This is a genomic window from Streptomyces sp. 135 (assembly GCF_020026305.1).
GTDB lineage: Bacteria > Actinomycetota > Actinomycetes > Streptomycetales > Streptomycetaceae > Streptomyces.
The window spans coordinates 3,751,320-3,974,514 of record NZ_CP075691.1 but is presented as its reverse complement, the minus strand read 5'-3'; the positions used below and the strand labels follow the sequence as shown (position 1 = coordinate 3,974,514).

Annotated in this window: 201 protein-coding genes, 1 tRNA gene, 11 pseudogenes and 1 riboswitch (2 of these 214 only partly in view); of the genes and pseudogenes, 112 read left to right on the top strand and 101 right to left on the bottom strand. The window is 72.1% G+C overall.

What is annotated here, in order from left to right:
- From KKZ08_RS17825 to KKZ08_RS17780, 9 genes and pseudogenes are all read left to right on the top strand, one after another.
- Positions 1-62, top strand: the final stretch of a protein-coding gene (locus KKZ08_RS17825) for an AAA family ATPase (RefSeq protein ID WP_223775401.1). Its footprint begins 1,105 nt before the window's first position; 62 of the gene's 1,167 nt are visible here — the last part of the coding sequence; its start codon lies beyond the left edge, outside the window; it ends in the stop codon at positions 60-62.
- A gap of 671 nt (positions 63-733) precedes the next feature.
- Positions 734-1,288 carry a hypothetical protein gene (locus tag KKZ08_RS17815; protein ID WP_223779380.1) on the top strand — a complete coding sequence of 185 codons (555 nt, stop codon included), beginning with the start codon at positions 734-736 and terminating at the stop codon, positions 1,286-1,288.
- Positions 1,289-1,290: 2 nt separating this feature from the next.
- Positions 1,291-1,734: pseudogene (locus tag KKZ08_RS17810) on the top strand (TniQ family protein); the annotation flags it as partial.
- 201 nt (positions 1,735-1,935) lie between these two features.
- Complete coding sequence (locus KKZ08_RS17805) at positions 1,936-2,454, top strand: hypothetical protein (RefSeq protein WP_223779379.1); 519 nt, start codon at positions 1,936-1,938, stop codon at positions 2,452-2,454.
- A gap of 370 nt (positions 2,455-2,824) precedes the next feature.
- Positions 2,825-4,204, top strand: coding sequence for a dsDNA nuclease domain-containing protein (locus KKZ08_RS17800; protein WP_223775400.1), 1,380 nt, complete (start codon positions 2,825-2,827; stop codon positions 4,202-4,204).
- Positions 4,201-4,773, top strand: a complete 573-nt coding sequence (locus KKZ08_RS17795; RefSeq protein WP_223775399.1) for a hypothetical protein — start codon at positions 4,201-4,203, stop codon at positions 4,771-4,773. The genes KKZ08_RS17800 and KKZ08_RS17795 overlap by 4 nt, the downstream gene beginning before the upstream one ends.
- Position 4,774: 1 nt before the next feature.
- Positions 4,775-6,712 carry an ATP-binding protein gene (locus tag KKZ08_RS17790; RefSeq protein WP_223775398.1) on the top strand — a complete coding sequence of 646 codons (1,938 nt, stop codon included), beginning with the start codon at positions 4,775-4,777 and terminating at the stop codon, positions 6,710-6,712.
- Positions 6,713-6,750: 38 nt separating this feature from the next.
- A complete protein-coding gene (locus KKZ08_RS17785) occupies positions 6,751-7,005 on the top strand; it encodes a helix-turn-helix domain-containing protein (protein WP_223775397.1) in 255 nt (84 codons plus the stop codon).
- 1,361 nt (positions 7,006-8,366) lie between these two features.
- Positions 8,367-8,708 carry a hypothetical protein gene (locus KKZ08_RS17780; protein WP_223775396.1) on the top strand — a complete coding sequence of 114 codons (342 nt, stop codon included), beginning with the start codon at positions 8,367-8,369 and terminating at the stop codon, positions 8,706-8,708.
- A gap of 52 nt (positions 8,709-8,760) precedes the next feature.
- Here KKZ08_RS17780 and KKZ08_RS17775 read toward each other — a convergent pair whose 3' ends face one another.
- Positions 8,761-10,173 carry a PaeR7I family type II restriction endonuclease gene (locus KKZ08_RS17775; RefSeq protein WP_223775395.1) on the bottom strand — a complete coding sequence of 471 codons (1,413 nt, stop codon included), beginning with the start codon at positions 10,171-10,173 and terminating at the stop codon, positions 8,761-8,763.
- 390 nt (positions 10,174-10,563) lie between these two features.
- Positions 10,564-11,364 carry a hypothetical protein gene (locus KKZ08_RS17770; RefSeq protein ID WP_223775394.1) on the bottom strand — a complete coding sequence of 267 codons (801 nt, stop codon included), beginning with the start codon at positions 11,362-11,364 and terminating at the stop codon, positions 10,564-10,566.
- Positions 11,365-11,548: 184 nt separating this feature from the next.
- Here KKZ08_RS17770 and KKZ08_RS17765 point away from each other — a divergent pair, with 184 nt between their 5' ends.
- From KKZ08_RS17765 to KKZ08_RS17755, 3 genes are all read left to right on the top strand, one after another.
- Entirely contained in the window at positions 11,549-12,037 is a 489-nt protein-coding gene (locus KKZ08_RS17765; RefSeq protein ID WP_223775393.1) for a helix-turn-helix transcriptional regulator, read from the top strand.
- A gap of 33 nt (positions 12,038-12,070) precedes the next feature.
- Positions 12,071-12,724: a hypothetical protein gene (locus KKZ08_RS17760; protein ID WP_223775392.1), complete on the top strand. Its 654-nt coding sequence runs from the start codon at positions 12,071-12,073 to the stop codon at positions 12,722-12,724.
- 127 nt (positions 12,725-12,851) lie between these two features.
- On the top strand, positions 12,852-13,184 hold the full coding sequence (locus KKZ08_RS17755; RefSeq protein ID WP_223775391.1) for a DUF2516 family protein: 333 nt from the start codon (positions 12,852-12,854) through the stop codon (positions 13,182-13,184).
- A gap of 42 nt (positions 13,185-13,226) precedes the next feature.
- Here KKZ08_RS17755 and KKZ08_RS17750 read toward each other — a convergent pair whose 3' ends face one another.
- From KKZ08_RS17750 to KKZ08_RS17740, 3 genes are all read right to left on the bottom strand, one after another.
- Complete coding sequence (locus KKZ08_RS17750) at positions 13,227-14,720, bottom strand: fused response regulator/phosphatase (protein ID WP_223775390.1); 1,494 nt, start codon at positions 14,718-14,720, stop codon at positions 13,227-13,229.
- Positions 14,721-14,996: 276 nt separating this feature from the next.
- Complete coding sequence (locus KKZ08_RS17745; protein WP_223775389.1) at positions 14,997-16,064, bottom strand: C40 family peptidase; 1,068 nt, start codon at positions 16,062-16,064, stop codon at positions 14,997-14,999.
- Positions 16,065-16,429: 365 nt separating this feature from the next.
- The gene (locus KKZ08_RS17740; protein WP_223775388.1) at positions 16,430-17,227 is read right to left on the bottom strand and encodes a class I SAM-dependent methyltransferase; all 798 of its coding nucleotides are present in this window, start codon (positions 17,225-17,227) and stop codon (positions 16,430-16,432) included.
- 168 nt (positions 17,228-17,395) lie between these two features.
- Here KKZ08_RS17740 and mshA point away from each other — a divergent pair, with 168 nt between their 5' ends.
- The 3 genes from mshA to KKZ08_RS17725 all read left to right on the top strand — a co-directional run bounded on the left by mshA (position 17,396) and on the right by KKZ08_RS17725 (position 21,150).
- A complete protein-coding gene (mshA, locus tag KKZ08_RS17735) occupies positions 17,396-18,796 on the top strand; it encodes a D-inositol-3-phosphate glycosyltransferase (protein ID WP_223775387.1) in 1,401 nt (466 codons plus the stop codon).
- 52 nt (positions 18,797-18,848) lie between these two features.
- Entirely contained in the window at positions 18,849-19,346 is a 498-nt protein-coding gene (locus KKZ08_RS17730; protein WP_223779096.1) for a YbjN domain-containing protein, read from the top strand.
- 139 nt (positions 19,347-19,485) lie between these two features.
- The gene (locus KKZ08_RS17725) at positions 19,486-21,150 is read left to right on the top strand and encodes a glycoside hydrolase family 55 protein (RefSeq protein ID WP_223775386.1); all 1,665 of its coding nucleotides are present in this window, start codon (positions 19,486-19,488) and stop codon (positions 21,148-21,150) included.
- Here KKZ08_RS17725 and KKZ08_RS17720 read toward each other — a convergent pair.
- Positions 21,092-22,471: an MFS transporter gene (locus KKZ08_RS17720; RefSeq protein ID WP_223775385.1), complete on the bottom strand. Its 1,380-nt coding sequence runs from the start codon at positions 22,469-22,471 to the stop codon at positions 21,092-21,094. The genes KKZ08_RS17725 and KKZ08_RS17720 overlap by 59 nt on opposite strands.
- Positions 22,472-22,633: 162 nt before the next feature.
- Between KKZ08_RS17720 and KKZ08_RS17715 the strand changes: the two genes are divergently transcribed.
- The gene (locus KKZ08_RS17715) at positions 22,634-23,395 is read left to right on the top strand and encodes a phosphoglyceromutase (protein ID WP_223775384.1); all 762 of its coding nucleotides are present in this window, start codon (positions 22,634-22,636) and stop codon (positions 23,393-23,395) included.
- An 80-nt stretch (positions 23,396-23,475) separates the two neighbouring features.
- On the opposite strand, the pseudogene KKZ08_RS17710 reads toward KKZ08_RS17715, so the two are convergent.
- From KKZ08_RS17710 to KKZ08_RS17695, 4 genes and pseudogenes are all read right to left on the bottom strand, one after another.
- Positions 23,476-23,559 (bottom strand): annotated as a pseudogene (locus KKZ08_RS17710) (integrase); the annotation flags it as partial.
- 139 nt (positions 23,560-23,698) lie between these two features.
- Positions 23,699-23,890 carry a mobile element transfer protein gene (locus KKZ08_RS17705; protein ID WP_223775383.1) on the bottom strand — a complete coding sequence of 64 codons (192 nt, stop codon included), beginning with the start codon at positions 23,888-23,890 and terminating at the stop codon, positions 23,699-23,701.
- 12 nt (positions 23,891-23,902) lie between these two features.
- Positions 23,903-24,560 (bottom strand): annotated as a pseudogene (locus KKZ08_RS17700) (DUF2637 domain-containing protein).
- Positions 24,561-24,648: 88 nt separating this feature from the next.
- Positions 24,649-25,378: pseudogene (locus tag KKZ08_RS17695) on the bottom strand (FtsK/SpoIIIE domain-containing protein); the annotation flags it as partial.
- A 365-nt stretch (positions 25,379-25,743) separates the two neighbouring features.
- Here KKZ08_RS17695 and KKZ08_RS38995 point away from each other — a divergent pair.
- Entirely contained in the window at positions 25,744-26,151 is a 408-nt protein-coding gene (locus KKZ08_RS38995) for a WGxxGxxG family protein (protein ID WP_346657884.1), read from the top strand.
- Positions 26,152-26,227: 76 nt separating this feature from the next.
- Here KKZ08_RS38995 and KKZ08_RS17690 read toward each other — a convergent pair whose 3' ends face one another.
- The 4 genes from KKZ08_RS17690 to phoU form a co-directional block, all read right to left on the bottom strand.
- Positions 26,228-26,851 carry a hypothetical protein gene (locus KKZ08_RS17690; RefSeq protein WP_223775382.1) on the bottom strand — a complete coding sequence of 208 codons (624 nt, stop codon included), beginning with the start codon at positions 26,849-26,851 and terminating at the stop codon, positions 26,228-26,230.
- A gap of 88 nt (positions 26,852-26,939) precedes the next feature.
- Positions 26,940-27,323 carry a hypothetical protein gene (locus KKZ08_RS17685; RefSeq protein WP_223775381.1) on the bottom strand — a complete coding sequence of 128 codons (384 nt, stop codon included), beginning with the start codon at positions 27,321-27,323 and terminating at the stop codon, positions 26,940-26,942.
- Between the two features lie 994 nt (positions 27,324-28,317).
- The gene (locus KKZ08_RS17680) at positions 28,318-28,533 is read right to left on the bottom strand and encodes a hypothetical protein (protein ID WP_223775380.1); all 216 of its coding nucleotides are present in this window, start codon (positions 28,531-28,533) and stop codon (positions 28,318-28,320) included.
- A 623-nt stretch (positions 28,534-29,156) separates the two neighbouring features.
- Positions 29,157-29,840: a phosphate signaling complex protein PhoU gene (gene phoU, locus KKZ08_RS17675; RefSeq protein WP_223775379.1), complete on the bottom strand. Its 684-nt coding sequence runs from the start codon at positions 29,838-29,840 to the stop codon at positions 29,157-29,159.
- A gap of 273 nt (positions 29,841-30,113) precedes the next feature.
- Here phoU and KKZ08_RS17670 point away from each other — a divergent pair, with 273 nt between their 5' ends.
- Both KKZ08_RS17670 and KKZ08_RS17665 read left to right on the top strand, forming a co-directional pair.
- Complete coding sequence (locus KKZ08_RS17670) at positions 30,114-31,430, top strand: ATP-binding protein (protein ID WP_223775378.1); 1,317 nt, start codon at positions 30,114-30,116, stop codon at positions 31,428-31,430.
- The gene (locus KKZ08_RS17665) at positions 31,427-32,107 is read left to right on the top strand and encodes a response regulator transcription factor (RefSeq protein WP_127911779.1); all 681 of its coding nucleotides are present in this window, start codon (positions 31,427-31,429) and stop codon (positions 32,105-32,107) included. The genes KKZ08_RS17670 and KKZ08_RS17665 overlap by 4 nt, the downstream gene beginning before the upstream one ends.
- 113 nt (positions 32,108-32,220) lie before the next feature.
- On the opposite strand, the gene KKZ08_RS17660 is transcribed toward KKZ08_RS17665, so the two are convergent.
- Entirely contained in the window at positions 32,221-32,964 is a 744-nt protein-coding gene (locus KKZ08_RS17660; protein ID WP_223775377.1) for a copper chaperone PCu(A)C, read from the bottom strand.
- 670 nt (positions 32,965-33,634) lie between these two features.
- Here KKZ08_RS17660 and KKZ08_RS17655 point away from each other — a divergent pair.
- The 7 genes from KKZ08_RS17655 (at position 33,635) to KKZ08_RS17625 (ending at position 40,489) form a co-directional block, all read left to right on the top strand.
- A complete protein-coding gene (locus KKZ08_RS17655) occupies positions 33,635-34,117 on the top strand; it encodes a CarD family transcriptional regulator (protein WP_003953493.1) in 483 nt (160 codons plus the stop codon).
- A 316-nt stretch (positions 34,118-34,433) separates the two neighbouring features.
- Positions 34,434-35,165 (top strand): 2-C-methyl-D-erythritol 4-phosphate cytidylyltransferase, encoded by a 732-nt coding sequence (ispD, locus tag KKZ08_RS17650; protein ID WP_223775376.1) that lies wholly within the window; start codon positions 34,434-34,436, stop codon positions 35,163-35,165.
- Positions 35,155-35,664 (top strand): 2-C-methyl-D-erythritol 2,4-cyclodiphosphate synthase, encoded by a 510-nt coding sequence (gene ispF, locus KKZ08_RS17645; RefSeq protein WP_223775375.1) that lies wholly within the window; start codon positions 35,155-35,157, stop codon positions 35,662-35,664. Before ispD ends, ispF begins: the two co-directional genes overlap by 11 nt.
- 83 nt (positions 35,665-35,747) lie before the next feature.
- Entirely contained in the window at positions 35,748-36,152 is a 405-nt protein-coding gene (locus tag KKZ08_RS17640; RefSeq protein ID WP_223775374.1) for a PPOX class F420-dependent oxidoreductase, read from the top strand.
- Positions 36,153-36,233: 81 nt separating this feature from the next.
- Entirely contained in the window at positions 36,234-37,637 is a 1,404-nt protein-coding gene (gene cysS / locus KKZ08_RS17635; RefSeq protein WP_223775373.1) for a cysteine--tRNA ligase, read from the top strand.
- Between the two features lie 107 nt (positions 37,638-37,744).
- Positions 37,745-38,689 carry a 23S rRNA (guanosine(2251)-2'-O)-methyltransferase RlmB gene (gene rlmB, locus KKZ08_RS17630; RefSeq protein WP_223775372.1) on the top strand — a complete coding sequence of 315 codons (945 nt, stop codon included), beginning with the start codon at positions 37,745-37,747 and terminating at the stop codon, positions 38,687-38,689.
- Positions 38,690-38,785: 96 nt separating this feature from the next.
- Positions 38,786-40,489, top strand: a complete 1,704-nt coding sequence (locus KKZ08_RS17625) for a DoxX family membrane protein (protein ID WP_223775371.1) — start codon at positions 38,786-38,788, stop codon at positions 40,487-40,489.
- Between the two features lie 95 nt (positions 40,490-40,584).
- Here KKZ08_RS17625 and KKZ08_RS17620 read toward each other — a convergent pair whose 3' ends face one another.
- The 3 genes from KKZ08_RS17620 to ugpC form a co-directional block, all read right to left on the bottom strand.
- The gene (locus KKZ08_RS17620) at positions 40,585-41,304 is read right to left on the bottom strand and encodes a nucleotidyltransferase family protein (protein WP_223775370.1); all 720 of its coding nucleotides are present in this window, start codon (positions 41,302-41,304) and stop codon (positions 40,585-40,587) included.
- A gap of 62 nt (positions 41,305-41,366) precedes the next feature.
- Positions 41,367-41,828, bottom strand: a complete 462-nt coding sequence (locus KKZ08_RS17615; RefSeq protein WP_223775369.1) for a hypothetical protein — start codon at positions 41,826-41,828, stop codon at positions 41,367-41,369.
- 237 nt (positions 41,829-42,065) lie between these two features.
- A complete protein-coding gene (ugpC, locus tag KKZ08_RS17610) occupies positions 42,066-43,202 on the bottom strand; it encodes a sn-glycerol-3-phosphate ABC transporter ATP-binding protein UgpC (RefSeq protein ID WP_223775368.1) in 1,137 nt (378 codons plus the stop codon).
- A 249-nt stretch (positions 43,203-43,451) separates the two neighbouring features.
- Here ugpC and KKZ08_RS17605 point away from each other — a divergent pair.
- A tRNA-Thr gene (locus KKZ08_RS17605) sits at positions 43,452-43,525 on the top strand.
- Positions 43,526-43,566: 41 nt separating this feature from the next.
- Here the strand turns inward: KKZ08_RS17605 and KKZ08_RS17600 are convergent.
- Together KKZ08_RS17600 and KKZ08_RS17595 are read right to left on the bottom strand one after the other, a co-directional pair.
- Positions 43,567-46,644, bottom strand: a complete 3,078-nt coding sequence (locus KKZ08_RS17600; RefSeq protein WP_223775367.1) for a hypothetical protein — start codon at positions 46,642-46,644, stop codon at positions 43,567-43,569.
- A 17-nt stretch (positions 46,645-46,661) separates the two neighbouring features.
- Entirely contained in the window at positions 46,662-48,086 is a 1,425-nt protein-coding gene (locus tag KKZ08_RS17595; protein WP_223775366.1) for an FAD-dependent oxidoreductase, read from the bottom strand.
- Between the two features lie 103 nt (positions 48,087-48,189).
- On the opposite strand from KKZ08_RS17595, the gene KKZ08_RS17590 reads away from it, so the two are divergent.
- The 3 genes from KKZ08_RS17590 to KKZ08_RS17580 all read left to right on the top strand — a co-directional run bounded on the left by KKZ08_RS17590 (position 48,190) and on the right by KKZ08_RS17580 (position 50,463).
- Complete coding sequence (locus KKZ08_RS17590; RefSeq protein ID WP_223775365.1) at positions 48,190-48,984, top strand: thioredoxin domain-containing protein; 795 nt, start codon at positions 48,190-48,192, stop codon at positions 48,982-48,984.
- 34 nt (positions 48,985-49,018) lie between these two features.
- Complete coding sequence (locus tag KKZ08_RS17585; protein ID WP_223775364.1) at positions 49,019-49,906, top strand: aminoglycoside phosphotransferase family protein; 888 nt, start codon at positions 49,019-49,021, stop codon at positions 49,904-49,906.
- Between the two features lie 83 nt (positions 49,907-49,989).
- Positions 49,990-50,463 carry a GNAT family N-acetyltransferase gene (locus KKZ08_RS17580; RefSeq protein WP_223775363.1) on the top strand — a complete coding sequence of 158 codons (474 nt, stop codon included), beginning with the start codon at positions 49,990-49,992 and terminating at the stop codon, positions 50,461-50,463.
- A 59-nt stretch (positions 50,464-50,522) separates the two neighbouring features.
- Here the strand turns inward: KKZ08_RS17580 and KKZ08_RS17575 are convergent, their stop codons facing one another.
- Together KKZ08_RS17575 and KKZ08_RS17570 are read right to left on the bottom strand one after the other, a co-directional pair.
- Entirely contained in the window at positions 50,523-51,866 is a 1,344-nt protein-coding gene (locus tag KKZ08_RS17575) for a GNAT family N-acetyltransferase (protein WP_223775362.1), read from the bottom strand.
- 72 nt (positions 51,867-51,938) lie between these two features.
- Entirely contained in the window at positions 51,939-53,123 is a 1,185-nt protein-coding gene (locus KKZ08_RS17570) for an NAD(P)-binding protein (RefSeq protein WP_223775361.1), read from the bottom strand.
- A 175-nt stretch (positions 53,124-53,298) separates the two neighbouring features.
- Between KKZ08_RS17570 and KKZ08_RS17565 the strand changes: the two genes are divergently transcribed.
- Positions 53,299-54,012 (top strand): pentapeptide repeat-containing protein, encoded by a 714-nt coding sequence (locus KKZ08_RS17565; protein ID WP_223775360.1) that lies wholly within the window; start codon positions 53,299-53,301, stop codon positions 54,010-54,012.
- A gap of 432 nt (positions 54,013-54,444) precedes the next feature.
- Here KKZ08_RS17565 and KKZ08_RS17560 read toward each other — a convergent pair whose 3' ends face one another.
- The 3 genes from KKZ08_RS17560 to KKZ08_RS17550 are packed head-to-tail and all read right to left on the bottom strand — an operon-like array spanning position 54,445 to position 56,833.
- Entirely contained in the window at positions 54,445-54,957 is a 513-nt protein-coding gene (locus KKZ08_RS17560) for a hypothetical protein (protein WP_223775359.1), read from the bottom strand.
- A 29-nt stretch (positions 54,958-54,986) separates the two neighbouring features.
- The gene (locus KKZ08_RS17555; protein WP_223779095.1) at positions 54,987-55,643 is read right to left on the bottom strand and encodes a response regulator transcription factor; all 657 of its coding nucleotides are present in this window, start codon (positions 55,641-55,643) and stop codon (positions 54,987-54,989) included.
- A gap of 5 nt (positions 55,644-55,648) precedes the next feature.
- Positions 55,649-56,833 (bottom strand): sensor histidine kinase, encoded by a 1,185-nt coding sequence (locus tag KKZ08_RS17550; RefSeq protein ID WP_223775358.1) that lies wholly within the window; start codon positions 56,831-56,833, stop codon positions 55,649-55,651.
- 354 nt (positions 56,834-57,187) lie between these two features.
- Here KKZ08_RS17550 and KKZ08_RS17545 point away from each other — a divergent pair, with 354 nt between their 5' ends.
- Positions 57,188-57,745, top strand: coding sequence for a heme-binding protein (locus KKZ08_RS17545; protein WP_223775357.1), 558 nt, complete (start codon positions 57,188-57,190; stop codon positions 57,743-57,745).
- Positions 57,746-57,857: 112 nt separating this feature from the next.
- Positions 57,858-59,303 (top strand): M1 family metallopeptidase, encoded by a 1,446-nt coding sequence (locus KKZ08_RS17540; RefSeq protein ID WP_223775356.1) that lies wholly within the window; start codon positions 57,858-57,860, stop codon positions 59,301-59,303.
- A gap of 7 nt (positions 59,304-59,310) precedes the next feature.
- Here the strand turns inward: KKZ08_RS17540 and KKZ08_RS17535 are convergent, their stop codons facing one another.
- The 4 genes from KKZ08_RS17535 to KKZ08_RS17520 all read right to left on the bottom strand — a co-directional run bounded on the left by KKZ08_RS17535 (position 59,311) and on the right by KKZ08_RS17520 (position 62,161).
- Positions 59,311-59,820 carry a GNAT family N-acetyltransferase gene (locus tag KKZ08_RS17535; protein ID WP_223775355.1) on the bottom strand — a complete coding sequence of 170 codons (510 nt, stop codon included), beginning with the start codon at positions 59,818-59,820 and terminating at the stop codon, positions 59,311-59,313.
- A 215-nt stretch (positions 59,821-60,035) separates the two neighbouring features.
- Positions 60,036-61,097 carry a hypothetical protein gene (locus KKZ08_RS17530; protein ID WP_223775354.1) on the bottom strand — a complete coding sequence of 354 codons (1,062 nt, stop codon included), beginning with the start codon at positions 61,095-61,097 and terminating at the stop codon, positions 60,036-60,038.
- Entirely contained in the window at positions 61,075-61,425 is a 351-nt protein-coding gene (locus KKZ08_RS17525) for a PadR family transcriptional regulator (RefSeq protein ID WP_223775353.1), read from the bottom strand. The genes KKZ08_RS17530 and KKZ08_RS17525 overlap by 23 nt, the downstream gene beginning before the upstream one ends.
- 160 nt (positions 61,426-61,585) lie before the next feature.
- On the bottom strand, positions 61,586-62,161 hold the full coding sequence (locus KKZ08_RS17520) for a TerD family protein (protein ID WP_030791572.1): 576 nt from the start codon (positions 62,159-62,161) through the stop codon (positions 61,586-61,588).
- A 186-nt stretch (positions 62,162-62,347) separates the two neighbouring features.
- On the opposite strand from KKZ08_RS17520, the pseudogene arfB reads away from it, so the two are divergent.
- Positions 62,348-62,668 (top strand): annotated as a pseudogene (gene arfB, locus KKZ08_RS17515) (alternative ribosome rescue aminoacyl-tRNA hydrolase ArfB); the annotation flags it as partial.
- A 153-nt stretch (positions 62,669-62,821) separates the two neighbouring features.
- On the opposite strand, the gene KKZ08_RS17510 reads toward arfB, so the two are convergent.
- A complete protein-coding gene (locus KKZ08_RS17510) occupies positions 62,822-63,403 on the bottom strand; it encodes a flavin reductase family protein (protein WP_223779094.1) in 582 nt (193 codons plus the stop codon).
- Between the two features lie 329 nt (positions 63,404-63,732).
- Here KKZ08_RS17510 and cdgB point away from each other — a divergent pair, with 329 nt between their 5' ends.
- Both cdgB and KKZ08_RS17500 read left to right on the top strand, forming a co-directional pair.
- Positions 63,733-65,370: a diguanylate cyclase CdgB gene (gene cdgB, locus KKZ08_RS17505; protein WP_223775352.1), complete on the top strand. Its 1,638-nt coding sequence runs from the start codon at positions 63,733-63,735 to the stop codon at positions 65,368-65,370.
- Positions 65,371-65,457: 87 nt separating this feature from the next.
- Positions 65,458-66,441, top strand: a complete 984-nt coding sequence (locus KKZ08_RS17500; RefSeq protein ID WP_223775351.1) for a carbohydrate-binding protein — start codon at positions 65,458-65,460, stop codon at positions 66,439-66,441.
- Positions 66,442-66,444: 3 nt separating this feature from the next.
- On the opposite strand, the gene KKZ08_RS17495 is transcribed toward KKZ08_RS17500, so the two are convergent.
- The 5 genes and pseudogenes from KKZ08_RS17495 to KKZ08_RS17475 all read right to left on the bottom strand — a co-directional run bounded on the left by KKZ08_RS17495 (position 66,445) and on the right by KKZ08_RS17475 (position 71,529).
- A complete protein-coding gene (locus tag KKZ08_RS17495; RefSeq protein ID WP_223775350.1) occupies positions 66,445-67,314 on the bottom strand; it encodes a class II fructose-bisphosphate aldolase in 870 nt (289 codons plus the stop codon).
- Positions 67,315-67,401: 87 nt separating this feature from the next.
- A pseudogene (locus tag KKZ08_RS17490) lies at positions 67,402-68,336 on the bottom strand (1-phosphofructokinase family hexose kinase).
- A 104-nt stretch (positions 68,337-68,440) separates the two neighbouring features.
- A complete protein-coding gene (nagA, locus tag KKZ08_RS17485) occupies positions 68,441-69,592 on the bottom strand; it encodes an N-acetylglucosamine-6-phosphate deacetylase (protein ID WP_223775349.1) in 1,152 nt (383 codons plus the stop codon).
- 7 nt (positions 69,593-69,599) lie between these two features.
- Complete coding sequence (locus KKZ08_RS17480) at positions 69,600-70,583, bottom strand: ROK family protein (RefSeq protein ID WP_223775348.1); 984 nt, start codon at positions 70,581-70,583, stop codon at positions 69,600-69,602.
- Positions 70,584-70,635: 52 nt separating this feature from the next.
- Positions 70,636-71,529 (bottom strand): sugar isomerase, encoded by an 894-nt coding sequence (locus KKZ08_RS17475; RefSeq protein ID WP_223775347.1) that lies wholly within the window; start codon positions 71,527-71,529, stop codon positions 70,636-70,638.
- Positions 71,530-71,796: 267 nt separating this feature from the next.
- Here KKZ08_RS17475 and KKZ08_RS17470 point away from each other — a divergent pair, with 267 nt between their 5' ends.
- The 3 genes from KKZ08_RS17470 to otsB are packed head-to-tail and all read left to right on the top strand — an operon-like array spanning position 71,797 to position 74,152.
- A complete protein-coding gene (locus KKZ08_RS17470; protein ID WP_223779093.1) occupies positions 71,797-73,014 on the top strand; it encodes an extracellular solute-binding protein in 1,218 nt (405 codons plus the stop codon).
- Between the two features lie 9 nt (positions 73,015-73,023).
- Positions 73,024-73,257, top strand: coding sequence for a DUF3263 domain-containing protein (locus KKZ08_RS17465; protein WP_223775346.1), 234 nt, complete (start codon positions 73,024-73,026; stop codon positions 73,255-73,257).
- A 19-nt stretch (positions 73,258-73,276) separates the two neighbouring features.
- Positions 73,277-74,152: a trehalose-phosphatase gene (gene otsB, locus KKZ08_RS17460; protein WP_223775345.1), complete on the top strand. Its 876-nt coding sequence runs from the start codon at positions 73,277-73,279 to the stop codon at positions 74,150-74,152.
- Here the strand turns inward: otsB and KKZ08_RS17455 are convergent.
- Complete coding sequence (locus KKZ08_RS17455) at positions 74,142-75,560, bottom strand: trehalose-6-phosphate synthase (protein ID WP_223775344.1); 1,419 nt, start codon at positions 75,558-75,560, stop codon at positions 74,142-74,144. The genes otsB and KKZ08_RS17455 overlap by 11 nt on opposite strands.
- Before the next feature lie 51 nt (positions 75,561-75,611).
- Positions 75,612-76,565: a glucosyl-3-phosphoglycerate synthase gene (locus KKZ08_RS17450; protein ID WP_223775343.1), complete on the bottom strand. Its 954-nt coding sequence runs from the start codon at positions 76,563-76,565 to the stop codon at positions 75,612-75,614.
- Between the two features lie 162 nt (positions 76,566-76,727).
- Positions 76,728-76,856: riboswitch (SAM riboswitch) on the top strand.
- Between the two features lie 17 nt (positions 76,857-76,873).
- Here KKZ08_RS17450 and thrC point away from each other — a divergent pair.
- From thrC to groL, 4 genes are all read left to right on the top strand, one after another.
- Positions 76,874-78,169 carry a threonine synthase gene (gene thrC, locus KKZ08_RS17445; RefSeq protein WP_223775342.1) on the top strand — a complete coding sequence of 432 codons (1,296 nt, stop codon included), beginning with the start codon at positions 76,874-76,876 and terminating at the stop codon, positions 78,167-78,169.
- Between the two features lie 68 nt (positions 78,170-78,237).
- The gene (locus KKZ08_RS17440) at positions 78,238-78,513 is read left to right on the top strand and encodes a ubiquitin-like small modifier protein 1 (RefSeq protein WP_128432056.1); all 276 of its coding nucleotides are present in this window, start codon (positions 78,238-78,240) and stop codon (positions 78,511-78,513) included.
- Between the two features lie 419 nt (positions 78,514-78,932).
- Positions 78,933-79,136, top strand: a complete 204-nt coding sequence (locus KKZ08_RS17435; protein WP_005315736.1) for a cold-shock protein — start codon at positions 78,933-78,935, stop codon at positions 79,134-79,136.
- A gap of 345 nt (positions 79,137-79,481) precedes the next feature.
- Complete coding sequence (gene groL, locus KKZ08_RS17430) at positions 79,482-81,107, top strand: chaperonin GroEL (protein WP_223775341.1); 1,626 nt, start codon at positions 79,482-79,484, stop codon at positions 81,105-81,107.
- Between the two features lie 220 nt (positions 81,108-81,327).
- Here groL and KKZ08_RS17425 read toward each other — a convergent pair whose 3' ends face one another.
- From KKZ08_RS17425 to KKZ08_RS17410, 4 genes and pseudogenes are all read right to left on the bottom strand, one after another.
- A complete protein-coding gene (locus tag KKZ08_RS17425) occupies positions 81,328-82,002 on the bottom strand; it encodes a Uma2 family endonuclease (protein WP_223775340.1) in 675 nt (224 codons plus the stop codon).
- 59 nt (positions 82,003-82,061) lie between these two features.
- Positions 82,062-82,883 (bottom strand): hypothetical protein, encoded by an 822-nt coding sequence (locus tag KKZ08_RS17420; RefSeq protein ID WP_223775339.1) that lies wholly within the window; start codon positions 82,881-82,883, stop codon positions 82,062-82,064.
- 339 nt (positions 82,884-83,222) lie between these two features.
- Positions 83,223-83,429, bottom strand: coding sequence for a DUF397 domain-containing protein (locus KKZ08_RS17415; protein ID WP_223775338.1), 207 nt, complete (start codon positions 83,427-83,429; stop codon positions 83,223-83,225).
- Positions 83,413-84,206: pseudogene (locus KKZ08_RS17410) on the bottom strand (DUF5753 domain-containing protein). The gene KKZ08_RS17415 and the pseudogene KKZ08_RS17410 overlap by 17 nt, the downstream one beginning before the upstream one ends.
- 115 nt (positions 84,207-84,321) lie before the next feature.
- Between KKZ08_RS17410 and KKZ08_RS17405 the strand changes: the two are divergent.
- Complete coding sequence (locus tag KKZ08_RS17405) at positions 84,322-84,540, top strand: hypothetical protein (protein ID WP_223775337.1); 219 nt, start codon at positions 84,322-84,324, stop codon at positions 84,538-84,540.
- Positions 84,533-84,760 (top strand): hypothetical protein, encoded by a 228-nt coding sequence (locus KKZ08_RS17400; RefSeq protein WP_223775336.1) that lies wholly within the window; start codon positions 84,533-84,535, stop codon positions 84,758-84,760. Before KKZ08_RS17405 ends, KKZ08_RS17400 begins: the two co-directional genes overlap by 8 nt.
- A 15-nt stretch (positions 84,761-84,775) precedes the next feature.
- Here KKZ08_RS17400 and KKZ08_RS17395 read toward each other — a convergent pair whose 3' ends face one another.
- The 4 genes from KKZ08_RS17395 to KKZ08_RS17380 form a co-directional block, all read right to left on the bottom strand.
- Positions 84,776-85,045: a type II toxin-antitoxin system RelE/ParE family toxin gene (locus tag KKZ08_RS17395; protein ID WP_223775335.1), complete on the bottom strand. Its 270-nt coding sequence runs from the start codon at positions 85,043-85,045 to the stop codon at positions 84,776-84,778.
- Positions 85,042-85,317 carry a type II toxin-antitoxin system Phd/YefM family antitoxin gene (locus tag KKZ08_RS17390; RefSeq protein WP_223775334.1) on the bottom strand — a complete coding sequence of 92 codons (276 nt, stop codon included), beginning with the start codon at positions 85,315-85,317 and terminating at the stop codon, positions 85,042-85,044. The genes KKZ08_RS17395 and KKZ08_RS17390 overlap by 4 nt, the downstream gene beginning before the upstream one ends.
- A 41-nt stretch (positions 85,318-85,358) precedes the next feature.
- Complete coding sequence (murQ, locus tag KKZ08_RS17385) at positions 85,359-86,300, bottom strand: N-acetylmuramic acid 6-phosphate etherase (protein ID WP_223775333.1); 942 nt, start codon at positions 86,298-86,300, stop codon at positions 85,359-85,361.
- 62 nt (positions 86,301-86,362) lie between these two features.
- Entirely contained in the window at positions 86,363-87,289 is a 927-nt protein-coding gene (locus KKZ08_RS17380) for a MurR/RpiR family transcriptional regulator (RefSeq protein ID WP_223775332.1), read from the bottom strand.
- A gap of 71 nt (positions 87,290-87,360) precedes the next feature.
- Here KKZ08_RS17380 and KKZ08_RS17375 point away from each other — a divergent pair, with 71 nt between their 5' ends.
- The 3 genes from KKZ08_RS17375 (at position 87,361) to KKZ08_RS17365 (ending at position 88,624) form a co-directional block, all read left to right on the top strand.
- The gene (locus KKZ08_RS17375; protein ID WP_223775331.1) at positions 87,361-87,717 is read left to right on the top strand and encodes a hypothetical protein; all 357 of its coding nucleotides are present in this window, start codon (positions 87,361-87,363) and stop codon (positions 87,715-87,717) included.
- The gene (locus KKZ08_RS17370) at positions 87,714-87,980 is read left to right on the top strand and encodes a DUF4031 domain-containing protein (RefSeq protein WP_223775330.1); all 267 of its coding nucleotides are present in this window, start codon (positions 87,714-87,716) and stop codon (positions 87,978-87,980) included. The genes KKZ08_RS17375 and KKZ08_RS17370 overlap by 4 nt, the downstream gene beginning before the upstream one ends.
- Positions 87,981-88,174: 194 nt before the next feature.
- The gene (locus tag KKZ08_RS17365) at positions 88,175-88,624 is read left to right on the top strand and encodes a hypothetical protein (protein WP_223775329.1); all 450 of its coding nucleotides are present in this window, start codon (positions 88,175-88,177) and stop codon (positions 88,622-88,624) included.
- A 19-nt stretch (positions 88,625-88,643) separates the two neighbouring features.
- Here KKZ08_RS17365 and KKZ08_RS17360 read toward each other — a convergent pair whose 3' ends face one another.
- Positions 88,644-89,858 (bottom strand): Cmx/CmrA family chloramphenicol efflux MFS transporter, encoded by a 1,215-nt coding sequence (locus KKZ08_RS17360; protein ID WP_223779092.1) that lies wholly within the window; start codon positions 89,856-89,858, stop codon positions 88,644-88,646.
- A gap of 226 nt (positions 89,859-90,084) precedes the next feature.
- Positions 90,085-90,447 (bottom strand): hypothetical protein, encoded by a 363-nt coding sequence (locus KKZ08_RS17355; protein ID WP_223775328.1) that lies wholly within the window; start codon positions 90,445-90,447, stop codon positions 90,085-90,087.
- Positions 90,448-90,592: 145 nt separating this feature from the next.
- On the opposite strand from KKZ08_RS17355, the gene KKZ08_RS17350 reads away from it, so the two are divergent.
- Positions 90,593-93,583 (top strand): BTAD domain-containing putative transcriptional regulator, encoded by a 2,991-nt coding sequence (locus KKZ08_RS17350; RefSeq protein ID WP_223775327.1) that lies wholly within the window; start codon positions 90,593-90,595, stop codon positions 93,581-93,583.
- Positions 93,584-93,605: 22 nt separating this feature from the next.
- Here KKZ08_RS17350 and KKZ08_RS17345 read toward each other — a convergent pair whose 3' ends face one another.
- Positions 93,606-94,676 carry a GNAT family N-acetyltransferase gene (locus tag KKZ08_RS17345; RefSeq protein WP_223775326.1) on the bottom strand — a complete coding sequence of 357 codons (1,071 nt, stop codon included), beginning with the start codon at positions 94,674-94,676 and terminating at the stop codon, positions 93,606-93,608.
- Between the two features lie 43 nt (positions 94,677-94,719).
- Positions 94,720-95,376, bottom strand: a complete 657-nt coding sequence (locus tag KKZ08_RS17340) for a hypothetical protein (RefSeq protein WP_223775325.1) — start codon at positions 95,374-95,376, stop codon at positions 94,720-94,722.
- A gap of 113 nt (positions 95,377-95,489) precedes the next feature.
- Between KKZ08_RS17340 and KKZ08_RS17335 the strand changes: the two genes are divergently transcribed.
- The 3 genes from KKZ08_RS17335 (at position 95,490) to KKZ08_RS17325 (ending at position 98,438) form a co-directional block, all read left to right on the top strand.
- The gene (locus KKZ08_RS17335; protein ID WP_223775324.1) at positions 95,490-96,908 is read left to right on the top strand and encodes an MFS transporter; all 1,419 of its coding nucleotides are present in this window, start codon (positions 95,490-95,492) and stop codon (positions 96,906-96,908) included.
- A 133-nt stretch (positions 96,909-97,041) separates the two neighbouring features.
- A complete protein-coding gene (locus KKZ08_RS17330; RefSeq protein ID WP_223775323.1) occupies positions 97,042-97,728 on the top strand; it encodes a maleylpyruvate isomerase family mycothiol-dependent enzyme in 687 nt (228 codons plus the stop codon).
- A gap of 17 nt (positions 97,729-97,745) precedes the next feature.
- The gene (locus tag KKZ08_RS17325; protein ID WP_223775322.1) at positions 97,746-98,438 is read left to right on the top strand and encodes a CatB-related O-acetyltransferase; all 693 of its coding nucleotides are present in this window, start codon (positions 97,746-97,748) and stop codon (positions 98,436-98,438) included.
- Between the two features lie 35 nt (positions 98,439-98,473).
- On the opposite strand, the gene KKZ08_RS17320 is transcribed toward KKZ08_RS17325, so the two are convergent.
- Positions 98,474-99,472, bottom strand: a complete 999-nt coding sequence (locus KKZ08_RS17320) for a hypothetical protein (RefSeq protein ID WP_223775321.1) — start codon at positions 99,470-99,472, stop codon at positions 98,474-98,476.
- Positions 99,473-99,665: 193 nt separating this feature from the next.
- Between KKZ08_RS17320 and KKZ08_RS17315 the strand changes: the two genes are divergently transcribed.
- From KKZ08_RS17315 to KKZ08_RS17300, 4 genes are all read left to right on the top strand, one after another.
- A complete protein-coding gene (locus KKZ08_RS17315) occupies positions 99,666-99,884 on the top strand; it encodes a heavy-metal-associated domain-containing protein (protein WP_223775320.1) in 219 nt (72 codons plus the stop codon).
- Between the two features lie 45 nt (positions 99,885-99,929).
- Positions 99,930-102,230 carry a heavy metal translocating P-type ATPase gene (locus tag KKZ08_RS17310; RefSeq protein ID WP_223775319.1) on the top strand — a complete coding sequence of 767 codons (2,301 nt, stop codon included), beginning with the start codon at positions 99,930-99,932 and terminating at the stop codon, positions 102,228-102,230.
- A gap of 120 nt (positions 102,231-102,350) precedes the next feature.
- On the top strand, positions 102,351-103,040 hold the full coding sequence (locus KKZ08_RS17305; protein WP_223775318.1) for a copper homeostasis protein CutC: 690 nt from the start codon (positions 102,351-102,353) through the stop codon (positions 103,038-103,040).
- A 161-nt stretch (positions 103,041-103,201) separates the two neighbouring features.
- Entirely contained in the window at positions 103,202-103,723 is a 522-nt protein-coding gene (locus KKZ08_RS17300; RefSeq protein ID WP_223775317.1) for a DUF2165 domain-containing protein, read from the top strand.
- Here KKZ08_RS17300 and KKZ08_RS17295 read toward each other — a convergent pair.
- Positions 103,720-105,768 carry an ATP-binding domain-containing protein gene (locus KKZ08_RS17295; RefSeq protein WP_223775316.1) on the bottom strand — a complete coding sequence of 683 codons (2,049 nt, stop codon included), beginning with the start codon at positions 105,766-105,768 and terminating at the stop codon, positions 103,720-103,722. The two genes, KKZ08_RS17300 and KKZ08_RS17295, sit on opposite strands and share 4 nt — an antisense overlap.
- A gap of 430 nt (positions 105,769-106,198) precedes the next feature.
- Complete coding sequence (locus KKZ08_RS17290) at positions 106,199-108,682, bottom strand: helicase C-terminal domain-containing protein (protein WP_223775315.1); 2,484 nt, start codon at positions 108,680-108,682, stop codon at positions 106,199-106,201.
- A gap of 152 nt (positions 108,683-108,834) precedes the next feature.
- On the opposite strand from KKZ08_RS17290, the gene KKZ08_RS17285 reads away from it, so the two are divergent.
- A complete protein-coding gene (locus KKZ08_RS17285; RefSeq protein WP_320590627.1) occupies positions 108,835-110,478 on the top strand; it encodes a DNA repair helicase XPB in 1,644 nt (547 codons plus the stop codon).
- 47 nt (positions 110,479-110,525) lie between these two features.
- Here KKZ08_RS17285 and KKZ08_RS17280 read toward each other — a convergent pair.
- A pseudogene (locus KKZ08_RS17280) lies at positions 110,526-111,518 on the bottom strand (glycosyltransferase 87 family protein); the annotation flags it as partial.
- 987 nt (positions 111,519-112,505) lie between these two features.
- Between KKZ08_RS17280 and KKZ08_RS17275 the strand changes: the two are divergent.
- On the top strand, positions 112,506-113,507 hold the full coding sequence (locus KKZ08_RS17275) for a hypothetical protein (protein WP_223775314.1): 1,002 nt from the start codon (positions 112,506-112,508) through the stop codon (positions 113,505-113,507).
- A gap of 54 nt (positions 113,508-113,561) precedes the next feature.
- Here KKZ08_RS17275 and KKZ08_RS17270 read toward each other — a convergent pair whose 3' ends face one another.
- The 4 genes from KKZ08_RS17270 to KKZ08_RS17255 are packed head-to-tail and all read right to left on the bottom strand — an operon-like array spanning position 113,562 to position 117,468.
- Positions 113,562-114,569, bottom strand: coding sequence for an iron-siderophore ABC transporter substrate-binding protein (locus KKZ08_RS17270; protein WP_223775313.1), 1,008 nt, complete (start codon positions 114,567-114,569; stop codon positions 113,562-113,564).
- An 18-nt stretch (positions 114,570-114,587) separates the two neighbouring features.
- Positions 114,588-115,409, bottom strand: coding sequence for an ABC transporter ATP-binding protein (locus KKZ08_RS17265; protein ID WP_223775312.1), 822 nt, complete (start codon positions 115,407-115,409; stop codon positions 114,588-114,590).
- Positions 115,406-116,473 (bottom strand): iron ABC transporter permease, encoded by a 1,068-nt coding sequence (locus KKZ08_RS17260; RefSeq protein WP_223775311.1) that lies wholly within the window; start codon positions 116,471-116,473, stop codon positions 115,406-115,408. Before KKZ08_RS17260 ends, KKZ08_RS17265 begins: the two co-directional genes overlap by 4 nt.
- Entirely contained in the window at positions 116,470-117,468 is a 999-nt protein-coding gene (locus tag KKZ08_RS17255) for an iron ABC transporter permease (RefSeq protein ID WP_223775310.1), read from the bottom strand. Before KKZ08_RS17255 ends, KKZ08_RS17260 begins: the two co-directional genes overlap by 4 nt.
- A gap of 94 nt (positions 117,469-117,562) precedes the next feature.
- Here KKZ08_RS17255 and KKZ08_RS17250 point away from each other — a divergent pair, with 94 nt between their 5' ends.
- Entirely contained in the window at positions 117,563-118,186 is a 624-nt protein-coding gene (locus KKZ08_RS17250) for an HAD hydrolase-like protein (RefSeq protein WP_223775309.1), read from the top strand.
- Here the strand turns inward: KKZ08_RS17250 and KKZ08_RS17245 are convergent.
- Complete coding sequence (locus KKZ08_RS17245) at positions 118,183-118,434, bottom strand: hypothetical protein (protein WP_223775308.1); 252 nt, start codon at positions 118,432-118,434, stop codon at positions 118,183-118,185. The genes KKZ08_RS17250 and KKZ08_RS17245 overlap by 4 nt on opposite strands.
- Positions 118,435-118,640: 206 nt before the next feature.
- On the opposite strand from KKZ08_RS17245, the gene KKZ08_RS38845 reads away from it, so the two are divergent.
- Entirely contained in the window at positions 118,641-119,024 is a 384-nt protein-coding gene (locus KKZ08_RS38845) for a cold-shock protein (protein ID WP_276573896.1), read from the top strand.
- Positions 119,025-119,069: 45 nt separating this feature from the next.
- Here KKZ08_RS38845 and KKZ08_RS17235 read toward each other — a convergent pair whose 3' ends face one another.
- The 4 genes and pseudogenes from KKZ08_RS17235 to KKZ08_RS17220 form a co-directional block, all read right to left on the bottom strand.
- On the bottom strand, positions 119,070-119,960 hold the full coding sequence (locus KKZ08_RS17235) for a 1,4-dihydroxy-6-naphthoate synthase (RefSeq protein WP_223775307.1): 891 nt from the start codon (positions 119,958-119,960) through the stop codon (positions 119,070-119,072).
- Positions 119,953-120,611: pseudogene (locus KKZ08_RS17230) on the bottom strand (futalosine hydrolase). The gene KKZ08_RS17235 and the pseudogene KKZ08_RS17230 overlap by 8 nt, the downstream one beginning before the upstream one ends.
- 32 nt (positions 120,612-120,643) lie before the next feature.
- A complete protein-coding gene (locus KKZ08_RS17225; RefSeq protein ID WP_223775306.1) occupies positions 120,644-121,129 on the bottom strand; it encodes a DUF2771 domain-containing protein in 486 nt (161 codons plus the stop codon).
- A 76-nt stretch (positions 121,130-121,205) separates the two neighbouring features.
- Entirely contained in the window at positions 121,206-122,594 is a 1,389-nt protein-coding gene (locus KKZ08_RS17220; protein ID WP_223779090.1) for an MFS transporter, read from the bottom strand.
- 356 nt (positions 122,595-122,950) lie between these two features.
- Here KKZ08_RS17220 and KKZ08_RS17215 point away from each other — a divergent pair, with 356 nt between their 5' ends.
- From KKZ08_RS17215 to KKZ08_RS17205, 3 genes are all read left to right on the top strand, one after another.
- A complete protein-coding gene (locus KKZ08_RS17215; protein ID WP_223775305.1) occupies positions 122,951-123,889 on the top strand; it encodes a DUF3027 domain-containing protein in 939 nt (312 codons plus the stop codon).
- A 300-nt stretch (positions 123,890-124,189) separates the two neighbouring features.
- The gene (locus tag KKZ08_RS17210; protein WP_223775304.1) at positions 124,190-127,348 is read left to right on the top strand and encodes a molecular chaperone Hsp90; all 3,159 of its coding nucleotides are present in this window, start codon (positions 124,190-124,192) and stop codon (positions 127,346-127,348) included.
- 218 nt (positions 127,349-127,566) lie between these two features.
- The gene (locus tag KKZ08_RS17205; RefSeq protein ID WP_223775303.1) at positions 127,567-128,409 is read left to right on the top strand and encodes a DUF5707 domain-containing protein; all 843 of its coding nucleotides are present in this window, start codon (positions 127,567-127,569) and stop codon (positions 128,407-128,409) included.
- 33 nt (positions 128,410-128,442) lie between these two features.
- Here the strand turns inward: KKZ08_RS17205 and KKZ08_RS17200 are convergent, their stop codons facing one another.
- Together KKZ08_RS17200 and KKZ08_RS17195 are read right to left on the bottom strand one after the other, a co-directional pair.
- Positions 128,443-130,845, bottom strand: a complete 2,403-nt coding sequence (locus tag KKZ08_RS17200; protein WP_223775302.1) for an HAD-IC family P-type ATPase — start codon at positions 130,843-130,845, stop codon at positions 128,443-128,445.
- A gap of 95 nt (positions 130,846-130,940) precedes the next feature.
- Complete coding sequence (locus KKZ08_RS17195) at positions 130,941-131,198, bottom strand: DUF2530 domain-containing protein (RefSeq protein WP_223775301.1); 258 nt, start codon at positions 131,196-131,198, stop codon at positions 130,941-130,943.
- Between the two features lie 157 nt (positions 131,199-131,355).
- Here KKZ08_RS17195 and KKZ08_RS17190 point away from each other — a divergent pair, with 157 nt between their 5' ends.
- From KKZ08_RS17190 to thpR, 4 genes are all read left to right on the top strand, one after another.
- Positions 131,356-132,804: an NCS2 family permease gene (locus tag KKZ08_RS17190; protein ID WP_223775300.1), complete on the top strand. Its 1,449-nt coding sequence runs from the start codon at positions 131,356-131,358 to the stop codon at positions 132,802-132,804.
- Between the two features lie 176 nt (positions 132,805-132,980).
- A complete protein-coding gene (locus tag KKZ08_RS17185; RefSeq protein WP_127910828.1) occupies positions 132,981-133,418 on the top strand; it encodes a MarR family transcriptional regulator in 438 nt (145 codons plus the stop codon).
- Between the two features lie 97 nt (positions 133,419-133,515).
- Complete coding sequence (locus KKZ08_RS17180) at positions 133,516-134,877, top strand: MFS transporter (protein ID WP_223775299.1); 1,362 nt, start codon at positions 133,516-133,518, stop codon at positions 134,875-134,877.
- 292 nt (positions 134,878-135,169) lie between these two features.
- The gene (thpR, locus tag KKZ08_RS17175; RefSeq protein WP_223775298.1) at positions 135,170-135,760 is read left to right on the top strand and encodes an RNA 2',3'-cyclic phosphodiesterase; all 591 of its coding nucleotides are present in this window, start codon (positions 135,170-135,172) and stop codon (positions 135,758-135,760) included.
- Between the two features lie 136 nt (positions 135,761-135,896).
- On the opposite strand, the gene KKZ08_RS17170 is transcribed toward thpR, so the two are convergent.
- Positions 135,897-136,886, bottom strand: coding sequence for an aldo/keto reductase (locus KKZ08_RS17170; protein ID WP_223775297.1), 990 nt, complete (start codon positions 136,884-136,886; stop codon positions 135,897-135,899).
- A gap of 201 nt (positions 136,887-137,087) precedes the next feature.
- The gene (locus KKZ08_RS17165; protein WP_223775296.1) at positions 137,088-137,597 is read right to left on the bottom strand and encodes a MarR family winged helix-turn-helix transcriptional regulator; all 510 of its coding nucleotides are present in this window, start codon (positions 137,595-137,597) and stop codon (positions 137,088-137,090) included.
- A 24-nt stretch (positions 137,598-137,621) separates the two neighbouring features.
- Between KKZ08_RS17165 and KKZ08_RS17160 the strand changes: the two genes are divergently transcribed.
- Positions 137,622-138,140 carry a carboxymuconolactone decarboxylase family protein gene (locus KKZ08_RS17160; protein WP_223775295.1) on the top strand — a complete coding sequence of 173 codons (519 nt, stop codon included), beginning with the start codon at positions 137,622-137,624 and terminating at the stop codon, positions 138,138-138,140.
- Between the two features lie 28 nt (positions 138,141-138,168).
- Here the strand turns inward: KKZ08_RS17160 and KKZ08_RS17155 are convergent.
- A pseudogene (locus tag KKZ08_RS17155) lies at positions 138,169-139,062 on the bottom strand (AraC family transcriptional regulator); the annotation flags it as partial.
- Positions 139,063-139,173: 111 nt separating this feature from the next.
- Between KKZ08_RS17155 and KKZ08_RS17150 the strand changes: the two are divergent.
- Complete coding sequence (locus KKZ08_RS17150; RefSeq protein ID WP_223775294.1) at positions 139,174-140,064, top strand: MBL fold metallo-hydrolase; 891 nt, start codon at positions 139,174-139,176, stop codon at positions 140,062-140,064.
- On the opposite strand, the gene KKZ08_RS17145 is transcribed toward KKZ08_RS17150, so the two are convergent.
- Positions 140,045-140,746, bottom strand: coding sequence for a GDSL-type esterase/lipase family protein (locus KKZ08_RS17145; protein WP_223775293.1), 702 nt, complete (start codon positions 140,744-140,746; stop codon positions 140,045-140,047). The two genes, KKZ08_RS17150 and KKZ08_RS17145, sit on opposite strands and share 20 nt — an antisense overlap.
- Before the next feature lie 86 nt (positions 140,747-140,832).
- On the opposite strand from KKZ08_RS17145, the gene KKZ08_RS17140 reads away from it, so the two are divergent.
- A complete protein-coding gene (locus tag KKZ08_RS17140; protein WP_223775292.1) occupies positions 140,833-141,831 on the top strand; it encodes a WD40 repeat domain-containing protein in 999 nt (332 codons plus the stop codon).
- A gap of 45 nt (positions 141,832-141,876) precedes the next feature.
- Here KKZ08_RS17140 and KKZ08_RS17135 read toward each other — a convergent pair whose 3' ends face one another.
- Entirely contained in the window at positions 141,877-142,644 is a 768-nt protein-coding gene (locus KKZ08_RS17135; RefSeq protein ID WP_223775291.1) for a TetR/AcrR family transcriptional regulator, read from the bottom strand.
- Between the two features lie 124 nt (positions 142,645-142,768).
- Here KKZ08_RS17135 and KKZ08_RS17130 point away from each other — a divergent pair, with 124 nt between their 5' ends.
- Together KKZ08_RS17130 and KKZ08_RS17125 are read left to right on the top strand one after the other, a co-directional pair.
- Entirely contained in the window at positions 142,769-143,806 is a 1,038-nt protein-coding gene (locus KKZ08_RS17130) for an ATP-binding cassette domain-containing protein (protein WP_223775290.1), read from the top strand.
- Positions 143,803-144,633 carry an ABC transporter permease gene (locus KKZ08_RS17125; RefSeq protein WP_223775289.1) on the top strand — a complete coding sequence of 277 codons (831 nt, stop codon included), beginning with the start codon at positions 143,803-143,805 and terminating at the stop codon, positions 144,631-144,633. Before KKZ08_RS17130 ends, KKZ08_RS17125 begins: the two co-directional genes overlap by 4 nt.
- Before the next feature lie 74 nt (positions 144,634-144,707).
- Here the strand turns inward: KKZ08_RS17125 and serC are convergent, their stop codons facing one another.
- From serC to KKZ08_RS17090, 7 genes are read right to left on the bottom strand one after another with little or no spacing between them, the layout of a single operon-like run.
- Positions 144,708-145,826, bottom strand: coding sequence for a phosphoserine transaminase (serC, locus tag KKZ08_RS17120; protein WP_223775288.1), 1,119 nt, complete (start codon positions 145,824-145,826; stop codon positions 144,708-144,710).
- Positions 145,827-145,843: 17 nt separating this feature from the next.
- Positions 145,844-147,106 carry a cytochrome P450 gene (locus KKZ08_RS17115; RefSeq protein WP_223775287.1) on the bottom strand — a complete coding sequence of 421 codons (1,263 nt, stop codon included), beginning with the start codon at positions 147,104-147,106 and terminating at the stop codon, positions 145,844-145,846.
- Complete coding sequence (locus KKZ08_RS17110) at positions 147,103-148,365, bottom strand: cytochrome P450 (protein ID WP_223775286.1); 1,263 nt, start codon at positions 148,363-148,365, stop codon at positions 147,103-147,105. Before KKZ08_RS17110 ends, KKZ08_RS17115 begins: the two co-directional genes overlap by 4 nt.
- Complete coding sequence (locus KKZ08_RS17105; RefSeq protein WP_223775285.1) at positions 148,362-148,985, bottom strand: ATP/GTP-binding protein; 624 nt, start codon at positions 148,983-148,985, stop codon at positions 148,362-148,364. The genes KKZ08_RS17110 and KKZ08_RS17105 overlap by 4 nt, the downstream gene beginning before the upstream one ends.
- The gene (locus KKZ08_RS17100; RefSeq protein WP_223779089.1) at positions 148,966-149,322 is read right to left on the bottom strand and encodes a DUF742 domain-containing protein; all 357 of its coding nucleotides are present in this window, start codon (positions 149,320-149,322) and stop codon (positions 148,966-148,968) included. The genes KKZ08_RS17105 and KKZ08_RS17100 overlap by 20 nt, the downstream gene beginning before the upstream one ends.
- Positions 149,323-149,324: 2 nt before the next feature.
- Entirely contained in the window at positions 149,325-149,777 is a 453-nt protein-coding gene (locus tag KKZ08_RS17095) for a roadblock/LC7 domain-containing protein (protein ID WP_223775284.1), read from the bottom strand.
- Positions 149,774-151,900, bottom strand: a complete 2,127-nt coding sequence (locus KKZ08_RS17090; RefSeq protein ID WP_223775283.1) for an ATP-binding protein — start codon at positions 151,898-151,900, stop codon at positions 149,774-149,776. The genes KKZ08_RS17095 and KKZ08_RS17090 overlap by 4 nt, the downstream gene beginning before the upstream one ends.
- A gap of 189 nt (positions 151,901-152,089) precedes the next feature.
- Here KKZ08_RS17090 and KKZ08_RS17085 point away from each other — a divergent pair.
- From KKZ08_RS17085 to KKZ08_RS17035, 11 genes and pseudogenes are all read left to right on the top strand, one after another.
- A pseudogene (locus KKZ08_RS17085) lies at positions 152,090-155,010 on the top strand (FAD-binding and (Fe-S)-binding domain-containing protein).
- Positions 155,011-155,100: 90 nt separating this feature from the next.
- Complete coding sequence (locus KKZ08_RS17080; protein WP_346657883.1) at positions 155,101-156,153, top strand: SPFH domain-containing protein; 1,053 nt, start codon at positions 155,101-155,103, stop codon at positions 156,151-156,153.
- 85 nt (positions 156,154-156,238) lie between these two features.
- Entirely contained in the window at positions 156,239-157,249 is a 1,011-nt protein-coding gene (locus KKZ08_RS17075) for an EamA family transporter (RefSeq protein WP_223775282.1), read from the top strand.
- 1 nt (position 157,250) lies between these two features.
- Entirely contained in the window at positions 157,251-157,598 is a 348-nt protein-coding gene (locus KKZ08_RS17070) for a hypothetical protein (protein ID WP_223775281.1), read from the top strand.
- Positions 157,599-157,721: 123 nt separating this feature from the next.
- Positions 157,722-158,528, top strand: a complete 807-nt coding sequence (locus tag KKZ08_RS17065) for a TIGR03084 family metal-binding protein (RefSeq protein ID WP_223775280.1) — start codon at positions 157,722-157,724, stop codon at positions 158,526-158,528.
- Positions 158,525-160,228: an acyclic terpene utilization AtuA family protein gene (locus KKZ08_RS17060; protein WP_223775279.1), complete on the top strand. Its 1,704-nt coding sequence runs from the start codon at positions 158,525-158,527 to the stop codon at positions 160,226-160,228. The genes KKZ08_RS17065 and KKZ08_RS17060 overlap by 4 nt, the downstream gene beginning before the upstream one ends.
- A gap of 34 nt (positions 160,229-160,262) precedes the next feature.
- Complete coding sequence (locus tag KKZ08_RS17055; RefSeq protein WP_223775278.1) at positions 160,263-161,876, top strand: carboxyl transferase domain-containing protein; 1,614 nt, start codon at positions 160,263-160,265, stop codon at positions 161,874-161,876.
- Between the two features lie 10 nt (positions 161,877-161,886).
- Positions 161,887-163,764, top strand: a complete 1,878-nt coding sequence (locus KKZ08_RS17050; protein WP_223775277.1) for a biotin carboxylase N-terminal domain-containing protein — start codon at positions 161,887-161,889, stop codon at positions 163,762-163,764.
- The gene (locus KKZ08_RS17045) at positions 163,761-164,939 is read left to right on the top strand and encodes an acyl-CoA dehydrogenase family protein (protein ID WP_223775276.1); all 1,179 of its coding nucleotides are present in this window, start codon (positions 163,761-163,763) and stop codon (positions 164,937-164,939) included. Before KKZ08_RS17050 ends, KKZ08_RS17045 begins: the two co-directional genes overlap by 4 nt.
- A gap of 22 nt (positions 164,940-164,961) precedes the next feature.
- The gene (locus KKZ08_RS17040; RefSeq protein WP_223775275.1) at positions 164,962-165,696 is read left to right on the top strand and encodes an enoyl-CoA hydratase family protein; all 735 of its coding nucleotides are present in this window, start codon (positions 164,962-164,964) and stop codon (positions 165,694-165,696) included.
- Complete coding sequence (locus KKZ08_RS17035; protein ID WP_223775274.1) at positions 165,684-166,274, top strand: TetR/AcrR family transcriptional regulator; 591 nt, start codon at positions 165,684-165,686, stop codon at positions 166,272-166,274. The genes KKZ08_RS17040 and KKZ08_RS17035 overlap by 13 nt, the downstream gene beginning before the upstream one ends.
- Positions 166,275-166,286: 12 nt before the next feature.
- On the opposite strand, the gene KKZ08_RS17030 is transcribed toward KKZ08_RS17035, so the two are convergent.
- Complete coding sequence (locus KKZ08_RS17030; protein WP_223775273.1) at positions 166,287-167,387, bottom strand: citrate synthase 2; 1,101 nt, start codon at positions 167,385-167,387, stop codon at positions 166,287-166,289.
- A 424-nt stretch (positions 167,388-167,811) separates the two neighbouring features.
- Here KKZ08_RS17030 and pdxH point away from each other — a divergent pair, with 424 nt between their 5' ends.
- The gene (gene pdxH, locus KKZ08_RS17025) at positions 167,812-168,447 is read left to right on the top strand and encodes a pyridoxamine 5'-phosphate oxidase (protein WP_223779088.1); all 636 of its coding nucleotides are present in this window, start codon (positions 167,812-167,814) and stop codon (positions 168,445-168,447) included.
- Positions 168,448-168,484: 37 nt separating this feature from the next.
- On the opposite strand, the gene KKZ08_RS17020 is transcribed toward pdxH, so the two are convergent.
- Together KKZ08_RS17020 and KKZ08_RS17015 are read right to left on the bottom strand one after the other, a co-directional pair.
- Positions 168,485-169,348 (bottom strand): alpha/beta hydrolase, encoded by an 864-nt coding sequence (locus KKZ08_RS17020; RefSeq protein WP_223775272.1) that lies wholly within the window; start codon positions 169,346-169,348, stop codon positions 168,485-168,487.
- Between the two features lie 581 nt (positions 169,349-169,929).
- Entirely contained in the window at positions 169,930-170,622 is a 693-nt protein-coding gene (locus KKZ08_RS17015) for a metal-dependent transcriptional regulator (protein WP_223775271.1), read from the bottom strand.
- Between the two features lie 149 nt (positions 170,623-170,771).
- Here KKZ08_RS17015 and KKZ08_RS17010 point away from each other — a divergent pair, with 149 nt between their 5' ends.
- From KKZ08_RS17010 to KKZ08_RS16995, 4 genes are all read left to right on the top strand, one after another.
- Positions 170,772-171,536 carry an SIS domain-containing protein gene (locus tag KKZ08_RS17010; RefSeq protein WP_223775270.1) on the top strand — a complete coding sequence of 255 codons (765 nt, stop codon included), beginning with the start codon at positions 170,772-170,774 and terminating at the stop codon, positions 171,534-171,536.
- A 102-nt stretch (positions 171,537-171,638) separates the two neighbouring features.
- On the top strand, positions 171,639-171,923 hold the full coding sequence (locus tag KKZ08_RS17005; protein WP_223779378.1) for a hypothetical protein: 285 nt from the start codon (positions 171,639-171,641) through the stop codon (positions 171,921-171,923).
- A gap of 190 nt (positions 171,924-172,113) precedes the next feature.
- The gene (locus tag KKZ08_RS17000) at positions 172,114-173,343 is read left to right on the top strand and encodes a helix-turn-helix domain-containing protein (RefSeq protein WP_223775269.1); all 1,230 of its coding nucleotides are present in this window, start codon (positions 172,114-172,116) and stop codon (positions 173,341-173,343) included.
- Between the two features lie 79 nt (positions 173,344-173,422).
- The gene (locus tag KKZ08_RS16995; protein WP_223775268.1) at positions 173,423-173,863 is read left to right on the top strand and encodes a hypothetical protein; all 441 of its coding nucleotides are present in this window, start codon (positions 173,423-173,425) and stop codon (positions 173,861-173,863) included.
- A gap of 51 nt (positions 173,864-173,914) precedes the next feature.
- On the opposite strand, the gene KKZ08_RS16990 is transcribed toward KKZ08_RS16995, so the two are convergent.
- The 5 genes from KKZ08_RS16990 to KKZ08_RS16970 all read right to left on the bottom strand — a co-directional run bounded on the left by KKZ08_RS16990 (position 173,915) and on the right by KKZ08_RS16970 (position 179,498).
- Positions 173,915-175,285 (bottom strand): PAS domain-containing protein, encoded by a 1,371-nt coding sequence (locus tag KKZ08_RS16990; RefSeq protein WP_223775267.1) that lies wholly within the window; start codon positions 175,283-175,285, stop codon positions 173,915-173,917.
- A gap of 421 nt (positions 175,286-175,706) precedes the next feature.
- Positions 175,707-176,279: a dihydrofolate reductase family protein gene (locus tag KKZ08_RS16985; protein WP_223775266.1), complete on the bottom strand. Its 573-nt coding sequence runs from the start codon at positions 176,277-176,279 to the stop codon at positions 175,707-175,709.
- Positions 176,280-176,374: 95 nt separating this feature from the next.
- Complete coding sequence (locus KKZ08_RS16980) at positions 176,375-177,991, bottom strand: transporter (RefSeq protein ID WP_223775265.1); 1,617 nt, start codon at positions 177,989-177,991, stop codon at positions 176,375-176,377.
- Positions 177,988-178,764, bottom strand: coding sequence for an ABC transporter ATP-binding protein (locus KKZ08_RS16975; RefSeq protein ID WP_223775264.1), 777 nt, complete (start codon positions 178,762-178,764; stop codon positions 177,988-177,990). Before KKZ08_RS16975 ends, KKZ08_RS16980 begins: the two co-directional genes overlap by 4 nt.
- Before the next feature lie 74 nt (positions 178,765-178,838).
- Positions 178,839-179,498 (bottom strand): bifunctional DNA primase/polymerase, encoded by a 660-nt coding sequence (locus KKZ08_RS16970; RefSeq protein WP_223775263.1) that lies wholly within the window; start codon positions 179,496-179,498, stop codon positions 178,839-178,841.
- A gap of 326 nt (positions 179,499-179,824) precedes the next feature.
- On the opposite strand from KKZ08_RS16970, the gene KKZ08_RS16965 reads away from it, so the two are divergent.
- From KKZ08_RS16965 to KKZ08_RS38985, 3 genes are all read left to right on the top strand, one after another.
- Positions 179,825-181,213, top strand: a complete 1,389-nt coding sequence (locus KKZ08_RS16965) for a transcriptional regulator (protein WP_223775262.1) — start codon at positions 179,825-179,827, stop codon at positions 181,211-181,213.
- Positions 181,214-181,607: 394 nt separating this feature from the next.
- Entirely contained in the window at positions 181,608-182,705 is a 1,098-nt protein-coding gene (locus tag KKZ08_RS38990; RefSeq protein ID WP_346657882.1) for a hypothetical protein, read from the top strand.
- Positions 182,639-183,253: a hypothetical protein gene (locus tag KKZ08_RS38985; protein WP_346657881.1), complete on the top strand. Its 615-nt coding sequence runs from the start codon at positions 182,639-182,641 to the stop codon at positions 183,251-183,253. Before KKZ08_RS38990 ends, KKZ08_RS38985 begins: the two co-directional genes overlap by 67 nt.
- Positions 183,254-183,277: 24 nt before the next feature.
- Here KKZ08_RS38985 and KKZ08_RS16955 read toward each other — a convergent pair whose 3' ends face one another.
- A complete protein-coding gene (locus tag KKZ08_RS16955; protein WP_223775261.1) occupies positions 183,278-184,564 on the bottom strand; it encodes an ABC transporter substrate-binding protein in 1,287 nt (428 codons plus the stop codon).
- A gap of 118 nt (positions 184,565-184,682) precedes the next feature.
- Between KKZ08_RS16955 and KKZ08_RS16950 the strand changes: the two genes are divergently transcribed.
- Positions 184,683-185,183: a hypothetical protein gene (locus KKZ08_RS16950; RefSeq protein WP_223775260.1), complete on the top strand. Its 501-nt coding sequence runs from the start codon at positions 184,683-184,685 to the stop codon at positions 185,181-185,183.
- A 65-nt stretch (positions 185,184-185,248) separates the two neighbouring features.
- Complete coding sequence (gene purU, locus KKZ08_RS16945) at positions 185,249-186,130, top strand: formyltetrahydrofolate deformylase (RefSeq protein ID WP_223775259.1); 882 nt, start codon at positions 185,249-185,251, stop codon at positions 186,128-186,130.
- A 37-nt stretch (positions 186,131-186,167) separates the two neighbouring features.
- Here the strand turns inward: purU and KKZ08_RS16940 are convergent, their stop codons facing one another.
- Positions 186,168-187,451 carry a zf-HC2 domain-containing protein gene (locus KKZ08_RS16940; protein WP_223775258.1) on the bottom strand — a complete coding sequence of 428 codons (1,284 nt, stop codon included), beginning with the start codon at positions 187,449-187,451 and terminating at the stop codon, positions 186,168-186,170.
- Positions 187,448-188,026, bottom strand: a complete 579-nt coding sequence (locus KKZ08_RS16935) for a sigma-70 family RNA polymerase sigma factor (protein WP_223775257.1) — start codon at positions 188,024-188,026, stop codon at positions 187,448-187,450. The genes KKZ08_RS16940 and KKZ08_RS16935 overlap by 4 nt, the downstream gene beginning before the upstream one ends.
- 243 nt (positions 188,027-188,269) lie before the next feature.
- Here KKZ08_RS16935 and KKZ08_RS16930 point away from each other — a divergent pair, with 243 nt between their 5' ends.
- On the top strand, positions 188,270-188,644 hold the full coding sequence (locus KKZ08_RS16930; protein WP_223775256.1) for an STAS domain-containing protein: 375 nt from the start codon (positions 188,270-188,272) through the stop codon (positions 188,642-188,644).
- A gap of 132 nt (positions 188,645-188,776) precedes the next feature.
- Complete coding sequence (locus KKZ08_RS16925; protein ID WP_223775255.1) at positions 188,777-189,289, top strand: EF-hand domain-containing protein; 513 nt, start codon at positions 188,777-188,779, stop codon at positions 189,287-189,289.
- A 15-nt stretch (positions 189,290-189,304) separates the two neighbouring features.
- Here KKZ08_RS16925 and KKZ08_RS16920 read toward each other — a convergent pair whose 3' ends face one another.
- Positions 189,305-190,873 carry an AMP-binding protein gene (locus KKZ08_RS16920; RefSeq protein WP_223775254.1) on the bottom strand — a complete coding sequence of 523 codons (1,569 nt, stop codon included), beginning with the start codon at positions 190,871-190,873 and terminating at the stop codon, positions 189,305-189,307.
- A gap of 198 nt (positions 190,874-191,071) precedes the next feature.
- Here KKZ08_RS16920 and KKZ08_RS16915 point away from each other — a divergent pair, with 198 nt between their 5' ends.
- From KKZ08_RS16915 to KKZ08_RS16900, 4 genes are all read left to right on the top strand, one after another.
- Complete coding sequence (locus KKZ08_RS16915; RefSeq protein WP_223775253.1) at positions 191,072-192,265, top strand: amidohydrolase family protein; 1,194 nt, start codon at positions 191,072-191,074, stop codon at positions 192,263-192,265.
- Between the two features lie 7 nt (positions 192,266-192,272).
- Positions 192,273-193,415 carry an acyl-CoA dehydrogenase family protein gene (locus KKZ08_RS16910; protein ID WP_223775252.1) on the top strand — a complete coding sequence of 381 codons (1,143 nt, stop codon included), beginning with the start codon at positions 192,273-192,275 and terminating at the stop codon, positions 193,413-193,415.
- Positions 193,416-193,423: 8 nt separating this feature from the next.
- Complete coding sequence (locus tag KKZ08_RS16905) at positions 193,424-194,263, top strand: acyl-CoA dehydrogenase family protein (protein ID WP_223775251.1); 840 nt, start codon at positions 193,424-193,426, stop codon at positions 194,261-194,263.
- Positions 194,264-194,663: 400 nt separating this feature from the next.
- Positions 194,664-195,146: an ATP-binding protein gene (locus tag KKZ08_RS16900; RefSeq protein WP_223775250.1), complete on the top strand. Its 483-nt coding sequence runs from the start codon at positions 194,664-194,666 to the stop codon at positions 195,144-195,146.
- 332 nt (positions 195,147-195,478) lie between these two features.
- Here KKZ08_RS16900 and KKZ08_RS16895 read toward each other — a convergent pair whose 3' ends face one another.
- Complete coding sequence (locus KKZ08_RS16895; RefSeq protein ID WP_223775249.1) at positions 195,479-196,405, bottom strand: cyclase family protein; 927 nt, start codon at positions 196,403-196,405, stop codon at positions 195,479-195,481.
- Between the two features lie 83 nt (positions 196,406-196,488).
- On the opposite strand from KKZ08_RS16895, the gene KKZ08_RS16890 reads away from it, so the two are divergent.
- From KKZ08_RS16890 to KKZ08_RS16875, 4 genes are all read left to right on the top strand, one after another.
- Positions 196,489-197,400, top strand: a complete 912-nt coding sequence (locus tag KKZ08_RS16890; protein ID WP_223775248.1) for an SDR family NAD(P)-dependent oxidoreductase — start codon at positions 196,489-196,491, stop codon at positions 197,398-197,400.
- 18 nt (positions 197,401-197,418) lie between these two features.
- Positions 197,419-198,633: an acyl-CoA dehydrogenase family protein gene (locus KKZ08_RS16885; protein WP_223775247.1), complete on the top strand. Its 1,215-nt coding sequence runs from the start codon at positions 197,419-197,421 to the stop codon at positions 198,631-198,633.
- Positions 198,634-198,657: 24 nt separating this feature from the next.
- Positions 198,658-199,707 carry a Zn-dependent alcohol dehydrogenase gene (locus KKZ08_RS16880; protein WP_223775246.1) on the top strand — a complete coding sequence of 350 codons (1,050 nt, stop codon included), beginning with the start codon at positions 198,658-198,660 and terminating at the stop codon, positions 199,705-199,707.
- Positions 199,708-200,281: 574 nt separating this feature from the next.
- Positions 200,282-201,523, top strand: coding sequence for an MFS transporter (locus KKZ08_RS16875; RefSeq protein WP_223775245.1), 1,242 nt, complete (start codon positions 200,282-200,284; stop codon positions 201,521-201,523).
- Here KKZ08_RS16875 and KKZ08_RS16870 read toward each other — a convergent pair.
- The gene (locus KKZ08_RS16870; protein WP_223775244.1) at positions 201,455-202,462 is read right to left on the bottom strand and encodes a helix-turn-helix domain-containing protein; all 1,008 of its coding nucleotides are present in this window, start codon (positions 202,460-202,462) and stop codon (positions 201,455-201,457) included. The genes KKZ08_RS16875 and KKZ08_RS16870 overlap by 69 nt on opposite strands.
- A gap of 206 nt (positions 202,463-202,668) precedes the next feature.
- Between KKZ08_RS16870 and KKZ08_RS16865 the strand changes: the two genes are divergently transcribed.
- Entirely contained in the window at positions 202,669-203,916 is a 1,248-nt protein-coding gene (locus KKZ08_RS16865) for an MFS transporter (RefSeq protein ID WP_223779087.1), read from the top strand.
- Here the strand turns inward: KKZ08_RS16865 and KKZ08_RS16860 are convergent.
- Positions 203,906-204,523 carry a flavin reductase family protein gene (locus KKZ08_RS16860; protein ID WP_223775243.1) on the bottom strand — a complete coding sequence of 206 codons (618 nt, stop codon included), beginning with the start codon at positions 204,521-204,523 and terminating at the stop codon, positions 203,906-203,908. The genes KKZ08_RS16865 and KKZ08_RS16860 overlap by 11 nt on opposite strands.
- 93 nt (positions 204,524-204,616) lie before the next feature.
- Between KKZ08_RS16860 and KKZ08_RS16855 the strand changes: the two genes are divergently transcribed.
- The gene (locus KKZ08_RS16855) at positions 204,617-205,579 is read left to right on the top strand and encodes a hypothetical protein (protein ID WP_223775242.1); all 963 of its coding nucleotides are present in this window, start codon (positions 204,617-204,619) and stop codon (positions 205,577-205,579) included.
- Positions 205,580-205,632: 53 nt separating this feature from the next.
- On the opposite strand, the gene KKZ08_RS16850 is transcribed toward KKZ08_RS16855, so the two are convergent.
- The 3 genes from KKZ08_RS16850 to KKZ08_RS16840 form a co-directional block, all read right to left on the bottom strand.
- Positions 205,633-206,460: an enoyl-CoA hydratase-related protein gene (locus KKZ08_RS16850; RefSeq protein WP_223779086.1), complete on the bottom strand. Its 828-nt coding sequence runs from the start codon at positions 206,458-206,460 to the stop codon at positions 205,633-205,635.
- Between the two features lie 129 nt (positions 206,461-206,589).
- The gene (locus KKZ08_RS16845) at positions 206,590-208,815 is read right to left on the bottom strand and encodes an acetate--CoA ligase family protein (protein ID WP_223775241.1); all 2,226 of its coding nucleotides are present in this window, start codon (positions 208,813-208,815) and stop codon (positions 206,590-206,592) included.
- A 456-nt stretch (positions 208,816-209,271) separates the two neighbouring features.
- Positions 209,272-210,441 (bottom strand): NAD(P)/FAD-dependent oxidoreductase, encoded by a 1,170-nt coding sequence (locus tag KKZ08_RS16840; RefSeq protein WP_223775240.1) that lies wholly within the window; start codon positions 210,439-210,441, stop codon positions 209,272-209,274.
- 174 nt (positions 210,442-210,615) lie between these two features.
- Here KKZ08_RS16840 and KKZ08_RS16835 point away from each other — a divergent pair, with 174 nt between their 5' ends.
- The 3 genes from KKZ08_RS16835 to KKZ08_RS16825 are packed head-to-tail and all read left to right on the top strand — an operon-like array spanning position 210,616 to position 212,410.
- A complete protein-coding gene (locus tag KKZ08_RS16835) occupies positions 210,616-211,068 on the top strand; it encodes a DoxX family protein (protein WP_223775239.1) in 453 nt (150 codons plus the stop codon).
- Entirely contained in the window at positions 211,065-211,484 is a 420-nt protein-coding gene (locus KKZ08_RS16830) for a Zn-ribbon domain-containing OB-fold protein (RefSeq protein ID WP_223775238.1), read from the top strand. Before KKZ08_RS16835 ends, KKZ08_RS16830 begins: the two co-directional genes overlap by 4 nt.
- A 53-nt stretch (positions 211,485-211,537) precedes the next feature.
- On the top strand, positions 211,538-212,410 hold the full coding sequence (locus KKZ08_RS16825) for a GNAT family N-acetyltransferase (protein WP_223775237.1): 873 nt from the start codon (positions 211,538-211,540) through the stop codon (positions 212,408-212,410).
- Positions 212,411-212,441: 31 nt separating this feature from the next.
- Here the strand turns inward: KKZ08_RS16825 and KKZ08_RS16820 are convergent, their stop codons facing one another.
- Entirely contained in the window at positions 212,442-213,185 is a 744-nt protein-coding gene (locus tag KKZ08_RS16820; protein ID WP_223775236.1) for a pyridoxal 5'-phosphate synthase, read from the bottom strand.
- A gap of 107 nt (positions 213,186-213,292) precedes the next feature.
- On the bottom strand, positions 213,293-214,474 hold the full coding sequence (locus KKZ08_RS16815; RefSeq protein ID WP_223775235.1) for an acetyl-CoA acetyltransferase: 1,182 nt from the start codon (positions 214,472-214,474) through the stop codon (positions 213,293-213,295).
- 157 nt (positions 214,475-214,631) lie between these two features.
- On the opposite strand from KKZ08_RS16815, the gene KKZ08_RS16810 reads away from it, so the two are divergent.
- Together KKZ08_RS16810 and KKZ08_RS16805 are read left to right on the top strand one after the other, a co-directional pair.
- Complete coding sequence (locus KKZ08_RS16810) at positions 214,632-215,849, top strand: acyl-CoA dehydrogenase family protein (RefSeq protein WP_223775234.1); 1,218 nt, start codon at positions 214,632-214,634, stop codon at positions 215,847-215,849.
- An 86-nt stretch (positions 215,850-215,935) separates the two neighbouring features.
- Positions 215,936-216,457, top strand: coding sequence for a nitroreductase family deazaflavin-dependent oxidoreductase (locus KKZ08_RS16805; RefSeq protein WP_223775233.1), 522 nt, complete (start codon positions 215,936-215,938; stop codon positions 216,455-216,457).
- Between the two features lie 59 nt (positions 216,458-216,516).
- Here KKZ08_RS16805 and KKZ08_RS16800 read toward each other — a convergent pair whose 3' ends face one another.
- Complete coding sequence (locus KKZ08_RS16800) at positions 216,517-217,164, bottom strand: TetR family transcriptional regulator (RefSeq protein WP_223775232.1); 648 nt, start codon at positions 217,162-217,164, stop codon at positions 216,517-216,519.
- 157 nt (positions 217,165-217,321) lie between these two features.
- On the opposite strand from KKZ08_RS16800, the gene KKZ08_RS16795 reads away from it, so the two are divergent.
- Positions 217,322-218,170 carry a VOC family protein gene (locus KKZ08_RS16795; RefSeq protein ID WP_223775231.1) on the top strand — a complete coding sequence of 283 codons (849 nt, stop codon included), beginning with the start codon at positions 217,322-217,324 and terminating at the stop codon, positions 218,168-218,170.
- 213 nt (positions 218,171-218,383) lie between these two features.
- Positions 218,384-220,762 carry a serine/threonine-protein kinase gene (locus KKZ08_RS16790; protein WP_223775230.1) on the top strand — a complete coding sequence of 793 codons (2,379 nt, stop codon included), beginning with the start codon at positions 218,384-218,386 and terminating at the stop codon, positions 220,760-220,762.
- A gap of 129 nt (positions 220,763-220,891) precedes the next feature.
- On the opposite strand, the gene KKZ08_RS16785 is transcribed toward KKZ08_RS16790, so the two are convergent.
- From KKZ08_RS16785 to KKZ08_RS16770, 4 genes are all read right to left on the bottom strand, one after another.
- Positions 220,892-221,452, bottom strand: a complete 561-nt coding sequence (locus tag KKZ08_RS16785; protein WP_223775229.1) for a hypothetical protein — start codon at positions 221,450-221,452, stop codon at positions 220,892-220,894.
- Between the two features lie 77 nt (positions 221,453-221,529).
- A complete protein-coding gene (locus KKZ08_RS16780) occupies positions 221,530-222,315 on the bottom strand; it encodes an enoyl-CoA hydratase/isomerase family protein (protein ID WP_223775228.1) in 786 nt (261 codons plus the stop codon).
- The gene (locus KKZ08_RS16775) at positions 222,312-222,767 is read right to left on the bottom strand and encodes an OB-fold domain-containing protein (protein ID WP_223775227.1); all 456 of its coding nucleotides are present in this window, start codon (positions 222,765-222,767) and stop codon (positions 222,312-222,314) included. The genes KKZ08_RS16780 and KKZ08_RS16775 overlap by 4 nt, the downstream gene beginning before the upstream one ends.
- Before the next feature lie 95 nt (positions 222,768-222,862).
- On the bottom strand, positions 222,863-223,195 hold the end of the coding sequence (locus KKZ08_RS16770; RefSeq protein WP_223775226.1) for a lipid-transfer protein. It continues 819 nt past the right edge of the window; the window shows 333 of its 1,152 coding nt (coding positions 820-1,152); its start codon lies beyond the right edge, outside the window; the stop codon is at positions 222,863-222,865.

Genomic DNA, 223,195 nt, shown 5'->3' with positions numbered 1-223,195 from the left:
CCAGAAGGGGCCGCAACAGCGTCTACGACGACCGAGGCACCCCTTCGGCGGCCGAAGGATGACTCACCGCCGACTGTCACGCAGCCTCGACCCGCTCGACGACGAGACCCTTGTCGGCTTCCTTCTACGCCTCGCTCGCCACAACGGCACGACCCCGGCTCAAATCGCTTCTCGTATGGGGCTGATGGACGAGATGAGCACCGCACCTGGAGTCGTCTCGCCGTGGTTGCTCGCGGACATGGATAAGCCACGTCTTGTCCGGGCGGCGCGCGCGGCAGACCTGACTGTGGCGGAGGCCGGCAAGCTGTTGCTTGCCCCCATGGGCCATCGATATGGCCTCGTGAGCCACCTATACCGGCCGTGGACGAGCCCACAGCAGCTGGGCCGCCCCAACCGCTGGGTCTTCATGCGGACCTCCCAGTACTGCCCGCCATGCCTCGCGGGTGATGACGGCCCGCTGGGACGCCTTTACGGAGGTGCCTGGAAACGGGCCTGGCGGCTTCCGGTGGTTTTTGCGTGTTCGCGACACCAGCAACTCCTGAGCCGCACCTGTCCCAAGTGCCGAGCCCCCGCCCAGTTCGCCCCCAACGGCTTGATCGCTCGCCCAGGCACGGAAGATCTTCACCCCACCCAGTGCCGAGCCGCGTCTCCCGCACCGCACACGGGTAGGGGGCGACGCTCGGTCTGCGCGACTGACCTCGCCCGCGTCCGCCCTCCTCGCTCGTCGCGTGACGTGGACTCCTTCAGCGTGCTGCTGGACCTTCAGCGTCGCTTGGATGCGCTGTTGTCAGCCGACGGGCCGCAGAGAGTCACCAGCTGCGGTCAGCTCATTCCTGTCGCGCAGTACTTCATTGACCTGCGCGTCGTGGCCACTCTGGTGCTGGCCTCCTGGCCGGAGGCCAGCGGCTTTGCGGCGACACCCGCCCTGGCCCAGGCCATCGGGCGGGAAGCAGAGCAGCGACTTCGCGACAGCCGACGCCGCACGTCAGGCGCATCGAAGAGACCGTACGGGATCAGCTCGCTGCTCTCGCCTCTGGAATCCCCCCTGACCATGGGCGCGGTACTCGGAATTGCCGAACGCATGCTTGACGGCCGCGAGAAGCAGTGGACTCGGATGGCTGTAGGCCCGCTCTACGGCAGCGCCTTGGCGCTGCACCGGGATACCTTTCTGGAACTCGCCCACCTTCCCGGCACTTCCTCCGCGCTGCAGGAGGTTCTCGGAGTAGCGAAGGGACCAGCGGACAGTTCGAGCCCCGAGCCCTACATCCGCGGCCCGCGAAACGGCTGACCATGCGCCCCCTGCCACGCAGCCTCGACCCGCTGCCCGACGAGACCCTCACCGGATTCGTACTCCGGCTCGCCCACAGGCTGGGTACGACACCCGGCGAGATTGCCGACCGCACGGGTTTACCCTCCCGTCTGCCGTTGGGCGTTCTTCACCACCTGAACGACGAACACCTCTCGGGATTCGCCCGCTCCACACAGCTGATGCCTGCCGAGGTAAGCGGCATGCTTCTCGCCCCGCTCGGAGACCGCTACGGGCCTCTGAACCCCGTGCTCACCCCACGCCGTACCCCAGCGCGAATGATTTACGACAACCCATGGGTCCTGACCCGCTCCACGCGTTACTGTCCGCAATGCCTCACCGGGGACCGCAGCGCCATTCAGGATCTCCACGGTGGGGCGTGGAGACGGCTGTGGCGGCTCCCCGTAACGTTCCTGTGCGTTCAGCACCAACGCCTCCTCGAGAGTCAATGCCCACGCTGCGCAACACCCGCGCAGTTCGCTCCTGCAGCAAACGCCATCGCGCGCTTGTCCGACGACACACTCCACCCATGGCAGTGCCGTTTCACCGCGCGGCAGACATCACAGCGATCCGAAACAGCCTGCGCAGCCGACCTGACCTGGGTGGATCCGCCGTCCACAGCACCTGACGTGGCCACCATGACAGTGCTCCTGCAAGTACAGCGACAACTCATTGACTTGCTCGTCGCGAGCGGACCCGAGACCGCGATGAGCGCCGGTGCACCAGTCCCCGTCCCTCACTATTTCGCCGACCTGCGCGCCACGGTCGCGATGATCTTCCGGTCCTGGCCCGTCGCCCGCGAGCACGCCAGCACACCTTGTCTGGCCGCCGCCATCGATGCGGAGTACGCCTCCCGCGTCTTGCAGGCTGAGCGCCTGCTCAACACTCTGGGCAAGAAGAAGACCTCCAAGCCCTACACCGTGCCGCCCCAAGGGTGCCTGGCCACCGGTGCGGCGCTCGACACCGCGGCGAAGCTGCTCGACACGCACGATCCGGGCGATGCCCGAGGACGGTTAGCGCCGCTCGTTCAACGGCTAAGGGAGGCCGACCTCGCACTGAGCACCTGGCTTCGTCGCCCGACTTGGATCTCGGTCTCTCTGAGACAAGCGGTCATGGATCTTCCGACAGGCAGAAGGGCTGCATCGTGACCGCCTCTGGTGGGCATCAAGCCGGGCTCGATCGGCCGTGGCGTCCCCAGATACATGACTCGATTCGGGAGGGGCAGAGCCACGTCCCCCGCTTCTCCGTCGGGGCAGAGGGGGAGCATGGCCATGAATCACGTAGAAACGGTCCGGACTGTGACAGCTTCCCTGCTTCTGAGGGTCTTTTGCGTCTGTCCTGATGAGCGCTCGTCGTCCTTTGCCGAGGCGATCGCACGAAGGCCTGATCAGACAGCAGATCGCGACGGACTGTTACGTGGTGGTGCTGGAGTGTGATAAAGGTAGGGATCTTCAATCCCGGTGCTGGGATGGAAGCGGCGGGGACGTGCCCTGATACGGGGCCGGATCGGGGGCGTCGATGGTCGACACGGCGGGCATGGGCGTTGGGGCTGAAGGCGCCAGAGCGCCCGCTGAGTCGGAGAGTTCAGACGGTTCAGCGCACGCCATCTTCGAACTGGCTCCGGAAGAAGACAGCGGCTCGGACACGCTGGGCCGTTACCGGTACCAGGCGGAGGTAGCCGCCCGAGAGTGTCTCGCCATGCTCACGGAGGACGCAATTGACTTCGTCGTCTGCGAGTGGCACGAGGACTTCGTCGTGGCGTGGGCCGATGGTTCAGTGGAACTGGTATCGGTCAAGCATCGCGAAGAAAATCAGGGCACCTGGTCGCTTACGGAGTTGTGCAAGAGCGGCGGCCTGACCCATCTCTTTGACCGCTGGTGCGCATGCGAGTGTGCCGCCAATGTCCGACTCAGACTGGCGACGAACGCGGCGCTGAGTCCGATCAAGGGTAATGCCGGCACGCTGGCTCGGATGTGCGGCCCGGAGCCGGAACTCACGGATGGGCTGTCCTCTATGGCGGAGACGATCGCCCGCCAAATGCTCAAAGTTCGTTGGAAGCAGCCCTATCCCAACGTCCCGGACACACCCCAGGTGAGCAAGCTCGCTGACATCCAGGTGCCAGCGGGTTTCGTGGAGAGGGTTCTTCGTTTCCTCGCAGTCCTGGAGATCTCCTGTGATCCACCCCAGCGCGCACACATCACCGACGTCAACATCCAACGACTTCTGGTACCTGCCGTCGAGCAACTGCAACTGGCGCATGTCGACCTTGAGAGCACCTACCGGGCCGTCGTGGACCGGATCGAGCGTGCCAACCGTGATGAGAGCGACCGCAGCCAACTTGCTGTCTACATAGCCGACCCGAGCCGCGTCCGTCACAGTACGCGGATGCAGCGGCGCATCGGCCGGCGCAGCATCACCCGCGAGATCGTCCGCCAGGCGATCGCGTACACGACGGTTCAGCTGCCAACGTTCCCCCGAGGTCAGACGCCCGTGCTGGCACCGGGAGGGGCAAAGCTCGAGCGCAAGCTGCGCCGGGGCCTGGTTCCCTTGGACGAGGCGGCATTCGCCGAACGGCTCCGCTCCGCGTGGTACACGACCTGGTCCGAGCGCCGCTCCGGCCTGGCCGGGGATGAAACCGACCTTTTGAACCTGTCCATGGACGTGCTGGAGATGGCCTTCGAGTGCCGACGCCATGCGCGCGCTCAGGTCGCCGAGGGCAGCGAGTTCGGCGTCAAGATGAACGACCTGCTGGCCGAGAAACTGAAGGTTGATGCTCTGCCGTCGCCGCCGCCTTTCTTGCTCAGCAACCTGCATTTGCGAGGTCTGGCCTACCAGTTGTGCGACGAGTGCCTCTTCTTCTTCTCCGAGAATTTCAACACGGATGAGGAAGCCTCATGACCCATAGCGCCGACTTCGAGACCGCCGTAGCGCGCATGCGGGCTCAGAGGCGGCAGGCAGAGCAGCGCGAGGTCCACTACCACGAGGCGCGCATCCTCCTGCTCATCTCGCAGTTCACCACCCCCAAAGGGGGGCTCGACGGCCTGACCAAGCTCGCCAAACTCGACTTTCTTCTGCGCTATCCAGCGATGTTGGAACGCCTCCTGCCTGCTGGCGAGGCGTCGTGGCCAGCAGGAACCGCCCCCACACCACCCGAGCGCCTCGCGGTCGAAAGCCGTATGACCCGCTACAAGTACGGGCCCTGGGACCAGCGCTACTACAGCGTCCTCGGCTCACTCGCTGCCCGCGGCTTGATCGCCTACAGCAACAGCGCCAGAGCCGAATTCCGCGCCACGCCGCAGGGTGCCGCCGCCGCGGCCTCTCTTGCAGCAACGCCGGAGTGGGATGTTGTCGCCAGCCGCATCAAGCTGCTTAAGCGGCATTTCAACAAGTCAGGATCGGCTTTGAAAAACCTCATCTACGACCGTCTGCCCGACGCCGTCGATCGGCCCTGGCGGACGGAGATCTAACATGGCCGTCCACCTGCGCATCGTCGCATTGACCGTCACGACCGCTGAGACGGAACAGACCTACCGCTTCGACCGTCCGGCCACCGTGATCACCGGCCCCATCGGGACTGGCAAGTCCAGTCTGCTGATGCTCTTCAAGCACGCCCTCGGCGGCAGCGCCATGCTCACCCCAGCGGTCCGCGACCACGTCCTGTCGGTCCAGGCCGAGGTCGTGGCCGGCGACGAACGTGTCGTCCTCAGGCGGACCATTGAGGGAGACACCGCAGACACCGTGGATCTCCTTGATCCACACTCCCTAGCTCTGGAACGCACCCTACCTCTGCGGGCTTCGGAAGGCGTCACCACGCTCTCCGACCACCTCCTGGACGCACTCGGCTTCCCGCGCGAACAGATCGCCGCACGGCGAGAAGGAGTAGCGCGACCGCAGAACCTCACCTTCAACGACCTGTACGCCTACGTCTACCTCCAGGCACGCGAGATCGACCGCCAGGTCGTCGGTCACCTGGACAGCTGGTTTGAGACCAAGCGCAGAGAGCTCTTCCGCCTGATGTTCGGGCTCACCGACAGTGCGCTCATGGAGCTCAAGCGCACCAGGAACCAGCTCTTGGACACACTGAAGGCCAGAACCGCCGAGCACGACAACGTCAGCTCCTTCCTGGCAGCCTCCGATCCCCGCAGCGACGATGAACTGCGGGCCGAACTCACCCAGCTGCGCGACACCCTGGAGCGGGCATCGTCCGCCCTGGCCAGCCTCCGCGCCGAACTTGAGGATCAGACCGCCGCCGACACCGCACTGCGTGACGAGCTGCAGAACGCCATCCGCGCCGCTCGGCAGACCGAAGAAGAAGTGTCCGCGGCCGCCGACCTCGTGGAGGCGCGACATGCCGTCGTCGCCCAGGTACAGCTCGACCTCTCCCGTCTCGCACGGTCGGTCACGGCCATCGACCAGCTCTCCCCCTTCGAGTTCGTAGTCTGCCCGCGGTGCATGCAGTCGCTGGCGGCCCGGGCCGTCGAACACGATCACTGCCTTGTCTGTCTCCAACCCGACCCAGTCGAGGCCGACATCGACCCGGCTGCCATCGAAGAGACACGCACGGCCCTGCAGCAGCAGCTTGAGGACGCACAAGCCATCCAGCAGTCGGACGAGGCACACCTGCAGACCGTCCAGGAACGGTCACAGCAACTCAGCTTCGCCGTCACCAGCCTGCGCCGAGAGCTCGACGCCCAGACCCGTGATGCGGTCGCCCCGCGCTTTGACGCCATCGCCGAGGCCAGCTCCCGCGTCGCCTCGCTCAAGGCCAGCATTGACGCCATCACCCAACTGCGCGAATCCTGGGCACGGGTGCGCACCATCGACGCGGACATCCGCTCACTCAAGGCCGACCGCCGGCAGCTGAACAAGGACATCAAGGAGAAGTCCGATCAGCTCAAGGCCAACCAGACTCTGCTCGGTGACCTCAGCACCGAGTTCAGCCGACTGCTCACCAGCTGGAACCTGCCCTGGGTCGACACGGCCGTCATCGACCGCGACACCTACCTGCCGGTGGTCAACGGACGGCCCTTCGAGACCCTGCAGGCCTCCGGCGGGGGCATCGCCACCTCCGTCAACCTCGCCTACAGCCTCACGCTCCTTGCCTTCGGACTCGACCACTCCGACGTCCTCGTTCCATCGCTCCTTGTGATCGATTCACCGCGCAAGGCCTTCGGCAACAACGCCTCCGACCGCCAACGCGCGGCCGAGATCTACAGCCGCTTCAGGACGTTGGCTGACGCATATGGCGAACGCTTGCAACTGATCATCGCTGACAATGACCCCCCGCCCATCACCAGCGACTCCTTCGGCAAGGTGGAGTTCGACTACGAGAACCCCATGGTGCCTGGCGTGGACCATCCCGGCCCTGATCAGGTCACTCGCATCGAGAGCCAGTCGGATAGCTAGAGATCTTTAATGCTGCGGGTTACGTGGGGTCGTGACGGTTGGCGTCCGCTGCGCTATGCCGGAGGGGTGAGGTATCCCGATGGTGGCGGCTGACAGCCGAGGAACGAGATCGGCGTGAGCAGGTCCGGCTCGCGGCAGCTGACTCGATCGAGGCTGGGGCCAGTGACCGGGAGGTGGCCCGGCGGTTCCGGGTGACTCGGATGTCGGCGAACCGCTGGCGCCGGGCCCTCGCTTCGGGCGGCGGACAAGTGCTGGTCGCCAAGGGTCCCGGTGACGCTCGTTGCAAGCCTTAGCCGCCTGTCAACTGCGTTTTCTGCAAGTGGTGTTGGAGTCCTGTCTGGCAGGGTGGGGCTGGAGTGACCAGTGCTCAGGCGGTGGTCAGGGCCTCCATGTCCGTTGCGTCAGTCTCTCGACTTGAGCAGGGCCAGAGCAACTCCATTGTCAGTGTTGGCCTGTACGGTCCCGCTCATGTCAGAAAGACGCACTGCAGACTGACGTCGCACCACAACAAACCACCACATGAACAAGCAGCGGAAGTGATAGTCGCGTGTTTCAGTGCTCGATACCCGGCTGTACCCGGCCTGTGCGGGCCCGTACATGGTGCGGTGCACACTATGAACGCTGGCGGGCGAATGGCGACCCTCACATAGATCGGCGAGCAACGGGACGGAAGCCCTGTTCAATAGACGGATGCCAGGGGTTAGCCGTCGGGCGCGGATGGTGCCCCACTCACTACGCACGTTGGCAGCGGCACGGTGACCCGCTGGCTCTGATACCTGAGAGATTCTGCGCCGTTCCCGGCTGCGACAGAAAGCACTCACATCACGGTTATTGTTCTCTCCATGCCCAGAGGGTTGAGCGAACAGGAACTACTGAAACCCGTCCCAAATCGCAACCTTCCCCATGTGAAGCCAGTGGATGTGGTGGTTCTTCGATCGCCCGTGGGTGGTGTTCCGTACATTACCGAAGGTTTATGGAGTACGGCAGCATTAATGGCCAATCCTGGTGTGTAGAGTGTGGCACTAACCCGCGCATCGGAAGGACCAGACGCTGCCTATCATGCGTACGTGCTATATTCGAGTCTTCGGGATTTGCCATGCTGGGGGATTTTCTTGCAGCCTCACGCCCTGTCCGATGCATTTGCCTGACTTGTGCAGGAATCTCTAATCCGGCGTTGACTAACGTCCTCAAAGGGTCCGGATGTCGATATTGCTATCGCTCCAACATCCTGCCTGTGAACAGACTGACTAAATCAGAGGCCATTAAATCCCTCGCGAGTGCCGGTCTTCTCATGACTGGGCCTTACGTCGATGCACACGCGCTGACTAGCGCCCGATGTGAACGCTGTCGATCCCACGTTCGGGTAAAAGTTGGAGCGATTCGGGCGAAGCTCGCCGCTGGAGAACGTGTCTTCGGATGCAGAACGTGCATGTATCGATCCATATCAGCGGAGCGAACTACTGCATTCGAAACAGCCCAGCGGGAATTTCGCGAGGCAGGGATAGAATTACTCGGTGGCTGGGTCAACGTAACCACGCCTATACATGGACGTTGTTTGCGTTGTGGTCGGGACGCGCGTCCCCTGCTGAACTCGATCCGGCGGGGCCAAGGCGGCTGTAGATCATGTTCCTCACATTTGTACATTAGGGCAAAAGTGCAGCGCAACGAGACGCTTGCCAACGCTCCGGCTTACATTTACTTGGCGCTTTTCGGCGATGTCGACGGCACGGAGTTTCTTAAATTCGGCATCGGCAGGTACGGGACCATTCAGGATCGTCTTGATACGCACCGCCGCTCCGGTGGGAGAATCGTGGCAACTCGTGACGCCCCATTGCTTACATGTATAATCGCGGAAGCCCACGTGAAGAGGCGTGTTGGCCCCCGGTCTTATGTCCCCAAGATGGATCTCAAGGGTGGATGGACTGAATGCTTCCTTCCAGGCGATCACGTAGACCTTGACTACTGGCTTTCAATCAGCCAGGCAGAACTTCTCTAGCCCTACGTGCACCTATGTGTGAGTCGCGCTGATGCAGGCCAAATTCTCAGCCTCAGGATCGTCCTGCTTTGCTGTGCTCGCGGTCGATGATGGCCAGGAACTCGGCAATACTTTGCGGGCGTCTTTCGATCTTGTGCTGTGTCGCTTCCTCGACGATGGTCCGCCATGGCTCCTCTGCCGGCAAGAGGGGGATATTTGCTTGTGGCCACTGCCCGGTGAGAGCCCAGGCGGCGACTCGGCCGAGGCTGTAGATGTCTGTCGCCGGCACGGAGAGGTCGTGCGGCCCGGCGGGAAACTCAGGCGCATGCGGCCCGGGGAAAAGCTCAGGCGGCGCGAAGCCAGGAGTGCCGATATGGGCGCCGGTACGGCCGGCGAAGGTGGTTTGGCCGCGTGGCCGACGCACGGTGCCCCAGTCGGCCAAGGTCCAACGCCCATGCAGCAGGAGGATGTTCTGTGGCTTGACGTCGCGGTGGCGCCAACCATGGCGGTGCGCTTCTGCTAGAGCGGATGCCACCGATTTGATCATCCTGTGAAGATGCGTTGGATCCTTCAACTGGAGGAACTGCTCTTCAGCGGTTGCGTCTGCCAGAGGCATGATGAACCAGCGGTGCTGCGCCTCAAAGTCCAGGACTGGCATGACATGTGGATGTGCACTCAGGATGCGGGCGATCTCGATCTCGCGTCCCATCCGGGCGCCTGCCTTCGACCACTGAGAAAGCCTCCGCTTGAAAGCAATCTCGATTCCTGACGCTTTGTGCACTCCTCGGAACACTGCTGCTTGCCCACCCCGTTTGGGCACGCGCTCCAGGGAATAGTCCTTCTTCTCACCCCGTGCGGCCTCGATCACCTCTCGGTAGGGCTCTAGTATTGGCGTAACGACTTTCAGTGGGCCTACCGCTCGTGCGAGTAGTCGACGGCTGAAACGGTCGATGAACCGCTGCACAGACATGCCTTCCACTGGCTCCCGTAGTTCCGCATCGGAGTTACAGGTAGTGTAGGCAATCTCGTCGTAGAGTTCGTCGTCAAGAAATTGGTTTAGCGCTGCTTCAAGCCTTGGCTGGACAGAGGTGCCCCTGCCCTGTTCCCACATGATAAATAGACCGAGCAGTGGCTGCAGTCCGCCGTTTTGATCTGAGCTTCGTACCGCGAGTGCGCGCGAGGTTGCCTCGTGGATCCGGTTGGACAAGTTCATTCTGGCTGAGGTCCCGGACTGTGCCGTGAATTCGATTCCTCCCAGCGGTATTCCATCCTTGATGATGACAATATCCCAGCGGGTGTTTCCCAAGCCGAAGGATGCCGGTAGGGAAGCCTTTCGTCCTGTCTGAATCCAGGAGCGGTCAATGCCGCGTTCAACCAGGGCATCGACGGCGGATTCAATTACGGATTCTATGTGGTGAGGGCTACGGACAGAATTGCCTGAAGTGACCCAGTGGTTCCGCACCGCAGCTGTCAACGACCCTGCCATCTAAGCCCCCTGTCGTGTGGCTTCTAGCCTGAGGGAGCCTACCTAGAGACCTCTGATGGCTGGGGCCACGGGGGTTGGAGGTCGAGTCTGGTCAGGCCGGTCCGGCCGCGTTTGGCTGGCTCGATCAGTGCTGGACGCTGGCCCTGATCGCCGAGATTATGTGCCGCCGCTTCGGCTCGACTACACCCGGGCTGGGCTGGACCTGCTGCCACGTTCGAAGATCCAGCCGGACGGCGATGCGGTTGCCGCGGCCGCTGCGCCGGGTCGCGACTGCGCCGACCTGGAGGATCTGCTGGCGAGGCGGCGTCGATAAGCGTGCCCCGAGATGGCGCTATCCCGCCGTGGCGACGGGATCGGCATCTTGCTCGCCGAAGCTGGGCGTCGCCCACGTCAGTTGGCGGCGTCCCGGCGAAGGCGACGCCGAGGGACGATGTCCCCAGAGATACCGAGGTGCGCGGTGGCCTGGTCAAGCTCCTCGGCCAGCAACTGCTCGCTGAGGATGGAGTCAAGGATCCGGCCGGCCTGGATCAGGCAGACGGCCGTCCAAATGACGTCGTTCAGGCCACTCTCCCTGGGCTTGTTGCGCAGTTCCCAGCCGCCGGCCCGTGTGCGATGGAGATACAGCTGCGCTGTCTCTCGTGTGGTGTGGGAGTAGGAACTGAGGTGCCGGTAGGGCAGATAGCCTTCCTGCTCTCCGAATGCCGCCATCAGGTCGGCGGTGTTGCGGATCTCGTTCGTCAGCCGGACAACCTCAGGGGCCGGGTGGGCGGTGCGTTCGTCGACAGCGGCACGGACCTTTGCCTCGACCTCGTCTCCCTCGACATCCCACCCAGCTCGCTTCGCGTTAGTGATCAGCTTGAGGAGCTGGTCGTCGCTGTAGGCGTCAACGGCCTGCACCGCGGCGTCGCCGCCGTCGACGAGCCAGGCCATCGCCACCGCGTGCGTCATCAGGTTCCGCATCACCGGTGCGACGACGAACCCGTTACCGTTCTTGGCCGCCTCCGCCACCACGCGGGCGGAGTCCGAAATGAGCATCCACCAGCTCCACGCGACTGGTGCCACTGCCTCGTGTTCGCGGAGGAAGCCGATGCCGCCCACTCCGGAGGCCATCCTGTCGCGGGCGGCCAGCAGCTGGTCGATGACGTCGAGAGCGCGCCAGGCCGTGGCCTCGTCATGCGCAAAATCGGGCATAGCGCCAATCTATGGCTCCGCAGCCCGAAACCGCCCCACAATTTCCGACTGGACCTGGATGGCGACAGCTGTCGCGCAAATACGACACCTACCGTGCTCAGTCACAGGTGACGGTCGCGTGGCGTGGCGCACTTTTGCAAGCAGGCGCTTGCAATAGTTAGCAAGAGTGCTGCACCATCGAGGCATGGCATCACTCAACGTCGGCAATCTCGGCGAGTACCTGCGCGAACAGCGGCGCACCGCGCAGTTGTCGCTCAGGCAGCTCGCCGATGCCGCCGGGGTGTCCAATCCGTATCTGAGCCAGATCGAGCGCGGCCTGCGCAAGCCGAGCGCCGAGGTGTTGCAGCAGGTCGCCAAGGCCCTGCGGATCTCCGCCGAGACGCTGTACGTGCGGGCCGGGATCCTCGACGAGAAGGAGCGGGACGAGCTGGAGACGCGCGCCGTCATCCTCGCCGACCCCTCCATCAACGAGCGCCAGAAGCAGGTGCTGTTGCAGATCTACGAGTCGTTCCGCAAGGAGAACGGCTTCGAGACCTCTTCGTACGCGGAGTCGTACGCGAACGAGGAAGCGGAGTCGTACGCGGATGTGGACACCGAGAACCCCGAGACCGCTGACGGCCCCCGCACGGCCGACGGCAGTGATGCCGGCCCGAAGCAGACACCCCCAAGCTGAACCAGCCGACGCGAATCCGGGAGGACCATCGTCATGGCCATCACCGATGACCTGCGCAAGACCCTCACCAACACCACCCCCGCATATTTCGTCGCCGGGTCCGCGGACCTCGCCCTCCAGCAGGCGAAGAAGGTGCCGGGCATCGTCGAGCAGCTGATCGCCGAGGCGCCCTCCCGCTTCGAGGCGGTGCGCAACACCGACCCCAAGGCCGTGCAGGACAAGGCCGCCGCCCGCGCCAGGGAGGCGCAGGAGACCCTTCAGGCCAAGGTCACCGAGGTGCTCGGCAGCCTCGACACCGACCTGAAGAAGCTCGGTGAGACCGCGCAGGACCTCGCGCTGCGCGGCGTCGGCGTGGCCGCCGAACTCGCGGTCAAGGCGCGCGAGAAGTACGACGAGGTCGCCGAGCACGGCGAGCAGGCCGTGAAGACCTGGCGCGGCGAGGCCGCCGAGGAGATCCTCGACCTGGCCGAGGCGGTCGAGCCGGACGCCGAGCCGAAGCCCGTGGTCCCGGCGCCCGCCGCCACGACGGAGGCCGGGACGGCCCCCAAGGCCGCCGAGCCGAAGGTCGTCGCGGCCTCCGAGAGCGAGAGTGCGGCCGCCGCCCCGGCGAAGAAGCCCGTCGCCAAGAAGGCCCCGGCCCGCAAGACGACGACCGCGACGGCGAAGAAGATGCCCCCGGCCAAGTAATCCGGGAGGGGACTGTCCTCGGGGGCGGGCACTCGGGGAGTGTCCGCCCCGTTGACAGGGGTAGCGGGTACCGTGGCCGCGTGATGACGAGCCGAGACTGGCGAGACTGGTGGTGGACGTTGTGCTGATGCAGGGTTTCGCGAACTTCATGTGGCTGCTTTCGCTGGCCCTGATCCTGTTCAGCGGATTCGCGCTCATCGACGCCGCCGTCCGGCGCGAGGACGCCTATCGGGCCGCGGACAAGAAGACCAAGCCGTTCTGGCTGATCATCCTCGGGCTCGCCTTCGTGGTGAACCTGATCTTCAACATCCTGTCGTTCCTGCCGATCCTCGGCCTCATCGCCACCATCGTCTACATGGTGGACGTGCGGCCCGCGATCCGGCAGATCACCGGCGGTGGGGGCCGCCGCGGCGGCTCCAGCAGCGACGGTCCGTACGGCCCGTACAACGGCGGCCGGTAACCCCCCGCGGGCTCCCCGGACCGCCCCGGCCGCCGGGAGCCGCTAGCGGTCGTGGCCGCCCGGCGTCCGGTCAAGGAGCAGGACCGCCACGTCGTCCGTCAGGTCGCCGCCGTTGAGGTCCCGTGCCTCGTTCACGGCGGCTTCGAGCAGTTCGTCGCCCTGGAGCCCCGAGGCGATCTGGCGGCGGACCATCTCCACCATGCCCTCCTGGCCCAGGCGCTCCTTGCCCCGGCCGATCCGGCCCTCGATCAGGCCGTCCGTGTAGAGCATCAGGCTCCACTTCCCGCCCAGCTCCACCTGTCGGCGCGGCCAGCGGGCACGCGGCAGCAGGCCGAGCGCGGGGCCCCCGTCCTCGTACGGAAGGAGTTCCGCGAGGCGGCCCTCGCGCGCGATCAGCGGCGCGGGGTGGCCGGCCAGGCAGAGTCCGGCCCGGCGGCCGTCGGGGGCGATGTCGACCGTGCAGAGCGTCGCGAAGATCTCGTCGTCGGCGCGCTCGTGCTCCAGGACCTTCTGGAGCGTGGAGAGCAGTTCGTCGCCGCACAGGCCCGCGAAGGTCAGCGCGCGCCAGGCGATCCGCAGTTCCACGCCGAGCGCGGCCTCGTCGGGGCCGTGGCCGCACACGTCGCCGATCATGACGTGCACGGAGCCGTCGGGGGTGCGCACGGTGTCGTAGAAGTCGCCGCCGAGCAGCGCGCGGGAGCGGCCGGGCCGGTAGCGGGCGGCGAACCGCAGCGGTGAGCCGTCCAGGAGCGGCGTCGGCAGCAGGCCGCGCTCCAGGCGGGCGTTCTCCTGGGCCCGCAGCCGGGACTCGGTCAGCTGGCGCTGGGCGGCGTCGGCGCGCTTGCGCTCCACCGCGTACCGGATGGCGCGGCTCAGCAGCCGTCCGTCCAGCTCGTCGCGCAAGAGGTAGTCCTGGGCGCCGACGCGCACGGCCTCGGCGCCGAGCTCGGAGTCGTCGTTGGCGGTGAGCGCGAGGACGGCGTGGCGGGGCGCGAGGCGCAGCACGTGCTTGAGCGCGGCGAGCTCGTCCACCTCCGCCTCGGCGGTGCCGGTAGCGGTACCGGAAGGCGCACCCGAAGCGCTGCTGGGGCCGGAAGCGCTGCCGGGGGCGGAGGCGGTGGTGCCGGGGACGGTCAGGGCGAGGTCGAGCAGGATGCAGTGCACGTCGTCCGTGAGCAGCCGCTCGGCCTCGGTGAGGTTGCGGGCGGTGCGGATCCGGATGGGCTTGCCGGCGGAGTCGAGCAGGCGCGGGACGCTCAGCGGGCCCGCCGGGTCGTCCTCGATCACCAGCAGGCTGAGGCTGGTGCCCGTGGCGGGTGCGGCGCCGTCGACGGAGCCGCGCTCGGGCACCGTGACGGGCGCGGGGCCAGGCGCAGGCTCGGGGGCGGGGTCCGGGGCAGGTCCTGGGCCGGTGCCGAGGCTGCCTGTGTCGGTCGTGTCACGGGGAGCCGCCGCCGTGTCGCTCGGGGGCGGCGCCTGAGTCCGACCGCCTTCCGCGGCCGGGATCGCTCTCTGCCGCGGTATGGGTACGGGCATCGCTAGGTTCCTTCCCTCCCCCCGAGGGCGTGGTGCCGCGCAGGTCGACGCGGCACCGACGGGGACCTTAGCGGTAGCCGCGCCTCCATAGGAATGGCCTGCGGCAAACCGCCACGGTCATATGCCGTATCCAGGAACGCACTTGGGCACGGCACGGCCTCACCCGGATGACGAACATCACGCCCCTGGGGGCGATCGGACGGCCGGGGCGTGCACTGCGTCACACCACTGGTCACGCCCCTGGATCACACCCTTCCGCGGCCCGGCGGCGCGACGCTACTTGTCGGGCCGTACGACCCCGAGGATCTTCATGGAACCCGCTCCGGCGATGGTCACGTCCCGCCCCGGCCGCGGCGCGTGCACGATCGCGCCGTCGCCCACGTACATCCCGACGTGGCTGGCGTCCGCGTGGTAGATGATCAGGTCGCCGGGGCGCATGTTCTTCATGTCGATGCGCGGCAGCTGCTTCCACTGCTCCTGGGAGGTCCGCGGGATGCCGCGCCCGGCTGCCGCCCAGGCCTTCGAGGTGAGCCCCGAGCAGTCGTACGACCCCGGGCCCTCGGCGCCCCACACGTACGGCTTGCCGATCTGGGCCGTGGCGAACTCGACGGCCTTCTTGCCCTCGGGCGTCATCTTGCCGCCGATGTCCTTCAGGGCGCCCGAACCCACCCACGCCGACTGCTTCTTGAGGGCGGCCTCCTCCTCCAGCTTGCGCAGCCGCTCCCGCTCCTTCTTCTCCAGCCTCGATTCGAGCTTCTCGGCGTCGGCGATCTTCTTCTTTATCTTCTTCTTCGACGCGGCCTTCGCCTTGCGGTTGGCTTCCAGCTTCTTCCAGCGGGCGGTCGCGTCCTCGGCGTAGATCCGCAGGTCTTCCTGGGTTCTCCTCAGCTCCGTCAGCATGCCCTTGGTGGCCTTCTCGCCCTGCCGCATGCGTCCGGCGCCGTCCAGGAACTGGCGCGGGTCGTCGCTGAGCATCAGCTGCGCCTCGTCCGGCATGCCGCCGCCGCGGTACTGCGCGCGGGCCGCGGCGCCCGCGCGGGCCTTGAGCTTCTTCAGCCTGGCCTGGCCCTCGGCGATGTCCTTGGCCAGCTTCACGATCTGCTCGGACTGCTTGTCGGCCTTCTCCTCCGCTGCGTTGTACGCGTCGGTGGCCACGCCCGCCTCGTGGTAGAGCTTCTCGATCTCCTTGCGCACCCGCTCAAGGGACTCGTCCGATCTGGGCGTCGGCTCCGCGGGGCTGGAAGGAGGCGGGGGGCTCGCATACGCCGCTCCCGGCGCTGTCACCACCACCGCCGCGCAGATCAGTGCCACAGTCGCCGCCGTCGAGTATCGCTTGCCGGTCACGCCCTGCCACCCCCAAAGCTGATTTACCGTCAGTAACTTCTGGTCGCCACCGGGATGGTGCCATGCCGGCGCCCAATGCGACAGATCCCGGCGGCAAATCGCGAGCCCGCTTCCGAGCCCCCACCCGCCCCATGTGACGAACCGCACCCGATGTTCGTTCCCCGCAGGTCAGCGCCTCAGGGAAGTCTCCGGGTGCCCTCAGGGAAGTCCTCGGGGGAGCCCTCGGGGCCGCCGTCAGGGATGCCCCGGAGTCGCTCTTGCGGCGGCCTCCGGATGGGCGCAGGAGTTCACCCCGCCCGAGGGCTCCCGGCCGAGCCGTTCACCCCGCCCGAGGATGCCCACCCGAGAATCCCCGCCCGAGCAGTTCACCCCGCCCGAGGCGCCAACGCCTCCCAGCGCACCGTCACTTCACCCTGCCGCCACCGCGAAGTCCCACCGAGGACCGGCCAGTCGACGCTGACGTCACGCACCGCCCTGATCCACCGCTGCCGCGCCCCGTACGAGGCGTACGGCGCCGCGGCCGCCCAGGCCCGGTCGAAGTCCCGCAGGAACGCGTGCACCGGCTCACCCGGCACGTTCCGGTGGATCAGCGCCTTCGGCAGCCGCTCGGCCAGGTCGGAGGGCCGCTCCAGGGAGCCGAGCCGCGCCGCGAACGTCACCGTGCGGGGCCCCTCAGGGCCGAGCCCGACCCACACGTGCCGCCGGCCGATCTCGTCGCAGGTGCCCTCGACGAGCAGCCCGCCGGGGGCGAGCCGCGCGCACAGCCGCTCCCACACGGCGGCGACCTGCTCCTCGTCGTACTGCCGCAGGACGTTCGCCGCCCGGATCAGCACCGGGCTGCCCGGCAGCGGCACCTCGAAGCCGCCGTGCCGGAACACGAGCCCCTCGCGCTCATACGGTTGCGCGGCGGCGACCCGCGCCGGATCGATCTCGATGCCGACCACGCGCGCGTGCGGCGCGACGGTACGCAGCCGCAGCAGCAGTTCGACGGCGGTCCAGGGGGAGGCGCCGTAGCCGAGGTCGACGGCGACGGGGTCGGGGGAGCGGCGCAGGGCGGCGCCGTGCGTGGCGGCGATCCAGCGGTCCATGCGGCGCAGCCGGTTCGGGTTCGTGGTCCCGCGCGTCACCGTTCCCACGGGGCGGGAAGGGGTGCGTGGGGCCATGGGGAAAGGGTATGCGGGGACGGCGGTCGACAGGCATCGCGTAACGCTTTGGCAAAAAGGGGTGAAGGAGCGGGCGAGAGGAAATGGAGCAGCTGCTTCCGGTGTTCTCCCTGCGGAGGTACGTACGCCCTCCGCCTCGTCATGCCCGTACGCAAGGAGGACCGCCACGTGAGCCACTACGTGTCCAGGCTCGGGCGTCGCTCCCCGGCGGCACCCTCTCGGCTCCGTATCCCCGGCATCCCCGGCATCCCCGGCATCCCAGGCGTTCCGGGTTCCCACGGCTCCCATCGGCGTCCGCGCCGCGTGGCGATGCTGAGTGTGCACACCTCGCCGCTGCACCAGCCCGGCACGGGCGACGCGGGCGGCATGAACGTCTACATCGTCGAGCTGGCCAAGCGTCTCGCCGCGATCGACATCGAGGTCGAGATCTTCACGCGCGCCACCACCGGCGCCCTCCCGCCCGCCGTGGAACTGGCGCCCGGCGTCCTCGTGCGCCACGTCGACGCGGGCCCCTACGAAGGCCTCGCCAAGGAAGAGCTGCCGGCGCAGCTCTGTGCCTTCACGCACGGCGTGATGCAGGCCTGGGCGGGCCACCGTCCCGGCTACTACGACCTGGTCCACTCCCACTACTGGCTCTCCGGCCACGTCGGCTGGCTCGCCGCCGAACGCTGGGGCGTGCCCCTCGTCCACGCCATGCACACCATGGCCAAGGTCAAGAACGCCGCGCTCGCCGAGGGCGACACCCCGGAGCCGGCCGCCCGCGTCATCGGCGAGACGCAGATAGTGCGTGCCGCCGACCGCCTCGTCGCCAACACCTCCGAAGAGGCCGGCGATCTCGTACACCACTACGAAGCCGAGCCCGGCAAGGTCGCCGTCGTCCACCCCGGCGTCAACCTCGACCGCTTCCGCCCGGCCGACGGGCGCGCCGCGGCGCGCCACCGCCTCGGGCTGCCGCCGGACGCCCTGATCCCCCTCTTCGCGGGCCGCATCCAGCCCCTGAAGGCCCCTGACGTGCTGCTCCGCGCGGTCGCCGTGCTCCTGGACGAGCGGCCCGCCCTGCGCTCGAACATCGTCGTCCCCATCGTCGGCGGCCCCAGCGGCAGCGGCCTCGCGAAGCCGGAGGGCCTCCAGAAGCTGGCCGCGAGACTCGGGATCGCCGACGTGGTGCGCTTCCAGCCGCCGGTGGGCCAGGACCAGCTGGCGGACTGGTTCCGCGCGGCGTCCGTGCTCGTGATGCCCTCCTACAGCGAGTCCTTCGGTCTCGTCGCCATAGAGGCGCAGGCGGCGGGCACACCGGTCCTCGCGGCCTCGGTGGGCGGCCTGCCCGTCGCGGTGCGCGACGAGGTCACCGGCTTCCTGATCTCCGGCCACGAACCGGCCCACTACGCGCGCGTGCTGCGCGATTTCGCCGACCATCCACAGCTTGTGGACCGCATGGGAGCGGCCGCGGCCCGGCACGCGCAGTCCTTCGGCTGGGACACGGCGGCCGCGGCGACGGCCGATGTCTACACGTCGGCCATGTACGACTTCCGCAGCTCAGGCCGTCACGTACGCTCGCACCATGGCTGAGCCCGAGCAGGCGGACACGGAAGCGGACATGGGCATGGACGCGGTCATGGGCATGGAGGCGGACGTGGACACCGCGACGATCATCGAGCGGACACTGGACGACGCCGAGCTGGAGTGGGAGAGCCCCGAGCCGGGCTCCTACGTAGTGAAGCTCCCCGGCACCCGCAAACTGTCGACGACCCTGTCGATGATCGTGGGCAAGCACTCGCTGTCCCTGAACGCGTTCGTGATCCGCCACCCCGACGAGAACCACGAGGCGGTCCACCGCTGGCTGCTCGAGCGGAACCTCCGCCTCTACGGCGTGAGTTACGCGATCGACTCCCTCGGCGACATCTACCTGGCCGGCAAGCTGCCGCTCGCCGCGGTCACCCCCGCCGAACTGGACCGCCTCCTCGGCGCGGTCCTCTCCGCCTCGGACGACTCCTTCAACACGCTCCTGGAGCTGGGTTTCGCGTCGGCGATCCGCAAGGAGTACGAGTGGAGGGTTTCGCGGGGGGAGTCCACCCGGAACCTCGACGCGTTCACGCATCTGACCCAGCCCAAGGGGTAGCGGACCGCCGGACCACGTTCCCTGTGGGTAGCCGGGTGCCGCCCACCCCCTTCCGTGCGGAGCGCCGCCGTGGCATGCTCCCGCCCACTGCACCGCACCGCTCACGTGAACCGCATTCACATCCATGGAAGGCGGCGGCATGGCTCACCCCACCAGACGCGTCCTGCTCGGCGGCGCGACAGCGGCCGCGGCGGCCGCGACAATCGCCCCCACTGCCCGCGCGGCCGCACCCGCCCTCCAAACGCCCACCCTCTGGCGTGAGTTCACCCGGGCCCCTTACACACACCCCCAGATCCCCTACATAGGCCGCTCCGGCTTCCGTACGGGACGACACCCCTTCCCCCGCCACCACCGCGTCCTCGACGCCCACCGCTACGGCGCCACCCCCGACGGCACGTCCGACGCGGCCCCCGCCATCAACCGCGCCCTCGCCGAAGCGGGCAGGAGCGGCGGCGGCACGGTCCTCCTGCGGCCAGGCACCTACCGCGTCGACGACGTCATCCGCATCGCCCACGACCACGTCACGCTCCGCGGCGCGGGCAGCGCCCGCACCACCCTCCTCGCCACGAAGAACCTCACCGAGCTGATCGGCCCCTACGGCTCACGCTACGGCGGCGACAAGTCCAGCTGGTCCTGGGCCGGCGGCCTCATCTGGCTCTGCCCGGAGGCCCGTTGGGAGTCGCTGACCGCCGCCATCAAGGCCAAGGCCTGGCCCTTCGAGGGCTGGACCGGCAACAGGCGCGACGAGTGGCGGACCCTCACCACCGTCCGCCCGGCCCACCGAGGCTCCTGGTCGGTGCGGGTCACCGACGCCTCCCGCCTCCGCAAGGGCGACCTCGTACTCCTGCGCCTCGCCGACGACGCCGACCACACGCTCCTGGAGCACATGGCGGGCGACGGCGCGGGCGCACGCGCGTACACCTGGGACGACAAGACGAAGCTCACCTCGTACGTCCCCTACGAGTGGCCCGTAAGGATCGCGGCCGTCGACCCCGGCAGGCGCGCGGTCACCTTCGAGCGCCCCCTGCCCCTCGACATACGCCCCTCATGGGAGCCCCGCCTCACCACCCACGTCCCGGCCCTGACCGGCTCGGGCGTCGAGGCGCTCACCCTGGAGGCCGTCGAGACCCCTCAGTCCCCGCACCTCCTCGACAAGGGCCACAACGGCGTCACGTTCCAGTGCGCGTACGACTGCTGGGCCGACGACATCGTCGTACGCCATGTGGACAACGGCTTCGGCCTGGTGGCCGCCTCCGCCTGCACCCTGCGCCGCACGCGCGTGGCGGGCCGCGGCTCGCACCACCCGTACTTCTGCCGCGAGGGCTCGCACGACAACCTCGTCGACGACTTCAGGATCGACGCCCGCACGACCCCGGCCCCGCCCGGCACCCAGCTGCACGGCATCAACGTGGAGGGCCTCTCCTCCTACAACGTCTGGTCGCGCGGCCACATGGAGATGGGCACCTTCGACAGCCACCGCGGGATGCCGTTCGCGAACGTACGTACGGACATCACCGTCGAGAACAACGGCCGGCACGGCGGCGACGCGAGCGCGGGACCCCTCTTCGGCGCCCGCTTCACCCACTGGAACATCCGCGTCACCAACGGACGCGCGGGCCTCGTGAAGCTCGACGACCTCGCGCCCCACAGCGCCACGGTCGGTCTCAACACCGTCCGTGAGTTCGACCAGATCGACGTCCCCGACTTCACCGGCGACCTGAACACGCGCCTTGAGCTGTACAGCACTACGGACGCGGTGCGGCCGCGGAATCTGTACGAGGCGCAACGGACCCCGCGGCACTGACCGCGCCGCCCTCCACCGGGTTCTCCACCGGGTTCTCCGCCGGGTTCTCCGCCGGGCTCTGCGCCGAGCCCTCCGCCGGGTCCTTCGCCGGGCTCTGCGCCGAGCCCTCCGCCAGGCCCTCATCCGGAAGGCCCCGCATCAGCCCCCAGTACCCCAGCGCCGCCACCGTCCCGAGCACCGCGCACGCCGCCCACAGCCACTCCGCGCCGAACCGGTCGATCATGAACCCGGACATCAGCGGGGCGACGAGCGCGGCCACGGACCACGACATCGTGTACATGCCCTGGTAGCGCCCGCGCCCGTGGGTGGGGGAGAGCGCGACGACGAGGCCGGTCTGCGTCGGCGCGTTGACGATCTCGGCGAGCGTCCACACGCAGACCGTCAGCGCGAAGACCCCGACGGACCCGGCGAAGGCGGTCAGCCCGAAGCCGTACCCGGCGACTACGGAGGAGATCACCAACAGCCGTCGCGGATCGCGGTGTTCGATGAACCGCGTGACCGGGATCTGCAGCGCGACGATCAGCACGCCGTTCACGGCGATCGCGAGCCCGTAGTCGGCGGGCGTGAAGCCGGCCTCGCCCATCGCGACCGGCAGCCCCACGGACCCCTGCTGGAAGATCAGCGCGACGAGGAACGACAGCCCCACCACGCCCATGAACCGCCCGTCCCGCAGCACGGTCCCGAGCCCGACCACCGGCTCGGCGGCCTTCTCCTGCGCCGTCCGCACGGGCCGCGACTCCGGCAGCTTCATGAAGACGACGACCGCGCAGACCATCGTCATCGCGGCCTCGATCAGGAACCCGGCGCGGTAGCTGTACGAGGCGATGAACCCGGCGCCGGCGGAGGAGATGGCGAAACCGAGGTTGATGGCCCAGTAGTTGAGGGAGAAGGCCCGCACCCGGTCCTCGGGCCGCACGATGTCCGCCATCATCGCCTGCACGGCGGGCCGCGACGCGTTGCTCGCCATGCCCACGAGGAAGGCGACGCCCGCGATCGCCACCGGGTGCTCCATGAACCCGAGCACCGCCACGGAGAGCGCCGTCGAGGCCTGCGCGATCAGCAGCGTGGGCCGCCGCCCGAGCCGGTCCGTCATCACGCCCGCGCCCAGGGAGGACACGACGCCGCCGAGCCCGTGCAGCGCGGCGACGAGACCGGCGTACGAGGCGGAGTAGCCCCGCTCCAGGGTGAGGTACAGCGCCATGAACGTGGCGACGAAGGCGCCGAGCCGGTTGACCAGGGTGCTGATCCACAGCCACCAGAAGGCGCGCGGAAGCCCCGACACGCTCTCGGTGACGGCACGTCTCATGGCGGTGAAGGGCATGCGGTTTCCCCCGGTGTGTAAGCGGCTAAAGCGGCGAGGACACATTACGAGCCGGCCGCGCCGCCCCGCCACCCGATTGACGCGAACCGTCAATCGCCACCCCCCCGCACCCCCTACTGGCCCGCGCGCGAGGGCCACCGGGGTTCGATTACGCTCAGAGGCATGGCCGACGCACCGTACAAGCTGATCCTCCTCCGCCACGGCGAGAGCGAATGGAACGCGAAGAACCTGTTCACCGGCTGGGTGGACGTCAACCTCAACGAGAAGGGCGAGAAGGAGGCGGTCCGCGGCGGTGAGCTGCTCAAGGACGCCGGCCTGCTCCCCGACGTGGTCCACACGTCGCTCCAGAAGCGCGCGATCCGCACCGCGCAGCTCGCGCTGGAGGCGGCCGACCGCCTCTGGATCCCGGTGCACCGCTCGTGGCGCCTGAACGAGCGCCACTACGGCGCCCTCCAGGGCAAGGACAAGGCCCAGACGCTGGCCGAGTTCGGCGAGGAGCAGTTCATGCTCTGGCGCCGCTCGTACGACACCCCGCCGCCGCCGCTGGACCGCGACGCGGAGTACTCCCAGTTCTCCGACCCCCGCTACGCGACGCTCCCGCCCGAGCTGCGCCCCCAGACGGAGTGCCTGAAGGACGTCGTCGTCCGCATGCTCCCGTACTGGTTCGACGGCATCGTCCCGGACCTTCTCACGGGCAGGACGGTCCTGGTAGCGGCCCACGGCAACAGCCTCCGCGCCCTGGTCAAGCACCTGGACGGCATCTCCGACGCGGACATCGCGGGCCTGAACATCCCCACGGGCATCCCGCTCTCGTACGAACTGGACGCCGAATTCAAGCCCCTGAACCCGGGCGGCACCTACCTCGACCCGGAGGCCGCGAAGGCGGCGATCGAGGCGGTCAAGAACCAGGGCAAGAAGAAGTAACCGCCCACGAGTAAGCCCCCTGCCCGCGGGTTCTCCGCGTGCAGGGGGCTTGTCGCTTCCTCTGAGCCGTGTCCGGGCCGTCAGATGCTCTGGCTGGACGGCATCAGGTGCGCGTACACGCGGAGAGTCAGGCCCGGGTCCGAGTGACCCGGGTACTCGGCGAGGTTCGAGGGCCAGAAGCCGAAGAGGACGATCAGGACGACGATTCACGTGCGGACGCCGAGGAACTTGACCGCTCCCCCAGACGAAGAGGCCGAGGAGGACGACGAGCGGCAGGCTGACGGTCACGGTGTGCGGGTCCTTTCAGCGGACGGGGCAGCGGTGGGTACGGGCGGCCGGCTCGGCGGCGGCCCGGCTGTCATAGTCGGCGGAGAAGCCGCAGCACGGAGCCGTACAGGCTGCGGTGTGCTTCTCCCGGCCGCGACCGTCGTAGGAAGTGCTGACCCGGAGGGGGCCGATGCGGGTGACGGAGCGGAAGCGGCGGTTTGCGCTCACGTGGGTCTCTACTCAGAGCTGGGCGACGATGGCGTCGGCCATGGGCGGCGGGACGCCGAGGCGGGCGCGCGGGGTCGGAGTGTCGATGGCCATTCCGGTGCGGGCGTGGTGCTCGGCGGCGACTTTGCGGGCGTGCTCGACCATGGCGGCCGGGACGGCGACCGGCGGCGAGGCGGGAGGCGGAGTCGATACCGGCTCGACTGCCAAAGGCGCCGGGGGTTCCGGTGCGGGAGCGGGCGCGCCCTCCTGGTCATCGATGTCTTCGGGCGTCTCCTGGCCCACGGCGTCACTGGCCTCGTCGTGCGCGGTCGGCGGCGAGTGACGAGGAGGTTCCGCCGAGGAAGGCGGCCGCGGGCCAGCCCGCGACGAGGATGCGGGGCCAGGCCGGAACGTGGTCCAGGTCGAGCAGCCCGGCGGTGGCGACGTTCGCACCCAACGACGCGGCGAGGGCGATCAGGAACCAGCACCACCCGGCCGCTGTCGCCTCGCCGGACCGCAGACGGCGCCCGGCGGCGACGAGCAGCAGGTCGACCGAGACGGGATAGGCCCACGCCTTCCACCCGTCCTGTCCGGCCGCCGAGGCGACGTCGTGCAGGTGGGCGAAGGACAACGCGGCGGCGATGACCGCTTGGACGAGCACCGCGTCGACACGGGCCAGGTGGGCACGCATGCTGCGGCTCCTTCCGAATTCGGGCATGGGAGGGGTAGGGACATGGCGTGAGGCGGTCACGCCGACCGGGGATGAGCGGGGACACGGGTCAGTCGGTCACCGGTCGAGGCCGCACGACCGGACTCGGAGTCTCAGCAGGCTGTAGGGGCGCGTCGGGCCGGAAGGGCTTGAGCGCGGGCAGGTCGGGGACCAGGTGGGCCGAGGCGCGGCAGGTCTCGACGGCGTCGCCGAGGGAGAGGTAGGGCGTGCGGATGCGGGACCAGCCGCCGGAGGTGTCGCCGGCCACGGCGAGGCCGGGCCGTTCGGGGGCGATGGCGCAGGCGGCGGGGACTGCCTCGGGGGCGATGTCGCCGAGTGCCGTCTTGGCGAAGGCTTCGTCGTTGACGCTGCGGCAGACGCGGCCGGTCAGCTGGGCCCGCAGCATGGTCGCGCCCTTGCCCAGCTCGGCGCCGAAGCGCTGGCCGCAGACCTCCAGGTAGATGCCGGCCGCGCGGCCGAGCTGGGCGAGCCGGATGAGCTGGGTGACCATTTCGTCCCGGCGTTCCTCGTCCTTCTTCGTGGCGACGAGGAAGAGTTCGGCCACTTCGTCGACGAACAGCACGACGGGTACCGGGCGTTCGTGCTCGGGCAGGCCCCAGATGTCGGAGGTGATCTCCTCGTCCGGCGTGCTCGGTGCGATGCCCTGGCGGGTCTTGATCAGGTCGTACCGGTCCTCCATTTCCCTGATGAGCACGGGCAGCAGCTCGGCGGCCCTGCTCTGGGTCGGTGGCGAGCATCGACAGGCGCGGGACGAAGGGTGCCAGTTCCACGCCCCGCTTGCGCTTTCTCTACTGGTTCAATCCCCGGCTGCGCTCCACTCCGCCGGGCGCGCTTCCCGGCTCCGCTCCGGGCGACGCTCCTGCCTTCGGCCCGCTCCGCCCGCGCTGCGCCGACGCGCCCGTCGTGGCGTGCTGGGGCCTCCCATCCCGTCCACCGCCGGCCCAGGCAAGCCGAACAGACGCGGCCCAGGGCGTCCAAGTCGTTCGTACAGTGGCGCGCTCTACCTGGACGCCCTGAACCACGCTCGCTCCACGGTGTGTGGGTCGACGGCGGGCGGGATGGGAGCTGGGTGAGTGGTGGGCGGGGGCGCTCCACCCTGTCACCCATTCGGCCGAATGGCCCTACTGGGTACAGGGCGCGGGAAATGGGCTCTACCGCGCTTCAGGGAGCGCTGTGGTGCCTGCCGGGGTTGCGCGCCTCACCGAATTCACTCTATATGGGTAGAAAGCCCAGTCTATGGGTCATCCAAGGAGGAATTATGCGTCGCGTGACTATCGGTGCTCTACTGGCCGCCACTCTCCTCGCGGGCCCCACTGCGGTCACCGCAGCAGCGCAGACGCCGGTGGTGGCCCAGGCAGCCACCGTGCAGGCCACCCAGAGTCAAGCGCAGGCTGACGACAACAAGGACGATGACGATGGGGGATGGGGTCTCTGGGGTCTCGCCGGTCTTCTGGGTCTGCTCGGTCTCATCCCTCGTCGGCAGAAGACACACGACACGGGAACTCGTCGCGGCACAGGGACCGGTGGCGCGCACCCGGATGATCGTCTTTGAGTCGGACGCCCTTCAGGTGCCTGACACCCACAGAAGCGAACGGGGCCGGTTGACGACGTATCTCTGTGAACCGCCCTTACCGGCGTGGCTCAGGTTGAGCGGCACGATCCGCCCCCGTGACCGACCTGATGGGGTTACGCACGCCGTCGCGGAACGCGCCGAGCCCGGCATCGAAGTCGACCGCTGAGCCGACGAACAACGTCGACTCGTCGGGTGCCACGTAGATTTTGCCGCCACCGCGCACGGCGTGGACGAGGCAGATACCCAGTCCGTCCGGCAACTCTACGATGTTCACGACCGGATCCGTCGTGTGCTCCGCGAACAGGCTGAGCCCCACTGCGACGAGCCGATCGGTACTGCCGGTGCCTGGGGCCGCGCCGTCGGCGGCCGCAGCCGACAAGGGCCGGCGCACCTGGGCACTTGTCGGCTCGATGAATTGGATCAGGTAGCCCGCGCCGGCGGCCGCCTCAAGGAAAGCATCGAGGTCGGATGACTCGCGCAAAAGCGCACCGAGCTCCCCTTCGGCTTCAGCAAGCTGGAAGCTGGCGGTCGCGAACGAATGCGTCACCGGGGAGGTTCCCGCAGGGAGCGGCGGAACGGAGGTGCTGATCAGGAGCCCCGGCTCACCGCGAATCTCCAGCGCCACCCGCCCGCCCCGCAGCAGCCGGTAGCGGCGCGTTACCTCGGATGCGCCGTTCACGGCCTGCCCACCGCTCCGCTGACCTTGAGGCATGCGAGCATCATCAGCTCGTCCTTAAGGCACGCCGTCGCGTAACCCTTCGGGGTCATCATGAGGTGCCGCCATGGCCACGGAGGCTGTCCCGGTCGGGCACGGGGACACCGGCCAAAGTGAAGGGGTCGAGGAGAGCGCGGTACTGAGCCTCGGACAGTTTCATGCGCTTGTGCACCGCCCGTGCGCCAATGACGCAAGCAGACTTGCTGTCCGAGTGAAGGCTTGTGCGGACCTGCTCCAGCTCGACGGCACGGGGGAGCAGCGCCGATCTGACGGCGTGGTCGATCCAGGAGTGCTCCGAGGCGGACACTCGCGCTACCCGGCTGCCCTCGCGGCCGCCCCGGGGCCACCGCTCCATGAAAGCCTCGTACAGCGCCGCGAGTGCGGCAGCCGGTAGGGCCGTGGCGGACGAGACGAAGTGGGCGGTCGTGGGGTCCACGGTAGTACCTCCTGAGTCGTGTGAACGCGGCCAGGGTACGGTCTGGGTCGGACAGCGTTCCGACGGGCGAAGCGAGCGAGAAGGGGGATCGGGACAGCGGAGCAGTACCACGTGAGTGGACCTATAAGAGCAGCCCCTTGGCGACGTACGGCACCCTCGCGGCATCGCGACCCGATATGAGAAGACCACCACCTCCTACGAGCCGTTCACGGGTTCCCTTGGCAGTCTGCGCAGCCGTCACCTGACACCAATAGACGCGGACGAGGGCGGTCAGGCGCGGCTCCCAGCGGAAGCGCATCCGGGGCCGGGAGTTCGTTAGCTGGTGCCGTCAGCTCACCGTGATCCGGTAGCGTCCTCGTAGGGCCGTCACCCGACCGGTATGACCGCCACCGACCGATCCACATAGAGCTACGGATCAGAGGGTCATCCCCTCGGTGTCAGTGATGCGGAGGGCATCGCCGACTCTCTGCCGCCTGCCAAACAGAGGACGCCCTGAACGGATCGCCGAGGCACAACACGGGTGCTGCCTCCGGCACTTCGCAGGGCTGTATGCACGCTGCCCGTCACCGCACGTGGTCGACGATCTCTCCCGTTCCTGGCACATGGCCGGACCAGCTTGGCTACCGTTCAGCCCATGGTCGACAGATCGCGAAGCAGGGACGAGATCCTTGAGCTCGGTGCCGCAGCCGCAGCACAGTGCACCATGCCCCGTGGTGGGTTGAGTAGTCCGGTGGGCAGCGCGGCCTTCAGGTCTGCCTGTTTGGACCTCAACTATCACGCCGGCATCGCGGCGGTCCGCGCCGGCTATACCCCTGAGGAAGTAGGCGCCGAGGCGGCCGACCTGTTCAGGCGAGGCTTCACTCGGTACTTGGGGGACAACGAGCACTTCCACACCCAGTGATGTGCAGGGGCGGCGAGCGGCTGCCCCAGCGTGGCGAAGCTCAACTGAAGCGGATGCCACAGACGAGGTCCCGCGGGCGTGAACGACGGCACCTCACGGGCTGCCCGAATCCGAGATGCCCCGCGCCAACTCCCCCACCACCTCCGCGATCCACTCCCCGAACCCCGTCGGAGCCACAAGCACGCCGAAGACCAGAACGATGGCCACCGTCAGTTGTTCGTCCTTGCGGCTGCGCGCCTCCGTACGCCTGCGCAGACGCAGGACGATGACGACTGCCAGGAGAACCGCCACGTTGATCGTCAGCACCATCGGCCAGGCCCCCTCGTACGAGAACGTCCCGGCCTTCCTGTGTAGCCCCCGACCTCCCTCCCTGGCCGCCCGGTCACCCGCACTTGGCAGCAAAACGTTCCTCCGCGGCCGGATCGGCACGTGCGGAGCGTGTATGCCAAAGGCCGAGGCCGGGGCGGGGCCGGCAACAGGGAACGGCCAGGACGCGGCGTCAAGTACTCCGAGCCCGTTGCGTGCTGGTTCTGGCATGTCTGTGACAGCTGTGGAGGGAGTTTCGCCGGGCGGCTCGTTCGGCGGTCGGGCCCGGACCGCCGACGCGCGCGTGCGCCGTTGATGCGCCCTGCCCGGCGGCGTTGCAATGGGAGACAGGCAGTACGCGAGTACAGCGGTACGCCGTTACACCAGTACGCCTTCGAGGAGGAGACCCATGACAGCGTCCCCCGAGCCCATGGTCATAGCGATGAACTGCGGCTGCGGCTCCGGCTGCTCCTGCGGCTGCCAGTCCGGCGGCTCCTGCCAGTGCGGCGGCGGCTGCGGCTGACGCCCGTCCGCACGACCGTGCCCCGCAAGACCGTGCCCCGCACGACCACCTGACGTCGTGCGGGGCACCGCGCGTAAGCCCAGCGGGGCCCGTAGAAAGGGGCCTACGCCCCTTCGACCGGTGCCGGGCCCGACGACTGGATCTCGTCCGCGTGCTCGCCCGTGACCAGGTACACGACCCGCTTCGCGACCGACACCGCGTGGTCCGCGAAGCGCTCGTAGTAGCGGCCGAGCAGCGTCACGTCGACGGCCGTCTCGATGCCGTGCTTCCAGCGGTCGTCCATCAGGTGCTGGAAGAGGGTGCGGTGCAGCTGGTCCATCTCGTCGTCGTCCTGCTCCAGCTGGAGCGCGAGGTCGACGTCCTTGGTGATGATGACCTCCGCCGCCTTCGCCATCAGGCGCTGCGCGAGCTGGCCCATCTCCAGGATCGTGGCGTGCAGGTCCCGCGGCACCGCCGAGTCCGGGAAGCGCAGCCGGGCCAGCTTGGCGACGTGCTGGGCGAGGTCGCCCGAGCGCTCCAGGTCGGCGCTCATCCGCAGCGAGGTCACGACGATGCGCAGGTCGGTGGCGACCGGCTGCTGCCGCGCGAGCAGGGCTATCGCACGCGCCTCCAGCTCGTGCTGGAGATCGTCCACCTTCTGGTCGGCGGCGATCACGCTCTCGGCCAGCTTCAGATCGGCGTCGAGCATGGCCGTCGTGGCGCGCCCGATCGCGGACCCGACGAGGCGGGCCATCTCGACCAGGCTCTCGCCGATCGAGTCAAGTTCCTCGTGGTACGCGTCCCGCATGTGGCTGTCCCTCTCTCGTACGTCTCAGGGGGCTGGCCCCTACGCTCCCACGGTGCGGCCCCGACGCGTCCGTTTCCGGCACCTCGAATGAACCATCCCTGTCATCAAGGTGAACTGTGGGCGACACGGGACGACATCTCCGATCAGCCCGCTACCGGGCCCTTCGGCAGAAATGAACCGGTGCCGTCCCCTCGGTGAACTCTGGGCGACGAGTGTTCGAGGCCGCACCCGAATGGCTGTGGCCCGTACTCACCCGGCGCATAACCTGGGGACATGGACGTGAACGCGGCGGTCGCCGCAGCGGCAGCGATCGCCGGGGTGTGCACCGGCGTCATCGCCATGCTGGCGTTCCGCTGGAGCGAGCGCGAACAGAAACGCCCCACCCGGACCTCCCTGCACACCGACGCCGTACTGCCGCCGGGCGTGGACACGGTCCTGTCCGTGCTGCGCTCCTCGGCCGTCGTCCTGGACGAGGCCGACAGCGTGGTCAAGGCCAGCTCGGCGGCGTACGCGCTCGGACTCGTGCGCGGCGGCAAGCTCGCCGTCGAGCCGATGCTCCAGATGGCCCGCGACACCCGCAGGGACGGCGAGATACGCCAGGTCGAACTGGACCTGCCCCGCCGCGGCACCGGCCGCGGCGAGGCCCTCGCGGTCTCCGCCCGCGTCGCCCCGCTCGGCTCCCGGCTCGTGCTGCTCCTGGTCGAGGACCTCACGGAGGCCCGCCGCATCGAGGCGGTACGCCGCGACTTCGTCGCGAACGTGTCCCACGAGCTGAAGACCCCCGTGGGCGCCCTCAGCCTCCTCTCCGAGGCCGTCATGGACGCCTCCGAGGACCCCGAGGCCGTCGAACGCTTCGCGGGCCGCATGCAGATCGAGGCGACCCGCCTGACCAACCTCGTCCAGGAGCTCATCGACCTCTCCCGGGTCCAGAACGACGACCCCCTGGAGGACGCCGAGCCCGTACGCGTCGACGAACTGGTGGCGGAGGCGATCGACCGCAGCCGCCACCAGGCCTCCCACAAACAGATCACCCTGGCCGCGTCGATAGGAGGGACCGCGGGCCCCTCCACCGAGGACGAGGGCGGGCGCCGGGAGGCCGGCACCGCCGAGCTCCAGATCTGGGGCAACCGCGGCCAGCTCGCCGCGGCCCTCGGCAACCTCGTCGAGAACGCCGTCAACTACAGCCCCTCCCGCACCCGCGTGGGCATAGCCGCCCGCCGGGTCACCGCGCCCGGCGGCGACATGATCGAGGTCGCCGTCACCGATCAGGGCATCGGCATCTCCGACAAGGACAAGGAACGCATCTTCGAGCGCTTCTACCGCGTCGACCCGGCCCGCTCCCGGGCCACCGGCGGCACCGGCCTCGGCCTCGCCATCGTCAAGCACGTGGCCGCCTCCCACGGCGGGGAGGTCACCGTGTGGAGCTCCGAGGGACAGGGCTCCACCTTCACCCTGCGGCTGCCGGAGGCGGCCGCGCACCGCGACCGCGGACCAGGTCACGGCGGTGGCACCGGCGCCGGAGCCGGTACCGCCCCGACCGACGAGACCACTACGTACGAACCCATTCCTGCCCCGGAGGTCCTTCCGTGACCCGAGTGCTCGTCGTCGAGGACGAGGAATCCTTCAGCGACGCTCTGTCCTACATGCTCCGCAAAGAGGGCTTCGAGGTCGCCATCGCGGCCACCGGCCCGGACGGACTCGACGAATTCGAGCGCAACGGCGCCGACCTCGTCCTGCTCGACCTCATGCTGCCGGGCCTGCCCGGCACCGAGGTCTGCCGTCAGCTGCGCAGCCGCTCCAACGTCCCGGTGATCATGGTCACCGCCAAGGACAGCGAGATCGACAAGGTGGTCGGTCTGGAGATAGGAGCCGATGACTACGTCACCAAGCCCTTCTCCTCGCGCGAACTGGTCGCCCGCATCCGCGCGGTCCTGCGCCGCCGCGGCGAGCCGGAGGAGGTCGCTCCGCAGGCCCTTGAGGCGGGCCCCGTCCGCATGGACGTCGACCGCCACGTGGTCACCGTCTCCGGCTCCAAGATCGACCTGCCGCTGAAGGAGTTCGACCTCCTGGAGATGCTCCTGCGCAACGCGGGCCGCGTCCTGACCCGTATGCAGCTCATCGACCGCGTCTGGGGCGCGGACTACGTGGGGGACACCAAGACCCTCGACGTCCACGTCAAGCGGCTGCGCGCGAAGATCGAGCCGGACCCGGGGGCCCCGCGCTACCTGGTGACGGTCCGCGGCCTCGGCTACAAGTTCGAGCCGTAGACCGCGAGCGGCGGGACGTGAGACGTGAGAGAGGGCGGGAACCCGGTGGGGTTCCCGCCCTCTCTCGTACGTGCGTCGATGAGTTGCGTACGTCGATCAGCTACGTACGTCGATCAGTGCTCGGCGCCGGTACCGGTACCCGTGCCGTTGCCGGTGTCCGCGCCGTGCGAGGCGGCGTCCGACGGGTCCGTGTCGGCGGCGTCGGAGGCGTGCCCCGACGGGTCGGCGGAGCCCGCGGGATCCGACGGCTCACCGGACTCGCCCGGCTTCCCGGACTGCCCCGGCTTCGCGGACTTCTCCGCCCCGGCGCCCGGCGCCTGCGGCACCTCGGTCGGGCCCCACTTGGTGAAGTAGCTCTCGGCCGGCACGACGAAGGCCTCCAGGTTCACGTCGCCCGTCTTGCTGAAGGCGAACGTGACCTGCTGCGCGTCGCCGTCCTTGACCGCTTCGCGGCCGCTGGGCAGGACGGCGGAGGCGTTGTCCTTGCCGCCGATGACGACCGAGCCGCCGGCCGGGATCGTCAGCCGGCCGTTCTTCTCGGCGGCCTTGTCACCCTTGGCGGGCGCGATCTCGACCTTCTCGTCGGCACCCTTGACCGTGATCGACTCGAGGGTCTGGTCGGTCGTGCCTCCGTTGAAGATCGTCGCGGAGACGACGGCCGGGCCCTTGGCCTTCAGGTCCGGCTGCGTGATGACCGTGGCGTTCTGGATCGTGATGTCACCGACGGAGGTCGCGGCGTGGTCCGGCCTGACCCCCAGCGTCTGAGCGTTGTTGCCCGCGCCGCACGCGGCGAGCGAGGCGAGCGAGAACGCGATGGCGGTGGCGGCGAGGGCGCCGCGTCGAAGGCTGCGGCTCACGGCGGCGGCAACTCCTTGAACGGGGGCGGTAAGGGAGGGCGGGCGGCCGTGCAGCCGCCCTAAGGGTGTGTCAGCGCGCTTAGGTTACCGAGCCGTTCCCGCGCCACCGCACCCGACCCGCCTCTCCGCGCCACGAGCTGTGCCGGACCGGTCGCGGAACCGGGAGCGGGAGCGGTCGTGGAACCGGCCGCCGGGCCTATCACCGTGCCTGTTCGCCCCGCCCGCTTCATTGCCCCGTCGTTCGCCATTCACATAACCGCTGGCAGGCGTCGGCCGGGCCCGTCCGGCGGATTTCCGGTAAGGAAGGCAAAGAATGCGCGGCCGCCCGGAGAATTGATCACCGAACGGCTTGATCAATTCCGGAATCACGCCGGGCGACGTCCCGGACACCTCTCCGCCCACCGAACGGAGCAGCGAAAGTTCACCGCTTGGAACCGCGCAAACCGGGACGATCGGGCTCTCCGGGCGCTCTTGAGGGGTGCGTATCGCCCACGTTTCTCCCTCCCCGAAGAGCCGCTCCGACCTGCGAATACCCGGTTCCGGGGGCCCTGCGCAGCACGTCACTGTTGCTGTTGTCAAGCCCCGAGATATGCCCTGACCTGCGAAAACGCCATTCAGAAGAGGCGATTCTCGTGTTAGGATGGATAGCCACGGAAGGGGTACCTGTCACATGACGTTCAAGGTTGGCGACACCGTGGTCTATCCCCATCACGGGGCCGCGCTGATCGAGGCCATCGAAACTCGCCAGATCAAAGGCGTGGACAAGACCTACTTGGTGCTGAAGGTCGCCCAGGGCGACCTGACGGTGCGTGTGCCAGCGGACAATGCGGAGTTCGTCGGCGTGCGTGATGTGGTCGGTCAGGACGGGCTGGACCGGGTCTTCGAGGTGCTGCGCGCGCCGTACGCCGAAGAGCCCACGAACTGGTCGCGTCGTTACAAGGCAAATCTCGAGAAGCTCGCCTCCGGCGATGTCATCAAGGTCGCGGAAGTCGTGCGTGACCTGTGGCGTCGGGAGCGGGAGCGTGGACTGTCCGCCGGCGAGAAGCGCATGCTCGCCAAGGCTCGGCAGATCCTGGTGAGCGAGCTCGCCCTCGCGGAGAACACGAACGAGGACAAGGCCGAGGCCCTGCTGGACGAGGTCCTCGCGTCCTGACGCGGACGGCCTGAGGCGCATGCCCCGGCTGTCCCATGGCGCAACGATGCCGCGGTGCCCGCTGACCCTTAACCGGAGTCGCCGGGCGCTGCGGCATGTTCGTACCCAGATGGTGTTCGAAGACGTTGCCCACAGTTGCCCAGATGTTGTTCGAACCCGGGCAGACGTGGTGGCGGCCCCCCAGAGACCGTGTTGGCGTGCCGGGCCCGGGCAGCTGGCTCGACCAGATGTCACGGAAGGGTCCGGTCAAGATGTCGCGCCCGGCACGGTGTGGCCATACCCACGTCGGCCGAGCACACAAACCTGAACGGAACCGATGTCTAGCGAATCCCGTACCGCGGTGGTCATTCCCGCGGCAGGACGGGGCGTGCGCCTCGGCCCTGGCGCCCCCAAAGCGCTCCGTGCGCTCAACGGCACCCCGATGCTCATCCACGCCATCCGCGCCATGGCGGCCTCCCGGGCCGTCTCCCTCGTCGTCGTCGTGGCACCGCCGGACGGCGCCGCCGAGGTCAAGACCCTCCTCGACGACCACGCGCTGCCCGAGCGGACCGACTTCGTCGTCGTGCCCGGCGGGCAGAGCCGCCAGGAGTCCGTGCGGGCCGGCCTGGACGTGCTGCCGCCCGGCATCGACATCGTGCTCGTGCACGACGCGGCCCGTCCGCTGGTGCCCGTCGACACGGTCGACGGCGTCATCCGGGCCGTACGCGAGGGCGCGCCCGCCGTGGTGCCCGCGCTGCCGCTGACCGACACCGTCAAGCAGGTCGAGCCGGCCGCGACGCCGGGCGAGGCCGAGCCCGTCGTCGCCACCCCCGAGCGGGCCAGGCTGCGCGCCGTGCAGACCCCGCAGGGCTTCGACCGCGCCACGCTGGTGCGCGCCCACGAGAGCGTCACCGACAACGTCACGGACGACGCGAGCATGGTCGAACAGCTCGGCCTGCCCGTCGTCGTCGTGCCCGGCCACGAGGAGGCCTTCAAGGTCACGCGGCCCCTCGACCTCGTCCTCGCCGAGGCCGTGCTCGCCCGCAGGAGGGCCAACGATGGCTTCTGAGACGCCTGCCCCGGCCCCCGTACTGCCCCTCGTCGGCATCGGCACCGACATCCACGCCTTCGAAGAGGGCCGCGAGCTGTGGTGCGCGGGCCTGAAGTGGGAGGACGAGGGGCCCGGACTCGCCGGACACTCCGACGCCGACGTCGTGGCGCACGCCGCCTGCAACGCGCTGTTCTCCGCGGCCGGCCTCGGCGACCTCGGCGCGCACTTCGGCACCGGCCGCCCCGAGTGGTCCGGCGCCTCGGGCCTGGCCCTCCTCACCGAGGCCGCCCGCATCGTGCGGGACGCGGGGTTCACCATCGGCAATGTGGCCGTGCAGGTCATCGGCCCCCGCCCGAAGATCGGCAAGCGCCGCGACGAGGCGCAGAAGGTCCTCTCCGAGGCGGCGGGCGCGCCGGTCTCGGTCTCCGGGGCCACCACCGACGGCCTGGGCTTCCCCGGCCGCGGCGACGGACTCGCCGCGATCGCCACCGCGCTGGTGGTCCGCACCGCACCCTGAGGCGGACACCGCGGATATCGGGTAGGTGTATGGCTCGTACAGGCGAGGCTCTCGCAGCCAGCTGTCCACGAAGGAGTGAAGCCATGTCCGCCGCACTGTCCGACCAGCTCAAAGCCCTTCTCGACGCCCCGTCGTTCATCACCGTCGCCACCATCCAGCCCGACGGCAGCCCCCAGCTGTCGCCGGTCTGGGTGAAGCGGGACGGCGACGACGTGCTGTTCTCCACCACGCTCGGCCGCCGCAAGGAGAAGAACCTCCGCCGCGATCCGCGCGTGACGGTGCTGCTCCAGCCCTTCGACGCGCCGTACACGTACGCGGAGATCCGCGGCACGGCGGAGATGACGACGGAGGGCGGTCAGGAGCTGATCGACGAGCTGTCGCTGAAGTACACGGGCAAGAAGTACGCGGAGTTCAACCCCGACTCGGTGAACGACTCCCCGCGGGTCGTGGTGCGGATCTCGCCGCGCAAGGTCGTCGGGCGGGTCTGAGGACGGTCGTACGTCACGGTTGCGTTGCCCTGTGGGGGCAGGGGGCGTGGGGCACTGTCCCGCGCCCACTACCCTGGAGTGGTGACGATTCGCCTGTACGACACCAGCGCCCGGCAGATCCGTGACTTCAGCCCCCTCAACGACGGCTGCGTCTCGATCTACCTGTGTGGTGCCACCGTGCAGGCCGCCCCGCACATCGGGCACATCCGCTCGGGCCTGAACTTCGACATCATGCGCCGCTGGTTCGCCTACCGCGGCTACGACGTGACGTTCGTGCGGAACGTGACCGACATCGACGACAAGATCATCAAGAAGTCGGCCGAGCAGGGCCGCCCCTGGTGGTCGATCGGGTACGAGAACGAGCGCGCGTTCAACAGCGGTTACGACGCGCTCGGCTGCCTGCCGCCCACCTACGAGCCGCGCGCCACCGGCCACGTCACCGAGATGGTCGAGATGATGCGCGGCCTCATCGAGCGCGGTCACGCCTACGAGGCCGACGGCAACGTCTACTTCGACGTGAAGTCCTTCCCCGGCTACCTGGAGCTCTCCAACCAGGACCTCGACGACCTGCGCCAGCCGTCCGGCGAGGGCGAGACCGGCAAGCGCGACCCGCGCGACTTCGCGATGTGGAAGGCCGCCAAGGAGGGGGAGCCCAGCTGGGAGACCCCGTGGGGCCGCGGCCGTCCCGGCTGGCACCTGGAGTGCTCGGCGATGGCGCACAAGTACCTGGGCACCGAGTTCGACATCCACGGCGGCGGGATCGACCTGATCTTCCCGCACCACGAGAACGAGATCGCCCAGGCCAAGGCCTTCGGCGACACCTTCGCGCGCTACTGGGTGCACAACGGCTGGGTCACCATGAGCGGCGAGAAGATGTCCAAGTCGCTGGGCAATTCGGTGCTCGTCTCCGAGATGGTCAAGGAGTGGCGGCCGATCGTGCTGCGCTACTACCTCGGCACCCCGCACTACCGCTCGATGATCGAGTACAGCCCGGAGGCCCTGCGCGAGGCCGAGTCCGCGTTCGCCCGCATCGAGGGCTTCGTGCAGCGCGTGGTGGAGAAGGCCGGCGGGACCGTCGAGCCCGCCGCCGAGGTGCCGCCCGCGTTCGCCGACGCCATGGACGACGACATGGGCGTGCCGCAGGCGCTCGCCATCGTGCACACCACGGTCCGCCAGGGCAACAGCGCCCTGGCCGCCGACGACAAGGAAGCCGCCGTGGCGCGCCTCGCCGAGGTGCGGGCCATGCTCGGCGTCCTCGGCCTCGACCCGCTCGACCCGCACTGGGCCGGTGGCGAGAGCGACCGCGGCGAAGACCTCCACGGCGTGGTCGACAGCCTCGTACGCCTGGTCCTCGACCAGCGCGAGGCCGCCCGCGGCCGCAAGGACTGGGCCACCGCCGACGCCATCCGCGACCAGCTCGGCCAGTCGGGCCTGGTCATCGAGGACAGCCCGAGCGGGCCCCGCTGGACGCTCGGTCCGCGCTGACCGGGCCGCTGATGTGCCGCCCGGCCTCGTGGGCGGCACACTTCATAGACGTACACCCTCGCGCGTACGGACGTACGCGCACCCGCAACACGACAGACAGGTAGGTCATGGCCGCTAACAACCGCCGCATGTCCGGCAAGAAGGGCGCGCAGGTCGGCAGCGGCGGCAATCGGCGCCGCGGCCTTGAGGGCAAGGGTCCGACGCCGCCCGCCGAGGCGCGCAAGGGGCATGTGAAGAACCGCATCGCCACCGCCAAGGCCAAGAAGGCCGCGGGCCGCCGCCCCGCGCCGAAGGGGCGCGGCGGCAAGTCGTCCTCCGAGATGGTCGTCGGCCGCAACCCGGTCTTCGAGGCGCTGCGCGACGGCGTGCCCGCCACCACGCTCTACGTCCAGCAGTTCATCGACAACGACGAGCGGGTCCGCGAGGCGCTCCAGCTCGCGGCCGAGCGCGGCGGCATCCACCTCATGGAGGCGCCGCGCCCCGAGCTCGACCGCATGACGAACGGCCTCAACCACCAGGGCCTCGTCCTCCAGGTCCCGCCGTACGAGTACGCGCACCCCGAGGACCTCGTCGCCGCCGCGCACGACACCGGTGACGACCCGCTGATCGTCGCGCTCGACGGCGTGACGGACCCGCGCAACCTCGGCGCGATCGTCCGCTCCGTGACGGCGTTCGGCGGCCACGGCGTCGTCGTGCCCGAGCGGCGCGCCGCCGGCATGACGGCCGGCGCCTGGAAGACGTCGGCCGGCACGGCCGCGCGGACGCCGGTCGCCCGCTGCACGAACCTGACGCGCGCCCTGGAGGCGTACAAGAAGGCGGGCATCGCCGTCGTCGGCCTCGCGGCGGACGGCGAGCACGAGGTCGGTGACCTGGAGGCGCTCAGCGGCCCGGTCGTCATCGTCGTCGGCAGCGAGGGCAAGGGCCTGTCCCGCCTCGTCGGCGAGACGTGCGACTTCCGGGTGCGGATTCCGATGCCGGGTGGGGCGGAGTCGTTGAACGCGGGGGTCGCCGCCGGTGTGGTGCTCTACGAGGCGGCCCGCCGCCGCGCGTAGGTATGCCTCGATGTCCGGGCCGCGGTGATCTTTTGACGCGGTCCGGACATTTCTGCGCGGTCAAGGCAGTGTCCTAACCACACGTCACTCGGTTAGATGAGTGTGGACACCAGAACACCCCGCACTCCCACAGGGGGAAGCTCGTCAGGCTTCGACGAAGCTCCCGCGCTGAGCATGGTGAAGGTGCCGAGCGACCCGGCGCAGGTCATCGTCTCGCACGCGAGCTTCCGCGTGCAGCTCCCCGCCGCTGGGCGCATCCAATCCCCGCGTATCTCACGGCACTTGGGTCTCTCCGACGAGACGGTGCGCATCCCCGCCGCGGGGGCCGCCGCCAAGCGCCGCGCGCCCGTCGTCTGGAGCGGGAAGTCCGCGCCCGGCGATCCCGGCGCGACCGGACTGCTGCAAGCCGTGCGCGGCAGCGGCGTGCGCCGTTCGGCCGAAGAGGCAGGTCCCTACGACGACGGCAGCGCCACCCAGGTCATCCCGCGCGTCGCCCTCGACGACGGCCCCGAGGCCTCCCGGACGGCCGCGACACCCACCGTCGGACCCGCCCCCCAGACCCAGCTGCTGCCGCAGATGCGGATGCCCAGCAGCGACTACGACGAGCGGCTCGCCGAAGAGGACGAGCGGTTCGGCGAGTACGACTACAAGTACGAGTACGAGTACGGCGACGGAAACGCCGGCGTGGACGGCACCGACGTCGACGACGATGCCGACGACACGGCCGAGGAGCGCAGGCGGCGGCAGGGCGCCGAGCCCGTCCGGCACGCCTACTACCCCGGGCGCCGGATGAACCTCGGCGTCGTCCTCCTCCCGCTGCGCGTCTTCCTCGGCTTCATCTCCATCTACGCCGGCATGGGCAAGCTCTGCGACCCCGTCTACTTCGACGGCGGCCGGCGCGGCTCCATGGTCAAGTGGCTCACCTCGCTGCACCCCTGGGAACTCGCCGAGCCCCTGCGCGACTTCGCCCTCCAGCACCCGGTGGGCGCCGGACTCAGCATCGCCTTCCTCCAGGTCGTCGTCGGCGTCCTGACGGTGCTCGGGCTCTGGCAGCGGGTCGCCGCCTCGATCGGCGTGCTGCTCTCCGCCGCGCTCATCGTCACCGTCAGCTGGAAGACCGTCCCCGCCTACGACGCGCCGGACATCATCTACCTCGCCGCCTGGTCGCCGCTGATCATCGCGGGCGCCCCCGTCTACTCCGTCGACGGACGCCTCGCGGGAGAGGCCTGGCGCAGGCTCGGGCCGCGCGCCGACATCTGGGACCTGCGGCGGCGCGTGCTGCGGCGCGGCGGGCTCGTCGGGGCGGTCGTCATCGGCCTCACGCTGCTCCTCGGCTCGCTGCTCGGCGGCGCGGTGCGCGACGCGGACCGGGTCACCGTGCCCGGCCCCGGCGAGGCCCCGAGGAACGTGCTGCCGGGCTCCCCGCTCCCCGAGGACCCCGCGAAGAAGCGGCGCGAGAAGCGGTCGCAGAGCCCCTCCGCCTCCTCCGGGTCGCCGACGCGGGAGGGCGGTTCCGCGAGTCCCTCGCAGGGCGCGACGGTCCCGGACGCGGTCCCCGAGACCGGTGCGGCCGGGGTGGGGCAGCCGAGCCAGACGCAGGGCAGCAGCACGGGCCAGGCCCCGCCGCAGCAGTCGGCGCCGAAGCAGCAACAGCAACAGCAGCAGCCGTCGGCCTCGACCGCGGGGCCGTCGACCACCGGTGGCGGCACCGGGGGCGGCACGGGCGGCTCAGGCGGCTCGGGTGGCTCCGGCGGGGCCGAGGAGCCGGGCGGACTGCTGGGCGGTGTCCTCGGCAACTGAGTCCGTGAGTCGGTGGTACGTACGCCGAAGGGGCCCCGCACCGTGTGTGTGCGGGGCCCCTTCGGCGTACGTACGGGGAGCGGGCGGGAGCGGGGTCAACGGGCCTGGGCGGCCAGTTCCTTGGCGGCCTCGGTGAGGTCCTTCGCGGTGTCGATCGCGCGCCAGTAGGCGCCCTGCGGCAGCGGGAAGCCCGCGAGGCGCTTCTCGCGGGCCAGGCGCGGGAACGTGGTGCGCTCGTGGTCGCCGAGGTCCGGCAGGAGCGCGGTGAAGGACGCGGAGAAGACGTACACGCCCGCGTTGATGAGGTACGGGGACGGCGGCGCCTCGACGAAGTCCGTGATGTGGCCGAACGTGTCGGTCTCTACGGCGCCCCACGGGATGCGGGGGCGGGCCAGGGCGAGGGTCGCGGTGGCGTCCCGCTCGGCGTGGAAGGCCGCCATGTCGCGCAGCGAGAAGCGGGTCCAGATGTCGCCGTTCGTCGCGTACCAGGGCTGGTCCGCGTGCGGGAGGTGGCGGGCGGCGTACTTGAGGCCGCCGCCGCGGCCGAGCGGTTCCTTCTCGACGACCGTGGTGACGTTCAGCGGCAGGTCGGCCGAGTCCAGCCACTCCTGGAGGACCTCGGCGAGGTGGCCGCAGGAGACGACGGCGTCGGTCACGCCCTCCGCGGCCAGCCAGGCAAGCTGATGGCCGATGATCGGGGTCCCCGTGCCGGGGATCTCGACCATCGGCTTGGGCCGGTCGTCGGTGTACGGGCGGAGGCGGGAGCCTTGGCCTCCGGCCAGGACTACGGCCTGCGTGGGGTTCAGCGTGGTCATGCCGGAAACCCTACGCGGCGGTAGGCGCCGCCCCGCTCAGCCGTTGTACTCAGCCGCCCCGCTCAGCCGTTCTGATGGGCGGCGGCCACGCCCGACGCGAAGGACGTGTCACAGACGGGCCTGGAGTAGGACTGGGCGCGGGTCGGTCCGTACTTCCGCACGGCGGCGCGGCCGAGGGCCTTGGCGAGGGCGACGCAGTGGCGGGCGAGCGACGGGTGGCGGGTCACCTCCCGCTGGAGGTGGGTGAGCGCGACACCGGGGTCCTTCTCCTGGAGCTCGAGGAGGAGCCGGTCGCGCAGGATGTCCTGCGGGGCGCGGGACTTGGCCGGCACGGAGAGGTCGTCGGCGGATGCGGTGAGCATCGATTCCGAGGAGTTCCCCGACCAGTTGACGCTGGTGACCGCGAGGGTCCCGGAAAGCACCAGCATCACGGGCAGGACGAGAGCGAGCGTGCGGCCGATGCGGTGGGCGGGGCCACGGTGGGCTCGGCGCGGCTTCTGGGTGTAGTTGGCGGAGTGCGTCACGCGAGGCAGCGTAGCGCTAGGTGATGATTTGGAGACATTTAGTCACCCGGTCGAGCGACACCCAAGAAGGTTTTGCTTGCGCGGTGTTGACGTGGTGTGGGCGAAATGACCGGTGTGCCGGGGTATTTGTCGACAACATCGACAACGTCGACAACACGGTCGCCGCCTTCCGGGTCGGCGGATACGCCGAGGGGCCCCGCGCGTCGGCGTGGGGCCCCTCGGTGGGCGGGGCGGGGCTCAGTCGGAGAGGCGCTCGCCCGTCGACGTCGAGAAGACGTGGGTCTCGCCCGGGCGCGGTACGACGTGCAGCTGGGCGCCCTTCTCCGGGACCCGGCGGCCGTTCACGCGGACCACGAGGTCCTTGTGCTCGCCGTTGACCTCGGCGGAGCCGTAGACGTAGCCGTCGGCGCCGAGCTCCTCGACGACGTTCACGGAGACGGCGAGGCCGGCCGGGGCGTCCGCGGTCTCCTTGGAGAGGGACTTCACGGCGGCGCCGTCCTGCTCGACGATGTCGAAGTGCTCCGGGCGGACGCCGACGGTGACCGTGCGGTCGCCGCGGTCGGCGGCGGCGCTCAGGGCCTCGCGACTGACCGGCACCACGGAGTTGCCGAACTTCACGCCGCCGTCCGTGATCGGGACCTCGACGAGGTTCATGGCGGGGGAGCCGATGAAGCCCGCGACGAAGAGGTTCGCCGGGCGGTCGTACATGTTGCGGGGCGAGTCGACCTGCTGGAGGAGCCCGTCCTTGAGGACCGCCACGCGGTCGCCCATGGTCATGGCCTCGACCTGGTCGTGGGTGACGTAGACGGTGGTGATGCCGAGGCGGCGCTGGAGCGACGCGATCTGCGTACGCGTCGACACGCGCAGCTTGGCGTCGAGGTTGGAGAGCGGCTCGTCCATGAGGAACACCTGGGGCTCGCGCACGATGGCGCGGCCCATGGCCACGCGCTGGCGCTGACCGCCGGAGAGCGCCTTGGGCTTGCGGCCCAGGTACTCGGTGAGGTCCAGGATCTTCGCCGCGTCCTCGACCTTCTGGCGGATCTCGGCCTTGTTGACGCCGGCGATCTTGAGCGCGAAGCCCATGTTGTCGGCGACGGTCATGTGCGGGTAGAGCGCGTAGTTCTGGAACACCATGGCGATGTCCCGGTCCTTGGGCGGCAGGTGCGTGACGTCGCGGTCACCGATGCGGATGGCACCGGCGTTCACGTCCTCGAGCCCCGCGAGCATGCGGAGCGAGGTGGACTTGCCGCAGCCGGACGGGCCGACGAGTACGAGGAACTCGCCGTCCTCGATCTCGATGTCGAGGCCGTCGACGGCGGGCTTGTCGCCACCCGGGTAGATGCGGGTCGCCTTGTCGAACGTAACAGTGGCCATGGTGAGGGCCCCCTTCACCGGCAGGAACGTGCCGGACGATCCGAGTAGAGGGAGTGGTGTAGTCCACGTGAGTGAACTGGTCGTGACCGTACCCCGGAGGTCTGTGGTCTGTCAGTAGTCGGGGCGTGGCGTTCTCGTCGGTTCTCGACGGTCCTCGAAGGCGTTCGTCGGTGGTCGCGGATATTTTCGACGGGTGCGCGGGCGGTGTTGGTTACACTGCTCGGGCACGATCCGTACAGCGCCGTGCGCGCCTCCTTAGCTCAGATGGCCAGAGCAACGCACTTGTAATGCGTAGGTCGTCGGTTCGAATCCGACAGGGGGCTCGTGTAAGCCCAGGTCGGCTCCTCGCCGACCTGGGCTTTTCTCATGTCGAGGTGGGCAGAGAAGGGCGGAGGGCTGCTCTGACGCTGTGGGCGGGATCGGCGGCCAGCTGCTCGCGCACGGACGGATGGGACGCGTCGGTTCTCCGGTGCAGCGCGGTGGCGAGCGCGCGGCGGACGCGTACGTCGGGGTCGGCGGCCAGGCGGTGGCCCAGGTGTGCGGGTTCCCCGTGATCGGCCCACAGGATCGCCGCGAGGCTACGGATGGCCCATCCCTGGCTCGCCAGGAAGGCGAGATCGTCCTTGACCGTGTCACCGAGCTGCTGAAGCGCACGGGTCGGCCAGTAATCGGATTCTTCGCCCAGCAGTGCGTAGACGAGGCGCCGCACCTGGCTGCGTCGAGCCGTGTCCGTCGCGAGCGTGGCGGCGAGCACCACTGCTTGGCCACGACTGTCGCGCGGTCTGCCTTCGATGCGAAGCCCCCCGAGTTTGTGCGTGAACTGCCCGTCGAGCCTGTCGTGGTCCGACGGTGTGGGGGAGGTGGCCAGTCGCATCGCGGTCTCGAAGTGTTCGTCCTGCTGTGACCTGGCGAGGTGAGGGCCAAGGTTGGCGGCGGCGATCAGGTAGTCACCCCTGTCGCTCGATCCGACGTGCGGGTCGTCGGCCCGGGAGAGGAGCTCGGTGACGGCCCGGTCGATGTCGTCCGGTGACAGGTGTCGGATGAGATGCGAGTCGCCGATCGCGTTCGTCCCGGTGGAGTACACCCCGGCCGTGTGGTGGAGCGGTGTCGTGAGTCTCGTCAGGGCGTCCGCGACGACACCGGCATCGAGATCGCCGGGGTCCTCGAACGAAAGCATCTCGCTCGCCCACCGGTTTCCTGCTGCCGCGAGGGCGGCAAGGGGGGTGCGGGCGAGCGCTTGGTGCTTGTCGATCGCGGCGAGGGTGCTGTTCTTGCGCGCCGCTTGTGAACGGCCGAGCAGCACCACCAGATGGGGGATGACGCGATCTGCGAGCGCAGGCAGGGTTAGCGCGATCTTGGCCACCGCGACCGCTTCGTCCTCATCGTGGTACCGGTAATGGTTCTCCTCCACGGGCGGCTGCTTCTCGAAGTGGCTCAGTACGTCGTCCGCGCGGGTCGCGTCGAGGCGGTCGGCGATTCCTGCCAGCGCCTTGATCGCGTTGTTGTATCTCGACGTGGCGCAGGAGACCAGATCCGGCCGTAGTCCTGCCTCCGCGGCCGACAGCTCCTCGACGAGGCGCTTCGCCACCGCGTCGACGCGGTCGTCCGGTACCAGGTCCGCCTGTGTCGCCAGCAGCCTGTAACTCGTGCCGGCCTCCCAGTAGTTGGGCGCGTCCAACTCGCCGACGACGTCGATGAACTCGCGCGGACGGGACGTGCCGAGGTCCGCGATCGCCTTGGCCGCGCCCGCTCGGATGAGGTGACGAGCAGCCGGCGCGGGCTCGTCGGCCTCGGCGAGGATCGAGGCGAGGACCCGCCGGGCCCGTTGTTCTCCGGCCCAGTCGCCGACGGTCACGGCATCGCGCAGCGCACGTTGGGCCGCGATCGCCCCGGACCGGAGTCTGTGGTCGTGCAACGCCGTCAGAGCGTCCTCGTAGGCGCCGTCGGCGGCCGGCACGAGGGGGGCGGAGGTTCCCATCCCGCGGATCGCCGTCTGCAGGGGGAGCAGGTCGTCACTGGTGTAGGGGTTCCAGCGGGCACGGAAGGCGCGACGGCTGAAGATCCAGGTGGACGCTTCGCCCCACTGCCGTGCCAGCGACGCGGCGCCGGCCGCCTCGTCCCACGCGAGATCGGCCTCCTCGAACTTCTGGTGCAGAGCGCAGTCACGTGCGTAGCGTGCGGTCACCAGGCCCAGCAGGTCGTGTCCGAGGCTCAGCTTCCGGGCATCGGCGAGCAGGTCCGACCAGTCCGCAGTGGCTTCCGCGACAAGCAGTCGCAACCGCGTGCGCAGCACACGGTCGATGGCCGTGCCGCGTGCGAGTTCGGCGATGGCCGGGAAGGACCTCGTCAGCCATGTGCGGTCGTCGTCGGCCAATGCCGTCTCACCGGCGAGCAGCGCGAGTCGCGCCTGATCGCGCAGATCTCCGATCCGGAGAGTGCCGATGTCCGGGACGTACGCGGTCGGGTTCATGTAGAGGTCGACGGCGGCTTCACTGACGCGTCGATAGCGTTCGACCTGTTCGTTCCCGGCCTCGTGCGTCGTGGACTTCGACAGCTCGGTGAGGCGAGATCGTGTGAGTTGCGCCGTCGCCGACAGTCCCCGGTCGAGAGCGTCCCAGAAGTCGTCCAGGACGTGGCGCGCGGCTTCGTCGACGCGGCCCAAGCCGGCAAGCAGGCGTACGCGTTCCTTGTCGTGCTGTGCGGCATGCGGCCCGAATCCCGCGTCACGGAGTTTCGCTTGTCCCGCCTCGATGAGCGCGAGCGCATGCGCGGGTTCGGCGGCCGCGGCTGCTTCGTCGAAGAGTTCCTGGGCGCCCGTGGTGACCTCAGGAGTGCGCGCGATCGCCTCACGGACAGCCACGGCCTCTGCGTTGGGCACGACGCTTACGTCGATCCTGAAGGGGAGGCAGAACGCCTCTGCGGTGGGCATGCCGAAGAACTCGATGACGATGTCCGGTCGCCCGCGCAGGAGATACGACAGTTCCTGCGCGTCCCACAACTCCAGGCCGATCGGGTGGAGCGCCTGGCGCTGTACGGCGAGTTCCTCGACCGCCCGGACACTCCGGACCGTGGCGGCCACCCCGATGATGAGGCGGTCGACGGAGAAGGGGCGCACCGTCATGCGGAACTTGTTGACGGCCGCCCTGATCTCCGCCGCGCCGAAACGACGGTACTTCTTGCTCTGCAGCGCGGTGCCGCTGCCGTCCGACGCCAGGGCGACGATGTCGAGGCCGTACTGTTCCTGGCCGCGATCTCCGTACAACTGGGCGTGACGCAGGCCCTCCACGTCCCGCATCACCCGCCACTGCAGACGTTCGAAGTCCTCCCATGACAGGTCGTTGAAAGGGAGGATCTCCAGCTTGCCGATCACCGGTGCGGGCGCGGGAGCCGATGGCGCGCCGTTGAGCGACGATCCGAGCGGCAGGGGACGCCAGTCCGCCATGTTGTTCTCCTCGGTTCTTAGTGGCGGCCCGCCACCCGGTCCGCGAGGCGGGCCAGGCGGGAGGGCGTCGTGGTGTGGGTGGTGCGTTCGCGGTGGTCGGCCGCGTTGTACGTGGCGTACATGCCGTGGACGCCGAGCCAGCGGAAGGGTTCCGGTTCCCACTTGCGGACCTTGTGGTTGACCCAGGGGAGGGCCGTCAGGTCGGTGGGGCCCGCCTGGCCCGAGTCCTGCTGGACCAGGTCGCGCAGGGTGCGGGCGGCGAGATTGGCGGTGGCGACGCCCGAGCCGACGTAGCCGCCCGCCCAGCCGAGGCCCGTCGCGCGGTCCAGGGTGACCGTCGCGCACCAGTCGCGGGGGACGCCGAGGACGCCGGACCAGGCGTGGGTGACGCGGACGCCGGTGAGCTGGGGGAAGAAGCGGGTCAGGATGGTGTGCAGGGCCTCGATCGTGGCGGGGCCGGTGCGGCCGTCGTTGTCCGTCTTCGAGCCGTAGCGGTAGGGGACGCCGCGGCCGCCGAGCGCGATGCGGCCGTCGGCGGTGCGCTGGGCGTACATGTACGCGTGGGCCATGTCGCCGAGGGTCTCGCGGCCCTCCCAGCCGATGGACTCCCACTGGGCCGGAGTCAGCGGCTCGGTGGCGATCATCGAGGAGTTCATGGGGAGCCAGGTGCGGCGCTGGCCCTTGAGGGAGGCGGTGAAGCCCTCCGTGCAGCGCAGCACGTAGGGGGCGCGGACGGTGCCGTACGGGGTGACGGCGTGCTTCGGCTTGATCTCCGTGACCGGTGTCGACTCGTGGATCGTCACGCCGAGGGCCTCCACGGTCCGGGCCAGGCCCTTGACCAGCTTCACCGGGTGCAGGCGGGCGCCGTGCGGGGTCCAGGTGGAGCCGACGGCGCCCGCGACGCGCACGCGCTCGGCGGTCTCGCGGGCGCCGTGCAGCGTGCGGTCCTTCTCGCCGTAGGAGAGTTCCGTCTCGTGGAACGCCTTCAGGCGCGCCAACTGGGCGGGTGTGTACGCCACTTCGAGGACGCCGCCCCGGTGGATGTCCGCCTCGATCGACTCCTGTGCCGCGGTGCGGACCACCTCGTCGACCGTCTCGTTCATGGCCTGCTGGAGGCGGACCGCCGCCTCGTGGCCATGCAGTTTGGCGTAGCGGTCGCGGCCGGCGACGCCGTTGTAGAGCCAGCCGCCGTTGCGGCCGGAGGCGCCGTAGCCGCAGAACTTCTGTTCCAGGACGGTGATGCGGAGGAAGGGCGCCGCCTTCTTCAGGTAGTACGCCGTCCAGAGGCCGGTGTAGCCGCCGCCGACGACGCAGACGTCCGCCGTGGCGTCGGAGGTCAGGGGTTCGCGGGTCGTGGGCAGGCCGTCGTCCGCGTACCAGAACGATATGCCGCCGTTGACCGGGCCGTTCGCGTTGTCCGTGTGGGTCGTGCTGCTGCTCATGGGCGGACGGTACTGCGCAGGTGGGGGCGGTGGGCAGGGGGAGGCGCGGGATGGGCTCCGATACTTTGAGCGGTACGTGTCGCAAACTGGGAGGGCTCAACTCATGGCCGTACACAAGGCCGGACGCAGGACCGTGCGCGTCGCCACCGCGGTGGCCGCCGCGGCACTCATCGGCGTGACCGCGTCCGCCTGTGGTCCCGACGGCGGTGACAACGGCGGCGGAGCGGACAAGACCTCGTCGGCCGCGCCGAAGTCCAAGGGTCCCGGCTCCGAGGCTCCCGACGCCGGCGCCCCCGAGGCGAAGGCTCCGCCGGCGTCCAGCGCCCGGCTCGCCGACGTCGCCGCCTCGGTGAAGGGCGGCGTGATCACCGTCGGCGACCCGAAGGCCGGGCATACGGTCAAGGTGTACGAGGACTCGCGCTGCCCGTTCTGCAAGAAGTTCGAGGAGGGCGGGGCGCAGGCGCTGGTGGAGCCGGTGGCCGACGGCAAGGTCAAGATCGAGTACACGATCGCCTCGTTCCTCGACAAGAACCTCGGCGGCAGCGGCTCGGTGAACGCGGCGAACGCGCTGCGGGCGGCGGTGGAGGCCGGCAAATTCCCGCAGTACCACGCCGCCGTCTTCGCCAACCAGCCCGAGGAGGAGTCGGACGACGCCTACACCCCCGCCTTCCTGCTGAAGATCGCCGACAAGGTCGACGGGCTGCGGGGCGCCGCCTTCGACAAGGCGGTGACCAACGGGACGTACAAGAAGTGGGTCGGTGAGGCGATGACGGCCTTCACCGACGACGGGATCGAGGGCACGCCGACCGTCCTCATCGACGGTGAGAAGGCCGCCGGTGACTCGCTCTACGATCAGGCGGCGTTCGCCAAGGAGCTGAAGGCGGCCGGAATTTCCTGACGCCGACCGGACGGTCTTCGGTAGCGTGCCGGGCGTGATCGATATTCGTGTTCCGGACGAGTTGGTCGCCTCGCAGCACCTGTACGCCGGTGCCGCGGGGCGCGCCTTCATCGACGTACTGCCCGCGCGCGTACGGGAGTTCGTCGAGCGGTGGGATCTGACGCCGGACGGGGAGCCGATGCACGGCATGGCCGCGCTCGTGCTGCCCGTGGTGTGCGCCGACGGGACGCCCGCCGCGGTCAAGTTCCAGGTGCTCGACGAGGAGACCGAGGGGGAGCCGGTCGCGCTGCGGATCTGGGACGGGGACGGGGCGGTGCGGCTGCTGGAGCACGACGCCGGGACCGGCACGATGCTGCTCGAACGTCTGGATTCGCGGCGGATGCTGTCCACGATGGCCGACACCCGTGAGGCCGTCCTCGTCCTCGCCCGGCTCCTCGCCCGGCTGACCGCCGGGCCCGCTCCGGCCGGCATGCGGCGGCTCGGCGACATCGCGGCGCGGATGGTCGACGACCTGCCCGGCGCCCTGAAGTCGATCCCCGACCCGGCCGAGCGCGCGCTCGTGGAGCGGTGCGGGGGCGCGGTGCGCGAGGTGCTGGGCGAGGCCGGCGACCGGCTGCTCCACTGGGACCTCCACTTCGAGAACGTCCTGGCCGGCGAGCGTGAGCCGTGGCTCGCCATCGACCCCAAGCCGCTGGCCGGAGACCCCGGGTTCGACCTGTGGCCCGCCCTCGACAACCGGTTCGAGCCCGATGAGGTGCTGTGGCGGTTCGACGCGATGACCGAGGTCCTCGGGCTCGACCGGGAGCGGGCGCGCGCCTGGACGCTCGGGCGGGTGCTGCAGAACGCGCTGTGGGAGATCGAGGACGGGCGGCCGCCGGTGCCCGACGACATGGAGATCGCGCGGCGGCTGTTGGAGCGGTGAGGGGCCCTGTCCCCGGTGGGGCGGAGGCCCGGCTGGTGAGACGGCGTTGACCCGGGCCGGCCGCCGCTGGCTAGCCTGCCCCCATGATTCGTACCGCCACACCCGCCGACATCCCCGTCATCCACGCCCTGGTCCGCGACCTCGCCACGTACGAGAAGGCGCCCGACGAGGCGAAGGCCACGGAGGAGCAGCTGCGCGAGGCGCTGTTCGGCGAGCGGCCCGCGGCGTTCGCGCACATCGCGCAGGACGACGTGTCCGGCGAGGTGGTCGGCTTCTCGCTGTGGTTCCTCAACTTCTCCACGTGGCGCGGCGTGCACGGGATCTACCTGGAGGACCTGTACGTACGTCCCGAGGCGCGCGGCGGCGGGCACGGCAAGGCGCTCCTCACCGAGCTCGCCCGGATCTGCGTCGAGCGCGGCTATGAGCGGCTGGAGTGGTCCGTCCTCGACTGGAACGAACCCTCCATCAACTTCTACAAGTCGCTCGGCGCGCGGCCCCAGGACGAGTGGACCGTGTACCGGCTGACGGACGACGCGCTCACCGCGCTCGGGTCGTGACTCCTTAGGCCCCTTGGGCCCTTGGACCCCTTAACCCCTTGGGCCCCCTTACGGCTTACTCAGAACTCGTCGACCGTGTGCGGCAGCAGGGCCGTGCGGAGTGCCGCGTCCAGTGCCCGGGCCGTGCCCGGTGTGTGCTCCTGGGCGAGGCCCGCGCGGACGAGGGACTCCACGGGTGTCCCGCCGAAGTAGCAGGCGGCCAGGTCGCGTACGTCGAGGGTGAGGTCCGCCGAGCGGTCCGTCCTCTCGTACGTGGCGTGGCCGTCTGCCGTCGCCGCCGCTGCCGTCACCGTCAGGTGGTGACGGCCTGCGTTCGCGGGGAGGTGGTCGTCGCGCACGTCGAGGACCATGTCCACCGGGGCCGCCCAGGAGCGGGCGGTCAGCGCGGCGCGTACGTCGACGAGGCGGACCCGCAGGCCGGGGAACTGGCCCGTGACGCGCACCTGGTCGCGGTCGGCGGCGAAGAGGAGCAGCGGGTCGTCCTGGGGCCGGCCCCAGGCGCGGATCACGCCCGTCAGGTCGATCGAGGCGAGATAGCGCCACAGGGCGGCCGCGGCGGCCGGGGTGTCCGCCTCCAGGTCGTCCAGGCGGACAAGGCCGGGGGCGTCGTCGCAGGTCCGGGTGCGGTAGATCGCGTAACCGGCGATCGGGCCGCCGGGGTCGCCGAGGGTGACGACGCGGGGCGGTGACAGCTCGTCGTCGTCCTCGTCCTCCTCCACCATCCACTCCTCGCGCCACCAGGCCTCCGTGCGGGCGAGGCGGCCGGGGCGCTCGGTGAGGGTGCGGTCGTGGTACGGGCCGAGCACGTCCGGGACGTCGGCCGGGTCGAGCAGGCGCAGCGGGCGGGTGTCCGGGGCGATGCGCAGGGCCAGCGGGCGGCGGGAGTCGATCTCCACGGTGTTGCCGAGGGTGGCCGGGCCGAAGCCGAACCTGCCGTAGATCGCGTCCTCGGACGCCCACAGCGCGGCGACGGGCGCGCCGTCGGCCACGAGCTTTCCGAACAGCTCCCTGATCATCCCGGTGAGTACGCCGCGTCGGCGGTGCGTCGGTGCCACGGATACGAACGTCAGGCCGGGGCAGGGCAGTTCACCGCCCGGCACCGAGATGGTGAAGGGGAGCGCCGCGAGGAAGCCGACCAGTTCGCCCTCGTCGTAGGCACCGACGCGGACGCAGCCGAGCAGCAGGTCGCGGTGGTGCTTGCGCTTCTCGTCCTGCGGGCTCTCGTGGAAGACGAGGTACGCGAGGGACAGGGCGCGGTCGATCGCTGCCTCGGGGATGTCGCCGAACCGGATGGAGGGTTGGGTGGATTGGGCTGGGGGTCGGGTGGGCTGGGCTGGGGGTTGCGTGGTCTGGGTGAGTGGTTGCGTGGACTGGGTGGGGGGTTGGACAGGTTCCATATCCATATAACGGACGGTAGTTCCCGGGTGCTGTGCCGACGAGTGGATTTCGGCCGCGTGACCTCGGCGCTCCGGCTGTCAGCCCGATGCGGACTTGAGGTCGAGCCTCGACCTCGTCAGCGCCAGGGTCACCGCCTCCACCGCGCTGTTGAACGACACCTCGGACAGCAGGCCCGGCGCCGCGACCTGGTCGCCCGCCAGGTAGACGCCGTGGCCGCGGTCGATCCTCGGGCGGTCCCGCCAGGTGGTGCCCGGGCGGTCCAGCGCGCCCGTACGGCCGTTCGCCACCGAGGCGCGGCGCCACGTCAGGCGTTCGCGCCAGCCGTCGAAGCCGAGGTCGAGCAGGTGTTCGGCGCGGGCCACGCCGTCCGCCTTCGTCTCGGCGGGAGAGAGGGGGATCTGGGCCTGGACGAGCTGTTCGCCCGCCGGGGCCAGCGTGCGGTCCTGGGCGGTGAAGCGCTCCACCCAGCCTGTCCGGTCCAGGTCCGACACCGCGAACGCGTCCCCCCTGCGGGTGCGGAACGCCAGGTCGACCAAGGCGGTGCGGCCGCTCTCCCAGCGCAGGGAGTCGTCGCCGCAGAGGCGCCGGGCCGCGTCGAGGGACGTCGCCACGATGACCGGGCCGTTGCGGGGGACGTCGGCGAGGCTGTCGACGCGGGCCAGCGTCTCCACGCGTACGCCCAGGTTCCAGGCGAGCGCCGCCATGCGGTCGATGACCGAGGCCCAGCCGCCCCGGGGGTAGTGCGCCTCGGGAGGCAGCTTCGCCGCGCGGCGCAGGCGTTCCTGTACGAAGCGGGCGGAGAGCGAACCAGGGTCGTGGTGGAACGTCGCCACGGCGACGTAGTGCGCGGCGGCGCGTGCGCCCTCCTCGCCGACCTGGGCCGTTGCCCACGTGGTGAAATCCTGGTCCACCGGGGCCTGTTCGGGCTTGCGGCGCAGCAGCTTGAGCATGGCGAGCGGTGGTACGCGGTGCAGCGTGCCGTGGTGGTGGAGGCGCAGCCGGGTGCCTTCGAGGGGTGGCAGGGGGGCCAGGGGGCCGATGAGGTCGCGTTGCTTGAGCCAGGTCCAGTGGGGGCCGCCGTTGTAGAGGGCGTGCGGGCCCTCGTTCGTCCGGTACGGGCCCTCTGAGGTGCGGGCGCGGCCGCCGAGGGTGTGGTGGGACTCGTGCAGCGTCACGCGGGCGCCGGCCTCGGCGGCGGTGATGGCCGCGGTGAGGCCGGCGAAGCCGCCGCCGACGATGGTCAGGTGGGTGGCTTGGGGCATTGCGGGGGCTCCCTCGGGGTGCGGGGTGTCGGTTGTGGGTTCTGGCGTTCCCTTCACGAGGTGGACGGGTGGGGGGTGGGGGGATGTGACATCCCTCGGGGGGTGTGGGGTGGGTGGACGTGGGGGGACGGGCGGGCGTTGTGGCGTTGTCAGTGGTGGCGGGCACGATGGGGGCATGGCTCAGAAGGCGAAGGTGGCGAAGGGCTCGCGGGGTGCCGCGCGCGGGGGCGTGGTCAAGGAGGCTCGGCGGGCCGAGGTGCGGTTGCCGCCGCTGCGGCCCTTCGGGGGCGGGGAGCTGGAGCCCGACGGGGATTACGACGGGGTCGAGTTCCGCGGGCTCGAACTCGGGGGGCAGGACGCGGGCGGGGCGCTGTTCATGGACTGCGCGGTGTCGGGGTGCGGGGTCGGTGAGACCCGCCTTGCCAGGGCGCGGTTCGTCGACTCCGTGCTCACCGGGCTGCGGGGGGTGGGGACCGATCTCGCGGAGGCGTCGCTGCGGGATGTGGAGGTGGTCGACGCGCGGCTCGGTGGCGTGCAGTTGCACGGGAGTGTGCTGGAGCGGGTCGTGGTGCGGGGCGGGAAGATCGACTACCTGAATCTGCGGAAGGCGCGGTTGCGGGATGTGATCTTCGAGGAGTGCGTGTTGGTGGAGCCGGACTTCGGGCTCGCGTCCTTGGAGCGGGTGGAGTTTCGGGGGTGTGTGCTGCGGCGGGTGGACTTCAGTGGGGTGCGGATGAAGGACGTGGATCTGCGGGCGGTGGGGGAGCTGGATGTTGCGCGGGGGTTGGGGGCGTTGGCCGGGGCGGTGATCAGTCCTGAGCAGTTGATCGAGTTGGCGGCGGGGTTTGCGGCGGAGGTGGGGGTGCGGGTGGCTGGGGTGGGGAAGTAGCCGGTGGTCGCCTGGGGTGTGGGCCGGTGGGGGTCCGGTGCTGGTCGCCTGGGGTGCGGGTCGGTGGGGGTGCCGGTGCTGGTCGCCTGGGGTGCGTCTTGGGGGCGGGGCCGCGGGGGTATGTCCGTGCTCGCTATCTTGGCGCGGGCGATTTGCTGCTTCGGCGCCCGGGCGACCACCACGGCTGTGCCTCGCGCGCGTCTGGTCGCTCATCCCGTGCGTCTGTGGGGCGTCTGCGGCTCATGTGTTCTCCCGGCCGCGGGCGAGCCGCTGTGGGGCGTCGGTGGGTTTTGTTCGGCTCGGGGCGCGGTCGGCTGTGGGCGGGGCTCAGCCTTCCCTGGCCCTGCCTCGGTGTCTCGATGCCGAGTAACGGGCGGGTGGGTGGGGGAGATCCGGCGCGGAGCGGCGGGTCAGGGGGACCGCCGGGGGCGGTCAGGGGCCTGCTGGGGGGATACGGGGGTAGCGGGACTGGAGGGACCAGATCGCGGGGTTGTCCGCGAGGGAGTCGTGGAGGTCCGTGAGGTCCGCGATGAGGTCGTGGAGGAAGTCACGGGCCTCGCGCCGCAACTCCGCGTGGGAGAAGCTCAGCGGCGGCTCCTCGGGGTCCATCCAGTCCGCCTCGATGTCCACCCAGCCGAAGCGGCGCGCGAAGAGCATGCGGTCCGTGGACTCCGTGAAGTCCAGTTCCGCGTACTGGGGGCGGGAGGCCCGGCTGCCGAGCGGATCCCGGTCCAGGCTCTCCACGATGTCGCACAGCGCCCACGCGAAGTCCAGTACGGGAACCCATCCCCAGGCTGTGGACAGTTCCCGGTCCGCCTTGGTGTCCGCCAGGTACACGTCCCCGCAGAACAGGTCGTGACGCAGGGTGTGGACGTCCGCCCGGCCGTAGTCCAGCTCAGGGGGGTCCGGGAAGCGGGCGGAGAGGGCGTAGCCGATGTCGAGCACGGGTCGATGGTGTCACGCCGGAGCCGCCCTCACGGCAGCAGCCGCTGCTCCTTCGCCACCGCCACCGCACCCGCTCGCGTGTCGACGCCCAGCTTGTCGTAGATCCGGCCCAGGTGGGTCTTGACCGTGGCCTCGCTGATGAACAGGGCGCGGGCGATCTCACGGTTGCCGAGGCCCCGCGAGAGCTGGCCGAGGATGTCGCGTTCCCGGTCCGTGAGGGTGGGCCTCGGGGCCCGCATGCGGGCCATGACGCGGGAGGCGACCGGGGGCGAGAGCGCGGTGCGTCCCTGGGACGCGGCGTGGATCGCGGAGAACAGCTCCTCGGGGCGTTCCGCCTTCAGCAGGTACCCCGTCGCGCCCGCCTCGATCGCCCGCGTGATGTCCGCGTCCGTGTCGTAGGTCGTCAGGACCAGGACGTGGGGCGGGGCGCCGGGAGAGGGCGAGGTGATGCGTCGCGTCGCCTCCACGCCGTCGATGCCCTCGCCCAGCTGGAGGTCCATCAGGACCACGTCCGGCGTCAGCTTGGCGGCCAGGGCGGCCGCCTCCTCGCCCGTGCCCGCCTCGCCGACCACCTCGATGTCCGGCGCGCTGCCGAGCAGGGCGAGCAGGCCCGCGCGTACGACCACGTGGTCGTCGCAGACCAGGAGACGTACCGGCTGACGTACCGGCCGGCGAGGTGCGTTCATGACGTTCATGACGGGGACTCCAACGGGATCGATACGGAAAGGACCGTGCCCTCGCCCGGCGCCGACTCGATGGTCAGTGTGCCGCCGAGCTGGCCCGCCCGCGCGCGGATCGCGGGCAGGCCGTGGCCTCGTACGCCTGCCGCCGCTTCCCCCGCCGCGGGTGGTGTGAAGCCGCGGCCGTCGTCCGCCACGTCCAGGACCACCTGGTCGTCCAGGAGCGTCAGGGTCAGCGCCGCCGTGGTGGCGTCCGCGTGTTCGCGTACGTTGGCCAGCGCGCCCTGCGCGATACGCAGCAGCGCCGAGCTGACCCGGTCGGGCAGCGGCACCGGGGCGCCCTCCGCGTGGAAGCGGACGGTCAGGTTCGCGTCCGACTCCCGTTCCGCGAGCGCCCGCAGGGCCTCGGCGAGGCCGCCGCCGTCCGCGAGGTCGGCGGGCGCCAGGTCGTGCACGAAACGGCGGGCCTCGGCGAGCCCCCGTTCCGTGATCGACTCGGCGGTACGGACGTGGGTGCGGGCCCTGGCCGGGTCCGTGTCCCAGAGGCGGTCGGCGGCCTGGAGCAGCATCTGCTGGCTGGACAGGCCCTGGGCGAGGGTGTCGTGGATCTCCATGGACAGGCGCTGGCGTTCGGCGAGGGTGCCCTCGCGGCGTTCGGTGGCGGCCAGTTCGCGGCGGGTGCGGAGAAGGTCGTCGATGAGTTCGCGCTGACGTGCCGCCTGGCGCTGCATGTGCACGAAGACGGCGGCGGCCACCGCCGCCACGGCGGGCGGCGCGAGCAGCAGGTTCGGGTCGAAGCGGCCCGCGAGCTCCAGCTGCGCCGCGACGACGAACGCCGTCAGGACGGCCACCAGGGCGAGCGCGGCGCGTGTCGGCAGCGTACGGAGCCCGGAGTAGAACAGCGGCACCGCGCACCACGCGAAGCTCGGCGCGAGCACGACGAGGACCACCCAGACCGTGACCACCGTGCCGAGCCACAGGAGGCGGCGGGCACCCGGCGCCGCGCCGAGCGCCGGTCCCGAGGAGTACGACGCCGGGTCCTTCCGCGTCAGCGCGGCGACGGGGGACGGCAGGGCGTACAGCAGCGCGAGTGTCACCGAGAGCGCGATGATCCATGGCGTGCGCGGCTCACCGGGGTGCCGCAGCAGGAAGCGGGCCAGCGAGGCGCCGAGGAGGAGGAAGAACGCGGCGTGCATGACGGCTGCCAGCCAGCGGGCGTCGGGGTCGGGTGCGGTGCCCGCCGGGTGGGAGCGAAGGGTGACTGGACCTGGACCTGGACCTGGGACTGGGCTTGGCGGGTGCGGGGTCGGCCTGTGTCGGTCCACTGTGGGCCACCCTCTCGTCGTGATGCCGTGACGCGTGCGTTGAACTGGGCAAACACCCTCATTGTGACCCGGTGGGGCCACGCTCGGGTCAACCGATCGGCTGACCCCGTTGTCGGTCGGGTGGCGTCCGGCTCCCAGCCGGTACGCCGAGGGGTGCGGGGTGGGACCCGGCTGAGGATTGAGGCGTCACCGCACATCAGGCAGCCCACACCACCAGGAGTCCCGATGCAGAAGCTCTCCCGCCGTACCCGCGTCCTCACCGGTGCCGTCGCCGTCGCCGCCCTCGGCGCCGGGACCTTCGGTGCCGTCTCCGCCAGCGCCGGCACCCCCGACGCCGCCACCAAGGCCGCCGTCACCGCCGACGCGGGCGACAAGAACCTCACCCACTCCACGCACCTCACGGTGGCCGCCGCCACGAAGGCCGCGCAGGCCGCGCTGGACGCCGCGAAGAAGGAGAACCAGCGCGTCACCGTGGCCGTCGTCGACCGCAACGGCAACACCGTCGTCACGTTGCGCGGCGACGGCGCGGGCCCGCAGTCGTACGAGTCGGCCGAGAAGAAGGCCTACACCGCCGTCTCCTGGAACGCGCCCACCTCCGAGCTGGCCAAGCGCCTGGAGCAGGCCCCGAACCTGAAGGACATCCCCGGCACGCTGTTCCTCGCGGGCGGCGCCCCGGTGACCGCCAAGGGCGCGCCCATCGCGGGCATCGGCGTCGCGGGCGCCCCGAGCGGCGACCTGGACGAGAAGTTCGCGCGAGCGGGCGTGACAGCCCTCGCCCGCTGATTTCAGGGTGCCCCAGGCTCCCGGGATTTCCGGTCTCCGGGCTCCCCGTCGGGGGCACCGCGTCAGGGTCGGCCGGCCCAACACCGAACAATTGCCGCATAAGATCACCGGCGTGGACCTGCGATCTCCGGCCGCCCGAGCCGCCACCGTGCCCCGTACCCTCGCCTGCGCCCTCGCGCTGCTCGTCGCCGTCAGCGGGTGCGCCGGCTCGGGTGTGGACGGCACCCCCGGGGCGGACGGCGTGCGCGACCCGTACTTCCCGAAGCTGGGCAACGGCGGTTACGACGTCACGCACTACGGCCTGACCCTCGGCTACGACCCGGAAGGGCGCCACCTCACCGGCACCGCCGAGATCACCGCCCGCGCCGCGAAGAACCTCAGCTCCTTCAACCTCGACCTCAAGGGCCTCGACGTCTCGGCGGTCACCGTCGAGGGCAAGGCGGCCCGCTTCCAGCGCGCGGGCCAGGAGCTGAGGGTCCGCCCGGCCGACGAACTCGACCGGGGCGAGACGTTCGTGGCGACCGTCCGCTACTCCGGCACCCCCGAGACCATCACCGACGCGGACGGCTCCGAGGAGGGCTGGCTCAAGACGGCGGACGGCGCGCTCGCGCTCGGCCAGCCGGCCGGCTCCATGGCGTGGTTCCCCGGTAACCACCACCCGAGCGACAAGGCCTCGTACGACATAGCGATCACCGTCCCCAAGGGGGTGACGGCCGTCTCCAACGGCGAGTTGACGCGCGAGTCGACCAAGAACGGCCGCACCACCTTCGCCTGGCACAGCGCCGAACCGATGGCGAGTTATCTGGCGACCGTGGCCGTCGGGGAGTACGAGATGAAGACGACGGCGACCGAGGACGGGCTGCCGGTCATCACGGCCGTCGACCCCTCGCAGGCGAGGGCGGGCAAGAAGGCGCTCGCGAAGATCCCGGACATCCTGGAGTGGGCGGAGTACAACTTCGGGCCGTACCCGTTCTCCTCGGCCGGCGCGATCGTCGACCGCGAGGAGGACGCCGCGTACGCCCTGGAGACGCAGACCAGGCCCGTCTTCCCCGGCCCCCCGGAGACCGGGCTCATCGTCCACGAGATGGCCCACCAGTGGTTCGGCGACTCCGTCACGCCGAGGTCCTGGCGGGACATGTGGCTCAACGAGGGCTTCGCGACGTACGCGGAGTGGCTGTACGAGGAGGACCAGGGCGGCGACAGCGCGCAGGACACCTTCGAGGCGCTGTACGAGGGCGACTACTACGAGGACGCCGAGGACAACGAGGCGATCTGGGACTTCCCGCCCGCCAAGCCGACGGACGCCGCGCACATCTCGGATCCGCCGGTCTACGAGCGTGGCGCGATGGTCATCCACAAGATCCGCCGGGCGGTGGGCGACGACGCGTTCTACGACATCGTGCAGGGCTGGGCGAAGACGTACCGGCACAAGAACGCGGACACCAGGGACTTCACCGAGTACGTGGAGAAGCACGCGGGCAGCGACGAGGCGCGCGAGAAGGTCGGCCGGATCTGGGGCGACTGGCTGTACGGCGACGGCAAGCCCGACCGCCCCTGAGGCGTGCTCACAGGGGCTTGCGCAGGACCGCGCACGGCCGGTGCGGGGCGCGGTCCTCGCGGTGCCCGATGACGAGATAGCCGAGCGCGGTCCAAAAGCGCAGGGCGGCGGGGTTGTTCTCCAGGACGGCGAGGCGCACCGCCGCGTGCCCCGCCGCCCGCAAGCGGTCCTCGACGAGGCGCACCAACTCCCGGCCCACGCCCGTACGGTGCAGCTCCGCGGCCACGATCAGCAGTCCGATCCACGGGTCGGGATCGGCGGGATCGGGACGGCGGGCGAGGGTGATGACGACACCGGCGAGCCGCCCCTCGGAGCGGGCGAGCAGCACCTTGGCGTCGGGGTGGGCCAGTCCATCCGCGAGCGCCTTGGTGACCTGCTCGACGCGGATGCCGTCGGGGTCGGGGAAGTCCCCGCTGAGGGCGGAGAACTCCCGGTTCGCCGCGTACAGCGCGGTCACCTCGGTGAGGAGGTGACCGGGCAGGGCTCCGTCGACGGCGGTGAGCGGTTCGAGGATCATGCGCGGCAGGCTAGGGCCTGTCCGACCATTCCCGCCTGCCTCGCGACGCCATGCACGCTCCCCCGAGCTCTTCGAGCAGGGGGTGCCCCCACTCGCCGCACCGGGCGCAGAGCCAAGTACATCCAGTACGAGGCCCTACGCCCGGCACGCCGAGAGCACGCACCTGACGCCGCGAGGCCGCCCTCCGGGCGACGACGGGGATTGTCGGACAGGCCCTAGCGGGACGGGTCCGCCCCGGCCGGTCCGCGCGCCTCGCGCCACTCGGCGAACATGGTCCACAGCCAGCAGCCGGACGCGCCCACGTAACAGGCGACCCAGCCCGAGAAGCGGCCCGCTTCGAGGGCCTCGTCGACGGCGAGCACGGCGAACATCGCGGCCAACGCGGCCGCGCGGTACAGCTTGCGGCGGGCGAGCCGCTGACGCTTGCGGGGCCCTTCGGCCAGCCGCATGGCGTACACCTCGACGTCGCCGAAGACGTCCTCGGCGCGCTCGCCGCCCGTCCCCCCGGCGAGATGCTGCCGGGCCTCCCGCACATGGCCGCGCGCCTCAACGGCCGGCATGGCGTGCCGTCCGCGCAGCAGCCCTTCGAGCCGCGCCAGCCACTGCTCGTCGTCGGCGTGCGGACGCGATGTGAACCAGCGGTCGAGGGTGGCGTCCGGGAACGCGTAGGCCCCCACGGCCCAGGCGGCGCAGCCCGCCATCAGCACCGGCACGGGCACGTCGAACAACTGCCGGTCGGGGGTGGCGGAGGCGACGGCGGCCCCGCCCGCGAGGGCGCAGGCGGCCCACGCGAGGAAGCCCCGCATGCCCCACACGCCCCGGATCCGGCCGGCGGCGCGGGCGACGAGGGCGAGGGCGCCGAGCGAGACGACGGCCACGACCGTCGCGCTCATGGCGACCGAGGCCCAACTGCCCGTCACCCACAGCCCGTCCTCGATCCAGTACAGGACGCCGAGGACGAACCCGACGCACCCGAGCGTTCCGAAGGCGGCGCGGACGCCCTCGCCCGGCGTCATGCCGTGCGCGTCGGTCCTCGCCCGGTGCTCCTCGCTGACGCGCTCGGCGGCGACGGCGGACGCGTACGCCTCCGGGGCGCCGAGCACCTCATGCGCCGGCAGCCCGGCCTCGTGCACCAGCTGGTGCGCCTCGGCGAGCGCCTCCTCGGTGAGCCCGAGGGGCATGTCATGGTCGAGCGCGAGCCGTACGTGGACGGTGTCGGCCCACTCCTGGTCCTCCTCGCGGGCCCAGTCCAGCTCAGCCGTACGAGTCTTGCCCACTGTCGTCCCCCTTGCCGAGGAGCGAGGCGACGGTCCGGGTGAAGTCACCCCACGCGGCCTGGTCACGCCGCAGCCTCGCCCGCCCCTCCTCGGTGATCCGGTAGTACTTCCGTCCGGGGCCGCCTTCGCCCGCGCCCCACTCGACGGCCACGGCGCCTTCTTCTTCGAGGCGGGTGAGCGCGGGGTAGAGCGTCGCGGCCTTGACTCCTTCGAGTCCCGCGTCGGCGAGGCGGCCGAGCAGGGCGTAGCCGTAGCTCTTCTCCTCGCCGTCGAGGATGCCGAGCAGGCACAGGGGCAGCGCGGCGCGGGTCCACGCGGTGGCGGCCACGGATGCTCCACTCTTCTCTTCGGGTCCACGGACTATTACAGGAACTATAATAGGCGCTGCCTGGGACTTTCCGGTGACCGTCGTGGTTCCGCGCACGCCAGAGGGCCCCGGCACACGTGCCGGGGCCCTCTGGGGAGCGTGATCAGCCGGAGCTGTCGGCTCAGACGTTGACGCCGAAGTCCTGGGCGATGCCGACCAGGCCCGAGGCGTAGCCCTGGCCGACGGCGCGGAACTTCCACTCCGCGCCGTTGCGGTACAGCTCGCCGAAGACCATGGCGGTCTCGGTGGCGGCGTCCTCGGAGAGGTCGTAGCGGGCGATCTCCGTGCCACCGGCCTGGTTGATGATGCGGATGAACGCGTTCCGCACCTGGCCGAAGTTCTGCGAGCGGTTCTCGGCGTCGTAGATCGAGACCGGGAAGACGATCTTCTCGATGTCGGCCGGCAGACCCGCGAGGTTGACGTTGATCTGCTCGTCGTCGCCCTCGCCCTGGCCCGTGACGTTGTCACCGGTGTGAACGATGGTCTGGTCCGGCGTCGCCTTGTTGTTGAAGAAGACGAAGTGCTGGTCGGAGAAGACCTTGCCCTGCGTGTTCACCGCGATGGCGGAGGCGTCCAGGTCGAAGTCGGTGCCGGTGGTGGTGCGGACGTCCCAGCCGAGCCCCACGGTGACGGCGGTCAGGCCCGGAGCCTCCTTGGTAAGCGAGACGTTGCCACCCTTGGACAGGCTTACTGCCATTGTTGGGAGTCCCTTCCCTCGTTTACGACGCACCGCGTGAAAAGTCAGTGCGTACGGGCTTCGTACTGGGGACGAAGCTACCTTCACTGGTCCCAACGCCGACCGGGGTCCCCAAGGTTCCGCATGGCTTTACTTTCTTTACGTTCCCCTAAAAGGGCGTGACGTGAGCCCGACAGACGCGGGACCATGGGGGACATGTCCGGTCCCCATGTCATCCGCGGCTCCGTCTCCCTGCCCGAGGCCGAGCTCATGTGGCGTTTCTCGCGGTCGTCAGGGCCGGGTGGTCAGCACGTCAACACCAGTGACTCCCAGGTGGAGCTGCGGTTCGACCTCGCGAACACCGACGCGTTGCCCGAGGTGTGGAAGCGGCGTGCTCTGGAGCGGCTCGGCTCCCGGCTCGTCGACGGCGTCGTCAGCGTACGGGCGAGCGAGCATCGCTCCCAGTGGCGGAACAGGGAGATGGCCGCGACCCGGCTGGCCGCCCTGCTCGCCGAGGCCACCGCGCCCGACCGGCCGCACGCCGAACAGGCGCGGCGAGCGAAGCGCCGCAGCCGCACGAAGCGAGCGTTCCGCAGTCGGCTGCGGGTTCTCGGCACACGCGTCTGCGGCTCTTCGCGGGCTGAGCGCGCAGTTCCCCGCGCCCCTTACGGGGGCCAGGGCTCAGCCCAGTTGCCGGTACTTCCCCCGGAAGTACAGCAGCGGCCCGCCCTCCCCGGCCGGCAGCGACGCAGTCAACACGCGGCCGATCACCAGCGTGTGGTCGCCCGCGGCCACCGTCTGCTCCGTGCGGCACTCCAGGGTCGACAGCGCGCCGCCGATCAGCGGGGCGCCGGACTCCGTGCCCCGCACGTAGGGGATGTCCTCGAAGAGCAGCCGGTCGCTGATCCGGCCCTTCATCGCGAAACGCCCCGCGACGTGCCGCTGGCTCTCCGCGAGCACCGAGACCGCCCACAGCGGCTGCTCGGCGAGCAGGTCGTCCATCCGGGAGCCCTCGCGCAGGCTCACCATGACCAGGGGCGGGTCCAGCGAGACGGACAGGAAGGCGGTCGCCGTCATGCCCACGTCCTCGCCCGCGGGGGCGTCCGGGTCGTCGGGGTCCAGGCCCGGCTCGCGCGCCGTCACCAGGACCACGCCCGCCGCCAGACGGGACATCGCCGCGCGGAACTCGTCGTTGCTCACCCCGTCAGCATGCCCACCCGGTGACGGGCGGCGGGGGGAAGGCGGGGCCGGGGGAGTCTTCAATACGTGAGCCACAGTGGCGACGCTAGCCCGGACGCCCCCGGCACCACATCGGCCCCGGGGCCGAGGCCGGTCCTAGGACCCGAGGCGGAGAGGGGTGGCACCCAGTGCCGCGCGGGGCAGTGGACCAGACCAAGGGACTGGACCAACGGCGGCGCCCCACCTGTGACTTGAGTCACAGGACCCATATTTTGTTGACCCTGTGTACCGAGTGGGCAGCTCGCTGTGATTCAGTGACGGTGGCAATAAGACACTGAGGGCACAAGGGCACAGAAAGTCACTGCGGGCGCCGCGCATCCTGGATTGCTGTCGAGGTCTCGGGGAGAACGAGCATGGAGACCGAGTCGGAGCCGTACGTCCGTCTTGCGACCCTGCGGCAGCTGCATCAGGTGGTAGCGGAGCTGAACACGGCCCGGAGCCTGGCGGACACGCTGCAGACCGTCGCCGACGGCGTCGTCAACGGCCTTGGCTATGAACTGGCCTGCGTCAATCTCGTGCGCCCCGACGGCGACCTCGTCGTCGCCGCCTTCGCGGGCAACACCGCCGCCGAGGCCCTCATCACCGGCCGCGTCGGCTCCCGTGACGCCTGGGAGCGCCGCCTCGCCATGGGCGAGCCGTGGGGCGCCCTGCGCTTCATCTCGTACACCGAGGGCTGGGTCCTCGACGACGACGACGTCCCGCAGTGGTACACCGAGGGCCCCGAGCCCCGCTTCGAGGACGAGTGGCACCCCGCCGACCGCCTCTTCGCCCCCATGTACGCGACCGGCGCGGCCGGCGGCGAACTGCTCGGCGTGATCTCCGTGGACCGCCCGCGCAACGGCCGCAGGCCCGGCGCCTGGGGCCGCGAGGCCCTCCAGATGTACGCCTTCCAGGCCGCCATCGCGATCAGCAACGCCCGGCTGCGCGCCAACATGCAGCGCGCCCTGGTCCGCCTGGAGCGCGAGCAGCAGGCACTGCGGGCCAGCGAGGAGTCCTTCCGGCAGGCCTTCGAGTACGCCCCCTCCGGCATGGCCATCGCCGAGATGGGCGGCGACCAGCACGGCCGGCTCCTGCGGACGAACGACGCCCTGTGCCGCCTCCTCGGGCGGCCCGCCTCCGCCATGCGGCGCTACTCCTTCTCCGACCTCGTCCACCCCGAGGACATCGGCACCCTCCTGCGCACCTCCGCCGAGGGTGGCCGGGCCGAGCTGCGCCTCGCGCGGCGCGACGGGACGTATGTGTGGGTGTCGCTGCGCAATTCCGTGGTCGCCGACGCCGCCGACGGGCCCCGGTTCCTGCTCACACACGTCGAGGACATCGAGGAGCGCAAGCGGCGCGAGCTGCAGCTCGCCCACCGGGCCTCGCACGACTCGCTCACCGGGCTGCCCAACTCCGCCGAGCTGCGGTCCCGGCTCAGCGCCCGCCTGTGCCGCAGGCCGCACGCGGGCCGCCCGAGCGCCGTGGACTCCCTCGACGCCGCCTACGAACACGGCTTCGACTTCGGGCACGCCTCGAACCAGCACGACGAGGGATTCGACCACCACGTCCACACCATCGCCCCCGAGGGCCGCGAAGGGGACGTCGACGACGGGACCAAGGGGCTCGCGGTCCTCTTCTGCGACCTCGACGGCTTCAAGTCGATCAACGACCGGTTCGGGCACCACACCGGCGACGCCGTCCTCATCGAGGTGGCGAGAAGGCTCACCAACGGGGTACGGGACGGGGACACGGTGGCACGGCTCGGCGGTGACGAGTTCGTCGTCCTCGCCGACGGCCTCGGCCGCGCCGACGCCCAGGACCTCGCGGTCCGGCTGCGGAACGCGATCATCCCGCCGATCCGCGTCGACGGCAGGGCGGTCCGGGTGGGGGCCAGTTTCGGCATCGGCTGGGCGCACTGCGGGATGTCGGCGGACGAAGTGTTGCACTCCGCCGACCAGCGGATGTACGTGGAGAAACGCTCTCGTGCCAAGCAGCAGCGGCGGGCCGGCTGACGGTCTCGATGAGGTCAACGCCACCCGTTGGCACCAGCCGGACCGGGTAGGCTCCCCGCGTCAGCGATGTGAGGGAGTGACCTGGGAATGACGCCCGGCAATAACGGCGAGAACACGCCGAGCGCGCCGCAGGGCGACGACGATCCGTTCGGCTACCTGTACGAGGACGGACAGGCGGCCGGAGCGACCCCGCCGGGCGGCGGGGGCGGCTATGGGTACCCGGGTCCCCGGTCCTCGTACAACCACGTCAGAGCCGTCGGCGACCGGCGGCCGTACTCACAGGGCTACGGCCAGCAGACGTACGGCCAGCAGGTCCCGCAGCAGCAGCCGCAGCAGGCGTACGGGCGGCCGAACGCGCACTACACCGCGCCCGCGGCGCAGCCCGGCGGCGCGCCCGTCACCTCGCCGCAGTACGCGCCCGCGGGCGGCGGCCGCGGCCGGGGGCCCAACACCAAGGGGCTGCTGATAGCCGCCATCGCGGTGGTGGCCGTCGTCGCCATCGGCATCGGCGCCGCCATGCTCTTCGGCGGCGGCGACGAGAAGGACGACGGCAAGGAGGCCGGCGGCAAGCCGTCGCAGGCCGCGTCCGTCGAGCCCAGCGAGAAGCCGACGAAGAAGCCGAAGGAGAAGGCCGAGCTGCCGAAGACGGACGCGCAGGCCCTGAAGCTGGAGGGCGGCACGACGACGGCCTCCGACGTGCCGGGCGCCAAGGCCGGCGGCGGGGTCTACGTGGCCGGGTTCGACAAGGTCGGCGCCCAGGTCACCTGGACCGTCAACGGCATCCCCAAGACCGGCTCCTACAAGCTGTGGGTGAACTACGGCGTGCCCGGCAAGGACTCCAACGCCACCATCCTCGTCAACGGCAACAAGCAGACCCGTCCCCTGAACATGGAGAACTTCGCCCACGCGGAGGAAGGCGACTGGGAGAAGGGCTGGACGCGCACGTGGGCGCTGGTCCAGCTCACCAAGGGCACCAACACGGTGACGCTCACCTGCGCCCAGAGCGACCTGTGCGGGACGACCGGCGCGAACATCGACCAGATGTGGCTCATGGAGGGCGACGGCAGCTGAGCCTCAACGCCCGTCTTCCCGGGGCGGCTTCAGCAGCCCCAGGAACCCCGCCACCGTCCCGGCCATCGCCTCGCGAGCCGGGACGAGGTATTTCCGGGGGTCGACGCCCTTCGGATCGCCTTTCAGGTACGCGCGCACCTCACCCGTGAACGCCGTGTTGAGGGCCGTGCCGACGTTGATCTTCACCATGCCGGAGGCGACGGCCCGGCGGATCTCCGCGTCCGGCACGCCGCTTGAGCCGTGCAGGACCAGGGGCACGGGGACGGCTGCCGCCAGGGCCGCGATCAACTCGTGGTCCAGGGACGCCGTGCGCTCCGTCATCGCGTGCGTGGAGCCGACGGCCACCGCGAGCGCGTCCACGCCCGTGTCCGCGACGTACGCGGCGGCCTCCGCCGGGTCCGTGCGCACCCCGGGCGCGTGCGCGTCCAGCGGTGCCTCGCCCTCCTTGCCGCCCACCTCGCCCAGCTCGGCCTCGATCCACATGCCCCGCTCGTGGCCCCAGCGCACCGCGTCCGCCGTCGCCTTCACGTTCTCGCCGTACGCCAGCTTCGACGCGTCGAACATGACGGAGCCGAACCCCTGCGGGTGGGCGGCGCGCAGCAGTTCGACGTCCGTCACGTGGTCCAGGTGGAGGGCGAGGCGGGCCGGGGAGGCGTGGGCCACCGCCGCCGTCGCGGCCGCGATCGCCGAGAGCCGGCCGCCGTGGAACCTCACCGCGTTCTCGGAGATCTGGAGGATCGCCGGGGTGCCCGCGCGCTCGGCGCCCAGCGCGATCGCCTCGGCGTGCTCCAGGGTGATGACGTTGAACGCCGCGACGCCATGACCCGCGGCGCGGGCCTGCTCCACGAGTTCGCCGGTGCTGACCAGTGGCACGATGCTCCCCAAATCCCGGGGCGCTGCGCCCCGTTGTGCGGCGGTGCGGATACGGCTCTTGGCGGGCGCTTCTCAGTGGGTTCGGTGTCAGGCTGCCGCGGGGCGGCCGGTCACCGTGACCCGGGGCAGCAGGTCCTCGTATGTCGCCCGGTCGAACTCGCCCGCCGCCGGGGCCGCCACGGTCGCCGCCGACAGGGCGAGGGCGCGTGCCAGCCGGTCCGGCCAGGGCAGGCCCTCGGCGAGCCCGGAGAGCAGTCCGGCGACCGCCGAGTCACCCGCGCCCGTGGGGTTGCCCCGCACCGGGGCCGGGGCCGCGCCTGCCAGCCGCCGTCCGGGGTGAGGGCCAGCAGGCCGTCGGCGCCGAGCGAGGCGACCACGGAGTGCGCGCCCCTGCGGCGGGCGTCGCGGGTGGCCCGCGCGGGCTCGTGGGAGCCGGTCAGCTCGGCGAGTTCCTCGGCGTTGGGCTTGATGATGTCGGGCCGGGCCGCGACGGCGCGGCGCAGCGGCTCGCCGCTGGTGTCGAGCAGCACCGGGACGTGGGCGGCGCGCGCGGCGCGTACGAGCAGGGCGTACGCGCCGACGGGGACGCCGGGCGGCAGGCTGCCGCAGAGCGCGACCGCCGTCGTGCCGGGGCGGCGCACCAACTCCTCGTAGGAGCCGAGGAAGGCGGCCCACTCGGCGGAGGTGACGGCCGGGCCCGGTTCGTTGAGCTGGGTGGTGTCGCCGGTCGCCGCGTCGGCCACGGCGAGGGTGCGGCGCGTGGTGCCCGCGACGGGGGCGAACGCGACCGTCACGCGCGGCTCGTCGGCCAGGCGCTCGCGCAGGATGCGCCCGGTGTCGCCGCCCGCGAAGCCGGTGACGGTCACCTCGTGGCCGAGGGCGGCGAGGACGCGGGCGACGTTCACGCCCTTGCCGCCGGGGCGCTCGATCACCTCGGTGACGCGGTGCGTGGTGTGCGGGACGAGGGCGGGGACGCGGTAGGTGAGGTCGAGCGCCGCGTTCAACGTGACGGTGAGCATCACTCGTACCACCCCCGAAGTGCCTGTGCGCTGCCGCTCTTTCGCCGGTTCTGATCATGCCAAACAGAAGGCGGTTGGCCCAGGGGTGAGGGCCGACCACCTCGCGATCAGGCGGGGCTGACCACCCATTCGCCCTTGCGCATCACGCCCTTGAGGTCGAAGTCCGCGTCCAGGACCACCAGGTCCGCGTCCTTGCCCGGCTCCAGGGAGCCCACGGTGTCGGCCATGCCGAGGAGCCGCGCCGGGTTGGCGCACAGGGCGCGCACGGTGTCCTCCACGGAGATGCCGTCGACGCTCACCGAGCGCTTGAAGGCGCGGTCCAGGGTGAGCGTGGAGCCCGCGATGGAGCCGCCCTCGACGAGCCGCGCCACGCTGTCCCTCACCTCGACCTCCAGCGGGCCGAGCATGTACCGGCCGTCGCCGAAGCCCGCCGCGTCCATCGCGTCCGTGATGAACGCGACGCGGTCGGCGCCCGCGCGGTGGAAGGCCAGCTCCAGGGCGGCCGGGTGCAGGTGCGTGCCGTCGTTGATCAGCTCGACGGTGATCCGCTCGTCCTCCAGGAGGGCGGCGATGGGGCCGGGCGCGCGGTGGCCGAGGCCCGGCATCGCGTTGAAGAGGTGCGTCGCGACGGTGGCGCCCGCGTCGATGGCCTCGACCGTCTGCTCGTACGTGGCGTCGGTGTGACCGATGGCCGCGATGACGCCGTGCTCGGCGAGCAGGCGCACGGAGTCGAGGCCGCCGGGCAGTTCGGTGGCGAGCGTGAGCATCTTCGCCCGGCCGCGGGCCGCGTCGATCAGCTTGCGTACGTCGGCGGGGTCGGGGTGGCGCAGCAGGTCCTCGCTGTGGGCGCCCTTGCGGCAGGGGGAGATGAAGGGGCCCTCGAAGTGGATGCCGGCGATGTCGCCCTGCTCGGCCAGTTCGCTGAGGAGTCCGGCGCGCTCGGCGAGGAAGTCCATCTCGCCGGTGACGGTCGAGGCGACGAGGGTGGTCGTGCCGTGCAGGCGGTGCGTGTGGACGCCCTTGAGTACGTCCTCCACGGTGCCGGAGGTGAAGGAGGCGCCGCCGCCGCCGTGGTTGTGGAGGTCGACGAAGCCGGGGACCACCCAGTGGCCGGTGAGGTCGAGGGTGTCGGCGTGCGCCTGCGTGTCGGCGGGGGCGTTCTCGGCGATGCGGGTGCCGTCCACGGTCACGCGGCCGTTGGTGATGGTTCCGGTGGGCAGTACCACCTGGGCACCGGCGAGAACCTGGCGAGTGGCCATCAGGTGGTTACCTCCGTGGGGTCGGGTTCGGGTTCGGGTCGGGGTCGGGACCGGGGCCGGTGGGCGCGGCCCCGTCGATGAGGTCCCAGGCGAGCAGGCCGGCGCCCAGGCATCCGGCGGTATCGCCGAGGGCCGCGGGCACGATGTCCGGCAGCGTCTGGAACTGGACGACGCGTGCCGCCACGGCGGCCCGCAGCGGCGTGAACAACGTTTCCCCGGCCTCGGCCAGGCCGCCACCGATGATCAGGGTGCGCGGGTCCAGCAGAGTGAGGGCGGTGAGCAGGCCGTCGGCCAGGGCGTCGACCGCGTCCTGCCAGACCTCCTGGGCCCTCGGGTCGCCGGACTCCACGGCCTTGGCGCAGTCCGCGGCGTCCGCCTCGGGGTCGCCGCTCGCCTCGGCCCACGCCGTGCTCACCGCGGACGCGGAGGCGAGGCGCTCCAGGCAGCCGCGCTGGCCGCAGCCGCAGGGCGGCCCGCCGGGGCGTACGACGATGTGGCCGATCTCCCCGGCCGAGCCGTGGGCGCCGGGTTCGATGGCGCCGTCGATGCCGATGGCTCCCGCGATGCCGGTGCCGAGCGGCACGAACAGGAAGCGGTCGGCGCCCTTGCCCGCGCCGAGGCGGCCCTCGGCGAGGCCGCCGGTGCGCACGTCGTGGCCGAGGGCCACGGGGACGCCCGCCAGGCGGGCGCTGAGCAGGTCCCTCAGGGGGACGTCCTGCCAGCCGAGGTTGGCGGCGTAGACCGCGATGCCTCGGGTGGCGTCGACGATGCCGGGCACGGCGACGCCCGCCGCCGCGGCCGGTTCGCCGAGGTGGGCGATGCCGTGGGCGCGGAGGTCCTCGGCAAAGCCGAGGATGGACTCGACGACCGCCTGCGGGCCGCGCTCGCGGCCCGTCGGGCGGCGGGCCGCGTGCAGCAGGGTGCCGTCCGCCCCTACCAGGGCGGCCTTCATTCCGGTGCCGCCCACATCGAGGGCGATGACGTGTCTCACGGATACAGTCTCGCCCGTCACAGGGCGAAAGGTCTAGTCCACTTCGCGGGGGCTAGTCGAGAATCACGCTCCTGGTCAGGTTCTTCGGGCGGTCCGGGTCGAAGCCCCGCGACTCGGCCAGCGCCACCGCGAGCCGCTGGGCGCGGATCAGGTCGGCCAGCGGATCCGCGTCCTGGCGGGCGACGAGCTCACCACCGACCCGGGCCACATCACCGGCAAGACCCTCCGGCAGCGTGCCGAACACCCAGGCCACGCGGCCGGGGCCCGTGATGGAGATCGGCCCGTGGCGGTACTCCATCGCCGGGTACGCCTCCGTCCACGCCCCCGCCGCCTCCCGCATCTTCAGCGCCGCCTCCAACGCGAGGCCGTACGTCCAGCCGCGCCCGAGGAACGTCCACTGCTCCGCCCCGAGCACCGCCGCGGGCAGCGGCTCGGTCACCGCCAGCTCCGCGTCGACCGCCGCCTCGGCCACCGGCTTCACGCCGGGCACGTCGCCGAGCCCGGCCCGCAGGAAGGCGAGCGCGGTCGTCGCGAAGCGGGTCTGGACGACCGACTCCTCGTCCGCCCAGTCCAGGACCGCCACCGTGTCGGCCGCGTCCATGACCGGGGTCTTCGGGTCGGCGGTCAGCGCGAGCGTCGGGACCGAGCCCTTCAGCTCCGCGAGCAGTTCCAGTACCTCCGTCGTCGTACCGGAGCGGGTGATGGCGACCACCCGGTCGTAGCGCCGCCCGGCCGGGAACTCCGAGGAGGCGAAGGCGTCCGTCTCGCCCTGCCCCGAGGCCTCGCGCAGCGCCGCGTACGCGAGGGCCATGAACCACGAGGTGCCGCACCCGGTGACGGCGACCCGCTCACCCGGCTGTGGGAACCCCGTGAAGGAGGCCGCCGCCTCCGCCGCCCGGTGCCAGCAGGCGGGCTGAGTGGCTATTTCTGCTGCGGTACGCGACATGCGGCAAGGCTCCTCGTCGTGCGGGACGTGAACGTGACGTGCTTAGCAGGCAGGGGGCGGGGGCTGCAATGGACGTCCGTGGCCGTCCGTTGCACAAGTGATACTGGGCTGGTGTAGACCTTGTGTTCGGACTCGGGGGAAACTCGGGGGAAAATCGCAGTTCGACAGCGGTGGGGCGGACAAGCCCCGGTACGCGAAGGCAATGAGGGTGGGACAGCTGTGCAGCGGCGCGTGACAGGACTGACCGCGGCGGTGGCCGCACTGGGCATGGCGGGCGTACTCGCCGGCTGCGGCGGTCCCGGCGACTCCGGCGACGTCACCCTCAAGCTGGTGGCCGCCGACTACGGCGACTCCGCGGCGAACAGCTCCAAGAAGTACTGGGACAAGCTCAGCAAGGACTTCGAGGCCGACAACCCCGGCATCAAGGTCGACGTGACCGTCCTGTCCTGGAACGACGTGGACCGCGAGGTCAAGGAGATGGTCAAGAAGGGCGACGCCCCCGACCTGGCGCAGATCGGCGCGTACGCCGACTACGCCGCGCAGGGCAAGCTCTACGAAGCCGACGAACTGCTCTCCATCGCCACCCAGGCCGACTTCATGGCCCCGCTCGCCCAGGCCGGCGAGGTCAAGCGCATCCAGTACGGCATGCCGTTCGCCTCCTCCACGCGCCTGCTGTTCTACAACACCAAGCTGTTCAAGGACGCGGGCCTCACCCCGCCGCAGAGCTGGAGCGGGCTCCAGGCCGCCGCGAAGGCACTCAAGGCGCGCGGCGTGAAGATCCCGTACGCGCTGCCGCTGGGCCCCGAGGAGGCGCCCGCCGAGACGCTGATGTGGATGCTGAGCGGCGGCGGCGGTTACACCGACAACGTCGGCTCGTACGACATCGACTCCAAGCAGAACGCCAAGACGTTCGCCTGGCTCCGCGACGAGCTGGTCGGCAAGGGCCTGACCGGGCCGAAGGCGCCCGGCGAGATGAACCGCGCCGAAGCCTTCGCGGCGTTCTCGCGCGGCGAGGTCGGCATGCTCAACGGCCACCCGACGCTGATGAAGATGGCCGCCAAGAAGGGCGTGAAGTTCGGCATGGTGCCGGCGCCCGGCGTCAACGGCAAGGCGCAGGCCACGATGGGCGTCGCCGACTGGATGATGGCGTTCAAGCAGAACGGCCACCGCAAGGAGGCCGGCAAGTTCCTCGACTTCGTCTACAGCAAGAAGAACGTGCTCGACTTCTCCAACGAGTACGACATCCTGCCCGTGACGACCTCCGCGTTCGACGCGATGTCCAAGGACCGCGGCCACACCGAGCTGGGCAAGTTCCTCAAGGAGCTGCCGACCTCCCAGCTCTACCCGGTGGGCAAGACGTCGTGGGCGCAGGTCTCGGCCGACATCAAGAAGGACATCGGCAAGACCGTCGCCAAGGACGGCAACCCCTCCATGGTCCTCGGCCGGATCCAGGGCAGGGCGGCGGCCGCGGAGAACGCGGAATAGCGTGACGGCATGACCGAAGAGGAACTCTCCGAGCGGGACCGTGCCGTCCTCGCCCTGGAGCGGCGCGACTGGCCGGGCCCCGGCGCGAAGGAACGCGCCGTCCGCGAGGAGCTGGGCATGGTGCCGGTGCGCTACTACCAGCTCCTGAACGCCCTTCTCGACGATCCCCGGGCCCTCGCGCACGACCCGATTACGGTCAATCGGCTGCGCCGGGTGCGGGAGTCGCGGCGCGAGGAGCGCTGACACGGTTAAGGTCGGGCCCATGGGTGACCCTACGTACGCGCAGCCCGACCGGCACGGGCGTCCCGGACTGCCGGAACCCGTGACCCCGGCGGGCCACGACGGCCTCGCCGCGCTCCTCGCGCGGCCCGAACGGTGTGTCGTGGCCCTCGACTTCGACGGCACGCTCGCCCCGATCGTGGCCGACCCCGAGCAGGCCCGCGCCCACCCGGACGCCGTGCCCGCGCTCGCCGCCCTCGCCCCGCGCCTGCGGTCCGTCGCGGTGGTCACGGGCCGCCCGGCGGGCGTCGCCGTGCGCTACGGCGGCTTCGCGGGCGTCCCGGGACTCGAACACCTCGTGGTCCTCGGGCACTACGGCGCCGAGCGCTGGGACGCGGTCACCGGCACCGTCCAGGCCGCCGAACCGCACCCCGGCGTCGCGGCCGTCCGCGCCGAGCTGCCGGGCTTCCTCGACGAGATCGGCGCCTGGCGCGGCACCTGGATAGAGGAGAAGGGCCGCGCCGTCGCCGTGCACACGCGCCGCGCGCAGGACCCGCAGGCCGCCTACGACACGCTGCGCGCACCGCTCACCGAGCTGGCCGCCCGGCACGGCCTGATCGTCGAGCCCGGCCGCATGGTCCTCGAACTGCGGCCGCCGGGCATGGACAAGGGCGTCGCCCTCGCCGCCTACCTGCGCGAGGTCGGCGCGGAGTCCGTGCTCTACGCGGGCGACGACCTGGGCGACCTGCCCGCCTTCGCCGCCGTCGAGAAACTCCGCTCGGACGGCGTGGCGGGCCTCCTGGTGTGCAGCGGCAGCGCGGAGGTCGCCGAACTCTCCGACCGGGCCGACCTGGTGGTGGACGGCCCGGCGGGCGTGGTGGGACTGCTGTCGTCGATCGCGGCGGCCGTCAGCCGGTGAGGGCCCGCAGCTGGTCCAGGAACCACTGGGCCGGCGGCAGCGCCGTCGCCGCCGCCGCGAGGCGCTTGGTGCGCTCGGCCCGCTCCCCGGCCGGCATCGAAAGACCGGTGTGCAACGCCTCCGCCGTGGCCGAGACGTCGTAGGGGTTGACGCCGATCGCGTCCTCGCCCAGCTCCTCGTATGCACCCGCCTCCCGCGAGAGCACCAGCGCGCAGCCCTCGTCGGAGACCACCGGCACCTCCTTCGCGACGAGGTTCATGCCGTCGCGGATGGGGTTGACCAGCGCCACGTCCGCGAGGCGGTACGCCGCGAGGGAGCGGGCGAAGTCGTCGTCGACGTGCAGCAGCACCGGCGTCCAGTCGGGCGTGCCGTACGCGGAGTTGATCTCGTCGGCGACGCGTGAGACCTCCGCGGTGTAGTCGCGGTACACCGCGAGGTCCTGCCGCGAGGGGTAGGCGAAGGCGATGTGGACGACCCGCTCGCGCCACTCGGGGCGGGTCTCCAGGAGCTCGCGGTAGGCGTGCATGCCGCGCACGATGTTCTTGGACAGCTCGGTCCTGTCCACCCGCACGACCGTCTTGCGGCCCTCGCCCACCTGCCGCCGCAGCGTCGCCATCCGCTCCTCGACGTCCTCGCGCCGCGAGCGCTCCCGCAGGAAGTCGGCGTCGGCGCCGAGGCCGTGCACCCCGATCCGCGTCCCCGACGTCCCGCCGAGCACGCGCACGCAGCACTCCGTGAACGCGTCCGCCCAGCGGCTGGTGAGGAAGCCCAGCCGGTCGGCGCCGAGCATGCCGCGCAGCACCTGCTCGGCCACGTCGTCCGGCAGCATCCGGAAGTAGTCGGCGGGCGCCCACGGGGTGTGCGAGAAGTGGCCGATCCGCAGGTCCTCGCGGAGTTCGCGGAGCATGCCGGGGACCAGCGTCAGGTGGTAGTCCTGCACGAGGACCGCCGCGCCGGGCGCCGCCTCGGCCGCCAGCGCCTGGGCGAACGCGCGGTTGTACGTCTCGTACGCCGCCCACTGCGCGCGGAACTCCGGGCCGAAGACCGGCTCCAGGGGCGTCTGGTAGAGCATGTGGTGGACGAACCACAGGACCGAGTTGGCGATGCCGTTGTACGCGGCGGCGTGCACGCCCTCGCGGGAGCCCGCGTCGACGTCGAGCATCCGCACGCCCGGCTCGCCGACGCCGCGCCGCACCGCCTCCCGGTCGCCCTCGGAGAGCGCCGCGCACACCCACAGGGCGGCGGGATCCTCGGAGGAGTCGCCGATGGCGCTCAGGCCGGAGACGAGGCCGCCGCCGCCGCGCTTGGCGGTCAGTTCACCGTCCTCTCCCACTGTGTACGAGACGGGGCCGCGGTTGGACGCGACGAGTACCTGCGCTGCTGCTGACTGAGCCGGATCGGACACCATGTGGCAAAACGTAGCCCGTCCGGGCGGCGGGCAAACGTACGGTTCCCGGCCTCACGCCACGCGTCGGTGCGCGTACTCCGCGATGCCGGTCATGGGCGGCCGTTCCTCGGTGTCCACGGCGTGGGTGCGCGGCACGAAGCCCTGCCCGCCCTCCTCGTCCCGTTCGAACTGCGTCAGCTCGGGCCGTACGAGATGTCCGCGCGCGAGCCGGACCTGCGCCGTCCGGTAGATCGCCGCCGCCATCCGGCCGAGCGCCTGCCCGTCCTGGTGGCGGTGCTTGCGCACCCCGACGTCGACCTGCGCCAGCGCGTCCAGGCCCACCGTGTGCAGCGCGTCCACGAGCAGCCCCAGCTCCACGCCGTATCCGACGGGGAACGGCAGCCGCTCAAGGAGGGACCTGCGGGCCGCGTACTCACCGCCGAGCGGCTGCACGAAACCGGCCAGCTGCGGCCAGTGCATGTTCAGCAGCGGCCGCGCCATCAGCTCCGTCACCCGGCCGCCCTGACCGGCGGCCTCGCCGAGCGGCCGGTCGTACATGGCCTTCACGAACGCCACGTCCGGGTCGGTCAGCAGCGGGCCGACTATCCCCGAGACGAAGTCGGCGGAGAACTCCCTGAGGTCCGCGTCGACGAACGCCACGATGTCGCCGCCCGTCACCAGCAGCGAGCGCCACAGCACCTCGCCCTTGCCGGGGAGCGGCGCGACGCGCGGCAGGATCTCGTCCCGGTGGACGACCTTGGCGCCGGCCTTCCGGGCCACCTCTGCCGTGCGGTCCGAGGAGCCGGAGTCGATCACCACCAGCTCGTCGACGAGCGGGGCGCGCTCCATCAGCGCGCGGCGGATCTCGGTGACGATCGCGCCGACCGTCTCCTGTTCGTCGAGGGCGGGCAGCACGACGCTCACCGTGGCGCCGGACGCGCGCTTGGCGGCGACGAGCCGGTCCAAGGGGCGGTCGGCGACCGACCAGGAACGCCTGTTCAGCCAGCGCTCGACCTCTTCCAGCACGGTCAGGGTCCTCCCATATGTGATCCATCTCGCGGTTCGGACGACTATCTCAAGGGTCCAGGGCTTCGGTTACAGTCTTGAACAACGCCGGTGACCATCGCATGTCGGGGTCACCGTCGCGTGATCGGCAACGATCCACAACTGAAACCCACAATCGAATACCGCTCATCCAGAGGGGCAGAGGGATACGGCCCGTTGAAGCCCCGGCAACCCTCCCGCCGACCGCGAGGTCACGGTGGGGAAGGTGCCAATTCCGTCTCGCGGCGAGATGCGCCGCGGGGAAGATGAGGAGAAAGGGCCTCGCCTCCATGGCTGTGCAGACTGTCGCCACCGAAACCCCCGCCCCGACCGTTGACCTCGGTCCCGCCTCGGGTCTCTCCTGCCGCGAGTGCGGAACGCGCTTCCCGCTCGGCCCGATCTTCGCCTGCGCCGAGTGTTTCGGCCCCCTCGAAGTCGCGTACGACCTGCCCCTCGGCGACCCGGAAGCCCTGCGCAAGCGGATCGAGGCCGGGCCCGCCAACATCTGGCGCTACGCCCCGCTGCTGCCCGTCCCCGCCGACGTCGCCGACAAGCCGAACCTCAACCCCGGCTGGACCAAGCTCGTCAAGGCCGACAACCTCGCGCGGGAACTGGGCGTCGAGCAGGGCAAGTTGTTCGTCAAGGACGACTCCGGCAACCCCACGCACTCCTTCAAGGACCGCGTCGTCGCGCAGGCGCTGGAGGCGGCCAGGGCCTTCGGCTTCACCACGCTCTCCTGCTCCTCCACCGGCAACCTCGCGGGCGCCGTCGGTGCCGCCGCCGCCCGCGCGGGCTTCCGCTCCTGCGTGTTCATCCCGCACGACCTGGAGCAGGGCAAGGTCGTCATGGCCGCGGTCTACGGCGGCGAGCTGGTCGGCATCGAGGGCAACTACGACGACGTGAACCGCTTCTGCTCCGAGCTGATCGGCGACCCGCTGGGCGAGGGCTGGGGCTTCGTCAACGTCAACCTCCGGCCGTACTACGGCGAGGGCTCCAAGACCCTCGCGTACGAGATCTGCGAGCAGCTCGGCTGGGAGCTGCCCGACCAGCTGGTCATCCCGATCGCCTCGGGCTCGCAGCTCACGAAGATCGACAAGGGGCTCAAGGAGCTGATCGCGCTCGGCCTCGTGGCCGACAAGCCGTACAAGATCTTCGGCGCGCAGGCGGAGGGCTGCTCGCCGGTGTCGGCGGCGTTCAAGGCCGGCCACGACGTGGTGCGCCCCCAGAAGCCGAACACCATCGCCAAGTCGCTGGCCATCGGCAACCCCGCCGACGGGCCGTACGTGCTCGACATCGCGCGGCGTACGGGCGGTGCGGTGGAGGACGTGAACGACGAGCAGGTCGTCGACGCGATCAAGCTGCTCGCGCGCACGGAGGGGATCTTCGCGGAGACCGCCGGGGGTGTGACGGTGGGCGTCACCAAGAAGCTGATCGAGGCGGGGCTCATCGACCCGGCGCTCACCACGGTGGTGCTGAACACCGGAGATGGCCTGAAGACGCTGGACGCCGTCGCTGAGACTTCGCAGGCCACCGCGACGATCAAGCCCAGCCTTGAGGCGTTCCGCTCCGCGGGTCTGGCCGGTTAGTCCTCGCCGCGCAGTTCCCCGCGCTCCTTCCAGGGGCGCCCACTCCACGTATCTCAAAGGTGAACCCCATGAGCGTGAACGTTCGTATTCCCACCATTCTGCGTACCTACACGGGCGGGCAGGCCGAGGTTGCCGCCGAGGGGGCGACCCTCGGTGAGGTCATCGCCGACCTGGAGAAGAACCACACCGGCATCGCCGCCCGTGTCCTGGACGACCAGGGCAAGCTGCGCCGCTTCGTGAACGTGTACGTCAACGACGACGACGTCCGCTTCGAGCAGGGCCTGGAGACGGCCACTCCGGACGGCGCGGGCGTGTCGATCATTCCGGCGGTCGCCGGCGGGTGATCCTTTTCCGCAAGTTCCCTGCGTAATCTGAATTGCCCTCTCCCGCTCACAAACGGAGGGGGCAATTCTGCATGGTTGAGCGCGGTACAGTTGGGAAAGCTGCTTCGCCGTTTGTGCCGAGTGCATATACGAAGTCGGCCCGGGGCCGACAAGAAGTAGCCAAAGCGAGCCGCCTCTTTGAGCCTTTCGTGGCATTTGACTGGCCCGACTTGCCCTGGATTCCGGCGAATTCTCCGCATATCGCCGATTGGGCGTGCCCAGAATTCTCGTCCGACTGACCTGTTGCAGACGGCAGTTGGACAGATACATTCAGCGGCGGTCGACGCGTTCCGGCGCACACCCCCATCCATGGGAGTGAGGTCTGACCCGGGTCCGCGAAGTGCGGTCCTGTGCAAGGGCCAGTAATAGGGGAGTTAGGCATGGCTCAGGGCACCGTCAAGTGGTTCAACGCGGAGAAGGGGTACGGCTTCATCGCGGTCGACGGTGGTGCGGATGTTTTCGTCCACTACAGCGCGATCCAGATGGACGGCTACCGCACCCTTGAAGAAGGTCAGCGAGTCGAGTTCGAGATCTCGCAGGGCCAGAAGGGTCCGCAGGCGGACATGGTCAAGCTCGCCGTCTAGCTCGGCGCGATCGACCACCGAAGCAAGCATCGCGAGGGGCTCGTATCCCACTGGGGTACGGGCCCCTCGTGTGCGCCCGGTCGCGCCCCGGCATGACCCGGAGATCCGGGAGAGGCGCTTGCACTCGCAGGGGTCGAGTGCTAATCATTGGGCTTAGCACTCTACGAGTGAGAGTGACAGAACTTGGGTCGGGTCGGTGAGGTCCGAGGGCCGCGTGGGGCAAGGAACCACACGGCACACGGTCCGTCCGTCGCGGGCGCCAGCACGATCCGTTTGATGCGTTTCCTCCCCCAAGCTCCTTGCGGGAGCAGGGGGGACCCCCATCGTCCGGGAGGACCACTTCACATGGCCAAGATCATCGCGTTCGACGAGGAGGCACGGCGCGGCCTCGAGCGCGGCATGAACCAGCTCGCCGACGCCGTCAAGGTGACCCTGGGCCCCAAGGGTCGCAACGTCGTCCTCGAGAAGAAGTGGGGCGCCCCCACGATCACCAACGATGGTGTCTCCATCGCCAAGGAGATCGAGCTCGAGGACCCGTACGAGAAGATCGGCGCCGAGCTGGTCAAGGAGGTCGCGAAGAAGACGGACGACGTCGCCGGTGACGGCACGACGACCGCGACCGTCCTGGCCCAGGCCCTGGTGCGCGAGGGTCTGCGCAACGTGGCCGCCGGTGCCAACCCGATGGCTCTGAAGCGCGGCATCGAGAAGGCCGTCGAGGCCGTCTCCGGCGCCCTCCTCGAGCAGGCGAAGGATGTCGAGACCAAGGAGCAGATCGCTTCGACGGCCTCCATCTCCGCCGCCGACACCCAGATCGGCGAGCTCATCGCCGAGGCCATGGACAAGGTCGGCAAGGAAGGCGTCATCACCGTCGAGGAGTCCCAGACCTTCGGTCTGGAGCTGGAGCTCACCGAGGGTATGCGCTTCGACAAGGGCTACATCTCGGCGTACTTCGCCACCGACATGGAGCGTATGGAGGCGTCGCTCGACGACCCGTACATCCTGATCGTCAACTCCAAGATCTCGAACGTGAAGGACCTCCTTCCGCTCCTCGAGAAGGTCATGCAGTCCGGCAAGCCGCTGCTGATCATCGCCGAGGACGTCGAGGGCGAGGCCCTGTCGACCCTGGTCGTCAACAAGATCCGTGGCACCTTCAAGTCCGTCGCCGTCAAGGCCCCGGGCTTCGGTGACCGCCGCAAGGCCATGCTCGGCGACATCGCCATCCTCACCGGTGGCACCGTCATCTCCGAGGAGGTCGGCCTCAAGCTGGAGAACGCCGGTCTCGACCTGCTCGGCCGCGCCCGCAAGGTCGTCATCACCAAGGACGAGACGACCATCGTCGACGGTGCCGGTGACAGCGACCAGGTCCAGGGCCGCGTCAACCAGATCCGCGCCGAGATCGAGAACTCGGACAGCGACTACGACCGCGAGAAGCTGCAGGAGCGCCTGGCGAAGCTCGCCGGCGGTGTTGCGGTCATCAAGGCCGGTGCCGCGACCGAGGTCGAGCTCAAGGAGCGCAAGCACCGCATCGAGGACGCCGTTCGCAACGCGAAGGCGGCCGTCGAGGAGGGCATCGTCGCCGGTGGTGGCGTGGCCCTGCTCCAGGCCACCCAGGTCTTCGAGAAGCTGGAGCTCGAAGGCGACGAGGCCACCGGTGCCGCCGCTGTGAAGCTGGCCCTCGAGGCCCCGCTGAAGCAGATCGCCGTCAACGCCGGCCTCGAGGGCGGCGTCGTCGTCGAGAAGGTGCGGAACCTGACGGTCGGCCACGGTCTGAACGCCGCGACCGGTGAGTACGTCGACATGATCGCCGAGGGCATCCTCGACCCGGCGAAGGTGACGCGCTCCGCCCTGCAGAACGCGGCCTCCATCGCCGCGCTGTTCCTCACCACCGAGGCCGTCATCGCCGACAAGCCGGAGAAGGCGGGCGCTGCCCCGGCCGGCGGCGGCATGCCGGGCGGTGACATGGACTTCTGATCGACCTCTGGTCGATCACTGTCCTGACGTTCACGTTTCGAGGGCGGCACTCCTTCTCAGGAAGGGGTGCCGCCCTCGGGCGTTTCCGTGGAGGCTGGCTCGGGGTCCCGATCGGCGAGTTTCCGGACCGTACCGCCGCCCCTTTCCAGACGTTCGATGGATGCCAGCAGACGGCTCGTGTTCTCGGCGCTGCGTAAGAGGTGGGCGGTTTCCTTCATGGTCAGGTGACGTAGTCCTTCAGCTTCTCGGTTTCCAGGGTGATGGCGACGGGTGAGGGGAGACGGACCGTGGAGCCGTAGTGGTACGGGCGGCGGTTCTGGTAGACGCCGTTCTGCGGGGCGCTGTGGACGACCACGGTGTCGTTGTCCCGGTCGATGAGGAGGTAGACGGGGATGCCGGCATAGGCGTAGGCGCGCGGCTTCTCTTGGCGGTCGCGGCGTTCGGTGTCGCGGTCGCCGGACGTGACCTCGACGGTCATCAGGACGCCTTCGGGGGACGCCCACTCGTCCTGCCCGGCGAAGTAGCCGACGGGTGCCAGGGCCCCGTCGGGCTTGATGCACCCCTTCCGGTACGTGTCGATGCGCAGGCCCTGTTCGGGATACAGGGCGAGTTCGGGTCGCTGCATCATGCACTGGCGCAGCAGCCACATGATGATCTCGCCGTGGTCGCCGTCCGGCACGGGCTTGACCTCTAGCTTTCCGTTGATCAGTTCGAGCGTGACCGTTTCGGGGGCCACGCGGGCGAGTTCCTCGAAGTCCTCGACGCAGATCGGGCCGTGCTTGACGGACACCCTGCCGCCGAGGAATTCGAGCGACACGGTCTCGGGAGCGCGGCGGGCCAGTTCCTCGAACTCCTCAACGGACATCTGCGGGCGTTCATCGGTGCCAGGGGTCATGGTGGTGCCTCCTCCCTTCCATCGTGCCCCGGACCTATGTCGTCGGACCGTGGAAGCGTTCATGCGTGTGTCCTTTCGTGGGGAGAGTTGGCGGCGGTGCGGAGCGCCGTCACGTGGGCGCGGACGGCCTCTGGGAGTAGGACCGCTGCCGTGGTGGGCGTCGGTTCGCCTCGGCAGGGGCCGCAGGTGCCGCCTGGGAGGGCCTCGGGGCGGCCCGGGGCTCCGCAGTGGCTGCATTCCAGGAAGCGGAGTGGGGCGGGGCGGGGCGGTGGGGGTTCCGGGGGCAGCTTGGAGGTCAGGCGGCTGCGGACCAGCGCGGCGGGGCTGTGGACGGGGGTGGGGAGCCCCGTGGTCAGGGCGCGCAGGATGTCCGGCTCGGTGGCGCCGCGCGCGAACCACTGCGTGACCTGCGGTTCGAGGCGTACGCAGTCGATGTACGAGAGGGACAGCGCGGGCGCGGTCCTGCCCAGCGCCGCCAACAGGATGAACGCCCGGCTGCGGGTCGGCTGCCGCCGGGGCCCGTCCGGCTCGGCCTCTTCCGGCACGTCGCCCCGCGTGAACGCCGTCCACCAGTCGTCGTCCCTCGCGGTACGGGAGAACCACGTTCGGGTGATCCAGCGGGCGCTGCCGGTTCCGCGTACGTGTTCCCTGCCGCGCCGCAGGTGGCCCGCCGCCTGGATTCTGTTCAACGCCGTGCGGAGCGCGCACTGGCCGTAGGGCAGCTCCTTGGCCAGGGTCTTCACGGAGATGTCCGCGCCGTCGGGAAGCCGGTCGAGGTACGCGGCGATGGCCGCCTCGCGGGGCGGGAGGTGGGCGAAGTCGTGGTTGGTGCGGGGGATTTGACCGGGCGTCGAACGCTTTCCGTACCCCGGACTCGCCATGGGGTGTGGCGTCGGATGCGGGGTCGCGTGCGCTGTGCAGGGGGCGGTACTAAGGTTGGCGTCAGCCATGGGTCGAAGTCTCGATTCGATCTCGTGGTCATAGCCACGGGTCGAAGTCTCGATTCGCCTCGTGGTCAGACCCCCGCAGGTGTTCGCAGCACCTGGCGGGGGTTGTTCGTTATGTGGGCACGCCAGAGCGTCGTCACGGTGCGTGGCAAGCCGAACGCGGAAAGTCCGCGATCATGTCAACTCCGGGGGAGGGAGGGCGGGTTGAGACCCGCCTCCCGTTCCGTAGAAGCAGCGCTCGGGGCTGGTGGCTTGAGCTTCGGGGCCGGGTCGTCAGGCTTCCTTGAGGTGCGTGACGAAGGCGGACCAGCTCACTGTGGGGAACATGAGCTTCGGGCCTTGGGGGTTCTTGGAGTCGCGGACGGGGACGACTTCGGGGTGGCCGTCGGCGACTTCGAGGCAGTCGCCGCCGTCGCCCGCGCTGTAGCTGGACTTGCGCCAAGTTGCCGTAGTCAGGTGGTGCTCAGGGGTAGTCCTCATGGGCGTAATCCTCTGCCACGGATTGGATCAGGGCCAGGGATTCTTGAGGTGACAGTGCGCTGGCTCCTACCGAAGCGTAGGTCAGTTCGTGCCGGGCCACTGTGGCCGGATCGTCTTCCAGCCGCCCGATGCCGAGCCCATCCACGAAGGCAAGCGGGGGTGCGTCGGCGAACTTCATCAGCTTGAGCGTGCCGCCCAGCGACATGTGTGCGCCTGCCGCGAACGGCAGTACCTGCACGATGATCCGGCAGCTCTGCGCCAGAGTCGCTACGTGAAGCAGCGCCTCTGCCATCACGGCCGCGCCGCCGACCTTCCGGCGTAGTACGGCTTCGTCAAGTACTGTCCACAACAACGGGGTTGTTGGGTCGTCCAGAAGGCGCGCTCGTTCTAGCCGGTCGGCCACCAGTCCCTCGATGTCGCCCTCTGTCGCTGTCGGCTGATACGCGCGGAACACGGCATGCGCGTAACCCCTCGTCTGTAGCAGCCCAGGAATCAGCAGCGGTGCGTACTGCCTGATCGAGACGGCGACCGCCTCCGCCTCCGCCGCCTCCGCGAAGTGGTCCGGGTACTTCGACTTCGCGAGCGCCCCGCAGTTGCGGGTGAAGAAGTCCTCCGTGCCGAGGGTCTCGTCGAAGTGGCGCGCGTACTCCAGGTGCATCCGGCGCGTACCGGACTCCAGTTGACCGATGAACGTGCCGCTCACGAACAGCGGTGAGCCGAGGGCCCGAGGAACGCCCTGGGGTTGGAGGAGGGGTCGAGGTCCTTGGGGCGGGTCATGAACAACTCCTCCACCGCGCAGGGGGGTTTGTTGGGTCGGCTGCGCTTTTCAGCCTACGCAGCGGTGGACACGCTAGGTGACGTAACGACGACACTCGGTAGGAAGGCGGAGCCCATGGCGCTGACGGCACGGGAACGGGTGCGGGCGGCGGAGGAAGCCGTACGGCAGTTGAAGGCGGGTCTCGACAGGGCGGGGGTCACGCTGCCCTCGCTGCGGGTGGACCCGCTGACGGCGGCGGCCGAGGGGGCGCTGCCCCTGGTCGAACTGGGGCGCTGCAATCTCGACACGGCGCTGCGGCTGGCCTGCGTACTGGAGGCGCGGCGCGGTGAGTGATCCGAACGTGCCGGAGACGGGGACGTACGCCGTGGACTTCCGGGACGGCAGCGTCGGGCAGGTGATGGGCTGCGAGGGCGGCCTCGTGCAGCTGCGGCCGCTGGGCGGCGGCCGGGAGTGGGACTGCCCGCCGGGGTCGGTCGGTGACGTGCCGCCGGAGGACGTGCTCCGGGCCAAGGTGCGGGAGCTGAACCGGCGGGCCCAAGCGTGGCCGCGATGAGCGGAGCGCTTCGGCTCACATGGCGCGGTACACGTCCCGGCGGTTGCCGACATGGACGACGAGGATGACCAGTACGTCGTTCTGGATCTCATAGACCACGCGGAAGCTGCCGATGCGCAACCGGTACAAGCCGTCGTGCCCCGTCAGTTTCTTGGTGTCGGCGTCGTCGCGGTATGGGTCGTCGCCCAGCGCGGCGAGGGCCGTGAGGATGCGCAGCGCCTGCTGCCGGTCGATGGACCGAAGCTGGCGCTGGGCGTGCGTGGTGAAGCGGAAGGCGTACTTCACGCGGCATCGCCCGCAGCTTTGCCGCCGCCCCCCTCGAAGAGGTCCGCCAGGAGTTCGGCCATGCCGACGGTGGGGTCGTCACGGTGCCGCTCGGCTTCGCGCGCCGCGAGCTCGTCGGCCGCTTCGTCCAGCGCGTCCAGGACCTCGATGGGCACCAGGGCGGCGACACGCTTTCCCTTGCGGGTCAGCACGGTCACCTCGCCGGCCTCGGCCTTGTCGACGACCTCGGCGAGGTGGGCGCGGGCTTCCCGGATGGTGACGTTCTCGCTCATGCCTCGAGTGTACGCACAGGTGTGTACACATGCTCCCTGGTTCAGCCGGTCCGGGAGTTGTCCAAGGCCGCGCGCAGGTGGCCCTTCGACGTGGTGAGGAGCTCCGCCGCCGTCGCGGCGTCGACTCCGCCGAGGATCGTGAGGATCGCGTTCTTCACCTCGCCGTCCGTCGCGGCGAGCGCTGCCTCGATCTCCTCGTCGGCGGCGCCCGTGGCGAGGGCGACGATGCGGCGGGAGCGGGCGCGCAGCTTCTCGTTCGACGCGCGTACGTCCACCATGAGGTTCCCGTAGGTCTTGCCGAGGCGGATCATCGTGATCGTCGAGATCATGTTGAGGACGAGCTTCTGGGCCGTGCCCGCCTTCAACCGCGTGGAGCCGGTGAGGAGTTCGGGGCCGACGACGACCTCGATGCCGTGCTCGGCGGCGGCCGCCAGCGCGCTGTCCGCGTTGCAGGACAGGCCGATGGTGAGCGCGCCGTGGCGCGCACGGGCGTGCTCGACCGCGCCGATCGCGTACGGGGTGCGGCCCGAGGCCGAGACGCCGACCACCACGTCGGCCGCCGTGAGGCGCAGGCCGTCCAGGTCGGCGGCGGCCAGTTCCTTGCTGTCCTCCGCGCCCTCCACCGCCTCGACCATCGCGCCCGGCCCGCCCGCGATGAGGCCGACGACCTCGCTCGGGTCGGTGTTGAAGGTCGGCGGGCACTCGGAGGCGTCGAGCACGCCGAGGCGGCCCGCCGTGCCCGCGCCCGCGTAGATCAGGCGGCCGCCGCCCGCCATGCGCTCGGCGGTGGCGTCGATCGCGGCGGCGATGGCCGGCAGTTGCTCGGCCACGGCCGCGGGGACGGTGGCGTCCTCGCCGTTCATGATCCGCGCGATCTCCAGGGTGCCCAGCCGGTCGATCTCGGACAGCTCGGGCCGGAACGCCTCGGTGGTGAGGGTGGCCAGCTGGGCGCGGAGCTCTCCGTAGTCTTCGATGGAGGTCATGGTGGTGGCGGCTCTTTCGTGTCCGTGGGGGGTGGATGGTGGGCGGGTCGCGGCTGCCCCGCTCAGCGGCTGCTGCCGCCGCGCGGGCTGTGGCGGTGCGCGAGCGCTTCGTAGGAGGCGGCGAGCGCGGGCGCGGCCGTCTCGTACGTCCGCTGGGCGACACCGACGAACAGGCAGTCCACGACGAGGAGCTGGCTCGTGCGGGACGACATGGCGGCCGGCCTCAGCTCGCTCTCGCGCGCCGTCGAGGTGGTCAGTATGTGGTCGGCGTACTGCGAGACGGCCCCGTCGGGGCGGCCGGTGATCGCGACCGTGGTGGCGCCGTGCTCGAAGGCGACCCGCAGCGGCTCGATGACGTCACCCGTGGAACCGGAGTGGGTGATCGCGATGGCCACGTCCTTGGCGCGCAGCGTCACGGCGTTGGTGACGGCCAGGTGCGGGTCGGAGTGGGCGTGCGCGATGTGGCCGATGCGCAGGAGCTTCTGGGCCAGGTCCTGGGCGACCAGGCCCGAGGCGGCGACGCCGTAGATCTCCACGCGGGGCGCGGTCGCGAGCGCGGCCACCGCGGCGCCGAGCTGCACCGTGTCGAGCGCGGCGGCGGTGTCGGCGAGGGTCTGCTGCTCGTCGTAGGCGAGCTTCGCGACGACGTCCGCCAGAGGATCGTCCACGGCGATGTCCGCGGTGACTGCGGGCGCCCGGCCCGACTGCTGCTGGGCGGCGAGGCCCGCGAGCGCGAGCCGCAGGTCGCGGTAGCCGGGGTAGCCGAGGAGGCGGGCGGTGCGGACCACCGTCGCCTCGCTGGTACCGGTGAGCTCGGCGAGGCCGGTGACCGTGAGGGCGGCGCATCCCGCGGGGTCGCCGGCGACGGCCTCGGCGACGCGCTGCATGGAGCGGGTCATCGACGGCGCGAGGGTCCGGACCTTGGCCGCGAGGGCGGCGGGGGCCGGGGGAGCGGCGCCCGCGAAAATTTCCTTCACTTCATTGGTCACCTCTGAAAGGTATTTTCACCGGCGGAGGCGGTCAAGACCCGGTACGGCGCGCATCGGGTGACAATGGCTCCATGGACACGATCGACCCCCTGGAGCAGGCGTTGCACGCCGCTCGCGCACTCGTCCTCGCCGACCTCGTCGCCCGTGAGGTCGCCGAGGCCGAGGTCGTCTCGCTCGTCGAGGAGTCGGTGGCGCACCGCCGCTGGTGGGTCGAGCAGTGGCCCGAGGGCATCTCGTACGTCGCCGGGCTCGTCGCCCAGGACGTGCAGGACGCCCTCCTTGAGCGCTACGGGCGCTGGCCGCTGTGCCCCGTGTGTGTCGAGGGCGACCCGCACGCCCTCGACGTCGAACCGGAGCTGGGGCCCGACCCGCACTGGGTGTGCGGCAAGGCGGGCGTCGTCGTGGCCCCCGTGGGCAAACTGACATGACGCTCTACATCGACCCGCCGACCTGGCCCGGCCACGGCCGCATGTGGTCCCACCTGGTCAGCGACGTCTCGCACGAGGAACTGCACGCCTTCGCCGCCGCCATCGGCGCACCGCGGCGCGCCTTCGACGGCGACCACTACGACATCCCCTCGGAGCGGTACGAGGACGCGGTGCGCGCGGGGGCCGTCGAGGTGGGGTCGAAGGAACTCGTGCGCAGGCTGACGGGGGCGGGGCTGCGCAGGCCCAAGGGGCGGCCCGCCTGATCCCCGGCCGACCGGGTGGCCACCCGGCGCACCCGTCGGTCGGCCGCGTCCCCTCCCTTGGCTTCACCACGTAGTCGCGTGACTACCTGGAGCGAACGGAGCTCATGGATGCGTTCGACGTTCAGGGGCCGACCGGGGGCTCTGCGGACACGAGTTCCCGGGTCGAGCGTGCGTACGTCGACATGCTGGCGCACGTGCATGACGCCGCGCCCCACGCCAAGGTGATCACGGTCGGCTGCCCGGCCGTCCTGCCGGAGGACGCCAGTGCCTGCAACCGGCCCTCCCTCACCGAACTCGGCTCGATCAGCCACGCCGACGTCAACTGGCTGCGCGAGGACGTCCTTGAGCCGCTGAACGGCTCGATCAAGCGGGTCTCGTCGTTCTTCGGCGACCGCTACGTCGACATCTACTCCTCCAGCCCGGGCCACGACGCCTGTCAGCCCGCCGAGCCCGCCGACACCAAGTGGGTCGAAGGGATCTGCGGCGAGGCCGGGGACTACTGGCCCGCCAAGCTCCCCGGCACCCTGCTGAACTGCGGTGTCGTCGGCAAGCGCGCCACCTTGGTGCACCCCGACGCGGAAGGGCACGCCAGCGCCGCCGAACACGTCGAACGCGCCATCCGCATCGCTCTCCTCGGACGATGACCGGCGCGACACGACACGATCAGTGAGGAGCCGCCGCTGACGGGGCCGGGGTCGTGTGCGTGGCCGAGGTGGTCACCACGCGGCTCCCGGCCCTGCGGTGCAGGCGCAGGGAGACCGCCACCGCCGCGATCGCCGCCGCCGTCATGGCCGCGCCCGCCCACGCCGTGGCCGCGTAGCCGAAGTCCAGGTCGATGACCGTGCCGCCGAGCCAGGGGCCGCCGGTGTTGCCGAGGTTGAACGCCGCCGTCGTCGTCGCGCCCGCCAGGGTCGGGGCGGCGCCCGCGACGTTGAACATGCGGGCGTTCAGGGCCGGGGCCGTGTAGAACGCGCTCACCCCGAGCAGGAACGACAGCGTGATCGCCGCCGCCGGGGTCGCCGCGAACAGCGCCAGCGCGACGAGGAAGACCGTGGACGCCGCGATGCCGCTGAGCAGCACCCCGAAGAGGTGCGCGTCCGCGACCCGGCCGCCGATCGCCGTGCCGACCAGGGCGCCGAGACCGAAGAGGCCGAGGACGGAGGGGACCCAGCCGTCGGAAAGGCCCGCCACGTCCGTCAGGAGCGGGGAGAGGTAGGAGAAGGCGCAGAAGACGCCGCCCGCCGCGAGCGCGGTGATCGTGACCGAGAGCCAGACCTGACGGTCGGCGTAGATCGCGATCTCCTTCTTGAGGCGCGGCTTCTCGGCGGGCAGCGGGATGCGCGGGATCAGCGTGAGGACGCCGACGAGCGCGACCGCGGAGGCCGCGCCGACCGCCCAGAACGCGGAGCGCCAGCCGAAGTGCTCGCCGAGGAAGGCGCCGGCCGGGACGCCGAGGACGTTCGCGATGGAGAGGCCGCCGATCATCACCGCCATGGCGCGGGCGCGCTGCCCGAAGTCGACCATCGCGATCGCCACGGCCGCGCCGACCGCCCAGAACCCGGCGCAGGCCAGGGCGCTGACCACGCGGGACGCGAAGAGGATCTCGTACGAAGGGGCGAGGGCGCCGGCGACCTGGCCCAGGCCGAAGACCGTGATGAGCGCGATGAGGGTGGTGCGCCGGGGCAGGCGCAGCGTCGCCACGGCGAGCAGCGGGGCGCCGATGACCATGCCGACCGCGAAGGCGGAGATGAGCAGGCCCGCGCGCGGGATCGAGACGTCCATGTCGTCGGCGATGGGCGGCAGCAGTCCCGAGAGCATGAACTCGCTGGTGCCGAGGGCGAAGACGGCCAGGCCGAGCATGTAGACGGCCAGGGGCATGCGGGTGGGCGTGCGGGAATCGCCGGCGTCCGGCTGCGCGATGGGGTCAGAGGTCGGCATGAACAGGTCCAACGCCCGCGGAAGGCTCCGGCATTCCTGGGTGCTCATGAGGAAGGGCGCCGTCACGTCATACGTCCCGTACGGGTCGCGCGCTGCCCGCGCCGTCCGTACCGGCCGCACCCCCGTGGTGACGGCGCCCCTCCGCTCAGGACCCGCTAGCCGCGGGTCAGCCCTCCTGCCAGCTCACGCTGCCGACCCCCGTGCCGCCGAAGCAGCGGGCGCTCGACACGTCGGAGCCGCCCGGGTGCAGGGTCTTCCAGGCTCCCCTGGCGTCCGGCCACGCCCCGCAGACCACGACGGCACGGAAGGCCCGCACCTGGTTGGTGTTGTTCTTGCAGTGCGCGTGCCCGGTCCAGCCGTCCGTGTCCGTGGTGCACGTGAGGGCGTTCATCACCCCGGCCGGGGCCTTGGCTTGCGCCGACGGGGCCGCCGCCGCCCCCGGCGTGACGGCGGCGAGGACCGGCAGCGTCGCGACCGCCACGGCCGCGAGCTTGAGGGCGTAAGGGGTGAAGCGGCGAGACTTGGTCATGTCCCGGTCTCCTTCTGGATCGCGGTGGCGGCGCGCCTGACGCGGGCCGCTCCTCCATGACTGCGATGGTGCCGAGCGGCCCTGTCGCGGCGGTCACTTGACGGTCACTCGACACTCACGCGCGGTGCTGGAATTATGACGGAACGTGACAGCTGGGGTGGAGAACGCGGAGCTGGAGTACCGGATCCTCGGGCCTCTGGAGGTGCTCGCCGACGGCAGACCCGTGCCGGTGCGGGCCGCGAAACAGCGGGCCCTGCTGGCCTCGCTGCTCGTCGACGCGGGCAACGTCGTCCCCACCGACACCCTCATCACCCGGCTCTGGGACGAGCCGCCGGACGGCGCGCGCAACGCCCTGCAGAACTACGTGCTGCGGCTGCGGCGCACGCTGGGTTCCGCCGCGACCGCCGAGCCGATTCGCACCTGCCCGCGCGGCTACGTCATCGACGTCCCCGAAGGCGCCCTCGACCTGCACCGCTTCGACACCCTGGTCGACCGGGCCCGCGCCGCAGCCGCGGCGCACGCGCCCGAGCGGGCCGCCGCGCTGCTCGGCGAGGCGCTGGCCCTGTGGCGCGGGGAGCCGCTCGCGGACGTACCGTCGGAACGGCTGGCCCTGGAGGTCGTCCCCGCGCTGGACGAACGGCGGCTGAGCGCGCTGGAGCTGCGCACCGACGCCGACTTCCTGCTCGGGCGGCACGCGGACGTACTGCCCCGGCTGCGGGAGCTCACCGCCGCCCACCCGCTCCAGGAGCGCTTCTGGGCCCAGCGGATGCTCGCCCTCTACCGCTCGGGCCGCCAGAGCGAGGCACTCGACTGCTACAGCACCGTCAGCACGCTGCTCGGCGACGAACTGGGCGTCGACCCGGGCGCCGAGCTGTGGCGGCTGCACCAGCGCATCCTCACCGCCGATCCCGCGCTGAACGCGCCGCCGTCACCGCGCGGGCCCCGGGCCAAAGGGAACCTGCCCGCCGAGACGACGACGTTCGTCGGGCGCGAAGCCCTGCTGAGCAAGACCCGCAAGCTCCTCGACAGCGCCCGGCTCGTCACGCTCACCGGGCCCGGCGGCGTCGGCAAGACCCGCCTCGCCCTGCGCGCCGCCGCCGAGGCCGCGTGGGCGTTCCCGCACGGCGCCTGGCTCGCCGACCTCGCGCCGCTGACCGAACCGCGCCTGCTCGACCGCGCGGTCGCCGAGGCGCTCCGCATCCCCGACCAGTCCCTGCGGCCCGGCACGGAAGTCCTCGTCGAACACCTGCGGGAGCGGCAGCTGCTGCTGGTCCTCGACAACTGCGAGCACGTCGCCGAAGCCGCCGCCGAGCTGCTGGGCACGCTGCTGGGCGCGGCACCGGGACTGCGGGTGCTCGCCACGAGCCGCCAGGGGCTGCGGGCCCCGGGGGAGTACCTGCTGCCCGTACCGCCCCTGGGCGTTCCCCGGCAGCGGGGCGCGGCGCCTTCGCTGACGCGCTGCGAGGCGGTGCGGCTGCTGGCCGACCGCGCCGAGGCGTGCGCGCCGCACTTCCGGATCACCGCCCGCAACCAGGAGGCGGTGGGCCGCCTCTGCCGCCGCCTGGACGGCATCCCCCTGGCGATCGAACTGGCCGCGGTCCGCCTCGGCACGCTCTCCGCCGAGGAGGTCCTGGACCGCCTCGACGACCGCTTCCGCCTCCTCTCCGCCACCGGCCCCCACCACCAGCGCACCCTGCGCGGCGTCGTGGACTGGAGCCACGACCTGTGCGACGAGCGCGAACGGAGGCTGTGGGCCGGGGTCTCGGTCTTCTCGGGCGGCTTCGACCTGGCGGCGGCGGAGGCGGTGTGCCCGGAGGATCCGGACGGCGAGGCCGTGTCCTGCCGCGACTCCGGGCAGGAGGGCGCCGGCTGCACGGGCGCCTCCTGGGTGGAGCCCGCCCGCAAGGACGCCTCCCGCGCCCCGGGTGTCGTCGCGGGCGGGCCCGCGCGCGAGGACGTCGTGGACGTGCTGGCGGCCCTGGTGCACAAGTCGGTGCTCACCGTGGACACGACCGGGTCGCCCGCCCGGTACCGGATGCTGGAGACGCTGCGGCAGTACGGGCAGGGGCGGCTCAGGGAGACGGGGCGGCAGGTGCCGCTGCGGCGGCGGCACTGCGCGCACTACGGGTCCTTGGCCGCGCGGGCCGCCGCTCAGTGGTGCGGGCCCGGCGAGGTCGCCTGGCTGTCCCGGCTGCGGCTGGAGTCGCCGAACCTCCGGGCCGCCCTCGACTTCAGCGTCACGGGCGGGGGCGACGCCGCGGCGGGCCTCGAGATCGCCGCGAACCTCACCCGCACCCGGTACTGGTTCTTCAGCAGCTCCCTCGGCGAGGGCAGGCACTGGCTCACCCACGCGCTGGACCTCGCCCCGCAGGCCCCCGTCCCGCTGCGGTCCTGCGGTCTCGCGCTCGCCGCCTGGATCGCGCTGTGCCAGGGGGACCAGCCCGCCGCCGAACGCTTCCTGGCCGAGGCCGTGCGGCTCGGCGGGGTGGTCGAGGACGGCGTGACCCCGGCCGTACTGGCGTACATGGAGGGCGCCTTCGCCCTGCTCGCCCACGGCGACGCCGACTCCATCGCGCTCCTCGCCGACGCCAGGGAACGCTTCCGGGCGGGCGGCCAGGTCGGCGACGCGCACATGGCGACCATGATGTGGGCCATGGCCGCGGCGTTCCTCGGCGAGCGGGGGGCCGCCCTCGCCGCCGGGCGCGAGTACGCCGCCGAGGCCGACGCCCACCGCGCGGGCTGGGCCCACTCCTGGGGGCTGTGGGGCATGGGCCTCGCGGAGCTGCGGCACGGCGACGCCCACCGGTCTCTCGGCCTGTTCCGCGACTCGCTGCGCCGCCAGTGGGCCATCGGTGACCGGTGGGGGCCCGTCTGGGGCGTGGAGGCGCTGGCCTGGGCCGCCGCCGCGACCGGGGACCACGGCCGGGCGGCGCGGCTGATGGGGGCGGCGGCCCGGCTCCTGCGCACGACAGGCGTCGCGCTGACGGGGCTCAAGCCGTTCCACGTCGCGCATGTCGAAGCCGAACACCGCCTGCGCGCCGCCCTCGGCGAGGACGCCTACGCCGCCGCGTACGCGGAAGGGGCGCAGACGCGGGACCCGGTGCGACTGGCGCTGGGCGGGGCCGCCGCCCGGTGAACGCCCCCGGCGCGGGCGCGGCTCAGGCCCGGCGCATCCCGTACGCCCACGCGGTGTCGCGGTCCGGCAGGCGGGTGTATCCCGCCCGGGTCAGCACGCCCTGGGACGCCGTGTTCGCCGGGTCGGTCAGGGCCAGGAGGGAGGTGACCTCGGGTCGGGCAAGGGCCCACTCCGACAGCGCCCGCAAGCCGGCCGTCGCATAGCCGTGGCCCCGCGCCCCCTCCGCCAGGTCATAGCCGACCTGCACGCAGCCCTCGTCGTCCGGCGGGCCGTGGAAGCCCATGCCGCCGATGGCGAGGCCGTCCTCGGCGCGGACCAGCGCGTACAGGCCCCACTCGGGCCGGTGCACCCCGTCGGCGTACGACTTCGCCACCCGCCCGGCCGCGCCCCGCGTCCCCTGGAAGGGGCCGCCCTCGATCCAGGCCAGCCCGCCCGTGCCGCCCGCCGCGAGGTCCGCGGCGGCCGCGGGGGACACCTCGCACAGCGAGACCGGGCCCGCGGGCAGGGAGAGGCCGTTGTGCCAGCGCCACTGCGTGACCGGCGCGCGCCCCGGCAGGTCGCCGCGGCCGGTGGCCCAGAGCAGGACCCGCCACGGCGGGCCGCCGGCGGGCGAGACGTGCGGGAAGAGGTGGCCGAGCACCGCCGCGCACAGCTCCTCGGGCGGCTCCGCTTCGACGCCGAGGGACCGCGCGATGTCGTACGTGTGCAGGAGCATCTCGGCGACGGCCATCGCGGCGAAGCCCGCCGCGTCCGCGCTGCCGTGGGGGTAGGGGTGGTAGGCGCGGACGCCGGGCGGCGTCGTGCGGACCACCGCCGCGAGGATGCCCGCGGCCGCCTCGATCGCCCGGATCGCGCCCTCGGGGTCCGTGCCCTCGTCGAGTGTGACCTCGAAGGGCACGTAGCCGCCGGTGGCGCGGCCGGTCAACTGCCCCGCGTACGCGACGAGGCAACCGGCCAGGTGCTCCGCCGTCTGCAGGCGGCTCCAGTCGAGCCCACCCGCCCCCGCACGCCAGTCGCGGTCGGCCGCCGCGCGCAGCACCTCGGCCGTGTGCGCGACGGCCTCCTCGACCCTGTCCCCACCCATGAGAAGCATGGGGGGAGCGTACGGAGTGTTCCGGTCCGGCGCGCGGCAATTTTCAGGCGTCCAGCAGCGCCAGTTCCGTCATGAGGTTCTCGCGGGCCGCCGTCTCCCACTCGGCCGCGCCGTGCGGCGTCCTGAACAGGTGGGGCAGGCCGAGGAGGTGGCGCAGGACGGCCGCGCGGCCGGTGCGGAACGCCTCGTCCGGCACGAACGCGTACTCCTCGCGGACGGCCGCGGCGTAGGCGGCGTACGCGTCCGGGGCCGCCGCGAGGATCGCCAGATCGGCGTCGCACAGCACCTCGCCGTTGCGGTCGCCCTCGGCCGGGTCGTGGGTGACGGTGAGGCGGACGAGGCGGGCCACCTCCGCCGTCTGAGCGGCCGTCAGCCCGGCCTCAGGGAGCGCGCGTTCGGCCAGCCGGGCGGAGCGCTCCTCGTTCTGGGAGCGGTCCGGCGCGTACACCGCGTCGTGGAACCAGGCCGCGAGCCGCACCAGCTCGGCGTCGTCGGCGTGGTCCTCCAGTACGTCGATGTGGTCGAGGACCGCCGTCAGGTGGTCGACGGTGTGGTAGCGCCGCTGGGGCTCGGCCCAGCGGGCGAGGAGGTTGTCGGCGAACCGGTACGGGTCGTAGACGCACTCGTCGGTGTCCCGTGCGCGCAGCAGCGTCGTGAGCCAGCGGGCCCGGAGGTCCTTGTCGTGGTGGTGGTCGGCCATGGGGGGACTCTAACCATTGAATACCCCCAGGGGGTATGTTACGGTCCCCGACGTCGGTCCGGCCGGTACCCCAGGGGGGTACCTGACGGCACATCCGTGGAGGGGAAACAGCCATGCAAAGCGTCAATCCCATGCGCTGGTGGGCACTGTTCGTGCTCGCCACCGCGCAGTTCATGGTCATCATGGACACCTCGATCATCGGGGTCGCGCTCCCCGAGATGCAGAAGGACCTGGGCTTCTCCCAGGGCGAGCTGCAATGGGTCTTCAACGCGTACGTCATCGCCTTCGGCGGCCTGCTCCTCCTCGGCGGACGCCTCTCCGACCTGCTCGGGGCGCGGAAGGTCTTCGTCGCCGGATGGGTGGTCCTGATCGCCGGGTCCGTCCTCGCCGCCGCCGCGCAGTCCGCCGCCGTCGAGGTCGCCGGACGCGCCGTGCAGGGCGTCGGCGGCGCGCTGATCGCGCCCGCCGCCATGACGCTGCTCATGCTGCTCTTCGGGCACGACCCGAAGGAGCTGGGCAAGGCCATGGCGCTCTACGGCGCCGCCGCCCCCGCGGGCGGCACGGCGGGCGTCTTCCTCGGCGGTGTCTTCACCGAGTGGCTCAGCTGGCCCTGGGTCTTCATCGTCTACGTCCCGATCGGCCTCGCCACGCTCGCCGCGACCCGCCTGCTGCCCGCCGTCGAGGGCAAGCGCGGCTCGGTCGACATCCTCGGCGCCGTCTCGGTGACCGCCGGTCTCGCGCTCGCCGTCTTCGCCGTCGTCCGCGCGCCGGAGACCGGCTGGGTCTCGGCGGGGACCGTGCTCCAACTGGTGGGCGCCGCCGCCCTTCTGGCCCTCTTCCTCGTCGTCCAGAAGTCCGTCCGCGAGCCCCTCATGCCGCTGAAGGTGTGGCGCGTGCCGCGGCTCGGCTCCGCCAACCTCGCGATGACGCTGCTCGGCGCCGCGTGGATCCCGATGTGGTACTTCCTCAACCTCTACCTCCAGCAGGTCATGGGGTACGGCGCGTTCGCGAGCGGCGCGGCCCTGCTGCCGATGACCGGACTCCTGATGGTCTTCATGACCGCCGGCACCGCCCGGCTCCTCGGCCGCTTCGGCGCGAAGAACCTGATCGGCACCGGGCTGCTCGTCCTCGCGGCCGGTCTGCTGTGGCTCGCCCAGGCCGGGCCGACCGGTTCGTTCGTGATCGACGTCCTGCCCGCCTCGCTGGTCGCCGCGCTCGGCATGTCCCTCGCCTACATCCCGGCGATGATGGCCGCCATGTCCGGCGCCCCACAGGAGCAGGCCGGTCTCGCCTCCGGCATCGTCAACACCACCTACCAGGTCGGCTCGGCGCTCGGCCTCGCCGCCCTCACCGCGCTCGCGACGTCACAGGGTGCGGGCGAACTGGGCGACCTGCCCAGGCTGACGGACGGGTTCAGCGCGGCGTTCACCGGTGCGGCGGGCATCGCGGCGGTGGGCGGCCTGGTCACGCTGCTGGTGATGCGGAGGGAGTCCGCGCCGGCGAAGGGGGAGGCGGTGCCGGTGGACGCGTAGCGCGGTGGGCGTCCGTCGTCGGCTGCGCCGTACTCGTCCTCAAACGCCGGACGGGCTCGAGACGGCTTCGGGCGGGCTGGGTGATTCCAGTCCGCCCGTTGCCATGCGCGGCCGCGGACGATTGGCTTCGGTCATGACGACGACCACACCTGACGAGCACTACGAGCCCGAGCGCGCCGGACGGCTGCTCCGTACCGAACGCGACGCCCTGATCCCGCTGTTGAGGTCCGCGCCCGACGAGGCGTTCGCGCTGCGCACCTGCTGTCCCGGCTGGACCGTGTGGCATGTCGTCGCGCACTGCGGCTCCGCGCTGATGCGGGTCGTGGAGAACCGCTTCGAGGACGGCGTGTTCAGCGCGGAGAGCAACGAACGGGACATCGCCGAGCGCGCCGACTGGTCCTCCTCCCGCCTCGTGGACGAGCTGGAGCGCGGCATGACCGAGGCCGGACCCGTGATGGCCGCGGCCAAGGGCATCCTGGACGGCATCGCACTCGGCGAGTGGGTGCACGCGGGCGACATCCGCGAGGCGTGGGGCGAGCCGGGGGCGTACGGCGGGGACGGCCTCCCGGACGCGCTGGCGCTGCTCGAGCTGCACAGCAGGAGCTCGTACAGCGCGGCGGCGCCGGGGCTCGCGGTCCACGCGGACGTGGACGGGCGGGACGAGCCGCTGGTCCTCGGCGCCACGGACGGGCGCCGGCCCCCGGCCCGCTACATCGGGGACGCGCCGACCCTCATCCGGCTCTGCGCGGGGCGGCCGCTGACGGGGACGCGCTACGAGCTCGCGGGCGCCGCGGAAAAGGAGTTGGCGCTCTTCGACTGACGTGGATCATGTGAGGCATGAACCCCGGACCCGACCCCACCGCACCCCTCGTCCCCGCCGACCCGAACGTGCTGCACCCCATGCCGGGCCAGGAGCGCGTGGTGCTGCTCAAGCCGCTCGTGAAGTCACCGCTGATCGAGGTCGGCGACTTCACGTACTACGACGACCCCGACGACCCGACCGCCTTCGAGACCCGCAACGTCCTCTACCACTACGGCCCCGAGCGGCTGGTCATCGGCAAGTACTGCGCGCTCGGCGAGGGCGTGCGGTTCATCATGAACGGCGCCAACCACCGGATGGACGGGCCCTCGACGTTTCCGTTCCCGATCATGGGCGGGTCCTGGAGCGACCACTTCGACCTGATCAGCGGGCTGCCCGGACGCGGTGACACGGTCGTCGGCCACGACGTGTGGTTCGGCTACCGCTCCACCGTCATGCCGGGCGTCAGGATCGGGCACGGCGCGGTCGTCGCGTCGGGGGCGGTGGTCGTCGACGACGTGCCGGACTACGGCATCGTCGGCGGCAACCCGGCCAGGCTGATCCGCCGCCGCTTCAGCGACGAGGACGTCGAGCGGCTCCTCGAACTGGCCTGGTGGGACTGGCCCGTCGAGCATCTGACCCAGCACGTCCGCGCCGTCATGTCCGGCAGCGTGGACGAGCTGGCCGCCGTGGCGCCGAGCGGGAACACCCGTACCCCGAAGGGCGATTGACCTTCGGGGTACGGGTGTCAGGGGCGGGGCGGCGGTCAGTGCTGGTGGCCGCCGTCCTTCTCGCCGTGCCCGCTCCCGCCCTTCTCCGCCTTCTCCCCCTTCTCCGCGCGCTCGTCGCCGCCGCCCGCGTGCACCGTGAACGCCGCCGTGCGGACCTTCCCCTCGTGCTTGAAGTCCAGGAAGAGGCGGTACGCCCCCGCGCTCGGCGCCGTCGCCGTGAAGGAGACGCCGGGGCCCGCCTTCGTCCTGCCGTCGCCGGGCTCGCCGTTCGGGTGGACGTGGAGGTAGGCGAGGTCGCCCGACCGCAGGGCCACCAGGTGGCCGTACGCGCCCAGGTAGGGCTGGAGGTCGGTCACCGGCCTGCCGTTCTTCGCCACGTTCAGGGTGAGGTCGCCGCCCCTGCCCGTCTTCAGCTCGCCCTTCAGCGTCACGTCGTACCCGTCCACCGTCGCGGTCGTGCCGTGCGCGGGCAGCTTCTTCGGCGCGGACTCGCCCGCCACCGCGAGGTCGGCGCCGAGCGTCAGGCCCTCCTTGGCGCCCTCGGGGCGGAAGTCGGCGAAGACGCGGTAGCCGCCCGCCTCGGGCAGCTCGACCTTCGTGGACCAGGTGCCGTCCGCCGCGCGGGTGGGGTGCAGGTGGCGGTAGACCGTCAGATCGCGTGAGGCGACGATGAGGTGCAGCTCCTTGTCGTGCTCCTTCTGGTACGCGGTGACGTTGCGCCCCGTGGAGTCCTTGACGACGGCGAAGCGCAGCTCCTCCTTGCGGTCCGCCCCCACCCGCGAGGTCTTGAGGTCCAGGGTGTAGCCGCGCTCGGAGACCTGAAGGCCACCGGCGGCGGCCCCGCCGTGCGCCGCCGCGCCGCCTTCCTCGCCGCCCGCCTTCTCGCCCTCCCGCCGGTCGCCGTCGTGTGCGCCGTGCCCGGCCGCCGGCGCCCTGTCCGTGACGGGGTCGACGGCCTGGCCCACGCCGTACGCGGTACCGAAGGTCGCGGCGACGGCGGCGGCGAATGCGGTGATCTTCAGTCCGGTGTTCATGACGGCTCCCTGAGTGTCGATGCCTTGATGTCTCGATACCTCGATGCCTCCGAAGGTACCCCCTAGGGGTATGAAGTCAAGTGCTGTTTTCTTTCGGGGTGCCCTTGCGTTCGATACCCCCCAGGGGTATAAATGACCTCGTTGACCGGTACCCACCCCGGGTATCGGCCCCCTATGTCGCAGGAGGCACCCCATGGCCGCGCTCACCACCACGTACAAGGTCGACGGCGTCCACAGCGCGCACTGCCAGGGAGTCGTCACCGACGTCGTCGGCGGCCTCGACTTCGTCACCGCCGTGCAGGTGCGCATCCCGGAGGGCCTGGTCACCGTCACGACCGACGCCGAGCCGGACGACGCGCGCGTCGCCGAGACCGTCGAGGACGCCGGCTACGACTACGTCGGCCGCGTCTGACCCCCGCCCGCCCCCCTCCGCCCACGTCACGAGGAGCCCGCAGACATGTCCACCACCACTCCCGGCACCCCCGAGGCGGCTTCCACCGCAGAAGTGGAACTCGCCATCGGTGGCATGACCTGCGCCTCGTGCGCCGCCCGGATCGAGAAGAAGCTCAACCGCATGGACGGCGTCGAGGCGACCGTCAACTACGCCACCGAGAAGGCCAAGGTCAGCTACCGCGGCGAGGACATCTCCGTACAGGACCTGATCTCGACCGTCGAGGCCACCGGGTACACGGCCGAGGAACCCGCGCCCCCACGTGACGAGGCCGCCTCGGCACGGGACGGTGACGGCGACGGCGAGGAGCGGCGGGCCGACGAGGCCCTGCGGCCGCTGCGCGAGCGGCTGATCACGGCGGTGCTGCTCTCCGTGCCCGTGATCGCGATGGCGATGGTCCCCGCCCTCCAGTTCGAGTACTGGCAGTGGCTCTCCCTCACCCTCGCCGCGCCCGTCGTCACCTACGCCGCCTGGCCCTTCCACAAGGCGGCCTTCACCAACGCCCGGCACGGCGCGGCCACCATGGACACGCTGATCTCGGTCGGCACCACGGCGGCGTTCCTCTGGTCGCTGTGGGCGCTGTTCTTCGGCACCGCGGGCACGCCCGGCATGACCCACCCCTTCGAGCTGACCATCGCGCGCAGCGACGGCGCCGGGAACATCTACCTGGAGGCCGCGGCCGGCGTCACCGCCTTCATCCTGGCCGGTCGCTACTTCGAGGCCCGCTCCAAGCGGAAGGCCGGCGCCGCCCTCAAGGCGCTGCTCCAGCTCGGCGCCAAGGACGTCACCGTGCTGCGGGACGGCGGCCGCGAGGAGATCATCCCGGTGGGCGACCTGAAGACCGGCGACCGCTTCCTGGTGCGGCCCGGCGAGAAGATCGCCACGGACGGCAAGGTCGTCGAGGGCGCCTCGGCCGTGGACGCCTCCATGCTCACCGGCGAGTCCGTGCCCGTCGAGGTCGGCGAGGGCGACACGGTCACCGGCGCCACCCTCAACGTCGGCGGACGCCTGGTCGTCGAGGCCACCCGCGTCGGCGCCGACACCCAGCTCGCCCGCATCGCCAAGCTGGTGGAGGACGCGCAGAACGGCAAGGCCGCCGCCCAGCGCCTCGCCGACAGGATCTCCGCGGTCTTCGTGCCGGTCGTCATCGGCCTCGCGCTCGCCACCCTCGGCTTCTGGCTCGGCAACGGCGCCGGTCTCACCGCCGCCTTCACCGCGGCCGTGGCCGTCCTGATCATCGCCTGCCCCTGCGCCCTCGGGCTCGCCACCCCGACCGCGCTCATGGTCGGCACCGGGCGCGGCGCCCAGCTCGGCATCCTGATCAAGGGCCCGGAGGTCCTGGAGTCCACCCGCAAGGTCGACACCATCGTCCTGGACAAGACCGGCACGGTCACCACCGGCAAGATGACGCTGCTCGCCACGCACACGGCCTCCGGCACCCCGGTCTCCGAGGTCCTGCGGCTCGCGGGCGCCCTGGAGCACTCCTCCGAGCACCCCATCGCCCAGGCCGTCGCGGCCGGAGCCGCCGAGCAGGCGGGTCCGCTGCCCACCCCCGAGGACTTCGCGAACGTGGCGGGGCTCGGCGTGCAGGGCATCGTGGAGGGCCACGCGGTCCTGGTGGGGCGTTCGAAGCTGCTGGCCGAATGGGAGATCCACCTGCCGGTGGAGCTGGAGCGGGCCAAGGCCGAGGCCGAGGCCGCCGGGCGTACGGCCATCGCGGTGGCCTGGGACGGCGAGGCGCGGGCGGTCCTCGAGGTCGCCGACGCGGTGAAGGACACCAGCGCGGAGGCGATCAGCAGGCTGCGGGCGCTCGGCCTGACCCCGATCCTCCTGACCGGCGACAACAAGGCGGTCGCGGCGTCGGTGGCCGCGGAGGTCGGCATCTCGCCGGAGCACGTGATCGCCGAGGTCATGCCGCAGGACAAGGTCGACGTGGTCAAGCGGCTCCAGGCCGAGGGCCGCTCGGTGGCCATGGTCGGCGACGGCGTCAACGACGCCGCGGCGCTCGCCCAGGCCGACCTGGGTCTCGCGATGGGCACGGGTACGGACGCGGCGATCGAGGCGGGCGACCTGACGCTCGTACGAGGTGACCTGCGGGCGGCGGCGGACGCGATCCGGCTCTCGCGGCGCACCCTCGGCACGATCAAGTCGAACCTGTTCTGGGCCTTCGCCTACAACGTCGGCGCGCTGCCGCTGGCCGCGTCGGGGCTGCTCAACCCGATGATCGCGGGGGCGGCCATGGCCTTCTCCTCGGTCTTCGTGGTCGGCAACAGCCTGCGGCTGCGGGGGTTCAAGCCGCTGTCCTGACGGGGTCCGCTGACTTTTGTTCACCCCGGCGCGGGCGACTCCGCTCGCGCCGGGGTGTTCTGCGCGTAGGGTGGACATTAATTGGACTAGACCTGTGCGGGCGAGAAGGAAGAGACACCCATGAGCAAGCGTGCAGTCCTGGAGGTGATCGCCCTCGATGCCGAGGACGCCGTCGCCGCCCAGGCGGGAGGCGCGGACCGCCTCGAACTCGTGACCGACATGGCCGCGGACGGGCTCACGCCGTCGCGTGAGACCTTCGCCGCGATCCGGTCCAGCGTCGACATCTCGCTGCGCGTCATGCTGCGGCTCGCCGACGGGTTCGCCGCCGGGGACGTCGACGCGCTCGTACGCCGTGCCCGTGAGCTGCGGGCGGAGGGCGCCGACGAGTTCGTCCTCGGCTTCCTCGACGAGGCGGGCGGGCCCGACCTCGCTGCGGTCGAGACGCTGGTGGCCGCGCTCGACGGCTGCCGCTGGACGTTCCACCGGGCGATCGACCGGGCCGCCGACCGCGACGCCCTGCGCAAGCAGCTGGCGGAGCTGCCGGGCCTCGACACGTACCTCACGGCGGGGGCCGCGGGGGGCGTCGACGAGGGGCTGCCGACGCTGGTCGCCGAGGCGGCGCGGCGGGGTGAACCGGGGTATGAGCCGCGGCTCCTGGTGGGGGGTGGGCTGCGGCTTGAGCATCTGCCGCGGCTGAAGGCGGCGGGGCTCGACGCGTTCCACATCGGGGGTGCGGCGAGGCCGGGTGGCTGGGGGGCGGGGGTCTCCGCGGGGGCGGTGGCGGAGTGGCGGGCGGCGGTTGACGCGTAGCGCTCCGCGGGTTGGCGGGGTTCTGGGCGCGGGTTCGGTGGGGGCTTGGCGCGCAGTTCCCCGCGCCGCCTGCCGGGGGCTTCGGCGGGCGGCGGATTCGGGCCCCTTACGGGGCTTCGGTGGGGGCTGCGGTACAACTGGGGGGAGAGGGAGGGGAGTTCATGAACGTATCCAGCAGTCGCGCCTTGCCCGTCGCCGCCGCCGCGCTCACCGGAACCGTCGCGCTCTACATGGCACTCGTCGCGTTCGGGAACATCACGGACTTCGGCACCAACCAGCAGTTCGTACGCCACGTCCTCGCGATGGACACCACCTTCAAGGACGACGACCTGATGTGGCGCGCGGTGGAGTCCACCGCGCTCCAGGACGCCGCGTACGTCGCGATCATCGTCTGGGAGACCGTCGCCGCGCTCGTCCTGGTCGCGGCGACCGTGCTGTGGGCCAAGGCCCTGCGCCACCGCGCCGGTCACCGGAGCGCGCGGCGCCTCGGTACCGCCGGCCTGCTCATGGTCCTGCTGCTCTTCGGCGCCGGATTCATCGGCGTCGGCGGCGAGTGGTTCGCCATGTGGCAGTCCGAGGACTGGAACGGCCTGGACGCCGCCACCCGCGTCGTGACGCTGGCGGGCCTCGTGCTGATCGTCACCCACCTGCCCGGCGCCCAGGCCGAAGAGAAACCCCGCTAGGCCAGCTGGTCCGGCAGCGGCGCCGCGTGCACCACGATCAGACCGGACACGGCACGGGTCAGCGCCACGTACAGGCGGCGCAGGCCCGTCCGCTCGTCGGGCTCGCCGTCGACCACGGCGGCGGGCTCGTCCAGCACCACATAGTCGTACTCAAGACCCTTCGCCAGGGACGCGGGCACCAGTGTCAGCCGGGTGTCGGACGTGGTCTCCTCGCCGGGCGAGAGATACGTGACCCCGGCCGCCGCCAGCGCCTGAGCCAGCGCCGGCACCCGCGCGTCCGCCGCGATGAGCCCGATGGACCCCTCCCGCCGCAGCGACTCGGCGCAGGCCTCCAGGCAGGCCGCGTCCAGATCCGCCACCTCCCGCACCGCGAGCGAGCCGGGCGACTCCCGCACCGAGGCGACCTCCGTGAGCCCCGGCGCGATGGCGGGCAGCAGCCGTGACGCGTACGCGATGACCTCGCGCGGCACACGGAAACCGGCCGTCAGCTCCTCCACGACCGCGTCGCCCTTGCCGAGATGACCGAGCGCCTCGGCCCAACTCCGCGTGGCCCACGGCGTGGTGCCCTGCGCCAGGTCGCCGAGGACGGTCGCCGAACCGGTCGTGCACCGCCGCCCCACCGCGCGGTACTGCATGGGGGAGAGGTCCTGCGCCTCGTCAAGCACGACATGCCCGAGCGAATGCGTGCGCGAGACGAGATCCTGGGCCTCGTCGATCAGCACCGCGTCGGCGGCCGACCACTTGGCGGACTTCACGCTCCTCGGCGGCTTCGTCCACAGCAGCGCCTTCTGCTCGTCCGCGTCCAGGATCCCCTCGGCGTGCTCCGCGAGGAACTCCGCGTCGGACAGCAGCCGCAGCACCAGCTTCGCCGGATCGACCGGCGGCCACAGGGCCTTCACGGCCGCCTTCACCGCGGGGTTGCGCGCCACGGCGTCCTGCACGCGGTCGTCCGGGGCCTCGCCCGACTGCTCCATGCGGACGAGCACCGCGTGGGCGATGCGCTGCGGCAGGGCGTCACGGGCGGCGCCGTAGCGGATGTCCCGCGCCAGCAACTCCCGGACGATCTCCTCGACTTCGTACGCGGGTACGCGCCACCGTCGGGACCCGCGTACGACCACCACGGGCTCGGTCGGCAGGGTGACGTGCGAGCGCACGGCCTTGCGCAGCACCTCGGCCATGCGGGCGTCGCCCTTGACGAGGGCGGCGGCGGTGTCGTCCGTGCCGCGCACCTCCACGTGGGCGACGAGGTCGTCGACCGTGGCCTGCTTGACCTCCAACTCGCCGAGCGCGGGCAGCACTTGCTCGATGTAGTGCAGGAAGGAGGCGTTCGGGCCGATGACGAGGGTGCCGGTGCGGGCGAGGCGTTCCCGGTGGGCGTACAGCAGGTAGGCGACACGGTGCAGGCCGACGGCGGTCTTGCCCGTCCCCGGCCCGCCCTGCACGCACACGCTGCCGCCGAGCCCGCTGCGGACGATCTCGTCCTGCTCCGGCTGGATCGTCGCGACGATGTCCCGCATGGGGCCGACGCGGGGCCGCTCGATCTCCCGCTGGAGCAGCTCGCTGGCCCGCTCGTCCTCGGTGGCGTCGCTGAGGTGCTCGTCCTCGTACGCCGTGAGGTCGCCGGCCGTGTACCCGAAGCGGCGGCGCAGCGCGATGTCCATCGGGTCCTTCTTGGAGGCCCGGTAGAACGGCTGCGAGACCGGCGCGCGCCAGTCGATGACCATCGGGTCCCCGTCGGCGTCGTGCACGTGCCGCCGCCCGATGTAGAAGCGCTCGCCCTCGGCGCCCTCCGCCTGCTGGGCGCCGGGGGCGTGCAGGTAGTCGAGCCGGCCGAAGAAGAGGGGGGTGTGGGCGAGGTCGGCGAGGGACTTGATGCGGTCGTCGAGCTGCCGTTCGAGGACCGCGGCGTTCACCCAGTTCGCGGTGACGTCGCGGATGTCGAGGGCCTCGGCGTCCTCACGCATGGCGCGCAGGGCCGCGCGGGACGCGGTGAGGTGCGCCCGCTCACGGGCGAGGGGGTCGTCGGTCTGGTCGTGCGCCTGCACGGGGGCCTCCGGCGGTTCTGCGGGGTGGGCTGTGGCTGCCGGCCGGTTTCCGTCCGGGCGGCGGCGCTCCGTGAGGGAGGCCGGGGGAGGGGGCATCGTAGGCGGGGGGTGGGGGGTGGCGCACGTGGTTTTTCGCGGGTGGGGGGGTGGCCGCGCAGTTCCCCGCGCCCCTATCGGGGCGTGGTCGTGGGCCGGTACTTGTGCGCCCCGTCAGGGGCGCGGGGAACTGCGCGAGCGGCCACGACGCACGCGCGGTCGGAGGACGGCCACAGCCTGCTGGGGACGGGGACGTTTTCCGGGTGCGGGTTCGTGGGGGCTTGGCGCGCCGTTCCCCGCGCCCCTATCGGGGCAGGGCGTTGGGCGCCCCTTCAGGGGCGCGGGGAACTGCGCGACCAGCCCCCACCGAACCCGCACTCGCACAACCCGCCGGTCACTCGTCGTCCGCCAGCTCCGCCACGCCCGTGATCCGGTGGAGAGGGAACGTGCGGACCTCGTCCGCCGTGTGGTCGTACGCCGTGACGAAACCGCCCTCCACCCGCACCGGCGCGATCACCCGCTGGCTCGCGGCGCCCTCGGCGTTGACGTAACCGATCCACACCGCCTCGCCCGTCATCACGGCGGCCTGCATCGTGGCGAGGGTCTCCGCCGACGTCGTGCGGGGCAGCGAACCGCTCGGCGTCTCGTGGACCTCCTTGCGCGGCGCGGTCGAGGCCAGGTCGCCCGCGCGGATCGCCCGCACCGCCGCCGCGATGAGGGTGTCGTCGGGCACCGGCGGCCCCTCCGGCACCGGCTCCGGCGCCGAGCGGGGCGGCGTGCGGTGGGCGTGCGCCCGGGTGATCAGGACGTCGCCCTCCGCGGACTCCGCGGCGGGCGCGAAGCCCATCGACCGCAGGCCTTCGAGGAGCGCCCCCGGGTCCGCCTGGGCGGCCAGCACGGTCGGCGCGAGGCGGCGCAGCCGCAGGCCCTGGGAGCGCTTGTCGGCCAGGATCTCGTTGAGCAGCGCCTCGTCGTCGCAGCGCACGTAGGCGGAGGCGGCGCCGATGCGCAGATGGCCGTGGCGGCGCGCCACGTCGTCGATCAGATACGCGAGGGGCTGCGGAACCGGCGTACGGGAGTGGGCCGCCAGGAACGCGTGCAGGTCCGAGGCGGACTGCCCCGCGTCCAGCGCGCGGCGCACCGAGCCGGGCGTGAAGCGGTAGACCGTGGCGCCGCCCTTCGATTCCACGTCGGCGAGGACGGCGAGGGCCTCGGCGAGCGGCCGCTCCAGCGGGCCAGGGGCCACGGCGGTGAGGTCGGCCTGGAGGAGGACGTGGTCGAGCGGTTGGGGCAGGAGCGGGGCGAGGTGGCGGGATGCTGCCGCGGCCCGGGCGGGCGCGTCGCCGCCGGGGGCCTCGGTGTCGTCAACGCCCAGCAGCGCCCTGCCGTGCGTCGACAGCGCCCCGCGCCCCGTCACGCCCAGCAGCTCCGCCTCGTTCAGCGTCCACCCCGCGATACGGGAACGCAGATCCTGCGCGGCCGGGGACGGCCGCTCCCAGCGCAGCCGGGCCAGCAGCGAGTCCGCGTCGGGCTCCGCGCCCTCGGGGAGCCCGGCGAGCAGCGCGAGGACCCGGCGGCGTACCTCCGGGGCCGCCGAGCGGTCCAGGTGCGGGCCGAGCGCCGACAGCGTGCGGTCCTTGCCGTCCCGGCCGCCGATCAGACCCGCCGTGCGGGTCGCCGACAGCCAGGCCGTGGCGAGGGCCGCCCAGCGCTCGGGGGCGGGCAGCTCCTGCCACTCGTCGTAGGCGGGCGTCGCCGCGTACCGCTCGTCGGCCTCGCCGTCGGAGGCGACCAGGCCCGCCGCGTAGGCCAGTTCGACCCAGAACGCGGCCAGCGGCTCCGGCAGGTCGAGCGCCACCGCCGTCCGCTTCAGGTCGCGCACGCTCAGGCCGCCCGCGCGCAGCACGGCGGGGCCGCCCTCGTCCCACTCCTTCAGCAGCTCCTCGACGGTGGCGAGCGCCGTGTACGCCTGGCCCGCCGCCGTCGCGTCCACAACCTGTGGACGGTGCTCGCGCGCCGGCACGACCGGCGGCGGCGTCGGCTCAGGCGCGCGGTGCGCGCGGCCCGCGCGCAGGTGCAGGGCGGCCTCGCGGGGCAGGACGACCGTGCCCGGCGCGGTCGGCAGCAGCAGCCCCCGGTCCAGGAGCCACCGCAGGTGACGGGCCGGATCGGCGGTGACCTGCCCGTACGGCGGCCCCCACACCAGGCGGGACAGCACCTCCACCGACTCGGCGGGGGCCTCGTCGAGCAGCGCCGACATGCGTGCCCGGTCCGTGAAGAGCGCGGTGAGGGACTCCACCGCCGACACCGGATCGTGGGTGGTGGGCAGGCCCGCCGCCGCCACGATGTCCTGGATGCGGGTGGGCGACATGCCGGCCGTGGCCTCCGCCACGGTCGGGCCCAGGCCGGTGGGGGAGGGGTGCTGCGGGCCCGGGGCGAGCAGCTCGCGGGCGGTGCGCACCAGGCGCAGACGGTCGTCCGGCCCCCAGACCAGCGCCTGCTCGTGGAGGGTGCCGAGCGCGCGGGGCAGGGCCTTCGCCACGGCCGGGTCCCCGTCGTCACCGGCGAGGAGAGCGAGCACCTCGTCGTACGTCGTGGGTTCCGGGGCCACCGCCAGGGTCTGCGCCACCTGCTGCGCGAACCGGTCGAGCCGCTCCAGGGCGCGCACCACGGAGGCCCGCGTGCCGGCCCGCGTCGCGAGCTGCGTCAGATCGGTGGGGACCGGGTTGAGCAGGTCCGGGCGGGCGTGCAGCAGCCCCGCCAGGGCGTCGTCCGCGCGGGAGCGGAGCGCTTCGGCGAGGGAGCGTGGTGTGTCCGCCGGGCGCGCCGATGCGCTCGCGGTGGCGCTGTCCGTGGGCTGCGACTCGTCGGTGCTCATCCGGTTCACGTTAGCGGGTCCGGCGGCCTCACCGGGGGCGCTGTCCGTGCCGCGCGGAGCCCGTACGGCAGCGCCCCGTGTATCCGACGTCACCACCCGGCCCCCGCCCGATGCGGCACACTGGACGTTTGGCCTAAGGAAAGGGCACGCGCGTGAACGGTCCCCTCATCGTCCAGTCGGACAAGACTCTCCTGCTCGAGGTCGACCACGAGCAGGCCGACGCCTGCCGCCGTGCCATCGCTCCCTTCGCGGAGCTGGAGCGGGCGCCCGAGCACATCCACACCTACCGCGTCACCCCGCTCGGGCTGTGGAACGCCCGCGCCGCCGGGCACGACGCCGAGCAGGTCGTGGACGCGCTCGTGGAGTTCTCCCGCTACCCCGTGCCGCACGCGCTGCTCGTCGACGTCGCCGAGACGATGGCGCGGTACGGACGCCTCACGCTCTCCAAGCACCCCACGCACGGGCTCGTCCTGACGACCACCGACCGGCCGGTCCTCGAAGAGATCCTGCGGTCCAAGAAGGTCCAGCCTCTGGTCGGCGAGCGGATCGACCCCGACACCGTCGCCGTGCACCCCTCCGAGCGCGGGCAGGTCAAGCAGACGCTGCTGAAGCTGGGCTGGCCCGCCGAGGACCTCGCCGGGTACGTCGACGGTGAGGCCCACAAGATCGACCTGGCCGAAGACGGCTGGGCGCTGCGGCCCTATCAGCAGCAGGCCGTCGAAGGGTTCTGGCACGGCGGCAGCGGGGTCGTCGTGCTGCCCTGCGGGGCGGGGAAGACCCTCGTCGGCGCCGGGGCCATGGCGCAGGCCAAGGCGACGACCCTGATCCTCGTCACCAACACCGTCTCCGCGCGGCAGTGGAAGCACGAGCTGGTCAAGCGGACGTCGCTCACCGAGGACGAGATCGGCGAGTACAGCGGGACCCGGAAGGAGATCCGGCCCGTCACCATCGCCACGTATCAGGTCCTTACGACGAAGCGGAAGGGTATCTATCCGCATCTGGAGCTCTTCGATTCCAGGGACTGGGGCCTCGTCATCTACGACGAGGTGCATCTGCTGCCCGCGCCCGTCTTCAAGTTCACCGCCGACCTCCAGGCGCGGCGGCGGCTCGGCCTCACCGCGACGCTGGTGCGGGAGGACGGGCGGGAGTCCGACGTGTTCTCCCTCATCGGGCCCAAGCGGTTCGACGCCCCGTGGAAGGAGATCGAGGCGCAGGGCTACATCGCGCCCGCCGACTGCGTGGAGGTCCGGGTCAACCTCACCGACAGCGAGCGGCTCGCGTACGCCACCGCCGAGGCCGAGGAGAAGTACCGCTTCTGCGCGACGACCGCGACGAAGCGGAAGGTGACGGAGGCGCTGGTGCGGAAGTTCGCCGGGCAGCAGATCCTTGTCATCGGCCAGTACATCGACCAACTCGACGAGCTGGGCGAACACCTGGACGCGCCCGTCATCAAGGGCGAGACGTCGAACAAGGAGCGGGAGCGGCTCTTCGACGCGTTCCGCAACGGCGAGATCAACGTCCTCGTCGTCTCCAAGGTCGCGAACTTCTCGATCGACCTGCCGGAGGCCACCGTCGCCATCCAGGTGTCGGGCACCTTCGGTTCGCGCCAGGAGGAGGCCCAGCGGCTCGGCCGGGTGCTGCGGCCGAAGGCGGACGGGCACCAGGCGCACTTCTACTCGGTGGTCGCTCGCGACACCATCGACCAGGACTTCGCCGCGCACCGGCAGCGGTTCCTCGCGGAGCAGGGGTACGCGTATCGGATCGTCGACGCGGATGAGTTGCTGGCCGGGAGCTGAGGGGGCTGCGGGGGCTGAGGGAGCTGAGGGGGTTCCCTGAGCAGGGGCAGTAGCGCCAGGGCCAGGAGGGGGTACGGGGACGCCAGCGGCTGCTGCCACCAGGGCAGGTGGAGGTCCAGGTCGCCCTGGTGCGGCAGCAGCCAGAAGGTACGGGCCGTGAAGAGTACGGCCACGGCTGTGGCCAGGCGGGGTCTGCCCTCGGCGATCAGGAGGGCCAGGAGCGGTACGCACCACACCCAGTGGTGGGACCAGCTGATGGGCGAGATCAGCAGGGTCGTGAGTGCGGTCAGGAGTACGGCGCGGGGGGCGTGGGCGGGCGTACGGCGGGTGAGGAGCAGGCCCGCGGCCGTCGCCGTCGCCGCCGCGGGGAGTGACCAGGCCAGGCCCGGGTCCGTCTCGTGCAGGGCGCGGGCGATCAGGCCCTGGAGCGACTGGTTGTCCACGATCCACGCCTTGCCCACGCGGGCCGTCTCGAAGACGCGGCGCGTCCAGAAGTCGGTGCTGGCGGTGGGCAGGACGAGCGCGCCCAGCAGCACGGTCGAGGCGAAGCCCGCCAGGGCCGTGGCCGCCTCGCGGACGCGGCCGGTGAGGAAGAGGTACGCGATGAAGACCGCCGGCGTCAGCTTGATCCCGGCGGCCACGCCCACCGCGAAGCCCTTGCCGGGCGCGTCCCTCGGCCTCGTCAGGTCCCAGAGGATCAGGCATGCCAGGGCGAGGTTGATCTGCCCGAAGACGATGGTCTGGAAGACGGGCTCCAGCCAGAGGGCGACGGCGGTGGCGGCGCAGAGGTGGTGGGGGCGTGGGCGCAGGCCGGTGAGGCGGCAGGAGAGGTGGACGAGGAGGGCCAGGAGGGCGGTGTTGCCGAGGAGGAAGGTGAGCTTGAGGGCGGGGAGGGGGAGCCAGGTCGTCGGTACGAAGAGGATCGCGGCGAACGGGGGGTAGGTGGCGGGGAGTTCCCACTCCGTGACGGTGAACCCGTAGAGATCGCTGCCGGCGGCCACGGCTTCGCCTTCGGCTCGGTAGACGAGGGTGTCGGCCATGGGGATGTGCTGGGTGGCGCAGAGGGTGGCGAGCGCGGTGAGGGAGAGGGTGAGGGCGAGGGGGGAGAGCGCGGCGGTGCGTGGCTTCACGGGTGGGGACCCTAGTGGGTGGCGTACGCGGAATGTCCGTTTTCGGGGGTGTCGGGGTGCCGGTGGTGGTCGCCTGGGGTGCGTCTTGGGGCCGGGGCCGCGGGGGTATGTCCGTGCTCGCCATCTTGGCGCGGGGCCTTTGCTGCTTCGCCCACCCTCATGACCACCACTGTGCTCCGCGCGCACATACCCCCACGTCCCCTCGGGTGTGTGGGCGCCTGCGGGTCGTTGTCGTTCCCTCCACGTCCCCTCGGGTGTGTGGGTGCCTGCGGGTCGTTGTCGTTCCCTCCACGTCCCCTCGGGTGTGTGGGTGCCTGCGGGTCGTTGTCGTTCCCTCCGCGTCCCCTCGGGTGCGTGGGTGCCTGCGGGTCGTTGTCGTTCCCTCCGCGTCCCCTCGGGTGTGTGGGCGGCTGCGGGTCGTTGTCGTTCCCTCCGCGTCCCCTCGGGTGTGTGGGTGCCTGCGGGTCGTTGTCGTTCCCCGCGTCCCCTCGGGTGTGTGGGCGGCTGCGGGTCGTCGTCGGCTCATGTCCTTCCTCGGCCGCGTGGGTGATTGCGGGCCGTCGTCGGCTCGTGTCCTCTCTCGGGTGCGTGGGTGACTGCGGGCGGTCGTCGGCTCATGTCTCCCTCGGCCGCGCGCGAGCAGCTGCGGGGCGTCATCGGCCCTTGTTCTCCTGTTCCCCTGTTCCCCTCGGGGTCGCATTCGACTGTGGGCGGTGCCCCGTCCCTCCCTGCCCCTACCCCGACATCTCGACGCCGAGTAACGGGCGGGTGGGTGGGAGACATCCGGCGCGGAGCGGCGGGGTAGGGGATACCGCCGGGTGACGGGGGCGTGTTGCGGCGCACCCCCGCGGAACCGGTACCGTCGGAGGGCAACGCAGCCGCCCCGGAGGGGACTTCGTGGGGATCGAGAGCGACCAGCTGGTCTACGACTATCTGAGCCGGGTCGGAGACCTGGCCCAGCAGCGGCAGTTGCCCTCGGCCGCCCGCATGCGCCTGGTCGCAGACCTCCGCGCCCGGATCGACCGCAGCCGCGCCGCCGCGACCGACAGCCCCGCCGCCATCCGCCGCATCCTCGCCGGCCTCGGCACCCCGGAGGAGATCGTGGACGGGGCGGACGGCACCGCCCCCGGTGACGCAGACGTACAGGAGCCCCCCAAGCCCCGCCCGGCCCTCCCCACGCAGCGCACCCCGCGGCAGCCCGGCGGCAAGGACGGGTGGCGGCTCGTGCCCCGGCCCCGGCGCGCCCCCAAGGACGTGCCGCAGGACCTCGTGGAAAGGCCCTCGCCACCCCACCTCGCCGGCTCCGGCGAACTGGGCCCCAGCGGCTCCGAGCCCGACTGGTGGCGCCTGGACAGCAGTCCGTTCGGCGGCGGCGACACCGTCCCCGGCTTCGTCGGCGGCGTGGAGATCCCCGAGATACTGAAGCCCCCGCCCTCCCCCGACGACGACACCCCCGGCGACGAAGCCGCTCAGGCGCGGGAGGAGTTCACCGAGGAGCCCGTCGAGGAAGCGCACCGGCGGCGTTGGCTGCCCCGGCTGCCCGCCCGCGGCGACGGCGCCGGATTCATCAACCCCCTGCTCCTGCTCGCCGCGGCCCTGCTCCTCGCGGGCGCCGTCCTCGGCAGCCTGCCCGCCCTCGGCGGCGGCTGGCTCATCGCCTACCTGTCGCGCCGGCTCACCCGCGCCGAGGTCAAGTGGGCCGTGTTCGGCATGCCGGGGCTCGCGGTGGCCGGCGGACTCACCTGGCTGTGGGGGCGTACGGCGGACAAGTGGGGCGAGTCGATCCCGGACGGGCACATGAGCGATGCCATCGGCGAGGCGTGGCCCTGGGTGCTGCGCGGCGCGGCCGTCGCCTCCGCGCTCTTCCTGGTGTGGAGGTCGCAGCGGCGACGGCCGTAGGGCGGGTCTGCTTCCGCGTCTACTTCTTCCTCTGCCTTTCGTCTACTTCTTCGCTTACTTCTTCTTCGTCAGGTCCGCCTGCAGTTCGTCCAGGATCCTGTCCGCCGCCGTGTAGCCGATGCCCTGGATCCACAGCTCGTCCTCGACGGTGTGGACGTTGCCCGACTTCACCGCCTTCATGTTCTTCCACAGGCCGCTGCCCACGGTCTGCGTCTGCTTGGCCTTCTTCGGGTCGCCGTACGTCGACCGGAAGATGACGTCCGTGTCCGCGAGGTCGATCTTCTCGGGGGAGAGGTCGTAGGAGAAGCCGTCCTTCGCCTTCGCGGAGATCGGCGCGCGGCCGAGGCCGACGTCCTTGAGGATCGTGGCGATGTAGCTCTGCTCGCCGTAGAGGCGGATGTCGGCGCCCTCCATGAAGCGGATGACGTTGACCTTCGTCGCCTTGGCCTTCGCGGGGCCGCCGATGGCCTCGGTGACCTTCCCGGCGTGCGCCCGGTAGTCGGAGACGACCTTCTGCGCCTCGGCCTTCTTGCCCAGCGCGTCGGCGTGCACCTGGAAGTTCTCCTTCCAGGGGTAGCCGGTCGTCTCCGTCATGACGGTCGGTGCGATCTTCTTGAGCTGGTCGTACTTGGCGGCGTGCCGGATCTTCGAGGTGAGGATCAGGTCCGGGTCGAGCGCGGCGATGGCCTCCATGTTGGGGTTCAGCATCTCGCCGACGTCCTTGATGCCGCTGACCTTGTCCTTCGGCAGGTAGCTCAGGAAGCCCGACTCCGCCTCGACGTGCGTGGAGCCGACCGGCTTGACGCCGAGCGAGATCGCGGAGTCCAGCTCGGCGGTGTCGAGGACGACGACCCGCTTCGGGCTGACGGGCACCCGCACGTCACCCATGGCCGTCTTGACGGTGTGGGTCTTGCCCGAGCCGGAGCCCTCGCCGGAGCCGGAGTCCGAGGATCCGCAGGCGCTGAGCGCGAGCGCCCCGGTCAGGGCCAGGGAGCCGGTGAGGAGCGCGCGGCGGCGCAGCGGGGAGGGGGAGGAGGGAGAGGGGGAGTGGGAGTGGTTCATGGGGTGCCTTTCGTGCGGCTATGCGGAGGTTGTGGTGCGGGCGGGCGTGGGCGCGGACCACGGGGCCCCGGGGACTACCAGGGGGGAGCCGGTCACGGGGTCGGGAACCACCACGCATTGGAGGCCGAAGACCTCGCCCACGAGCTCCTCGGTGACGATCTGGGACGGGGGGCCCTCGGCGACGACCTCGCCGCTCTTCATGGCGACGAGGTGGTCGGCGTACCGCGCGGCCTGGTTGAGGTCGTGCAGGACGACCACGACCGTGCGGCCCCGGTCGTGGTTGAGCTGGCGTACCAGGTCGAGGACCTCGACCTGGTGGGAGATGTCCAGGTAGGTCGTCGGCTCGTCCAGAAGGAGCAGGTCGGTTTCCTGGGCGAGGGCCATCGCGATCCACACGCGCTGGCGCTGGCCGCCGGAGAGTTCGTCGACGGAGCGTTCGGCGAGCGCGGACACGTCGGTGCGCTCCATCGCCTCCGTGACCGCCTTCTCGTCCTCGTCGGACCACTGCTGCCACCAGTGCTGGTGCGGCTGCCGGCCGCGCGCGACGAGGTCGGCGACCGTGATCGCCTCGGGTGCGACGGGTGTCTGGGGGAGCAGGCCGATCTGTTGGGCGATCCGCTTGGTGGGGAGTTTGGCCAGGGATTCACCGTCGAGCAGGACCGCGCCGGTCCTCGGCTTCAGGAGGCGGCCGAGCGCCCGTAGCGTCGTCGACTTGCCGCAGGCGTTGGGGCCGACGATCACCGTGACCTCGCCGTCGGGGACCGCCAGGTCGAGGCGGTCGACGACCGTGCGGTCCTCGTAGGCGAGGGTCAGCTCGCGGGCCGTAAGGCGGGCAGTCACGAGGTGCCTCCATTGCGGACGGAACGGCTGCGGACGATCAGCCAGATCAGGTACGGGGCGCCGACCGCCGCCGTCAGGACGCCCACCGGCAGCTCCGTGGGCGAGAAGACGCGGCGGGCGAGGAGGTCGGCGAGGACCACGATCAGCGCGCCCGTCAGCGCCGAGCACAGCAGCGGGATCTGGGCGGTGCGGGTGAGGCGGCGGGCGATCTGCGGGGCCAGGAGCGCCACGAAGTCGACGGGGCCCGCGGCGCTGGTCGCCACCGAGGCGAGGACGACGCCGAGCAGGACGAGGCCGAGGCGTACGTGCCCCAGGCGCACCCCGAGGGCCGTCGCCGTGTCGTCGTCCATGGTGACCGAGCGCTGCGCGCGGGCCGCCCAGAACATGAAGGGCAGGAGTGCGAGCAGCGTCAGCGCGAGGGGGTCGGCCTCCGCCCAGCCGCGGCCGTTGAGGGAGCCCGTCATCCAGATCTGTGCCTGCTGGGCGACGAGGTAGTCGCCCTTGGTCATGAAGAGCGTCGTCACCGAGCGCAGGGCGATGGCGAAGCCGATGCCGATGAGCACGAAGCGGGTGGCGTGCAGGCCGCCGCGCCACGCGAAGACGTACACGAGGGCGGCCGCCGCGATGCCGCCGATGACGGAGAGGTAGGGCAGGACCGTGTACGAGGTGATCCCGAAGGTCATCGCGCCGACGGTCAGCGCGCTCGCGCCCTGGCTGATGCCGATGATGTCGGGGCTGGCCAGTGGGTTGCGGGCGACGGTCTGGATGAGCCCGCCCGCCACGCCGAACGCGGCGCCGACCAGGAGGCCCACGACCATGCGGGGCTCGCGGAGCGTGCCGACCACCAGCTCGTCCGCGGAGGGCTGTCCGAGGACGACCTTCAGGGCCTCGACGGGACGGACGTACGACTCGCCGACGCAGAGGTACGCCAGGCAGCTCGCGGCGAGCAGCACACCGAGGCCGAGGGCGACCAGGGCGGCGCGCCGGTGCAGGAGGAAGGCCGCCTTGCCCAGGCGTACGACGGCGTATCCGGCCGGCCTGACCGGGGTCGACACGAGGCTCACGCCGCCACCGCCTTCCGGCGCACCAGGGTCACGAGGAACGGCACACCGATCAGCGCGGTCATCACTCCGGCCGGCACCTCGCTGGGCGGGAAGATCACCCGCCCCACGGTGTCGGAGACGAGCAGCATCACGGGGCCGAGTACCGCCGCCATCGGCAGCACCCAGCGGTGGTCGCTGCCCACGATCGCGCGGGCGATGTGCGGGACGGCGAGGCCGATGAAGGCGATGGGACCGGCGGCGGCGACTCCCGCGCCGGTGAGGACCGTCGCGCCGAGGCCGCCCACGATCCGTACCGCCGCCACGTTCTGGCCGAGGCCCTTGGCCACGTCCTCGCCGAGCGCCAGCGCGTCGAGGCCCCGCGCGACCGCGAGGACGAGCACCAGGCCCACGAGGAGGAACGGCCAGATCTGGCCGACGATCTCGGAGTCGCGCCCGGAGAGCGACCCCACCTGCCAGAACCGGAACTCGTCGAGCGCCGACGCCCTGGTGGTGAGGATCGCCGTGGTCACCGAGACCAGCAGGGCGTTGACGGCGGCGCCGCCGAGCGCCAGCTTCACGGGCGTCGCCCCGCCCCGCCCGCCGGACGCGATCGCGTACACGGCGACCGACGCGAGGCCGGCGCCCACGAACGCGTACCAGACGTAGCCGGTCAGCGTGTGGACACCGGCGAAGGCGATGGCCATGACCACACCCACCGAGGCGCCCTGGCTGATGCCGAGGATGCCGGGGTCGGCGATGGGGTTGCGGGTGATGCCCTGGAGCACCGTCCCGGCCAGCGCGAGCGCCGCCCCGACCATCAGGCCGATGACGGTGCGCGGCACCCGCATCTCACGGACCACTTCGGCGGAGTCGCTCTGCCCGCCGTGCAGCAGCGCGTCGAACACCGCGGAGGGTGCGATGGCGCGGGCGCCGACGGCGAGGCTGAGCAGGACGGCGAGCAGCAGGGCCACGACGGCCGCCGTCAGCACGGCGGCACGTCGGACGGGCACACGCATCGGCTGAGCTCGTTTCGGAGTGCGGAAACGGAATGTTGGTAAGGCTTGGCTAAGTCTAGGTGGGCCGGGAGGCCGCCTCGGCAGAATGGGAACCATGACCTCACGCGCGCTGACCGTCGGCTTCGACCTCGACATGACCCTGATCGACTCCCGGCCCGGCATCAAGGCCGCCTACCAGGCGCTCTCCGCGGAGACGGGGACGTACATCGACGCGGAGCTGGCCGTCACGCGCCTCGGGCCGCCGCTGGAGCAGGAGCTGCGGTACTGGTTCCCCGAGGAGAGGATCCAGGAGATGGGCGACCGCTACCGTGAGATCTATCCCACATACGCCATCGCGCCGACGCTCGCGATGCCCGGCGCCCGCGAGGCGGTGGCCGCGGTCCGCGCGCGCGGCGGCCGCGCGATCGTGGTGACCGCCAAGCACGAGCCGAACGCGAAGCTGCACCTGGCGCACCTCGGCATCGAGGCCGACGCCGTCATCGGCTGGCTCTGGGCGGAGGCAAAGGCCGTGGCGCTGCGTGAGCACGAGGCGGCCGTGTACGTCGGCGACCACACCGGCGACGTACGCGGCGCGCGTACGGCGGGCGCGCTGTCCGTCGCGGTGGCGACGGGGCCGTGTGACGCAGCGGAACTGCGCGCGGCGGGCGCCGACGTGGTCCTCGGCGGGCTGACGGAGTTCGGGGCCTGGTTCGACGCGTACGCCACCGGGCGCGGTTAGCCGGCCGCCGACCTGGCCTGCCGCCGCTGCACGGCGATGCCGCGCAGGACGCCCGCGGCCGCGATGAGGAAGCCGACGCCCATCAGCATGCACACCGCGTAGGCGAGGGGCGGGAAGGGATCGGTGCCGAGGAACAGCGGGGCCACCGTGACCAGTGTGGCCACGGCGCCGACGAAGAAGACGATCGCTCCGATCCGGACCATTCCGTCGCCGGGCCCGGCTGAATTCGTTTGGGTTTTGTCACGCACCCCACCAGGGTAGTTCCCAGCCCGAAGGAGGAACCCGAAGGAAGAGATCGGGGACGTCTTGTCACCGGCTCCCGGACCAATAGTCTTGGTCCCGGCGGGTCGGGCGACCCGCTGTAGTGCTATCCAGAGCCGTTTTCGCCCTGTCGTCTCCCGATGGGGCGGGCCGGCATAGACGAGTACGACGAGTACGAGGACGAGGACTTCACGTGCCTACCGGCAAGGTCAAGTGGTTCAACAGCGAGAAGGGCTTCGGCTTTCTCTCCCGCGACGACGGCGGCGACGTCTTCGTGCACTCCTCCGTACTGCCCGCCGGCGTCGACACACTCAAGCCCGGCCAGCGCGTGGATTTCGGTGTGGTCGCGGGGCAGCGCGGCGACCAGGCACTCTCCGTCACGATTCTCGACCCGACCCCGTCGGTCGCGGCCGCGCAGCGCCGCAAGCCGGACGAACTGGCGTCGATCGTCCAGGACCTGACGACGCTCCTGGAGAACATCACGCCGATGCTGGAGAAGGGCCGCTACCCCGACAAGGCGTCGGGCGCGAAGATCGCCGGCCTGCTGCGGGCGGTCGCCGACCAGTTGGACGTGTAGCCGCGCCCCTGTGTGCCGGGCGGGCTTCGCGGCCCGCCCGGCGTCTCACGGAAACGCCAGGGCGTCCGGCCGCAGGGCCGGTACGAGTCCCTCGGCCGCGGCCCGCGTCAGCAGGCCCCGCACGGCCGCGTAGCCGTCCTCGCCCAGGTCCGCCGTGAATTCGTTGACGTACAGGCCGATGTGCTGGTCCGCGACCGCGGGGTCCATCTCCTGCGCGTGCTCGAGGACGTAGGGGCGGGACGCCTCGGGGTCGTCCCAGGCCATGCGGACCGATGCGCGGGCCGCCCCCGCGAGCCGATCGAGGACCGCCGGGCCGAGGCTCCGCTTCGCGATGATCGCGCCCAGCGGGATCGGCAGGCCCGTCGTCGCCTCCCAGTGCTCGCCCATGTCGGCGAGGCGGTGCAGGCCGTAGTTCTGATAGGTGAAGCGGGCCTCGTGGATGACCAGGCCCGCGTCGACCTTGCCGTCCCGCACCGCGGGCATGATCTGGTCGAACGGCAGGACGACGATCTCGCCGACGCCCGCGCCGCCGAGCGTGTCCGCCGCCCAGAGCCGGAAGAGCAGGTACGCCGTCGACTTCTCGCTCGGCACGGCGACCGTCCTGCCCGTCAGGTCCACCCCGGGCTCCCGGGTCAGGACCAGGGGCCCGCAGCCCCGGCCGAGCGCGCCGCCGCAGGGCAGCAGCGCGTACGTGTCGAGGACGTAGGGCAGGACGGCGTACGAGACCTTCAGGACGTCCAGGTCCGCGTCGGAGGCGGCCTGCGCCGAGGTCGCCGTGCGCTCGGCGATGCCGTTGGTGATGTCGATGTCCGCGAACGTCACGTCCAGCTCGGGGGCGCCGGGCACCCGGCCGTGCGCCCACGCGTCAAAGACGAACGTGTCGTTGGGGCAGGGCGAGTACGCGATGCGCAGCGGCGACGACCCGGTCTCAGTCATGGGTGTGGTCATGGGGGTTCCAACTCTCCAGTACCGGCGCGAACTTCCCGAACGCGTCGCTCAGCGCGGCCAGCGCGTCGCCGATCCGCCAGGCCGCGCGGTCCCGCGGGCCGACGGGGTTGGAGACCGCGCGGACCTCCAGGACCGGCAGGCCGTGCAGGACGGCCGCCTCGGCGACACCGAAACCCTCCATCGCCTCGGCGAGGGCGCGCGGGTGGCGCAGCCGCAGCTCGGCGGCGCGCTCGGCGGTGCCGGTGACGGTGGAGACGGTCAGGACGGTGCCGGTCGCGGCACCGCAGGCGTCGGCGGTCTCCTGTACGAGGGAACGCGGCGGGAGACGGGTGACGGCGCCGAAGCCGAGTTCCGTGACGGGCGCGAAGCCGTCCGGGGTCTGCGCGCCCAGGTCGGCGACGGTGATCGCGTCGGCGACGACGAGGGAGCCCACGGGGGCGTCCGGCGGGAAACCGCCGCCGATGCCCGCCGAGACGACCAGGCCGTAGGGCCGGCCCTCGGCTGCGGCCCGGGCGAGCGCGGTGGCCGTGCCCGCCGCGGCGGCCGCCGGGCCCACGCCCACGGCCACGGCGTCCACGGCGCGGGGGCGGACAGCGCGCGGGCCACCGCGTCCCGTTCGGCGGGGACGGCGGTGGCCACCAGGACACGCGGGTGGAGCACCGGACCGGAGGTCAGGAGTCCTTCTTGAACTTGAACGACCACAGGCCCGTGGCCTTCTGCGTACCGCCCTTGCCGCCTTCGAGGAGGCTGACGGTCGACTTGTCGCCGCCGCCGCCGTACTGCTGGTTGAAGAAGACGCTGCCGGGGATGACCACGTACGTCTTCTTGCTGGCCTCGGTCAGCGGCTGGCCGTTCATGAGGAGGGTCCAGCCCTTCTCGGCGACCTCCGGGTCGACGCCGAAGCGGACTTTCTCGTCGGGGTCGACCTTGACGGTCTTCACGTCCTTGTCCTGGAGGCAGGACTTCAGCTGCGACTGCTTGAGCTCCTTGCCGTCGTTGTAGCAGGAGGCTTCCGTGTGCACCGAGTCGCTGCCGACCGTCACGGTGGCCAGCGGCGTCGGCTTGTCACAGGCCGAGAGGACGAGGAGTCCGGCGGAGACGGCGCCAAGGGCGGCGACGGAGCGGCGCCGACGCGCCGAGGAACGCTGGGAGGTCATGGGCGAAGGCTATCGGGCACGCCGGGGGGTGCTGTTACGCGGGGGTCGTGGGCGCGGCGCGCACCCGCCCGCGCCCTCACACGACCCGGGCGCCGCGGGGCCCGCCGCGACGGGCCGTCGCGAGGAGTCCCCGCACGGTCGAGAGCCAGCCGAGCGCCACGATCCCCGCGGCCACCGTCAGGCCGAGCGAGCCGTTGAGCGGCAGGGCGATGCCGACGCCGCCGCCGATCACCCAGGCGACCTGGAGCAGCGTCTCGGAGCGGGCGAAGGCGGAGGTGCGGACCTGCTCCGGGACGTCCCGCTGGATCAGCGCGTCCAGCGACAGCTTGGAGAGGGCCTGCGCGAAGCCCGCGCACGCGCCGAGACAGGCGACCGCCACCGGGCTGAAGAACACCGCGGAGGTGATCGCCACGCCCAGCACCACCGCGACGACGGTCACGATGATCAATTCGGGGGCCCGTGACTTCAGCCAGGCGCCCACGGCCGTGCCGAGCGCGTTGCCCGCGCCCGCCGACACGCCCACTATCCCGAGCGAGACGGCGGCGCTCTGCCCGCCCAGCGGATGCTCGCGCAGCAGGAACGCCAGGAAGAAGATGAGGAAGCCCGACAGACAGCGCAGCGCGGCGTTCACGGCCAGGGCGTGGGTGACGGCCGGGCCGACCGTACGCAGCCCGAGGAGCCCCTTGCGGGTGGTGTCGGCGGCGGCCTCGGAGCGGGCGTGCAGATGCAGGTGCTCCTCGTCGGCGGCGAGCAGCGCCTTGCTCTCCCCCTTGGCCGAGTCGACCTTGCGGGGCAGCGAGAACGACAGGAACATCCCCGATACGAAGATCACGAACGCGCCGTACAGCGGCCAGCGCGGGCCGAGGGCCTGGAGCCCGGCGCCGGCCGGCGCCGCCACGGCCGTCGCGAGGAGACCGCCGAGGGTCACCCGGGAGTTCGCCTTCACCAGGGAGAACCCGGGTGGCAGCAGACGCGGTACGACAGCGCTTCGCACCACGCCGTACGCCTTCGAGGCCACCAGGACGCCGAGCGCCGCCGGATACAGCTCCACGCTGCCGGTGGCGACGGCGCCCGAGAGCACCAGCGCGAGCAGGGCGCGGGCCAGCATCGCGCCCGCCATCGCGGCGCGGCGGCCGTGCGGGACGCGGTCCAGGAGCGGGCCGATGACGGGGGCGAGCAGTGTGAAGGGCGCCATCGTGATGGCGAGGTAGAGCGCGACGCGGCCGCGCGCCTCGTCCGTCGGCACGGAGAAGAAGACGGTGGAGGCGAGCGCGACGGTGACCATGACGTCGCCCGCGCCGTTCACCGCGTGCAGCTCGATCAGCTTCCCGAGGCCCGACTCGCCCGCGCCGTGGGCATGGGTCGCTTTTCGGATGCCGCGGGCCGTGCCGGTGAAAGGCAGGTGCAGCGCCCGCCCCAGCGCACGCGCGGCCCGTCGCGCCGGTCCCGGCGAGACGGTTTCCACGGACGTCGACCTGGTGCGGGCCACCCCGTCATAGTGCCCCCTTGGGGGCCCTACTAGTACGGATACCCGCTGTGAGCCGTGCCGCGGTGTCCTCGCGGGCGGCCGCGCGAAGAGGGGCCCGGCGGGGCGGCGCGTACGTCGGTGTAGGCCCAGGGGCCGGGAGAAGGTAGCGTGCGTAGCGCGCCTGCGGCGGTTGTTCTTGGCCGCGCGCCTCTCGGTCATCCCGCAGAATGGGTGACGTAGGTGCGCCCGAGGACGTCGGGCGCGGACGTTGACGCGGCCCCCAGGTCCGCTCCGTCCGCCCCCCGCGTAAAGGTGGCGCACTCGTGAGACGGCGTAGGAGAGAAGCGATACCTGTGAGCGCAGCGACAACGCGAAGCCGTACCCCGCGCACCCCGCGTACCCCCGACCGCCTGTGCGCCGAGGCGGTCGGCCTGGCGCGCGCCGCGGCCGAGGAGGCCGCCGCGCCCGGTGTGGTCGGTGAGCATGTCGAGGTCGTCGTCGAGGGCGACCGCGTCGTCACGCACCTCTTCGAGTGCAAGGAGTTCGGCTACCGCGGCTGGCGCTGGGCGGTGACGGTGGCCCGTGCCTCGCGGGCGAAGGTCGTCACGCTCGACGAGACGGTGCTGCTGCCGGGCCCCGACGCCCTCCTCGCCCCCGAGTGGGTGCCGTGGAGCGAGCGGCTGCGCCCGGGCGACATGGGCCCCGGCGACCTGCTGCCGACCGACGCCGAGGACCTGCGCCTGGAGCCCGGCTTCACGGGTGAGGAGGAGCCGCCGCCGAACTCCATCGTCTCGGAGCAGATGGCGGAGCTCGTCGAGGCCGAGGACGCCGAGGTCACGGCCGGGTCGCCCGCCGAGCTGCCGATGGCGCCGGCGCGGGGCTCCATCGCGGCCGTCGCCGACGAGCTGGGCATGCGCCGCGCGCGGGTCCTCTCGCGGTACGGGCTGCATGTCGCCGCCGACCGCTGGGAGGAGACGCACGGCGCGAAGACCCCGATGGCCCAAGCGGCACCCGCGGCCTGCGTCAGCTGCGGCTTCCTGGTGGCCATCGGCGGCTCGCTGGGCCAGGCCTTCGGCATCTGCGCCAACGAGTTCGGCCCCGCGGATGGCCATGTCGTCTCCCTGTCGTACGGCTGCGGGGGCCACTCGGAGGCCGCCGTCATGCCGAAGCCGCCCCGGCCGGCGCCGCCGGTCCTGGACGAGACGCGGGTGGACGTACTGCCGCTGCGGCCCTCGGCGGACTCCGGCTCGGTGACGCTGGAGGGGCCGAGCGAGGACCTGGGCCACAGCTAGCGGGTTCTGGCGGGGCGCCTCGGACCGGCCGGGGGCGGTGCAGCGCCGGCGCGGGTCGGCGCGGCGGAGCCCCACCCCCCTCAGGGGCGCGGGGAACTGCGCGAGCAACCCCGAGGCACCCGCACCCGAGACAGAGCCGTACCCCCCGCCCCACGGAGCCCGGCCCGCACCCCCCCAGGCCCCCCACCAGGACGCGGTACCGTTCGCCCCCACGGCAACCCCGGCCGACAGTGGAAGGTGAGCCGGGGCATGCCCGGCGCCACCCGTCCAGCGCAGTGCGACCGCCAAGGAGAGACGACCGTGAGCAAGACCGTGCGGCCGGCGGCCGAAGGTACGGACCCCTTCGGCACCGCCCGCCTCCGCCGCGGAGTCCTCGACGCGTGGGCGGCGGCCCCGGCCCGTTTCCGCGAGGACGCCAACGCCGAGGAGGACCTCGCCCTCGGCGGCTACCGCGACCGCCTGGTCGTCGAGCTCGCCCAGAACGCCTCCGACGCCGCCGCCCGCGCGGGCGTCCCCGGGCGCCTGGCCCTGACGCTGCGCGACGGCGTCCTCGCCGCCGCGAACCGCGGCGCGCCGCTCGACGCCGCCGGGGTGGAGTCCCTGTCCACCCTGCGCGCCTCCGCGAAGCGGGAGGAGACCCTGGCCCAGCGGGGACAGAGCGTCGGCCGGTTCGGCGTGGGCTTCGCCGCCGTGCTCGCCGTCAGTGACGAGCCCGCCGTCGTGGGCCGTACCGGCGGCGTCCGCTGGTCCCTGTCGGAGGCGCGGGAACTGGCCGCGGAGACCGCCCGCTTCAGCCCCGGCCTCGGCGACGAGATCCGGCGCAGGGACGGCCACGTCCCGCTGCTGCGGCTGCCGCTGGCCGCGGAGGGCATCGCCCCGGAGGGGTACGACACCGTCGTCATCCTGCCGCTGCGCGACGCCGCCGCGGAGGACCTCGTCACCCGGCTGCTCGACGGGATCGACGACGCGCTGCTGCTCGCCCTGCCCGGCCTGGACGAGGTCTGTGTCGAGACGCCGGACGGCGGTGTGCGCACCCTGCGCCGCCGCACCGAGGACCCGTACACCGTCGTCGAGGACAGCCGTGACGGCACGACCCGCTGGCGCACCGTCGTCCGCCAGGGCCCGCTCGACGCCGCGCTGCTGAAGGACCGGCCCGTCGAGGAGCGGCTGCGCCCGCACTGGTCGGTCACCTGGGCCGTGCCCGCCGACGCCGACGGCGCCCCGCAGCGTCCCCGCACCGCCCCCGTCCTGCACGCCCCGACCCCGAGCGACGAGCCGCTTGGCGTACCGGCGCTGCTCATCGCCTCCCTCCCGCTGGACACCGCCCGGCGCCACGCGGCGCCCGGGCCGCTGACCGACTTCCTCGTGCAGCGGGCGGCGGACGCGTACGTCGAACTCCTCACCGCCTGGCGGCCGGTGACCGAGGGGATCATCGGGCTCGTGCCAGGACCGCTGGGCCGCAGCGAGCTCGACGGCGCGCTGCGCCAGGCCGTCCTGGAGCGGCTGCCGCGCGCCGCCTTCCTGCCGCCCGCCCTGCCCCGCCGCGAGGAGGACGAGGACGAGCTGCCCGAGGCCCTGCGGCCCCGGGACGCGGAGGTCGTGGAGGGCGCGGGCGCCGACACCGTGCGCGTGCTCGCCGAGGTGCTGCCGAGCCTGCTGCCCGCGGGCCTTGAGCGCCGGGCCGAGCTGCGCACCCTGGGTGTCGCCCGCGTCCCGCTGACGGAGGCGATCGACCGCCTCGCGGGTCTGGAGCGTGAACCGGGCTGGTGGTGGCGGCTGTACGACACCCTCGCCGGTCTCGACCCGGAGCGGCTCTCGGGGCTTCCGGTGCCGTTGGCCGGGGGCACCTCCCAGGCTTTCGGCTCTGGGGGAGGGCGGACGACGATCGGGCCGCGCCAGGTGCTGCTGCCCGCGTCCGGCGATGAGCGCGACCCCGCCTCCCTGGCCCGGCTCGGCCTGAAGGTCGCCCACCCCGACGCCGCCCACCCGCTGCTGGAAAAGCTGGGCGCGCTGCCCGCCACGCCCCGCGCCGTCCTGACCACGCCGCAGGTGCGCGCGGCGGTCGCCGCCTCCCTCGACGACGACACCTGGGACGAGGACGCCCTGGACGCCGAGGAGCTCGCGGACGTCGTCCTGGCGCTGGCGCGGGACGCGAACCTCTCGCCGGGCGACGAGCCGTGGCTCGGCGCGCTCGCCCTGCCCGACGAGGACGGCGAACTCGCGCCCGCCGGTGAACTCGTCCTGCCCGGCAGCGCCTTCGCCGAGGTCATGCGGGACGACGAACTGGCGCTCGTGGACCAGGAGTTGGCGGACCGCTGGGGCGAGCAGCCGCTGGCCGCCTGCGGGGTGCTCGCCACCTTCGCGCTGGTGCGGGCCACCGATGTCGTCCTCGACCCCGACGAGCTGGAGCCCCGCGAGGGCGACTTCGCCGAACCGGACGACGCCGGCCTCCTGGACGCCGTGGACGTGTGGTGCGAGGACCTGCTGGACCGGCTGCCGGACACGCCGGTGCCGCCGGTGGCCACCGAGATCGTCGCCGTGCGGGACCTGGACCTGGTCGACGACGACCGCTGGCCGCAGGCGCTCGCCATGCTCTCGCGCCCGCCGCTGCGTGACGCGCTGACCCAGCCTCTGCGCGTGCTGCTGCCGGACGGCACGACACAGACCGTCCGTTCGTACACGGCCTGGTGGCTGCGCGGCCATCCCGTCCTCGGCGGCCGCCGCCCGGCCGGGCTGCGCGCGGAGGGCGGCGATCCGCTCCTGGTGGGGCTGTATGACGCTGCGGACGCCTCCGGGTTCGGCGACGAGCAGGTGCTGCGGGCCCTTGGCGTACGCACCTCCGTGGCCGCGCTGCTCGCCGAGCCGGGCGGCGCCGCCGAGCTGCTCGACCGGCTCGCGGATCCGGAGCGGACCGTCTCCGCCGCGCAGCTGCACGCGCTGTACGGCGCGCTGGCCGACCTCGACCCGGAGCAGGTGACGCTCCCGGACGAGGTGCGCGCGGTGGTGGACGGTGAGGTCGTGGTGGTCGACGCGGCGGACGCGGTGGTCGCCGACGCCCCCGATCTGCTGCCGCTGGCGGGCGGCGTGGCGCTGCTGCCCGTCGACCCGCGCAAGGCCGGGGATCTCGCGGAGCTGTTCCAGGTGCGCAGGCTCAGCGAGACGGCGGCCGTCGAGCCCGCGGGGCAGGGCGTCGAGCGGGCGGTGCCGGAACCGGTGCGGATCCTGCTGGGGGCGGCGACCCCGCGGACGTACGTCGAGCATGACGAACTGGTCGCGGGCGGCGTGGAGCTGGACTGGCGGCGCACCCCGGACGGCGCCGTGCACGCGGCGACCCTGGAGGGGGTGGCGGCCGGGCTCGCCTGGGCGGCGGGGCAGTGGCCCCGGCGCTTCGAGGTGGCGGCGCTGCTCGAAGACCCCTCGCGGACGGCGGAGTTGGCGCGGGACCGCTGGTTCGACTGACGCACCGACGCGCGGAGTGCCGTGTTCCGCCCCTGCGGCCGGGGCAGAACGGGGCGGAACGTGACACTCCGCGGTCTGGTCGTAGAATCTTCATCCGTCGTACAACCGTTCGCCCCTGTCGCGGGTCTGATCTTGCGAGTCAACAGACTCCTAGATCACTTGGGCCTCGCGTGACGGCGAACGCACCGTGAGGCCCCCTTCTCCACTTGGGGAAACACATGCGCATCCGTGCCACCGTGGCCGTACTGACCGGCACCCTGGCCCTGTCCGCACTGGCTGTTCCGGCCGCCCAGGCCACCGACGCCCCGAAGGTCCCGAACCTCACCACCTTCTCCCAGAAGGGCCCGGCGGACGAGACCGTGGGCGACACCAAGATCACGAAGGTCACCGTCAACGGCGGCAAGGACATCGTGGTCGGCACCTCCGCCAAGAAGACGGTCACCATCACCGTCACCGCCACGGACCCGAGCGGCATCAAGGACGGCGCCGCGCTCCTGTGGCACGGCTCGAAGTTCACCGCGGACGAGATCGACGGGTCCATGGTCCCGGACGAGGACGAGGCCGCCGACTGCAAGGCCGTCAACGCCACCACGGGCACCTGCACCATCAAGGTCGTCGCCGACCCGAAGACGAACATCTACGGCAACATCCTCGCCGGCAAGTGGAAGGTCTGGGCGGGCGCCCAGGCCAAGGACGGCGACTACGTCATCCGGGACACCTACGCGAGCAACGTCTCGGTGAAGCGGGCCGCCAAGCTGACCACCAACGCCTCCCCGGAGCCGGTCAAGAAGGGCAGGACCATCACGGTCACCGGCGCCCTGACCCGCGCCAACTGGGACACCGCGAAGTACGCGGGCTACACCAGCCAGTCCGTGAAGCTCCAGTTCAAGAAGAAGGGCGCCAGCACGTACTCCACCGTCAAGACGGTGAAGTCCGGCTCCAAGGGCGCCCTGAAGACCACCGTCACGGCCTCCGCCGACGGCTACTTCCGCTACTCCTTCGCCGGCACGTCCACCACCCCGGCCGTGACGGCGACCAGCGACTTCATCGACGTCCAGTAGTCACGGAAGGTCCAGTAGCCACGGCAGTACGGGCTACGCCGGGACGCGGCGGTCCACCCAGCGGTAGATGACCTCGATGGCCAGCGAGGCCACCGCCGCGATCGCGACCGCCGCCCACGGCATCGTCGTGCCCACCAGCTTCAGCTGGAAGAAGTCCTGGAGCCAGGGCACGGTCAGCACGAGCAGGAAGCCGAGACCCATCGCGCCGATGAGGCCGATCCGCCACCACGTGTAGGGGCGGGCGATGATGGCGAGCACCCACATGGCGATCAGGAACAGCGCCAGGGTGGCCGCGCTGGTCTCGGCTTCCCGCGCGCCCGCGCCCTCGTAGTGGTGCCGGGCCAGCAGATACGTCGTGAAGGTCGCGACGCCCGCGATGACGCCGCCCGGGATCGCGTACCGCATCACCCGGCGGACGAAGTGCGGCTGCGCGCGCTCCTTGTTGGGGGCGAGCGCCAGGAAGAAGGCCGGGACGCCGATGGTCAGCGTGGAGAGCAGCGTCAGGTGCCGGGGCAGGAAGAGGTACTCGACCTGCGAGCAGACCACGAGCAGCGCGAGGATGACCGAGTAGACGGTCTTCACCAGGAACAGCGTGGCGACGCGCGTGATGTTGCCGATGACGCGGCGGCCTTCCGCGACCACCGAGGGCAGCGTCGCGAAGCTGTTGTTGAGCAGCACGATCTGGGCGACCGCCCGCGTGGCCTCCGAGCCCGAGCCCATCGAGACCCCGATGTCGGCGTCCTTCAGGGCCAGTACGTCGTTCACGCCGTCGCCGGTCATCGCGACCGTGTGGCCGCGTGACTGGAGGGCACCCACCATGTCGCGCTTCTGCTGCGGGGTGACCCGGCCGAAGACGGAGTTGTCGTCGAGGGCCTGTCCCATCTCCTCCCGCTCGGCGGGCAGCCGCCGCGCGTCCACGGTGTTCGCGGCACCCGGCAGCCCGAGCTTGCCCGCGACCGCGCTCACCGAGACCGCGTTGTCGCCGGAGATGACCTTGGCGGCGACGTCCTGCTCCTCGAAGTAGCGCAGGGTGTCGGCGGCGTCGGGGCGCAGCCGCTGCTCCAGGACGACCAGGGCGGTCGCCCGTGCCCCGTCGGCCACGTCGGCGGCGTCGAGGTCACCGGCCACCCGGGCGAGGAGCAGGACCCGCAGGCCCTGCTGGTTGAGCTCCTCGATCTCGGCGAGGGACGGGTCGTCGTCGGGCAGCAGCACGTCGGGCGCGCCGAGCAGCCAGGCGGACGTGGTGCCGTCGCCCTCGCTGAAGGAGGCGCCGCTGTACTTGCGGGCGGAGGAGAAGGGCAGCGACTGGGTGCAGCGCCACTCCTCGCTGTCGGGGTAGGTGTCGATGATCGCCTGGAGCGAGGCGTTCGGCCGCGGGTCGGACTCGCCGAGGGCGCCGAGGACCTTGCGTACGTAGGACTCGTCGCCGCCGTCTAGGGTGCGCAGCTCGGTGACGTCCATGCCGCCCTCGGTGAGGGTGCCGGTCTTGTCCAGGCAGACCGTGTCGACGCGGGCCAGGCCCTCGATCGCCGGGAGCTCCTGCACGAGGCACTGCTGGCGGCCGAGCCGGATGACGCCGATCGCGAAGGCGACGGAGGTGAGGAGCACGAGCCCCTCGGGGATCATGGGGACGATCCCGCCCACGGTGTAGGCGATGGACTCCTTGAAGTTGTCGTCCTTGACGACGAGCTGGGAGATCACCAGGCCGATGGAGGTCGGGACCATCAGCCACGTCACGTATTTGAGGATCGTGGAGATGCCGGAGCGCAGCTCGGAGTGGACGAGCGTGAAGCGGGAGGCCTCCTCGGCGAGCTGCGCGGCGTACGCCTCGCGGCCGACCTTGGTGGCGGTGAAGGAACCGCCGCCCGCGACCACGAACGAGCCGGACATCATCCGGTCGCCGGGCTTCTTGACGACGGGGTCGGCCTCACCGGTCAGCAGCGACTCGTCGATCTCCAGGCTGTCGGTCTCCACGGCCTCGCCGTCGACCGGGATCTTGTCGCCGGGCCCCAGCTCCACCAGGTCGCCGAGGACGATCTCGGAGGTGGAGATCTCGGCGGCCCTGCCGTCGCGCCGCACGGTCGGCCTGGCCTCGCCGATGAGCGCGAGGGAGTCCAGGGTCTTCTTGGCGCGCCACTCCTGGATGATGCCGATGGCGGTGTTGGCGACGATCACGAAGCCGAAGAGGCTGTCCTGGATCGGCGCCACGAAGAGCATGATCACCCAGAGCACGCCGATGATCGCGTTGAACCGGGTGAAGACGTTGCCCCGGACGATCTCGCCGAGGGAGCGTGAGCTGCGTACCGGTACGTCGTTGACCTCGCCGCGGGCCACCCGCTCGGCGACCTCGGCGGAGCTCAGGCCCTTGGGCCGCCCCACGGGGGGTGGCACCGGGTGGACCGGGTCGAGTTCGGCGCCCGCGTCGATATGCGTCATGCATTCGACGGTAAGGGTGGTGACGGGGCTTCACCCCTCGAATGCCCCGAAGATCCGACCACGGTAGGACACGTCCGGTCCCGTGGTCGGACGGACTACCGGGACTCGGTGACTTTCGCCCTCTTGATAGCGGCGTCGCGCACCCGTACGTACCAGATGCCGATGAGGCCGAGGCCGGCGCCGGCCAGGCACGTCCACACCCACCAGGTGGCGTCGCGGTCGTCGAACCAGCCGTAGAACGGGAGCTGGACGAGGAAGAGGACGAACCAGAGGATCGTGCCTCCGGTGATGGTGGCGACCACGGGGCCCTCCAGGGGCTCCGGCGCCTCGTGCTTGGGGGTCCACTTCTCCATGGGGACAGCTTACGAGGCGGGCCCCACACCGCCCACACCCCTTGTCCGGCAGGGGTCTACGCGCGGAGATAGCGATTTCCCCCTCATGTATTCATACTGAAACGGCTTATGAATGGCCGGTTGTTTTCGTACGAATATACAAGTCACGAGGTTCCCCATGTCCCCCTCGGCCAGTGCCCCGGTCGACGCCGGTAAAGAGGCCCCGAAGCGCCCGCAGGGCGGTCTCGACGCCTTCTTCAAGATCACGGAACGCGGTTCCACCGTGGTCAGGGAAGTCCGCGGCGGCTTCGCCACCTTCTTCGCGATGGCCTACATCATCGTGCTGAACCCGATCATCCTGGGCAGCGCGAAGGACATGTACGGGCACCAGCTCGACAACGAGCAGCTGGTGACCGCGACCGTGCTCACCGCCGCCTTCACCACGCTCCTGATGGGCGTCATCGGCAACGTCCCGATCGCGCTCGCCGCGGGCCTCGGCGTGAACACCGTCGTCGCCCTCCAGCTCGCGCCGCGCATGTCGTGGCCCGACGCCATGGGCATGGTCGTCCTCGCGGGCTTCGTCGTGATGCTGCTCGTCGCGACCGGGCTGCGGGAGCGCGTGATGAGCGCCGTGCCGCTCGGCCTGCGCAAGGGCATCGCGATCGGCATCGGCCTGTTCATCATGCTGATCGGCCTCGTCGACTCCGGCTTCGTCTCGCGCATGCCGGACGCCGCCCACACCACCGTGCCGCTCCAGCTCGGCGGCGACGGCCACCTCAACGGCTGGCCGGTCCTGGTCTTCGTGCTCGGCGTGCTGCTCACGCTGGCGCTGATCGTGCGCAAGGTGCCGGGTGCCATCCTCATCAGCATCGTCGTGATGACCATCGTCGCGATGATCATCAACTCGGTGGCGAAGGTGCCGTCCTGGGGCCTGACCACCCCGAAGTGGCCGGGCAACCCCGTCTCGACGCCGGACTTCGGGCTCGTGGGCGACCTCAGCCTGTTCGGCGGCTTCGAGAAGGTCGGCGTCCTGACCGGCGTCCTGTTCGTCTTCACCGTGCTGCTCTCGACCTTCTTCGACGCCATGGGCACGATCATGGGCATCGGCGACGAGGCCAAGCTGACCGACGAGAACGGCAACATGCCCGGCATCAACAAGGTGCTCTTCGTCGACGGCATCGCGGTCGCCGCGGGCGGCGCCTCATCCGCCTCCGCCACCACCTGCTTCGTGGAGTCCACGGCGGGCGTCGGCGAGGGTGCGCGGACCGGCCTCGCGAACGTCGTCACCGGCGGCCTCTTCGCCGTGGCGCTCTTCCTCACGCCGGTCGCCACGATGGTCCCGTCCCAGGCGGCCACGCCCGCGCTGCTCGCGGTGGGCTTCCTGATCCTGTCCGGCTCGATCCGGCAGATCGACTGGAGCGACCCGACGATCGCCATCCCCGCGTTCGTGACGATGCTGATGATGCCGTTCACGTACTCGATCACCAACGGCATCGGCATGGGCTTCATCACGTTCACCGTGCTGCGGCTCGCCGCCGGGCGGGGGCGTGAGGTGCCTGCCGCGATGTACGCGGTGTCGGCGGTCTTCGCCTTCTACTACCTGATGCCGGCGCTGAACCTGACGTAGGCCTGCCGGGGCCAGCAGGGCCCGGCAGAGCGGAGAGAGGCGCCCCCCGGACACGACCGGGGGGCGCCTCTCCTTTCGTGGCCGGCTCACTCGTACGGGTGGTGACCGGGTTTGCCGGGAGTGGATCAGGGAAACCGAGTGGTCCTTAGCCAGGGTAATGAGTTACTCTAACGAACATGCCGGACCTCTCCCATGGTGACGACGCCGTCGCCGTGAACGCCCTGCGCTCCGCTGTGATGCGCCTGTCCCGTCGACTCAAGCACCAGCGCGTCGACGAGTCGCTGAGCCCCACCGAGATGTCGGTGCTCGGCACCCTTGCCCGCTGCGGCAGCGCCACCCCGGGCGAGCTCGCCCGCAAGGAGCACGTGCAGCCGCCGTCGATGACCCGCATCGTCGCCCTGCTGGAGGCCAAGGGGCTGGTCCGGCTCGAGCCGCACCCCGAGGACCGCCGCCAGAAGGTGGTCACCCAGACCGAGACCGCCGAGGCGATGCTCGAGGAGAGCCGCCGCAAGCGGAACGCCTGGCTGGCCGGCCTGGTCGAACACCTCGACGACGACGAGTGGGCGCGCCTGCGGGCCGCCGCGCCCGTCCTGGAGAAGCTCGCGCACCTGTGACCGCGGGTTTGACGGCCGCCGAACGGGTGACCGGTGAACCTCGTCCGACGCTCGTGACCCTTCCGACCCTTCGTACGCCAAAGGAGGCGAACGCACTTTGAGTACGGGATCCGGAGCAGACTCCGCCCCCGCACCGACCAACCTCGACAAGACGGCCGGAACGGCCCGCCGCAAGTCCTCGATGTTCAGCTCGCTGAAGATCCGCAACTACCGGCTCTTCGCGACCGGAGCGGTCGTCTCGAACACCGGCACGTGGATGGCCCGCATCACCCAGGACTGGCTGGTGCTCAGCCTCACCGGGTCCTCGGCGGCCGTCGGCATCACCACGGCCATGCAGTTCCTGCCGATGCTGCTCTTCGGCCTCTACGGCGGCGTGATCGCCGACCGCTTCGCCAAGCGGAGCCTGCTCTTCTGCACCCAGGGCGCGATGAGCATCAGCGGGCTCTTCCTCGCCGCGCTCACCCTCAGCGGGCACGTCCAGGTCTGGCACGTCTACCTCGCGGCCTTCTTCACCGGTCTCGTCACCGTCGTCGACAACCCGACGCGGCAGTCCTTCGTGTCCGAGATGGTGGGGCCGGACCAGGTCCGCAACGCCGTCTCGCTGAACTCGGCGAACTTCCAGTCCGCCCGGCTCATCGGCCCCGCCGTGGCGAGCGTGCTGACCGCGGCCGTCGGGCCCGGCTGGGCGTTCCTCGCCAACGGCCTGTCCTTCCTCGCGCCGCTCACCGGCCTGCTCCTCATGCGGACCTCCGAGCTGCACCCCACCCCGCGCAAGCCGCGCGGCAAGGGGCAGCTGCGGGAGGGCCTCACGTACGTCTCCCGGCACCCCGAGCTGATCTGGCCGATCGTCCTCGTCGGCTTCATCGGCACCTTCGGCTTCAACTTCCCGATCTGGATGAGCGCCTTCGCGGACGACGTCTTCCACGGTGGCGTGGGGATGTACGGGCTCTTCAACACGCTGATGGCGGTCGGTTCGCTGGCGGGGGCGCTCCTCGCGGCCCGGCGCGGCACCTCGCGGCTGCGGCTGCTCGCCGGGGCGGCGATCGCCTTCGGCGTGCTCCAGATCGTGGCCGCGTTCGCGCCCGAGCTGTGGATGTTCGTCGCGCTGATCGTGCCCATCGGCATCCTCGGCCTGACGGTGAACGTCACCGCCAACTCCTCGGTCCAGATGGCGACGGACCCGGAGATGCGGGGCCGCGTCATGTCCCTGTTCATGATGGTCTTCACCGGCGGCACGCCGCTCGGCGGACCGCTCTTCGGCTGGCTCGCCGACGCCTACGGCGTCCGGATCAGCATGGCGGTGGGCGGCCTGGTCTGTGCGGTCGCCGCGGCCGGCGTGGGCCTGATGCTGGCCCGCGCCGCGAACCTCCGCCTGAAGGTGGACCTGCGCCGGGGCCGGCAGCACGTGCGGTTCGTGCCGAGAGAACCGAGGGAAAGGGCACTGGCCACGGCGGCGTGACGCCGCCGTGGCCTTCCGGGGAGCGGTGCGGGGTCCGGGTCAGACGCGTCCGGCCAGGACCTGGCCCGGACAGTTGTCGCCCGACTCCGCCGCGTGTACCGGGAGCGCGCGGCCGATGCCCCGGCCCGCGAAGCGGTGGTCGGCGGTCAGGAGGTGCCCGCCACTACGCCACCGATCTCGGCGCTCCAGGGCTCGCCCGTCGTCAGGTACCGCTCGATCATCGCGACGGCCTTCGGATCCGATGACGGCGGGGACGTCGTCGGCCCCGCCGGGTGCAGGGAGAATGCGCCGCATGAGACTCTTCGCCGCGGTGCGGCCGCCGGACGCCGTGACCGCTGAACTGGCCGCCGTCACCGCCGCGTTGCGGGACCTGCCCGGCTCCGGCGCGCTGCGCTGGGCCACCCGGGACAGCTGGCACTTCACGCTCGCGTTCATGGCCGAGGTGCCGCCGGAGACCCTGCCCGACCTCACCGCCCGCCTGGCGCGGGCCGCGCACCGCACCCCGCCCTTCACCCTCGCCCTGCGCGGCGGCGGGCACTTCGGCGACCGGGTGCTGTGGGCCGGCGTCTCGGGTGAGGCGGCCGCGCTGCGCCACCTCGCCGGGCGGGCGGACGCGGCGGCGCGCAAGGCGGGGATCGCGATGGAGGAGCCCCGGCACTACCGCCCGCACCTGACGCTGGCCCGCGGCGGAGGCGGGGCCGACCTGCGGCCGTACGCCGACGCCCTCGCCGCCTTCGCGGGCACGTCCTGGACGGTCGACGAGCTGATCCTCGTACGCAGCACGCTGCCGAAGAGCGGTGTGCCGGGGGAGCGGCCCCGCCACGAGACGGTCGGGAGGTGGCCGCTGGGAGGCGGCGCCCGGCTTCCGGACGCGGCCGGTTAACCTCGACGGTGTGGACCCGAAGACCAGGAACCGGATCATGGCCGGTGTGCTCGTGATGATGTTCGTCGTGGTGGCGGTGGCGGCCGCGTTCGGCGGCTAGCCGGACGCGACCGCCCCGCGTACCCCTCAGGGGCCGCTACCAGGCGAAGGACTCCGGTGACGGACCCGGCCCGGGGAAGATCTCGTCCAGCGAGTCGAGCAGCTCCCGCGGCAGCTCCAGCTCGACGGCGCGCAGCGCGGAGGCGAGCTGCTCGGCGGTGCGCGGGCCGACGATCGGCGCGGTGACCCCGGGCCGCGTCAGCAGCCAGGCGAGCGCGACCTCGCCGGGCTCCAGGCCGTGCTTGTCGACCAGGTCCTCGTACGCCTGGACCTGCGCGCGCACCTCCGGCTTGGCCAGCTCGGCGGCGGCCCGTCCACCGCTGCGGCGGGCCCCCTCCTGCTTCTTCAGCGCGCCGCCCAGCAGGCCGCCGTGCAGCGGCGACCAGGGGATGACGCCGACGCCGTACTCCTGGGCGGCCGGGAGCACCTCCATCTCGGCGTCGCGCACGGCGAGGTTGTACAGGCACTGCTCGCTGACGAGGCCGAAGGTGCCGCGCCGGGCGGCGATCTCGTTGGCCTGGGCGATCTTGTAGCCGGGGAAGTTGGAGGACCCGGCGTAGAGGATCTTGCCCTGCTGGACCAGGACGTCGACGGCCTGCCAGATCTCCTCGAACGGCGTGTGCCGGTCGATGTGGTGGAACTGGTAGATGTCGATGTAGTCGGTCTGGAGCCGCCGCAGCGACCCCTCGACGGCGCGGCGGATGTTGAGCGCGGAGAGCCGGTCGTGGTTGGGCCAGACGGCCTCGCCGTCGGTGGTCATGGGCCCGTACACCTTGGTGGCCAGCACGACCTTGTCGCGCCGCTCGCCGCCCTGCGTGAACCAGGTGCCGATGATCTCTTCGGTGCGGCCCCTGCCCGCGCCCTGGCCGTACGTGTTGGCGGTGTCGAAGTAGTTGACGCCCGCGTCGAGCGCGGTGTCCATGAGCGAGTGGCTGTCGGGTTCGTTGGTGAACGGACCGAAGTTCATGGTGCCGAGCGTGAGCCGGCTGACCTTGAGCCCCGTGCGTCCCAGCTGCGTGTACTTCATGAGGCCCTAGCCAACGGGGTGGAGTGGGCTCCAGGCAAGAGGCAACTCGAACCATCGGTCCAAGTCCCACTCGTCGTCATCTTCGGCCATGGCGATCCTGTCGGTCTCTACGACGGTCATCGTGGCGCTCCTCCCCGGCCGCCCTCGGTCGAGTGCAGCCGCGCAGTACAACGATACGCACGGTGCCGAGGCCACGTCCGGTCACGAACCGCCCAGCCACCCCGCCGCGTCGAGGCGGAGCGCGTCCGGGGGGACGACCGTGCGCAGGCCGGACTCCAACTCGCCGAGCCGCCGGGCCCCGAGGGCCTGCGCCCACTCCGCCCGCAACTGGTCGAAGACCACCGCCGAGCGGCGCAGCGCGTCGAGGCCGTGCGGGGTGAGGCGGATCAGCTTGCGGCGGGCGTCGGCGGGGTCGCCGGTGCGGGCCGCGTAGCCGAGGGCGACGAGGCGGTCGACGGTCTTGCCCGCGGCCTGCTTGGAGACGCCGAGGCGGCGCCCGACCTCGCTGGCGGTGGCGCCCGCCGCGCCGATGGCCTGCATCGCGAAGCCGTGGGCGGGGCGGAGCTCGGGGTGGCCCTGGCGGGCGAGTTCGGCGTGGAGGCGGTCGATGAGGGTGCGGAAGCCGCCGAAGAGGAGGAGGGGCAGCTCGTACCCCCTGCCATTTCCCTTGTGCCGTTCGTCAACCTGGTTTACCTTCTCATCGTCAACCATGTTGTCGATAGTAGGGGGTACGCCATGTCCGTCAGGTTCACCGAGCACACCGTTCAGAGCGCGCCGGCCGCGTCCCGCCCCGCCATGGAGCGGGTGACGCAGGCCTTCGGGCAGCTGCCGGACGCCGTGGCGCGGCTCGCCGAGTCGCCGGAACTGCTCAACGGCTTCCTGGAGTTGAGCGCCGCCTTCGAACGTACGACGCTGGAGCCCGTGGCCCGCGAGGTCGTCATCATGACGGTCGCCGCCCGCAACGACTGCCACGTCTGCGTGGCCCTGCACACGGGGAAGCTGCGCAAGCTGGGCGCGGGACCGGAGCTGGTGGCGGCCCTGCGCGAGCAGCGGGAGCTGCCGGACGTGCGCCTCGAAGCGGTGCGGCAGTTCACGCTGGCCGTGCTGGCGACGGCGGGCGGCGTCGGTGACGAGGAGCTGAAGGCGTTCCTGTCCCAGGGCCACACCGAGCGCAACGCCCTCGAAGTCGTCCTCGGCATCGGTACGTACACGATGTCGACGCTGGCGAACCGGCTGACGGGGGCGGCGGCCTGATCGCCGGGCGGCCGTGCCGGGCCCGGTAGCGACCCGGGGTGAGCCCGAACTGCCGGGTGAACGCGTGGGAGAGGGCGTACGGGGAGCCGTAGCCCACCCTGCGGGCCACTGCCTCCAGGGGCGCCGTCGTGTCGCGCAGGAGCGCGGCCGCCCGGGACATGCGCCACCAGGTGAGGTACGTCATCGGGGCGCGGCCCACCAGGGCCGTGAAGCGGCGGGTGAGCGTGGCGCGGGAGACGCCGGTGCGGGAGGCCAGGGTGTCGTTGGTCCAGGGGGCCTCGGGGGAGGAGTGCAGGAGGCGCAGGGCCTCGGCGACCACCGGGTCGCCGAGCGCTGCGGGCCAGCCCCGGCCCGATGCGTGGTCCGCCGCCCAGGCCCGCACCATGTAGACGAGGAGCAGGTCGAGGAGGCCGGTGACCGCCACGTCCGCCCCGGGGCGCGCCGCGCCCGTCTCGCGGCCCAGCAGGCCGATCGCCGCCCGCAGCTCCGGATGGCGCCCGGCGCGCCGGGGCAGGTGCACGACCTCCGGGAGCTCCGCGAGCAGCGGGTGGGCGTGGCGGCGGTCGAAACGGTACTTGCCGCAGAGCAACTCCGCCGCCGGGCCAGGCTGTTCACCGCCCGGGTCCGGTGGCCGCCGCCACCGCTCGAAGGGCACCGCCCGTGCCACCGTGTCCGCGTCGGCCGATGAGTCCGCGAGGACGTGACCCGCGCCGCGCGGCAGCAGCACGGCGTCACCCGTGGCGAGCGTGAGCGGCACCCCGCCGTCGTCCGGCAGCAGCCGGCAGCCGCCCTCCAGGACCACGTGGAAGCCCACCCCGTCGTAGGCGGGCAGCCGGGTGCACCAGGAGCCCGCGGCCCTGACCCGGTGGGCGTCGGGCCGCCCGGTCCGCGCCGCCGCGATCGCGTCGCTCACTACGTCCATGGGAGGCAGCGTAGAGGGGCGGCGCAGCAGGGTGGCGGTGAGGCGTACGCGTATCCAGGTGAGCGCCAGGGGCATTGAGGCGCTCACTGCCCGCTCCCTACCGTCGAGCACATGGACGAACACACGGACAGCCCCCTCCTGTTGGGCGAGGTCGAGATCCGGCGCGTCATCGAGCTGGAGGCGCCCTTCCTCCCGCCCGCCGCGCTCGTGCCCGGCGTGCCCGAGGAGCTGTGGCACGCGCACCGCGACTGGCTCGCGCCCGACTTCTGGGACCCCGAGAGCGGCCGGGTCATGGCCGCCGTACAGACCTGGGTGCTCAGGAGTGAGGGGAAGACCGTCCTCGTCGACACCGGGGTCGGCAACGGCCGGGACCGGCCGGACGCGCCGCACTTCGCGCACCTCGACACCGGCTTCCTCGCCCGGCTGGCCGCCGCCGGGGTGCGCCCCGAGGACGTCGACATCGTCGTCAACACCCACCTGCACGGCGACCACGTCGGCTGGAACACCCGGGAGCAGGACGGCGACTGGGTGCCCACCTTCCCCAACGCCACCTACCTCATGCCGGCCGCCGACCACGCCCACGTCGGCCCCCGGGGCGCGGACGAGGAGAGCCGCGACCCGGTCTTCACGGACAGTGTCGCGCCGGTGGACCGCGCCGGGCGGACCTTGCTGTGGAGCGGCTTCCACCGCATCGACGCCCAGCTCACCCTGGAGGCCGCGCCCGGCCACACCCCCGGCTCGTCCGTCCTGCGCCTCGCCTCGGGCACCGACCGGGCCGTCTTCGTCGGCGACCTGCTGCACACCCCGGTGCAGGTCCTCGAACCCGACCACAGCAGCTGCCTGTGCGCGGACCCGCGGGAGGCCGCCGAGACCCGCGTGCGGATCCTCGGCCGGGCCGCGGACGAGCGGGAGCTGGTCGTCCCCGCGCACTTCCGCGGGGCCGGCGCGGCCCAAGTGCGCCGGGAGGGCGGTAAGTTCGCCGTCAGCCGATGGGCCGCATGAGCGCCGTGTAAGGGCCGCCGATACCCCACGCCTGCGCCATCGCGTCCGCGAAGGCCCCGGCCAGCTTGTGCTCGCCGCTCGCGTTCGGATGCGTACCGTCGTAGGTGTCGAGAGCGATGTCGTACGAGGGCGGGGGCGAGGCCAGGAGCAGCGGGGAGCGGCCCGTGTCCAGGTCGGCGACCGTCTTCGCGAGGAGTTCGTTGAAGCGGTCGACCTCGGCGGCGAACGGCGCGTCCGACGCGGCCCGGATGTTCGGTATCACCGGCAGGAGCACCATGCGGATCCGCGGATTCGCCGTGCGGGCCCGCGCGATGAACTCCCGGACGTTGCCGGCCGTCTGCTCCGCGTTCGTGTAGAAGCCGAGGTCTATCAGGCCCAGCGAGACCAGCAGGACGTCGGCGGGGTCGCGGGTCAGCGCGTCCGCGACGCGCGGCGCCATGTGCAGCCAGCCCTCGCCCCAGCCCGCGAGGTGGTGGCGGGGGAAGTCCGGGTCCGCGCCGGCGTAGTCGTGGGAGAGGGGCGCGCCCGCCGCCTGGTCGTAGAGGGTGCTGCGAGGCCCCACCACGGCGAAGCCCCCGTCGCCGAGGGTCTCGCGCAGGTGCTGCCACATCCGGTAGCGCCAGGTGTGTTCCCCGGCGCTCCCTATCGTCATCGAGTCGCCGACGAACATGAACCTCAGCATCCGCACATCATGGCCGATCACCCCCGCCACCTGCGATGTGAGGCTCAGCACGCCCCGCCCGCCGCGCGGATGGCACGCTTGGGCCCATGCGTTCGCCTCGGTCTCTTCCTCCCGTCCTCGCCGGTGCCGTGCTGCTCCTCGTCGCCGGGGGGTCCCTCACGACCGCCTCGGCCGACGGCCACGACGGGTTCACCGTCAAGGACCCGCGGATCGTCGAGTCCAGCGGCCTGGCCGCCTCCCGCGCCCACCCGCGCGTCTACTGGACGCACAACGACCAGGACAAGGGTGCCTATCTGTACGCGGTCGACTCCAGGACCGGCAAGACGGTCGCCACCGTCACCATGAGCGGGGTCGGCGCGCCCCGTGACGTGGAGGCGATCTCGGTGGGCGCCGACGGCAACCTCTACGTCGGCGACATCGGCGACAACCTCGGCGGCACCTGGCCGAACGTGTGGATCTACAAGCTGCCCGAGCCGAAGACGCTGAAGGACCAGACCGTGCGCGCCACGCAGTACGTCGTGAAGTACGCCGACGGGGCGCGGGACGCGGAGGCGCTGATGGTGCATCCGAAGACCGGGCGGATCTACATCGCCGACAAGAAGGAGGAGGGCGGCAGCCTCTACGAAGGGCCCGCCGAGATGTCCGCCTCCGGGACGAACGTCTTCAAGAAGATCGCCGACACCGACCTGTGGGTGACGGACGGCGCCTTCTCGCCCGACGGCGAACAGCTGGCCCTGCGCGGGTACTTCGGCGGGATCTCCTACGCCTGGAAGGGCGCGGGGAAGAAGCCCGAGCGGGAAGGGCGGCTGAGCGTGCCCTTCCAGCGGCAGGGCGAGTCGGTGACGTACACCCCGGACGGCACGACCCTGATGTACGGCACCGAGGGCGCGCAGAGCCAGGTCACGCCCGTGGAGGTGCGCGGCAAGGGCGGGGGCGGCTCCGGTCCGGCGTCGGGCGGCGGCGGTGGTTCGGACGGCTCCCCGGGGAGCGGGGGCCTCGACGGCGGACTCAAGACCGGGGCGATCGTGGCCGGGGCGGTGCTGCTCGTCTTCTTCGGGCTGAAGCGGCTGACGCGCAGGCGCTGAGAGGCAGGAGCCTTCCGGGTCACGCGTCCCGGTCACGCGTCCCGGTCACGTGTCCTGTTCGCGCCGGGCGACCATGACGTCCAGGCCGTCCAGGAGGCGCTGCAGACCGAACTCGAAGTGGTCGAAGTCCGTGCCGAACGCGTCGTGGGAGAGCGTCGCGAGCGTGGGGTAGCGGCCGCTGCGCATGGCGCGGTCGAGGGTCGGCGTCTGCGCCTCCCAGAACGCCTGGTCCGACAGGCCGGTCGTCTGCGCCGCCTCCATCTCGTGCACCTGGGTGCGGGCGGCGCCGGTGACGTAGCCCTCCACCATCACGATGACGCCGATCAGTTCGGGGTCGGTCAGGCCCATCGTCCTGATCCGTGACAGGGTCCGGTCCAGGCCGCCGACCGCGCCGGGGCCGAGCACCGGACGGGCCTGGTTGACGTGGAGCAGCCAGGGGTGGCGGCGGTAGCGGACGAGGGTCTCGCGTGCGTACGTCTCGACGCCCTCGCGCCACCCGCCCGTCCAGGGGGCGTCCTCCTCCGGCGGCGCGTAGACGCGGTCCAGCATCAGGTCGAGGAGGACGCCCTTGCCGGGGACGTAGCGGTACAGGGACATCGTGCCCGTCCCCAGCTCCGTGGCGAGCCTGCGCATCGAGACCGCCGCGATCCCCTCGGCGTCCGCGAGGCGCACCGCCTCGGTGACGATCCGGTCCAGGGTGAGGGCCGGCTTGGGGCCGCGCGTGGGGCGCGCGGCCTCGTCCCAGAGAAGCTCCAGGCTCCGTGAGATGTCGCTGCCGGTGCGCCGGTCGTCGCCGCCGTTCGTGCTCGTCATGTACTCACCCTAATCGCCCCGGCAAAAATTGGGTACGGTGTACCCACGAGAACTGGGTACGGTGTACTCTCAACTGAGTACGGCGTACCCAGAAGCGGGGCGCCGCAGGACCGGAGGGCGGGCGATGAACAGGGACAGGAACGGAAACGGGAACGGAAACAGGAACGGCTTCGCGGTGCGGGCCGAAGGGCTCCAGAAGCGGTACGGGGACAAGTACGCCCTGGACGGCTTCGATCTCCACGTCGAGCAGGGCACCGTGCACGGCCTGCTCGGCCCCAACGGCGCGGGCAAGACCACCGCCGTGCGGATCCTCTCCACCCTCGTACGGCTCGACGGCGGCCGCGCCGAGGTGGCCGGCGCCGACGTGGTGCGCGAACCCGCGTCGGTCCGTGCCCGCATCGGCCTCACCGGCCAGTACGCCGCGGTCGACGAGATCCTGACCGGCCGGCAGAACCTGGAGATGTTCGGCCGCCTCTTCCACCTCGGCGCCCGCCGCGCCGCGCTGCGCGCCGAAGAACTCCTGGAGCAGTTCCACCTCCAGGACGCGGCGGAGAAGGGCGCGGGCCAGTACAGCGGCGGCATGCGGCGCAGGCTCGACCTCGCCGCCTCGATGATCCTGGCGCCCGCCGTGCTCTTCCTGGACGAGCCGACCACCGGGCTCGACCCGCGCAGCCGCCTCGAAGTGTGGGACACCGTGCGGGAGTTGGTCGCGGGCGGCACGACCGTGCTGCTCACCACGCAGTATCTGGAGGAGGCCGACCGACTCGCCTCCCGCGTCACCGTCATCGACCGGGGCCGGGCCATCGCCGACGACACCCCCGACGGCCTGAAGAACACCGTGGGCGGCAGCCACCTCGACGTCGTCGTGCGCGAGGCCGCCGACCTGCCCGCCGCCGTGCGGGCCGTCGCCCGGGTCTGTGCCGGCGAACCGCTCGTCGTCGCCGTGGAACGCCGCGTGCAGGCCGCCGTGACCGACCGCGTCGCCGCCCTCACGGACGTGGCGCGCACCCTCCAGGACCAAGGCGTCGCCGTCGAGGACATCGGCCTGCGCAGGCCGAGCCTGGACGAGGTGTTCCTGCGCCTGACCGGTCAGCCCTCCGAGGCCGCCGAGACCGCCGCCACCGCGGCGCCCACCCACCTGGAGAAGGAGGTCGCGGCATGAGCGTCGCCCTCACCGCCGACACCTCGCACGGCCGGCTCTTCTGGGCCTTCGCCGACTGTGCGAACGTCACCCGGCGCTACCTCACGCACTTCCTGCGCCAGCCCGTCACCATCGCCTGGCAACTGGGCTTCCCCATCATCTCCGTACTCCTCTACGGCTTCGTCTTCGGCGAGGCCATGAAGGTGCCCGGCGGCGGGGACGACGGCGACTACAAGCAGTTCCTGATGCCCGGCATGTTCGTGATGACCATGGCCTTCGGCTTCATGAACACCGCCATGGCCGTCGTCACGGACGCCTCCAAGGGTGTCATCGACCGCTTCCGCTCCATGCCGATGGCCCCCTCGGCGGTCGCGTCCGGGCGCGGCGCCGCCGACCTCGTCGTGGCCTGCGCGGAGCTGGCCATCCTCGCGCTGACCGCGCTTGCCATCGGCTGGCGCTCCAGCGCCGGGTTCCTCGACACCGCGCTCGCCTTCGGGCTGCTGCTGTTCCTGCGGTTCAGCCTGATCTGGGTGGGGGTCTTTCTCGGCCTCGTCGTGCCGACCCCGGAGGCGGCGGGCGGCCTCTACGCGGTGGCCTTCCCGCTCACGATGATCTCCAGCGTCTTCGTGGCGCCGTCCCTGATGCCGGGCTGGCTGGCGCCGGTCGCCGCGTGGAACCCGGTCTCGTCGACGGGCACCGCCACGCGGGAGCTGTTCGGCAACCCGGGCGCGGGAGGCTCCACCTGGGTCGAGCAGCATGCCGTACTGATGGCCGTGGTGTGGCCGGTGGTGATCTCGCTGGTCTTCCTGCCGCTGGCGGTACGGAAGTTCAAGCAGCTGAGCCGGTAAGGGGCGCCCCCCGTCAGGGGCGCGGGGAACTGCGCGACCAGCCACAGCCCACCCGCACCCGAAGAACCGACGCGCTACAGCTTCTCGATCACGTAATCAACGCACTGGGTCAGCGCAGCGACATCCGCCGGGTCGATCGCCGGGAACATCGCAACCCGCAACTGATTCCGCCCCAGCTTCCGGTACGGCTCCGTGTCCACGATGCCGTTCGCACGCAGCGCCTTCGCCACCGCCGCCGCGTCGATCTCGTCCGCGAAGTCGATCGTGCCGATGACCTGCGAACGCTTGGCCGGGTCCGTGACGAACGGCGTCGCGTACTTGGACTCCTCCGCCCAGCCGTACAGCGTGCGGGAGGACTCGGCGGTGCGGCCGGTGGTGAACCGCAGGCCGCCCTGGGAGTTCATCCACTCCAGCTGCTCACCGAGCAGGAAGAGCGTCGCGAGCGCCGGGGTGTTGTACGTCTGGTTCTTGCGGGAGTTGTCGATCGCCGTCGGCAGGCTGAAGAACTCCGGTACGTGCCGACCGGACGCGTGGATCCGCTCGGCGCGCTCGATCGCCGCCGGGGAGAACACCCCGATCCACAGGCCGCCGTCCGAGGCGAACGACTTCTGCGGGGCGAAGTAGTAGACGTCCGTCTCGGCGATGTCGACCGGCAGGCCGCCCGCGCCGGACGTGGCGTCCACCAGGACCAGGGAGCCCTCGTCGGCGCCCGCGACGCGCTTGATGGGCGCCGCGACGCCGGTCGACGTCTCGTTGTGCGTGAAGGCGTACACGTCGACGCCCGCCTCCGCGGCGGGGTCCGGGTGCGTGCCCGGGTCGCTCGTGATCACGGACGGCTCGGCCAGCCACGGGGCGAGCTTCGCCGCCTTCGCGAACTTGGAGGAGAACTCGCCGAAGCTCAGGTGCTGCGACTTGTTCTCGATCAGTCCGTGCGTCGCCACGTCCCAGAAGGCGGTCGAGCCGCCGTTGCCCAGGATGACCTCGTACCCCTCGGGGAGGGAGAAGAGGTCCTTGACGCCCTCACGCACCCGGCCCACGAGGTTCTTGACCGGGGCCTGGCGGTGGGACGTGCCGAGCAGGGAGGTGCCGGTGGCGGCCAGGGCGTCCAGCGCCTCCGTCCGCACCTTGGAGGGGCCCGCGCCGAAACGTCCGTCGGCGGGCTTCATGTCAGCGGGAATCCGGATCTCAGCCACGGGGCGAGCCTAGCGGCTCAGGGCACGGGGAGTCCCTCGGTGTCCGCCGGGTGAGATTCGCTTCTCAGCCGCACCGGCAGCTCGTACAGGTCGTTCTGGGTCACCACCGGCTTGTTGCGCAGCTCCGAGCGCGGGACCGCCAGGGTCAGGTCGGGGAAGCGTTCGTACAGGGCCGGGAGCGCCACGCCCGCCTCCAGGCGCGAGAGCGCCGCTCCGGGGCAGACGTGCGGGCCGTGGCCGAAGGAGATGTGGCGGGTGGCGGACGCGCGGGTGACGTCGAACTCGGCCGCCGTGGGGCCGTGGGCCTTCTCGTCCCGGCCGATCGCGCCGTACGAGACGATCAGCGCGTCCCCGGCGGGGATCACCTTGTCGCCGACGGGTACGTCCTCGGCGGCGAAGCGGATCAGGACGTGCGAGGTCGGCGTCGAGTGGCGCAGCGTCTCCTCCACCACCGCGTCCCAGCCGACCTGCCCCGCGCGGACGAGTGCGAGCTGCTCGGGGTGCGTGGAGAGGTTGACGACGGCGTTGACGATGAGGGAGATCGTCGTCTCGTGGCCCGCCGCGACCATCAGCTGGAGCGTGGAGACGATCTCCTCGTCGGTGAGGCGGTCGCCGTCCTCGGAGGCCGCGATCAGCGCGCTGGTCAGGTCGTCGCCCGGCTCCGCGCGGCGGGCCGCCACGGTCCTGGACATCATCGCGGCCAGCTCGCCGAGCGTCGCCACGACCTCCTCCGGCGGCGTCTGCGTGGAGAAGAACTTCTCGAACAGGACCTTCAGCCGCGGGTGGTCGGCCTCGTCGATGCCCATCAGGTCGCTGATGACGTACATGGGCAGGGGATAGGCGAACGCGGCCTTCAGGTCGACCTCTTCGGCGTCCGAGACGGCAAGTCTGTCCAGCAGGCCGTCCGTCAGCTCCGTGATGCGCTCCCGCATGCGCTCCACGCGGCGCGGCGTCAGCGCCTGCGCGACCAGCGACCGCAGCCGGCGGTGCTCCTCGCCGTCGACCGTCAGCATGGAACGGCCCGGGTTGGCGAGGCCGATCAGCGGCCAGTCGGCGGGTATCTCGCCGCGCCGCCAGGCGCCCCAGACCTCGATGTCCTTCACCAGCCGCCTGTCGGTGAGGAGTTGCCGGGCCTCCGCGTGGTGCGTGACCGCCCACACCGGCACACCTCCCGGCAGCTCCGCCTCGACGAGCGGTCCCGCCGCGAGCAGCCGGGCGCTCTCACCGTCCAGGTCGGTGACGAACGGGTCCAGGGCGATTCTGGCGGGGTTGTCGGTCACTTGAGGTCTCCAAACGCTGAGGCCGGGGTCGGGTTGAAGATCACTGGCAGTTCGGTGAGGCCGCGCAGCCACGGCGACGGGCGGCGGCTCAGGTCCCGCGCGGGCACCGCCAGATCGAGGTCGGGCAGCCGGTCCAGGAGCACCTCGATGCCGGTCCGCGCGACGACCTCGGCGACCTCCTGGGCGGGGAAGGGGCAGCGGTGCTCGCCGTGGCCGAAGGCGAAGTGGGCGCTGTTGCCGCCGGTCAGGGCGGAGCCGTCGGTGCGCACCTGCGGGTCGGCGTTGGCGGCGCCGAGGCCGAGCAGCAGCAGGTCACCGGCGTGCACGCGGCGGCCGCCGAGCTGTGTGTCGCGCGAGGCCCAGCGGCCCGCGACGTTCTGGGTGGGGGTGTCCTCCCACAGGACCTCGTTCATGGCCTCGGCGACGCTGTGCCGGCCACCGAAGAGGGAGGCGGCGAAGCGGTCGTCGGTGAGCATCAGCCGCAGCGAGTTGCCGATCCAGTCGGCGGTCGGCTGGTGACCGGCGGCCATCATCACCATCAGGTCCTGCGCGATCTCCTCGTCGCTGAACCCGTCCGCGCCGTCCGTGAGCTGTGTCCGCAGCATGTACGAGGCCACGTCCTCGCCCGGTGCCTCGTGCTTGTCGGCGATGAGCCGTGCCATCGACGACGCGAGGTGCTGCTGGCCCGCAAGCGCCCGCTCACGGCCGTCGATCATGTCGTTCATGGCGGTGACCAGGGCGGGGCCCTGCTCGTCCGGGAAGCCGTAGATGCGGGCCAGGACCCGCACCGGCAGCAGCATCGCGTACTCGGCGATCAGGTCGGCGGCGCCCTTGCCGCAGAACCGGTCGATCAGCTCGTCCGCGAACTTCTCGGCGTGCGCCTTCAGCTCGAACGGGTCGACGGCCTCCAGCGCCTGCGCGATCATCGCGGCCCGCCGGGTGTGCCGCTCGCCCACGGTGTAGAGGATCGACGGCTGCTTGTGGCCGATCATCGGGAGCAGCGGCCAGTCCGCGGGGATGTTCGGCCACTGGTTCCACAGCTCGGAGTCGCGGCTGAACAGCACCGGGTCGGCGGTGACCTGGTGCAGCTCGCGGTAGCCGAGCACCAGCCAGGCCGGCACGTCGCCGTCGAGCAGCACGGGCGCCACGGGCCCGTGGTCGCGGCGCATCTCCCGGTAGAGCTGGGCGGGTTCGGTGGCGAAGCGGGGGCCGGAGAGCGGGACGGGACCGGGTGCGGCGCCGGTCACGGGGCAGGTCACTGGGCGTACTCCTGAGGGGCGTTCAGCTGAGCGACGTACAACGTCTTGAGGTGTTCCACGAGCGTGATCAGTACGTCCTTGCTGGACTGCCGGGAGCGCGCGTCGCAGTCGACGAGCGGCACCCCGGGGTCGAGGTCGAGCGCCTCGCGCACCTGCTCGGGGGTGTACGCGGGCCCGCCGAAGTCGTTGCGGGCCACGATGAACGGCGTGCCGTGGTGCTCCAGGCGGTCGATCGCGTACCAGGAGTCCGACAGGCGCCGGGTGTCGACGAGGACGACCGCGCCGAGGGTCCCGGCGAAGAGGCGGTCCCACAGGAACCAGAAGCGTTCCTGGCCGGGGGCGCCGAAGAGGTACAGGACGTTGCGGGCGTCGAGCGTGATGCGCCCGAAGTCGAAGGCGACCGTGGTGGACGTCTTGGCGCCGAGCCCGGCCAGGCCGCCGGTCTCGTCGATGCCCTTGCCGGCCTGCGTCATCGTCTCCTCGGTGTTGAGGGGACGGATCTCGCTGACGGAGCGGACCAGCGTCGTCTTGCCGACGCCGAAGCCGCCGACCACGACGATCTTCAGGCCGTTGTCGGCGGTTGCGGTCAGCTCCCGGCGTTCAGAGGTTGCGGAGTCCAACGAGCACCTGCTCCAGGAGTTCGGAATCGGGAAGGCTGTGGGCGGGGCCCGAGCGGGGGTGGCGGGCGCTGATCCGGCCCGCGTCCAGCAGGTCGGAGAGCAGGATGCGGGTGATGCTCACGGGCAGGCCGAGTTCGGCGGCGATCTCCACGACCGCCGTCGGCAGGCGGCACATCCGCAGGATCGCGGCGTGCTCGGACTGCATGCCGGGCATCGGGCCGGACTCGGCGACGATGAGGGTCACCAGGTCGAAGGGGGCGTCGGGCGCCGACCGGCTGCGTCCGCCGGTGAGGGTGTACAGCCGGTCGGGGGAGTCGTCCCGGCCGGGGCGGCCCACGCTCATGCGGTGGGCCGGCTGCCGGGGCCGCCGCCCGCGCGGGGCGCGGCGCGCAGATGCTCGCCGAGCTGCTCGACCAGCTCGCTCATCGTGTGGCCCACCAGGCCCGCGTCGGCGTCCTCGTCGGCGATGAGCGCGAGGTGCGCGCCCTCGCCGGCCTCGACGATGAAGAGGATGCCGCCGTAGAACTCGGCCATCGCCGAGCGCACCCCGCCGGTGCCGTCGCCGAACTCGGCGGACGCGCCGTGCGACAGCGACTGGATGCCGGCGGCTATCGCGGCGAGCTGGTCGGCCTGGTCGACGGAGAGCTCCGGGGTGCGGCACAGTTTCAGGCCGTCCCGGGAGAGCACGAGGGCGTGCCGGGCGCCGGGGGTGCGCTCCAGGAGGCCTTCGAGGAGCCAGGTCAGCTTGGCGTCGGTGGTGGTGCCGGGGGCCGGGGAAGCGGTCGTGGTCATCGGGGGGTGTCGCCTTCCGGGTGCTCGGGGGGTGCGGGGTCGGCCGTCGGAGCGGGGCGGACGGCCTGGCGGAAGCTGCTGAAGCGGGCCGCCGTGGTGGCGGCGTCCGCGGGGCGCGGCCGCGGGTGCTCCCCTGTGTCGCTGCCGGTACGGGCCCGCTCGGCGGCGGCGAGAGTACGGCCGCGGGGGCGCTTGGGGAGCGGAATGGTTTCGGTGGGGGTGTCCAGGGCGGTGCCCTCGGCGGGGGTGTGCGGGGCGGTGCCCTCGGCGGGAGTGTGCGGGGCGGGGGTGCCCTCGGCCGCGGACTCGTGGGTGGGGACGGGGTCGCGGTCCACGCGGTCGAGGCCGGGGTCCGGGGTGTGGGTGTGGGTGTGGGGGTAGGCGGGCTGGGGCTCGGGGTGGGTTTGCTGCGGTTGCGGCTGCGGCTGCGCGGGTTGCGGCTGGGGCGTGGCTGTCGGCTGGGCCGCCGGGGCTGGGGCCGCGGGCTGGGCCGGGGCGCCCACCGTGGGTGTGGGGCTGTCAGGGGTGTGGGCCGGGGGCTGAGCCGAGGGTGCCGGCTGGGCCACGGGCTGGGGTGTGGCTGTGGGCTGGGCCGGAGCCGGAGCCGGAGCCGGAGCCGGAGCCGGAGCCGGGGCCGCGTGCCGGGCCGGGGTCAGGGCCGCGGGGCCGGTGGAGGCTGCGGGCCCGGTGGAAACCGCGGGCTCGGTGGAATCCGCGGGGCCGGTGGAATCCGCGGGGCCGGTCAGAGCTGCGGGCCCGGTGGAGGTCGCGGGCGCGGTCGGGGCTGCGGGCTCGGTGGAATCCGCAGGCCCGGTCAGAGCCGCAGGCCCGCTGGAACCCGCAGGCCCGGTCAGGCCCGCAGGGCCCGGCAGAGCCGCCGGGCGGGCCGGCGGGGTCGGTAGGGACGAAGACGGGCTCGGCGTCGGGTCCGAGGGGCGGGAGAGGAGTTCCTGCGGGATGAGCAGGAGGACGCCCGTGCCGCCGCGCGCCGAGGGGCGGAACGACACCGTCAGGTTGTACTTGCGGGCCAGCCTGCCGACCACCGCGAGGCCGAGCCGGGTGCCGGACAGGCCGCCGAGGCCCGTCGCCTCGCCGGACACGGCCCGCTCGGCGCGGCGCAGCTGCACCGGTCCCATCACCAGGCCGCTGTCCTCGACGGAGACGATGACGCCGGCCGCCACCTCCTCGATGTACACGTGCACTTCGGAGGTCGGCGGCGAGAAGTTCGCGGCGTTGTCGAGCAGTTCGGCCAGGGCGTGCATGACGCCCTCGGCGGCGTGGCCCGCCACCGCGACCTCGCTGGCGGAGTGGATCCGTACGCGCTGGTATCCGCCGATGCGGCCCATCGCGCCGCGCAGGATCGACTCCATGACGATCGGCTTGGCCCAGCGGCGGCCGGAGCGGGCGCCGGTGAGCACCGCCACCGAGTCGGCGATGCGGCCGGCCTGCGCGGTCCTGTGGTCCAGGTGGAGGAGGTCGGTGAGGACGTCCTCGTCCGCGTGCCGGCCCTCCATCTCCCGCAGGTCGGCGAGGGTGCCGGTGGCCAGGGCCTGCATCCGCCCCGCCGCGTTGGCGCACGCGGCAAGCGCGGCGGCCCGCTCGGACTCGGCGGTGCGCAGCCGCGCCGTCAGCTCGGTCCGTACGCGCGTGTGCTCGGCGGTGAGCTCCTCCTGGACCCGGGCGTTCTCCGCGGCCAGTTCCGCCTTGACGCGGCTGTTCTCGGCGGCCAGCTCGGTCCGTACGCGGGTGTGCTCGGCGGTGAGGTCGGCCACCTCACGGGCGTGCGCGGCGGTGAGACGGGCGTGCTCCTGCCCGAACTCGGCTGCTCTGCGCGCCAGTTCCTGCTGGAGGCTGCCCGTCTCCTGGCGCGCGGCGGCAAGGTGGCGCCGGGCCAGGGACAGCGCCCGCAGGGCGTGGAAGGCGACGGTCACCGCGACGCTGAACGCGAGCGCCGCGGCGCCCGCCCCCCAGGCCAGGGGGGTCCGCGCGGACGCGGGCGCGAGGGCGGCGGCCGTACCGGCGAGCACCGCGGTGACGAGGGCACAGGCCAGCAGGACGAACGCGGAGGGACGCAGCGGAGGGCGCTCCGTCCCGGGGCGCGCTATGGGGGTTGGCGCGGTCATCAATCGGGGTCCTCGATCGGAAGCGACACACTCTGCTCGAACGTGCTCGGGCTTGTCTCAAGCTCTGCTCAAGTTGTGGTCACTATAGGAGAGTTGGTGCCCATGGTGGGAATGTTCCCTTCCGGATCCTGATATTTCGGGTGCGGCGGGGTGGCCCCAGGGGGTGCGCGCGGGGGCATTCTGAGCCGTATGAGCGATCTCCGCAGTGACTCCGGCAGTGACCCCGGCGGCCTGGAGCGGGACCTGCGCGCGGCCGTGCGCGGCGCGGTGGACCTCTCCGTGACCGCGCGGGCCCTGCACACCATGGACGCCTCCAACTACCGCCGGGTGCCCGCCGCGGTGGTCGCCCCGCACGACGCCGACGACGTGGCGGCGGCACTCGACGTCTGCCGGCGGCGGGGCGTGCCGGTGGTGGCGCGCGGCGCGGGCACGTCGATCGCCGGGCAGGCGACGGGCGTCGGCGTCGTCCTCGACTTCACGCGGCGGATGAACCGGATCGTCTCCCTCGACCCCGAGGCGCGGACCGCCGTGGTCCAGCCGGGGGTGATCCTGGACGACCTGCGCGCGGCGGCGGCCCCGCACGGCCTGACGTTCGGCCCGGATCCGTCCACGCACAGCCGGTGCACGCTGGGCGGGATGATCGGCAACAACTCGTGCGGGTCGCACTCGGTGGCCTGGGGGACGACGGCCGACAACGTCCGCTCCCTGTCCGTCACCAGCGGCCGGGGCGACACCCTCCGCCTCGGGCAGGGCTGGACCGGGGCCCCCGAAGGCCTGCGCCCCCTCGTCGACGACCACCTGGCCCTCCTGCGCACCGGCTACCCCGACCTGCCGCGCCGCATCTCCGGTTACGCCCTCGACGCCCTCCTCCCCGAACGCGGCCCCGACCTCGCCCGTGCCTTCTGCGGTTCGGAGGGCACCCTCGGCCTCCTCACCGAAGCCGCCGTACGGCTCGTCGAGGCGCCGCGCGCACGGGCGCTCGCCGTCCTCGGGTACGCCGACGAGAGCGCCGCAGCCGAAGCCGCCGCCGGCCTCCTGCCCTACGGCCCCCTGACCGTCGAGGGCATGGCGGCCGACCTCGTCCGGGGCGCGGGCCCCCGGGAGGGCGTCCTGCCCAGGGGCGGCGCCTGGCTGTTCGTGGAGACAGGCGGCGAAACCCGTGCCGAGGCACGCGCGCGGGCCGAGACGATCGTGCGCGCCGCCGACGTCCTGGACGCCGTGGTCGTCGACGACCCGGCCGGGCAGCGCGCGCTGTGGCGCGTACGGGAGGACGCCAGCGGCACCGCCACGCGCATCGCCGACGACATCGGCGACGACATCGCCCACGGCGGCGGCGACGCGTCCGGGCGGGGCCGGGGCTTCGGTAAGGAGGCCTGGCCCGGCTGGGAGGACTGCGCCGTGCCCCCGGCCCGCCTCGGCGCCTACCTGCGCGACTTCCGGGCGCTGCTCGCCGAGCACGGCCTGCGCGGCACCCCGTACGGGCACTTCGGGGACGGCTGTATCCACGTACGCATCGACTTCGACCTGATCACCCCCGAAGGCGTGGCCCGCTTCCGCCGGTTCTCCGAGGAGCTGGCCGACGTCGTCGTCGCGCACGGCGGCTCGCTCTCCGGTGAGCACGGCGACGGGCAGGCCCGCGCCGAGCTGCTGCCGAAGATGTACGGGCCCGAACTCGTCGCTCTCTTCGCCCGTGTGAAGGACGTCTGGGACCCCGATGGCCTGCTCAACCCGGGCATGCTGGTGCGGCCCGCGCCCCTCGACACGAACCTGCGGTTCACGCCCCTGCCGCGCGAGCCCGTCGACGTCGCCTTCGGTTATCCCAATGACGGCGCCGACGGCGGCGACTTCGCCGCGGCGGTCAGGCGGTGCGTGGGCGTCGTGCCGTAACGAAGGAGCACTCCACGCGCGGCCGGGCGCGCCTGCTGCACGAGATGCTGGCGGGCGAGGTGGTGACGGACGGCTGGCGTTCGACGGAGGTCAGGGACGCGCTCGACCTCTGCCTGTCCTGCAAGGGCTGCCGCTCGGACTGCCCCGTGGGCGTCGACATGGCCACGTACAAGGCGGAGTTCCTGCATCACCACTACGAAGGGCGCCGCAGGCCCGCCGCCCACTACGCGATGGGGTGGCTGCCGCGCTGGCTGCGGTTGGTCGCCGCCACGCGCACGGCCCCGGCCCTCAACGCCCTCGCGCGGATCGGCGCGTTGGCGGCGCTCGGCAAGCGGCTCGGCGGGATCGCGCCGGAGCGGTCGATTCCGCCGGTGGCGCCGCGCACGCTGCGGCAGTGGTGGCGCGGCAGGCCGAGGGACGGGAGGCGCCCCGCGTCGGTCGTGCTCTGGCCCGACACCTTCACCGACCACCTCTCGCCCTCCGTGGGGCGCGCCGCGGTACGGGTCCTGGAGGACGCCGGGCTGACCGTCGCGCTGCCGCCGGGAGGTGTGTGCTGCGGGCTGACGTACGTCTCGACGGGGCAGCTCGACCGGGCGCGCGCGGTGCTGCGCGCCACCCTGGACCGCGTGGCCCCGCTCTTGGCGGCCGGTACACCGGTGGTCGTCCTGGAACCGAGTTGCGCGGCGGCCCTCAGGACGGACCTGGTCGAGCTGCTGGGCGACGATCCGCGCGCGCACCGCCTCGCCGCGTCCGTGCGGACCTTCGCGCAGGCCCTCGAAGAACTGGCGCCGAGGTGGCGGCCGCCGCACGTCGGACGCCCGGCGGTCGGCCAGACGCACTGCCACCAGCACGCGGTCCTCGGTGACGCGGCGGAACGGCGGCTGCGGGCGAGGGCGGGCATCGAGGGCGAGCTGAGCGGCGGCTGCTGCGGGCTCGCCGGGAACTTCGGGTTCGAGCAGGGGCATTACGAGGTGTCCGTGACCTGCGCGGAGGAGCAGCTGCTGCCCTCGGTGCGCCGGGCGCCGGACGACGCGGTGGTCCTGGCCGACAGTTTCTCCTGCCGGACCCAGCTGGGGCAGCTGGCGGGGGTGCGGGGGCGGCACCTGGCGGAGGTCCTCGCGGGGGCGCTGGAGCGGACCGGCCGGGACGAAAGTCCCGGACAGAAGGGTCTTTCGCGAGTGGGGCGGAACGTCCTATTCCGGAAGGATCGGAACGGTTCTTGATCATCTGTCGGGGAGTCGGTCAGCCTGAAGTCTGGTGTGCCGCCTGATCGGAAAGCCGGCCCTGTCGAAGGGCGAGTTCCCCAGCTGGTCGTGCGCAACCGCCGCGACTCCGTCCCCATGGACCCGCTCTTCCGCGGCGAGACCACCGAACCGGCGAAGAGCGAGGGACGCGGGACCGGACCCGGCCGGGCGCCGGACCGGCGCCCGCCCCTCGCGCCCCCACGCCCCGACCGCGACCTCGTCGAACGCCGCGGCCCCGCCTGCTCCGGCTGGTGGGCGCTGCTCGTGGCGGTCCTCGCGCTCACCGGTGCGGCCTGGCTGACCTGGTCCGGCGGCCTCCTCCCCGTACGGCTGACGGAGTACCTGCGGCTGCCCGTACGTACGCGGCAGGGGCTCGCCGCCTGGCGGTGGGCGGCCGTCGGCGGCTGCGGGGTCCTCGTCCTCCTCGCGCTCGGCGGGGTCAGCCGGGGGCGGGCCGGCAGCGCGTGGGTCCTGTCCCTCTTCGGACGGTACCGGGGGAGCGTGCGGCGCACCGGACTCGTGTGGATCAGTCCGCTGATGCCGCGGCGCCGCGTCGACGTACGGCTGCGGCACTGGCGCAGCGAGCCGATGGCGGCGGTCGACGCGCACGGCGTGGAGCTGCGCGTGGTCGTCCTCGTGGTGTGGCAGGTCAAGGACACCGCACGAGCGCTTCTCGCGGTCGACGACCACACCGCGTACCTGCGCGAGCAGGTGGAGGCGGTGACGGCGCGCGTGATGTCCCGGCTGCCCGCCGACTCCTTCCGTGAGCCCGCCGACGACGTGCCGACGCTGCGGGACGCCGAGGCCGTCGGCGACACGCTGACCAGGGCCCTGGCGGCGGAGTGCAGGGCGGTCGGCGTCGAGGTGTTCTCGGCGCGGCCCACGCGCGTGGAGTACGCGCCCGAGGTGGCCGCCGCGATGCGGCGCCGCCAGATCGCCGCCATCGACGCCGAGCACCGGGACAGCGTGCTGACCTCGGTCCTGGACGCCGTGGACGACACCGTCCGCAGGCTCACCGAACGGGGGCTCGTCACGCTCGACGACTACGAACGCAAGGCCCTGGTCAAGGACTTGACGGTGGCCTTCTACACAGCGCGGGGGAACGCCGTCGACACCCACTGAGCCGTACGAGGGCTGGTCCACTACCTTGTACGGTGGAGTCCAGCAAACTGGACTCGGAACGACCAGCGTCAGGAAAGGCTCAGGCGTGAACGTCTCGCGCAGCGATCAGGCGGCACCGGCGGCTGCCCCCGGAGTGGCCCCCGTGGTGGCCCAGCAGCCGGAGGTCGCGGGCGCCGAGGCCGCCGCCGCGCCCGCAAGCGGGCTCCGCGCCCGGCTCGGGCCGGTCGGGCTCGTCCTCGCGGGCGGGATCTCCGTGCAGTTCGGCGGCGCGGTCGCCGTGAGCGTGATGCCGCGCGTCGGAGCGCTCGGCATCGTGACGCTGCGGCTCGCCTTCGCCGCGCTCGTGCTGCTCGCCGTGTGCCGGCCGAAGCTGCGGGGGCATTCGCGGGCCGACTGGGGCACGGTGGTCGCCTTCGGCGTGGTCATGGCCGGCATGAACGGCCTCTTCTACCAGTCCGTCGCCCGCATCCCCATGGGCCCCGCCGTCACCCTGGAAGTCCTCGGACCGCTCGCGCTCTCCGTCATCGCCTCGCGCCGCGCGGTGAACCTCATCTGGGCCGGGCTGGCCCTCTGCGGCGTCTTCCTGCTGGGCGGCGGGGGCGGCTTCAGCGGCCTCGACCCGGCCGGTGTCGCCTACGCGCTCGGCGCGGGCGCGATGTGGGCCGCGTACATCGTCTTCAGCGCGCGCACCGGACGGCGCTTCCCGCAGGCCGACGGGCTGGCGCTCGCGATGGTGGTCGCGGCGGTGGTGTTCCTGCCGCTCGGGATCGTGGAGTCGGGGGCGAAGCTCGTCGAACCGGGCACGCTGGCGCTGGGCGCGGTGGTCGCCGTCATGTCGTCCGTGCTGCCGTACACCCTCGAACTCCTCGCGCTGCGGCGCCTTCCCGCGCACACCTTCGCGATCCTGATGAGCCTGGAGCCGGCCATCGCCTCCGTCGCCGGATTCCTCGTCCTCAGCCAGGCCCTGACGATCGCAGAGGCGCTGGCGATCTCCCTGGTCATCGCGGCGAGCATGGGCGCGGTGCGGACGCAGGTGGGCCGGGGCGGGGGCCGCAAGCGCGCGGACGCCGAGGCCGCGCGGAAGACGGAGGGCTGAGATGACCGCCGGCCTGCCCGGGGAGGGGCCCGGAGCGTTCAAGGAGATGCGCGACGCCCTCGCGCTGATGGCGGCCGCGCACATGGACAGGCCCTTCCCGCCCGGCGCCCGCGGCCGGGATGTCGCGGGCCAGGACCTGGTGCTGCTCGACGCGGACGCCTACGCCTACTCGGCCAACGTCCTCAAGGGCCCCCTCCCCGACCGGCAGTACGCGGACTTCACGCGACTGGTGGCGGTGTTCGACGCGGTCCTCCCGGCGCTCGACGATCCGTACGCCGCCGGGTACTACGCCCGGCTGCGCGACATGGCCGTCCTGGCCCTGGAGGTCGAAACCCTGCGGCGGAAGTAGGGGCCTTCGGAGGCCCGTGCAGGACAGGCACACCCGATCGATAAACCATGCAAGCACGCTTGCTTGTTTTGGTCGCCACTGCCATGCTCCCAGGACTCCGCCGTCCCGCGAGGGGAGCGTCCCGTGTCCGATGCCCTGTCCGTGCTCGACGACCTGCGCAGCGAGAGCGAGGAACTCGACCGGCTCGTCGCGGAGTTGGACGAGGGCCGCTGGGCCCTCGTGACGCCCGCGCCCCGCTGGACGATCGCCCACCAGATCGCACACCTCGCCTGGACCGACCGGGCCGCCCTGCTCGCCGCCACCGACCCGGCGGCCTTCGCCGCCGAGGCCGAGAAGGCCGCGGCGGACCCCGGCTCGTTCGTGGACGAGGGCGCCGAGGAAGGGGCCGCGCTGCCGCCCGCCGAGCTGCTCGCCCGCTGGCGGACCGGACGCGAGGCACTGTGGCGGGTCCTCGCCGAGGCCCCCGCCGGGACCCGGCTGCCCTGGTACGGGCCGCCCATGGCCGTGCCGTCCATGGCGACCGCGCGGCTCATGGAGACCTGGGCACACGGCCAGGACGTGGCGGACGCCCTCGGCGTGACGCGGGCACCGACGGACCGGCTGCGGCACGTCGCGCGGCTCGGGGTCCGGGCGCGGGACTTCGCCTTCGCCGTGCGCGGGGCCGCCGCGCCGGACGGGGAGTTCCGCGTCGAACTGACCTCGCCCGTGACGGGGGAGGTGTGGGCGTACGGCCCCGAGGGCGCCGCCCAGCGCGTGACGGGCCCCGCGCTCGACTTCTGCCTGCTGGTGACGCACCGCGCACACCGCACCGACCTGGCGTTGCACGCCGAGGGCCCGGACGCCGACCGCTGGCTCGACCTCGCCCAGGCCTTCGCGGGCCCCCCGGGCGAGGGACGTGCGCCGCGTCACGGGCGGGGAGGCGGGGCGTGAGGCGGCGGCCTCTGCGGGTCGGTAACGGCTCGGGGTTCTACGGTGACCGGTTCGACGCCCTGCGCGAGATGTTGACCGGCGGTCAGCTCGATGTCCTGACCGGTGACTACCTCGCCGAGCTGACCATGCTGATCCTCGGCCGCGACCGGCTCAAGGACCCCTCACGCGGGTATGCCAAGACCTTCCTGCGGCAGCTGGAGGAGTGTCTCGGCACCGCCCACGAACGCGGCGTGAAGATCGTCGCCAACGCGGGCGGGCTCAACCCGGCGGGGCTCGCCGACGCCGTGCGGGAGCTGGCAGGGCGGCTCGGCGTGCCGGCACGCGTCGCGCACGTCGAGGGGGAGGACCTCGGCGGGCCCCGCTTCCCCGGCGCCCTCACCGCGCACGCCTACCTCGGCGGCGCCGGCATCGCGGCCTGCCTGGACGCCGGTGCCGATGTGGTCGTCACCGGACGCGTGAGCGACGCCGCCCTGGTCAGCGGGCCCGCCGCCGCGCACTTCGGATGGGCGCCGGACGCGTACGACCGGCTCGCGGGCGCGGTCGTCGCCGGGCACGTCCTGGAGTGCGGGACCCAGGCCACCGGCGGCAACTACGCCTTCTTCGCCGAGCACGCCCCGGCGGCCGTGCGCCGCCCCGGCTTCCCCCTCGCCGAGATCCACGAGGACGGCTCGGCCGTCATCACCAAGCACGACGGCACCGGCGGCTTCGTCGACGTCGGCACCGTCACCGCGCAGCTCCTCTACGAGACGCAGGGCGCCCGGTACGCGGGCCCGGACGTCACCGCCCGCCTCGACACGCTCACCCTCACCCAGGAGGGCCCGGACCGCGTAAGGATCGACGGTGTACGCGGCGAGGCGCCGCCCCCGACCCTGAAGGCGGGCCTGACCCGGCTCGGCGGCCACCGCAACGAAGTCGTCTTCGTCCTCACCGGCCTCGACGTCGAGGCCAAGGCCGCCCTCGTCCGCGCTCAGGTGGAGGACGCCTTCGACCGCGCCGAGGCCCGCCCCGCCGAGGTCCGCTGGGAGCTGTCCCGCACCGACCGCGCCGACGCGGCCACCGAGGAGACCGCGTCCGCCCTGCTGCGGCTCGTCGTGCGCGACCCCGACGCGGACACGGTGGGCCGCGCGATCGGCGGCGCCGCGGTCGAACTCGCCCTCGGCAGCTACCCCGGCTTCCACGTGACCGCGCCGCCCGGCAAGGCCGCCCCCTACGGCGTCTTCGAGGCGGCGTACGTCGAGCGGTCCGCCGTCGAGCACGTGGCTGTCCTGCCGGACGGCGAGCGGCGCCCGGTGCCGTCCGGCGACGACGACACCCTCGTACTGGACGACGTGCCGCCACCACCCCTCCCGGAACCACTGCCACCGGGCCCCACCCGCCGCGCCCCCCTCGGCCTCGTCGCCGGGGCCCGCAGCGGCGACAAGGGCGGCGACGCCAACGTCGGCGTATGGGCACGCACCGACGACGCGTGGCGGTGGCTCGCCCACGAGCTGACGGTGGACCGCCTCCGGGAACTGCTCCCGGAGACCGCCGGCTTGACCGTCGTACGCCATGACCTGCCGAACCTGCGCGCCCTGAACTTCGTCGTCGAGGGCCTGCTCGGTGAGGGCGTGGCCGCGCGGGCCCGCTTCGACCCCCAGGCCAAGGGCCTCGGCGAATGGCTGCGCGCCCGCCATGTGGACATCCCGGAGGAGCTGCTGTGAGCCCGCAGGACCGAACACCGCCGGAGGTACCGCTGTGACCGTCCTCACCTCCGCGCTCGACCCCGCGAGCGCCGAGTACGCCGAGCACCGCGCCGCCATGCTGGAGAAGCTGGCCGCGCTCGACGCCGAGCAGGCCAAGGCCCTGGAGGGCGGCGGCGACAAGTACGTCCAACGGCACCGCGAACGCGGCAAGTTGCCGGCCCGGGAGCGGATCGAGTTGCTGCTCGATCCCGACACGCCCTTCCTGGAGCTGTCGCCGCTGGCGGCCTGGGGCAGCGACTACCCCGTCGGCGCCTCCATGGTCACCGGCATCGGCGTCGTCGAGGGCGTCGAGTGCCTGATCACCGCCAACGACCCGACGGTCAGGGGCGGCGCCTCCAACCCCTGGACGCTGAAGAAGGCGTTCCGGGCCCATGAGATCGGGCACGCCAACCGGCTGCCGTCGATCCACCTCGTGGAGTCCGGCGGCGCCGACCTGCCCTCCCAGAAGGAGATCTTCATCCCGGGCGGCGCCCTCTTCAAACACCTCACGCGGTCCTCGGCGGCCGGGATCCCGACCGTCGCCGTCGTCTTCGGGAACTCCACGGCGGGCGGCGCGTACGTCCCCGGCCTGTGCGACCACGTGATCATGGTCAAGGAGCGCGCGAAGGTCTTCCTCGGCGGGCCGCCGCTCGTGAAGATGGCGACCGGCGAGGAGAGCGACGACGAGTCGCTCGGCGGCGCCGAGATGCACGCCCGCACCTCCGGCCTCGCCGACCACCTCGCCGAGGACGAGCGCGACGCCCTGCGCCAGGCCCGCCGGGTCGTCTCCCGCCTCAACTGGCGCAAGGCATACGCCGACCCGGACCCGCTCACCGTCGAGCCGCCCAAGTACGACGAGGACGAACTCCTCGGCATCGTCCCCGACGACCTGAAGAAGCCCTTCGACCCGCGCGAGGTCATCGCCCGCGTCGTCGACGGCTCCGACTTCGACGAGTTCAAGCCGCTGTACGGGGCCTCACTGGTCACCGGCTGGGCGCGGCTGCACGGCTATGCCGTCGGCGTCCTCGCCAACGCCCAAGGCGTGCTGTTCAGCGAGGAGTCGCAGAAGGCCGCACAGTTCATCCAGCTCGCCAACCAACGCGACATCCCGCTGCTCTTCCTGCACAACACCACCGGCTACATGGTCGGCAAGGAGTACGAGCAGGGCGGCATCATCAAGCACGGCGCGATGATGATCAACGCGGTGAGCAACTCGCGCGTGCCGCACCTGTCCGTCCTCATGGGGGCGAGTTACGGCGCCGGTCACTACGGCATGTGCGGCCGCGCCTACGACCCCCGCTTCCTCTTCGCCTGGCCGAGCGCGAAGTCCGCCGTCATGGGCCCGCAGCAGCTCGCCGGCGTCCTGTCGATCGTGGCCCGCGCGTCGGCCGCCGCGAAAGGACAGCCATACGATGAAAAAGCCGCTGAAGCGGACGCGGGGCTGCGGGCCATGGTGGAGCAGCAGATCGAGGCCGAGTCGCTGCCGATGTTCCTCTCCGGGCGGCTCTACGACGACGGGGTCATCGACCCGCGCGACACCCGCACCGTCCTCGGCCTGTGCCTGTCGGCGATCCACACGGCCCCCTACGAGGGCGCGCGCGGTGGCTTCGGCGTCTTCCGGATGTGAGGAACTCCCCATGATCACTGCCCTGTTGGTGGCCAACCGCGGCGAGATCGCCTGCCGCGTCTTCCGCACCTGCCGCGACCTCGGCATCGCCACCGTCGCCGTGTACTCCGACGCCGACGCGGACGCCCTGCACGTGCGCGAGGCCGACACGGCGGTACGGCTGCCCGGCTCGGCGCCCGGCGAGACGTATCTGCGCGGCGACCTCGTCGTGAAGGCCGCGCAGGCCGCGGGCGCCGACGCCGTCCACCCCGGCTACGGCTTCCTCTCCGAGAACGCCGCCTTCGCGCGCGCCGTCCAGGACGCGGGCCTGACCTGGATCGGCCCGCCGCCCGAGGCGATCGAGGCCATGGCGTCCAAGACGCGGGCCAAGGAGCTGATGGGCGTCGAACCGCTCGTCGAGGTCACCGAGGCCGACCTGCCGGTCCTGGTGAAGGCGGCCGCGGGCGGCGGCGGGCGCGGTATGCGCGTCGTACGCGACATGGCGGACCTGGCGGGAGAGCTGGCGGCGGCGCGGGCCGAGGCCGCGAGCGCCTTCGGGGACGGCGAGGTGTTCGTCGAGCCGTACATCGAGGGCGGACGGCACGTCGAGGTGCAGCTCATGGCCGACGCGCACGGCACCGTGTGGACGCTCGGCACCCGCGACTGCACCCTCCAGCGCCGCCACCAGAAGGTCATCGAGGAGTCCCCGGCGCCCGGCCTCGCCCCGGACCTCGTCGCCGAACTGCACGCCCAGGCGGTGCGGGCCGCGCGCGTGACCGAGTACCGCGGCGCGGGCACCGTCGAGTTCCTGGTGGCCGGCGGCCGGGCGCACTTCCTGGAGATGAACACCCGCCTCCAGGTCGAACACCCCGTCACCGAGGCCGTGTTCGGCGTCGACCTGGTGGCGCTCCAGATCCGGGTCGCCGAAGGGCACGCCCTGGAGGGGGAGCCGCCGCCCGCGCGCGGGCACGCCGTCGAGGCCCGCCTGTACGCCGAGGACCCGGCGGCCGGATGGGCCCCGCAGACCGGCACCCTGCACCGCCTGGACGTGCCGGGCGTACGCCTGGACACCGGCTACACGGACGGCGACACGATCGGCATCCACTACGACCCGATGCTCGCCAAGGCCGTCGCGTACGCGCCCACCCGCGCCGAGGCCGTGCGGAAGCTCGCGGGCGCCCTGGAGCGGGCCACGGTCCACGGCCCGGTCACCAACCGGGGCCTGCTCGTACGCTCCCTGCGGCACCCGGAGTTCACCTGCGCCCGCATGGACACCGGCTTCTACGACCGGCACGCCGCCGCGCTCACGGCCGCCGCCCCCGACCCGCACGCCCCGCTGGCGGCCGCCCTCGCCGACGCGCACGGCCGCTCCCGGTTCGGCGGCTGGCGCAACCTCCGCTCGCAGCCCCACCTCAAGCGCTACCGCACCGAGGCCGACGGCGCCGAGCACGAGGTCCGCTACGACCACACCCGGAACGGCCCGACCGCCGAGGGGGTGCGGGTCCTCGCCGTGTCGCCCACACGCGTCGAGCTCGAAGTCGACGGTGTGCGCCGGAAGTTCACGGTCACGCGGTACGGAGACCGGGTGCACGTCACCACCGCACGCGGCGACACCGCCCTCACCGCGCTGCCCCTGCTCCCCGAACCCGCCGCCCGCCGCGCCCCCGGCTCACTGCTCGCCCCCATGCCGGGCACCGTCGTCCGCGTCGCCGAAGGGCTCGCCGAGGGCGCGGCCGTCACGGCCGGGCAGCCCCTCGTCTGGCTGGAGGCCATGAAGATGGAGCACCGCGTCTGCGCTCCCGCCTCCGGCACGCTCACCGCGCTGCACGCCGCACCCGGCCGCCAGGTCGAGGTCGGCGCCCTGCTCGCCGTCGTCCAGGCCGCCGCCGAACCGGAGGAGTCCGCATGAGCCCCGCCCGCACCACCGTCCTCGAGACCGAGGAGCACCAGGCCCTGCGCGCCGCCGTCGCCGCCCTCGGCAAGCGCTACGGCCGCGACTACATGACCCGCGTGGTGGCGAACGACGGCCACCCCGACGAGCTGTGGACGGACGCGGCGAAGCTCGGCTATCTCGGCGTGAACCTGCCCGAGGAGTACGGCGGCGGAGGCGGTGGCATCGCCGAACTCTCCATCGTCCTGGAGGAGTTGGGGGCCGCCGGCTCCCCGCTCCTGATGATGGTCGTCTCGCCCGCCATCTGCGGCACCGTCATCGCCCGCTTCGGCACCGAGGCGCAGAAGCGGGCCTGGCTGCCCGGCCTCGCCGACGGCTCCCGCACCATGGCCTTCGGCATCACCGAGCCGGACGCGGGGTCCAACTCCCACCGCATCACCACCACGGCCCGCCGCGACCCCGACTCCGGCGACTGGCTCCTGACCGGCCGCAAGGTGTTCATCTCCGGCGTCGACATCGCCGACGCCACCCTCATCGTCGGCCGTACGTCGGACGCCCGCACCGGCAACCTCAAGCCGTGCCTGTTCATCGTCCCGCGCGACACCCCGGGCTTTGAACGGCGGCAGATCGCCATGGAGCTCCAGGCTGCCGAGAAGCAGTTCGAGCTGGTCCTCGACGACGTACGGCTGCCCGCCGACGCGCTCGTGGGAGACGAAGACGCGGGTCTGCTCCAGCTCTTCGCGGGCCTGAACCCCGAGCGGATCATGACGGCCGCCTTCGCGCTCGGCATGGGGCGGTACGCGCTGAACCGCGCCACCGAGTACGCGAAGGAACGCAGTGTCTGGAAGGCCCCCATCGGCGCCCACCAGGCCATCGCGCATCCCCTCGCCCAGTGCCACATCGAGATCGAGCTGGCCCGCCTGATGATGCAGAAGGCCGCCCGGCTCTACGACGACGGCGAGGACATGGCCGCAGGCGAGGCCGCGAACATGGCCAAGCTGGCCGCCGCCGACGCCTGCGTCAAGGCCGTCGACCAGGCCGTGCACACCCTCGGCGGCAACGGCCTGACCAAGGAGTTCGGCCTCGCCTCGCTCATCGTGGCCTCCCGCGTGGCCCGTATCGCCCCGGTCAGCAGGGAGATGATCCTCAACTACGTCTCCCACCAGACGCTCGGCCTGCCCAAGTCGTACTGAGAGCCGTACTGAGGAGCCCCCCATGAGCCTTGTCGTCTCCTCGCCGCAGCGCGGCATCGTCACCGTCACCCTGGACTTCCCCGAGCGCCGCAACGCGCTCTCGGCGGCCCTGGTGGGCGCGCTCGCCGAGGCACTCCACGACCTCGGCGCGGACCCCGGAGTCCGCGCGGTCGTCCTCACCCACACCGGGACGACGTTCTGCGCCGGGGCCGACCTGCGCGAGCCGCCGGACCCCCGGGACTTCGTACGGCTGCTGCGGCAGATCGTCCAGCTGCCGAAACCGGTCCTCGCCCGGGTGGCCGGGCATGTGCGGGCGGGCGGGCTCGGGCTGCTCGGCGCGTGCGACCTCGCGGTGGCCGGTCCTGGCGCCTCCTTCGCGCTCACGGAGGTACGCATCGGGGTCGCGCCCGCCGTCATCTCCCTGACGCTGCTGCCCCGCCTCGACCCGAGCGCCGCCGCCCGCTACCACCTCACCGGGGAGCGCTTCGACGGGGCGGAGGCGGCCCGGACCGGCCTCGTCACCGCGTACGCCGATGACGTGGACGCGGGACTCGAACCGATGCTCGACGGGCTGCGCAAGGCGGCACCCGGCGCCCTGGCCGAGACGAAGAAGCTGCTCACGGCTAAGGTGCTCGACGCATTCGACGCACACTCGGACGCCCTGGTCGCCCTGTCCGCGCGGCTCTTCGGTTCCGCCGAGGCACGGGACGGGGCGGGGGCGTTCCTCGAACGACGGGAGCCCCCATGGGTGCTGTGACCACCGCCGACCGGGCGCCCAAGCAGGACCGCAGCCGCGCCACGCGGCAGAAGCTCCTCCAGGCCGCCGTGTCCTGCCTCGCCGAGCACGGCTGGGCGGGCTCCACGGTCTCCGTGGTCGCCGAGCGGGCCGGGGTCTCGCGGGGCGCCGCCCAGCACCACTTCCCGACCCGCGAGGACCTCTTCACGGCCGCCGTGGAGTACGTCGCCGAACAGCGCTCCACGGCCCTGCGCGCCCTGCCCGCCAAGGACCCGGCCTCGGTGGTCGCCGCCCTGGTCGACCTCTACACCGGCCCGCTCTTCCGGGCGGCGCTCCACCTCTGGGTGGCCGCGTCGAACGAACCCCAGCTGGGCTCGCGCGTCACGGAACTCGAAGCCCGCGTCGGCCGCGAGACGCACCGCATAGCGGTGGAACTCCTCCATGCCGACGAGTCGCGCCCCAGCGTCCGCGAGACCATCCAGGGCCTGCTGGACATGGCACGGGGCCTCGGCCTGGCGAATCTGCTGACGGACGACGGGGCGCGCAGGGAGCGGGTGGTGGCGCAGTGGACGGTGCTGGTCAGCTCGGCGCTGGCCTGAGCGGCACGGGCCTCAGCGGGTGATGTCCCCGAACCCCTCGATCTCCTGGGGGCCACGCGAACCCGGCCCCACATACCGCGCGGACGGCCGGACCAGCCGCCCCGTCCGCTTCTGCTCCAGGATGTGCGCCGACCATCCGGCGGTCCTCGCGCACGTGAACATCGACGTGAACATGTGCGCCGGGACCTCCGCGAAGTCCAGGACGATCGCCGCCCAGAACTCCACGTTCGTGGCGAGGACCCGGTCGGGGCGGCGCGCGTGCAGCTCGTCCAGGGCCGCCTTCTCCAGGGCCTCGGCGACCTCGAAGCGCGGCGCGCCCAGCTCACGGGCGGTGCGCCGCAGCACCCGCGCGCGCGGGTCCTCGGCCCGGTACACGCGGTGCCCGAAGCCCATCAGCCGCTCGCCCTTGTCCAGCGCCTGCTTCACGTACGCCACCGCGTCGCCCGTGCGCTCGATCTCCTCGATCATGCCGAGGACCCGGGACGGCGCCCCACCGTGCAGCGGGCCGGACATGGCGCCGACGGCACCGGACAGCGCCGCCGCCACGTCCGCGCCGGTGGAGGCGATGACGCGGGCGGTGAAGGTGGAGGCGTTCATGCCGTGCTCGGCGGCCGACGTCCAGTACGCGTCGACGGCCTGCACGTGCTTGGGGTCGGGCTCGCCGCGCCAGCGCTTCATGAACCGCTCGACGACCGTCTCGGCCTTGTCGATCTCCCGCTGCGGCACCATCGGCAGGCCCTGGCCGCGCGCCGACTGGGCGACGTAGGACAGGGCCATGACGGCGGCGCGGGCCAGGTCCTCGCGGGCCTGCTGCTCGTCGATGTCCAGGAGGGGACGCAGGCCCCACACGGGCGCGAGCATCGCGAGCGCGGACTGCACGTCCACGCGGATGTCCCCGGAGTGCACCGGGATGGGGAAGGGCTCGGCGGGCGGCAGGCCGGGGTTGAAGGCGCCGTCGACGAGCAGGCCCCACACGTTCCCGAAGGAGACGTGGCCGACCAGATCCTCGATGTCGACGCCGCGGTAGCGAAGCGCGCCGCCTTCCTTGTCCGGTTCGGCGATCTCCGTCTCGAACGCGACGACTCCTTCAAGTCCGGGTACGAAGTCGGACATCAGGCGGCTCCTCGTGATGGGTTCGACAGGATGGTGGGCGAGTGAAGAGGTTGCTGTCAGCTCAGACGGTTGCCGTCAGCTCATGACCATGCGTCAAAGGTGGACGGTTACGATCCGGTTCCGCGGTCGAGTACGCCGAGTACGCCAGTATCCGGCGCCCCGGCCGACTCGCGGTCCGGAACGGCCATCCCGGTGATGCCCCGCGCGGCGGGTGGTCACCCCCACCGATCGCGGCAGCAGGACGATATCCCTTGGTGCCACCTTTGGCGATGGAATGCGGCACTCAGTGCCAGACGTCACCTCCTCGCAGCACCGTACGCCGCCGCCCCCGGGAGCCCCGCGAGCCGTAACTCGTATACGGCAAGATGACCGTGTGACCGACTCCAGTGCCTCCCTTCCAGAACCGCTTCCCGAGCCGGCCGGCATGCGTGCGCATTACGTCACCGAGGGGCTCGCCGAGGCCGACCTGCCCGCCGGGCCCATGGAACAGTTCGCGCACTGGTTCAAGGAGGCCGTGCGCGACACGGGCGCCGTCCACGAGCCGAACGCCATGGTCGTCTCCACGGCCGACACCGAGGGCAGGCCCAGCTCCCGCACGGTGCTCCTGAAGGGCTTCGACGAGCGCGGCTTCGTCTTCTTCACCAACTACGACTCCCGCAAGGCCCGCGAGCTCGCCGCCAACCCGCACGTCTCGCTGCTCTTCCCCTGGCACGCCATGGCCCGCCAGGTCATCGTCTCCGGCACCGCGACGCGCGTCGGGCGCGAGGAGACGGTCGCCTACTTCCGCACCCGCCCGCACGGCTCCCAGCTCGGCGCCTGGGCCAGCGCCCAGTCCTCCGTCCTCGCCTCACGGGACGAACTGGACCGTGCGTACGCCGCGTTGGCGGCCCGCTATCCCGAGGGCGAGCAGGTCCCCGCGCCGCCGAACTGGGGCGGCTTCCGGGTGGCCCCCCGTGAGGTGGAGTTCTGGCAGGGCCGCTGGAACCGCCTGCACGACCGGCTGCGGTACGTACGCGGCGAGGGCGGCCAGGGGTGGCGGGTGGAGCGCCTCAGCCCGTGAGACCCGTGAGAGCGGCCCTCCGGCCTGTCTGCCCGCCCTATCCCGTCAGGACGCCGTCCAGGAACGGCTCGATGGCCGCGCGCCAGGCGTCCGGCTGGTCGTAGTGGACGAGGTGACCGGCGTCGGCCACCTCGGCGTACTGCCCGCGGGGCAGCACGCGGACCATCTCCTGGGACTCGGCGCGGCCCAGCTCGCCGTCGAGGCCGCGGACGACGAGCGCGGGGCAGCGGACCTGGATCAGCTCCTCCCAGTGCGCGTCGTGCACCCACGTCTCGCGGGACCGCAGCATCTGGGCGGGGTCGAAGACCGGCCGCCAGCCGTCAGGCCCCTCGGCCATCACCTCGGCGAAGAACGCGCCCCGCGAGGGGTTGGGACGCTCCACCCAGGGGTCGTCCTCGCCGAACCACTTGCGCACGTCGGCGAGGGTCGCGAACGGCACGGGCCACGACTCGAACCAGGCCTCCCACTCCCGCTGCGAGGCCGCGCCCAGCGCGGAGGCCCGCATGTCGCAGATGATCAGGCCCCGGACGAGGTCGGGGCGGCGGGCGGCCAGCTGCCAGGCGGTGAGCGCGCCCATGGAGTGGCCGATGAGGACGGCGGGCGCGAGGCCGAGCTGCGTGAGGGCGGCCTCGGCGTCGGCCACGTAGGCCTCGCGGGTGTAGGGGCCCTCGGGGAGTTTCTCGCTCTGGCCGTGGCCGCGCTGGTCGAGGGCGATGGCGCGGTGCCGCTCGGAGAGCCAGCGGGCCGTGCCCGCCCAGTGGGAGGCCCGGCCCATCAGGCCGTGCAGCAACAGTACCCCGCCCGGTGCTCCCTCGGCCTCCCTCGGCTTGGGAGGATCGGCGAACTCCCAGGCGGCGAGGCGTACGCCACCCGCGCCCGTCACGTCGATGCGCCGCACCATGATTCCTGGCACCCCCCTTGATTCCACTCGGGATCCACGCCTGGTCCTGCCTCGCACCCCCGCACGCTATCGAACTCCCTTTCGAAATCGGCGGGTTCGCGGGTAACACCCCTCGTTCGGGTGACCACGCTCAAGGATTGACGGGCGTGGCCGAGGGGAGATCTTCATCGGGAGGCGGGCCGCTCGGGGACACGGGCCCGTGGGGAACGACCCTGAGAGCTCGGGGCTCCGGGTCGGTACAGGGGAGGACAGGCCCCGGCGCCTTCGGGCGCCGGGGCCCTCGCGTCCCGGACCATCAGACGGGCACATCCTCCGCCCCCTCTCCGGCCGCACGGCAAGACTGCCGGCGGTGCGGCGCCGACACGGTCAAGAGCCCTCAGGTCATATGCCTCTTGCGACAGCCTCGCACGCAAAACGCTCCCGCGCTGCGATTCCGCACACTGGATCTTGGACTCCGCCAGAACTCGCGGAGATCGCGGAGACTTGTCAACTTTCCCTGTGGCAGCGGAAGTTGACCCCAGTGCCCGCACGCGACGACCTGTACCCCGCCCCCGTGGGGCCGCCGCGTGCCCGTGCGGGCCTCAGCGCTTGGCGACGAAGACGTGCGAGGCGATCTCCGAGGACAGCTCCGCGGCCTCACCGCTGCTGCCCACGAGCACGCCGCCCGGCGACTCCGTCACGCTCACCACGGAGCCCGGCTGCACGCCGGCCCGCCGCAGCGTGTACATCAGCTGGGCGTCCGTCTGGATCGGCTCGCCGATGCGGCGCACGACGACCGTCTTGCCCTCGGCGCCCGGGTCGAGCTCCGTGAGGGAGACCATCCCCTCGTCCAGGAACGGGTCCGCGCCGTCCTTCTCGCCCAGCTCCTCCAGGCCCGGGATCGGGTTGCCGTACGGCGACTCGGTGGGGTGGCGCAGCAGCTCAAGGACGCGGCGCTCCACCGCCTCGCTCATCACGTGCTCCCAGCGGCACGCCTCGGCGTGGACCTGCTCCCATTCGAGCCCGATCACGTCGACGAGCAGGCACTCCGCCAGGCGGTGCTTGCGCATCACGCGGGTGGCCAGGCGGCGGCCCTCCTCGGTGAGCTCCAGGTGGCGGTCGCTGGCGACCGCCACCAGGCCGTCGCGCTCCATGCGCGCCACGGTCTGGCTCACCGTCGGTCCGCTCTGGTCGAGCCGCTCGGCGATCCGGGCGCGCATGGGGACCACACCTTCCTCCTCCAGTTCGAGGATGGTGCGCAAATACATCTCAGTGGTGTCAATCAGCCCCGACATGGGTGCCCCTCAGAATCGCTCGTGCGCTGGCCCTGCCCTCAATTCTGACGCATACCACCGACAACCGTGCCGCGCCGTGGGAAAACCGGCCCCCGGGCGTCCGGAGAACCTGTTGACAGGGCGCTGGTCCAGACCGCAACGTGATGCGAATGAGCTCCAAGAGCGAGAGCAAACCGGTCGGCCAGTATTTCGACGCCGCCATCGGCCTGCTCCAGCGGGTCCGCGACGAGGAGTCCGGGAACATCGCGGAGGCGGGCACCCTGCTCGCCGACGCGGTCGCGTCCGGCGGCCGCCTCTTCGCCTTCGGCGCCGGGCACTCCTCGCTCGCCGCGCAGGACGTCGTCTACCGCGCGGGCGGCCTCGCCCTGATGAACCTCCTCGCCGTGCCCGGCGTCGTCGGCGTCGACGTGATGCCCGCCACCCTCGGCTCCGCCCTGGAGCGCGTCGACGGCCTCGCGGGCGCCGTCCTGGACTCCTCGCCGGCCCGCTCCGGCGACGCCCTCGTGATCATCTCGCTCTCCGGGCGGAACTCCCTGCCGGTGGAGATGGCGATGAACGCCCGCGCGCTCGGCCTCAAGGTCATCGGCGTCACCTCGGTGGCGTACGCCACGGAGACCAAGTCACGCCACGTCTCGGGCACCTTCCTCAAGGACCACTGCGACGTGGTGATCGACTCGAAGATCGCGGTGGGGGACGCCGAGCTGACCCTCGACGGCGTCGACGCGCCGTTCGGCCCCGCCTCCAGCGTCGTGACGAACGCGCTGATGCAGGCCGTGGTCGCCGCCGCCATCGAGGAACTGGCCTCGCGGGGCATCCAGCCGCCGCTGCTCCGGTCCGGGAACGTGGACGGGGGGCACGACTGGAACGGCCGCGTCTTCCAGGAGTACGGCGACCGGATCTTCTACCGGCACTGAGGCGCTCCCCTCGGATTCGCCTCCGCCTCGGCCTCCGCGCCACGCGCCCGTGCGATCGCCGCCACGATGGACAGCCCGAGCCCCCGCCCCCTCACCTCTCGCATGCGTACGTTCGTTCAGGCGCCGGAAGGGCTCGAAGTGGTGCGGGACCGTGTCCGGCGGGACCTCAGGGCCCGTGTCGGACCGGCTCACGCCGCTCAAGGCCCTGCTCCGACGCGGCGAGCAGCAGCCCCGCGGTTTCACAAGATCCCTGTCACGGTCACCTTCGACGACCCGGGCAAGGCCGGCGGCCTCGCGGAGACGCTGGCCATCGGCACGGTGGCGGGCCTGTACCCGGCGGTCCGCGCGGCACGGCTGTCTCCGACGCCGGCGTTGCAGGCGGGGTGAGAGGAGGCGCCGAGTGGTGACGGCGGCACAGGTCTCGTGCACGGATCTCAGAGGATCGGACGTACTGGCCCCACACGCATCCAGGGACCTGGTTACCTTCTGAGTGATGCGCTTGTACGGATGGAGCTGTGCCGCCCCGCCGACTGCTTGAGTACCGCCGTCGGCCCGCGATCTGGTGGGGAGTGCGTTGATGTTGGAAGAAGCCGAGAAGATCGGGCGCCGCGTGCGCCGGGCACGGCTCCGGCTCGGTTTGCCGCAGGCCGATCTGGCGGCAGCTCTGGGCAAGACGCAGGGCTGGGTGTCGAAGGTGGAGCGCGGCCTGATCGAGATCGACCGCGTGGGGCTCTTGAACCTGCTCGCGACCGAGCTGCACGTGCACCCCAACGACCTGATCGGGCGGCCCTACACCAGCAGCCCGGCCGAGAACCAGTGGCAGGTGGCCGCCGCGTCGATTCTGCGCGAGCTGCGGCGCTACGACCTGGCGCCGGTCTTCGAAGGGAGGCCCCGGCCGTCCAGTGAGTTGTGGCGCGAGGTGACCCGGCTTCACCGGCTGCGGGACGCGGCGGCCAACACCGCGATCCTGGGGGTGCTGCCGGATCTGCTGCGGGAGGCCCGTGCCCTGGCCGAGGTGTCGGCGGGCCACGAGCGGGAGGAGGCGTACGCGGTGTACGCGGTGGCGTGCAAGTTCGCGCACACGGCGGCACACGCGCTCGGGCATCCCGAGCTGATCGCCATGGCCGCCGAGCGTGCCGCCTGGTCCGCCCGGCTGTCCGGCGATCCCGTGATGCCCGCGCTCACCGACTGGATGCGGGTCTGGGACATGTGGGCCACCGTCGACTGGGACGACTCCCTGGCGTTGGCGGACAAGGCTCTTGGAAGCATCCAGCAGGGCTACGACCAGGGCGAGCCGCTTGCCCTGCGCATGTGGGGCTCGCTCCAGCTGCGTGCCGCGGTCGCTGCCGCGCGGGCCAGCCGGACGTCGGAGGCCGAGGACCGCATCGGCCACGCCCGAGCCGCCGCTGAACGGATGGACGCCTACCAGGGGCCGCCGGTCTACGACCGGCACTCCGTGACGTTCTCGCCGGGCAACGTCCAGATCCACGCGATCAGCGTCGCCCTGGAGGCAGGCGATCAGGCCAAGGCCCTGGCCATGGACCGCCGTACGAGCCCGGAACTGATCACCGGCCTCCCCAACTCGCGCCAGGGGCACCACCACATGGACCTGGCCCGCGCCTGGCTGTGGGACGGGAACAGGGGGCGCGCCCTGTCCGAGCTGGAGACCGCCGAACGGATCGCCCCCCAGCTCGTACGCAATCACCCCATCGCCCGGTCCACCTTGCGCAGCATCGTCTACGCCGAGCGGAACGCGACACGTGAGAAGCTGCGGCGCATGTCCGACCGCTTCCATCTGGACGGATGAGGGCCGGGCGGGGGCCCGCGCGAGGGTCGTATTCCTGCGATTCATATAGGGCCCCTGACATGCTCGTAGCTTCGAGCGCATGACAGGACACGAAACGTCACACCTCCCTGGCCAGGGCCGTGCAGTGGGTACGGCGGCCCCGTTCCACCCGCGACTCGGCGACCCTGCCCGCGACTCCATCCGAGGCGGCCGGATCGGGGTCGTGGTCGCCCTTCCTCAGCCGGGGACCACGACCTACCACCTGCGCCCGCCCGGCGGCGGTGACGAGTGGGCCGCACCCGCCGACGGGTCGGCCCTGCGGCCGGTCCCCGCGCAGGTCACCCATGTCACCCCGATGAAGCGGGACGTGGTCTACGACTCCCGGGCGCATCAGGGCGCCATGCCCGTCACGGTGCACTACGAGGACGGGGGCACCAGCGAAGCCGTGCTCATCCTGACGCCCGCACAACTGGAGCTGTACGCATGGCAAGTCGAGCGGATCATCGGCCTCCGTGAGACGGCCGGAAAGGGTTCCTCGTGAAGGGGCACGACAGCAGGGGGCCATGACGGCACCGCGGGCACGTCTGCCCCCTCACCCGCCCAGAACCCCCGCGAGGTCCAGCGCCGCCGCGACCCTCGCCGCGACGCTCTCCGCGTACGTCGCGTCCGCCCGTTCGAACTGGCCGCGGCCCGGCCCCCGCAAGAACGTCACCACGCCCAGCGTCCGGCCCCGGCTGCGCAGCACCGCGCACAGCGCGTGCACCGTGTCCTCCGGCCACTGCCGGGCGCACGCCCACTCCCGGGCCCGCTCCGGGGACGCCGCGCCCGCGCTCGCCCGCACCGAGCCCGCCCGCTCCGCGCACTGCGGCGCCGGATGCCCCTCCGGATAGCGCAGCGGTATCCCCGCCATGGCAACCGGCAGGCACGGCCCCGGCCCCGCGGGCGTCGCCGCCACCCGCACCAGCCGCACCGGGTCCTCGCCCGTCACCAGATCCACCAGGGCATGGTCGGCGAACCCGGCGAGCGCGAAGTCGAGCTGGACGGTGGCCGCCTCCATGGGGTCCTCGCACTCGGCGGCGGCCCGCGCCGCGCGGTGCAGCTGCTGGGAGCGGAACCGCAGCTGCGAGGCCTCCTGCTCGGTCAGCTTCGCCTCGGTCACGTCCTGGAAGAGCCAGCCGACACCGAGCGGCACCGGCTCCTCCGCCAGCGGCGAGGCGAGCCGCAGGAAACCGCTGCGCCAGCACCGCCGCTCGAAGCCGTCCTCCTGACCGTCCCCGGCCCGCACCGACAGCCACAGCTCGACGGGAGCGGGCGGCGTGCCCTCGGCGAGCACATGGGCCAGCGCGCTCTCCAGCTCCTCGACGCCCTGCCCCAGCAGATCGGCCAGCGGCCGCCCGAGGACCGCCGTACGCCCGAGGCCCAGGGCGCGGGCCGCGTGTTCGTTCACCACCGCGGCGCGCAGGTCCGCGTCGACGAGCACGACACCCCAGGAGGCGTTCTCGAAGAGGGCCTCGCTCAGGGCGATGGACCGCTCCAGGTCGATCTGCGCGTGGACCTCGCTGAAGGCGCAGTACACACCCGCGGGCTTCCCGTCACCGCCGCGCACGGCGGCGGACTGCATCCGTACGAGGACCCGCCCGCCGTCCTTGGTCACCAGGGCGAACTCGTGCACCTGCCGTCCCGGGGCGTCCATCGCCGACAGCAGCCGCCCCTCGACCGCCGCGGCGTCGGCGGGCCGCACCGCCCACCCGGACAGCCCCTGCCGCCCGACGGCCTCCGCCGCCGACCAGCCGAGTATCCGCTCGGCCTCGCGGTTCCAGTGCGTCACCACACCACCGGCGTCGAACGCGCACAGCGCCGCGTCCATCCCGTCCAGCAGCGCCGCGAGCAGCTCCGCCCCGCCGGGCTCCGGCTCGTCGGGACCCAGTTCGTCGGTAGTTCCGCTCCGCCGCGAAGCACTCACCCCGAACCCCCTACAGGCCTGTTCTTCAGCGTTCTTCAGATCATTCAACTTGAACGTGACGCACCCCACAGGGAGTTCCCGGAAGTTGCGGGGAAATCGTCGGGCCCGAAATTCGGTTGTGCGGTGCCCGGGGCGGTTCCTAGGGTGGCGTGCACACGAGAAGGGAGGTGGTTCGGCCGATGTACAGAAACCGGACGCGTGAGGTGACTGCGGGCTAGCGGCCCGTCGTCGCAGTACGAATTCGGCGCCGGACCAGCACGTGTGATGTGCGTGCAGCCGGCCCTATTTCCCAGCAGTCACCCGACCCGCGAGCCGCCGGTACGTCCGGCCGGCTTCCTCCGATCCGGTCCGTCCGGGGCGGCAGGAACCACGGCTCGCGGGTCGTCTGCGTTCCCGGGCGGTGCCGCGCCCCGGGACGGCGTCAGTGGACGACGTCGAAGACGTTCTTCTGCACGCCGTTGGCGTACGCCGCGTGCTCGATCAGCTTCAGCTTCTGCGTGTCCTTGTCCGTGGTGCTGAACAGCCGCTTGCCCGCGCCCAGCAGCAGCGGGAAGACCAGCAGGTGGTACCGGTCGATCAGGCCGGCGTCCGAGAGGTTCCGGTTGAGGGTGGCGCTGCCGTGCATGATGATCGGGCCGCCCTCGGTCTCCTTCAGCGCGGCCACCTCGTCGAGCGAGCGCAGGATAGTCGTCTCGCCCCAGCCGGGGACCAGGTCGTCCTCGCCGAGCGTCGTGGAGAGCACGTACTTCGGCATCGGCTTGTACGTCGCGAACTCCGCCATGTCCGGCCAGAGGGGGCTGAACGCCTCGTAGCTGACCCGGCCGAACAGCATCGCGGTGGCCTCCTCCTGCTCGCGGCCCTTGATCTCGAAGGCCTCGGGGAGGAACTCCATGTCCTTGAACGTCCACCCCGAGTTGCGGTAGCCGGGCTCGCCGCCGGGGGCCTCCACGACGCCGTCGAGCGAGACGAAGGCGGTGCTGATCAAGGGGCGCATCTGAGGTCTCCTGGTATCGCGGTCGTCACTGGCATGTCGTTCATCGGCTGACCACCATCAGACCGGCCACCGGCGAAAAAATCATCGGCCGGCGGCTAACCCTTGCTGACCGCCGTGAGGATCTCCGGGAGCCGCCGGGCGAGGCGAGGGGCCGCGAGGCGCAGGCCGGCGTCGGTGACCGCCCAGCCGTAGGCCGTGCCGATGGGGAGCAGCAGCCAGGTCCAGGAGGCCGCGGCGGAGGCGTGCAGCCAGATCGTGAGGGCCAGGACGGGGGCGCACAGCAGGGCCGCCGCGACCATGCCGCCGAAGATGGAGAGCCAGGCGAGACCCGCCTGGCCGGGCGCCACGTTCTTGTAGCCCTCCTGCGGGATCGAGTACGGGAAGCGGGCCGAGGACCAGGCGCCCGTCGCGAGCATCGCGCCGAGCAGCGCGAAGGAGAGGCCGAGGGCTTCGGGCAGGGCGGGCCACTCGCCGAGCATCGCCGTGGTGAGGACGGTGACGAGGGTGGCGTAGGGCAGGGTGATCACGAGCAGGGCCAGGGCGCGGCCCCGCACCTCCACATAGGCGTCGCGGGTCGACGAGATCGTCATCGCCACCATCCAGAACGCCGAGGTGTCCTGGCCGAACTGGTTGTACATGAGGATCCCGAGCATCCCCGCGGCGAAGCACGCGAAGTACACCGAGCCGGTGCCCTGGAGGGCGTTGAAGACCGGCACGATCAGGCCGATGGCCAGCGAGGTCACCCAGGCCGCCTTCGTCTTCGGGTCGCGCCACACGTACCGCAGGCTGCGCTCCATGACGGTGCCGGTGCGGCCGGCGGGGAGCAGGCCGCCGAGGGCGTCGAAGGCGCGGGACGTGCCCTTGTCCGGTTCCGCCGCCGCCAGCGTCGAGCCGTCGGGGGTAGTCATCAGGCGGGTCAGGCTGCGCTGCCAGAGGGCCAGGAGGGCCACCAGGGCCGCCGCGGCCAGGGCGAGCTGCGCGGCCCCGGTGGCGTACGCGCCCTCGCTCACGGAGTCCACCGCGCCGAGCGCCGAGGCGGGCGGGATCCAGCGGACGACGGCCGCCGCCGGGTCGAGGGTGGACAGGCCGGACGAACCGAGCTTCTGCGCCCCGAAGTTGACGGCCTGCGCGCCGACGGCGATGACGAGACCGCTGAGGACCGCGAGGTCACGGCCCTTGCGGCTGGTCAGCAGGCGGATGTTGGCGGCGGCGACCGCGCGGGCCAGGGCGACGCAGACCAGGAGGGTGAGGGCGGTCGCGAGGACGCCGGTGGCGGCGGCCGCCGCGCCGTGGGCGAGCGCGATCGTCGCACCGGTGGCCAGGCAGAGCGTGAAGAGCGGGCCGATGCCGACCAGCGACGCCACGAGCAGCGCCCGCACCAGCGGCCGGGGGCGCAGCGGCAGCATCACGAGGCGGGTGGGGTCGAGGGTCTCGTCGCCGCTCGGGAAGAACAGCGGCATGACGGCCCAGCCGAGGGTGAGCACTCCGGTGAGCAGGACGCACACGGTGGCGGCGTGCTCGCTGCCGCGCAGCGCGATCAGGCCGAGGAGCTGGAGCGCGGCGATGAGGAGGGTGACGGTGACGGACGCGATGTAGGCGGCCCGGCGCCCGGCGGACTGCCGCAGTCCGTTGCGCAGCAGCGACAGCTTCAGGCGTACGAGGACCGGGGTGATCGCCTGGGCGTTCGCGGGGGCGTTCCCGGTGGCCGTCATCGGGCGCCGCCGCCGAGCCAGTCGAGGTCGGAGGCGGTGTCGCGGCCGTGCGCGCCGACGAGTTCGAGGAACGCCTGCTGGAGGGAGGGCGCCGCGCCGCGCACCTCGGCGAGCGTGCCGTGCGCGCGGATGCGGCCCGCGGCCATGACGGCGACCCAGTCGCACAGCGACTCGACGAGCTCCATGACGTGGGAGGAGAAGACGACGGTGGCGCCGGAGGCGGTGTAGCGCTCCAGGACGCCGCGGATCGTCTGGGCGGAGACCGGGTCGACGCCTTCGAACGGCTCGTCCAAGAAGAGGACTTCGGGGTTGTGGAGCAGGGCCGCGGCCAGGCCGGTCTTCTTGCGCATGCCGGTGGAGTAGTCGACGACGAGCTTGTGCTGGGCGCCCGCGAGGTCGAGTACGTCCAGGAGCTGGGTGGCGCGCTTGTCGACCTCCGGTCCCGGCAGCCCACGCAACCGGCCGGTGTACGCGAGGAGTTCGCGCCCCGAGAGCCGCTCGAAGAGCCGCAGGCCCTCGGGAAGCACGCCGATGCGGGCCTTGACCTCGACGGGGTCGCGCCACACGTCGTGGCCGACGACCTCGACGGAGCCCTGGTCCGGCCTGAGCAGGCCGGTGACCATGGAGAGGGTGGTGGTCTTCCCGGCGCCGTTCGGCCCGACCAGGCCGATGAACTTGCCCGCCGGCAGCACCAGGTCGATCCCGGCCACCGCGATCTGTTCGCCGAACCGCTTCCAGAGCCCCTGGACCCGTACCGCCGCCGCTTCGGTCACCGTGCCGCCCCTTCGCCGCCTTTGCCGTGCCCGCACGATACGTCGCGGGCGGCTCCCCGGGGGCGGTCAGCCGCTCAGCGGCGCGCTTCCCTGCCGCACGCGTACGCCAGCGGGGAGATGATCTCCTCGGCGTCCGGCAGCCAGCGGTTGGCGGCGGTGGGGCGGCAGGCCCACTGGACCGCGCCCGAGGCGCCGAAGCGGGTCGGGGGCGCGGCGACATAGGTGCCCTCGCCGAGCGCGACCAGGTCGATGACGGCCGGGGGCCACCCCAGTTTGCGCACGAGGTCGGGGACCTTGGCGGCGGCGCCGGGGAGCACGAAGAACTGCATGCGCCGGTCCGGCGTGCGGGTCACCGGGCCGAGGGTCAGCTCCATGCGTTCCATGCGGGCGAGCGCGAGGAACCCGGCGGTCTCGGGCACGTCGATCACGTCGAACGTACGCCCGGTGGGCAGCAGGATCGATGCCTTGGGCTGCTTCTGCCACAGCCGGCGGGCCACGGTCGCGCTGCCGGTGGCCTGGGTCGCCCAGTCCTCACGCGCGGGGTGTGCGCCGGGGGAGGCGCACGCGGCGACGCCGCACGAGCACCGCTCGGCGCCGTCGGCGTACTGCAGCCAGGTGCCGGGGAAGATGTCCCAGTGACGCTCCTCCGCGTATCGCACGGCCGTGTCCAGCAAGGCTTCTCCGCGCTGCTTCGGGATGTGCGCGGCTGTCGTGACTCCGATGGTCTCTTCCACGGAGTTCTCAACTCCCGCCGCCACCTCGGGTTACGGGCGCACGCGAGGGCGGGGGAGGAGCATCGATCCTGCGAGCGGGGCGCATGGGTGCACGGGCGGGGGCGCGCGGGGGAAATGGCATCCATGTGCGGGTAGCCAGGTCAAGGGCAATCGGAGGGCGCCTCGGAGGAAGCCCGGAACCGACAGATCCGTCTTATGGTTTTATGGCTTCTTTATGCCTCTTTCGTGGCGCATCTTCGATTTGCCCCCAGGGCATTGATCGTCGTGTGGCGGCCTCGGCGGCCGCCTCGTTCCCGATGGTCAACGGTGCACACAGGGGGTACGCCATGGCCGCCAGGCCACTCGTCGCACGGCAGCCCAACGAACGGCTGCAAGCGCTCATCCAGGAAGCCGGCTGCTCCAACGCCGGCCTCGCCCGCAGGGTCAACATGTGCGGCGCGGAGCACGGTCTCGACCTGCGCTACGACAAGACGTCGGTGGCCCGCTGGCTGCGCGGGCAGCAGCCGCGCGGCCGGGCACCCGGCATCATCGCGGAGGCGCTCGGCCGCAAGCTGGGCCGGACCGTCACCATCGACGAGATCGGCATGGCGAACGGCAAGAACCTCGCCTCGGGCGTGGGTCTTCAGTTCTCGCCGACCGTCCTCGGCGCCATCGAGCAGGTCTGCGAGCTGTGGCGCAGCGACGTGGGCCGCCGCGACTTCCTCTCCGGCTCGACCGTGGCCGCCTCGGCGCTCGTCGAGCCCAGCCGCGACTGGCTGATCTCCTCGCCGGACGCGCAGGTCGGGCGGACCGCCGGGCCGCGCGTCGGCATGGCGGACGTCGCCGCCGTCAAGGCGATGACGGAGGCGCTGACCCGGCTCGACCACCAGTACGGCAGCGGCCATGTGCGGCCCGTGGTCGTGCACTACCTCAACTCCGTGGTCTCCGGCCTGCTCGCGGGCTCCTACCGGGAGGCGGTCGGCCGCGAGCTGTTCGCGGCGGTCGCGCGGCTGACGGAGCTGGCGGGCTACATGGCCGTGGACACGGGCCAGCCGGGCCTCGCCCAGCGCTACTACATCCAGGCCCTGCGGCTCGCCCAGGCGGCCGGGGACCGGGGGTACGGCGGCTATGTGCTGGCGGCGTCGATGAGCCACCTCGCCGCCCAGCTCGGGAACCCGCGCGAGATCGCGCAGTTGGCGCGGGCCGCGCAGGAGGGCACCCGCGGGCGGGTCACGCCCCGGGCGGAGGCCATGTTCTACGCCGCCGAGGCGCGCGGGCACGCGCTGCTCGGCGACGCGCGGGCCACGCAGGCCGTGGCGGGCCGCGCGGTCGAGGCCATGGACCGGGCCGCGGGTGAGGCGGACTCCGGGGACGACCCGGTGTGGATCCAGCACTTCGACCACGCGTATCTGGCCGATGAAATGGCGCATTGTCACCGTGACTTGGGGCAGGCGGACGCGGCGGCGCGCAGCGCCCAGGAATCTCTGGACGGGCACCCTCCGACGCGGGCCAGGCGCCGCGCGATCGGCCTGGTGCTGCTGGCCACGGCGCAGGTGCAGCGGCGCGAGGTGGAACAGGCCTGCCACACGGGCCTGAAGGCCGTCGAACTGCTCGGCACGCTGCGGTCCAACCGCGGCGCGGAGTACCTGGAGGACTTCCAGCAGCGCCTCGAGCCGTACCGGGAGGAGCCGGTGGTGCGGGAGTTCGGGGCGCGGGTCGACGTGCAGGCGGCGTGACGCGCGCGGGCGCGCTGTGTTCAGCGTCCGCGGGAAGGGATTCGTTACTGCCGCCGTCGAGCGGAGTGCGGCGCTCCAAGCTGCGTGGCAGAGGGATGTGGCGACCCGGTAGCGTGAGCCGACGGTTCCGTAGGTCCCCCATACGTAGGAGTCCCGGTGACGCAGCAGAGCGGTCAGGGCGCTGCTTCCTCCGATCCGCGGCAGCCCGCGGCCCGGCCCGCCCACGAGGGCGTCGTGCTGCCCGCGGACGGCAGCGAACCGCTGCTGCCCGGCACCGCGGGCGGCACGCCACCCCGGCGGAGGGCAGCCCCTGGGACCGGCCCTGGGGCCCGGGGCGCCGGGCGCGCCGCAGGGCGGCCCGGGCGGCTCCTGGGACGCCCCGCAGTCCCCGGCGATGCCCCTGCCCCCGGAGGGCGCGGACACCTCGTACGGCGGCCAGGGGTACGCGGGGCAGGGGTACGCGGGGCAGGGGTACGCCTCGCAGCCGGGCCAGGACGCCTACCGCGGCCACGGTGCCGCTTCGTACGGCGGCCAGGCTGACGCCTCCTACGGTGGCAGGCAGGCGCCCGGCGGTGACCCCGCCCACGGTGCCCACGTCGCGCAGCCCGGTTACGGCGACGCCTCCTACGGCGCTCAGCCCGGCCACGGCGCGCACGCCGGGCGGCCGGACCACGGAGGGCAGGCCGGTCCGCACAGACCCGGCTCGCACGCGGCGCCCCCCGGACAGGCCGAGGCCTCCTACAGCGGTCAGCAGGACCACGGCGGTCAGCAGGAGCAGGGTGGGCGGCGGATGCCGTTGCCGCCTCTCGGGCAGAGCGGCGCCCCGCTGCCTCCCGTCGCCGCACCCGGCGCCCCGATGCCGGGCGCCGCGGGCCCCGACGCCGAGGCCACGCGGTACATCGCGCCCGTCCCCGGCGGCCCTGGCGGCGCCGATGAGGGGGCCACGCAGTACCTGCCGCCCGTACCGGGCATCCCCGGCGGCGCCGATGAAGGCGCCACGCAGTACATACCCCCGGTGGGACCCGGCGCGCTGCCGCCCGAGGCTCCCGCCGCCGACGCCACGCAGTTCCTCGGCCGTGCCCAGGCACCCGCCCCCGCGTCCGACAGCGAACCCACGCAGTACATCGCGCCCGTCCCCGGCGGCCCCGCAGGCAGCGGTCCCGCAGACAGCGGCCCCGCCGGGCACGGCATGCCACCCGAGCCGGCCAAGGCGCCCTACGGCATCCGCCCCGGCGCTCCCGGCGACCGGCAGCCGCCCGCCGAGTTCGACAGCCTCTTCCGCACCGAGCCGGAGGCCGAGGGGCCCGCCTCCACGCAGCAGATGCCCCGCTTCGAGGCCCCGGCGCCAGCCGGTGGCCACGCCGCCGCCCGGCCCCCACGCGCGCGGGCGGCCGCGGCGGACGCCGCACCCGTACCGGCTCGAAGGTGCCGCTCATCGTCGCCGTCGGCATCGGCATCGCGGTGCTCGGCGTCGGCGCGGGCGCGCTCCTGAGCGCCGGTGGCGGTGAGGACGACAAGGAGGCCGACGGCAAGCCCGTCTCCGCCTCGGCCCCCGCCGACGAGCGCCCCTCGCCGTCCGCCGACCCCGCCAAGGACCAGGCGGTCGCCCTGGACAAGCTGCTGGCCGACAGCAACAACAGCCGCGACATGGTCATCGCGGCCGTGCGCAACGTGGGCAAGTGCCAGAACCTCGGCCAGTCCGCGAAGGACCTGCGCGCGGCGGCCAGGCAGCGCAACGGCCTGGTCACCCGCCTCGCCGGGCTGAAGGTCGACAAGCTCCCGGCCAACGACCACCTCACGACGTCGCTCAACAAGGCCTGGAAGGCGTCCGCGGCCGCCGACAACCACTACGCCGCGTGGGCGGACCAGGTGGCCGGCAAGAAGGGCTGCAAGAAGGGCCACGCCCGGGTCACCCCGCAGGCCGGCGCGGGCAACCGGCAGAGCAACGCGGCGACCACCGCCAAGGAGCAGGCCGCGGGCGCCTGGAACCCCATCGCGCGCAAGTACGGCCTGACCACGCGGGACAAGACCCAGCTGTGACGGCGTGGCCGCGCCGGTGCGCGGCTACGCCGACTGCTCCAGCGTCGCCTCGACGTCCACGAAGCCCTTGCGCGCCGGGACGAGCCGCCCGTCGCGCACCACCTGGAACGTGACGCCGGAGTTGATCAGGCGAGGGAACTCGCTGGCCGCGATCAGGTCCTCGAAGCGCCAGCTCAGCGTCGGCGTGAGACCGCCCGTCTCGACGCGCAGGCCGCCGTCCAGGGCGCGGCGCAGCGTGCGTGCGGTGACCTCGCCGCCGTCCAGCGACTCGACGGCCCGCTTCAGGACGGTGTACGCGATCCACGTCGTCTGCACGCCCGCGTCGGCCGGGTCGACCCGGTTGTCGCCGAACGCCTGCTCGCGGATGACCCGGCGCATCTGGGACCAGCGCGGATCGCCCGACGCGGGGTACCAGCCGGTGACGTACGCCCCTTCGTAGGGGCCGCTCGCGCCGCCGGTGCGGTCGACGAGCGACTGGTCGACGCTGCCGAGCACGGAGGAGATCCGTACCGGCGGATAGTCGGCCTTGGTGCGCCGGAACGAGTCGTAGAAGGTGTCGGTGCGGGCGCCGAGCGCGGCCGTCACGCAGCCGCCCTTCGCGCCCGCGTGCTTCAGGGCCTGCTCGGCCTGCGGGGTGAGGTCGGTGCCGTCCTCGGGGGCCCGTATGTCCGCGACGGGCTTGTGGTGGCCGTCGCGCAGCCCGGAGTTGAGCAGCTTGGGCAGCTCGTCGCCGGCGAGGGTGTCGGGGCGTACGAGGGCGACGCGGTCGCAGCGGTCGGCGAGCTGGCGGCCGTTGCCCGCGAGGAGCGCGGGCTCGCCGCCGTTGACGGGGTAGGACAGGGGGCTGCTGAACTCGTCGTCGGTGACGCCGTAGCCGCCGATGTAGGGGATGCCGGCGACCTCCAGCGGGGCGAGGAACGAGCCGCCGTGCTGGCTGTACGCGCCGACGACCGCCGCCACGTCCTGGTCGACCGCCTCGCGCGCGCAGTCGGCGGCACCGACCGGGTCGTTGTGGTCGTTGCAGGTCAGGACCTTCAGCTCGCGGCCGTCGATGCCGCCGTGCGCGTTGACCCAGCGGGCGAAGGCCTGCGCCATCGCGGGGACGCCGGGCTTGTTGGTGGCCTTGGTCTTCTCGGGGGCCCAGGTCATGACGGTGATGGGGTCGTCCCTGCCGTCCTCGGCGGTACCGGGGATGACCCCGCATCCGGCGGTCAGGGACAGGCACGCCGCCGCTGCCGCTGCCGCGGCCAGGGCTGAGGTGCGGGAGTTTCGGGAGGTGCGGGAGGGGGTGGGGCGTCGCCGGCCGGTCATGTCCCCACACGATTCCCGGGGAGGGCCAACCGTGGAGTGACGCATTCTCAACGGACAGTGACATGCAGGTGAACGGGCAGGGGCCGATTCGAGTGCACGAAGTGGGAACGTACGATCGATGACCGTGCAAGGTTCGGAGAACTCTTCCCGTCGCGGCCGTCGCTCCAGCACCATGGGTGGCATGCCGACCAACGACATGCCGTGGTGGCGCTGGCGCAGCAACGTGCGCTCGGCGCTGCACATGCTCTCCGACCCCGGGTTCCAGCGGGAGTGCTGGCTCGCGGGGCGCGAGGAGTACGGGGACGTGACCGACGCCGTCTACCGGCTCGTCGAGGACACCTGGCTCGACAACTGGTCCGCCGAGAAGTACGTCGGCACGATCTTCCGGGACCCGCAGGAGGCGGCCCTCGTCGACACGGCCGTGCTGAGGGTCCTGCGGATCATGCACGAGGTCGGGCCCGACGCGATGGTCTCCGCCTATCTGGAGCACCCGGGCTGGCCCGACGCCGTGCGGGCGGCGCGCGACGCGCACGTGCGCCTGTCGGCCGGGGACGGCGAGGACCCCGACGTCCCGCCGCGCACCCTGGAAGTCCTGCGGATCATGACCCGGACGGCCTGAGACGGCCGTTCCGTCCTGCGGGACGCCGGTCCTCGGCGGCCGTCGCATATGGGAACCTTGGGCGCATGAACGAGCAGTCCGCCGCCCCCGCCGCCCCCGCTGAGCAGTACGTCCTCACCCTCTCCTGCCCCGACAAGCAGGGCATCGTGCACGCCGTGTCGAGTTACCTCTTCATGACCGGCTGCAACATCGAGGACAGCCAGCAGTTCGGTGACCACGACACCGGACTGTTCTTCATGCGCGTCCACTTCTCCGCCGAGGCCCCGGTGACCGTCGACAAGCTGCGGGCGAGCTTCGCGGCGATCGGCGACTCCTTCCACATGGACTGGCAGATCCACCGCGCCGAGGAGAAGATGCGGGTCGTCCTGCTGGTGTCGAAGTTCGGGCACTGCCTGAACGACCTGCTGTTCCGCTCGCGGATCGGCGCGCTGCCGGTGGAGATCGCCGCCGTCGTCTCCAACCACACCGACTTCGCCGAGCTCGTCGCCTCGTACGACATCCCCTTCCACCACATCCCGGTGACCAGGGACAACAAGCCGCAGGCCGAGGCGAGGCTGCTGGAGATCGTGCGCGCGGAGGACGTGGAGCTGGTCGTCCTCGCCCGCTACATGCAGGTGCTCTCGGACGACCTGTGCAAGGAGCTGAGCGGGCGGATCATCAACATCCACCACTCCTTCCTGCCGAGCTTCAAGGGCGCGAAGCCCTACCACCAGGCGCACGCGCGCGGCGTGAAGCTGATCGGCGCCACCGCGCACTATGTGACGGCCGACCTCGACGAGGGGCCGATCATCGAGCAGGAGGTCGAGCGCGTCGGCCACGACGTGACCCCCGACCAGCTGGTGGCGATCGGCCGTGACGTGGAGTGCCAGGCGCTGGCCCGGGCCGTCAAGTGGCACGCGGAGCGGCGGATCCTGCTCAACGGCCGCCGTACGGTCGTCTTCGCCTGACGCCCCTCACCCAAGGGCTGGGCTTGGAGGGCCGGGCTCACATCCTGCTGAGCGAGGCGGCCGCGAACAGGACGTCACGGATCGCCTCGCGGTCGCCGTCCTGGCCCGCTGCGGCCTCCACCGGCGAGACATGGCCCGCGGCCAGCCGGCAGAACTCGACGCCGTCCAGGGCCACATGGGCCACCTCCCGCTCGGCGGAGGCGGTGGCGCCCGGCGAGTCCAGCGCGATGAACCACTCGCCGCCGCCGAGGCCCTCGATCTCCAGGCGCAGGCTGCGGCCCGGCGCACCGGCCGCGACGAGATCGCGGGGCGGCGCGGCCAGCCCGGAGCGGCGGCGGTCGGCCAGCGTGTCCGGGAGCATCCGGGCGGCAAGGTCGATCATGCGGTGGAGGTGCCGGGGCGAGGGCGGGTCGTAGGGGTAGTCGACGGCCTCGGCGATGTCGCCCGCGTGGATCCAGCACTCGAAGGCGCGGTCCACCATCGCGTCCCGCAGCGGCACCTCGATCTTCTGCCCGGCCCCTTCATCGGGCGGCGCCGGCACCGTCCCGTACGGCACGGGGAGGCGTCCCGAGCCGTCGCCCGCGAAGGACACCGTGCGGACGATCTCGTGCGTCTGGTCCCGCCAGGGGCCCCGCACCGCGCGCGTGGGCGGGAAGCGCGACGCCTGCCAGTACGCCTCGGTGCGGTGGGCCGGGAGCTGCGGGTCCCCGGCCGACGGCCCCAGCGGGTCATCGAGGCCGAGGGCGAGCCCGACCAGGCCGTCGACGGCGAGGAGATGCGCGATGACGCCGGCCACGGTGGTCTTCCTCTGCACCTGGCCGTCCCGCTCGAACCAGCGCAGCCGCACGGGTGCGTGCCACTCCGAGTGACCGATGTCCCGCAGCAGGGCGTCGAGGCGGGCGGTCTCCGCGTCGTAGGGCACGGCCCACTCGGGCACGGGGATGCGCGGCGGGCGGCGGCCGAGGCAGCTCTCCAGGACGCGCGAGCGCAGCCCGGGGTCGAGGTCGAGGCTCTCCTCGGGGTGCAGCAGGCCGACGGCGTCCCGCAGCCGCAGCGCCTCCTCCGCGCAGGGCCCGCAGTCGCCCAGGTGCTCCTCGACGGCGGTGGCCTCGGCCGCGGAGCACGCGGCGAGCGCCCAGGCGCCGAGCAGGGATTTCAGGACGCGGTGCTCCAGGACGAGGGGCGCGGGCGGGTCGGGCACGGGCTGCCCGGTGTCCTCCACGGAGGAGCGGGGCATCGGTATGCGCGGGCCGTCGCGCCGGTCGGTGCTGCCGGGGCCGTCCGGCTCCTCGGCGGGCTCGGGGCCCTCGGAGCCGGTCACGGCGCTGTCCCGTATCCCGGCGGACCCGAGGGATCCGCGGTGTCGTTGGCCGTCGACAGGAGCTGGAGGCCGAGGCGGAGCCTGCGCCGGGCCTCGTCCTCGGTCACGCCGAGGTCGGCCGCCGCCTGGCGGTAGTCGCGCCGCTGGAAATACGCGAGCTCCAGGGCGGCCCGCAGCGGGGCGGGCATGGCCGTGACGATGTAGTCGGCGCGGGCCGCCGCGGAGGCGCGGCGGACCTTGCGCTCCAGGTCCTCCGTGGTCCCCTCGCCGCCGAGGGCGAGGGCAGCGGCCTCGGTCTGGCGGAGCCTGCGCACGGCCCGCTGGTGGGTGAGCGTGGCGAGCCAGGAGCGCAGGGGGCCCTGCCGCGGGTCGTACGCGTCGGGGTTCTCCCAGATGTGGGCGAAGACCTCGCGGGTGATGCGGTCGGCGGCGCTCTCGTCGCCGAGGACGCGGTGGGCGAGGCCGTGCACGAGCGAGGCGAAGCGGTCGTACAGCTCGCCCAGGGCGGCGGCCTCCCCGTGCGCGAGCCGCTGCTGCATCCGGCGGTCCCAGTGCCGCGGCGCGTCCTTCGGCATGCGGCCCCCCTCATGCGCTTGACCCTGTTGCCCGTTCCGGTCCTGTTCCGAGTGTGCTCAGCCTCGAATGTAGTCGCGACCACTGACAGTTCACTCCTGTTTGCGGCAAAGCGCACCCCTGACCGGGCACCAGATGATATTGACGGTGGTCCCTTGGTGTTTCATGGAAGAGCGGTGGGGCAGCCGAAGCGGAACGAAGCGTAAGAACAGCTTCCGGATCAGGGCGAGCGAGAGGCGTGGCGCGTGACGCTCAAGGTGGCGGTGGGCCAGGAGTCCGGCTGGACCGTGCTGCGCGTGTCCGGCGAGATGGACCTGCTGACCTCGCCCGTGCTGCGCCAGCGCGTGCACGACGCCGTGGCGGACGGCCGCCGCAGCGTCGTCCTCGACCTCTCCGACGTGCTGTTCTGCGACTCCAGCGGTGTCGGGGTGCTGATCGCCACGCGCCGCCTGATCCGCTCCTGCCAGGGCCGGCTGCGGCTGATCCTGCCCGCGCAGGGCGCCGTCGACGGCAGCCACGTCAACCGCGTCCTCGCGGCGCTCGGTGTCCGCAGGCTCTTCGAGGTCTTCCCGGACGTCGGGGCGGCCCTCGACGAGGAGGCGACGCCGCTCTCGGCCTGACGGAACGGCGGCGTCGCGCGCATCAGTGCAGCACATCACCCCTCCGGGTGGCCTTTGACGACGTACGCTCGCTGCCGGGGTACCCACCCCCTGACGTGCACCCAACTGCGGAAGTGAGGCGGCCCGAAGACCATGGACAGTGCCGAGTACGAGCGTAGGATCGCGGCCCGGTTCGCCACCTTCGACCAGGACGGCAACGACTACATCTCCCGTGAGGACTTCAGTACGGCGGCGGCCGCCCTGTGCAAGGAGTTCGGCGCGACGGCGCGGTCCGACAAGGGACAGGCGCTCTACACCGGCGCCGAGGCGTTCTGGCAGGGCATGGCCGGGATCGCGGACCGGGACGGCGACCAGCGGATCACCCAGGGCGAGTTCGTGGGCGGCGCGGTGAAGCGGCTGCGGGACAACCCCGGCCGGTTCGCCGAGATCGCGCGGCCCTTCCTGCACGCGGCGATCGCCATCGCGGACTCCGACGGCGACGGAGAGGTAGCCCCGGACGAGCTCCGGCGCGCGCTCAAGGCGCTCGGCGTGCCCGAGGAGCTCGCGGGGGCGACGGCCGAGGGGCTCGACGCCGACGGTGACGGCAAGGTCGCCGAGCAGGAGATCGTGCAGGCCTTCGCGGAGTACTTCACGGTTCCCGAGTAGCGCTGCCCTCAGGTGTCAGGCGGGTGAGAAGCGCTCCCGCAGCTTGTACTTGAGCACCTTGCGCAGTGTCTCGTTGCGGGGGAGGGCCTCGACCACCTCCAGCTGTTCCGGCAGCTTGTAGGGGGCGAGGCCTTCCCCGCGCAGGTACGAGGTGACCGCGTCCAGGGTCAGCCCCGGCGTCCCGGGACGCTGTTCGACGACCGCGCAGACCCGCTCCCCGCGTTCGGGGTCGGGCAGTCCGACGACCGCCGCGTCGCCGACGGCCGGGTGGCGGTGGAGCAGGTCCTCGATCTCCTTGGCGGAGATGTTCTCGCCCTTGCGGATGATGACGTCCTTCGCCCGCCCGGTGAGGACCAGATGGCCGCTTCCGGTGAGGTGCCCGAGGTCGCCGGTGATCAGGAAACCGTCGGCGTCGAAGGCGGCCGCGCTCTGGGCCGGATCCACATAGCCCCGGCAGACGGCCTCCCCGCGCAGCCGGACCTCGCCGTCCGTCCCCGGGGGCAGTTCCCGGCCGTCGGGACCGGTCACGCGGATCTCCATGCCGGCCGGGGGGCGGCCCTCGGTCGTCGCCAGGTTCTCGGCCGTGTCCTCCGGGTCGCCCATGGTGATCATCGGGACCTCGGTCATGCCGTATCCGTGGGTCAGTTGGCAGCCCATCTCGCGGACGACGGCGTGGTAGATCTCCGGCGGCTTGGGCGCGCCGCCGCCCGCCAGGAGCCGCAGCGTCGGGATGAGCTTCTCGCCCGGCGGCAGCTTGCGCTGCTCGGCCAGGAACATGGAGTAGAAGGCCGTCGACCCGCCCGCCACGGTCACGCCGTGCCGCCGGTAGCCGTCCAGCGCGTCCGGCAGCGCGAAGTGCTCGAACAGCACCGCAGGAAAGCCGTACAGGAGCAGCATCACCGTGTAGTCGGGGCCTGCGATGTGCGCGTAGGGGAACGCCATCGAGCCGACGTCCGAGGGCGTCAGCCGCAGCGCGTGGGCCAGGCACGAGCCGCCCGCGAGCAGGGAGCGGTCGGTGTGCAGGACGCCCTTGGGGGCGGACGTGGTGCCCGACGTCCAGTAGATCCAGCGTACGGACGTGCCGTCGGAGGGCGGTGGGGGAAGGATCGACGGATCGGCGTCGGGCAGTTCCTCGTACGCCTCGAAGACGCCCTTGGCGCCGAGCCGCCGCGCCATCCGCGCGTGGTCGAAGCCGCGCCACACGCCGGGCACGGCGAAGAACTCCGCGCCGGACTGTCGGAGCGCGAAGCCGACTTCGCGGTCGCGGTAGAAGGGGATGACCGGCGACTGCACGGCGCCGACGCGGGCCAGGGCGAAGGAGAGCAGGGCCGTCTCGATGCGGGTGGGCAGCTGCCAGGCGACGACCGTGCCGGGGCGCACCCCCATGCCGTACAGCCCGGCGGCGACCCGCTCGGCGCGCTCGCGCAGGGCGCCGAAGGTGAGCATGCGGTCGTCGGCGGGATCGGCGGCGGCCTGGACGAGGACGGGCGTGTCGGGGGTGTGGGCGGCGCGGCGCTCGACCAGTTCCCAGAGCGTGCGCGAGGCGCCGAGTTCGTACGCGGTTTCGTGCCGTGCGGTGCTCATGTGGTCCCCCCGGGTCGGCCAGGAACGGACGGACGGGCACCACGCCGCCTTGGCTGATGGTCCGTCAGATCGTGCGCAGAGCGTAGGCCTCGCCGCCTTGTCGGTCCATAGGCGCGGGGCTAGCCTGCATTCTGACGGGTCATCAGATTCCCGGAGGTGCCGGAGGGATGACCCCCTTTCGCGCAAGGAGGGGACACCATGACCGAGCTTCCTCGGATCGTCAGCGTCGACGACCATGTGATCGAACCCGCGCATCTCTTCGAGACCTGGCTGCCCGCGAAGTACCGCGACCGCGGCCCGAGGCCGCTGACCGCCGGCATCGGCGAACTCGCCTACGTGGGCGGCAAGTACCAGATCACGATGGACCCCGAAGGGCCGCCCACCGACTGGTGGGTCTACGAGGACCTCAAGTTCCCGTACAAGCGCAACATCGCCGCCGTCGGCTTCGACCGCGACGACATGACCCTGGAGGGCATCACGCGCGCTCAGATGCGGCGCGGCTGCTGGGACCCGGTCGCCCGCCTGAAGGACATGGACCTCAACCACGTCGAGGCCTCCCTGTGCTTCCCCACCTTCCCGCGCTTCTGCGGCCAGACCTTCGCCGAGGCCCACGACAAGGAGGTCGCCCTCGCCTGCGTACGCGCCTACAACGACTGGATGGTCGACGAGTGGTGCGGCGACAGCGGCGGCCGGCTGATCCCGCTCTGCATCATCCCGCTGTGGGACATCGGCCTCGCGGTCGCCGAGATCGAGCGGAACGCCGCGCGGGGCGTGCGGGCCGTCACCTTCTCGGAGATCCCGACCCACCTGGGGCTGCCCTCGATCCACTCCGGCTACTGGGATCCGTTCTTCGCGGCCTGCCAGGAGACCGGCACGGTCGTGAACATGCACATCGGCTCGTCCTCCCAGATGCCCGCCGCCTCCCCCGACGCCCCGCCCGCCGTGCAGGCCGCGCTCTCCTTCAACAACGCCATGGCGTCGATGATGGACTTCCTGTTCAGCGGCGTCCTCGTGAAGTTCCCGGCCCTCAAACTGGCTTACTCCGAGGGGCAGATGGGCTGGATCCCGTACGCCCTGGAACGCGCCGACGACGTGTGGGAGGAGCACCGCGCCTGGGGCGGCGTGAAGGACCTGGTCCCCGAGCCGCCCTCCACGTACTACTACCGGCAGATCTTCTGCTGCTTCTTCCGCGACAAGCACGGCGTGGCCTCCCTGGACGTCGTCGGCCGGGACAACGCCACCTTCGAGACCGACTACCCGCACGTCGACTCGACCTTCCCGCACACCAAGGAGGTCGCCCTCGACCACGTCGAGGGACTCGACGACGAGACGGTGTACAAGCTGATGCGCGGCAACGCCATCCGCATGCTCGGCCTGGACCTGGACAAGTAGGCCGCGCGTGGACCTCACCTACACCGAGGAGGAGGAAGCCTTCCGGGCAGGCCTGCGGGAGTGGCTCGCGAGCGTGCTCCCGCGCCTTCCCGCCAGGCCCTCCCCGCAGGACTGGCCCGCACGGCGCGCGTACGACACCTCCTGGCAGCGCATGCTGTACGACGCGGGCTACGGCCACGTCCACTGGGACGCGCCGCCCACCCAGCGGCTGATCTTCCTGGAGGAGACGGAGAAGGCGGGCGCCCCCTATGTGGGCGCCAACTTCGTGGGCCTGCTGCACGCGGGACCGACCATCGCCTCCGAGGGCACGCCCGAGCAGCGGGAGCGGTGGCTGCCGCCCGTGCTGCGCGGCGACGAGGTGTGGTGCCAGGGGTTCAGCGAACCCGACGCGGGCTCCGACCTCGCGTCGCTGCGCACGCGCGCGTGGCGCGACGGCGACCACTACGTGGTGAGCGGGTCCAAGATCTGGACCTCGCACGCGGAGGTCGCCGACTGGTGCGAGCTGCTCGTGCGGACGGCGCCGGTGAGCGAGGCCGTGCCCAAGCACCGCGGCATCACCTGGCTCGCGATGCCGATGGACGCCCCCGGCATCACCGTGCGCCCGCTGCGGACGCTGGCCGGCTCCACCGAGTTCGCCGAGGTGTTCCTCGACGAGGTGCGGGTGCCGGCGGCCAACCGCGTCGGCGCCGAGAACGACGGCTGGCGCGTGACCATGGTGACCCTCTCCTACGAGCGCGGCACCGCCTTCGTGGGGGAGGTGGTGGCCTGCCGGCGGGTCCTCGGGGAGATCGCCCGCGAGGCCCGCGCGAACGGCCGCTGGGACGACGTGGCGCTGCGGCGCAGGCTCGGGCGGCTCGGCGCGGAGTTCACCGCGCTGTGGCGGCTCACGCAGTGGAACGTGAGCGAGGCGCAGCGCACCGGCGGGGTGCCCGGCGTGGGCGGCTCCGTCTTCAAGCTGCGGTACTCGCACGCTCGCCAGGAGCTGTACGACGCCGCCGCCGAAGTGCTCGGCGCGGACGCCCTCGACCTCGGGCACGCGTGGAACCTCGACCGGCTGTCCTCGCTGTCCTACACGATCGCCGCGGGCACCTCGCAGATCCAGCAGAACATCGTGGCCGAGCGGATCCTCGGTCTCCCGAAGGGGCGGTGAGGGACGGTATGGATTTCCAACTCACGGATGAGCAGCGGGCCTTGCGCTCCGGGATGCGGGACATCCTGGCGGGGCGGTTCTCCTTGCGGGACGCCGTGGACCGCGTCGACCGCGCCCTGTGGAAGGAGCTGGGCGAGGCCGGCTTCTTCTCCCTGGCCCTGCCCGAGGAGCGCGGGGGCGTCGGCCTGGGGCTGCCGGAGGCCGTACTGGCCTTCGAGGAGGCGGGACGGGCCCTGCTCCCCGGCCCCGCCGTGGCGTCGTTCCTGGCGGCGGGCGAGGTGGAGGGTGCCTGGTCCGGAGACGCCGTCGTCACCGCCGTCGACGGAACGCTGGTGCCCTGGCTCGCGGAGGCGGACGCCGTCCAGGGGGACGTGAGCGGGGCCGTCGCCCTGCGCTCCGTCGACCCGCTGACACCGCTGCACCGCGTGCCGGGACCGCCGCGCCCGGGCCGGGGCGCGCTGCTGTACGCCGCCGAACAGCTCGGCAGCGCCGCCCGGACCTGCGAGATGGCCGTGCGATATGCCGGCGATCGCGAACAATTCGGGCAGCCCATCGGGGCGTTCCAGGCCGTGAAGCACCTCTGCGCGCGGATGCTGGTGCGCGCCGAGGTCGCCCGCGCCGCCGTGTACGCCGCCGCCGTGACCCGGGACACGCGCGAGATCCGCGGCGCCAAGCTGCTGGCCGACGACGCCGCCGTACGCAACGCCCGCGACTGTCTCCAGGTGCACGGCGGCATGGGGTTCACCTGGGAGTCCGAGGTGCATCTGCACCTCAAGCGGGCCTGGGTCCGCGCCGAGCTGGGACAACGGGCCGACGAGGCGCAGGAAGCGCTGGCGGCCGCGCTGTGACAGGGAGTGATGACACTACGGAGCGTTGACGGAGGCGTCGATACCGGGTTGTGTCCTCCGCGTGAGTCGTCACGGCCCGGAGTCGGCGTCCGCCTCTAGTACCTTGTCTCAGATGCGAGTGGTTCTGAGGCTGAGCCATCCCGGTGCTGCCCCCGCGGCGGCTCCGGGTCCGGCAATGCGCGCCGCTCGCCGTGCAGGAGCGGGCCTCGTGCCCGTCTGTTCGACCCCCCGCGCTACGCGTCGCACAGTATGCAGCACGCGTACTCCTTCGCGCTGGAATATGCCCGAAGCGCTTGTTGGGGTGACTGAACGTCAATCATGCTGTCTCCCAAGGGGATCACGTTCCGTGACCCCGTGGAGTCGCGAGGCGATGTGTCCGCCGGTTCGGATGGTGTGAGCGGTGCAGGTGCTTCAAGTTCAGCTGGAGGTCGGGGCCGACCCCGCGGAGGTGGGGCGGGCCAGGAGATGGGCCCGCTCCCGACTGGCGGGATCGGGCATAGAAGCCGACGAGCCGGTGGCCGAGACGCTGATCCTGCTGATCTCGGAACTGGTCACCAACGCCGTTGTGCACACGGGCTGTCCGGCCGTCCTGCGCATGCTCCTCCCCGGCGTTCCCGACGACGCGCCGGCGACGGTCCGGGTGGAGGTGGCCGACCGCAGTGCCCGCCCGCCCAGACAGCGGCACGCGGAGGGTGACGACACCAACGGCCGCGGCCTGGAGCTCGTCGACGGTCTCGCCGACCGCTGGGGCTGGCAGCCCGAGGGTGGCGGCAAGAGCATCTGGTGCGAGGTCGACCGGTGCGACGCCGGGGTCGCCGCGGTGACCTTCGACGGCGCGTCGTACGGCGACACCGATGCCGACGTGGCGTACGAAGCCGTCTGACCCCGTCCGCCCCGGGCTGTATGCGCCGTCGTGTGCCACGACGCGCACCCGTGCGCGGGTAGGACGAGCCGGGCATGGGCCATTAACCCCCGGCAGGGTGTTGACGTAACGTGTCCGATTGATCACGCTTGTGAGCAGCGATTCGCCGCGAGGGGACGTCAAGGGCGCTCGGTGACGGAGGCCCTTGACGAGATGTGGGTCGCGTGGTCGGCGTCGGTCCCCTCGGGGTCATGAGGGGCAGTGTCGAGCGCCGAGCCGGATGGCGGCGCGCGGCATCGCGCTCGGGGCGGAAGCCGACGCGCCGCCGTGCCGCCGCTTGGAGGGGCGCCGGGTCACAGCACCGCCACCGGCGCCACGGGCGTCCCGGTCCCGCCTGCGAACGGCTCGGGCATCGCGGAGAGCAGGAAGGCGTAACGCCCTTCTTGCGCACAGGCTGTGGACAACTTTTCCAGATCCCAGTTCTGGCCCTGCAGCATCCCCATCTCGACCAGGTGCAGCGCGTGCACGGGCAGCCACAGGTTCTCGATCTCCGGCGGGAAGATCTCGAAGGTCAGGGTGTCGTCGGCGACCGCCGCCACGTCCCGCGCGTGGAACCACTCGGGCGTACGCAGTGAAAGGCCCGGGGACGGGTGGCCGTACGCGTGTCTGTCGCCCGCCAGGTAGACCTGGATCTGTCCCGTGCGGACGAGGACGATGTCGCCGGCGCGGACCGTGACACCGCCGAACTCCGCCGCCTCGTCCAGGTCTTCGGGTGTCACGGCGTGATCCCCCGGCAGCCGGTCGAGCCCCTTGGCGCGGGCCACGTCCAGCAGGACGCCGCGCGAGACGACGTACGGCACCTTGTCGATGCCGCTGAACCGGGCGCCCGTGTGGGCCGCGATGGTGTCCGCGGGGCGGCCGTTGTAGATCTTCCCGGAGTGTGACGCGTGGGTCAGCGCGTCCCAGTGGGTGGCCGCCTGGAGCCCCATCGTCACGGCGTCGTCGCTGGTGGCGACCGTGCCCGGGCCGAAGAGCTCCTGGTTGATCTGCACCATGGTGTGCAGGGGGTTCATGCGGCCGGGGATCAAACCCGTCTGGACGCCGTCCTCCTTGAGGGTCAGCGCGAGCGGGACGCGGCGCCCGGAGCGGACCTCGGCGGCGGCCGCCCGTACGACGTCGTCGGTGATGAGGTTCAGGGTGCCGATCTCGTCGTCGGGGCCCCAACGGCCCCAGTTGTTCACGCGCTTGGCGATGGCGTGGAACTCGGGCGGCAGTGACATGGGTCCTCCGCGGGTCTTGTCTTCCGGTGTCCGACCGGCCATAGAATCTAACGGTCCGTCAGAAACCGCGGGAAGGGGCCGGCGTGGGGAACTTCTTGGCAGGCAAGGTGGTGGCCGTCACCGGTGCCGGGCGCGGCATCGGCAGGGCCGTCGCGCTCGCCGCGGCCGCCGAGGGCGCGCGGGTCGTCGCCAACGACTACGGGGTCTCCATGGAGGGCGGTGAGCCCGCCAGCGAGGTGGCCGACGCCGTGGTCGAGGAGATCCGGGCCGCGGGCGGCGAAGCCGTGGCCGTCGCGGACGACATCTCCACCATGGCGGGCGGGCAGCGGATCGTCGACGTCGCGCTCGCCGAGTACGGCCGCCTCGACGGGGTCGTGTGCGTCGCCGGGATCCTCCGCGAGCGGATGCTGTTCAACATGTCGGAGGGGGAGTGGGACCCGGTGGTCGCCACCCACCTGAAGGGCACCTTCACCGTCTTCCGGGCCGCCTCGGCGGTGATGCGGAAGCAGGGCTCGGGCACCCTCATCGGCTTCACCAGCGGCAACCACCAGGGGTCCGTCGCCCAGGCCAACTACAGCGCCGCCAAGGGCGGGATCATCTCGCTGGTGCGCAGCGCCGCGCTGGGTCTCCACAAGTACGGGGTGACCGCCAACGCGGTGGCCCCCGTCGCCCGTACGCGGATGTCGGCGAACGTACCCATGGAGCTGAAGGAGATCGGGGAGCCCGAGGATGTGGCGGCCCTCGTCACCTACCTGCTCAGCGACCGCGCCCGCGAGGAGGGGATCACCGGGCAGGTCTACACGATCGCCGGGCCCAAGATCGCCGTCTGGGCGCAGCCGCGTGAGCTGCGCGCGGGCTACGCCGACGGGGCCTGGACACCGGAGAAGCTCGCCGACTTCCTGCCCGGCACGGTCGGCACCGACCCCATGCCGCTCCTCGCTCAGGTCGAGGCCATGGCCAAGGCGGCGGCGTCCAAGGCCCGCCCGAACGCGTAGGCGGGGAGGGGCTGGGCTGTGGATTTCGGTTTCGGGCCGGATGACGAGGCGTTCCGCGGGGAGGCGCGGCGCTGGCTCGCCGCGCACCTCACCGGCGACCATGCCCGCGCGCGCGGGCGCGGCGGCCCCGGCAGCGAGCACGAGGGCGGTGTGGAACGCCGGGCCTGGGAGCGGGAGTTGGGTCGCGGCGGCTGGATCGGCCTCGGCTGGGACAGTGACGCGTACGGCAACCGGAGGGCCACGCTCACCCAGCAGGTCGTCTGGGCCGAGGAGTACGCACGCGCGCGGGCGCCCGGCCGCTGCGGGCACATCGGCGAGAACCTGCTCGCGCCGACGCTCCTGGCGTACGGCAGCCGTGAGCAGCGGGACGAGTTCCTGCCGCCGATCGCCCGGGGCGAGGCGCTGTGGTGCCAGGGGTACAGCGAGCCGGGCGCGGGCTCCGACCTGGCCGGGGTGCGGACGCGGGCCGTGCGGGACGGGGAGACGTACGCCGTCACCGGGCAGAAGATCTGGACGTCGCTGGCGCACGAGGCCGACTGGTGCTTCGTGCTGGCGCGCACGGAGGAGGGGTCCCGTGGGCACCGGGGGCTGTCGTTCCTGCTGGTGCCGATGGACCAGCCGGGGCGGATCGAGGTGCGGCCCATCCGGCAGCTGACCGGCACCAGTGAGTTCAACGAGGTCTTCTTCGACGGCGCACGCGCGCGCGGCGCCCATGTGGTGGGCGGTGCGGGTCAGGGCTGGCGGGTCGCCATGGGGCTGCTCGGGTTCGAGCGGGGCGTCTCGACGCTGGCGCAACAGATCGCATTCGCGGCGGAGTTGGCGGTGGTGGTGCGGGAGGCGGTCGCCTCGGGGGCCGTGCGGGACCCCGTGGTGCGGGAGCGGCTGGAGCGGCTCTGGGCGGAGCTGCGGGTCATGCGGTGGAACGCGTTGCGGACGTTGGGGGGTGGGGGCGGCGGGGCCACGGGGGTGGCCGGGGCGCCGAGTGTGGCCAAGCTGTTGTGGGGGCGGTGGCATCAGTGGCTGGGGGAGCTTGCCGTGCAGGTGAGGGGTGCGGCGGGGGCCGTCGCGTGCATGGACTGGGCGGCCGACGCGCCGTACGAACTCGACGAAGCCCAGCGGCTTCATCTCTTCACCCGCGCCGACACCATCTACGGCGGCTCGGACGAGGTTCAGCGCAACATCATCGCCGAGCGCGTGCTCGGTCTGCCGAGAGAGGCCAGGGGGCCTCGGTGAGGGGTGCGTCGTGAGGGGTGTGTCATGAGGGGTGTTGTTTTTGACGGGGAGTCGGCCGAGGTCGTGGGGGACCTGGAGGTCAGGGAGCCGGGGCCCGGCGAGGTGATGGTCGCGGTGGCCGCCGCCGGGCTGTGCCACAGCGATCTGTCCGTCATCGACGGGACCATTCCGTTCCCGTCGCCCGTAGTCCTCGGGCACGAAGGGGCGGGCGTGGTGGAGGCGGTGGGGGCCGGGGTCACGCATGTGGCTCCCGGGGACCATGTGGCGCTGTCCACCATCGCGAACTGCGGCGCCTGCGGTGAGTGCGGGCGGGGGCGGCCGACCATGTGCCGGCGGGCCATCGGTCGGCCTGGCCGGCCCTTCTCGCGCGGTGGCGAGCCGGTGTACCAGTTCGCCGCCAACTCCGCCTTCGCCGAGCGCACCCTCGTCAAGGGCGTGCAGGCCGTGAAGATCCCCGAGGACATTCCGCTGACGTCCGCGGCGTTGATCGGGTGCGCGGTGGTGACGGGCGTGGGGGCCGTGCTGAACCGGGCCAGGGTGGCCGCCGGGGAGACCGTGGTGGTGATCGGTGCCGGTGGTATCGGGCTCAACGTGTTGCAGGGGGCCCGGATCGCCGGGGCGTCGGCCGTCGTCGCCGTCGACGCGAACCCCTCGAAGGAGGCCGTCGCCCGGCGGTTCGGCGCCACGGACTTCTTCGGGTCGGTGGAGGCGGTGCGGGAGGTGCTGCCGCAGGGGGCCGACCACGTCTTCGAGTGCGTGGGGCGGGTGTCGCTGGTGCGGGAGGCCGTGGACCTGCTGGACCGGCATGGGCAGGCGGTGCTGCTCGGGATGCCGGGGGCGACGGCCGAGGCGTCGTTCGTGGTGGCCTCGCTCTTCCTGGACAAGGCGATTCTCGGGTGCCGGTACGGGAGTTCGGCGCCGCAGCGGGACTTCGCGCTGTACGCGCGGTGGTACGGGGAGGGGCGGTTGCTGCTGGATGAGCTGGTGACGGTGACGTACCCGGTGGAGGACTTCGGGAAGGCGGTGGCGGATGCGGGGGCGGGGCGGGTGGCGCGGGCGGTGCTGACGTTTTGAGTGGCGTGGGGTGCGGTGGGGTGGTCGCGCTCGGGGTTTCGGTGCGGCTCGTCCGGGGGCGCCCGACCGGTCGTGGGGCGGGCCCGCGCCGGTATGTCCGTCCTCGCCGGCGCCTGCGTGGCCGCCTTGTGCTTCGGGGCTCTGCGGGCGTGGGTGCCGTGCTCCGGGCGGACATACCGGCACGTCCCCTCCGGTCGTGGGGCGGCTGCGGGTCGGTGGGGGCCCGGGGCTTCACCGTTGAGTGCCCGCACCGCTTCGGGAAAGGGGCGGCGGGCGGAGGGTGCGTTGTGGTCGGGGTCGGTTGCCGGGTGCGGTGCCGTCGGGGGGGGCGGGTTGTTCGTCGTGGGGCGGGCCCGCGCCGGTATGTCCGTCCTCGCCGGCGCCTGCGTGGCCGCCTTGTGCTTCGGGGCTCTGCGGGCGTGGGTGCCGTGCTCCGGGCGGACATACCGGCACGTCCCCTCCCGTCGTCATGGCGACCGCGGGCCGTCGGGGGTGGGCGTCGTCGACCCGGGGGTCCGCGCATCGGCGCTGAAAAGGGGTGGGGGGTGTCGGTGGGGGCGTTTAGCTTCGGGGGATGAGTTATCGCGACGTTGTTTCCGGAGGTGTCGTCCGGTGGGGGGCCGTGGCCGTGGGGGCGCGGATGCCCGTGGCCGCGGCGCCGCTCGCCCTGGTGTTTCTCGTGCGGGAGCGGCCCGGCGGGTATGCCCTCGGCGCCGTGCTCGCCGCGGTGTACGTGGTGGGCGAGATCGTGGGCGCGCCGCTCCTCGGGATGCGGATGCGGCCCGAGCGGGCCCGGCCGCAGCTCGCCCGGGGCCTCGCGGTGGGCGCGGTCGCGTTCGCGGCGCTGGGCCTGCTGCCGCACGCGCATCCCGTGGCCCTGGGGGCGTTCGCGTTCCTCGCCGGGGCCGCGCCCGCCGCCGCCCCCGGCGGGCTGCGCGCCCTGCTGACCGGCATGGTGCCGGACAAGGCCGTCACCCAGGCCCTGTCCGTGGAGTCGATCCTCACCTTCGCCATCTGGGCGGTGGCGCCGGCCGCCGTGACCGGCCTCGCGCTCGGGGTGTCACCGGCGCTGCCCCTGGTGTCGGCCGGAGCGCTGATGGCCGCCGCCGTGGCCGGGCTGTGGATGCTGCCCGAGGGGTGGCGCTCGGACGCGGACGACCGGGGCGGGGAGTCCATGGCGCGGATCCTCGCGCGGGCCTGGCCGATCTTCGTGACGGGCGCGGCGAGCCTGTCGATGCTCGCGCTCGCCGAGCTGGTCCTGCCCGCGCTCCTGGAGCAGCGCGGCATCGCGGTGGGCTGGGCGGGACCGCTCCTCGCGGCGCTCGCGGTGGGCTCCGCGGTCGGGTCGTTCGTGTACGGGCTGCGGACCTGGCCGGGCCGCCTGCGTACGCAGGGCATGGTGCTGATGTTCGCCGTCTCGGCCTGCCTGGCCGCCGTCGCCGTACTGCCGGGCGTGGGGTGGCTGCTCGCCGTCCTGGGCGTCGCCGGGGTGTTCCAGGCCGGGGCCATGCTCACCCGGAACCTTTCGCTGCGCGAGGTGCTGCCGCCCAGCGCCCTCGCCGCCGGCTACTCGGTGATGTACGCCGCCGTGGGCGCCGGGTACGCGGCGAGCGGCTCGCTGGCGGGCGGGCTGCTGAGCGTCGTGTCGCCCTCCACGGCGATCCTGGCGGGCGTCGGGCTCGGTGTGCTGCTGACCGTGGTGGGGGTGCTGGGCGAGGTGAAGCCCGCCGCGTCTCCCGGCGTGGTCTCAGCCGGCGGCGACGTCGCGGAACGTACGCCGGTAAGCGGTGGGGGTGACGCCGAGCGCGGCCTGTAGGTGCTGGCGCATCGACTGGGCCGTGCCGAAGCCCGCGTCCCGCGCGATCCGGTCGACGGAGAGATCGCTGGACTCCAGCAAGTGCCGTGCCCGCTCGACGCGTTGCTGTGTCAGCCACTGGCCGGGGCTGATGCCGACCTCCTCGCGGAAGCGCCGCGTGAAGGTGCGCACCGACATCGACTCCCGCGCCGCCATGTCCCGCAGCCGCAGCGGCTGGTCGAGGCGGCTCAGCGCCCAGGCCCGCGCGGTGCGCGTGGTCGCCAGCTGCGGCTCGGGGACCGGGCGCTGGATGTACTGGGCCTGGCCGCCGTCCCTGTGGGGCGGTACGACGGTGAGGCGGGCCACGTCGTTGGCGACCGCCGTGCCCTGGTCGCGGCGTACGAGATGCAGGCAGAGGTCGACGCCCGCGGCCACGCCCGCCGACGTCAGCACGTCGCCGTCGTCGATGAACAGCACGTCCGCGTCGACCTTGACGTCGGGGAAGAGCCGCTGGAAGTGGGCCGCCGACGCCCAGTGCGTGGTCGCCGGGCGCCCGTCGAGGAAGCCGGCGGCGGCGAGGACGTACCCGCCCGTGCAGATCGAGACGAGGCGGGTGCCCGGCCGGATACGGGCCAGCGCGGCGGCCAGCTCTCCGGTGAGCCGCCCCTCCTCGTAGACCGGGCCCAGTTCGTACGACGCCGGGACCACGACGGTGTCGGCGGTGGCCAGCGCCTCGGGGCCGTGTTCGACGAGGATCGTGTAGTCGGCGTCCGTACGGACCGGGCCGGGCGGCCGGACCGAGCAGGTCACGACCTCGTAGAGACGGCGGCGGTCGGCGTCGCGCGCGCGGCTGAAGATCCGCTGGGGGATGCCCAGTTCGAAGGGGATGACGCCGTCCAGGGCGAGGACGACGACGCGGTGCATGCGCGTATCGGCGCGGGACTCCCCGGAAGCGGCCATGGCCCGATCCTAGCGAACGCTGTCCCTCGGGCCACTCGTTCGCGCGGGGGCGGCTGCCGATCCTTGATGACGTGACCCAGACAACCGAGCCGAGCGCGGAGACGGGCGGAACCAGCGGAGCGGGCGGGACGGTCCCGCCGCCCGACGAGGCCGTCGACGCGCCCCCGTCCGGCGCCACGGCCCCGGCGGGCCGCCGCGCTCCCCGCATCCACCGCGCGTGGTTCGTCGCCGCCGTCACCTTCGTGACGATCATCGGCGCCGCCGCGTTCCGCTCGCTGCCGAGCCTCCTCATCGACCCGCTGCACGCCGACTTCGGCTGGTCGCGCGGGACCATCGGCCTCGCGGTCTCCATCAACCTCGCGCTGTACGGGCTCACCGCGCCGTTCGCCGCCGCGCTGATGGACCGCTTCGGCATCCGCAAGGTCGTCGCGACCGCCCTGATCGTGATCGCCCTGGGCTCCGGGCTGACCGTGTGGATGAACCACGCCTGGCAACTGCTGCTGTACTGGGGCCTGCTCGTCGGGCTCGGCTCCGGCTCGATGGCGCTCGCCTTCGCCGCGACCGTCACCAACCGCTGGTTCACCGAGCGGCGCGGCCTGGTCACCGGCATCCTCACGGCCGCCTCCGCCTCCGGCCAGCTGATCTTCCTGCCGCTCCTCGCCTGGATCGTCGAGACGTACAGGTGGCGGCCCGCCGCCGTGACGGTCGCGCTCGCGGCTCTCGTGGTCGTCCCCTTCGTATGGCTGCTGCTGCGCGACCACCCGGCGGACGTCGGCCTGAAGCCGTACGGGGCCGAGGAGTTCGTCGCGAAGCCGCCGCCCGTCCCGGGGGCCGCCCGGCGCACCATGGCCGTGCTCCTCAAGGCGGCCCGCACCGGACCGTTCTGGCTGCTCGCCGGGTCCTTCGCGATCTGCGGCGCCTCGACGAACGGCCTGATCCAGACCCACTTCGTGCCCGCCGCGCACGACCACGGCATGCCCATCAGGGCCGCCGCGTCGCTGCTCGCCGTCATCGGCGTCTTCGACATCGTCGGGACGATCGCGTCGGGCTGGCTCACGGACCGCTTCGACGCCCGGCGCCTGCTCGCCGTCTACTACGCGCTGCGCGGCGTCTCGCTGCTCTTCCTGCCGATCCTCCTCGCCCCGAACGTCCACCCGCCGATGATCTTCTTCATCGTCTTCTACGGCCTGGACTGGGTCGCGACCGTCCCGCCGACCCTCGCGCTCTGCCGCGAGCAGTACGGCGACGACAGCGCGATCGTCTTCGGCTGGGTGCTGGCCTCGCACCAGGTCGGCGCCGCCGTCGTCGCGTTCCTCGGTGGGGTCGTGCGGGACACCTTCGGGTCCTACGACGTCATCTGGTACGCCTCCGGGGCGCTCTGCGCGGCGGCCGCGCTGATGGCGCTGGTGATCCGGCGGCGCGACCCGGTGGACCTCCCGGCCGTCACGGCGTGAAGCGGCCGAACCTGCCCTGATGGAAGAGGAGCGGCCCCGCGTCGCCGTCGGCGGTACCGAGCGCGGCCACCCGGCCCACCACGATGAGGTGGTCGCCACCGGTGTGCACCGCCTGGATCGCGCAGTCGACCCAGGCGGGGGCGCCCGCCAGCCGGGGTGAGCCGGACACGGGCGCCGCGTCGTACTCCACCCCGGCGAACTTGTCGGCACCGCTCACGGCGAAGGCCCGGCACAGCTCGCCCTGGTCGGCGCCGAGGATGTTCACGCAGAAGACGCCCGCGCGCGCGATGCGCGGCCATGTCGTCGAGGTGCGGGCCACCATGAAGGAGACCAGCGGCGGGTCCAGGGAGAGCGAGGCGAAGGACTGGCAGGCGAAGCCCGCGGGGCCCTCGCCCTCCTCGCACGGAGGAGCCGTGATCACGGTGACGCCCGTCGCGAAGTTCCCGAGGACGCGGCGGAACTCGCCGGGATCGAGCGGGGCACGCTCGTCGTCGCCGACCGCCCGCAGCTCGGGGCGTGGCAGCGTTTCGAAGGGGCCCGTGGTGGTGGGGGCCCCGACCGACCTGAGGTAGCGGAGGGCGGTGGCCGCCATCCCTGCGTGTCCCATCACGCCCACCATTGAAGCTGACGGGGCGTCAGATGGAAAGGGTGCGGGGCCCTGTGGCTGGGCCCCTCCTGTCCCGCGCGTATCTTCACCCCCATGAGGTGGGGGAACGCCAGGGAAGCGCGGCCGCGGGGGACCTGGAGTGACGTGCGGATGCGGGCGGCCGGGGCGGCGTGCGCGGCGCAGCTGCCGGTGGCCGGGATGGTGGCGTTCACGCTGACGCTCGACGACGACAGCCGAGGGGCGGGGGGCGGCCCCGCCCTCGGCCTGGCCTGCCTCTTCGTCTTCGGGCCGCTCCTGCTGCCGGTCGTCGGGCTGCTGCACTCCGCGGTGCTCACGCTCCCCGCGGTCGGGCTCGGCCGCCTGGGCGCCGCGCGTCTCGGCCGGGGCCCGGAGTGGGCGTGGTCCCTCGCCTGCCTGCTGCCGGTCGGGGCCGCGTGGGCGGCTTGCTCGGCCGTGCTGGGCGCCCCCTTCGTGGGGCCCGCACTGTGGATCGCGGCGAGCGGCATACTGCCCGCGCTGCACGTGGCGTACTGCCGGCGGCGCGAGGAACGCCTCGGCAGACCGCTGCGCAAGGTGTGGATCCTGTCGGGACTCACCTCGCTCGGCGTGTGTGTGGCGGTCTTCGGCGCGGCGGTCGTGGGCACGGCGACGGGGCTCATCAAGGAGTACGAGCCGCCCGAGCTGACCGCCGCGCAGCTCGTCGGCACCTGGCGGGGGGAGGACGGCGAGCGTCTGCGGCTGGGGGCGGACGGGCGCGCGGTGGTCACCGGGCTTCCGTACGAGTCGAGTCACGCGTACGAGATGGGTGACGCGTACGAGGAAGGTGACGCGTCCGGTGGCAGCGACAGGCTGGCGCGCTGCGACTCCACCGGTACGTGGCGGGTCGGCGAAGCCCAGTACGAGGACCGGCCGGCCGTCGTCATCGCCGTGGAGGGGTGCGGCAGCGACAGTCAGACGTGGACCATCGGCGGCACGGCGGCCGAGCCCGAACTCTTCGTGCTCTTCGGGGACCCGGACTCACCGGACATCGAGGTGCTGGTGCGCCGGCGCGGCTGAGGGGCGCGACGCCGGTCAGCGACTTCGGCAGGGGTCAGCGGCCTCGGCAGGGGTCAGCGGCCTCGGTAGGAGGGCGCGCGGCGCTCCACGAAGGCGGCCACGCCCTCGTTCGCGTCCGCCGTGGTCATGTTGATCTCCTGGGCGACGGCCTCCGCCGCGAAGGCGGTCGCGCGGTCCGCCTCCAGGGAGGCGTTCACCAGCTGCTTCGTCAGGGCCAGGGCGCGGGTGGGGCCCGCCGCGAGGCGCTGCGCCCACTCCCGCGCGGTCTTCTCCAGGTCGTCGGCCGGTACGACGCGGTTGACGAGGCCGAGCCGTTCCGCGTCGGCGGCGGACACGGCGTCCCCGAAGAACATCAGCTCCTTGGCCCGCCGCGGCCCGATCAGCCGCGGCAGGAGATAGGCGCCGCCGCCGTCCGGTACGAGGCCCCGGCGCACGAACACCTCGATGAACGTGGCCGGTTCGGCGGCGATCACCAGGTCGCACGCGAACGCCAGGTGGGCGCCGATGCCGGCCGCCGTGCCGTTCACCGCGGCGATCACCGGTTTCTCGCAGTCCAGGACGGCGGAGATCAGCCGCTGGGCGCCCCGCCTGACCGTCCGGGCGACATCCCCCGGCACCCGCTCGCCCGTGGCGGGGGCGCCGCGCAGGTCGGCGCCCGCGCAGAACCCCTTGCCGGTGGCGGTGATCACGACGGCGCGTACGCCGGGGTCGCCGGAGGCCTCGTCGAGCAGCGCGATGATGCGTTCGCGCTGGTCCCAGGTGACGGCGTTCATGGCCTCGGGGCGGTTGAGCGTGATCCACGAGACGGCGTTGTCAGTGGTGTGGAGTATCAATGAGTCGAGGGGTTCGGAGGAGGTCGTCGGGTCGGGGGAGGACGGCATGGGCGTCATCGGTGTCTTGGGTGGCTTGGGCGTCATGGGGCGTGGCTCCGTTTCGCTGGGCGACGGTGCTCGGCAGTCGGGGTCTCGGCGGTGACACGGACGGTGGCGGTCGGCTCGTGCGGGCGCCCCTCAGCGGCAGACGGCGAACGCGTCGAGGGCGACGGCGCCCTGCCCCCGGGGCAGCACCATCAGCGGGTTGATGTCCAACTCCGCTATCTCGTCCCCGAGTTCGAGCGCCATGCGCTGGACGCGCAGCACGACCTCGACGAGCGCGTCGACATCGGCGGGCGCCGCCCCCCGCACCCCGTCCAGCAGGGCCCGGCCCCGCAGTTCGGACAGCATCGCCTTCGCCTGGTCCTCCCCGAAGGGCGGCACCCGCACCGCCGTGTCCCGAAGGACCTCGACGAGTACGCCGCCGAGCCCCACCGTCACGGTCGGCCCGAAGAGCGCGTCGTGCGTGACGCCGACGACCATCTCGACGCCCCGCTCCACCATCTGGCAGACCAGCACGCCGTCCAGCGGCACGCCCTCGTAGCGGGCGATGTCCGTCAGCTCCCGATAGGCGTCGCGCACCTGGCTGGCGGAGGTCAGGCCGATCTTCACCAGGCCCAGCTCGGTCTTGTGCGCCAGCTGGGGCCCCGACGCCTTCATGACGACCGGGTAGCCGACGAGCCCGGCCGCGCGGACGGCCGCCGCCGCGCTGGTCACCAACTGCTCGCGCGGTACGCGGATCCCGTACGCGCGCAGCAGCTGCTTCGCCGCGTGCTCGCTGAGCTGCTGGCCCGGCCGCATCAGCGCCTGCGCCTTGCGGAAGGAGGGGGAGGGGCTGCGCGGCGCCTCGTCGAAGGGGGAGCGGTAGCCGGCCGTGAAGCGGTGATGGTCCAGGTGGGCGCGGACCGCCGTGATGCAGTTGGCGAAGGTGCGGAAGGTGGCCACGCGCGAGGAGCCGAGCAGCGTCTGGCGGTAGGCGTCCTCGGTGCCGAGGGGCGACCCCCACACCACGCACACCAGCTTGTCCGTCTCCTCCGCCGCGTCCACCAGGTCCTGCGCGAGTTTGTCGCTCATCGGCGGGAAGGGCCCGGTGATGGGGCAGATGAGCACCCCCACCTGCGGATCGTCGAGGATCGCGTCGATGATCTTCCGGCCGCGCCAGTCGCCGACGGGGTGTCCGCCGTTGTCGATGGGGTTGGCGACGTTCAGGTACTCCGGTATCCACTGGTGCAGCTCCGCCTGCTTGGCGGCGCCGAGCGTGGGCAGGGTGAGGCCCGCCTCGGCCGCCAGGTCCGAGAAGTGCGCGCCCGTGCCGCCCGAGATCGAATACACGGCCACGCCCTCGGCCGACGGCCTGCGGGCCCGCGCCAACAGGGCGGAGGTGTCCTGGAGTTCGTCGAGCCCGTCGACACGGATGACGCCGAACTGCCGCATCGCCGCGTCCACCACCGCGTCGGCGCCGGTCAGCTTGCCGGTGTGTGAGGCGGCCGTGCGGGCGCCGGTCTCGGTCCGGCCCACCTTGACGGCGACGACGGGCACTCCGCGCCGGGCCGCGCGGTCGGCGGCGAGCAGGAAGGCGCGGCCGTCCCTGAGGCCCTCGACGTAGCAGGCGATGGCGCCGACCTCGGGGCGCTCGGCGAAGTAGGAGATGAAGTCGGCGGTCTCCAGGTCGGCCTCGTTGCCGGTGGGCGCCCAGTGGGAGAGGCGGATGCCGAGTTCCTGGAGGGTGAAGACGGGGCGGCCCTGGTGGCCGGACTGAGTGATCAGCGCGATGGCGGGGCCTTCGAGATCCTCGCGGAACTCCTCGAAGGCGTTGAGGTTGGTGTTCGGCCCGAGCAGCCGCAGGCCCGAGCGCCGCACGGCGGCCGCGAGGCGGGCCTGGGCGGCCGCGCCCGCCTCGCCCGTCTCGGCGAACCCGGAGGCGAAGGCGACGGCGAAGCGCACCTTCGCCTCGGCGAGCTGCTCGATCGCCGGCAGCGGGTCGCCGACCAGCAGTACGGCGAGGTCGACCTGTTCGGGCAGGTCGGCGACGGAGGGGAAGCAGGGGATGCCGAATACCGTCCGACGGGTGGGGTGCACGGGGTGCAGGCGCGCGCCGACCCGCTCGGCCCAGGCGATCAGCCGGCGGGTGATGCCGGCGCCGGGGCGGCCCTCGGCGTCCGAGGCGCCGATGACGGCGACGGATTCGGGGCGGAAGAAGCGGTCCAGGTCGGGTACGTCGGCGTGCAAGGGGCGGCCGCTGACGTCCAGGTCGTCGGCGGTGGGGGCGCTGCCGTGGACGGTGGGGGGTGGGGGTTCGCCGCAGGCCATGACACGCGCGCGGCGGGGGTCGGTGGTGAAGGTGCCGTGTGTCGATCCAAGCATCGGTCCGCCCGCTCCTGTGTGACAGCACTTACCTGCTTACCTGACGCATAGTCAGATTACTGAACTGACGCTGTGTCAGGAATGGGGGTGCAGGCAAAGACTGGCGGTGTGCGGTGCGGTGTCTCGCGATGCGGTGTGGTGGGGCGTGGGGTGGGAGGGGTGGGCGGGGCTGTTTCTTCTACGGAAGCGCAGAAATTGGGGGGTGCCAAGGTGGGGAATCGGACGGGGCTGGATTTGTTGGGTGCGGTGTGTGTGTGGGGGGGGGGGGGGGCGGTCTTGCGTAGTTCCCCGCGCCCCTTGTGGGGTGGGTTTTTTGGGTGCGGGTCGTGGGGGTTGGGCGCGCAGTTCCCCGCGCCCTTAGGGGGGCGTGCGGGGTGGGTTTTTTGGGTGCGGGTTGGTGGGGGTTGGGCGCGCAGTTCCCCGCGCCCCTTGCGTGGCGGGGCTTCCGGGGTGGGGTTATCGGGGGTGGGTTCTTGCTATTGCCTTTGCGATCTTTTTGGCGTCTCGGGCGAGTTCGCGGAGTGTGCCGCTGATCGGGGTGGTGAAGCCGGTGAAGTACAGGTTCGGGGCCTGCTTCGGGCTGTGGTGGCCGTGGGCGGTGGGGCGGCCGTGGGCGTCGAGGATGCCCAGGCCGCCGACCAGGCCCTCCAGGGCGTGGCGGTAGCCCGTTGCCGCGATGACCGTCTGCGGCGCTATCCGCGTGCCGTCCGCCAGGACCACCTTGCCGCTGTCGAAGGCCTCCACGGCGGCCACCGGCTCGACCCGGCCCTTGCGTACGGCGTCGATGAGGCCGACGTCCTGGACCGGGATCGCCCCTTCCCTGGCCCTCGAGAAGAGGCCGGTGCGGGGGCGTGACAGTCCCTGCGCCGACAGGTCGGGGACGGACACGCGGGCGACCAGCGACGCGAGGCGGTCCGTCAGGAGCACCGGAAGCCTGCGGCACAGGATGCCCGAGAGCTGCGCGGGCCACCCGGCCGTGGAGCGGCGCACGATGTGCGGGGCGGTGCGCACCGCGAGGCGGACCCGGGCGGCGCCACCGGCGGCGAGGTCGACGGCGATCTCCGCGCCGGTGTTGCCGACGCCGACGACCAGGACGTCCTTGCCGGTGAAGGGGCTCGGTTCGCGGTAGTCGCGGGCGTGCAGGAGGTCTCCGGAGTACGTGTCGCGGCCGGGCCAGTCGGGCAGCCGGGGCGTGTGGTTGTAGCCGGTGGCGACCACCACCGCGCTGCCGGTCAGCTCCCGGCCGCCGGTCGCGCGCAGCAGCCAGCCGGTGCCGTCGGCGGTGCGTTCCAGGCCGGTGACCTCGACCCCGGTGACGATGTCGAGGGCGTGGTGTTCCGCGTACTGCTCCAGGTAGCGGATCAGGTCGTCCCGTGACACCCACCGGCCGGCCGACCGCGGGATCGCCAGGCCGGGCAGGGCGGAGAGGCGACGCGTCGTATGCAGGTGGAGGCGGTCGTAGTGGCCGCGCCAGGAGGCGCCGAGGCGCTCCGACTTCTCCAGGACGATCGCGCGGACACCGCGTGCGCGCAGCGCCGCGGCGACGGCGAGTCCGCCGGGGCCGCCCCCGATGACGTACACGGGGCGGTCCTGCGTGGGCGACTGCGGAGCTGTCGAGTCGGACATGACTGGAGAGTAACCGCGCGCTTACTTGATGGGTGACGGTCAAGTCCGGAACCGGTTGCGAATCGATCACGGCCCTGCGCGGCGTCCGCCCCTTGCGCATTCGCCGCCCCGTGCGCTGAACTGACGTACCGTCAGAAAGCCGCGTACGACCGCCGAAGTGGGAGTGGCCACGGCATGGACTCGATCTGGCTCACCGGCGCCGAATGGCTCGCCGTGCTCCGCATAGGCCTTGGCCTGTGGTGGCTGGAGAGCTGGCGCCACAAGGACAAGAAGGGCTGGTTCGAGCGGGGTACGGGCATCGCGTGGGCGTCCGACGTGGCTGCCAAGCACAGGTGGCACGCGGTCCGCAGCGGCTTCGACACCGTCGTCGCGCCGCGCCCGAAGGTGATGGCGTACGTCGTGGTTCATGCCGAACTCGCCCTGGGGCTCGGCCTGGTCGTCGGATTCCTGACTCCCGTCGCCTTGGTCGGCGGGCTGCTCCTCAACCTGCTCTACCTCGTCCTCATGATCCACGACTGGGCCGAGCAGGGGCAGAACACGATGATGGCGCTCATCTCGCTCGTCGCCCTCTTCGCCATGTCCTGGCAGGCCTGGTCCCTCGACGACGCGCTCGGACTCTTCCGATGAGTACGGCGGCGGGTGGCGGCCCGCGCTTCGATCTGCCCGAACCCGACGCCTTCACCCGCCCCTACTGGGACGCGGCGGCCGAGGGGCGGCTGCTGATCCGCCGCTGCGGGGCGTGCGGGGCGGCGCACCACTATCCGCGCGAGTTCTGCCCGCGCTGCTGGAGCGAGGACGTCGCCTGGGAGCGGGCGAGCGGCCGGGCCACGCTCTACACCTGGTCGGTCGTGCACAGGAACGACCTGCCGCCGTTCGGCGCGCGCGTCCCGTACGTCGCCGCGGTCGTCGATCTCGCCGAGGGGCCGCGGATGATGACGGAGGTCGTCGGCCGCGGGGCACAGGAGCCGCGGATCGGGATGGGGCTCGAAGTGGCGTTCCGGGCGGCCGGGGAGTTCGCCGTGCCGGTGTTCAGGGCGGCGTAGGGAGGGCGTGAAATCTCTTTGTCCCCGGTGGGCGGCGCGCGGGATCATGGCCCATGTCCACCGACCCGCGTTCCTCCTGGCAGCTGACCGACGACCTCGACGGCTTTCACGCGCGCGCCGAGGAGTTCCTGTCCTCCGCACCGGCCCCGCACACCGCTCTCCTCAGCGTCACCGACACCCTGCGCGAACGGGGGCTCCAGGCGTACGGGGAGGGGGCGCCCCAGTTCGGTACGTACGCCGATGGGGCGGGCCGCGTCCGGGGAGCCTTCCTGCGGACCCCGCCGCACCGGCTGCTCCTCTCGCCCGTCGCCCCCGAAGCCGCCGACATCCTCGCCCGGCAGCTCGCCGACTCCGGCCACGCCCTGCCGGGAGTCGTCGCCGACCGGGACACCGCGGAGGCCTTCGCCCGAGCCTGGGAGAAGCACACGGGAGCCACCGCCACGCCCGGCCACCGGCAGCGGCTCTACCGCCTCGCCGCCCTCACCCCGCCCGAGCCCGCACCGCCGGGCCGCGCCCGCCTCGCCGACGACGGGGACAGGGCCCTGCTTGAGCGCTGGCACGGGGAGTTCGCGGAGGCCGTCGGCGAACCGGCCGTCATGGGCTCCGGCGCATGGGTGGACTCCCGCCTCGCCCATGGGGGCGTCACCCTCTGGGAGACCCCCGACGGAACGCCCGCCGCGATGGCCGGCGTCACCCGCCGCATCGCCGGTCAGGTCCGCGTCGCCCCCGTGTACACACCGGCAGCCCTCCGCGGCCGCGGCTACGGCGGTGCCGCGACCGTCGCCGTCACCCGCGCCGCCCTCGACGCGGGCGCCGCCGAGGTCCTGCTCTTCACCGACCTCGCCAACCCGACGAGCAACGGCCTCTACCAGCGGATCGGCTACCGCCCGGTGGGGGACTTCACGCAGTATGACTTCAGCGGTTGAGGCCACGGCCCACGGCCGGGAAGGGGGCGGCTCAGGGCCAGAGCAGCTCGCGCGTCCACACCTCGGCGGCGGCCCGGTCGGCCTGGTGAGCCCGGTCGGCCAGGGCCCTGCGGTAGCGCAAGCGGATGTGGCGCCGCCGCTCGTCGCCCTGGAAGAACTCCGCCTCCGAGGGCTCCAGGACGTACAGCGTCCAGGTCGGCGCGTCGGCGTCCGGTTCGGCCCGGGCGCGGTCCCAGGCGGCGGCGGAGGACCGCGCCAACTCCTCGTACGAGTCGAGGACTTCGCTCTGGTGGCCCACGAGCGCGGCGGCGAGGGCGCCCGTCGACCGCGCGTGCAGATCGGCGAGGCCCTCGGCGTGCGGGACCGCGGCGACCCGGCCCCTGATCCGGATCTGCCGGCCCTGCGACGCCCAGTAGAAGTGCAGGGCGGCCTCCGGGCGGGCGGCGAGCTGGCGGCCCTTCCTGCTGCTCGCGTGCGAGGCGAAGTGCCAGCCCCGGTCGTCCGCGTCGTGCAGCATCACGGTCCGCACGTCGGGGCCGCCGTCCTCGGCGACCGTGGCGAGACCCATGGTGTGCGGCTCGGCCTGCCCGGCGGCCACCGCCTCCGCGAACCACGCGTGGAAGAGGGACAGCGGGTCGGCGGGCGCCCCGGCCGGGTCGAAGGCGGGCAGCTCCACGTCCCACACGCGCTGTGCCCGCAGCAGCTGCTGGAACGGGGTCGGCGGGGCGGCGTCATGGGGCGCGGGGGACGGCGGCGGAGTTCCGGGTGTCGTCATGCGCCGATTCTGTCGCGCGCGCCCCGGCACCGGGCGAATCGGCCCCTCACCCCCCGGCGCCCCCTCGTCCCTGCCCCGGAACCCCCTCATCCCCGCCTCGGCGCCCCTCACCCCCGCCCCAGCACCACCGTCCCCGAGGAGCAGAACCACCCGCCCGTCCCCGACGCCACCGCGAGCTCCGGCAGGGTGGCGTCCGTGCGTCTGACCTGGCACTCGCCCGCCTGGCCGCGCAGCTGTCGGGTGGCCTCCACCAGCAGGAAGAGGCCCCGCATGCCGGGGTGCTGGGCGGACAGGCCGCCGCCGTCCGTGTTGGTCGGGAGACCGCCCGTGCGCAGCAGGCGGCCCTTCTCCACGAACGCGCCGCCCTCGCCCTTCCCGCAGAAGCCGAGGTCCTCCAGCGTCACCAGCGTCATATAGGTGAACGCGTCGTAGATCTGGGCCACATCGATGTCCTCGGGCCGCACCCCCGCCCGCTCGAAGGCGAGACGGCCGCTCACCGCCGCCGGGGAGACCGTGAAGTCGTCCCACTCCGACATCGTCGTGTGCGAGACGTGCTCGCCCGCGCCGAGGACCCACACCGGCTCCGACGCGCAGTCCGCCACGTACTCCTCGGCGGCGAGCAGCACCGCGCAGCCGCCGTCGGACCGTACGCAGCAGTGCAGCTTGGTGAACGGGTCCGCGATCATCGGTCCTGCCAGGACGTCGTCCACCGTGATCGGGTCGCGGAACATCGCGTCGGGGTTGGCCGCCGCGTTGGCCCGGGCCTGGACGGCCACCGAGGCGAGCTGTTCCAGGGTCGTGCCGTACTCGTGCATGTGGCGGCGCGCGGCCATCGCGTACTTGGCGACAAGGGAGTGCCCGTAGGGGACTTCGAACTGCGCCGGGCCCCGCGCGCCGAAGGAGAGGTTCGACGTGCGGCGCCCGGCCTTGATGTCCGCGCGGGCGGTCGAGCCGTAGACGAGGAGCACGGCGTTCGCCCGTCCCGCCGCTACCGCCTCCGTCGCGTGCGCGGCCATGACCTCCCAGGTGGCGCCGCCGACGGAGGTGGAGTCCACCCAGCGGGGCCTGAGGCCCAGGTACTCGGCGACCTCCACGGGCGCCAGCGTGCCGAGGCCCGCGGACGCGAGGCCGTCGACCACGCCGCGCCCCAGGCCGGAGTCGGCGAGCGCGCGGCGCGCCGCCTGGGCGTGCAGGGCGTAGGGCGTCGCCTCGTCGACCCTGCCGCAGTCCGAGAGGGCGACACCGACGACGGCGACCTTGCGGGGAGTCGAACCGGTGTTGGGCGGCATGCATCTGACGGTACATCAGATGAGGGCTGCCTGAGGAGGCCGCGGCCTCCGTCCCCTCTCGCCGCGTCCGCGCTCTGTGCATCTCGGGGGGACGGTCCTAGCATGACGGCCCGTCAGTTCCGGGTCCGGCCGCCGGGCCCGGGGGAGGAGCCCGCCAATGGACGCCGCCTTCAGCGCGGAGCAGGACGAGATCCGCCGCACCCTTCGCGAACTGATCACCAAACGCTGCGGGCCCGACGACGTCAAGGCCGCCGTCCGCACCCCGGCAGGCCACGACTCCGCCCTGTGGGCCGCCCTTGCCGCGCAGCTCGGCCTGCCCGGCCTCGCGCTTCCCGAGGCGTACGGGGGCGTCGGCTGCACGGCCGCGGAGCTCGCCCTCGGCTGCGAGGAGCTGGGCCGCGCCCTCGTCCCCTCACCGCTCCTCGCCACCGCCGTCCTCGCCGCCCCGCTGATCCTCGCCCTCGGCACCGAGGAGCAGCGCGCCGCGCACCTGCCCCGGATCGCCGCGGGAGAGCTGACCGCCGCGCTCGCCGTGCCCGGCACGGGGCTCACCACGGCCCTCGGCCTCGTCGGCGACAACGCGGGGGACTGGTCCGGCGGCGGACGCGCGGGCGGCGTACAGGCGAGGGCCGACGACGGGACGTGGCGGCTGTACGGACAGGCGGAGCAGGTGCTCGACGGGCACAGCGCGGGGCTCCTCGTCGTCGCCGCGCACACGGGGGGCTTCGCCCGCTCCCGTACGCTCCTCTTCCTCGTGCGCGAGGGCGCGCCCGGCCTGGCGCGGACCCGGCAGACCGCGCTCGACGAGACCCGCACCCAGGCCCGCGTCGAACTGCGCGACGTGGCAGCGGAGTTGCTGGGCGGTGAAGGGGGTGATGTGCCGGGCGCGCTCGCCGCCGTCGGGGACGTCGCCGCCACCGTGCTCGCCGCCGAGGCCGTCGGGGCGGCGGACCGCGCGCTGGAGCGGACCGTGGAATACGTCTGCCGACGCGAGCAGTTCGGGCGCGCGATCGGGTCCTTCCAGGCAGTCAAGCACCGTCTCGCCGAGGTGTACGTGCAGGTCCAGGCCGCGCGTTCGGCCGCGTACTACGCGGCGTGGGCGGCCGGGGCGGAGTCCGCCGGGTTCGGCGGGCAGGGCGCCGAGCGAGCCGGCGGGCTCGCGCTCGCGCAGGGCCTTGACGCACTGCGGGCCGCCGCGTCCGAAGCCGTACAGCTGCACGGAGGCATCGGCTTCACCTGGGAGCACGAGGCGCACCTCTACTTCAAGCGGGCCTCCGGTGACGAGCTGCTCTTCGGCCCCGCGCACCGCCTGCGGGCACGGTCGGCCGAACGGGCCGGACTGTTCGAGGGCCACGCCCTGCAAGAGGCCGTCTGATGCCGCCCGGACCGCGCCGGACGAAGACGTCGCGCCGGACGAAGAGGACCGGACCGCGCCGGGCGCGGAGCGTCGGGCTGCGTCTGATGCAGAAGGTGTCGTCCACCCGCGCCTTCGCGAAGGCGGCCCCGCACTTCATCCCCGCGATGGACCGCGCCGTGCACCGGCTGACCCGAGGCAAGGTGCTGCTCAGCGCGCAGATGCTGCCCGGCCTCGTCCTGACGGCGCGCGGCGCGAGGAGCGGGCTGCCGAGGCGTACGCCGTTGGCGTGCATGCCCGACGAGGAGAGCGGCGGATGGGTGCTGGTCGGGTCCAACTTCGGGCGGCCCGGCCACCCCGCGTGGACCGCGAACCTGCTCGCCCACCCGGAGGCCTCGGTCAGCTGGCGCGGCGCGGACATCCCGGTGCGGGCCCGGCTGCTGACGGGGCAGGAGCGGGCGGCGGTCTGGGCGGCGGCGCTCGACTTCTGGCCGCCGTACGCCACGTACCAGGCCCGGGTGGACCGGGAGATCAGGCTCTTCCGCCTGGAGCGGCGCGGGCGGATCCGCGAAGGGGGACGCAAGGACGACGACGGGCGCACAGAGCACGGCGGCGGATCACCTGAGTGATCCGCCGCCGGCTGACAGGACTGGGAAAGCGCGCCCGTCGGGGCGTCGGTACCGCTTCGCTACTTCGTCGGCTTCTTACCGGTGACGCCCAAATGCACCAACATCGCCAGGTTGGGCTTGAGTTCGGCCTGTTTGACGCCCCACGTCTGGAATCCGCGCTGGTGCGAGGCGACCGCCGCCAGCATCGCGACGATCGAACCCGCCATGGCCGCCGGGCTGACGTCCTTGTCGACCTTGCCCTTGGCCTGGAGCTCCTTCACGGTGTCCGTAAGGGAGTTGTTGACCGAGTTGAGGATCTTCATCCGGATCTTGTAGAAGCGCTTGTCGCCCTCGGCCGCGCCGAGGTCGACGACGCGCAGGATCGCGTCGTTTTTGCGCCAGAAGTCGAGGAAGCCCTCGACCAGCTCCTGCGAGGTCTGCCAGCCCGCCTTGCCGACCCAGGAGCGACCCTCAAGGAGGTGGGTCAACTCCGCGCCCTCGGCCGCCATTTGCTCGGCGATCTCCAGGACGGCGCCCTCCACGTCCGGGAAGTACTGGTAGAAGGTCGCTGGTGAAGTCCCCGCCTTGCGGGCCACGTCGATGACTTTGACGTCCCGATAGGGCGAGGAGCTGAGCATCTCGCTGAGGCAGTCGAGCAGCTTCTGACGCGTCGCTTGACCGCGCCGACCGGCCACACGGCCGTCGACGGTACGTACCTGTCCTGTCATGCCGTCAGCTTACCGAGGGGTGATCGGAGCGCGATTCGGCCGAGTGCAAATGGGGTTGGGGCGCGTGAGGGCGGCGGAGGGCGCACCCCGTAGGAATTGACCAAACGTTCGAATTCATGCGCTGCGGGGGTCCGGGAGGGCCGCTAGCTTGACTTGCATGGACTACGCAGAGCGGGACGCGGAGGGCGGGGACACGGGGCGGCACGGATACGCGGAGGGCGTGCCCTGCTGGGTCGACGCGACGCTGCCCGACGTCGAGGGCGGCAAGCGGTTCTACGGCGAGCTCTTCGGCTGGACGTTCACCGCGAGCACCGCGAGCACCGGGGGCTCCGGGGGCTCGGTGGGTTCTGGGGTGGCGCAGGCGTACAGCGACGGTCTGCCCGTCGCCGCGCTCGCACCCAAGGCCGACGGCCGTATGCCCACCGTGTGGACCGTCTACCTCGCGACCCCGGACGCCGCCGCGCTCGCCGAACGCGTCAGGCGCGCGGGCGGCTCCATGATCAGGGAGCCCATGCCCGTCGGACCCCTCGGGACGATGGGCCTCGCGGCCGACCCCGAGGGCGCCGTCTTCGGGATCTGGCAGGCCGGCACGCACCAGGGCTTCGGCAAGGAGAGCCAGCCCGGCTCGTACTGCTGGACGGAGGTCTACTCCCGGGACAAGGACCGGGTCGACCCCTTCTACGAGGGCGTCTTCGGATACGGCGGCTTCGACCTCGACCTCGGCGGGGTCCCCTTCCGCACCTGGTCGCCCCCCGGGGCCCCGGCCGGACCCGAGACCGCCATCGGCGGACGCAGCCTGATGGACCCGGCCACCGACGGCTACAGCACGCCCGAGACGCCCCCGCACTTCCTCGTCTACTTCAACGTCACCGACGCCGACGCGACGGCCGCGGCGGTGACCCGGCTCGGCGGCCGCGTGCAGATGCCGCCCCACGACATCCCGTACGGGCGTATCGCGGTCCTCAGGGACAACCAAGGGGCGACCTTCGCTGTCCTACAGGACTAGAGGCCGCCCCGGGGTGCCCTCCGCGGGCCTTTTGTCCCGGGAACCCCCCAGACAACCCGAGACACCCCGAGACACCCCGATCCCGCCCCGGGTTCGCCACGGCCGCCTCGGACAGGAAGAATCAGGGTGCGTGCCGCCGTAGCGGCTCGGGTGGTGAGACGCTGCACGGGGCTGTCTTCTTCGGCGGCCGCGTACGGGGAGGTGGCAGGGCAAGTGGTGGATCAGCTGACGCAGCACGATCCGAGGCGGATCGGCCCGTTCGAGGTCCTCGGCAGGCTGGGCGCCGGTGGCATGGGTCTGGTCTATCTCGCGCGCTCCGCGTCGGGGCGGCGCGTGGCGATCAAGACGGTGCGGACCGAGCTCGCCGAGGACCAGCTGTTCCGTGTCCGCTTCACGCGCGAGGTCGAGGCGGCGCGCGCCGTCTCCGGCTTCTACACGGCCGCCGTGGTGGACGCCGACCCGAGGGCCGCCGTGCCGTGGCTCGCCACGGCCTACGTCCCCGCGCCCTCCCTCGAGGAAATAGTGAATGAACACGGGCCGCTGCCCACTCAGGCGGTGCGGTGGCTGGCGGCGGGCGTGGCCGAGGCCCTGGAGTCCATCCACGGCGCGGGCCTGGTCCACCGTGACCTCAAGCCGTCGAACGTCCTCGTCGTCGAGGACGGTCCGCGCGTCATCGACTTCGGCATCGCGTCCGGCGTCTCCAACACCCGGCTGACGATGACCAACGTCGCCGTGGGCACACCCGCGTACATGTCACCCGAGCAGGCCAAGGACTCGCGCAGCGTGACCGGCGCGAGCGACGTCTTCTCGCTCGGCTCCACGCTCGTCTTCGCCGCCACCGGGCACGCGCCCTTCCACGGCGCCAACCCCGTCGAGACGGTCTTCATGCTGCTCCGGGAGGGCCCGGACCTCGAAGGGCTCCCCGACGAGCTGCGCCCGCTGATCGAGTCCTGCATGCAGATGGAGGCGGCGCTGCGGCCCAGCCCCGCCGACCTCCAGGCACAGCTCGCCCCGCACCTCTTCGCCTCCGAGAGCGCCGACAACGACGACAGCGGCACGGCCTCCGCCTGGCTGCCGGAGCGGGCCGTCGCGCTCATCGAGGCCCGCAGGAACGGCCGGCCCCCCGCCCGCGTCCCGGCCACCGCCGGGCGCAGCGGCGGCCGGGTGCCGCGCCGCCCCGGCGCCCGCCACCGCGCCGCCGCCCCGCAGCAGCCGCCGCCCGCGCCGTCCCGGCCGCCGTTCGCGGCGCGCGCCGACGCAGGGCCCGTGCGGCTCGCCGGGGCGAAGGTGCCGATCGGGCCGGGGCCGCGCGTCGCCGACTCCCGGGCGGCCGCCGCGCCCGGCGACCACGGGCTCGCCGCGTCCTGGTCACGGTCCTCGGCGCCCAAGGCCGGGGCCAACGGCGTCGCCCCCCAGGCGCCCGCCGTGCCCGCGCCCGCCGTGGCGCCGGACGCCGGGGCCAAGACGTGGCGGCCGTGGCGGTTCCGGATGTCCAACGACGTGTGGGGCACGCCCGCCGTCGCCGGCAACCTCGTCTACGTCACCTCCTTCGAGGTCCACGCGCTGGACGTCGGCACCGGCCGCCGCAGCTTCAAGACGCGGGACGTCGCCTGGTCCATGGCGGTGGCCGACGGCCGCGTCCACGCCTCCGACGGCCCGACCCTCTACGCCCTCGACGGCACCGACGGCTCCGACCTGTGGCGGCTGCCGACCGACGCCTGGGTGTACTCCCTCCAGGCCGCCCGCGGCACGGTCGTCACCGGCACGCGCGGCGGCGGCGTCCAGGCCTGGGAGGCCGCCAACGGCGAGAAGCTCTGGGAGATCACCGGCGCGCAGACCGACTTCGAGACCCCGGAGGCCGGGCCCGCCGTCTTCGACGGCACGGTGTACGTCTGGAAGGACGCGCGGCTGCGGGCGCTGGAGGCGCGGACCGGCGAGGAGCGCTGGTCGTATCCCGTGGGCGACGCGGCCTCCTGCGGCGGGGTGCCCGTGCGGGTCACCCAGGCGCAGGACGGCTACGTGTACGTCGCCGCCGGCACCCGCGTCCTCGCCATCGACGTGGCCGCCGGGCATGTCCGCTGGCACTTCGAGGCGCCCGCCGCCTTCCTCTGCCCGCCCGCGTTCGCGCCGGGGCCCGCCGTGACGGGTGGTGGCGTGTACCTCGCCGACTACCTCGGGACGGTGTACGCGCTCGACGCCACGGACGGCCGTGACCGCTGGCGCATCGCCACGGAGTCCCGCTCCTCCATCGAGCCCGTCCTCGTCGCGGACGGCCACGTCCACGTCGGCAGCGGCAAGGGGCTCTACACCCTCGACGCCGTGACCGGCACCCCGAAGTGGCGGTTCCAGGCCGGTGGTGAGGTCGTCGGCACGCCCGTCGTCGCCGACCGGCGCATCCACTTCGGGTCCACGGATCACCTGCTGTACACGTTGAAGGCCGACGACGGGCGGCTGCGGTGGAAGCTGGCGACGGGTGGGGAGATCACGGGGGCGCCGGTGGTGCGGGACGGGGTCGTGTACGCGTGCAGCAAGGATCGCTGTGTGTACGCGTTGGACGCGGAGCGGGGGACGGGGACGTCGCCCCGTACGTAGGGGCGGGCCCCTTGCCCTCCTAGTGCCCCGCAGCCGGGGCCGAGGGTGCTCGGGTGCGGGTCGAATCCGGTCCGCGCCGCCGCTGCGCGGCGGATGTCTCCCACCCACCCGCCCGAAACCCGGCGGCTGTCACCCTCCCGGTAGGGGCCCGGTAGGGGGCTGGGGTTCCTCCGTGTGGTGCGGGGAGCGGTTGCGCAGGCGGCGGGCGCCGAAGCGGCGCGGCTTCGGCTGCGGGTAGGTGCCGTCGTCGGGCGGAGGCGGCCCCGTGGCGCGGACCCGGCCCGCCATGAGCGCCGCCGCGAGCAGCAGCAGGACGCCGCCGCCGAGTGCGCCGAGGACGCCGAGGCCGAGGCCCGAGCCGTCGCCGGCCACGGAGAGGCTGCCCGCCGCCTGGCCCTGGCGCACCATCCACAGCACCGCGAAGCCGAGGACGACGACGCCCGCGAAGGCCACCGCCGGGCGGGACCGCAGCAGCAGCCCGGCCAGCGTCACCAGCGCCGCGAAGGCGAAGGGCAGGAAGAGCGAGGCGAAGAGTTCCGCGTGGGCGGCCGTGATCCCGCCGCCCGAGAAGAGTTCGCCGAGGCGGAAGTGGCGTCCGAGACGGCCGTCGTACCAGGCTCGGAAGGGGCTCCATACGGCGGCCGTCGCTCCGATGAGAGCGAGGACCGTCCCGAGGACGTTGCGGACCATGCCGGGGCCTCCTCTCACGATGGACGCTACGCCGGGTGCGTCCCCGCCGCCACGTGGCGCCCCTCGCCCACCTGGGGCTACCGGGTGCGGAAGCCGGGCCCCCGCCGTGCCTCGAACAGCTCCGCCTGCCGCTCGGCCGGCAGATTCCCGAGGGCGATCAGATGGGGCGCGTGCGCCAGGGCCTGGGCGCGGGCCGCCTCCTTCGCCGACCAGAGGGCCCTGACCGTGCCCTGCACCGCCTCCGTGGGGTAGGACGCGATGGTCTCGGCGGCCCGGACGGCCGCCGCCAACGCCCCGCCCCGCGCGGTGACTTCGGAGACCAGGCCGGTCTCGTACGCTCTGCGCGCGGAGATCCGTTCGGCCGTGCCCATCAGCGACATCCTGGCGACCTCGCCGAACGGCATGCGCTGCGCCATGTGGATCGTCTCGAACGCGCTGACCATGCCGTACGTGGTGTGCGGGTCGAAGAACGCGGCGTGCTCGTCGGCGACCAGGAACTCGGCCTCGCCGAGGAGGTAGAAGGCGCCCCCGCACGCCATGCCGTTGACGGCGGCGATCACCGGTTTCCAGAGGTCGTTCGCCTTCGGGCCGATCGTGAGGAGCGGGTCGTCGATCGTGTAGGGGGAGCCCGGCTGCGGCACCTGGGCGGCGCGGTCGATGCCCGTGCAGAACGCCTTGTCGCCCGCGCCGGTCAGCACGATCGCCCGCACCGAGTCGTCGTACCGGAACGCCCGCCAGGCCGCGCCCAGCTCGGCCGCCATCGCCACGTCGACGGCGTTGTGGCGCTCCGGGCGGTCGAGGGTGAGGACGGCGACGCCCGTGCCGTCGTCGGTGCTCGTCCGCAGCGCGCGCGCCGGTGTCACGGCCGCTCCAGGATCCAGCGGGGCACCGTCGTCCCGGCCACGTCCGCGAAGACGACCTGCACCTTCGCGCCGATGCGGAGCTTCGCGGGGTCGACGGAGTTCAGCGGGGCGTTGGGGGTGGTGACGAGGTTGCCGACGAGGCGGATGCGGGGGGCGTCGGCGAGCTCGACGAGGATCGTGTTGTACGGGGCGTGGGCGGCGTAGGCGGGGAGGAGGGGCGGGTGCGGGATGACGTAGGACCAGATGCGGCCGTGGCCGCTCATCCTGCGCCAGGTGGTGTCGAAGGACTGGCAGTGGGGGCAGCAGGGTCTGGGCGGGAACCTCGGCTCGGCGCAGGTGGTGCAGGTCTGTATGCGGAGTTCGCCTCGGGCGGCGTAGGCCCAGAAGGGGGCGCCGTCGTCGTCCGGGGTGGGCCGGAGGAGGGATTCGGGTTTCGTCGTCGCGTCTGCCATGTTCCGGTCCTCTCACGGGTGCGGATCGGTTGTGGTTGCTCGCGCAGTGCCCCGCGCCCCTGAAAGGCCCCTCGCGGGGCCTTCAGGAGCAGCGGTTACGGGGCCCGCAGCAAAAGCGCCGACGTGGGGACGCCCTCGCCCGCCGTCACCAGGCACGTCGTCGCGTTCGGGACCTGGGCCGTGCTCGTGCCCCGCAGCTGTTTCACGCCCTCGTTGATGAGGTTGAAGCCGTGGACGTATGCCTCGCTGAGGCCGCCGCCCCCGGTGTTGATGGGGAGCCGGCCGCCGCTCTCCAGGGCGCCGCCCTCGGTGAACGCGCCGCCCTCGCCGCGGCCGCAGAAGCCGTAGCCCTCCAGGGAGAGCGGGATGAGCGGGGTGAAGGCGTCGTAGATCTGGGCCACGTCCACGTCCTCGGGGCCGAAGTCCGC

What these genes read in the sequence shown, in the direction of transcription:
- KKZ08_RS17035 (WP_223775274.1), top strand. Translation starts at nt 165,684, where the DNA reads ATGGGTGCTGTGACCACCGCCGACCGGGCGCCCAAGCAGGACCGCAGC.
- KKZ08_RS16895 (WP_223775249.1), bottom strand. Translation starts at nt 196,405, where the DNA reads ATGTCACTGCCGCCCGAGTTCCACGCCATCGCCAAGCGCGTGAACAAC.
- KKZ08_RS17030 (WP_223775273.1), bottom strand. Translation starts at nt 167,387, where the DNA reads ATGTCCGACTTCGTACCCGGACTTGAAGGAGTCGTCGCGTTCGAGACG.
- KKZ08_RS17535 (WP_223775355.1), bottom strand. Translation starts at nt 59,820, where the DNA reads ATGATCCTCGAACCGCTCACCGCCGTCGACGGAGCCCTGCCCGGTCAC.
- KKZ08_RS16810 (WP_223775234.1), top strand. Translation starts at nt 214,632, where the DNA reads ATGGACGCCGCCTTCAGCGCGGAGCAGGACGAGATCCGCCGCACCCTT.
- KKZ08_RS17725 (WP_223775386.1), top strand. Translation starts at nt 19,486, where the DNA reads ATGGCTCACCCCACCAGACGCGTCCTGCTCGGCGGCGCGACAGCGGCC.
- KKZ08_RS17205 (WP_223775303.1), top strand. Translation starts at nt 127,567, where the DNA reads ATGCGCATCCGTGCCACCGTGGCCGTACTGACCGGCACCCTGGCCCTG.
- KKZ08_RS17045 (WP_223775276.1), top strand. Translation starts at nt 163,761, where the DNA reads ATGAGCCCCGCCCGCACCACCGTCCTCGAGACCGAGGAGCACCAGGCC.
- purU (WP_223775259.1), top strand. Translation starts at nt 185,249, where the DNA reads ATGAACGAGCAGTCCGCCGCCCCCGCCGCCCCCGCTGAGCAGTACGTC.
- KKZ08_RS17330 (WP_223775323.1), top strand. Translation starts at nt 97,042, where the DNA reads ATGACGACGACCACACCTGACGAGCACTACGAGCCCGAGCGCGCCGGA.
- KKZ08_RS16965 (WP_223775262.1), top strand. Translation starts at nt 179,825, where the DNA reads ATGGCCGCCAGGCCACTCGTCGCACGGCAGCCCAACGAACGGCTGCAA.
- KKZ08_RS17370 (WP_223775330.1), top strand. Translation starts at nt 87,714, where the DNA reads ATGACGCTCTACATCGACCCGCCGACCTGGCCCGGCCACGGCCGCATG.
- KKZ08_RS17315 (WP_223775320.1), top strand. Translation starts at nt 99,666, where the DNA reads ATGGCCGCGCTCACCACCACGTACAAGGTCGACGGCGTCCACAGCGCG.
- KKZ08_RS17015 (WP_223775271.1), bottom strand. Translation starts at nt 170,622, where the DNA reads ATGTCGGGGCTGATTGACACCACTGAGATGTATTTGCGCACCATCCTC.
- KKZ08_RS17360 (WP_223779092.1), bottom strand. Translation starts at nt 89,858, where the DNA reads ATGCCCCTGGCCGTCTACATGCTCGGCCTGGCCGTCTTCGCCCTCGGC.
- KKZ08_RS17090 (WP_223775283.1), bottom strand. Translation starts at nt 151,900, where the DNA reads ATGACCGCGCCAACCCCCATAGCGCGCCCCGGGACGGAGCGCCCTCCG.
- KKZ08_RS17170 (WP_223775297.1), bottom strand. Translation starts at nt 136,886, where the DNA reads ATGAAGTACACGCAGCTGGGACGCACGGGGCTCAAGGTCAGCCGGCTC.
- KKZ08_RS17000 (WP_223775269.1), top strand. Translation starts at nt 172,114, where the DNA reads ATGTTGGAAGAAGCCGAGAAGATCGGGCGCCGCGTGCGCCGGGCACGG.
- KKZ08_RS16805 (WP_223775233.1), top strand. Translation starts at nt 215,936, where the DNA reads ATGCAGAAGGTGTCGTCCACCCGCGCCTTCGCGAAGGCGGCCCCGCAC.
- KKZ08_RS17475 (WP_223775347.1), bottom strand. Translation starts at nt 71,529, where the DNA reads ATGTCGCGTACCGCAGCAGAAATAGCCACTCAGCCCGCCTGCTGGCAC.
- KKZ08_RS17730 (WP_223779096.1), top strand. Translation starts at nt 18,849, where the DNA reads ATGGAGGCGGACGTGGACACCGCGACGATCATCGAGCGGACACTGGAC.
- phoU (WP_223775379.1), bottom strand. Translation starts at nt 29,840, where the DNA reads ATGCGGGACGCGTACCACGAGGAACTTGACTCGATCGGCGAGAGCCTG.
- KKZ08_RS16985 (WP_223775266.1), bottom strand. Translation starts at nt 176,279, where the DNA reads ATGCGCCCCTTGATCAGCACCGCCTTCGTCTCGCTCGACGGCGTCGTG.
- KKZ08_RS17040 (WP_223775275.1), top strand. Translation starts at nt 164,962, where the DNA reads ATGAGCCTTGTCGTCTCCTCGCCGCAGCGCGGCATCGTCACCGTCACC.
- KKZ08_RS17795 (WP_223775399.1), top strand. Translation starts at nt 4,201, where the DNA reads ATGACCCATAGCGCCGACTTCGAGACCGCCGTAGCGCGCATGCGGGCT.
- KKZ08_RS17565 (WP_223775360.1), top strand. Translation starts at nt 53,299, where the DNA reads ATGGCTCAGAAGGCGAAGGTGGCGAAGGGCTCGCGGGGTGCCGCGCGC.
- KKZ08_RS17145 (WP_223775293.1), bottom strand. Translation starts at nt 140,746, where the DNA reads ATGCTGAGGTTCATGTTCGTCGGCGACTCGATGACGATAGGGAGCGCC.
- KKZ08_RS16920 (WP_223775254.1), bottom strand. Translation starts at nt 190,873, where the DNA reads ATGAGCACCGCACGGCACGAAACCGCGTACGAACTCGGCGCCTCGCGC.
- KKZ08_RS17305 (WP_223775318.1), top strand. Translation starts at nt 102,351, where the DNA reads ATGAGCAAGCGTGCAGTCCTGGAGGTGATCGCCCTCGATGCCGAGGAC.
- KKZ08_RS16995 (WP_223775268.1), top strand. Translation starts at nt 173,423, where the DNA reads ATGACAGGACACGAAACGTCACACCTCCCTGGCCAGGGCCGTGCAGTG.
- KKZ08_RS17680 (WP_223775380.1), bottom strand. Translation starts at nt 28,533, where the DNA reads ATGGTGCTGACGATCAACGTGGCGGTTCTCCTGGCAGTCGTCATCGTC.
- KKZ08_RS17435 (WP_005315736.1), top strand. Translation starts at nt 78,933, where the DNA reads ATGGCTCAGGGCACCGTCAAGTGGTTCAACGCGGAGAAGGGGTACGGC.
- KKZ08_RS16915 (WP_223775253.1), top strand. Translation starts at nt 191,072, where the DNA reads ATGACCGAGCTTCCTCGGATCGTCAGCGTCGACGACCATGTGATCGAA.
- KKZ08_RS17500 (WP_223775351.1), top strand. Translation starts at nt 65,458, where the DNA reads ATGACGCCCGGCAATAACGGCGAGAACACGCCGAGCGCGCCGCAGGGC.
- KKZ08_RS17195 (WP_223775301.1), bottom strand. Translation starts at nt 131,198, where the DNA reads ATGGAGAAGTGGACCCCCAAGCACGAGGCGCCGGAGCCCCTGGAGGGC.
- cdgB (WP_223775352.1), top strand. Translation starts at nt 63,733, where the DNA reads ATGGAGACCGAGTCGGAGCCGTACGTCCGTCTTGCGACCCTGCGGCAG.
- KKZ08_RS17300 (WP_223775317.1), top strand. Translation starts at nt 103,202, where the DNA reads ATGAACGTATCCAGCAGTCGCGCCTTGCCCGTCGCCGCCGCCGCGCTC.
- KKZ08_RS38995 (WP_346657884.1), top strand. Translation starts at nt 25,744, where the DNA reads ATGGGCTCTACCGCGCTTCAGGGAGCGCTGTGGTGCCTGCCGGGGTTG.
- KKZ08_RS16775 (WP_223775227.1), bottom strand. Translation starts at nt 222,767, where the DNA reads ATGGCAGACGCGACGACGAAACCCGAATCCCTCCTCCGGCCCACCCCG.
- KKZ08_RS17670 (WP_223775378.1), top strand. Translation starts at nt 30,114, where the DNA reads ATGGACGTGAACGCGGCGGTCGCCGCAGCGGCAGCGATCGCCGGGGTG.
- KKZ08_RS17790 (WP_223775398.1), top strand. Translation starts at nt 4,775, where the DNA reads ATGGCCGTCCACCTGCGCATCGTCGCATTGACCGTCACGACCGCTGAG.
- KKZ08_RS17420 (WP_223775339.1), bottom strand. Translation starts at nt 82,883, where the DNA reads ATGGCGAGTCCGGGGTACGGAAAGCGTTCGACGCCCGGTCAAATCCCC.
- KKZ08_RS17290 (WP_223775315.1), bottom strand. Translation starts at nt 108,682, where the DNA reads ATGAGCACCGACGAGTCGCAGCCCACGGACAGCGCCACCGCGAGCGCA.
- KKZ08_RS17625 (WP_223775371.1), top strand. Translation starts at nt 38,786, where the DNA reads ATGAGTGTGGACACCAGAACACCCCGCACTCCCACAGGGGGAAGCTCG.
- KKZ08_RS17160 (WP_223775295.1), top strand. Translation starts at nt 137,622, where the DNA reads ATGTCCGTCAGGTTCACCGAGCACACCGTTCAGAGCGCGCCGGCCGCG.
- KKZ08_RS16950 (WP_223775260.1), top strand. Translation starts at nt 184,683, where the DNA reads ATGACCGTGCAAGGTTCGGAGAACTCTTCCCGTCGCGGCCGTCGCTCC.
- pdxH (WP_223779088.1), top strand. Translation starts at nt 167,812, where the DNA reads ATGCGTGCGCATTACGTCACCGAGGGGCTCGCCGAGGCCGACCTGCCC.
- KKZ08_RS17770 (WP_223775394.1), bottom strand. Translation starts at nt 11,364, where the DNA reads ATGCCCGATTTTGCGCATGACGAGGCCACGGCCTGGCGCGCTCTCGAC.
- KKZ08_RS17225 (WP_223775306.1), bottom strand. Translation starts at nt 121,129, where the DNA reads ATGACCTCCCAGCGTTCCTCGGCGCGTCGGCGCCGCTCCGTCGCCGCC.
- KKZ08_RS16785 (WP_223775229.1), bottom strand. Translation starts at nt 221,452, where the DNA reads ATGGTCCGCAACGTCCTCGGGACGGTCCTCGCTCTCATCGGAGCGACG.
- KKZ08_RS17575 (WP_223775362.1), bottom strand. Translation starts at nt 51,866, where the DNA reads ATGGATATGGAACCTGTCCAACCCCCCACCCAGTCCACGCAACCACTC.
- KKZ08_RS16880 (WP_223775246.1), top strand. Translation starts at nt 198,658, where the DNA reads ATGAGGGGTGTTGTTTTTGACGGGGAGTCGGCCGAGGTCGTGGGGGAC.
- KKZ08_RS17140 (WP_223775292.1), top strand. Translation starts at nt 140,833, where the DNA reads ATGCGTTCGCCTCGGTCTCTTCCTCCCGTCCTCGCCGGTGCCGTGCTG.
- KKZ08_RS38990 (WP_346657882.1), top strand. Translation starts at nt 181,608, where the DNA reads ATGCCCCTGCCCCCGGAGGGCGCGGACACCTCGTACGGCGGCCAGGGG.
- KKZ08_RS17320 (WP_223775321.1), bottom strand. Translation starts at nt 99,472, where the DNA reads ATGAACACCGGACTGAAGATCACCGCATTCGCCGCCGCCGTCGCCGCG.
- KKZ08_RS17600 (WP_223775367.1), bottom strand. Translation starts at nt 46,644, where the DNA reads ATGGCGGACTGGCGTCCCCTGCCGCTCGGATCGTCGCTCAACGGCGCG.
- KKZ08_RS17775 (WP_223775395.1), bottom strand. Translation starts at nt 10,173, where the DNA reads ATGGCAGGGTCGTTGACAGCTGCGGTGCGGAACCACTGGGTCACTTCA.
- KKZ08_RS16845 (WP_223775241.1), bottom strand. Translation starts at nt 208,815, where the DNA reads ATGCTTGGATCGACACACGGCACCTTCACCACCGACCCCCGCCGCGCG.
- KKZ08_RS17270 (WP_223775313.1), bottom strand. Translation starts at nt 114,569, where the DNA reads ATGAACCACTCCCACTCCCCCTCTCCCTCCTCCCCCTCCCCGCTGCGC.
- rlmB (WP_223775372.1), top strand. Translation starts at nt 37,745, where the DNA reads ATGGCCGCTAACAACCGCCGCATGTCCGGCAAGAAGGGCGCGCAGGTC.
- KKZ08_RS17580 (WP_223775363.1), top strand. Translation starts at nt 49,990, where the DNA reads ATGATTCGTACCGCCACACCCGCCGACATCCCCGTCATCCACGCCCTG.
- nagA (WP_223775349.1), bottom strand. Translation starts at nt 69,592, where the DNA reads ATGGCCACTCGCCAGGTTCTCGCCGGTGCCCAGGTGGTACTGCCCACC.
- KKZ08_RS17655 (WP_003953493.1), top strand. Translation starts at nt 33,635, where the DNA reads ATGACGTTCAAGGTTGGCGACACCGTGGTCTATCCCCATCACGGGGCC.
- KKZ08_RS16815 (WP_223775235.1), bottom strand. Translation starts at nt 214,474, where the DNA reads ATGCCGCCCAACACCGGTTCGACTCCCCGCAAGGTCGCCGTCGTCGGT.
- KKZ08_RS16870 (WP_223775244.1), bottom strand. Translation starts at nt 202,462, where the DNA reads ATGGCCGCTTCCGGGGAGTCCCGCGCCGATACGCGCATGCACCGCGTC.
- KKZ08_RS17185 (WP_127910828.1), top strand. Translation starts at nt 132,981, where the DNA reads ATGCCGGACCTCTCCCATGGTGACGACGCCGTCGCCGTGAACGCCCTG.
- KKZ08_RS16935 (WP_223775257.1), bottom strand. Translation starts at nt 188,026, where the DNA reads ATGCCGAAGGACGCGCCGCGGCACTGGGACCGCCGGATGCAGCAGCGG.
- KKZ08_RS17345 (WP_223775326.1), bottom strand. Translation starts at nt 94,676, where the DNA reads ATGCTTCTCATGGGTGGGGACAGGGTCGAGGAGGCCGTCGCGCACACG.
- KKZ08_RS17250 (WP_223775309.1), top strand. Translation starts at nt 117,563, where the DNA reads ATGACCTCACGCGCGCTGACCGTCGGCTTCGACCTCGACATGACCCTG.
- KKZ08_RS17750 (WP_223775390.1), bottom strand. Translation starts at nt 14,720, where the DNA reads ATGCCCGTACCCATACCGCGGCAGAGAGCGATCCCGGCCGCGGAAGGC.
- KKZ08_RS17520 (WP_030791572.1), bottom strand. Translation starts at nt 62,161, where the DNA reads ATGGCAGTAAGCCTGTCCAAGGGTGGCAACGTCTCGCTTACCAAGGAG.
- KKZ08_RS16860 (WP_223775243.1), bottom strand. Translation starts at nt 204,523, where the DNA reads ATGGGACACGCAGGGATGGCGGCCACCGCCCTCCGCTACCTCAGGTCG.
- ispF (WP_223775375.1), top strand. Translation starts at nt 35,155, where the DNA reads ATGGCTTCTGAGACGCCTGCCCCGGCCCCCGTACTGCCCCTCGTCGGC.
- KKZ08_RS16875 (WP_223775245.1), top strand. Translation starts at nt 200,282, where the DNA reads ATGAGTTATCGCGACGTTGTTTCCGGAGGTGTCGTCCGGTGGGGGGCC.
- KKZ08_RS17325 (WP_223775322.1), top strand. Translation starts at nt 97,746, where the DNA reads ATGAACCCCGGACCCGACCCCACCGCACCCCTCGTCCCCGCCGACCCG.
- KKZ08_RS17800 (WP_223775400.1), top strand. Translation starts at nt 2,825, where the DNA reads ATGGTCGACACGGCGGGCATGGGCGTTGGGGCTGAAGGCGCCAGAGCG.
- KKZ08_RS16955 (WP_223775261.1), bottom strand. Translation starts at nt 184,564, where the DNA reads ATGACCGGCCGGCGACGCCCCACCCCCTCCCGCACCTCCCGAAACTCC.
- KKZ08_RS17590 (WP_223775365.1), top strand. Translation starts at nt 48,190, where the DNA reads ATGGCCGTACACAAGGCCGGACGCAGGACCGTGCGCGTCGCCACCGCG.
- KKZ08_RS17095 (WP_223775284.1), bottom strand. Translation starts at nt 149,777, where the DNA reads ATGACCACGACCGCTTCCCCGGCCCCCGGCACCACCACCGACGCCAAG.
- KKZ08_RS17455 (WP_223775344.1), bottom strand. Translation starts at nt 75,560, where the DNA reads ATGGTGTCCGATCCGGCTCAGTCAGCAGCAGCGCAGGTACTCGTCGCG.
- KKZ08_RS17190 (WP_223775300.1), top strand. Translation starts at nt 131,356, where the DNA reads ATGTCCCCCTCGGCCAGTGCCCCGGTCGACGCCGGTAAAGAGGCCCCG.
- KKZ08_RS16800 (WP_223775232.1), bottom strand. Translation starts at nt 217,164, where the DNA reads ATGACAGGACAGGTACGTACCGTCGACGGCCGTGTGGCCGGTCGGCGC.
- KKZ08_RS16840 (WP_223775240.1), bottom strand. Translation starts at nt 210,441, where the DNA reads ATGTCCGACTCGACAGCTCCGCAGTCGCCCACGCAGGACCGCCCCGTG.
- KKZ08_RS17550 (WP_223775358.1), bottom strand. Translation starts at nt 56,833, where the DNA reads ATGCACGCCGCGTTCTTCCTCCTCCTCGGCGCCTCGCTGGCCCGCTTC.
- KKZ08_RS17135 (WP_223775291.1), bottom strand. Translation starts at nt 142,644, where the DNA reads ATGACGAGCACGAACGGCGGCGACGACCGGCGCACCGGCAGCGACATC.
- KKZ08_RS16835 (WP_223775239.1), top strand. Translation starts at nt 210,616, where the DNA reads ATGGACTCGATCTGGCTCACCGGCGCCGAATGGCTCGCCGTGCTCCGC.
- KKZ08_RS17165 (WP_223775296.1), bottom strand. Translation starts at nt 137,597, where the DNA reads ATGGTTGACGATGAGAAGGTAAACCAGGTTGACGAACGGCACAAGGGA.
- KKZ08_RS17440 (WP_128432056.1), top strand. Translation starts at nt 78,238, where the DNA reads ATGAGCGTGAACGTTCGTATTCCCACCATTCTGCGTACCTACACGGGC.
- KKZ08_RS16925 (WP_223775255.1), top strand. Translation starts at nt 188,777, where the DNA reads ATGGACAGTGCCGAGTACGAGCGTAGGATCGCGGCCCGGTTCGCCACC.
- murQ (WP_223775333.1), bottom strand. Translation starts at nt 86,300, where the DNA reads ATGACCTCCATCGAAGACTACGGAGAGCTCCGCGCCCAGCTGGCCACC.
- KKZ08_RS17465 (WP_223775346.1), top strand. Translation starts at nt 73,024, where the DNA reads ATGACCGAAGAGGAACTCTCCGAGCGGGACCGTGCCGTCCTCGCCCTG.
- thpR (WP_223775298.1), top strand. Translation starts at nt 135,170, where the DNA reads ATGAGACTCTTCGCCGCGGTGCGGCCGCCGGACGCCGTGACCGCTGAA.
- ugpC (WP_223775368.1), bottom strand. Translation starts at nt 43,202, where the DNA reads ATGGCCACTGTTACGTTCGACAAGGCGACCCGCATCTACCCGGGTGGC.
- KKZ08_RS16905 (WP_223775251.1), top strand. Translation starts at nt 193,424, where the DNA reads ATGGATTTCCAACTCACGGATGAGCAGCGGGCCTTGCGCTCCGGGATG.
- KKZ08_RS17390 (WP_223775334.1), bottom strand. Translation starts at nt 85,317, where the DNA reads ATGAGCGAGAACGTCACCATCCGGGAAGCCCGCGCCCACCTCGCCGAG.
- KKZ08_RS17405 (WP_223775337.1), top strand. Translation starts at nt 84,322, where the DNA reads ATGGCGCTGACGGCACGGGAACGGGTGCGGGCGGCGGAGGAAGCCGTA.
- otsB (WP_223775345.1), top strand. Translation starts at nt 73,277, where the DNA reads ATGGGTGACCCTACGTACGCGCAGCCCGACCGGCACGGGCGTCCCGGA.
- groL (WP_223775341.1), top strand. Translation starts at nt 79,482, where the DNA reads ATGGCCAAGATCATCGCGTTCGACGAGGAGGCACGGCGCGGCCTCGAG.
- KKZ08_RS17595 (WP_223775366.1), bottom strand. Translation starts at nt 48,086, where the DNA reads ATGAGCAGCAGCACGACCCACACGGACAACGCGAACGGCCCGGTCAAC.
- KKZ08_RS16795 (WP_223775231.1), top strand. Translation starts at nt 217,322, where the DNA reads ATGGACTACGCAGAGCGGGACGCGGAGGGCGGGGACACGGGGCGGCAC.
- KKZ08_RS17415 (WP_223775338.1), bottom strand. Translation starts at nt 83,429, where the DNA reads ATGAGGACTACCCCTGAGCACCACCTGACTACGGCAACTTGGCGCAAG.
- KKZ08_RS16855 (WP_223775242.1), top strand. Translation starts at nt 204,617, where the DNA reads ATGAGGTGGGGGAACGCCAGGGAAGCGCGGCCGCGGGGGACCTGGAGT.
- KKZ08_RS17760 (WP_223775392.1), top strand. Translation starts at nt 12,071, where the DNA reads ATGGCCATCACCGATGACCTGCGCAAGACCCTCACCAACACCACCCCC.
- KKZ08_RS17255 (WP_223775310.1), bottom strand. Translation starts at nt 117,468, where the DNA reads ATGCGTGTGCCCGTCCGACGTGCCGCCGTGCTGACGGCGGCCGTCGTG.
- KKZ08_RS17715 (WP_223775384.1), top strand. Translation starts at nt 22,634, where the DNA reads ATGGCCGACGCACCGTACAAGCTGATCCTCCTCCGCCACGGCGAGAGC.
- KKZ08_RS17740 (WP_223775388.1), bottom strand. Translation starts at nt 17,227, where the DNA reads ATGGCCCCACGCACCCCTTCCCGCCCCGTGGGAACGGTGACGCGCGGG.
- KKZ08_RS17355 (WP_223775328.1), bottom strand. Translation starts at nt 90,447, where the DNA reads ATGACCAAGTCTCGCCGCTTCACCCCTTACGCCCTCAAGCTCGCGGCC.
- KKZ08_RS17620 (WP_223775370.1), bottom strand. Translation starts at nt 41,304, where the DNA reads ATGACCACGCTGAACCCCACGCAGGCCGTAGTCCTGGCCGGAGGCCAA.
- KKZ08_RS17425 (WP_223775340.1), bottom strand. Translation starts at nt 82,002, where the DNA reads ATGACCCCTGGCACCGATGAACGCCCGCAGATGTCCGTTGAGGAGTTC.
- KKZ08_RS17470 (WP_223779093.1), top strand. Translation starts at nt 71,797, where the DNA reads ATGGCGGGCGTACTCGCCGGCTGCGGCGGTCCCGGCGACTCCGGCGAC.
- KKZ08_RS17555 (WP_223779095.1), bottom strand. Translation starts at nt 55,643, where the DNA reads ATGAACGCACCTCGCCGGCCGGTACGTCAGCCGGTACGTCTCCTGGTC.
- KKZ08_RS16820 (WP_223775236.1), bottom strand. Translation starts at nt 213,185, where the DNA reads ATGACGACACCCGGAACTCCGCCGCCGTCCCCCGCGCCCCATGACGCC.
- KKZ08_RS17375 (WP_223775331.1), top strand. Translation starts at nt 87,361, where the DNA reads ATGGACACGATCGACCCCCTGGAGCAGGCGTTGCACGCCGCTCGCGCA.
- KKZ08_RS17235 (WP_223775307.1), bottom strand. Translation starts at nt 119,960, where the DNA reads ATGACTGAGACCGGGTCGTCGCCGCTGCGCATCGCGTACTCGCCCTGC.
- KKZ08_RS17005 (WP_223779378.1), top strand. Translation starts at nt 171,639, where the DNA reads ATGCGTACGTTCGTTCAGGCGCCGGAAGGGCTCGAAGTGGTGCGGGAC.
- KKZ08_RS17150 (WP_223775294.1), top strand. Translation starts at nt 139,174, where the DNA reads ATGGACGAACACACGGACAGCCCCCTCCTGTTGGGCGAGGTCGAGATC.
- KKZ08_RS17570 (WP_223775361.1), bottom strand. Translation starts at nt 53,123, where the DNA reads ATGCCCCAAGCCACCCACCTGACCATCGTCGGCGGCGGCTTCGCCGGC.
- KKZ08_RS17545 (WP_223775357.1), top strand. Translation starts at nt 57,188, where the DNA reads ATGCAGAAGCTCTCCCGCCGTACCCGCGTCCTCACCGGTGCCGTCGCC.
- KKZ08_RS17340 (WP_223775325.1), bottom strand. Translation starts at nt 95,376, where the DNA reads ATGGCCGACCACCACCACGACAAGGACCTCCGGGCCCGCTGGCTCACG.
- KKZ08_RS16825 (WP_223775237.1), top strand. Translation starts at nt 211,538, where the DNA reads ATGTCCACCGACCCGCGTTCCTCCTGGCAGCTGACCGACGACCTCGAC.
- KKZ08_RS17720 (WP_223775385.1), bottom strand. Translation starts at nt 22,471, where the DNA reads ATGCCCTTCACCGCCATGAGACGTGCCGTCACCGAGAGCGTGTCGGGG.
- KKZ08_RS17310 (WP_223775319.1), top strand. Translation starts at nt 99,930, where the DNA reads ATGTCCACCACCACTCCCGGCACCCCCGAGGCGGCTTCCACCGCAGAA.
- ispD (WP_223775376.1), top strand. Translation starts at nt 34,434, where the DNA reads ATGTCTAGCGAATCCCGTACCGCGGTGGTCATTCCCGCGGCAGGACGG.
- KKZ08_RS17050 (WP_223775277.1), top strand. Translation starts at nt 161,887, where the DNA reads ATGATCACTGCCCTGTTGGTGGCCAACCGCGGCGAGATCGCCTGCCGC.
- KKZ08_RS16850 (WP_223779086.1), bottom strand. Translation starts at nt 206,460, where the DNA reads ATGCCGTCCTCCCCCGACCCGACGACCTCCTCCGAACCCCTCGACTCA.
- KKZ08_RS17020 (WP_223775272.1), bottom strand. Translation starts at nt 169,348, where the DNA reads ATGGTGCGGCGCATCGACGTGACGGGCGCGGGTGGCGTACGCCTCGCC.
- KKZ08_RS16980 (WP_223775265.1), bottom strand. Translation starts at nt 177,991, where the DNA reads ATGACGGCCACCGGGAACGCCCCCGCGAACGCCCAGGCGATCACCCCG.
- KKZ08_RS17765 (WP_223775393.1), top strand. Translation starts at nt 11,549, where the DNA reads ATGGCATCACTCAACGTCGGCAATCTCGGCGAGTACCTGCGCGAACAG.
- KKZ08_RS17125 (WP_223775289.1), top strand. Translation starts at nt 143,803, where the DNA reads ATGAGCGTCGCCCTCACCGCCGACACCTCGCACGGCCGGCTCTTCTGG.
- KKZ08_RS17070 (WP_223775281.1), top strand. Translation starts at nt 157,251, where the DNA reads ATGACCGCCGGCCTGCCCGGGGAGGGGCCCGGAGCGTTCAAGGAGATG.
- KKZ08_RS17010 (WP_223775270.1), top strand. Translation starts at nt 170,772, where the DNA reads ATGAGCTCCAAGAGCGAGAGCAAACCGGTCGGCCAGTATTTCGACGCC.
- KKZ08_RS17200 (WP_223775302.1), bottom strand. Translation starts at nt 130,845, where the DNA reads ATGACGCATATCGACGCGGGCGCCGAACTCGACCCGGTCCACCCGGTG.
- KKZ08_RS16830 (WP_223775238.1), top strand. Translation starts at nt 211,065, where the DNA reads ATGAGTACGGCGGCGGGTGGCGGCCCGCGCTTCGATCTGCCCGAACCC.
- KKZ08_RS17755 (WP_223775391.1), top strand. Translation starts at nt 12,852, where the DNA reads ATGCAGGGTTTCGCGAACTTCATGTGGCTGCTTTCGCTGGCCCTGATC.
- KKZ08_RS17130 (WP_223775290.1), top strand. Translation starts at nt 142,769, where the DNA reads ATGAACAGGGACAGGAACGGAAACGGGAACGGAAACAGGAACGGCTTC.
- KKZ08_RS17335 (WP_223775324.1), top strand. Translation starts at nt 95,490, where the DNA reads ATGCAAAGCGTCAATCCCATGCGCTGGTGGGCACTGTTCGTGCTCGCC.
- KKZ08_RS17640 (WP_223775374.1), top strand. Translation starts at nt 35,748, where the DNA reads ATGTCCGCCGCACTGTCCGACCAGCTCAAAGCCCTTCTCGACGCCCCG.
- thrC (WP_223775342.1), top strand. Translation starts at nt 76,874, where the DNA reads ATGGCTGTGCAGACTGTCGCCACCGAAACCCCCGCCCCGACCGTTGAC.